204 protein-coding genes, 1 tRNA gene and 1 other RNA gene are annotated in these 218,103 nt (G+C 68.0%); 82 read left to right on the top strand and 124 right to left on the bottom strand.

Annotated features, from left to right (window positions below):
• The first annotated feature begins 372 nt into the window (after nt 1-372).
• Entirely contained in the window at nt 373-1,260 is an 888-nt protein-coding gene (locus GRS48_RS07135) for a hypothetical protein (protein ID WP_159484956.1), read from the top strand.
• Nucleotides 1,261-1,273: 13 nt separating this feature from the next.
• Here the strand turns inward: GRS48_RS07135 and GRS48_RS07130 are convergent, their stop codons facing one another.
• Entirely contained in the window at nt 1,274-1,555 is a 282-nt protein-coding gene (locus GRS48_RS07130; protein WP_159484954.1) for a hypothetical protein, read from the bottom strand.
• Nucleotides 1,556-1,758: 203 nt separating this feature from the next.
• Between GRS48_RS07130 and GRS48_RS07125 the strand changes: the two genes are divergently transcribed.
• Nucleotides 1,759-2,646: a DMT family transporter gene (locus tag GRS48_RS07125; protein ID WP_321168337.1), complete on the top strand. Its 888-nt coding sequence runs from the start codon at nt 1,759-1,761 to the stop codon at nt 2,644-2,646.
• A gap of 23 nt (nt 2,647-2,669) precedes the next feature.
• Here GRS48_RS07125 and GRS48_RS07120 read toward each other — a convergent pair whose 3' ends face one another.
• On the bottom strand, nt 2,670-3,140 hold the full coding sequence (locus GRS48_RS07120) for a VOC family protein (RefSeq protein ID WP_159484952.1): 471 nt from the start codon (nt 3,138-3,140) through the stop codon (nt 2,670-2,672).
• A gap of 24 nt (nt 3,141-3,164) precedes the next feature.
• Complete coding sequence (locus GRS48_RS07115) at nt 3,165-3,704, bottom strand: SRPBCC family protein (RefSeq protein ID WP_159484950.1); 540 nt, start codon at nt 3,702-3,704, stop codon at nt 3,165-3,167.
• A 97-nt stretch (nt 3,705-3,801) separates the two neighbouring features.
• Between GRS48_RS07115 and GRS48_RS07110 the strand changes: the two genes are divergently transcribed.
• Both GRS48_RS07110 and GRS48_RS07105 read left to right on the top strand, forming a co-directional pair.
• Nucleotides 3,802-4,728 carry a DNA-3-methyladenine glycosylase gene (locus tag GRS48_RS07110; RefSeq protein WP_159484948.1) on the top strand — a complete coding sequence of 309 codons (927 nt, stop codon included), beginning with the start codon at nt 3,802-3,804 and terminating at the stop codon, nt 4,726-4,728.
• Nucleotides 4,729-4,810: 82 nt separating this feature from the next.
• Complete coding sequence (locus GRS48_RS07105; protein WP_159484946.1) at nt 4,811-5,209, top strand: DUF555 domain-containing protein; 399 nt, start codon at nt 4,811-4,813, stop codon at nt 5,207-5,209.
• Nucleotides 5,210-5,308: 99 nt separating this feature from the next.
• Here GRS48_RS07105 and GRS48_RS07100 read toward each other — a convergent pair whose 3' ends face one another.
• From GRS48_RS07100 to GRS48_RS07085, 4 genes are all read right to left on the bottom strand, one after another.
• Complete coding sequence (locus GRS48_RS07100; RefSeq protein WP_159484944.1) at nt 5,309-5,542, bottom strand: UPF0058 family protein; 234 nt, start codon at nt 5,540-5,542, stop codon at nt 5,309-5,311.
• A 131-nt stretch (nt 5,543-5,673) separates the two neighbouring features.
• Nucleotides 5,674-5,853 carry a hypothetical protein gene (locus GRS48_RS07095; protein ID WP_159484942.1) on the bottom strand — a complete coding sequence of 60 codons (180 nt, stop codon included), beginning with the start codon at nt 5,851-5,853 and terminating at the stop codon, nt 5,674-5,676.
• A 68-nt stretch (nt 5,854-5,921) separates the two neighbouring features.
• Nucleotides 5,922-6,908 carry a transcription initiation factor IIB family protein gene (locus tag GRS48_RS07090; protein WP_159484940.1) on the bottom strand — a complete coding sequence of 329 codons (987 nt, stop codon included), beginning with the start codon at nt 6,906-6,908 and terminating at the stop codon, nt 5,922-5,924.
• Between the two features lie 266 nt (nt 6,909-7,174).
• Entirely contained in the window at nt 7,175-8,131 is a 957-nt protein-coding gene (locus GRS48_RS07085; protein WP_321168336.1) for a mechanosensitive ion channel domain-containing protein, read from the bottom strand.
• Between the two features lie 151 nt (nt 8,132-8,282).
• On the opposite strand from GRS48_RS07085, the gene GRS48_RS07080 reads away from it, so the two are divergent.
• Entirely contained in the window at nt 8,283-9,473 is a 1,191-nt protein-coding gene (locus tag GRS48_RS07080; protein ID WP_200840219.1) for an MFS transporter, read from the top strand.
• An 80-nt stretch (nt 9,474-9,553) separates the two neighbouring features.
• Here the strand turns inward: GRS48_RS07080 and GRS48_RS07075 are convergent, their stop codons facing one another.
• Nucleotides 9,554-10,819, bottom strand: a complete 1,266-nt coding sequence (locus GRS48_RS07075) for a M20 family metallo-hydrolase (protein WP_159484936.1) — start codon at nt 10,817-10,819, stop codon at nt 9,554-9,556.
• Nucleotides 10,820-10,988: 169 nt separating this feature from the next.
• Nucleotides 10,989-12,500, bottom strand: a complete 1,512-nt coding sequence (malQ, locus tag GRS48_RS07070; protein WP_255473078.1) for a 4-alpha-glucanotransferase — start codon at nt 12,498-12,500, stop codon at nt 10,989-10,991.
• 144 nt (nt 12,501-12,644) lie between these two features.
• Between malQ and GRS48_RS07065 the strand changes: the two genes are divergently transcribed.
• The gene (locus tag GRS48_RS07065) at nt 12,645-14,042 is read left to right on the top strand and encodes a M20/M25/M40 family metallo-hydrolase (protein ID WP_159484932.1); all 1,398 of its coding nucleotides are present in this window, start codon (nt 12,645-12,647) and stop codon (nt 14,040-14,042) included.
• A 66-nt stretch (nt 14,043-14,108) separates the two neighbouring features.
• Here GRS48_RS07065 and GRS48_RS07060 read toward each other — a convergent pair whose 3' ends face one another.
• Entirely contained in the window at nt 14,109-14,756 is a 648-nt protein-coding gene (locus GRS48_RS07060; RefSeq protein WP_159484930.1) for a GNAT family N-acetyltransferase, read from the bottom strand.
• 200 nt (nt 14,757-14,956) lie between these two features.
• Nucleotides 14,957-15,652: a helix-turn-helix domain-containing protein gene (locus tag GRS48_RS07055; RefSeq protein ID WP_159484928.1), complete on the bottom strand. Its 696-nt coding sequence runs from the start codon at nt 15,650-15,652 to the stop codon at nt 14,957-14,959.
• Nucleotides 15,653-15,903: 251 nt separating this feature from the next.
• Between GRS48_RS07055 and GRS48_RS07050 the strand changes: the two genes are divergently transcribed.
• Genes GRS48_RS07050 through GRS48_RS07030 form a run of 5 tightly spaced genes read left to right on the top strand, consistent with a single transcriptional unit; the run spans nt 15,904 to nt 19,886 of the window.
• Entirely contained in the window at nt 15,904-16,287 is a 384-nt protein-coding gene (locus tag GRS48_RS07050) for a hypothetical protein (protein ID WP_159484926.1), read from the top strand.
• Nucleotides 16,284-17,078 (top strand): electron transfer flavoprotein subunit beta/FixA family protein, encoded by a 795-nt coding sequence (locus GRS48_RS07045; RefSeq protein ID WP_159484924.1) that lies wholly within the window; start codon nt 16,284-16,286, stop codon nt 17,076-17,078. The genes GRS48_RS07050 and GRS48_RS07045 overlap by 4 nt, the downstream gene beginning before the upstream one ends.
• On the top strand, nt 17,075-18,166 hold the full coding sequence (locus tag GRS48_RS07040) for an electron transfer flavoprotein subunit alpha/FixB family protein (RefSeq protein WP_159484922.1): 1,092 nt from the start codon (nt 17,075-17,077) through the stop codon (nt 18,164-18,166). The genes GRS48_RS07045 and GRS48_RS07040 overlap by 4 nt, the downstream gene beginning before the upstream one ends.
• Nucleotides 18,163-19,551 (top strand): FAD-dependent oxidoreductase, encoded by a 1,389-nt coding sequence (locus GRS48_RS07035; protein ID WP_159484920.1) that lies wholly within the window; start codon nt 18,163-18,165, stop codon nt 19,549-19,551. Before GRS48_RS07040 ends, GRS48_RS07035 begins: the two co-directional genes overlap by 4 nt.
• Nucleotides 19,548-19,886: a ferredoxin family protein gene (locus GRS48_RS07030; RefSeq protein WP_159484918.1), complete on the top strand. Its 339-nt coding sequence runs from the start codon at nt 19,548-19,550 to the stop codon at nt 19,884-19,886. The genes GRS48_RS07035 and GRS48_RS07030 overlap by 4 nt, the downstream gene beginning before the upstream one ends.
• A gap of 141 nt (nt 19,887-20,027) precedes the next feature.
• Here GRS48_RS07030 and GRS48_RS07025 read toward each other — a convergent pair whose 3' ends face one another.
• Nucleotides 20,028-20,519 carry a universal stress protein gene (locus GRS48_RS07025; RefSeq protein WP_159484916.1) on the bottom strand — a complete coding sequence of 164 codons (492 nt, stop codon included), beginning with the start codon at nt 20,517-20,519 and terminating at the stop codon, nt 20,028-20,030.
• Nucleotides 20,520-20,686: 167 nt separating this feature from the next.
• On the opposite strand from GRS48_RS07025, the gene GRS48_RS07020 reads away from it, so the two are divergent.
• Nucleotides 20,687-22,885 (top strand): PAS domain S-box protein, encoded by a 2,199-nt coding sequence (locus GRS48_RS07020; protein WP_159484914.1) that lies wholly within the window; start codon nt 20,687-20,689, stop codon nt 22,883-22,885.
• A gap of 541 nt (nt 22,886-23,426) precedes the next feature.
• Here GRS48_RS07020 and GRS48_RS07015 read toward each other — a convergent pair.
• On the bottom strand, nt 23,427-24,461 hold the full coding sequence (locus GRS48_RS07015; protein ID WP_159484912.1) for a tyrosine-type recombinase/integrase: 1,035 nt from the start codon (nt 24,459-24,461) through the stop codon (nt 23,427-23,429).
• Nucleotides 24,454-24,834, bottom strand: coding sequence for a DUF5805 domain-containing protein (locus tag GRS48_RS07010; RefSeq protein WP_159484910.1), 381 nt, complete (start codon nt 24,832-24,834; stop codon nt 24,454-24,456). Before GRS48_RS07010 ends, GRS48_RS07015 begins: the two co-directional genes overlap by 8 nt.
• A gap of 1,391 nt (nt 24,835-26,225) precedes the next feature.
• Between GRS48_RS07010 and GRS48_RS07005 the strand changes: the two genes are divergently transcribed.
• On the top strand, nt 26,226-26,900 hold the full coding sequence (locus GRS48_RS07005; protein WP_159484908.1) for a type 1 glutamine amidotransferase: 675 nt from the start codon (nt 26,226-26,228) through the stop codon (nt 26,898-26,900).
• Nucleotides 26,901-26,990: 90 nt separating this feature from the next.
• Here GRS48_RS07005 and GRS48_RS07000 read toward each other — a convergent pair whose 3' ends face one another.
• From GRS48_RS07000 to GRS48_RS06985, 4 genes are all read right to left on the bottom strand, one after another.
• A complete protein-coding gene (locus GRS48_RS07000) occupies nt 26,991-27,896 on the bottom strand; it encodes a hypothetical protein (RefSeq protein WP_159484906.1) in 906 nt (301 codons plus the stop codon).
• Nucleotides 27,897-27,999: 103 nt separating this feature from the next.
• The gene (locus GRS48_RS06995; RefSeq protein ID WP_159484904.1) at nt 28,000-29,682 is read right to left on the bottom strand and encodes a hypothetical protein; all 1,683 of its coding nucleotides are present in this window, start codon (nt 29,680-29,682) and stop codon (nt 28,000-28,002) included.
• Between the two features lie 167 nt (nt 29,683-29,849).
• On the bottom strand, nt 29,850-30,896 hold the full coding sequence (locus GRS48_RS06990; RefSeq protein ID WP_159484902.1) for an isocitrate/isopropylmalate dehydrogenase family protein: 1,047 nt from the start codon (nt 30,894-30,896) through the stop codon (nt 29,850-29,852).
• Nucleotides 30,897-31,648: 752 nt separating this feature from the next.
• Nucleotides 31,649-32,482 (bottom strand): MBL fold metallo-hydrolase, encoded by an 834-nt coding sequence (locus GRS48_RS06985; RefSeq protein ID WP_159484900.1) that lies wholly within the window; start codon nt 32,480-32,482, stop codon nt 31,649-31,651.
• Nucleotides 32,483-32,844: 362 nt separating this feature from the next.
• On the opposite strand from GRS48_RS06985, the gene GRS48_RS06980 reads away from it, so the two are divergent.
• Both GRS48_RS06980 and GRS48_RS06975 read left to right on the top strand, forming a co-directional pair.
• Complete coding sequence (locus tag GRS48_RS06980) at nt 32,845-34,068, top strand: mandelate racemase/muconate lactonizing enzyme family protein (RefSeq protein WP_321168335.1); 1,224 nt, start codon at nt 32,845-32,847, stop codon at nt 34,066-34,068.
• A 182-nt stretch (nt 34,069-34,250) separates the two neighbouring features.
• Complete coding sequence (locus tag GRS48_RS06975; RefSeq protein ID WP_159484898.1) at nt 34,251-34,682, top strand: universal stress protein; 432 nt, start codon at nt 34,251-34,253, stop codon at nt 34,680-34,682.
• A 9-nt stretch (nt 34,683-34,691) separates the two neighbouring features.
• Here GRS48_RS06975 and GRS48_RS06970 read toward each other — a convergent pair whose 3' ends face one another.
• The 6 genes from GRS48_RS06970 to GRS48_RS06945 form a co-directional block, all read right to left on the bottom strand.
• Nucleotides 34,692-35,735, bottom strand: coding sequence for a MaoC family dehydratase N-terminal domain-containing protein (locus tag GRS48_RS06970; RefSeq protein WP_159484896.1), 1,044 nt, complete (start codon nt 35,733-35,735; stop codon nt 34,692-34,694).
• A 2-nt stretch (nt 35,736-35,737) separates the two neighbouring features.
• Nucleotides 35,738-36,136 (bottom strand): thioesterase family protein, encoded by a 399-nt coding sequence (locus GRS48_RS06965; RefSeq protein ID WP_159484894.1) that lies wholly within the window; start codon nt 36,134-36,136, stop codon nt 35,738-35,740.
• Nucleotides 36,137-36,252: 116 nt separating this feature from the next.
• Complete coding sequence (locus tag GRS48_RS06960; RefSeq protein ID WP_159484892.1) at nt 36,253-37,728, bottom strand: tripartite tricarboxylate transporter permease; 1,476 nt, start codon at nt 37,726-37,728, stop codon at nt 36,253-36,255.
• A 4-nt stretch (nt 37,729-37,732) separates the two neighbouring features.
• On the bottom strand, nt 37,733-38,368 hold the full coding sequence (locus tag GRS48_RS06955) for a tripartite tricarboxylate transporter TctB family protein (protein ID WP_159484890.1): 636 nt from the start codon (nt 38,366-38,368) through the stop codon (nt 37,733-37,735).
• Between the two features lie 201 nt (nt 38,369-38,569).
• The gene (locus GRS48_RS06950; RefSeq protein ID WP_159484888.1) at nt 38,570-39,544 is read right to left on the bottom strand and encodes an NAD(P)-dependent oxidoreductase; all 975 of its coding nucleotides are present in this window, start codon (nt 39,542-39,544) and stop codon (nt 38,570-38,572) included.
• Between the two features lie 220 nt (nt 39,545-39,764).
• Nucleotides 39,765-40,745, bottom strand: a complete 981-nt coding sequence (locus tag GRS48_RS06945) for a tripartite tricarboxylate transporter substrate binding protein (RefSeq protein WP_159484886.1) — start codon at nt 40,743-40,745, stop codon at nt 39,765-39,767.
• Nucleotides 40,746-40,893: 148 nt separating this feature from the next.
• Between GRS48_RS06945 and GRS48_RS06940 the strand changes: the two genes are divergently transcribed.
• Nucleotides 40,894-41,691 (top strand): enoyl-CoA hydratase/isomerase family protein, encoded by a 798-nt coding sequence (locus GRS48_RS06940; protein ID WP_159484884.1) that lies wholly within the window; start codon nt 40,894-40,896, stop codon nt 41,689-41,691.
• 110 nt (nt 41,692-41,801) lie between these two features.
• Here GRS48_RS06940 and GRS48_RS06935 read toward each other — a convergent pair whose 3' ends face one another.
• Complete coding sequence (locus GRS48_RS06935) at nt 41,802-43,004, bottom strand: CaiB/BaiF CoA-transferase family protein (RefSeq protein WP_159484882.1); 1,203 nt, start codon at nt 43,002-43,004, stop codon at nt 41,802-41,804.
• A gap of 144 nt (nt 43,005-43,148) precedes the next feature.
• Here GRS48_RS06935 and GRS48_RS06930 point away from each other — a divergent pair, with 144 nt between their 5' ends.
• The 5 genes from GRS48_RS06930 to GRS48_RS06910 all read left to right on the top strand — a co-directional run bounded on the left by GRS48_RS06930 (nt 43,149) and on the right by GRS48_RS06910 (nt 48,015).
• The gene (locus GRS48_RS06930) at nt 43,149-44,231 is read left to right on the top strand and encodes a LeuA family protein (RefSeq protein ID WP_159484880.1); all 1,083 of its coding nucleotides are present in this window, start codon (nt 43,149-43,151) and stop codon (nt 44,229-44,231) included.
• A gap of 53 nt (nt 44,232-44,284) precedes the next feature.
• Complete coding sequence (locus tag GRS48_RS06925) at nt 44,285-44,929, top strand: UGSC family (seleno)protein (RefSeq protein ID WP_159484878.1); 645 nt, start codon at nt 44,285-44,287, stop codon at nt 44,927-44,929.
• On the top strand, nt 44,926-45,987 hold the full coding sequence (locus GRS48_RS06920; RefSeq protein ID WP_159484876.1) for a hypothetical protein: 1,062 nt from the start codon (nt 44,926-44,928) through the stop codon (nt 45,985-45,987). Before GRS48_RS06925 ends, GRS48_RS06920 begins: the two co-directional genes overlap by 4 nt.
• Nucleotides 45,984-46,826, top strand: coding sequence for a DUF6282 family protein (locus tag GRS48_RS06915; protein ID WP_159484874.1), 843 nt, complete (start codon nt 45,984-45,986; stop codon nt 46,824-46,826). The genes GRS48_RS06920 and GRS48_RS06915 overlap by 4 nt, the downstream gene beginning before the upstream one ends.
• Nucleotides 46,827-46,908: 82 nt before the next feature.
• A complete protein-coding gene (locus GRS48_RS06910; RefSeq protein WP_159484872.1) occupies nt 46,909-48,015 on the top strand; it encodes a zinc-binding dehydrogenase in 1,107 nt (368 codons plus the stop codon).
• A gap of 132 nt (nt 48,016-48,147) precedes the next feature.
• Here the strand turns inward: GRS48_RS06910 and GRS48_RS06905 are convergent, their stop codons facing one another.
• The 4 genes from GRS48_RS06905 to GRS48_RS06890 form a co-directional block, all read right to left on the bottom strand.
• The gene (locus GRS48_RS06905) at nt 48,148-49,476 is read right to left on the bottom strand and encodes an MFS transporter (RefSeq protein ID WP_200840218.1); all 1,329 of its coding nucleotides are present in this window, start codon (nt 49,474-49,476) and stop codon (nt 48,148-48,150) included.
• Nucleotides 49,477-49,547: 71 nt separating this feature from the next.
• Entirely contained in the window at nt 49,548-50,339 is a 792-nt protein-coding gene (locus tag GRS48_RS06900) for an enoyl-CoA hydratase/isomerase family protein (RefSeq protein WP_159484870.1), read from the bottom strand.
• Between the two features lie 284 nt (nt 50,340-50,623).
• A complete protein-coding gene (locus GRS48_RS06895; RefSeq protein WP_159484868.1) occupies nt 50,624-51,808 on the bottom strand; it encodes a CaiB/BaiF CoA-transferase family protein in 1,185 nt (394 codons plus the stop codon).
• 101 nt (nt 51,809-51,909) lie between these two features.
• Nucleotides 51,910-53,037: an acyl-CoA dehydrogenase family protein gene (locus GRS48_RS06890; RefSeq protein ID WP_159484866.1), complete on the bottom strand. Its 1,128-nt coding sequence runs from the start codon at nt 53,035-53,037 to the stop codon at nt 51,910-51,912.
• Between the two features lie 482 nt (nt 53,038-53,519).
• On the opposite strand from GRS48_RS06890, the gene GRS48_RS06885 reads away from it, so the two are divergent.
• Nucleotides 53,520-54,284 (top strand): IclR family transcriptional regulator, encoded by a 765-nt coding sequence (locus tag GRS48_RS06885; protein WP_159484864.1) that lies wholly within the window; start codon nt 53,520-53,522, stop codon nt 54,282-54,284.
• Nucleotides 54,285-54,601: 317 nt separating this feature from the next.
• Nucleotides 54,602-55,159, top strand: coding sequence for a carboxymuconolactone decarboxylase family protein (locus tag GRS48_RS06880; protein WP_159484862.1), 558 nt, complete (start codon nt 54,602-54,604; stop codon nt 55,157-55,159).
• A 281-nt stretch (nt 55,160-55,440) separates the two neighbouring features.
• Here GRS48_RS06880 and GRS48_RS15055 read toward each other — a convergent pair whose 3' ends face one another.
• Genes GRS48_RS15055 through GRS48_RS06870 form a run of 3 tightly spaced genes read right to left on the bottom strand, consistent with a single transcriptional unit; the run spans nt 55,441 to nt 58,009 of the window.
• Entirely contained in the window at nt 55,441-55,860 is a 420-nt protein-coding gene (locus GRS48_RS15055; RefSeq protein ID WP_200840217.1) for a Zn-ribbon domain-containing OB-fold protein, read from the bottom strand.
• On the bottom strand, nt 55,860-56,843 hold the full coding sequence (locus GRS48_RS06875) for a hydroxymethylglutaryl-CoA synthase family protein (RefSeq protein WP_200840216.1): 984 nt from the start codon (nt 56,841-56,843) through the stop codon (nt 55,860-55,862). Before GRS48_RS06875 ends, GRS48_RS15055 begins: the two co-directional genes overlap by 1 nt.
• The gene (locus GRS48_RS06870; RefSeq protein WP_159484860.1) at nt 56,840-58,009 is read right to left on the bottom strand and encodes a thiolase domain-containing protein; all 1,170 of its coding nucleotides are present in this window, start codon (nt 58,007-58,009) and stop codon (nt 56,840-56,842) included. Before GRS48_RS06870 ends, GRS48_RS06875 begins: the two co-directional genes overlap by 4 nt.
• 253 nt (nt 58,010-58,262) lie before the next feature.
• On the opposite strand from GRS48_RS06870, the gene GRS48_RS06865 reads away from it, so the two are divergent.
• The 6 genes from GRS48_RS06865 to GRS48_RS06840 all read left to right on the top strand — a co-directional run bounded on the left by GRS48_RS06865 (nt 58,263) and on the right by GRS48_RS06840 (nt 64,017).
• A complete protein-coding gene (locus tag GRS48_RS06865; RefSeq protein ID WP_159484858.1) occupies nt 58,263-59,150 on the top strand; it encodes a 3-hydroxyacyl-CoA dehydrogenase family protein in 888 nt (295 codons plus the stop codon).
• On the top strand, nt 59,147-59,965 hold the full coding sequence (locus GRS48_RS06860; RefSeq protein WP_321168334.1) for an enoyl-CoA hydratase-related protein: 819 nt from the start codon (nt 59,147-59,149) through the stop codon (nt 59,963-59,965). Before GRS48_RS06865 ends, GRS48_RS06860 begins: the two co-directional genes overlap by 4 nt.
• 49 nt (nt 59,966-60,014) lie before the next feature.
• Entirely contained in the window at nt 60,015-60,815 is an 801-nt protein-coding gene (locus tag GRS48_RS06855; protein WP_321168333.1) for a Sir2 family NAD-dependent protein deacetylase, read from the top strand.
• A gap of 128 nt (nt 60,816-60,943) precedes the next feature.
• Complete coding sequence (locus GRS48_RS06850; RefSeq protein ID WP_159484856.1) at nt 60,944-62,398, top strand: NAD(P)H-hydrate dehydratase; 1,455 nt, start codon at nt 60,944-60,946, stop codon at nt 62,396-62,398.
• A complete protein-coding gene (gene moaC / locus GRS48_RS06845) occupies nt 62,391-62,945 on the top strand; it encodes a cyclic pyranopterin monophosphate synthase MoaC (protein ID WP_159484854.1) in 555 nt (184 codons plus the stop codon). Before GRS48_RS06850 ends, moaC begins: the two co-directional genes overlap by 8 nt.
• 91 nt (nt 62,946-63,036) lie before the next feature.
• A complete protein-coding gene (locus GRS48_RS06840; RefSeq protein ID WP_159484852.1) occupies nt 63,037-64,017 on the top strand; it encodes a VOC family protein in 981 nt (326 codons plus the stop codon).
• 51 nt (nt 64,018-64,068) lie between these two features.
• Here the strand turns inward: GRS48_RS06840 and GRS48_RS06835 are convergent, their stop codons facing one another.
• Together GRS48_RS06835 and GRS48_RS06830 are read right to left on the bottom strand one after the other, a co-directional pair.
• A complete protein-coding gene (locus tag GRS48_RS06835) occupies nt 64,069-64,587 on the bottom strand; it encodes a hypothetical protein (protein ID WP_321168332.1) in 519 nt (172 codons plus the stop codon).
• A gap of 72 nt (nt 64,588-64,659) precedes the next feature.
• Nucleotides 64,660-65,232, bottom strand: coding sequence for an NADPH-dependent FMN reductase (locus tag GRS48_RS06830; protein WP_159484850.1), 573 nt, complete (start codon nt 65,230-65,232; stop codon nt 64,660-64,662).
• 120 nt (nt 65,233-65,352) lie between these two features.
• Here GRS48_RS06830 and GRS48_RS06825 point away from each other — a divergent pair, with 120 nt between their 5' ends.
• Complete coding sequence (locus GRS48_RS06825; protein ID WP_394351193.1) at nt 65,353-65,655, top strand: hypothetical protein; 303 nt, start codon at nt 65,353-65,355, stop codon at nt 65,653-65,655.
• Between the two features lie 46 nt (nt 65,656-65,701).
• Here the strand turns inward: GRS48_RS06825 and GRS48_RS06820 are convergent, their stop codons facing one another.
• Nucleotides 65,702-66,031, bottom strand: coding sequence for a 2Fe-2S iron-sulfur cluster-binding protein (locus tag GRS48_RS06820; protein ID WP_159484848.1), 330 nt, complete (start codon nt 66,029-66,031; stop codon nt 65,702-65,704).
• Between the two features lie 289 nt (nt 66,032-66,320).
• Between GRS48_RS06820 and GRS48_RS15050 the strand changes: the two genes are divergently transcribed.
• Nucleotides 66,321-66,473, top strand: coding sequence for a hypothetical protein (locus GRS48_RS15050; protein WP_200840215.1), 153 nt, complete (start codon nt 66,321-66,323; stop codon nt 66,471-66,473).
• Between the two features lie 216 nt (nt 66,474-66,689).
• Here the strand turns inward: GRS48_RS15050 and GRS48_RS06815 are convergent, their stop codons facing one another.
• Nucleotides 66,690-67,007, bottom strand: coding sequence for a hypothetical protein (locus GRS48_RS06815; protein WP_159484846.1), 318 nt, complete (start codon nt 67,005-67,007; stop codon nt 66,690-66,692).
• A 294-nt stretch (nt 67,008-67,301) separates the two neighbouring features.
• On the opposite strand from GRS48_RS06815, the gene GRS48_RS06810 reads away from it, so the two are divergent.
• Nucleotides 67,302-67,574, top strand: a complete 273-nt coding sequence (locus tag GRS48_RS06810; protein WP_159484844.1) for a hypothetical protein — start codon at nt 67,302-67,304, stop codon at nt 67,572-67,574.
• A gap of 451 nt (nt 67,575-68,025) precedes the next feature.
• Nucleotides 68,026-69,018, top strand: coding sequence for a phosphomevalonate decarboxylase MvaD (gene mvaD / locus GRS48_RS06805; protein WP_235028020.1), 993 nt, complete (start codon nt 68,026-68,028; stop codon nt 69,016-69,018).
• A 94-nt stretch (nt 69,019-69,112) separates the two neighbouring features.
• On the opposite strand, the gene GRS48_RS06800 is transcribed toward mvaD, so the two are convergent.
• Both GRS48_RS06800 and GRS48_RS06795 read right to left on the bottom strand, forming a co-directional pair.
• A complete protein-coding gene (locus GRS48_RS06800) occupies nt 69,113-69,475 on the bottom strand; it encodes a hypothetical protein (RefSeq protein ID WP_159484840.1) in 363 nt (120 codons plus the stop codon).
• Nucleotides 69,476-69,526: 51 nt separating this feature from the next.
• Entirely contained in the window at nt 69,527-70,483 is a 957-nt protein-coding gene (locus tag GRS48_RS06795) for an alpha/beta hydrolase (protein WP_159484838.1), read from the bottom strand.
• 49 nt (nt 70,484-70,532) lie between these two features.
• On the opposite strand from GRS48_RS06795, the gene GRS48_RS06790 reads away from it, so the two are divergent.
• Entirely contained in the window at nt 70,533-71,888 is a 1,356-nt protein-coding gene (locus tag GRS48_RS06790) for a DEAD/DEAH box helicase family protein (RefSeq protein ID WP_159484836.1), read from the top strand.
• Nucleotides 71,889-71,961: 73 nt separating this feature from the next.
• Here GRS48_RS06790 and GRS48_RS06785 read toward each other — a convergent pair whose 3' ends face one another.
• Complete coding sequence (locus tag GRS48_RS06785) at nt 71,962-72,378, bottom strand: hypothetical protein (protein ID WP_159484834.1); 417 nt, start codon at nt 72,376-72,378, stop codon at nt 71,962-71,964.
• A gap of 94 nt (nt 72,379-72,472) precedes the next feature.
• On the opposite strand from GRS48_RS06785, the gene GRS48_RS06780 reads away from it, so the two are divergent.
• Together GRS48_RS06780 and GRS48_RS06775 are read left to right on the top strand one after the other, a co-directional pair.
• Nucleotides 72,473-73,984 (top strand): DUF790 family protein, encoded by a 1,512-nt coding sequence (locus tag GRS48_RS06780; RefSeq protein ID WP_321168331.1) that lies wholly within the window; start codon nt 72,473-72,475, stop codon nt 73,982-73,984.
• A 371-nt stretch (nt 73,985-74,355) separates the two neighbouring features.
• The gene (locus GRS48_RS06775; protein ID WP_159484832.1) at nt 74,356-75,687 is read left to right on the top strand and encodes a YncE family protein; all 1,332 of its coding nucleotides are present in this window, start codon (nt 74,356-74,358) and stop codon (nt 75,685-75,687) included.
• A 57-nt stretch (nt 75,688-75,744) separates the two neighbouring features.
• On the opposite strand, the gene GRS48_RS06770 is transcribed toward GRS48_RS06775, so the two are convergent.
• Both GRS48_RS06770 and GRS48_RS06765 read right to left on the bottom strand, forming a co-directional pair.
• Nucleotides 75,745-76,272 (bottom strand): hypothetical protein, encoded by a 528-nt coding sequence (locus GRS48_RS06770; protein ID WP_159484830.1) that lies wholly within the window; start codon nt 76,270-76,272, stop codon nt 75,745-75,747.
• Complete coding sequence (locus GRS48_RS06765; protein WP_159484828.1) at nt 76,269-77,249, bottom strand: RsmB/NOP family class I SAM-dependent RNA methyltransferase; 981 nt, start codon at nt 77,247-77,249, stop codon at nt 76,269-76,271. Before GRS48_RS06765 ends, GRS48_RS06770 begins: the two co-directional genes overlap by 4 nt.
• Before the next feature lie 129 nt (nt 77,250-77,378).
• On the opposite strand from GRS48_RS06765, the gene GRS48_RS06760 reads away from it, so the two are divergent.
• Nucleotides 77,379-78,119 carry a proteasome assembly chaperone family protein gene (locus GRS48_RS06760; protein ID WP_159484826.1) on the top strand — a complete coding sequence of 247 codons (741 nt, stop codon included), beginning with the start codon at nt 77,379-77,381 and terminating at the stop codon, nt 78,117-78,119.
• Between the two features lie 95 nt (nt 78,120-78,214).
• Here GRS48_RS06760 and GRS48_RS06755 read toward each other — a convergent pair whose 3' ends face one another.
• Nucleotides 78,215-79,549, bottom strand: a complete 1,335-nt coding sequence (locus tag GRS48_RS06755) for an isochorismate synthase MenF (RefSeq protein ID WP_159484824.1) — start codon at nt 79,547-79,549, stop codon at nt 78,215-78,217.
• A gap of 97 nt (nt 79,550-79,646) precedes the next feature.
• Nucleotides 79,647-80,261, bottom strand: coding sequence for a molybdopterin-dependent oxidoreductase (locus GRS48_RS06750; protein WP_159484822.1), 615 nt, complete (start codon nt 80,259-80,261; stop codon nt 79,647-79,649).
• Between the two features lie 181 nt (nt 80,262-80,442).
• Here GRS48_RS06750 and GRS48_RS06745 point away from each other — a divergent pair, with 181 nt between their 5' ends.
• From GRS48_RS06745 to GRS48_RS06735, 3 genes are all read left to right on the top strand, one after another.
• A complete protein-coding gene (locus GRS48_RS06745) occupies nt 80,443-80,658 on the top strand; it encodes a cell surface protein (protein ID WP_159484820.1) in 216 nt (71 codons plus the stop codon).
• Between the two features lie 253 nt (nt 80,659-80,911).
• The gene (locus tag GRS48_RS06740) at nt 80,912-81,190 is read left to right on the top strand and encodes a UPF0058 family protein (RefSeq protein WP_159484818.1); all 279 of its coding nucleotides are present in this window, start codon (nt 80,912-80,914) and stop codon (nt 81,188-81,190) included.
• 69 nt (nt 81,191-81,259) lie between these two features.
• Nucleotides 81,260-83,050 carry a rhomboid family intramembrane serine protease gene (locus GRS48_RS06735; protein ID WP_159484816.1) on the top strand — a complete coding sequence of 597 codons (1,791 nt, stop codon included), beginning with the start codon at nt 81,260-81,262 and terminating at the stop codon, nt 83,048-83,050.
• A gap of 59 nt (nt 83,051-83,109) precedes the next feature.
• On the opposite strand, the gene GRS48_RS06730 is transcribed toward GRS48_RS06735, so the two are convergent.
• Nucleotides 83,110-83,733: an METTL5 family protein gene (locus GRS48_RS06730; RefSeq protein ID WP_159484814.1), complete on the bottom strand. Its 624-nt coding sequence runs from the start codon at nt 83,731-83,733 to the stop codon at nt 83,110-83,112.
• A 5-nt stretch (nt 83,734-83,738) separates the two neighbouring features.
• The gene (locus GRS48_RS06725) at nt 83,739-84,146 is read right to left on the bottom strand and encodes a hypothetical protein (RefSeq protein ID WP_159484812.1); all 408 of its coding nucleotides are present in this window, start codon (nt 84,144-84,146) and stop codon (nt 83,739-83,741) included.
• 331 nt (nt 84,147-84,477) lie between these two features.
• On the opposite strand from GRS48_RS06725, the gene GRS48_RS06720 reads away from it, so the two are divergent.
• On the top strand, nt 84,478-85,431 hold the full coding sequence (locus GRS48_RS06720) for a transcription initiation factor IIB family protein (protein WP_159484810.1): 954 nt from the start codon (nt 84,478-84,480) through the stop codon (nt 85,429-85,431).
• Between the two features lie 34 nt (nt 85,432-85,465).
• Here GRS48_RS06720 and GRS48_RS06715 read toward each other — a convergent pair whose 3' ends face one another.
• Nucleotides 85,466-87,079, bottom strand: a complete 1,614-nt coding sequence (locus tag GRS48_RS06715; RefSeq protein WP_159484808.1) for a flippase activity-associated protein Agl23 — start codon at nt 87,077-87,079, stop codon at nt 85,466-85,468.
• Nucleotides 87,080-87,185: 106 nt separating this feature from the next.
• Here GRS48_RS06715 and GRS48_RS06710 point away from each other — a divergent pair, with 106 nt between their 5' ends.
• The 4 genes from GRS48_RS06710 (at nt 87,186) to GRS48_RS06695 (ending at nt 91,390) form a co-directional block, all read left to right on the top strand.
• Nucleotides 87,186-87,452, top strand: a complete 267-nt coding sequence (locus GRS48_RS06710; RefSeq protein WP_159484806.1) for a hypothetical protein — start codon at nt 87,186-87,188, stop codon at nt 87,450-87,452.
• Between the two features lie 74 nt (nt 87,453-87,526).
• Nucleotides 87,527-87,961 carry a universal stress protein gene (locus GRS48_RS06705; protein ID WP_159484804.1) on the top strand — a complete coding sequence of 145 codons (435 nt, stop codon included), beginning with the start codon at nt 87,527-87,529 and terminating at the stop codon, nt 87,959-87,961.
• A 90-nt stretch (nt 87,962-88,051) separates the two neighbouring features.
• Entirely contained in the window at nt 88,052-90,166 is a 2,115-nt protein-coding gene (menE, locus tag GRS48_RS06700) for an o-succinylbenzoate--CoA ligase (protein WP_159484802.1), read from the top strand.
• A 75-nt stretch (nt 90,167-90,241) separates the two neighbouring features.
• The gene (locus GRS48_RS06695) at nt 90,242-91,390 is read left to right on the top strand and encodes an acyl-CoA dehydrogenase family protein (protein ID WP_159484800.1); all 1,149 of its coding nucleotides are present in this window, start codon (nt 90,242-90,244) and stop codon (nt 91,388-91,390) included.
• 180 nt (nt 91,391-91,570) lie between these two features.
• Here the strand turns inward: GRS48_RS06695 and GRS48_RS06690 are convergent, their stop codons facing one another.
• The gene (locus GRS48_RS06690; protein WP_321168330.1) at nt 91,571-92,851 is read right to left on the bottom strand and encodes an MFS transporter; all 1,281 of its coding nucleotides are present in this window, start codon (nt 92,849-92,851) and stop codon (nt 91,571-91,573) included.
• Between GRS48_RS06690 and GRS48_RS06685 the strand changes: the two genes are divergently transcribed.
• From GRS48_RS06685 to GRS48_RS06670, 4 genes are all read left to right on the top strand, one after another.
• Complete coding sequence (locus GRS48_RS06685; RefSeq protein WP_235028011.1) at nt 92,778-93,476, top strand: YeeE/YedE family protein; 699 nt, start codon at nt 92,778-92,780, stop codon at nt 93,474-93,476. The genes GRS48_RS06690 and GRS48_RS06685 overlap by 74 nt on opposite strands.
• A complete protein-coding gene (locus GRS48_RS06680) occupies nt 93,473-93,952 on the top strand; it encodes a DUF6691 family protein (RefSeq protein ID WP_159484798.1) in 480 nt (159 codons plus the stop codon). Before GRS48_RS06685 ends, GRS48_RS06680 begins: the two co-directional genes overlap by 4 nt.
• A gap of 74 nt (nt 93,953-94,026) precedes the next feature.
• Nucleotides 94,027-95,826 (top strand): DNA mismatch repair protein, encoded by a 1,800-nt coding sequence (locus tag GRS48_RS06675; RefSeq protein ID WP_159484796.1) that lies wholly within the window; start codon nt 94,027-94,029, stop codon nt 95,824-95,826.
• Nucleotides 95,823-96,269, top strand: a complete 447-nt coding sequence (locus GRS48_RS06670; RefSeq protein WP_159484794.1) for a hypothetical protein — start codon at nt 95,823-95,825, stop codon at nt 96,267-96,269. The genes GRS48_RS06675 and GRS48_RS06670 overlap by 4 nt, the downstream gene beginning before the upstream one ends.
• Nucleotides 96,270-96,358: 89 nt before the next feature.
• Here the strand turns inward: GRS48_RS06670 and GRS48_RS06665 are convergent, their stop codons facing one another.
• The gene (locus GRS48_RS06665) at nt 96,359-101,020 is read right to left on the bottom strand and encodes a glycoside hydrolase family 15 protein (RefSeq protein ID WP_159484792.1); all 4,662 of its coding nucleotides are present in this window, start codon (nt 101,018-101,020) and stop codon (nt 96,359-96,361) included.
• A gap of 168 nt (nt 101,021-101,188) precedes the next feature.
• On the opposite strand from GRS48_RS06665, the gene malA reads away from it, so the two are divergent.
• Nucleotides 101,189-103,309, top strand: coding sequence for an alpha-amylase MalA (malA, locus tag GRS48_RS06660; RefSeq protein WP_159484790.1), 2,121 nt, complete (start codon nt 101,189-101,191; stop codon nt 103,307-103,309).
• Between the two features lie 2 nt (nt 103,310-103,311).
• Nucleotides 103,312-105,888, top strand: a complete 2,577-nt coding sequence (gene gghA, locus GRS48_RS06655) for a glucosylglycerol hydrolase (protein ID WP_394351192.1) — start codon at nt 103,312-103,314, stop codon at nt 105,886-105,888.
• A 29-nt stretch (nt 105,889-105,917) separates the two neighbouring features.
• On the opposite strand, the gene GRS48_RS06650 is transcribed toward gghA, so the two are convergent.
• From GRS48_RS06650 to GRS48_RS06620, 7 genes are all read right to left on the bottom strand, one after another.
• Nucleotides 105,918-106,949, bottom strand: a complete 1,032-nt coding sequence (locus GRS48_RS06650; protein ID WP_159484786.1) for an NADP-dependent oxidoreductase — start codon at nt 106,947-106,949, stop codon at nt 105,918-105,920.
• Nucleotides 106,950-107,042: 93 nt separating this feature from the next.
• A complete protein-coding gene (locus tag GRS48_RS06645; protein WP_321168327.1) occupies nt 107,043-109,400 on the bottom strand; it encodes a DEAD/DEAH box helicase in 2,358 nt (785 codons plus the stop codon).
• 71 nt (nt 109,401-109,471) lie between these two features.
• Complete coding sequence (locus GRS48_RS06640) at nt 109,472-110,476, bottom strand: arsenic resistance protein (RefSeq protein WP_159484784.1); 1,005 nt, start codon at nt 110,474-110,476, stop codon at nt 109,472-109,474.
• A 183-nt stretch (nt 110,477-110,659) separates the two neighbouring features.
• Entirely contained in the window at nt 110,660-111,493 is an 834-nt protein-coding gene (locus GRS48_RS06635) for a mechanosensitive ion channel family protein (RefSeq protein ID WP_159484782.1), read from the bottom strand.
• Nucleotides 111,493-112,308, bottom strand: a complete 816-nt coding sequence (gene dacZ / locus GRS48_RS06630; protein WP_159484780.1) for a diadenylate cyclase DacZ — start codon at nt 112,306-112,308, stop codon at nt 111,493-111,495. The genes GRS48_RS06635 and dacZ overlap by 1 nt, the downstream gene beginning before the upstream one ends.
• Nucleotides 112,309-112,440: 132 nt before the next feature.
• Nucleotides 112,441-113,262 (bottom strand): HD domain-containing protein, encoded by an 822-nt coding sequence (locus tag GRS48_RS06625; protein WP_159484778.1) that lies wholly within the window; start codon nt 113,260-113,262, stop codon nt 112,441-112,443.
• Nucleotides 113,263-113,315: 53 nt separating this feature from the next.
• Entirely contained in the window at nt 113,316-114,641 is a 1,326-nt protein-coding gene (locus tag GRS48_RS06620) for an MFS transporter (protein WP_321168326.1), read from the bottom strand.
• A gap of 192 nt (nt 114,642-114,833) precedes the next feature.
• Between GRS48_RS06620 and GRS48_RS06615 the strand changes: the two genes are divergently transcribed.
• From GRS48_RS06615 to GRS48_RS06605, 3 genes are all read left to right on the top strand, one after another.
• Nucleotides 114,834-115,190, top strand: a complete 357-nt coding sequence (locus tag GRS48_RS06615; RefSeq protein ID WP_321168325.1) for a DUF2209 family protein — start codon at nt 114,834-114,836, stop codon at nt 115,188-115,190.
• Entirely contained in the window at nt 115,187-116,578 is a 1,392-nt protein-coding gene (hflX, locus tag GRS48_RS06610) for a GTPase HflX (RefSeq protein ID WP_235028010.1), read from the top strand. Before GRS48_RS06615 ends, hflX begins: the two co-directional genes overlap by 4 nt.
• 84 nt (nt 116,579-116,662) lie before the next feature.
• Nucleotides 116,663-117,910 (top strand): GTP-binding protein, encoded by a 1,248-nt coding sequence (locus GRS48_RS06605; protein WP_159484776.1) that lies wholly within the window; start codon nt 116,663-116,665, stop codon nt 117,908-117,910.
• 126 nt (nt 117,911-118,036) lie between these two features.
• Here the strand turns inward: GRS48_RS06605 and GRS48_RS15045 are convergent, their stop codons facing one another.
• The 6 genes from GRS48_RS15045 to GRS48_RS06580 all read right to left on the bottom strand — a co-directional run bounded on the left by GRS48_RS15045 (nt 118,037) and on the right by GRS48_RS06580 (nt 120,724).
• Nucleotides 118,037-118,189 (bottom strand): hypothetical protein, encoded by a 153-nt coding sequence (locus GRS48_RS15045; protein ID WP_200840214.1) that lies wholly within the window; start codon nt 118,187-118,189, stop codon nt 118,037-118,039.
• A 126-nt stretch (nt 118,190-118,315) separates the two neighbouring features.
• Complete coding sequence (locus GRS48_RS06600) at nt 118,316-118,777, bottom strand: hypothetical protein (RefSeq protein WP_159484774.1); 462 nt, start codon at nt 118,775-118,777, stop codon at nt 118,316-118,318.
• A gap of 135 nt (nt 118,778-118,912) precedes the next feature.
• Nucleotides 118,913-119,050, bottom strand: a complete 138-nt coding sequence (locus GRS48_RS06595) for a hypothetical protein (protein WP_159484772.1) — start codon at nt 119,048-119,050, stop codon at nt 118,913-118,915.
• An 89-nt stretch (nt 119,051-119,139) separates the two neighbouring features.
• Nucleotides 119,140-119,892 (bottom strand): hypothetical protein, encoded by a 753-nt coding sequence (locus GRS48_RS06590; protein WP_159484770.1) that lies wholly within the window; start codon nt 119,890-119,892, stop codon nt 119,140-119,142.
• Nucleotides 119,893-120,039: 147 nt separating this feature from the next.
• Complete coding sequence (locus tag GRS48_RS06585) at nt 120,040-120,318, bottom strand: hypothetical protein (RefSeq protein WP_159484768.1); 279 nt, start codon at nt 120,316-120,318, stop codon at nt 120,040-120,042.
• Between the two features lie 4 nt (nt 120,319-120,322).
• Nucleotides 120,323-120,724, bottom strand: a complete 402-nt coding sequence (locus GRS48_RS06580; protein WP_159484766.1) for a hypothetical protein — start codon at nt 120,722-120,724, stop codon at nt 120,323-120,325.
• Between the two features lie 426 nt (nt 120,725-121,150).
• Here GRS48_RS06580 and GRS48_RS06575 point away from each other — a divergent pair, with 426 nt between their 5' ends.
• Complete coding sequence (locus GRS48_RS06575; protein WP_159484764.1) at nt 121,151-121,462, top strand: hypothetical protein; 312 nt, start codon at nt 121,151-121,153, stop codon at nt 121,460-121,462.
• Between the two features lie 169 nt (nt 121,463-121,631).
• Here the strand turns inward: GRS48_RS06575 and GRS48_RS06570 are convergent, their stop codons facing one another.
• From GRS48_RS06570 to GRS48_RS06555, 4 genes are all read right to left on the bottom strand, one after another.
• The gene (locus GRS48_RS06570; protein ID WP_235028009.1) at nt 121,632-124,616 is read right to left on the bottom strand and encodes a type I restriction endonuclease subunit R; all 2,985 of its coding nucleotides are present in this window, start codon (nt 124,614-124,616) and stop codon (nt 121,632-121,634) included.
• A gap of 12 nt (nt 124,617-124,628) precedes the next feature.
• Nucleotides 124,629-125,933: a restriction endonuclease subunit S gene (locus tag GRS48_RS06565; protein WP_159484760.1), complete on the bottom strand. Its 1,305-nt coding sequence runs from the start codon at nt 125,931-125,933 to the stop codon at nt 124,629-124,631.
• Nucleotides 125,930-127,516 (bottom strand): class I SAM-dependent DNA methyltransferase, encoded by a 1,587-nt coding sequence (locus GRS48_RS06560; protein WP_159484758.1) that lies wholly within the window; start codon nt 127,514-127,516, stop codon nt 125,930-125,932. Before GRS48_RS06560 ends, GRS48_RS06565 begins: the two co-directional genes overlap by 4 nt.
• A gap of 245 nt (nt 127,517-127,761) precedes the next feature.
• The gene (locus tag GRS48_RS06555; RefSeq protein ID WP_159484756.1) at nt 127,762-128,325 is read right to left on the bottom strand and encodes a hypothetical protein; all 564 of its coding nucleotides are present in this window, start codon (nt 128,323-128,325) and stop codon (nt 127,762-127,764) included.
• A 327-nt stretch (nt 128,326-128,652) separates the two neighbouring features.
• Between GRS48_RS06555 and GRS48_RS06550 the strand changes: the two genes are divergently transcribed.
• Nucleotides 128,653-128,964 carry a hypothetical protein gene (locus GRS48_RS06550; RefSeq protein ID WP_159484754.1) on the top strand — a complete coding sequence of 104 codons (312 nt, stop codon included), beginning with the start codon at nt 128,653-128,655 and terminating at the stop codon, nt 128,962-128,964.
• A 32-nt stretch (nt 128,965-128,996) separates the two neighbouring features.
• Here the strand turns inward: GRS48_RS06550 and GRS48_RS06545 are convergent, their stop codons facing one another.
• Both GRS48_RS06545 and GRS48_RS06540 read right to left on the bottom strand, forming a co-directional pair.
• Nucleotides 128,997-129,650 carry a recombinase family protein gene (locus GRS48_RS06545; protein WP_159484752.1) on the bottom strand — a complete coding sequence of 218 codons (654 nt, stop codon included), beginning with the start codon at nt 129,648-129,650 and terminating at the stop codon, nt 128,997-128,999.
• A gap of 84 nt (nt 129,651-129,734) precedes the next feature.
• Nucleotides 129,735-130,268 (bottom strand): hypothetical protein, encoded by a 534-nt coding sequence (locus tag GRS48_RS06540; protein ID WP_159484750.1) that lies wholly within the window; start codon nt 130,266-130,268, stop codon nt 129,735-129,737.
• Between the two features lie 55 nt (nt 130,269-130,323).
• Here GRS48_RS06540 and GRS48_RS06535 point away from each other — a divergent pair, with 55 nt between their 5' ends.
• A complete protein-coding gene (locus GRS48_RS06535) occupies nt 130,324-131,115 on the top strand; it encodes a hypothetical protein (RefSeq protein WP_159484748.1) in 792 nt (263 codons plus the stop codon).
• Nucleotides 131,116-131,127: 12 nt separating this feature from the next.
• Here the strand turns inward: GRS48_RS06535 and GRS48_RS06530 are convergent, their stop codons facing one another.
• Nucleotides 131,128-131,733 carry a hypothetical protein gene (locus GRS48_RS06530; protein WP_159484746.1) on the bottom strand — a complete coding sequence of 202 codons (606 nt, stop codon included), beginning with the start codon at nt 131,731-131,733 and terminating at the stop codon, nt 131,128-131,130.
• Between the two features lie 215 nt (nt 131,734-131,948).
• Nucleotides 131,949-132,179, bottom strand: a complete 231-nt coding sequence (locus GRS48_RS15420; protein WP_159484744.1) for a FaeA/PapI family transcriptional regulator — start codon at nt 132,177-132,179, stop codon at nt 131,949-131,951.
• A gap of 193 nt (nt 132,180-132,372) precedes the next feature.
• Between GRS48_RS15420 and GRS48_RS06520 the strand changes: the two genes are divergently transcribed.
• The gene (locus GRS48_RS06520) at nt 132,373-132,630 is read left to right on the top strand and encodes a hypothetical protein (protein ID WP_159484742.1); all 258 of its coding nucleotides are present in this window, start codon (nt 132,373-132,375) and stop codon (nt 132,628-132,630) included.
• Here GRS48_RS06520 and GRS48_RS06515 read toward each other — a convergent pair whose 3' ends face one another.
• The 5 genes from GRS48_RS06515 to GRS48_RS06495 all read right to left on the bottom strand — a co-directional run bounded on the left by GRS48_RS06515 (nt 132,631) and on the right by GRS48_RS06495 (nt 137,329).
• Complete coding sequence (locus GRS48_RS06515) at nt 132,631-133,587, bottom strand: tyrosine-type recombinase/integrase (RefSeq protein ID WP_159484740.1); 957 nt, start codon at nt 133,585-133,587, stop codon at nt 132,631-132,633.
• A 1-nt stretch (nt 133,588) separates the two neighbouring features.
• Nucleotides 133,589-134,173, bottom strand: a complete 585-nt coding sequence (locus GRS48_RS06510) for a hypothetical protein (RefSeq protein ID WP_159484738.1) — start codon at nt 134,171-134,173, stop codon at nt 133,589-133,591.
• Nucleotides 134,174-134,374: 201 nt separating this feature from the next.
• Nucleotides 134,375-135,529, bottom strand: a complete 1,155-nt coding sequence (locus GRS48_RS06505; protein ID WP_159484736.1) for an acyl-CoA dehydrogenase family protein — start codon at nt 135,527-135,529, stop codon at nt 134,375-134,377.
• Nucleotides 135,530-135,704: 175 nt separating this feature from the next.
• Complete coding sequence (locus GRS48_RS06500; RefSeq protein WP_159484734.1) at nt 135,705-136,844, bottom strand: pyridoxal phosphate-dependent aminotransferase; 1,140 nt, start codon at nt 136,842-136,844, stop codon at nt 135,705-135,707.
• Nucleotides 136,841-137,329 carry an Lrp/AsnC family transcriptional regulator gene (locus GRS48_RS06495; protein ID WP_159484732.1) on the bottom strand — a complete coding sequence of 163 codons (489 nt, stop codon included), beginning with the start codon at nt 137,327-137,329 and terminating at the stop codon, nt 136,841-136,843. Before GRS48_RS06495 ends, GRS48_RS06500 begins: the two co-directional genes overlap by 4 nt.
• Before the next feature lie 146 nt (nt 137,330-137,475).
• On the opposite strand from GRS48_RS06495, the gene GRS48_RS06490 reads away from it, so the two are divergent.
• Nucleotides 137,476-138,903, top strand: coding sequence for an archaellin/type IV pilin N-terminal domain-containing protein (locus tag GRS48_RS06490; RefSeq protein ID WP_159484730.1), 1,428 nt, complete (start codon nt 137,476-137,478; stop codon nt 138,901-138,903).
• A 67-nt stretch (nt 138,904-138,970) separates the two neighbouring features.
• Here the strand turns inward: GRS48_RS06490 and GRS48_RS06485 are convergent, their stop codons facing one another.
• The 7 genes from GRS48_RS06485 to GRS48_RS06455 are packed head-to-tail and all read right to left on the bottom strand — an operon-like array spanning nt 138,971 to nt 148,377.
• Nucleotides 138,971-139,807 carry a hypothetical protein gene (locus GRS48_RS06485; protein WP_159484728.1) on the bottom strand — a complete coding sequence of 279 codons (837 nt, stop codon included), beginning with the start codon at nt 139,805-139,807 and terminating at the stop codon, nt 138,971-138,973.
• A complete protein-coding gene (locus tag GRS48_RS06480) occupies nt 139,804-140,334 on the bottom strand; it encodes a hypothetical protein (protein ID WP_159484726.1) in 531 nt (176 codons plus the stop codon). Before GRS48_RS06480 ends, GRS48_RS06485 begins: the two co-directional genes overlap by 4 nt.
• Nucleotides 140,327-141,502, bottom strand: coding sequence for a hypothetical protein (locus GRS48_RS06475; RefSeq protein ID WP_159484724.1), 1,176 nt, complete (start codon nt 141,500-141,502; stop codon nt 140,327-140,329). The genes GRS48_RS06480 and GRS48_RS06475 overlap by 8 nt, the downstream gene beginning before the upstream one ends.
• Entirely contained in the window at nt 141,490-142,128 is a 639-nt protein-coding gene (locus GRS48_RS06470; RefSeq protein ID WP_159484722.1) for a hypothetical protein, read from the bottom strand. The genes GRS48_RS06475 and GRS48_RS06470 overlap by 13 nt, the downstream gene beginning before the upstream one ends.
• A 1-nt stretch (nt 142,129) precedes the next feature.
• Nucleotides 142,130-142,696 carry a hypothetical protein gene (locus GRS48_RS06465; protein WP_159484720.1) on the bottom strand — a complete coding sequence of 189 codons (567 nt, stop codon included), beginning with the start codon at nt 142,694-142,696 and terminating at the stop codon, nt 142,130-142,132.
• Nucleotides 142,693-144,729 carry a type II secretion system F family protein gene (locus GRS48_RS06460; protein WP_159484718.1) on the bottom strand — a complete coding sequence of 679 codons (2,037 nt, stop codon included), beginning with the start codon at nt 144,727-144,729 and terminating at the stop codon, nt 142,693-142,695. The genes GRS48_RS06465 and GRS48_RS06460 overlap by 4 nt, the downstream gene beginning before the upstream one ends.
• 54 nt (nt 144,730-144,783) lie before the next feature.
• Nucleotides 144,784-148,377, bottom strand: a complete 3,594-nt coding sequence (locus GRS48_RS06455; RefSeq protein ID WP_159484716.1) for a type II/IV secretion system ATPase subunit — start codon at nt 148,375-148,377, stop codon at nt 144,784-144,786.
• A 108-nt stretch (nt 148,378-148,485) separates the two neighbouring features.
• Between GRS48_RS06455 and GRS48_RS06450 the strand changes: the two genes are divergently transcribed.
• Nucleotides 148,486-149,169: a DUF1405 domain-containing protein gene (locus GRS48_RS06450; RefSeq protein WP_321168324.1), complete on the top strand. Its 684-nt coding sequence runs from the start codon at nt 148,486-148,488 to the stop codon at nt 149,167-149,169.
• A gap of 198 nt (nt 149,170-149,367) precedes the next feature.
• On the opposite strand, the gene GRS48_RS06445 is transcribed toward GRS48_RS06450, so the two are convergent.
• Both GRS48_RS06445 and GRS48_RS06440 read right to left on the bottom strand, forming a co-directional pair.
• Nucleotides 149,368-149,440: transfer RNA gene (locus GRS48_RS06445), tRNA-Arg, on the bottom strand.
• Between the two features lie 66 nt (nt 149,441-149,506).
• Complete coding sequence (locus GRS48_RS06440) at nt 149,507-149,800, bottom strand: twin-arginine translocase TatA/TatE family subunit (RefSeq protein ID WP_159484712.1); 294 nt, start codon at nt 149,798-149,800, stop codon at nt 149,507-149,509.
• Between the two features lie 156 nt (nt 149,801-149,956).
• Between GRS48_RS06440 and GRS48_RS06435 the strand changes: the two genes are divergently transcribed.
• The 4 genes from GRS48_RS06435 (at nt 149,957) to GRS48_RS06420 (ending at nt 154,921) form a co-directional block, all read left to right on the top strand.
• Nucleotides 149,957-150,433, top strand: coding sequence for a redoxin domain-containing protein (locus GRS48_RS06435; RefSeq protein ID WP_159484710.1), 477 nt, complete (start codon nt 149,957-149,959; stop codon nt 150,431-150,433).
• Between the two features lie 658 nt (nt 150,434-151,091).
• The gene (locus GRS48_RS06430) at nt 151,092-151,730 is read left to right on the top strand and encodes a vitamin K epoxide reductase family protein (RefSeq protein WP_159484708.1); all 639 of its coding nucleotides are present in this window, start codon (nt 151,092-151,094) and stop codon (nt 151,728-151,730) included.
• A 191-nt stretch (nt 151,731-151,921) separates the two neighbouring features.
• A complete protein-coding gene (locus tag GRS48_RS06425; RefSeq protein ID WP_159484706.1) occupies nt 151,922-154,387 on the top strand; it encodes a cation-translocating P-type ATPase in 2,466 nt (821 codons plus the stop codon).
• A gap of 129 nt (nt 154,388-154,516) precedes the next feature.
• Nucleotides 154,517-154,921, top strand: coding sequence for a helix-turn-helix domain-containing protein (locus tag GRS48_RS06420; RefSeq protein WP_159484704.1), 405 nt, complete (start codon nt 154,517-154,519; stop codon nt 154,919-154,921).
• 87 nt (nt 154,922-155,008) lie between these two features.
• On the opposite strand, the gene GRS48_RS06415 is transcribed toward GRS48_RS06420, so the two are convergent.
• From GRS48_RS06415 to GRS48_RS06345, 15 genes are all read right to left on the bottom strand, one after another.
• Entirely contained in the window at nt 155,009-156,808 is a 1,800-nt protein-coding gene (locus tag GRS48_RS06415) for a Na(+)/H(+) antiporter subunit D (RefSeq protein ID WP_159484702.1), read from the bottom strand.
• Nucleotides 156,805-158,910, bottom strand: coding sequence for a cation:proton antiporter (locus tag GRS48_RS06410; protein WP_159484700.1), 2,106 nt, complete (start codon nt 158,908-158,910; stop codon nt 156,805-156,807). The genes GRS48_RS06415 and GRS48_RS06410 overlap by 4 nt, the downstream gene beginning before the upstream one ends.
• Nucleotides 158,907-160,523, bottom strand: coding sequence for a proton-conducting transporter membrane subunit (locus GRS48_RS06405; RefSeq protein ID WP_159484698.1), 1,617 nt, complete (start codon nt 160,521-160,523; stop codon nt 158,907-158,909). Before GRS48_RS06405 ends, GRS48_RS06410 begins: the two co-directional genes overlap by 4 nt.
• Nucleotides 160,520-160,966 (bottom strand): cation:proton antiporter subunit C, encoded by a 447-nt coding sequence (locus GRS48_RS06400; RefSeq protein WP_159484696.1) that lies wholly within the window; start codon nt 160,964-160,966, stop codon nt 160,520-160,522. The genes GRS48_RS06405 and GRS48_RS06400 overlap by 4 nt, the downstream gene beginning before the upstream one ends.
• Nucleotides 160,963-161,745 (bottom strand): MnhB domain-containing protein, encoded by a 783-nt coding sequence (locus GRS48_RS06395; RefSeq protein WP_159484694.1) that lies wholly within the window; start codon nt 161,743-161,745, stop codon nt 160,963-160,965. Before GRS48_RS06395 ends, GRS48_RS06400 begins: the two co-directional genes overlap by 4 nt.
• Nucleotides 161,742-162,320 carry a DUF4040 domain-containing protein gene (locus GRS48_RS06390; RefSeq protein ID WP_159484692.1) on the bottom strand — a complete coding sequence of 193 codons (579 nt, stop codon included), beginning with the start codon at nt 162,318-162,320 and terminating at the stop codon, nt 161,742-161,744. Before GRS48_RS06390 ends, GRS48_RS06395 begins: the two co-directional genes overlap by 4 nt.
• On the bottom strand, nt 162,317-162,619 hold the full coding sequence (gene mnhG, locus GRS48_RS06385) for a monovalent cation/H(+) antiporter subunit G (protein WP_159484990.1): 303 nt from the start codon (nt 162,617-162,619) through the stop codon (nt 162,317-162,319). Before mnhG ends, GRS48_RS06390 begins: the two co-directional genes overlap by 4 nt.
• Before the next feature lie 23 nt (nt 162,620-162,642).
• Entirely contained in the window at nt 162,643-162,948 is a 306-nt protein-coding gene (locus GRS48_RS06380) for a cation:proton antiporter (RefSeq protein ID WP_159484690.1), read from the bottom strand.
• The gene (locus GRS48_RS06375) at nt 162,945-164,171 is read right to left on the bottom strand and encodes a monovalent cation/H+ antiporter subunit E (protein ID WP_321168323.1); all 1,227 of its coding nucleotides are present in this window, start codon (nt 164,169-164,171) and stop codon (nt 162,945-162,947) included. Before GRS48_RS06375 ends, GRS48_RS06380 begins: the two co-directional genes overlap by 4 nt.
• A 169-nt stretch (nt 164,172-164,340) precedes the next feature.
• Nucleotides 164,341-165,507 carry a bifunctional phosphopantothenoylcysteine decarboxylase/phosphopantothenate--cysteine ligase CoaBC gene (coaBC, locus tag GRS48_RS06370; protein WP_159484688.1) on the bottom strand — a complete coding sequence of 389 codons (1,167 nt, stop codon included), beginning with the start codon at nt 165,505-165,507 and terminating at the stop codon, nt 164,341-164,343.
• Nucleotides 165,508-165,613: 106 nt separating this feature from the next.
• Complete coding sequence (locus GRS48_RS06365) at nt 165,614-166,897, bottom strand: glycoside hydrolase family 68 protein (protein ID WP_159484686.1); 1,284 nt, start codon at nt 166,895-166,897, stop codon at nt 165,614-165,616.
• A 65-nt stretch (nt 166,898-166,962) separates the two neighbouring features.
• Nucleotides 166,963-168,375, bottom strand: a complete 1,413-nt coding sequence (locus tag GRS48_RS06360; protein ID WP_159484684.1) for an ABC transporter ATP-binding protein — start codon at nt 168,373-168,375, stop codon at nt 166,963-166,965.
• A complete protein-coding gene (locus tag GRS48_RS06355; RefSeq protein ID WP_159484681.1) occupies nt 168,368-169,438 on the bottom strand; it encodes an ABC transporter ATP-binding protein in 1,071 nt (356 codons plus the stop codon). Before GRS48_RS06355 ends, GRS48_RS06360 begins: the two co-directional genes overlap by 8 nt.
• Nucleotides 169,435-170,604 carry an ABC transporter permease gene (locus GRS48_RS06350; RefSeq protein WP_394351194.1) on the bottom strand — a complete coding sequence of 390 codons (1,170 nt, stop codon included), beginning with the start codon at nt 170,602-170,604 and terminating at the stop codon, nt 169,435-169,437. The genes GRS48_RS06355 and GRS48_RS06350 overlap by 4 nt, the downstream gene beginning before the upstream one ends.
• Nucleotides 170,605-170,675: 71 nt before the next feature.
• The gene (locus tag GRS48_RS06345) at nt 170,676-171,653 is read right to left on the bottom strand and encodes an ABC transporter permease (RefSeq protein WP_159484679.1); all 978 of its coding nucleotides are present in this window, start codon (nt 171,651-171,653) and stop codon (nt 170,676-170,678) included.
• A 279-nt stretch (nt 171,654-171,932) separates the two neighbouring features.
• Here GRS48_RS06345 and GRS48_RS06340 point away from each other — a divergent pair, with 279 nt between their 5' ends.
• From GRS48_RS06340 to GRS48_RS06330, 3 genes are all read left to right on the top strand, one after another.
• The gene (locus GRS48_RS06340; RefSeq protein WP_321168339.1) at nt 171,933-172,430 is read left to right on the top strand and encodes an NYN domain-containing protein; all 498 of its coding nucleotides are present in this window, start codon (nt 171,933-171,935) and stop codon (nt 172,428-172,430) included.
• Nucleotides 172,431-172,519: 89 nt separating this feature from the next.
• Nucleotides 172,520-173,026, top strand: a complete 507-nt coding sequence (locus GRS48_RS06335) for a PUA domain-containing protein (protein WP_159484675.1) — start codon at nt 172,520-172,522, stop codon at nt 173,024-173,026.
• 248 nt (nt 173,027-173,274) lie between these two features.
• Nucleotides 173,275-173,445 (top strand): hypothetical protein, encoded by a 171-nt coding sequence (locus GRS48_RS06330; protein ID WP_159484673.1) that lies wholly within the window; start codon nt 173,275-173,277, stop codon nt 173,443-173,445.
• A 100-nt stretch (nt 173,446-173,545) separates the two neighbouring features.
• Here GRS48_RS06330 and GRS48_RS06325 read toward each other — a convergent pair whose 3' ends face one another.
• Nucleotides 173,546-174,601: a presenilin family intramembrane aspartyl protease PSH gene (locus GRS48_RS06325; RefSeq protein ID WP_159484671.1), complete on the bottom strand. Its 1,056-nt coding sequence runs from the start codon at nt 174,599-174,601 to the stop codon at nt 173,546-173,548.
• Nucleotides 174,602-174,696: 95 nt separating this feature from the next.
• Here GRS48_RS06325 and GRS48_RS06320 point away from each other — a divergent pair, with 95 nt between their 5' ends.
• The 4 genes from GRS48_RS06320 to GRS48_RS06310 all read left to right on the top strand — a co-directional run bounded on the left by GRS48_RS06320 (nt 174,697) and on the right by GRS48_RS06310 (nt 179,495).
• A complete protein-coding gene (locus GRS48_RS06320) occupies nt 174,697-175,872 on the top strand; it encodes an MFS transporter (RefSeq protein WP_321168321.1) in 1,176 nt (391 codons plus the stop codon).
• Nucleotides 175,873-175,905: 33 nt separating this feature from the next.
• Nucleotides 175,906-178,275 (top strand): ATP-dependent DNA helicase, encoded by a 2,370-nt coding sequence (locus tag GRS48_RS06315; RefSeq protein WP_321168320.1) that lies wholly within the window; start codon nt 175,906-175,908, stop codon nt 178,273-178,275.
• A 62-nt stretch (nt 178,276-178,337) separates the two neighbouring features.
• Nucleotides 178,338-178,490 carry a hypothetical protein gene (locus GRS48_RS15040; protein ID WP_200840213.1) on the top strand — a complete coding sequence of 51 codons (153 nt, stop codon included), beginning with the start codon at nt 178,338-178,340 and terminating at the stop codon, nt 178,488-178,490.
• A gap of 81 nt (nt 178,491-178,571) precedes the next feature.
• Nucleotides 178,572-179,495, top strand: coding sequence for an inositol monophosphatase (locus GRS48_RS06310; RefSeq protein ID WP_159484669.1), 924 nt, complete (start codon nt 178,572-178,574; stop codon nt 179,493-179,495).
• A 113-nt stretch (nt 179,496-179,608) separates the two neighbouring features.
• Here the strand turns inward: GRS48_RS06310 and GRS48_RS06305 are convergent, their stop codons facing one another.
• Nucleotides 179,609-179,713, bottom strand: coding sequence for a zinc ribbon domain-containing protein (locus tag GRS48_RS06305; protein WP_159484667.1), 105 nt, complete (start codon nt 179,711-179,713; stop codon nt 179,609-179,611).
• Between the two features lie 101 nt (nt 179,714-179,814).
• Here GRS48_RS06305 and GRS48_RS06300 point away from each other — a divergent pair, with 101 nt between their 5' ends.
• Nucleotides 179,815-181,098 (top strand): MFS transporter, encoded by a 1,284-nt coding sequence (locus GRS48_RS06300; protein WP_321168319.1) that lies wholly within the window; start codon nt 179,815-179,817, stop codon nt 181,096-181,098.
• Between the two features lie 103 nt (nt 181,099-181,201).
• Here GRS48_RS06300 and GRS48_RS06295 read toward each other — a convergent pair whose 3' ends face one another.
• The 8 genes from GRS48_RS06295 to ligA form a co-directional block, all read right to left on the bottom strand.
• Nucleotides 181,202-181,921 (bottom strand): class I SAM-dependent methyltransferase, encoded by a 720-nt coding sequence (locus tag GRS48_RS06295; RefSeq protein ID WP_159484665.1) that lies wholly within the window; start codon nt 181,919-181,921, stop codon nt 181,202-181,204.
• Between the two features lie 100 nt (nt 181,922-182,021).
• Nucleotides 182,022-183,203 (bottom strand): NAD(P)/FAD-dependent oxidoreductase, encoded by a 1,182-nt coding sequence (locus GRS48_RS06290; RefSeq protein ID WP_159484663.1) that lies wholly within the window; start codon nt 183,201-183,203, stop codon nt 182,022-182,024.
• Between the two features lie 198 nt (nt 183,204-183,401).
• Nucleotides 183,402-184,220 carry a nucleoside phosphorylase gene (locus GRS48_RS06285; RefSeq protein ID WP_159484661.1) on the bottom strand — a complete coding sequence of 273 codons (819 nt, stop codon included), beginning with the start codon at nt 184,218-184,220 and terminating at the stop codon, nt 183,402-183,404.
• Entirely contained in the window at nt 184,217-184,663 is a 447-nt protein-coding gene (gene cdd / locus GRS48_RS06280) for a cytidine deaminase (RefSeq protein ID WP_159484659.1), read from the bottom strand. Before cdd ends, GRS48_RS06285 begins: the two co-directional genes overlap by 4 nt.
• 152 nt (nt 184,664-184,815) lie before the next feature.
• Nucleotides 184,816-185,463 carry a GNAT family N-acetyltransferase gene (locus tag GRS48_RS06275; RefSeq protein WP_159484657.1) on the bottom strand — a complete coding sequence of 216 codons (648 nt, stop codon included), beginning with the start codon at nt 185,461-185,463 and terminating at the stop codon, nt 184,816-184,818.
• A 58-nt stretch (nt 185,464-185,521) separates the two neighbouring features.
• Nucleotides 185,522-186,268, bottom strand: coding sequence for an MBL fold metallo-hydrolase (locus GRS48_RS06270; protein WP_159484655.1), 747 nt, complete (start codon nt 186,266-186,268; stop codon nt 185,522-185,524).
• A 133-nt stretch (nt 186,269-186,401) separates the two neighbouring features.
• Nucleotides 186,402-187,550 (bottom strand): PAS domain-containing protein, encoded by a 1,149-nt coding sequence (locus tag GRS48_RS06265; RefSeq protein ID WP_159484653.1) that lies wholly within the window; start codon nt 187,548-187,550, stop codon nt 186,402-186,404.
• A 26-nt stretch (nt 187,551-187,576) separates the two neighbouring features.
• Nucleotides 187,577-189,358 carry an ATP-dependent DNA ligase LigA gene (gene ligA / locus GRS48_RS06260; RefSeq protein WP_159484651.1) on the bottom strand — a complete coding sequence of 594 codons (1,782 nt, stop codon included), beginning with the start codon at nt 189,356-189,358 and terminating at the stop codon, nt 187,577-187,579.
• 233 nt (nt 189,359-189,591) lie between these two features.
• Between ligA and GRS48_RS06255 the strand changes: the two genes are divergently transcribed.
• On the top strand, nt 189,592-191,139 hold the full coding sequence (locus GRS48_RS06255; protein ID WP_159484649.1) for a hypothetical protein: 1,548 nt from the start codon (nt 189,592-189,594) through the stop codon (nt 191,137-191,139).
• 69 nt (nt 191,140-191,208) lie between these two features.
• Nucleotides 191,209-191,421, top strand: coding sequence for a hypothetical protein (locus GRS48_RS06250; protein ID WP_159484647.1), 213 nt, complete (start codon nt 191,209-191,211; stop codon nt 191,419-191,421).
• A gap of 36 nt (nt 191,422-191,457) precedes the next feature.
• Here GRS48_RS06250 and ffs read toward each other — a convergent pair.
• From ffs to rocF, 4 genes are all read right to left on the bottom strand, one after another.
• An RNA gene (ffs, locus tag GRS48_RS06245) (signal recognition particle sRNA) lies at nt 191,458-191,769 on the bottom strand.
• Nucleotides 191,770-191,935: 166 nt separating this feature from the next.
• Nucleotides 191,936-192,352, bottom strand: coding sequence for a hypothetical protein (locus tag GRS48_RS06240; RefSeq protein ID WP_159484645.1), 417 nt, complete (start codon nt 192,350-192,352; stop codon nt 191,936-191,938).
• 96 nt (nt 192,353-192,448) lie between these two features.
• On the bottom strand, nt 192,449-192,892 hold the full coding sequence (msrB, locus tag GRS48_RS06235) for a peptide-methionine (R)-S-oxide reductase MsrB (RefSeq protein WP_159484643.1): 444 nt from the start codon (nt 192,890-192,892) through the stop codon (nt 192,449-192,451).
• A gap of 204 nt (nt 192,893-193,096) precedes the next feature.
• Entirely contained in the window at nt 193,097-194,002 is a 906-nt protein-coding gene (gene rocF / locus GRS48_RS06230; protein ID WP_159484641.1) for an arginase, read from the bottom strand.
• A gap of 172 nt (nt 194,003-194,174) precedes the next feature.
• Here rocF and GRS48_RS06225 point away from each other — a divergent pair, with 172 nt between their 5' ends.
• On the top strand, nt 194,175-194,417 hold the full coding sequence (locus GRS48_RS06225; RefSeq protein ID WP_159484639.1) for a hypothetical protein: 243 nt from the start codon (nt 194,175-194,177) through the stop codon (nt 194,415-194,417).
• Between the two features lie 150 nt (nt 194,418-194,567).
• Nucleotides 194,568-195,101, top strand: coding sequence for an Rrf2 family transcriptional regulator (locus GRS48_RS06220; protein ID WP_159484637.1), 534 nt, complete (start codon nt 194,568-194,570; stop codon nt 195,099-195,101).
• Between the two features lie 99 nt (nt 195,102-195,200).
• Here the strand turns inward: GRS48_RS06220 and GRS48_RS06215 are convergent, their stop codons facing one another.
• A complete protein-coding gene (locus tag GRS48_RS06215) occupies nt 195,201-196,379 on the bottom strand; it encodes an alanine--glyoxylate aminotransferase family protein (RefSeq protein ID WP_159484635.1) in 1,179 nt (392 codons plus the stop codon).
• Between the two features lie 72 nt (nt 196,380-196,451).
• On the bottom strand, nt 196,452-198,425 hold the full coding sequence (thrS, locus tag GRS48_RS06210; protein WP_200840223.1) for a threonine--tRNA ligase: 1,974 nt from the start codon (nt 198,423-198,425) through the stop codon (nt 196,452-196,454).
• 235 nt (nt 198,426-198,660) lie between these two features.
• Here thrS and GRS48_RS06205 point away from each other — a divergent pair, with 235 nt between their 5' ends.
• Nucleotides 198,661-199,242 (top strand): DoxX family protein, encoded by a 582-nt coding sequence (locus tag GRS48_RS06205; RefSeq protein ID WP_159484631.1) that lies wholly within the window; start codon nt 198,661-198,663, stop codon nt 199,240-199,242.
• Between the two features lie 55 nt (nt 199,243-199,297).
• Here the strand turns inward: GRS48_RS06205 and GRS48_RS06200 are convergent, their stop codons facing one another.
• Nucleotides 199,298-200,095, bottom strand: a complete 798-nt coding sequence (locus tag GRS48_RS06200) for an aldo/keto reductase (protein WP_159484629.1) — start codon at nt 200,093-200,095, stop codon at nt 199,298-199,300.
• 149 nt (nt 200,096-200,244) lie between these two features.
• Here GRS48_RS06200 and GRS48_RS06195 point away from each other — a divergent pair, with 149 nt between their 5' ends.
• Entirely contained in the window at nt 200,245-201,558 is a 1,314-nt protein-coding gene (locus GRS48_RS06195; protein WP_321168318.1) for an MFS transporter, read from the top strand.
• Between the two features lie 130 nt (nt 201,559-201,688).
• On the opposite strand, the gene GRS48_RS06190 is transcribed toward GRS48_RS06195, so the two are convergent.
• Entirely contained in the window at nt 201,689-202,663 is a 975-nt protein-coding gene (locus GRS48_RS06190; protein WP_159484627.1) for a carbohydrate kinase, read from the bottom strand.
• 131 nt (nt 202,664-202,794) lie between these two features.
• Between GRS48_RS06190 and GRS48_RS06185 the strand changes: the two genes are divergently transcribed.
• The gene (locus GRS48_RS06185; RefSeq protein ID WP_159484625.1) at nt 202,795-203,682 is read left to right on the top strand and encodes a DUF5821 family protein; all 888 of its coding nucleotides are present in this window, start codon (nt 202,795-202,797) and stop codon (nt 203,680-203,682) included.
• A gap of 24 nt (nt 203,683-203,706) precedes the next feature.
• Nucleotides 203,707-204,690: an ornithine cyclodeaminase family protein gene (locus tag GRS48_RS06180; protein WP_159484623.1), complete on the top strand. Its 984-nt coding sequence runs from the start codon at nt 203,707-203,709 to the stop codon at nt 204,688-204,690.
• Between the two features lie 193 nt (nt 204,691-204,883).
• Here GRS48_RS06180 and GRS48_RS06175 read toward each other — a convergent pair whose 3' ends face one another.
• The 6 genes from GRS48_RS06175 to GRS48_RS06150 all read right to left on the bottom strand — a co-directional run bounded on the left by GRS48_RS06175 (nt 204,884) and on the right by GRS48_RS06150 (nt 213,169).
• The gene (locus GRS48_RS06175; RefSeq protein WP_159484621.1) at nt 204,884-205,459 is read right to left on the bottom strand and encodes a HalX domain-containing protein; all 576 of its coding nucleotides are present in this window, start codon (nt 205,457-205,459) and stop codon (nt 204,884-204,886) included.
• Nucleotides 205,460-205,610: 151 nt separating this feature from the next.
• On the bottom strand, nt 205,611-206,711 hold the full coding sequence (locus GRS48_RS06170) for a TrmB family transcriptional regulator (protein WP_159484619.1): 1,101 nt from the start codon (nt 206,709-206,711) through the stop codon (nt 205,611-205,613).
• Between the two features lie 219 nt (nt 206,712-206,930).
• Nucleotides 206,931-208,418, bottom strand: a complete 1,488-nt coding sequence (gene guaB / locus GRS48_RS06165) for an IMP dehydrogenase (RefSeq protein ID WP_159484617.1) — start codon at nt 208,416-208,418, stop codon at nt 206,931-206,933.
• A gap of 159 nt (nt 208,419-208,577) precedes the next feature.
• Nucleotides 208,578-209,048: a GNAT family N-acetyltransferase gene (locus tag GRS48_RS06160; protein ID WP_159484615.1), complete on the bottom strand. Its 471-nt coding sequence runs from the start codon at nt 209,046-209,048 to the stop codon at nt 208,578-208,580.
• A 149-nt stretch (nt 209,049-209,197) separates the two neighbouring features.
• Nucleotides 209,198-212,338, bottom strand: coding sequence for an isoleucine--tRNA ligase (gene ileS / locus GRS48_RS06155; RefSeq protein ID WP_159484596.1), 3,141 nt, complete (start codon nt 212,336-212,338; stop codon nt 209,198-209,200).
• Between the two features lie 93 nt (nt 212,339-212,431).
• Nucleotides 212,432-213,169 carry a molybdopterin-binding protein gene (locus tag GRS48_RS06150; RefSeq protein WP_159484594.1) on the bottom strand — a complete coding sequence of 246 codons (738 nt, stop codon included), beginning with the start codon at nt 213,167-213,169 and terminating at the stop codon, nt 212,432-212,434.
• Nucleotides 213,170-213,313: 144 nt separating this feature from the next.
• On the opposite strand from GRS48_RS06150, the gene GRS48_RS15035 reads away from it, so the two are divergent.
• The gene (locus GRS48_RS15035; RefSeq protein ID WP_200840212.1) at nt 213,314-213,481 is read left to right on the top strand and encodes a hypothetical protein; all 168 of its coding nucleotides are present in this window, start codon (nt 213,314-213,316) and stop codon (nt 213,479-213,481) included.
• Between the two features lie 143 nt (nt 213,482-213,624).
• On the opposite strand, the gene GRS48_RS06145 is transcribed toward GRS48_RS15035, so the two are convergent.
• Nucleotides 213,625-214,785, bottom strand: a complete 1,161-nt coding sequence (locus GRS48_RS06145) for a glutathione-independent formaldehyde dehydrogenase (RefSeq protein ID WP_159484592.1) — start codon at nt 214,783-214,785, stop codon at nt 213,625-213,627.
• Nucleotides 214,786-215,061: 276 nt separating this feature from the next.
• Complete coding sequence (locus GRS48_RS06140) at nt 215,062-215,718, bottom strand: hypothetical protein (RefSeq protein WP_159484590.1); 657 nt, start codon at nt 215,716-215,718, stop codon at nt 215,062-215,064.
• A gap of 207 nt (nt 215,719-215,925) precedes the next feature.
• Between GRS48_RS06140 and fdhF the strand changes: the two genes are divergently transcribed.
• Entirely contained in the window at nt 215,926-218,058 is a 2,133-nt protein-coding gene (fdhF, locus tag GRS48_RS06135) for a formate dehydrogenase subunit alpha (protein ID WP_159484588.1), read from the top strand.
• The last annotated feature ends 45 nt before the right edge of the window (nt 218,059-218,103 follow it).

Genomic DNA, 218,103 nt, shown 5'->3' with positions numbered 1-218,103 from the left:
GCCGCCTCCCATTCATTTCGCCCACATCGGGCGACACGAGCCCACGGACACCGCGTCCGTGGGCTCGTTTGCTTTCGAAACGGACACGACGGACCGCTAGGCTTAAACGCTCGACGGTCCGGCGAACGATCCGGTACGGACGACGCGACGCGACCGAGCGATTCGCTCGCACGGACCGCATCGAAGACCATCCGTTCGACCCTACGTCGGGGAGTGCCCCGCTCGTCCGTCACCGCCACAGTGGCGTTACCGACCGGACGCACCCTTTCGGACGTCGTGACCGGGATCCATCTCGAGTTGACCAGATGCGGTCCCGATCGATATTCTCCCACCGGTACGTTTATTGGTTTTCTCAGTAACGTTCACGTAATAATGGCTGTGACGGGGGAGCGAACGGACGTGACGATGCAGCTCGCCACGTTCGGCTCGCCGTCGGTTCGGGAGGGGTCACACCCGTCCCGTGCCGTCTCCGTGCTGTTCGCGGACGGCGTCGACGAGTGGCGACGCGGCTGGTCGGCACACGGCGGAACCCCCGAACGAGAGGCGGTCGTCTCGGCGAGCGACACGACTCGAGGCGCGACAGCGACGGCTCCCGGGACCCAGGTGTTCCCGGACCGACAGCTTGCATACACCGTCCTCGGGCGACCGGCCGACCCGACGGACGTCGTGGCGGTGGTGGCCGACTATCTCGACGGCGCGAAGGGCACCGCGCCGATCGTGTTCGTCGACGATCTCGCGCCGATGGTGTCGGACATCGGAGTCTCGGCGGCGACCGACCTCGTCGACGGGCTTTCACTCGCGGTTCGAGAAGCCGGGGGGTCGATAGTTGTCGGCTACTCGGTGACTCCTTCGACGGCGACGGCGGTGGGTCGAGCGATCGACCTCGTCGACGAGGTCGGAGGAGTCGAGACGGACGCGATCGCGGCCATCGAGCGGCTCCGCCGCCGGGACCCGACGACGTTCGGGTACACACGGCGGTACTGGGAGGACGCACGGGACGGGATCGACGCGTGTGATCGGAACTATCCGCAGTCGAAGCAGATCCATGCAGCCCTCGAGACCACCGATACGACCCCGCGAACGCTCGGGGCGACGCTGTCCGGCCTGGTCGAACTCGGCGTGTTGGGCACGTGGGGGAAGACGGTCGGATCGACTCGCTACGACCTCACGGCGTACGACCCCGTCCGGCTGGCGTCAGTCGGGGTCGCCTTCGCGGTCGTCACCGATCGGGTCGGATACCGTCGCGGATCGTCGACCTGAACGGCGTCTCAAGTCACCGATCGCCGAGAGGGTCGTCGAGGTCGTGGTCGACGACGGTGCCGTCGGGCTCGAGCGTGACGGTACCGAGACGGACGGTGTCGCCCGTGTCGTACTCCGCGGCGATCGATGCGAGCACGGGGCGGCGGTCGAGCCGATCCCACACGACGTCGGCGACGAGTGATTGGAACGCTTCCGGGTCGGTCCATCCGGAATCGATGTCCGACGGCACGTGAACGACGACTCGCAGCTCGTCGTCGGTGAGGTGGATCCCGACGCCGAAGGTGTCCGCGCACATGGGTCGGTGTTCGCGTCGCCGCCTGAAATCCCCGTCGGGTCGACGCCGCATCGGCCGTTCGAGTGGGTCGGTTCCGCAGCGTTCCGTCCAAGCGGATCCGGTTCGGCGTTCCGTCCAAGCGGATCCGGTTCGGCGCTCCGTCCACCCGATCGTCGATCGGCGGGCTCCGAAACCTGTAAGCGACGTGCCCGAAAAGGGCGGTCGTGGGATCGACGCCACGTGTCTCGCCGACGGCCGGGCTCGTCACGGCAGTGATCGCGGTCAGCGCGGGGGCGATCCTGGTCCGCTGGAGCCACGCGCCGAGCTCTGTCGCGGCTTTCTATCGCGTGCTGTTCACGACGCTTCCGCTGCTCCCGATCGCCGCGTGGCGCTACCGCGGTTCTTTCGCCCGGATCACGCGTCGGGACCTCGGGTTCGCGACGCTGTCGGGCGTCGCCCTCGCGTTACACTTCGCGGCGTGGTTCGAGAGCCTGACGTGGACGAGCGTGGCGGCGAGCGTCACCCTGGTGCAGGCACAGCCGGTGTTCGTCGCGCTCGGCGCGTGGCTGCTGTTGCGGGAGCGGGTCACCCGACGGATGGCGCTCGGGATCGCCGTCGCGGTGTCCGGGATGGCGGCGATGTCGTTCGGCGATCTGCTCGGTGGAGTGCTCGTCGGGCCCCGTCCGCTGTACGGCAACGCGCTCGCGTTGTTCGGGGCGGTGATGGCTGCGGGGTACGTGCTCGCCGGCCGGTCCCTCCGCCAGCGCGTCGCGCTCGTGCCGTACGTGGTCGTCGTCTACGGCGTCTGTACGGTGACGCTGCTCGCGATCGTGCTGGCCGAGGGACACGCGCTGACCGGCTACCCGGGACGGGAGTGGCTCCTCTTCGCCGGGCTCGCGGTCGGGCCCGGGCTGTTCGGTCACACCGTCATCAACTGGGCGCTCGCACACCTGGAGTCGAGCGTCGTTTCGGTGTCGCTGCTCGGCGAGCCGGTCGGGGCGACGGTGCTCGCGTTCGTCCTGCTGTCGGAGTCGCCGACGGCGTACACGATCGCCGGCGGCGTGATCGTGTTGTCGGGCATCTATCTGACCGCCACCGACAGCGAGGCGTAGTCCTCCCGTCGGGGGGACCGACGTCAGTGGACCTTGAGCTCGACGCGACGGCCGTCCGGATCGCGGACGTACGCCGCCCAATCGCGCCCGTACGCCCCGTAGCGCTCGGTCGGCTCGTCCGGTTCCACGTCGTATCCCGCGTCCTCGATCGCCGCGAGGAGGTCGTCGAGCTGCTCGCGGCTGTCGGTTCCGTTCGATCGGACCAGCAGGCAGACGTGCTCCCCGCCGAGGGGAACCCTCGATCCGTGGTTCGAGTCGGTCGGCGAGCGATCGTCCGCCTCCGCCGTGTTCGGGTCTATCGAGGGCTCGTCGACCGGGACGAGGTGGAGGTGTCTGCCGCCGGCAGCGACCGCAACGTACGGCACGTCCCCGGCCTCGTAGCGCTCCCGATCGCGGATCGGCAGTCCGAGCAGGTCGTGGTAGAACTCGAGTGCGGCGTCGAGGTCGGTCACGCGAACGGAAACGTGGTCCATGTCGACGATGTCCGGATCCATACCCGTGATCGGTCCCGGAACGCCTTATAACTCGTCGCCGTCCCCCATCGGTGCGCCGGTTTCCGGCCCCCGTTCGAAACGCTCGACGGTCCGTCGATGCCGGTCGCGGAACATCCCTTCGAACCCGACCTTCGCGAGCGGTCCCGCCGCGTCACCGAGCGGGCCGAACGGGAGCCGGTACTCGACGGTGTCGACGAGTCGCGTCCCCTCGCCGTCCGCGTAGAACGCGTGGGTGTGGATCCACCGTCTGAACGGGCCGTGGACCATGTCGTCGACGAAGTACGCGCTTCCCGTGACGGGGGTCTCACCGTCCGGCTCGCGCTCGACGATCCGGGACGTCCACCGTTGCCGGGGCCCCACGCCGAAGGGACGTATCGACATGCGGATTCGGGTGCCCTTCGTCAGGACGTCGGGACCGCGTTCGCCGTCCGGTCCCTCCACGGCCTCGATCCGGAGGTCCATCCAGTCGGGCGTCAGCGCGCGGAGCCCGTCTATCGTGGAGTGGAACGCCCAGACGTCGGGGAGGCGAGCCGGCACGCGTGTCTCCCGGCGGTACGTCGGCATGGTCGATCCGACGGTCGGCACGGTCAAAAACCCCCGTCCGCCGACGGTCGCTTCGACACCGAAACGGGAATACCCCCACGCCCCGTCGTGGACGACGATGGAACGAGGAGCGATCGACGTCGCCGACCTGAACGGTCCCTTCGACCTCCAGGCGACCGTCGAGAGCGGACAGAGCTACCTGTGGAACCGCGCGGACGGCGGGACCTACGGGGACGCCCGCGCATACGGCGGCGACGAGTGGTACGAGACGGTCGTCGACCCGATCCCGGGCGTGACCGACGAGCGGGTCGTCGTCCGCGTCCGCCAGCGCGGCGGCGCCCGCGACGGGACGGTGGAGTGGGAGTCCACGGCCGACGCCGTCCCGCTTCTCACCCACCTGCTCCGGCTCGACGACGACCTCGACGCGGTCCTCGACGCGACCCCCGACCTCCCGCTCTTGAACCGCGCGTACGACGCCTACGAGGGGTTGCGACTCACCCGGGACCCGACGTTCCCCTGCCTGATATCGTTCATCTGTTCGGCACAGATGCGCGTGGCCCGGATCCACCGCATGCAGCGTCGGCTCCGTGAAACGTACGGCGACGTGGTCGAACTCGACGGGGAGCCGTACCACGCGTTCCCGACGCCGGCGGCGCTCGCGGCGCGAACCGAGGGGGAGCTGCGGGACCTCTCGCTCGGCTATCGCGCACCGTACGTGCAGCGGACGGCGGAAATGGTCGCGGACGGCGAGGCACGCCCCGAGGAGGCAGCGGATCTGGAGTACGAGGACGCTCGGGACTCCCTCACCCGGTTCGTCGGCGTCGGCGACAAGGTCTCCGACTGCGTGTTGTTGTTCTCGCTGGCCTTCCTCGAAGCGGTGCCGCTCGATACGTGGATACGGACGACGATCGCGGACTACTACCCCGACTGCGAGCGCGGGAGCTACGCCGACACCTCGCGGGCGATCCGCGACCGGTTCGGCGGCGAGTACGCCGGTTACGCGCAGACGTACGTCTTCCACTACCTCCGTAGCGGCGGGGAGTGACGTCGGGGCGGGCGGAAGTGACTCAGGGCGGGCGGAGCTCGGCCGAAGCTTCATACCCGATCGCGCGGTACGTGTTCACATAATGGACTGTCGAGTCGTCGTCGAGGCCGCGATCCCGGTGTACGACGTGGAGACCACCGACGAGGCGGTCCGGATCGCCATCTCGAAAACCGGTGAGATGTTGAACCCGGACCTCAACTACGTCGAGATCGAGATGGGGGCGCGGCGGTCGCCCGCCGGCGAGGAGCTCCCGCCGGCGTTCGTCGCCGCCGACGAAGCCCTCGTCGCCCTCGAACTGGAGATGGACGTCTTCAACGTCGACGGCGAGGAACACGCCAGCCGGATCGCCCGCAAGGAGATCGGCCAGCGGCTCCGGAACATCCCGCTGAAGGTCCTCACCGTCGCCGAGCTGGCGGCAGACGAACTCGAGGGGAAGTCGCCGGATGAGGACGGCAAGGGAGACGGAGACGACCAGCGCTGATCCTCTCGGCGACGGCCGTCGTCGTCCGGTGCGGGTTCGGTGCGCTCGGACGGGGTCGTCACTACGCGGGTAGCGGGCGGCGAGAACGCGGTCGAAGTGTTAGTCGGCGGTCTGGGCCAGCGGCTCGGACTCTGCGTCGTCCATGGGAGCGGTGATCCCGCCGGTCAGCTTGAATACGGCTGCTTTGTGGTCGGTCTTCGATTTGTGGATCGATGTCGGCTTCACGCCCAGCTCTTCGTACGCGTCGAGGTCGAGGTCCTCGTCCCAGAACTCGCACTGCTTTCGTACTTCAGCCAGGAGGCCGTGAAGGTGAATGAGTTCCTGCTTCTTCATGAGCAACGGTCCTTTGCTACCGAAGGCTTATATTACTATCTTGAGTGCCGTTAGCATGACTCTCGCCTATACGGGCGTCTCCACGCCGGAAACGCGAGTTTTGCGTTAACGATCGGTACAGTCAGATCCGTTCATTGAAACTGTTTGACAGCTTCGAGGTCACGTTCGGTCCGCATGAACTCCGACAGCCGACGCGTCGCGTGGCAGTGTTGACAGCTGAAGTTCGTCCGGACGTTCGGCAGCTCGGCGGGATTGTCTTGCCACTCCTTCCCGCACTCCGGGCAGACCAATCTGACGAATGCTTCGACCATATCGACCGTTACACGCTGCTATCTGAAAAGAGTATGTGAGGATCTGACACCGTCGCTCGCCGTCCGAGTTAACCGGAGAGGTGGTCGCTGGCCTCCAACAGCTCCTTGTACCGGTTTCGGATCGTTACCTCGGAGATGTCGGCGACGTCCGACACCTGACTCTGCGTGACCTTCCGGTTCGACAGCAGCGCCGCGGCGTACACGGCCGAGGCGGCGAGCCCGACCGGGGACTTGCCGCTCGTGATCCCCTTCGCTTTCGCCGTCGTGAGGAGTTCTCGGGCCAGCCGGTCGACCTCCTCGGGGAGCTCGAGCCGCGAGACGAACCGCGGGACGTAGCTCTCGGGGTCCGCGGGCTGTACCTCCAGTTTGAGCTCGCGGATGACGTACCGGTACGTCCGGGTCAGCTCCATCTTGTCCACCCGCGAGACGGTGGTGAACTCGTCGAGACTTCGGGGGTTTCCGGCCTGTCTGGCGGCGGCGTACAGCGCGGCCGTCGCGACGCCCTCGATCGAGCGTCCGGGCAGGAGGTCCTCGCTCAGCGCGCGGCGGTAGATGACGGAGGCGGTCTCGCGGACGGTTTCGGGGAGTCCGAGGGCGCTGGCCATGCGGTCGATCTCGCCGAGCGCCTGTTTGAGGTTGCGCTCCTTCGAGTTCCGGGTGCGGAACCGCTCGTTCCACGTCCGGAGCCGCTGCATCTGCCGTCGTTGGCGGCTCGACAGCGACTTGCCGTAGCCGTCGGTGTTCTGCCAGCCGATGTTCGTCGACAGCCCCTTGTCGTGCATCATGTTCGTCGTCGGCGCGCCCACGCGGGACTTCGAGTCGCGCTCGGCGCTGTCGAACGCGCGCCACTCCGGCCCGCGGTCGATCCCCTCCTCCTCGACGACGAGCCCGCAGTCGGTACAGACCGTCTCGCCGTGTTCGGTGTCGCTCGCCAGCCGACCGCTACACTCCGGGCAGACCGTGACGCGCTCGCCCCGCGTCTCCGTCGCTTCGGCGGTCGTCTCCTCTCGCTGTTCAGTCTCGCCGTCGTAGTTTCGAATGCGTGTCTCTGTCATGGATGTCCCGCGACCGGCCCCCCGGCGAAAAAGTGTGCCGGGAACGCCGATTCATTAACTATTAGTTATCCTTCTATCTATATAAATGTTTCTCTATTTCTATATCCGTGTACGGCGCGTGAAAGACCGTTTACGGGCGTATCAATCGAAATCATTCGATATCTGCGCTTCTCGACGCTTCGGTCGAGCCGGTGTTCTCCGCTCGTCTCTACTAATAACTGCTTTGCTTCGATCGACGGACGGATCCCGGTTCGCCACCGCCGCCCTCAGCGGCTCCGGCTCGTCGGGAACGCGACGCGATCGGGGTCGTCGTTGAACCGATCGAGCACCCGCTCGTACAGCTCGTTTCTCACTTGCTGTCCCCGCCGCGGATGGGCGAGGTATCGCAGGCGAAGCTCGACCCACGACTCCGACTGCGCGACGTTCACGGTCGGGTGGTCGTACACCTCCAGCTCGACCGGGGTCTCCGCGAGCGCCTCTCGATAGGCGGCGATCCCCGCGGCCATCTCCTCGCCGAGCAGGTCCGTCGCCTCCTCGCGCATGACCGCCCGCGCGAACTCGAGGTCCGTCTCGTAGGCGACCTGAATCGCGATCTCGTTCCACACGTACGGCGACCCGCCCCCGCCGAAGTTGGCCACGTTCGAGGAGAGGACGACGCTGTTCGGGACGGTCACCACCCGACCGGAGGGCTGGTTCGAGGCGACGAGCTCGCCGTTGACCTCCCACAGCGTCGTGATGAGGAAGTCCACCGCGATCACGTCACCCTTCGTGTCGCCGATCCGGATCCGGTCGCCCACGCCGTACGGCTGTTTCACCGTGATGTACCCCCACGCGATGAGCGACAGCAAGGGCTGTTGGAGCGCGAACGTGACGGCGAAGCCGATGACGCCGAGCGAGAGGAGGAGCCCGAGCCAGTTCTCGGTCACCACCGCGAGCGTCGCGACGGTTCCGACGATCCCGATCGCGAGCCGAAGCAGGTTCCGCGCGTCGTGCGCGCGGCGTTTGCTCGTCGAGCGCGACAGGACGTCGAGGACGAGCAGGTACGCCCCGTACAGGAGCGCGGCCACCGCGGCGACGAGCAGACCCCGTCCGAGCACGAGCCCGGCGGGGTACCCCACGAGATCGGGCCACCCACCGACCTGCGGTCTCGCCGTGAGGACCCCACCGGTGACCGCGGCGAGGACGCCGAGGAGCAGGGACCCGATCGCGAGGCGTCGTCTCACGGTCGTTGCTTGCGGCCCCCGGATAAAACCGTTCCGTCGAACCCGACGGTCGACGAACGGTCGACGCGGTTCACGGGGATGACGTGGTTCGTCGGCCACGTTGTTTGCCGACCCCCGAGGGTTTTTCGCGGCCGAACGAGGTTGGTCGAGCGTGCACGAGCGTACCCGCACCTTTGCGGCCGTCTGCGTCGGTCTGTTCTTGACGATCCTCATCTGGTACAACTACTCGGCGGTGTTGCCCCAGGTGTCGGACGACTGGGGGCTCTCGGGGACGCAGGCGGGGATCGTCTTCGGCGCGTTCCAGGCGGGCTACCTCGTCGGTATCCTCCCGCTCGGCCGGCTCTCAGACCGGGTCTCTCCACGGTACGTCGTCGCGGGCGGCGCGGTCGGCACCGCGGCGTTCGGGATCGCCTTCGGGCTCGTCGCCGACGGGTTCTACGTCGGCCTCCTGTTGCGGTTCCTCGCGGGGGTCTGTATCGCCGGCGTCTACGTCCCCGGAATGCGCCTCGTCAGCGACTGGTACCCTCCGGAGCGTCGTGGTCGCGCCATCGGGATCTACGTCGGGACGTTCTCGCTCGCGAGCGGTGCGTCCTTCCTCGTCACCGCCCGGATCGCGTCGACGGCCGGATGGGAAACCGCCACCGTCGTGACGAGCGCGGGCGGTCTGATCACCGGGCTGTTGCTCGTCGTGGTCGCCGAGGACGCGCCCGGCCGCACCGGCTCGCCGTCGGGGATCGACCTCTCGCTGCTCGGGAACCGCGAGTACCTCCACGCGGTCAACGCGTACGCGTGGCACAACTGGGAGCTGTTCGGGGTCCGCAACTGGCTGTTGACGTTCCTCATCGCGGTGCCGGCGTTCGCGGCGACGGACGCGCCCGGGGCGGTCGCGGGACTGGTCGTCGGCGTCGTCACCGCGATGAGCGCGGTCGGGAACGTCCTCGGCGGGACGCTTTCGGACCGGATCGGCCGCGGGACGACCGTCGGGGTCGGCCTCGCGAGTAGTACCGTCGTCGTCGCGACGTTCGGCGCCCTCACGGCGCTCCCGTTCGCGGCGATCGTCGTCGTCCTCCTCGTTCACGGCGCGCTCCTCAGCGTCGACAGTGCGCCCGCCTCGACGCTCGTCACCGAGGCCGTCGACGACGACCAGGTCGGGGCGGCGCTGTCGCTCCAGTCGTTCGTCGGCTTCGTCCCCTCCGTTATCTCCCCGGTCGTCTTCGGCGTCGTGCTCGACGCGTCGGGCTACACCTTCGCGTGGGTGACGCTCGCGATCGCGGGCGTCTTCGGGCTCTGGTCGGTCCGGTCCCTCCGACGGATCCGCCGACGTGAGGCGTCGCCCGCGTGACGCGTCGTTTGAATGATGCACCGTTCGCGTGAGGCGTCGCCCGCGTGGGGCGTCGATCGCCTCGCTCGGCGCTGTTGGACCTACTCGGCGCCGGCCGCCCTCGCGATCGCGCCCGCGAGGACCTCGGTCGCGGCCGCACAGTCCGCCCAGTCGGTCCACTCGCGCGGGTTGTGCGATATCCCGTCGCGCGAGGGCGCGAACAGCAGCGAGGCGTCGGTCACGCGGGCGACACGCATCGCGTCGTGGGCCGCGCCGGAGTGGAGGTCGATCGCGGTCCGCCCCGCCCCGTCGGCGGCCGCGTGGGCGGCGTCGCGGAGCCGGTCGCTCATCGGCGTCGGGAGCACGTCGAACGGCCGCTCGAACGTCGTTTCGACGCCGCGCTCGCGCTCCACCCGCGCGAGCGACTCCCGCGCCGCGGCCACGATCGTCTCCATCGACTCGTACTCGACGTCCCGCACGTCGATACCCGCCTCGACCCGCCCGGGAACGACGTTCGTCGCGTTCGGCGCGACCGACAGCGACCCGACCGTGCCCACCGCCGACTCGCTCGACGACGCGACCACGTCGTTGGCGGCGCGCTCGACGTCCAACACGAACTCGCTCGCGGCCGCGAGCGCGTCGGTCCGTTCGTCCATCGCCGTCGCGCCCGCGTGGTTCGCCTCGCCCTCGACCGTCGCGTGACAGTGGGTGATCCCCGTGATCGTCGTCACGACGCCCAGGTCCGCACCCCGATCCTCGAGGGTCGTGTCCTGTTCGACGTGGAGCTCGTAGAACCCGTCCCAGCCGGCGGGATCGATGGTTCCCTCGCCATCGTAGCCGATCCGCGACAGCGCGTCGCCGAGGGTCTCGCCGCCGTCGTTCGTGAGCGCGAGCGCCTCCTCGAGGTCGGTCGTCCCGGTCGCCACCGCCGAACCGAGCATCCCGTTGCCGAACGTGCCGCCCTCCTCCTCGGTGAAGCTCACGACGAGCACGGGGCGGTCCGGCTCGATCCCGGCGTCCTGCATCGCCCGAACCGACTCGAGCGCCGCGTACACGCCGAGCGGGCCGTCGAAGATCCCGCCCTCGGGGACGCTGTCGAGGTGGCTCCCGCTCGCGACGGGGGCGGCGTCGGGCTCCGCGGACTCGGGGGTCCACGTCCCGACCAGGTTGCCGACGGCGTCGACGGTGACGTCGAGGCCGGCGTCCTCGAACCGCTCGACGAGCCGGTCGCGCGCGAGACGGTTCGCCTCGGTGCCGGTTCGGTTCGTCCGTCCGTGGGTGTCCGGGTCGCCGTCGTCGATCGCGCCGAACGCCGCGTTCCCCTCGATGTCGGCCCGGAGTCGATCCGCGTCAACTGGTAGCGCCATACCCGTACGGTTCCGCGTGGAGGTAAAAGGGTTCGCCGTCGCGGCGATCGGGACCCGATCGGCGGTCGATCAGGACTCGATCGGCGGTCGGTCAGGATTCGATCGGCGGTCGATCAGGGCTCGATCGGAGATCGGCTCCGGTCGGGGCGAGTCGCTCGCGGCGGTCGGCTCACCGGACGTGGAACTCGCCGAGCTCCCACAGCCGATCGGCGATCGCGTCGTCGAGCGCGCCGGCGGTCAGCCGCCACTCCCAGTTCCCGCGGGCGGTCCCGGGCTCGTTGAACCGCGCGTCGCTGCCGAGCCCGAGGAGGTCCTGGGGCGTGGTCATCGCGACGATCGCCTCCGACGCCCAGACGGCCTCGACGATATCCCACTCGATCGAACCCTCGCCGTCGGCCCCGAGGTTGTAGTGGAGACAGTCCCGTTGGTGGTCGGGGAGGGCCCCGTAGTAGCCCATCCACGTGTCGGTGTCGTGCGTCGACGTGTACCCGACGGTCGCCTCCGGGTAGTGCATCGGCTGGTACGGGTTGCCCTCCTCACACCAGTCGGCGTACTGGGGGACGCGCATGCCGGGGAATCCGAACTCGTAGGCGAGCGCGTCCATCCGCTCGTCCTCGAAGCCGAGGTCCTCCGCGATGAACGGCGCGTCGCCGAGCTCCCGCTCGACCCGCTCGAACAGCTCGCGGCCGGGGCCCTCGCGCCACTCGCCCGCGCCCGGATCGTCGGCGTCCGCGGGGATCGCCCAGTAGCGAACGAACCCGAGGAAGTGGTCGAGACGGGCGACGTCGGCCAGCTCGAAGAGCCGCCGGAAACGCGCGATCCACCAGTCGTACTCGCGCTCGGCGAGGCTCTCCCAGTCGTACACCGGGTTCCCCCACCGTTGCCCGTCGTCGCCGGGGTTCGGCGGGACGCCGGCGACCGCGGTCGGACGGTTCCCCTCGTCGAGGTGGAAGGCGTCGGGGTTCGCCCACACGTCGGCGGAGTCGAGCGAGACGTAGATCGGGACGTCACCGACGATCGAGACGTCGTTGTCGGCGGCGACTTCGCGGAGTTCGCGCCACTGTCGGTCGAACGTCCACTGCAGGAACTCGTGGTACCGGACTTCCTCGGCGTGTTCCTCGCGGGCGGCCGCGAGCGCGTCGGGCTCCCGGGTGCGGAGCGGCTCGGGCCACTCCATCCACGTGTCCTCCGGGCGGGCCGCCGAGAGCGCGCGGAACAGCGCGTAGTCGGCGAGCCAGGGCTCCCGCTCCCGGAACGCGTCGAGGTCGGCCGCCGCCTCCGCCGTCGGGCTCCCGTCGAACCGCTCGAAGGCCGTCCGGAGCAGGGGGAGTTTGTACGCTCGGACCGCGTCGTACTCGACCCGGTCGTCCGGGAAGTCGGGGACGGGTTCGAGCTCCGACGGGCGGAGCGCGCCCTCCTCGACGAGGCGGTCGAGACCGAGCAGGAGCGGGTTCCCGGCGAACGCCGACGGCGACTGGTACGGCGAGTCGCCGGCCACTTCGGTCGTCGGCCCGAGCGGACAGATCTGCCAGAGGTCGACGCCGGCCTTCCCGAGGAACCCGAGGAACTCCCGAGCCCCCTCGCCGAGGTCGCCGATCCCGTGAGGACCGGGCAGCGACGTGACGTGACAGAAGACACCGTCGGAGCGATCGAAGCGCATGGCTACCGCTGTGCGTGCCAGCGACTCAAGCGTTGCGTCCGTCGACTCCCCGGCCGGGGGGTCGTCCGCCCGACCCGTAGTCCGGTTCACCCGGCCGTCGACCCGTGATCCCGCCCGCCTCGCCGGCACACGCGTGTTTTTAGCGCCCCGCCGTCGACGTGTGGTATGACACCGTCATCCGAAGTGGACGCGTTCGTCGAGGAGGGGTTCGACGGGTTCGTCGACGACCTCCGGACGCTCGTCGCACAGCCGTCGATCAGCGCGACCGGCGAGGGGATCCACGACTGTGCGGAGCTCCTCGTCTCGTTGACGACCGACTACGGCTTCGACACGGCGGAGATCGTCGACACGGCCGGCCACCCCGCGGTCGTCGCCCGCGCGTTCGTCGACGGCGACCCCGACAACGACGCGCCGACGGTCCTCGTTTACGGTCACTACGACGTCCAGCCGGTCGCGCCGGAGGACTGGGAGACCCCGCCGTTCGACCCGGTGATCCGCGAGGTCGACGGGCGCGAGCTCATGTACGGCCGCGGCACGGTCGACAACAAGGGCCAACACTTCGCGTACCTCTGTGCGGTCCGCGCGCTGCGGGAGACGACCGGGCTCCCGGTCAACGTCACCATGCTCTTGGACGGCGAGGAGGAGAGCGGGAGCCCGAACGTGATGGACGCCGTCGAGGCGCGCGAGACCGAACTCGCCGCGGACGTCTCGGTGAACTCCGACGGCCCGGTCGACGAGTCGGGCCGCCCCACCGTCGTGTTCGGAAACCGCGGGATCCTGGTGGTCGGGATCGAGGTCCGGGGACCGAACGCGGACCTCCACTCCGGTCACTACGGCGGGGCCGTCCCCAACCCGATCTGGGAGCTCACCCAACTGCTCGCCACGATGCGTGACCCCGACGGCCGGATCACGATCGACGGGTTCTACGACGACGTCGCTCCCGTCACGGACGCGGACCGGGAGCTGCTCGGCCACATCGAGCCCGACCCCGACGCGCTCGCCGCGAAGCTCGATATCGGCGGCTTCGATGACGGCCCCGGCGACACGTTCCTCGAACGGACGCTGTACTATCCGACGCTCAACGTCAACGGCTTCGCGGGCGGCCACGGCGACGAGGGGTTCAAGACGATCGTCCCGTCGCGGGCCGCCGCCACGATCGACGCGCGGCTCGTCGTCGACCAGGACCCCGACGACGTGTACGACCTGATCGCCGACCACGTCGAGGCGCACGCCTCCGACCGCGTGTCGACGACGGTCACTCGCCACGCGAGCATGGACCCGACCCGAACCCCCGTCGACTCCCCGTACCGGGAGCCGATCGTCTCGGCGGTCGCGGACGGCTGGGGCGCGGAGCCGGTCGTCAAACCCGCCTCCGGTGGGTCGGCTCCCTACGCGGTGTTCACGAACTACCTCGGCGTCCCACACATCAGCGTCCCGCACGGCCAGCGCGACAACAACCAGCACGGCCCCGACGAGCACTACGACCTCGCGCACTTCGAGAAGGGGATCCGGACGAGCGCTCGCGTCCTCCGCGCCGTCGGCGAGGTCGCCCCGGTCGCCTGAGATATTCCCCCGGTCGCCTGAGGTCTTTCCCCGGGTGCCTGAGGCCCCGTCCCACGTGCCGGCGGGTCAGGCCGACGGTTCACGAACGGCGGGCGGTTTCCTGACCGCGGTCGCGATCGGCTCGTCGAGCGCGAGCCGCATCACCAGCTCGCGTTCGCCGTCGAGGACCTCGAACCCGAGCCGACGGTAGACGGTACGTGCGGCGCGGTTACCCGCCTCGACGTGGAGCACGAGCGCCTCGCATCCGGCGTCGGCCGCGGCGGCGATGACGTGTTTACACAGCTCCGTCCCGATCCCGCGGCGCTGACACGCCGGATGGACGAACACCGCGAGCTCCGGCGTCTCCTCGCCGGTCGGCGTGTACACGGCATGGCCGACGAGCCGACCGTCGCCGGCCGCGACGACGTTGTGCCCCTCCGCGAGCAGCGTCTCGATCCACGACCGGCGCTGTCGCTCGTCCGCGGGCGGGACCCCCTGTGCGCGGTCGCCGGTGCCGAACGCGGCGTACATGTCGGCGAGCGCGTCGAGGTCGTCGTGGGCGTCATCGGTGAGGCCGTCGTCGTCGTCGGATCCGATCCCACCCTCGCGCGCCGGGCGAAGAGTCCACCGCACACCCTGCTTGTCGACGAACCGCGGGCAGCGCGGCGGACACCGCGACGTGCCGACGCAGCCGCCGCTGTGCCACCCGTCACAGGACGCGGTCTGGTCGCTCATGTCTCGGTCTACGGTCGTCGTCGTCTTAACTCGCGGTCGGTGGTTCCACTGAGTGGGAACCGCGTCACCGGACCATTCGGCTGGACACGGCTGCATCGCTGGATACGGCTGCATCGCCGGACCGCGGCCGTACTTCGCCGCCGCGCCTCCGACCTCGTCCTCACCTTCGTCCCCGATTTCGTCCTGATTTCGTCCCTTTATCACTCGTCGATCCTCGCTTCGAGGTCGTACAGCGCGCCGATCAGCGTCGACTCGGCGGCGGTCAATCGCTGGGAGACCGCCGAGCGCGACACGCCGAGCCGGTCGGAGAGATCCCCGAGGTCCGCCCCGCGCGGCGTGTCGTAGTACCCCTCCTCGAAGGCGACCGCGATGGCCTCGCGCTGTTTTTCCGTGACGGCGTCGGCGTCGATCGTCAGCCGCCGTCCCTCCGACGGGTGGCCGCCCTTGGAGATGCTCCGCAGCTCGACGGTCGCCCCGACGCCCCTGAGGTCCTCGACGATCTCCGGGAGCACCTCCCGCGAGGGGAGCGACAGCGAAACGACGATCTCGCCCCGATCGGCCGCCTCGATCGAGGCGACGCAGTCGTGGCTTCGGAACACCGGACAGACACAGCCCTCCTCGATCGGCTTCCCGACGATACGCGTCCCGGCCTCGCTCTCGATCGTCGACCGGCACTCGAGGCCGTTCCCGTCGTTCCCGTCGGGACGGACCACGTCGTGTGCGACGACGGTTCGGTCGCGCCCCCCGCCCAACGGACACGCGTGCCCGTCGCGCCGCCGAACGCGGAGCTCGGCCCGGAGCACCGACGACCGCTCCGCGGAGCCCGCGGCGACGCTCCCGGAGCGCTTGACGTCGGGTTCCGCCGTCGATCCGGATGCGTGGCGTGTCGTCCTCATGGTCGCCGCTTCGCGGCGAGGCGACTTATTACACGACGGGCGTTTTCAGATCCGTAGAACCGCGACCGAACACGGCCTTTTCCGCCCTACCGATCGAGCGCGGGCGTCTCTCGCCGAAACCCCGGCCTCGACGCTCGTCTGGGTTCGTCTCGCCTCGTCTCGCCCGCGCTTCCGTTGCGCTGCCGTATCGGTTTATAAACGCCTGTACATTGCATCCGGACGATTACCCTCCGAGGAACGGACGTTCACGTATGGGGCAACCGACGCGAGAGCCGCCGCCGATCGGCGGCACGAAAACGAGCGAGGATCCCCCCGCCCGTCGATACGTCGCGACGTACGGGGTGGACGGGGACGAAACCACCCACGACCGGTGGCTTCTCGAGTGGATGCTGGCGTGGATCGACGATCCGGACGTCCGACGGATCGGCGCCGATCGCGTCGACGGGGCCCGCTACCGCATCGTCGTCGACGTGGGGCCGGTGATCGAGGAGTACAGCTCGCCCGACTCCCACCGGCGGCTCTTCGACCGGCTCGACGAACGCGCCGACGGGTTAACGATCCGATGTGACTCGGCGATGGATAACCCCTGCTCGATCGTCGCCGATCGACGGGGTTCGGCGGAGGTGAACGCATGACGACCGGCTGGTCGATCGTCGTCGCCGTCAAGCAGGTCCCGGACTCCGACGAGGTCGGGATCGACCCGGATACCGGACGGCTCGACCGTGCCGACGCGCCGGCCGTGCTCAACGGGCCCGACCGCGACGCCCTTGAGGCGGCGCTGTCGCTCCGCGACGTCGCCGGCGGGACCGTGACGGCGGTCACGATGGGGCCGCCGACCGCGACGGACGTCCTGGAGGAGGCGGTCGCGATGGGCTGTGACGACGCCGTCCTCGTCACCGACCGGGCCTTCGCCGGGAGCGACACGTGGCCGACGAGCTACGCGCTCGCGCGGACCGCCGATCACCTCGGCGCCGACGTCGTCGTCTGCGGCGAGGAGACGACCGATTCCTCGACGGGACAGGTCCCGCCGGGGATCGCCGCGCACAACGGCTGGGCCCAGCTCACCTACGTGGAAACCCTCGACCCGCGCCCGAGCGCCGGGCGGCTCGCCGCGCGCCGGGACGTCGAGGGAGGCCACGAAACCGTCGCCGCTGATCTCCCCGTCGTCGTCGCGATCGCGTACGGTGCGTTCGAAGCGCGACCCGCCGGGCTCCACCGGAAACTGTACGCGGAGAACGAGTTCGAACCGATGGAGCTCACGACCGACGAGCTCGACATCGACCCCGACGACGTGGGGATGGACGCCTCGCCGACGCAGGTCGGCGGGATGGAGACCGTCGAGCCCGTCGACCGGGCGAACGAGGTCGTCGACACGCCTGAGCGGCTGCTCGAGGCGATGGTCGGCGCGACGGAGGTGGACGTATGACCGACGACCTTGACGCGACCGACGCGGCTCACACGGCGGGATCGGAGGCGGAACCGAGCGAGGTCGACCGCGCCAGCGACGTCTGGGTGTTCATCGAGGAACACGCCGACGACGTGATGGGGGTGTCGTGGGAGCTGCTCGCCGAGGGTCGCCGGCTCGCGGCCGATCTCGACGAGGACCTCGTCGCGCTCGTGATCGGCGAGGACGTCGACGACGTGGCGGCGGGAGCGATCGCCCGCGGGGCGGACCGCGTCCTCGTCGCCGACGACCCCGTCTTCGAGCCGTATCGTGCGGATCCGTACGGCACGCAGTTCCGCGAGATGGTCGAACGACGCGAGCCCGCGATCGTCCTGATCGGCGGGACACACACCGGCCGTGACTTCGCCGGTCGCGTCGCCGTGCCGACGCACGCGGGGCTCACGGCCGACGTCACCGAACTCGACGTCGACGAGGACGGCCAGCTGCTCGCGCGTCGACCCGCGTTCGGCGGGAACGTATTGGCGACGATCGTCTGTCCGGAGCACCGCCCGCAGATGGCGACCGTTCGGGCCGGCGTCTTCGAGGCGGCTGCCCCCGACCCCGAACGGATCGGCGCGATCGACGGCGCGGACGACGACCGCATCGAGCGCGTCCCGACGTTCGTCGCGGAGGCGGACGCGGTCACCGAGGTCCTCGAGCGGAACGTCGGCGAGAGGGCTGACATCACCGATGCGGACCGGATCGTCGCCGTCGGCGGCGGGGTCGGTGGGGACCTCGATCCCGCGATCGACCTCGCGGCGGCGCTCGACGCCGACCTCGCGGCCAGCCGGAAGGCCGTCGACGAGGGCTGGGTCGAGGGCGCACGGCAGGTGGGACAGACGGGCAAGACGGTCCGGCCCGACCTGTACGTCGCGCTCGGGATCTCCGGAGCGATCCAGCACGTCGAGGGGATGAACGACGCGGCGACCGTCGTTGCGGTCAACGACGACCCGAACGCACCGATATTCGAACACGCCGACTACGGGATCGTCGGCGACCTCTTCGAGGTCGCGCCGCGGCTCACGGCGCTCCTTTCGGCGGACACCGATCCCGAGGAGGTCCGAACATGAACGACGCCGACGCGGACGACGGCGCGGGAACCGAGACCCGCCGCGAGCCCGTCGCGGACCCGACCTACGACGACGCGTTCGACGCGATCGTCGTCGGCGCGGGGCTCGCCGGGAGCGCGGCGGCCGTCACGATGGCCAACGAGGGGCTCGACGTCCTCGTCATCGAACGGGGGCGATACCCCGGCGCGAAGAACGTGTTCGGCGGGGTGTTGTACACCCCGACGCTGCGCGAGCTCGTCGACGTTTCCGCGGCCCCCGTCGAACGATACGTCGCGGAGAAACGGTTCAGTATGCTCTCGGAGACGGACGAAACCGCGGTCTCGCTGCGTCCCGGGGAGTGGCATGACCCGCCACACAACGACTCGTACACGGTCCTTCGTGGCGAGTTCGATCGCTGGTTCGCCGAGCAGGCGGTCGATGCGGGAGCCGTCCTCCTCACGGAGACGACGGTGACGGGGCTGCTCCGCGGTCCCGACGGGAACCGTGTTCGCGGGGTCGAAACCGACCGACCGGACGGGGCGATCACGGCCGACTACGTCGTGCTCGCGGAAGGGGGGAACTCGCTCGTCAGCGAGGGGGCCGACCTGAAGTCGACCGAGCGCGCGGAGAACGTCGCCGTCGGGGTCAAGGAGGTGTTGGAGTTCCCCGAGCGCGACGGCATCATCGCGGACCGGTTCCGGCTCTCGGACGACGCGGGCGCGTCGTACCACTACTTCGGCGACGGGGCCGTCGGCGACGCGGTCGGCGGCGGCTTCGTCTACACCAACGCCGACACGATAAGCGTCGGGCTCGCGTACAGCCTCGCGGACGCCCGCGGGCGACAGCCGAAACCGGAGCGGACGCTCAACGCGTTCAAGTCCCATCCCGCGGTCGCTCCCCTGGTTCGGGGCGCACGCACGGTCGAGTACGGCGCGAAGACGATCCCGGAGGGCGGCCACGAGTCGATCCCGCGGCTGATCCACGACGGCGCGGTCGTCGTCGGTGACGCCGCCGGGCTCGTGTTGAACAACGGCGTCCACCTGGAGGGGACGAACATGGCCATCGAGAGCGGTTACCTCGCCGCCGAGGCGATTGCCTCGGCGGCGAGCCGGGGTCGGACCGACGAGGCGGCCCTCAGGTCGTACCCCGAGCGGCTGGAGGCGTCGTTCGTCGTACGGAACCTGGAGCGGTACGGCTGGCTGATGGAGCGGGTCGAACGGGACCGCGAGCTGGTCTTCGAGGAGCTTCCGTACGCGTTGGCCGACGCCGGCGCGGAGTACTTCCGAATGGACCGCGAGCCGAAGGAGCGCCACGCCGAAGCGGCACGCGATCGCCTCCTCGAGGCGGTCGGTGGCTGGCGCGGCGCGGCGAAACTCGCCTACCGATACCGAGAGGTCATTCGATGAGCACCACCACACCCACCGTCCCGAACGTCACGTCGGGGGAACCGTCCGCGGAGAACGACACGCTCGAGGACCGGCTGTACACCGTCCGGTACGACGACGCCGGCGAGTCTCACCTCGGGCTGAAGGTGCCGGGGATCTGTGCGGAGTCGTGTCATAGCTACGACTGTATCGACGTCTGCCCGGCCGACGTCTGGCGCGAGGGAGACGACGGGGTCCCGCACATCGCCTACGAGAACTGTCTGGAGTGCGGGAGCTGTCGCTGGGCCTGTCCGAAGGGCAACGTCGACTGGACGTATCCGACCAGAGGAGCCGGCGTCTCCTACAAGAAGGGGTAGCGCCTCATCCGCACCGTCGATCGGATCGCCGCACCCGGCCGGACCGACACGTTCGTGTCCGGCCGGCGACCACCGAATCGTCCGGCGGCCACCGGTCGACGGTTGGGAAGGGCGAGGAGGGCTTATAAGCGAACTGCGCCGTCACTTCACGAGCGTCGTCGGCACGTCGGTCCGCCGCACCACGTCCTCTGCGACGCTCCCGATCAGCAGCCGTGAGACGCCGTCACGGCCGTGCGTTCCGAGGACCACGTGGTCGAACCCGCCCGCTTCGACGTACTCGACGAGGCGGTCCCCGGGCTCGCCGGTTAGGAACGAGACGGCGACCGTTCGCCCGTCCTCCGAATTCTCACGCTCGCCGTCCACGCTCCCGAGATCACCGTCCACGCCCGATCGCTCCCCGACGACATCCCGGATCGCCTCGAACACGCGCTGGGCGGTCTCGTCGCCGACGCCGTCGAGCTCGTCGAGGCCGACGGCATCGACCTCGGGCGTGTCGGACGGGAGCATGTCGAACTCGAGGAAAGCGACGTGCGCCGCGACGACCCGGGCGTCGGGGAACGCGTCCAGCGCGTACGCGAGCGCTTCGCGACCGAGCGGCGAGTCGTCTACCGCGACGAGGACGTTCCGTGGCATACCCGATCGTTTCGGGCACGGTCTTATAACGGCTCGCCCGCCGGGGCCACCGCCATATAATGTCATGTAACTTACTAACGAAGGTTCGGTTCGAGACGAGCCGCGTGTCCGAACCTCACCGAGTCCGTGTCGATATATGTAACCGGACCGAGGTCGTGTCGACACGCATGGACCGCTCGGGTTCGCACACCACACCGCCGTCGACGACCGATCGTGACGTCTTTCGTTCCGTCGTCGACGACGTCTCGGACTCCATACTCGTCGTCGGGCCGAGCGGCGACGTCCGATACGCGAACCGGGCCGTCGGTCGCCTCCTCGACCGATCCCCCGACGACCTCGTCGCCCGCTCGCTCGCGTCGCTGCTCGCCGACCGATGGCCGGAGCCCGCCGACGTCGCCGACCGCGACACGAACCGCGCCGCACGGCGGCTCGCCGCGCTGGAACAACGCTTCACCGACACCGACGACCTCACGGACGCTGTCGACGTCGTGTTCCCCGTCGAACGCGGCGACGGGACCGTGGTCCTCGTCTCCGCCGATTTCAGTGCGCACGGCGACGAGGGAACCGGGGAGAGGTTCGTCTCGGCACGGATCCGCTCGGTCGACGACCGGCGGTGCCCGACGCGGTCGCTCTCGACGTTCCGGGACCTCGTCGAGCAGGCGGCCCACGCGATCTACGTGACGGACACCGAAGGGACGATCACCTACGTCAACCCCGCGTTCACCGAACACACCGGCTACACGGCCGCCGAGGCGGTCGGCCGGACGCCGGCGATCCTGAACTCCGGGGAGATGTCGGAGGCGTACTTCGAGGACCTCTGGACGACGCTGCACGGCGGCGGCGTCTGGGAGGAGGAGATCGTCGACCGCCGGAAGTCCGGCGACCTCTACCACGCCCACCAGACGATCACGCCCGTCTTCGACGGCGAGGAGATCGCCCGGTTCGTCGCGATTCAGACGGACGTTACGGAGCGAAAGGAGTCGGAACGCCGGCTCGAACAGTACCGCGAGGTCGTCCATCGGCTGGCGGATCCGATCATGTTACAGGACCTCGATGGACGGTTCCAGCTGGTCAACGACGCGGTCGCCGGGTTCACCGGGATCCCTCGCGAGGAGCTCCTCGGCGTTGAGGAGCCGGCGTTCATGGACGCGGAAACCGCCGAAACGATCGCCGACCGGAAGCGGGAGGTCGTCGAGACCGGGGAACCGGTCCGTTACGAGGTCACGCCGACGTTCGAGCACACGGGCCACCGCCCGACGTTCAGCACGCAGCGGTACCCGTACTACGACGACGGCGAACTGGTCGGGACCGTCGCCATCTGCCGTGACGTCTCGCGACTCAAACAGCGTGAACAGGAGCTCCGACGGTACAAGCTCGCGATCACCGGTGCGACCGACCTGATCTGTGCGCTCGACCTCGACGGCGGCTTCATTTTCGCGAACCCGCAGTACTGCGCGTATCACGGGCTCGATCGGGAACGTATCGGCGAACGCTCGCTCGCGGACGCGTTCGACGACGCCGACCGTTACGAGGAGGCCGTCGCCCACGTCGAACGGGCACGGCGAGGGGAGACGGTGGAGTATCGGACCACGCGGACACACCCCGCCGAGGGCGAACGGACCCTCGACGTTCGGTACTACCCGCTCCGGGAGGACGGGTCGGTCGTCGGCGTCGTCGCCGTGTTGCGCGACGTCACCGAGGAAGAGAACCGCGCCCGACAGCTCCGCGTCGTCGACCGCGTGCTGAAACACAACCTCCGCAACGAGTTGAACATCGTTCGCGGTCGCGCAGAGCAGATCCGCACCGAGTCCGACGGCGAGATCGGGGCCGCAGCAACCGACGTCGTCCGACACGCGAACAACCTGCTGGCGATAAGCGACAAGTCGCGCCGGATCACCGAGATCCTGAACGCGCCGTCGCGAGTGCAGGCCATCGACGTCGGTCGAACCGTCCGAAACGCCGTCGCGTCGGTGACCGACGACCGTCCCCACACGAACGTCGCCGTTCACGGTCCCGACCACGTCGAGGCCGCGGCGACCGACCATCTCCAAACCGCCGTCGAGGAGCTCGTGACGAACGCGGTCGTCCACAGCGACCGCACTGCTCCGTCGGTCGCCGTCGTCGTCGAGGCCGACGACGAATCGGTTCGGATTCGGGTCGTCGACGACGGCCCCACCATTCCCGCGATGGATCGCGACGTGTTGGAGACCGGTGACGCGATCGACGCGGTGTATCACGGGAGCGGGCTCGGCGTCTGGATGGTCTACTGGATCGTCCAGCAGTGCGGTGGTTCCGTTGAGGTCAGAGAGGGCCCGTCGGGCGGGAACGACGTCTCGATAGTTCTCTCACCCGGCGATCGGGACTGACCGTCGTCGGCTCGGCGGTCCCCGCCGCGCTCGTCCGCCGACACGCCTGAAGGCACACACTCGAGTAGCGACGTTCGGGACGGGCCGGCATGCGACGGCGGGAACGCGTCGTCGACGTCGCGGCACGCATCGGGAGCCGTTGGGGCCCGAAGACGAACGGCCCTACTGGATCGATATATCGGATCGTCGTTTATCCCGGTACGTTCCCGCGAGCGGTACGAATCGGCGGTCTGCGAGACCGACGGCGAGACGCTCTGACTACACCATCGAGGTGGCGTCCCCGAGCCCAGGCCCCGGATCGCCGTGACGGGTAGGCCGACCGTGGCTGGTGTCCGCGCTTCCCCGTCTCGAGCCGGTCGTCCGTCCGCGCACCGTGGTTCCAGGTTCACACGATCGTTCCTCCTTCTCGGCGGCGCATGTAGTCTGCGCGTCCCTCGGCGGCTCGCTTGCCGTCCGCCAACACCGTCGATTTAGTATTGCGACATACAGTTTATGAGTTGTGGTGCGGACAGATATTTGTCCGCTATAAAACGACGAATTCTCAGGTCAACAGTCGATACACGTGTTCTTCGTACGTCTCGCGGACCTGGTCCCCCCAGTTGTGGGTGTACGTGTCGATCACGTCGTCGGCGACGTCGCCGCGGAGGTATTTGACCACCCCGCGGTCACCGGTTCGATCACGGAGATGCGTGGTGAAGAAGTGCCGGAAGTAGTGGGGGGTGACGTTCTCGTTCGCGCCGCCGCCGGCGCGATACCACCCCTCTTCGCGAGCGTATCGTTCGACGACGTGACGGACCGCTTCGGGGTCCACGCGTTCGCCCCATCCTTCAACCGTCCCGACGAACAGCGGCTCCGCCGGCGACGTGACGTCCGGGCGGATCGCGAGCCAGCCCTTCAGCACCCGGGCCAGCTCGTCGTCGACCGGGATCACGGTCCCTCGTTTCCGCTTGTTCGACGCGGTCCGAACCTCACCGTTCAGCTCCTCGCCGACGGCCGCGTCGGGGGTGACGTACACCGAGTTCGGCCGGTTCGCCAGCGCGGGACGGGTTCCCAGCGCGTACGCGTCGTTCAACTCGGCGTCGTCGACGGCGACGTCGCGCAGATCGAGGTTACAGAGCTCGCCGACCCGCATTCCGGTCTTTAACAGGGTCACGACCAGCGCCCGGTGTTGCGGGTGACCGATCCCGGCGACGAACGACCGCATCTCCGGGATCGAGACGTCACGCCGCGCGGGGTCCTTGTCGACGGTCTCGTCCATCTCCTCCATTACGAGCGTCATCGGGTTCCCGTCGAACACGCCGACCTGTGCCATGTATCCGTAGAACCGGTGGAGATACGCCGCGTACGTCGCCACAGTGCTGTCCGCGGCGTCCCCACGGAGCGAGTGAACGAACGCCATGCAGTCCCGGTGGGTCGCCGTTTTCGGCGTCGTCCCCGCGTCGAGGAACGCCTCGAACCGCCTGAGAACGCGTTCGTACGACTCTCTCGTTCGATCGCTTTTCCCGTGGTACGTGAGGTCCTCGATGAAGTACCCGATCGGGTCCGACGGCTCCTCGGGGATCGATCGACTACTCATCGGTCAGGGTGTACCCCCCGTCCCGACCGCTGTATCGAACCCGGTTGCGGTCCTGTAGGGAGTCGAGCGTTTCCTCGAGCCGGTCCTCCAGATCGCCGCTGACGGCGTCGATCAGCTCGTCCCACGAGCGGGCGCCGTTCGAGAGGATCCGCTCTACCCGCGTTTCGAGCGCGTTACCCCTGGGGTTCGACCCCTCGACATCGGGCTCCTCGGTGTTACTCGGTCCGTCGAGCGTGAACCCCCGTCTCCCGGCCTGTACCATCGTTCTAACGAACTCGCTTTGGGACATGCCCAGCTCGTCCGCGTGTCGCTGCCACTCGGTCTTCTGTGACTCCGGTACGTACGTCTTAACCGATCGTCGGTCGGCGCTCATCGATGTCGGCACCACTCGCGCCGCCGACTTTAATCTAACCCATATCTTAGTATAAGTGACCTTATCCTCTTCTCTGAACCTGCTTTTGGGTGGGTTTAGAGTACCATATTTCCTGATAAGGCTATTTAACACACCATAATTCGGGATCTGCTTCTATCCGAGTAGGTGCTATAATTCTGGATAAGACTTTATCCGCCCAACCCGTTCGAGCCCACGTCGGCCCGGGCGAGCGCGCGATCGGACCTCGTCGGATCGTCTCCGCGTGAACGTCACAGAATCTTCTCCGCGTGAACGTCACAGGATCGTCTCCGCATGAACGTCACGGGATCGTCGCGGCTTTGGCGGGCTCAATCACCTCGGAGCCGAACCCTGTGCCGCTCGAATGGTCTCCGACGGCGGCACGACGCCGTCGAACCGTTCACGCCCGATCACCGACGCCGAACTGGGTCGGCGGAGTCGGTCCGACGACGGTCGGGAGGGCCACGGTCGTTGTGGGCACCCTGACGACGGCGACACCGCGGGATCCATCGGCTCGTGGGTAGAAGGCGTTCCGTCGGGCTCGGGGAGCCGACCGCGACGTTCGTCCATCGTCAGCTCCCACGGCTTGAGCCGGCACGTCGTCCCCTCTCGCTGACGACCGTCGTAATGGGCGTTCGTACATACCCGAGTCACGTCGTTTGGGCCCACACTCTCGACGCTCCCGGACGAGAACCGAGCTCTTGCCCGGTCCTTCCCTCTCCTCGTGGTGATGAAGGGAGTTAGGACCGCAATGACACGTCAAATCCACCGACAGGACCGCTCCGATCCCGGCTCTTTCGCGGTATGACGTCGGTCCCCGCCCCCGATCCGTGGGTCCAGTCGACGGTCGTCGTCGCCCAGCGGTCGTGTTTCGAGTCCGTACTCGAAGGATGACCCACCGAGGATCGACTCGACGGCGTGCTCTCGGCGGTGACGACCGTACGTGGTTGTGAGGGCGTCTCGACGATTCCATCGCGTCAGCGGCCGTCTACCGGCTCATGGCGGGGCGCCTCGTTCTCGGTTCCGGGCCACCAAGGAGAAAGCCGCCCTGCAGGGCGGGGTGCCGGTCGGGCGCGCCGGACCTCCCGCATCGAGCGCGTGGTTCGTCCAGTCCGGAGTTTGGCCCTCGCGAGCCACGTCTACGCCGACGAACCGTCGTTTCCGACCCCGAATTCCGTTGTCTTCGATCGGACACGCTTCTCGCGTGACCGAATACACCCGACCGATCTCCAACAAATAAATCATATGTTGCGATATCGATACTCGCGAGCGTCTCGCGAGGAACGGATCGTCTGCCGGCTCGAACCGATCCCGCGGCTGATTCCTCCGACGATGGGTACAGAACTAAACGATCCGGGGCCGTACCTCGAGCGATGACCGCCGCAGAGACGGACGCGCCGACGATCTACGTCGTTCGAAACGAGGTCGATCCGGACCACGAGTACCACTGTGACGCGTTGGCCGCCCGGTTCCCGGACGCGATCGAGGTGGACTACCCGGCCGGCGAACGCGTCCCGTTGGAGTCGGCCGACGGGGTCGTGTTGACCGGCAGCACCGCCGGCGTGTACGAGTCGGACACGCACCCGTGGATCGACGAGCAGGAGGCGTTGGTTCGTGAACTCGTCGAGCGCGGGATCCCTACGCTGGGGGTCTGTTTCGGCCACCAGATCGCCAATTCGGCGCTCGGCGGAACGGTCGAACACGTCGGGACGACCGCCGCGCTCGTCGAGGCGACGCTCGACGACGACCCGCTGTTCGACGGGCTCTCGCCGGTCGTGGTGTCGCTTCATGGCGACGTCGTCACCGAGCTCGGGGCGGGGATGTCGGTGATCGCGTCGGCGGACCACGCCCACGCGTTCGGGACGCGCCACCGGACGGCCCCGCTGTGGACGGTGCAGTTCCACCCCGAGGTGACCGCCGCGCTCCGTGATCGCCTGATCGCGGACTTCGACTGGGACTCGGCCTCCTTCTCCTTCGACGACGTGCGCGGCGAGCCCGTTTTCGAGAACTTCGCGCGGATCGTCGCCGAGGACGCGGCCCGCCCGTGAATGGGGGCAACTCCGGCCGAGAGGGGGCGTCGCTGACTCCCGTGTTCCGCGTATTTCGCGTATTTCGCGTATTTCGCGTATTTTGCGTCGTTACACCGTGATCTCGGAGTCGGGTTCGGCGGCGACGAGCCGGTCGCGGGCCCGCTCGACGGCGGGCGTCCGCTCGGCGACGTTTCGCATGAGGACGGTTTCGCTGGGGAACAGGTGCTCGCCGAGGACGAGCCCGTGTTCGCGGGCGGTCGACCCCGTAACGGTGAGGTAAACCCCCATTCCGGCGTCGGATATCGCGGCCTCCTCCTCCCTGCCGGCTTCCGGGTAGACGAAGTCGATCCCCTCCAGCGCGTCCGTGCCGAGCACGGCGTTAACCAGCCGCTCGTATCGCGGGGAGATACAGCAGTCGCCGCGATACCCTTCGATGAACTCCCGGTCGAGCTCGCTGCCGGACGGCAGAAGGTCGGGGCTCGCCATTAACGTGTGATAGACGGTGTCGCCGAGCCCGTTGACGACCCTGACGTCGGTGTCGCGCGGGTCGATCCGCTCGTTGACGTCCGCGAGCCCCGCGACGCCCGTCTCGCGGATCGCGACGACCTCCTCCAAGACGAGGTCCGCGGAGTCGAACCCGAGCGCGAACTCGTGGGTCCGCAGCGCGCGGAACGGTTCCTCCCGGCCCACCAACTTGAGGGTCACGTCGTCGAGTTCGACGGTCGCGGCGTCGAACACGATCCGCCGCGGCTTCCCGTCCCGGTCGTCCCGTACGAGCGTGAACTCCGGCTCGTTGGGCTCGCCCGGGTCCGAGTACTCCGCCAGCCGCTCGTACGGGCCCGCGTCGGCCTCGACGGAGCCCTTCGTCACGGCCTTCTCGTAGCGGAGCGTGTTGCTCACCCGGTCCGCGAGGCGGTCGAGCGCCTCGTGATGGCCCACGGCGGCGACGCGCTCGAGGACGGCTTCAAGCGGACGGCCCTTCCGTGGCACGGCGACCGGTACGGGATCGCTCATTGGGAGCGTTCGGTGGCCGTCGCACAAACGGGTTGCGCTTTCGTCGCTCCGCTCGCCTCCGCGTCCCTTCTTCCGCGATTCCGTCCGCGGTCTCCTCCGCTCGCTACGGGCCGAACGCTTCGTTGAGCCGTTTCCGGAACGCTTCCAACTCCTCGAGGTGGTCGTGGATGTCCGACAGCTCGCTCTCGACGTCACCGAGGTTGTCGCTGAGGTCGTCCTCGACGGCGGTGAGCCGCCCGTCGACCTCCGCCAGGTCGTCCCACACGTCGTCGAACTCCGCGTCGAACCGCCCGAGACGGCCCTCGACGTCGTCTACGCGTCCGTCGACGGCCGTCACGTCCGCGTCGACGTCGTCGATCCCCTCGTAGAGCGTCTCGATGTCGTCGCCGACGTCGTCGACGGCCTCGTCGAGCCCCGTCACCTCCGCTTCCAGCCCGGAGACGTCGTCGGCCACGGCCCCGACGGATCCCGACACGTCGTCGACCTCCTCGCGGACATCGCCGACCGCTTCCCGTACGCCCCCGACGTCCGCACGCACGTCTTCGACCCCGGTTTCGACGTCTTCGACGTCCTCGTGGACGGATTCGACTTCTCCGTGGAGCCCTTCGACCGACCCCTCGACGCGGGTCACGTCCTGTTCGACGTCGGCAACCGCCCCGTCGACGCGCTCGACGTCGGCCGCGATCGACGATCGCTCCTCGGCGGCGTCGTCCGCGCGCTCGGCGAGGGCGGTGACCTCCGACCCGACGTCGTCGACGCGGGATTCGAGGCCGTCGAGGACCTCTCGGGCGGTCCCCTCGTCGTCGATGAACTCGGCGAGCGCGTCGGCGTACGCCTCGATGTCGGCGACGCTCGACTGGAGCCGGCCAATACGGACGTCGACGCTTCGCGGCACGGTGACGTCGAGCTCCGACCGGAGGAGGGCTAAGTCGTCGTCGTCGACTGCGCCGGCCCTGACTTCGGCCGCGAGCGCCGCCGCGATGCCGTTCTCGACGCCCCTCGGAGCGGCCGCACCCTCCTCGTCGGTCGCCGACGCCGCCGCGACCGTCTCCGGATCGTCCCCCGTGGCCTCCGCCTCGGGTTCCACCGCCTCCGTCTCCGTCTCCGCTTTCGTCTCCGTCTCCACCTCTGTCTCCGCTTCCGTCTCCAGGGACCGTTCGGGATCCGTCGACCGTCGCGTGACGGCGGCGGTCGTCTCGTCATCGGTGCTGCGCGGTTCGGGAGCCTCGACCGTGTTCGCGTCTACGTCCGCGTCCGCCTCGACGGAGGCCTCGTGGTCCCGGTCGGCCGGATCGTCCGCGTCGCCGCCGGCCTCGTCGGCTGCGGGGGTTCGCTCCATACCGGGGAGCGTTGCGCGGTCGCCTGAGAGCACCTCCCGGACGGCGTCGGCCTCGCCAGTTCCGAGGACGTCCTCGATCTCCTCGCCGACGGGCACGTGCTCGATGATCGGGGTCCCGAGGAAGCCGTCGACGTCGGGGTCGTCCGACCGGATGCCGAACACCGTCTCGACGTGCTCGCCCGGCTCGAGCACCCGCTCGAACTCGACGCGGTGGTCCTTGTAGGCGGTCCAGTTGTCGCTCTCGTACTCCGGGTGAAAGCCGACCCGATCCATCGGGAAGGACTCGGGGATCGTGTCCACGATCCGGACCCGGGCCGCCTCCTCACGGGTCGACGAGAGCTCGTACGTCATCGCGGGCACGGGGAACTCGTCGTCGGTGAAGGACTTCTCGACGCGGATCCCGTCCTCCTCGACGGTCATCGCCGCTTCTGCCGTCCGGTCGTTCATGCACGAATCCTCCGCAACCACGGGCTTAAATTACACGGGCCGGGTTTCGTCGATGATAACCCGACACGGGGCGGCCAAGGAGCGGGTCGACGCTCCGCCCCCGACGCCGACTGATCGGGCCCCGGTCGACGCCACGCTCGACCCTCAACGTCGACCGGCCGACCCGCTCACTCGATCCGGTCGACGACCGCGTCGGTGAACGACTCGGTGGTCGCGTCGCCGCCGATGTCGGGCGTTCTGACGCCGTCGTGTATCGTTCGCGTGACCGCGTCCGTGACCGCGTCCGCCGCCTCGCCCGCGTCCGCTGCACCCCGCTTCCCGAGCCACTCGAGCAGCAGCGACGCCGACAGGATCATCGACGCCGGGTTCGCAACCCCTTCGCCGGCGATGTCGGGCGCGGCACCGTGCGTCGCCTGCGCCATCGCGTAGCCGTCGTCGTCGTTGTGGTTCAGCCCGGGCGCGAGCCCGAGGCTCCCGACGACGCCCGCCGCCTCGTCGGAGAGGATGTCGCCGAACAGGTTGGTCGTCACGATCACCTCGTGGTCGGCGGGGGCGAGCGCCAGCTCCATCGCGAACGCGTCGATGAGGCTCGTCTCGACGTCGACGTCGGGGTAGCCGGCCGCGACGGCCTCGACCTCCTCGAGGAACAGCCGTGCGGCGTCCGCGAGGACGTTCCCCTTGTGTACCGCGGTGACGTCCATCCCGTTGGCGTCCGCGTACTCGAACGCCGCCTCCGCGATCCGTCGGCACTCCCGCCGGGTCACCACGCGCGTCGACATGGCGACGTCCTCGGTCGGCATGAACTGGCCGACGCCGGCGTGCATGTTCCGGTCCGCGAGGAAGCCCTCGGTGTTCTGGCGGAACAGCGCGAGGTCGACGCCCTCCGGGCCGATCCCGTCGTACGAGCGTATCGGTCGGAGGTTCGAGTAGAGGTCGAACGTCGTCCGGAACACGCGGCTCGGGTTCCCGCCGGCCGGGTCGTCGTCGGGGTACGTGCCCGAAACGATCGGGCCCAACAGCCACCCGTCGAGCTCCCGCACCCGGTCGATCGTCGCGTCCGGAACGGTCGTGCCGTGTGCCTCGTACGCCGCCCAGCCGACCGGGAGGTCGACGAACCGCACGTCGACGTCCGCGGCGGACACGACGCGGACCGCCGACGAAACGATCTCCGGTCCGATCCCGTCGCCCTCCAACACCCCGAGTTCGATGCTCATGCCGGCCGTTCTCGCGATCGGACGTAAAGCGTGTCGCTGTGTGCCCACCGTTGCCGCTTGTCCGGCCGGCAGGGCCGCCGCGTGTCTCGTCGGAAGCGTCGCGACGGTCGGCGCGGGACGTACCGATGACCGCTGCGGTATTTAAACATGGATCCGGGAGGAATCGTCGAGCACCGCTCCCCCTCGCCGACGGGACTGCCGGCGTTCCAGCGCTCTCGCTCTCGAGTGAACGGACCTCGCTAATTATCGAACACGGATCATGCCTCGGAGATGTCTGTTTTCTTTTTTAAAGGGTAGACGGAGGCGAATGCTCTCGGATGACGACGGCTTCGTTGTGCTGATCCGTGGTTCTCACAACGAAACGTATTCGCTATTTATACTGTATTGATCACTTATATATTTCTTATAAAACGGGAGACAGGCCGTCGGCGGTCATCGAGCACTTATAAGGGGTGTTGGAAGCCGTCGACGAGTGGTTGGGCGGGCGGGAGGTCGGGTTGCAGGTCGGTCAGTCGGACGGCTTGCGGATCGGTCAATCAGTCGAGGGAGTTGCGGATCGGTCAGTCGAGGGAGTTGCGGATCGGTCAGTCGAGGGAGTTGCGGATCGGTCAGTCAAGGGCGTTTCGAGTCGGTCAATCAGGCGGGTTGCGGGTCGGACGATCAGCGGCAACCGCACGGCACCTCGCCCTCCCCAGCCTCGGTTGCCGGCCGCCGCGGGCCCACAGCACCGCGCCGCGGCGGCCGCCGACCGTTTATAAGTCGATCCGGTCGCCGATCTCGACGATCTCGAGCCGGGACGGGTGCTCGAAACTGTTGGCGTGCGCGTGGAGCGCGGTCGGGTCGGCCGTCAGCCCCTTCCACATGTCCCAGTGGGTCGGGACGAGCCGGTCGATCTCGAGCGCGCTCGCGGCCTGGACGATCTCGTTCTCGTCGCTGTACCACTTGGTCCGGGTGGGCTCGCCGGTCGCCTTGTCCGGCACGTTCCCCACGGAGCCGAACGCGAGGATCCCGAGGTCGATGTCGTACGCCTCCGCGAGCGCCGGGAACGACGGCGCGGGCTTGCTGTCGCCGGCGTGGAACACCGTCCCCGCCTCGTGTCGGATGACGTAGCCCACCGGATGGGTCGCGTCCGGGTCGGACACCTCCACGACGTCGACGGTGAACTCGCCGATCCGCAGCTCGTCGCCCTCCGTCACCGCGAGGAACTGGTCGTCGTCGACGTCCCACTCCTCGGTCCAGCGCTCCTCCTCGCGGGCGACCGCGAGCGAGTCGTCGGGCGCGACGAAGTCGGCGTCGGTGTTCGCGAGGATCGGGGCCTGCGAGGGGCCGTGGACGTGGTCGGTGTGCTCGTGGGTGGCGAGCACGGCGTCGGCGACGTCGACGTCGTCGGGGTCGAACGGTACCGGGATCATCCGAACCGTCCGCGGCGGGTCGCCGAGCCCGACGTACGGGTCGATCCAGAGGACGGTCCCGTCGGAGCCCTTGATCGCGAAGCCGTTACAGCCGAGGTACCACAGCGCGACGGTGTCGGGGTCGGCGTCCGCGACCGCGCGCGGCAGCCAGTCGCCCCAGTCGGAGGTCGTCATACCTCCCCCTGCGTCGCGCCGCTCCGTAATCGTTCCGGAGCCGACGGCGATCACGCGAGCCGCGAATCGCCCCGTCGCCCGTCCGAACGCGACCAAATAAACATCATTTTGCTATATTAAATATGAGTCTTCCCTGCTGCACCGGCCATCACGCGGGACCGGGTCGCTCGCGACTGTCGGGAACACATCGCTTTTGGTACTGCCCTCCGAACGGCGGTCATGCACATTGCTATCGAACCGTCTTCCGACGGAAGCCGACGGACGCGGAGCACGCGGCTCACGCTGAACACGTCGAATACACCGAGCACGCAGATCGCTCCGAACGCGCCGAGCACGCCGCGGCACGTCGGGGGTGTGTCGGCGTGAGGGACTTCTCGAACCACGCGACCGAGCGACCGCCGGACCACGACGTGGCGATCACGAAGGTGGAGTCGGCGGTGGTGGAGGGGAACTTCGAGTGGAACCTGGTGAAGGTCCACACGGACGCGGGCGTGACGGGGATCGGCGAGGCGTATCGCGGCGGCGGCGTCCCCGAGATCGTCGAGTACACCAACCGGTTCCTCGTGGGTGAGAACCCGCTCGACGTCGAGCGCCTGTTCCGGTACATCGTCCAGGAGATGTCCGGTCACGGCGGGACGACGGGGAAGGTGGTGACGGCGGCGTCGGGGATCGAGATCGCGCTGTGGGACGTCGCGGGGAAGCTGCTCGACGTGCCGACCTACCAGCTGCTCGGCTCGAAGTACCGCGACCGCGTGCGGATCTACTGCGACTGTCACGCGGGGGAGGCGTACGCCGTCGACGACGGCGGGTTCACGGAGTACGCCGACGCCGACGCGTACACGCCGGAGGCGTACGCGGCGGAGGCCGAGCGGGTCGTCGACATGGGCTTTTCGGCGATCAAGTTCGACCTCGACATGGAGATGGACAACGATCCGGACCCGTGTAACGGGCGGCTCTCGAACGCGGCGATCCGACACAAGGTGGCGGTCGTCGAAGCGGTGCGGGAGGCGGTCGGCTACGACATCGATCTGGCGTTCGACTGTCACTGGGACTACACGGTCGAGAGCGCGAAGCGACTCGCCCGAAAGCTGGAGCCGTACGACCTGATGTGGCTGGAGGACCCGGTGCCGCCGGAGGAGACGGCGGCCCAGCGGGAGGTGGCCCGGGCGACGTCGACGCCGCTGGCGACGGGGGAAAACCGGTTCCGCGTCCACGAGCTGACCGAGCTCATCGACGGCTACGCGGTTGACGTGGCGACGCCGGACCCGACGACGCTGGGCGGGCTCGCGGAGTCGAAACGGGTGGCGGACCGCGCCGAGGAGCGGTACGTACCGTTCTCGCCGCACAACGTGTGCAGCCCGGTGGGGACGATGGCGTGCGTGCACCTGTGTGCGGCCGTCCCGAACGCGGACCTCCTCGAGTACCACGCGCTGGAGGTCGACTGGTGGGACGACCTGCTGACGCGGGAGGAGCCGCTGATCGAGGACGGCTACATCGACGTGCCGACCGAGCCCGGCCTGGGGATCAGCCTCGACGAGGACGTCGTCGAGGAGCACCTCCTCGAGGGGACGACCGGGTTCGACTGACGGAGAACGGCGGAGTCGACCGGCTGAGAGCGGTGGGGTCGATCGAGTGAGTGCGGCGAGGTCGATCGACTGAGAACGGCGGGGTCGACTGGCGGCAACCCGACGACGACCGCCGGACACCGGTTCCCGTGGGTCCAGACGGAGGTACCGTTAATACGGTGCCGCATCGTTACCCGATCAGCATGCCCGTAATCGCAGCCATCGATCGCGACGACGACGGCGGACAGATCCTCGGTGAGGCCGCGGCGCTCGCCGACGCCTTCGATCTCCCCCTCCGGGTCGTTCACGTGATGGACCGATCGACGTTTCTCGACCTGGAGCGGTCCACGGTCGAGTCGGAGGGGAAGTCAGTGCCGCTCGACGAGATCCGAGCGATGGCCAAGGAGATCGCCGCGGAGGCGATGGCCGAGAACGACGTCGACGGCGAGGCCGTCGGGTTGGTGGGGGAACCCGCAGAGGAGTTGCTGGCGTACGCCGACGAGGAGGCCGCCTCGTACCTCGTCGTCGGCGGCCGAAAGCGCTCGCCCGTTGGTAAGGCGCTGTTCGGGAGCGTCACGCAGTCGGTCCTGCTGGACGCCGAGTGCCCGGTGTTGACCGTGATGGGCGAGAACTGAGCGGTCCGCTCACCGCCCGACCGTCGCGTCCCCGGTCACGACGGCGTCGCCGGCCTCGTTCGCGACCGTGAACTCGACGGTCGCCGTCGACGTGCCGTCGTCGACCGCCGTCACCTCGCCCGTGACCGTGAGGTCGCCGCCCGGGTACGCCACGGAGACGAACCGCGTCCGAAAGTCGCGGACGCGACGGAGGGGAACCCAGTCCGTGAGCGCCGCGGAGGCGACGCCGGAGACGTACATCCCGGGGACGACGACGTCGTCGTGGCCCCCGCGCCGCGCGAACGCCCCGTCGTAGTGGAGCGGGTTGAAGTCGCCGCTCGCGCCGAGGTACCGGACGACGTCCCGTCGGGAGACGTCCTCGATCGCGAACCGCGGGAGGGGCGTCCCGACCGCGGGGAGCCCGTCAACGGGCCCGGACCCGCCGCCGTCGGTCGCGGGACGACCGCCCTCGTCTCCGTTCTCGTCGCCTCTCTCCTCGCCGCCTCTCTCCTCGCCGTTTCCGTTCTCGTCGTCTCCGTTCCCGGCGTTCGAGGGATCGTCGTCCGAGGGATCGTTCGGTTCCCCTGCCGGCTTCCCCCGTTCGATACGCGTCCGCCGTTCCGCGAGGACGCGCTCGCCGTCCGCGTCGGTGTACTCGGTCCCCAACACGGCGAACGTCAAGGTCCCGGCGCTCCCCGATTTCGTGTACACGTCGGCGAGCGCGGTCGTCGCGTCGAGGACGTCGCCCGCGACGACGGGTCGGTCGTACTCGTACGCCTGCTCGCCGTGAACCGTTCGCTCGGGGTCGAATCCGAGCCCCATCCCGAACTCGGGCGGAGCCACTCCCTCGGCGAGGTTCCGGGGGAAGTAGGCGGTTCGCGTGAACGTGAGCGGGGCCGGCACGTCGGCGTATCCCGCGTCGATCGCGGCGTCCGGGTCGTAGAAGACGTCCGACGTACACCCGATCGCGCGGGCGAACTCGGCGACCTTCCCGCGCTCGACGACGAGCCCGTCGACGGTTCGGCGGCGCTCGCCGACCCGCGACTCCAACTCGGCGAGCGGCGTCGACGGCATCGTCACCACCCCTCGTGGGCTTCGATCGCGTACCGCCACGCCCGCGGGATCGGCCGCGACGTCCCGGCGGCTCGGTCGTACATCACTTGGACGGTCTCGCCGCGGGAGACCACCTCGTCGTCGACGCGGAGGGTGTACTCCATGGTCATGCTCGACTCGCCGAGGTCGGTTATCTCGGCGGCGACGTCGACGGTGTCGCCGCGGGTGATCTCGCCGAAGTAGTCGAGCTCGAGGTGGACGACGACGGTGTCGGCGGCGCGGAGGTCGAACTCGAGCACCTCCTCGTAGTAGCCCGCGCGGGCCTCCGAGAGGAGATCCGGATAGCGGCCGTTGTTCACGTGGCCCATCGAGTCGATGTCGGAGAGCCGGATCGGTATGGAAGTGACGTGCGTCCCGGTCATCGAGTCGGAGTATTCCGCGGGCGCTGATAAAGATCGGGGTCGGGTCGGGCGGTCGGCAGTCGGCGGTCGGTGGGTGGTCGGTCAGCAGTGACCGACGGATAAGCGATCGTCGACGGTCAGTCGAGGAACGCCTTCTTCAGGAACGGCCCCATCGTGAGCAGCACGATGGCGATGACGATCACGAGCGAGAGCGGCTTCGTCACGAAGATGAGCAGCGACCCGTCGGACAACACCAGCGAGCGCGCCAGGTTCTCCTCGGCGATCGGGCCGAGGACGATCCCGAGCACGAGCGCGATGATCGAGTAGTTGTACTTCTTCATGTAGTAGCCGATGATACCGAGCGCGAGCACGGTGAACACGTCGAGCCAGTTGAGCCGGAGGAGGTACCCGCCGACGACGCCGAGCACGACGATGATCGGGATGATGATGTCCGTGTCGATCCTCGTGAGGTAGCCCATCCGGCTGATCAGCGTCAGCCCGACGGCGAGGATGACGAAGTTCCCGAGGAACAGCGCGATGAACACGGTGTAGGTGATCGCGAGGTCCGCCGAGAACAGGTTCGGACCGGGCTGGAGCCCGTGCATGATGAGCCCGCCGAGCAGCACGGCGGTGGCCCCCGAGCCCGGGATCCCGAACGAGAACGTCGGGATCAGCGACCCGCTGATCGTGGCGTTGTTGGCGGATTCTGCCGAGATGACGCCCTCGTGGTTCCCGTCGCCGAAGGTTTCGGACGTCGACGACGAGCGGAGCGCCTCCGCGTACGCGACGAACGTCGACACGGTCGACCCAGCGCCGGGGATCGAGCCGATCCCCATGCCGATCAGGCTGGATTTGAACACGAGGTACGGCCGTTTCAGGACGGACGTGATCCCGTCCTTGACCGATCCCGTGATCTCGACGGACGACTTCGCGACGCCGCCCTTCTCGCCGGCGAGGTTGATCATCTCCGCGATCGCGAACAGGCCGATGAGCGCGGCGACGAAGCTGATCCCGTCATAGAGGATGAAGGACCCGAACGTGTACCGCTGTTGGGGGATCATCGGCGCGATGCCGACGGTCGCGATGAGGAGCCCGAACATCCCGGAGATGATCCCCTTTATCACCGAGCCGCGGGCGACGATCGCGATCATCGAGATGCCGAGCAGGGAGATGAGGAAGTACTCGGGCGAGCCGAACATCAGGACGAGCTGCACGAGGAACGGCGAGATCAGGATCAGGAGGATGATCGTGATGAACCCCCCGAGCGTCGACGCGGTCGCGGACATCGCGAGCGCGGTGATCGCGAACCCCTTCCGCGAGAGCGGATAGCCGTCGAGCGTGGTCGCCGCGGCGGCGGACGTTCCGGGCGCGTTGAGCAGGATCGCGGCGATCGACCCGCCGTACATCCCGCCGCTGTAGATGCTCACGAGCAGGATGATCGCGTTGACGCCGTCGAGCGGCAGCGTCAGCGGGAGGATGAGCGCCATGCCGAGAGACGCCCCGATCCCGGGGAGCGACCCGACGAAGATGCCGATGAGGACGCCGAGCACGAGCCACAGTATCGGCTCGCCGGTCAGGACCGTCGCGATGGCTTCGGAGAATGCGTCGATCATGAGGTCACCCGAAGAGGATCCCGCGGTCGAGCGGGACGTTCAGTATTTGCATGAAGCCGAACACGACGGCGAGCGACAGCGCTGTCAGGAACCCCGTGAGCACGCGACTGTGTCCGACGTACAGCGAGTAGGCGACGACGAACAGCGGGGAGGTAGCGAGGAAACCGACGAGATACGACGTGACGACGTACACCGTCGTCAGCGCCGACAGCATGAACCGCTTGTCGTCGTAGAGCCGCCGAAGCGACCACTCCTTCCCCTCGCTCGATTCGATCTCCTCGAGCTGCTCGTCGGTCAGCTCCTCCTGTAACTGCTCGTCCGGAATGTCCGCTATCTCTTCGGCGGTGAGGTCCTCGACCTCCTCGTCCGTGAGGTCCTCGAGGTCCTCCTCGTAGGAGTCGAAGACGTCGGCCGACTCCATGACGAACGACTGGACCGACGGCGGCAGGTAGTTTCGGACCAGCAGCAGCAGCGATCCGCCGATCGTCACCGCCGCGGCGAACCGCGGGAACAGCCCCGACGGCTCCCGGAACGTGAACGATTCGACGAACATCCACGCCGAGAGAAGGATCAGCCCCACCAAGAGGGCGTGCTCCGCCGTCAGGTCGCGGAGCCGATCAGAGAGTGTTGACTCGTTCATTAGGAATTACACACTACGGAAGGGACTTATACTTTTATGCAGGACCGTCCGTAGACCCCCTTTTCCGCACCGAAACGGTTGGGTAACGGATACGACGTGTCGTGGTGAGCGGGATCCCCTGCCGGATCGGACAGGTACGTCGCCACGACGCGCCCCTCACCTCTCGGGCGCGCCCCGGTGACCGGTCCCGCCGCGCCTCCGTCATCGGTCGACGGGGTGCTCGCCGTCGACGGTGCTCTCGCGTTCGACCGCGAGATGCGGGTCGAGCGCCTCGAGCACCGCGACGTAGTCGGCCTCGCGTGCCTCGTCGGGAGCGCCGGAATCGCTGGAATCGCCGGGTTCGTCGGGATCGCCGGGACTCCTTCCCGGCGGGGCGTCCCTGAGGTGTCGGTGGAGATCGATGGTCGCGTCCAGCGTCGGTGCCCGGTAGCCGGCCGCGTCGACGGCTTCGGACACCTCCGCGAGTTCGCCGAGCCGGCGTGCGGCGTGTCGCGGCGTGTTCTCCAAGCCGTCCCGGAGCCACTCGTCGACGGGCCGGTCGTCGAACAGTCCGCTCAGGTCATCGAGTACGTCCTCTCGAACCCCGTACGCCGCGGCCGGCACGAGCGTCTCCGCGGCGAGCTGCCGCAGCCCCTTCGTAAAGAGGCTCCTGAACGTCTTTATGGCGGCCGGGGTGACGGGGTCCTCGCCGGCGTCGTCGACCGTAAACCCGGACTCACGGAGGAGCGCGATCGTCCCCTGACGCCCGGGGCCCGCCACCGGGATCCGGACGTCGGCCCCGCGAGCGCCGACGGACCCCATGATCGTCGCCTTGAGCGGGGCCCCGCCCGCGTCGACGACGACGTCGACGACCCGTTCGACGGTCGTCGGGCCGACGGAGTTCAGGTCGAGGAAGGGTTGGCCGTCCGCGAGCCCGGGCGCGACGCGCTCGGCCGCCTCTACCGCGGTCGCCGGCCACACACACGAGAGGACGAGATCGGTTTCGCTTGCGAGCGCGATGGGGCCGTCGGCGACCGCGATCGACGTCCCCGCCAGCCGGTCGCGGAGGGCGTCCGGCGACCGGTTGAGCACGACCACGTCGACGCCGGCGTCGCGGAACCGCTCGGCGAACGCCGAACCGACCTCCCCGTAGCCGACGATCCCGACGGTCGGTCCGTTCGCTGTCGGATCGGTCATACCTCACCGAGGAACGCCGACGCTGATAAAGGCTCGCGTGGGTCCCCTTCGCGTTAGCGCCTTCTGGTCTGTGTGGTCCTCGTCGTGGCCTCTCGCAGGCGGCCCGCGGTCGTCTTTCGGCGCGATTGCTGGCTCGACGCGACCGCTGGTCGGCGTTAAAAGTGAAAAGTGGAAGGTGGGATCCGTCCGTTCGCCGGCCGTCGACGGGTGGAGCGCCGGTTCAGCGCAGCTCGTCGAGGTCGATCTCCTCGTCGAGCGAGAACGCGTCGTCCAGCGCCTGCTGCGTCTCCTCGGGGCCGCGGAAGTACACCTCGTTTCCGGTGTCTTCGGCCCACTCCTGTACCGCTTCGGAGTTGACGGCCTCCTCGTAGCCGTCCGCCAGGATGTCGATGTGTTCCTGCGGGACGTCGGGGCCGACGGAGCACGTCCGCTGGATCGCGCCCGCGAAGTCGACGTCGGCCCACCCGGCGTCGGCGGTCGTCGGCAGGTCCGGGAACACGCCGGAGCCGGCGGTCGTCAGCGTCGCCACCATGTCGACGTTCCCCTCGGAGGCCGCGCCCGCCGCCGCCGAGTCCGTCGCGGTCCCCGCGGGGATCTCGCCGGACGCCGCCGCCTGCACGGTCGGGCCGGAGCCGTCGTAAACGACCCACGTCGACCACGGGACGTCGCCCGAGTCGCGCAGGTTGATCATCGCGACGTGGTTGGCCGCGCCGAGCGATCCGCCGAACTGTTCGATGTCGCCGTCCTCGTAGCGGTCGGCGAGATCGTTCGGGCCCTCGATCTCCAGGTCAGGGTCCGCGAAGATGACGTACGGCGTCTGGCCGTACAGACACACGCCCTGCAGCTGGGAGAGGTCCTCGTCGGTCGGGTTCAAGAGCCACGCGATACCCGCGGTGGGGAGCGTGTGCCCGACGTGGGTCCGCCCCTCGTCGTCAGCGGTGAACGCCTCGGTGATCCCCGCGATCGACTCCGCGCCCGGACGGTTCGAGAGCTGGATATCGGTGTCGAGCGCTTCGGCGACCTCCGGGACGATGGCCCGGGCGTAGTTGTCGGACCCACCACCCTCCCCGTAAGGAATGATGTGCGTGAGGCCCCCGGCGGGGAACTCGTCGTCGTCGTCGTCTCCGAGACAGCCCGCGAGGCCGACAGCCCCGGCCGCGCCGGTGTACTTGATGAACTCTCGTCTGTTAAACGCTGGCATACACCTGTCCCGTGTAGACCTTATGTATTAAAAATTGTGGTTGGAAGATCGTGTAGGTGATGGATCGTCGACTCCCCTCCCCCATTCGGGTCGAGCGGGCGACCGTTTGGGGAGTGGGTTTTTGTATCGGTTCGACGACCGTCAACCGATGACAGACGGATACACCGACCTCCGGTGGCGATTCGACGACGCCGACCGGATCGGACGGATCACGCTCGACCGGCCCGACTCGCTGAACGCGCTCTCCCCGGGGCTCCGTGAGGAACTCGTCGACGGGTTCGAACGGTTCCGCGAGCTGGACGCCGATCCCGGCCGCCCCCGCGTCGACGCGATCGTCCTCGACGGGGCGGGCGACCGGGCGTTCAGCGTCGGCGCGGACGTGAACGCGGGCGAGCGGACGCCGCCGGGCGTTAAACGGATCCGCCCGGAGTACACGCTCCCCGCCGAGCTGCCGATGCCGGTCGTCGCGGCGATCGACGGCTACTGTCTCGGCGGCGGGCTCGAGCTCGCGCTGGCGTGTGACTTCCGCGTGGCCACGCCCGACAGCGAGTTGGGGTTCCCCGAGTCGCGGCTCGGCATCCTCCCCGCGAACGGCGGGCTCCAACGACTGGCCGCCCACGCGGGGCCGAGCCGCGCGAAGGAGCTGGCGATGTCCGGCGCGCGGGTCGACGCCGGGACCGCCGCCGCGGACGGGTTCGTGGACCACGTCCGCGACGCCGACGCGTTCGACGGCTTCCTCGACGACTTCCTCGGCCGGATCGGGGCCGGCGCGCCGCTCGCGGTCCGCGCGGCCAAGGACGTCGTGAACGAGGGGCTCGGAACCGACCTCGAGACGGCGATCGCGTACGAACACCGCGCCTCGCGGGCGCTCAGGGGAACCCGGGACTACGAGGAAGGGACGTCGGCGTTCGGGACCGACCGCGAGCCGGAGTGGCAGGGTCGCTGAAGGCGGGGCGTGGGGAGTGGAAGACGGAGGCCCGGGCGTGGGAAGTGGAAGACGGAGACCCGGGCGTGGGAAGTGGAAGACGGCTATCTACGGGTTGCGGACCGCCCGCCTCAGATGACCTGTTCGTCCCGGAGTCGGTCGTACTCGTCGGGGTCCATACCGATCTCGTCCAGGTACACCTCCTCGTTGTGCGCGCCCGACTCCGGGCCGAGGTGGGACACCTCGCCGGGGGTGCGCGAGTACTTCGGGACGACGCCGTGGGTCTTGATCTCGCCGAGGTCCGGGTCGTCGACGGCGACGAGGTTCTCGCGGGCCTGGTACTGTGCGTCCTCGAAGATGTCGGCCATGTCGTAGATCGGGCCGACGATGGCGTCTGACGCCTCCATCACCTCGATCACCTCGTCGGTGGGGCGCGCCGCGGTCCACGTCTCGATGATCTCGTCGAGCTCGTCGACGTTGTCGAGGCGGTCGGCGTTCGTCTCGAACCGCGGGTCGTCGATCAGGTCCTCGTGGCCGATCGCCTCCATCACGTTCTCGTAGATCCGCTGGGAGGACGCCGACAGCGCGATGTGGCCGTCGGCCGTCTCGTACATGTTCCGCGGCGCGGAGTTCTCCGACCGGTTGCCGGTCCGCGCGGCGACGTGGCCCATCGAGTCGTACGCCTCGGGCTGGCCGATGAACATCCGGAACAGCGGCTCGTAGAGCCCGACGTCGATGACCTGGCCCTCCCCGCCGCTCTCGGCGCTCATCTCGCGCTCGAAGACGGCGTACACCGCGGACTGGGCGGCGTGCTGCCCGGCCGTGAGGTCGGCGAGCGGGATCGGGGGCAACAGCGGCTCGCTGTCGGGGAACCCGTTGCTGTGGGCGAACCCGGAGATCCCCTCGGCGACGGACCCGAACCCGGGCTTGTCCGACCGCGGCCCCGTCTGTCCGTACCCCGAGATACGAACCATCACGACCCCCTCGTTGACCGCCTTGAGGTCCTCGTAGCCGAGGTTCCAGCGCTCCATCGTCCCGGAACGGAAGTTCTCCAACACGACGTCCGCCTCGGCGACGAGGTCGAGTGCGACCGACTGGCCGTCCGCGGTCGACAGGTCGAGGGTGACACAGCGCTGGTTGCGGCCGAGCGACTTCCACCACATCGACTCGCCGTCGGTCCGCGGCTTCCACGCGCGGATCGGGTCGGGCTTCGTCGGGTGCTCGACCGAGATCACGTCCGCGCCGAAGTCCGCGAGCGTCGAGGAGGCGAACCCGCCGCTTATCATCGTGGTGAAGTCCACGACACGGAGACTGCTCAGTGGTCCTGCTGGCATGTGTACGTGAACGGAGTGCCCGACGGCGTAATATAGCTTGTGTCGTCCGGAGCGTGTCGCTCCGTCGGCGTGTTCTACGGCTTCCCGGGCCCGCGGATCCCGGCTACGCAAACGTTTATCACCGGTCGCGCGACTCGTTCCGGTATGCGAGTGAGCGACGTGACTCTCCGCGAGGGTGAACAGACCAGCGGCGTCTCCTACGACGTCGACCAGAAGATCGAGGCCGGCCTGCTGCTCGACCGGCTCGACGTCGACTACATCCAGGCGGGGTTCCCCGTCATCAGCGAAGCCGAACGTGAGGTCGTTTCGGAGCTGTCGGCGTCGACGGACGCGACCGTGACCGCGATGGCCCGAGCCGTCCCGGGCGACGTCGAGGCGGCGGCGGCGGCCGACGCGGACATGGCCCACGTGTTCGCGACCACCCAGGAGCGCCAGCTGGAGTACATGATCGGCAAGTCCCGCGAGGAGGTCCTCGAGAACTGGCGCGACGCGGTCGACCTCGCGTACGACCACGGGATGGGCGCCCGGATAGCCGCCGTCGACGCGTTCCGGACCGATATCGACCACCTCGTCGACCTGTACGAGCTGTTCGACGACGTGGACCTCGTCGGCTTCTCCGACACCGTCGGCTGCCGCACCCCGGAGTTCGTGACGGACCGGCTGCGCGAGCTGGAGGCGCGAGGCGTGGACCTCGAGCGCCTGAGCGTCCACTTCCACGACGACCTCGGGCTGTCGAACGCCAACGCGCTCGCGGCCGCCGGGCTCGGCGTCGGCAACGTCGACGTCAGCGTGGGCGGCGTCGGCGAGCGCGCGGGCAACACCGCCCTCGAGGAGTTCGTCGCCGCCACGGACGTCTCCGGGATCGGGTTGAACGTCGACGCCACGCAGGTCGTCCCGGTGTGCCGTGAGGTCCTCGACGTGCTCGGCGAGGAGTACGGGGTTCGGAAGGCCTTACTCGGCGACGAGGTGTACAGACACGAGTCGGGGCTCCACACCGGCGCGATGCTCGAGGACCCGTCCGTGTTCGAGCCGTGGGACCCGAGCCGGTTCGGCGCGAAACGGGAGCTGGTGTTCGGCCAGACGAGCGGTCGTCGCGCCGCGGTCGGTCTCCTCGAACGAGCGGACCGCGAGGTCGACGACGCGACGATCGAGGCGCTGCTCGCGGCGCTCGCCGAGCAGGGGCCGATGGGGCTCGACCCCGCGATCGAGCTCGCGCGCGACGTCTGAACGACGGCGCCGCGGCACAAACTTATATATTCGGCGTCCGCGCATATGTGGACATGCGTGCCAACACCACACGTAGCGAAGGCAGCCGCACGGTCGAACTGCTCGACCCGCGCGGCGAGGTCGAGTACGAGACGCTCCCGCTCGCGGAGCGCTTGGAGACGTTGGAAGGGGCGACGATCGGCCTGCTCGACAACTCCAAGAGCAACGCCGACGTCTTCTTGGAGGTCGTCGGCGACCGCCTCAAATCGGCGTACGGCGTCGCGGAGGTCGTCTACCGCCGCAAGGACAAGAGCCCGATCCCGGCGGACGACCTCGCGACCCAGCTCCACGACGCGTGTGACGCCGTCGTCAACGCGTACGGCGACTGCGGGTCGTGTACGTCGTGGTGCGTCTACGACAGCATCGACCTCGAGAAGAAGGGGACGCCCGTCGCGACGATCAACAGCGACGAGTTCGTGAAGCTGGGCCAGTCGGAGGCGCAGGCGCTCGGCATCCCGGGGCTCCCGCTGGTCCGCGTCGCCCACCCGATGGGCGACCTCCCGCGGGAGGACGTGGTCGAGCGCGCCGAGGGCGCGATCGAGGAGATCGTCCACGTGCTCACGACCGACCGCGACGCCCTCGAGGACGAGTACGCCGAGCGGTTCCTCGCGGCCGACGAGGAGCTGGCCGACGAGAGCCTCTACTGCCCCATCCGATGAGCGGGACCTTCGATTCGGAGACGCTGTCGGTCGACGGCGACTTCGAGGACGTCAACGACCACCTGTACCGACAGGGGATGACCGACGGACTGCCGGTGATCCCGCCGACCGCCGACCGCGTCGAGCGGATGTTGTCGGGGACCGCACGACCCGCGGACGAGTCGCTCGGCACGATCCCGCCGAAGTACGGCTCGGCGACCGTCGAGAAGGTCGCGATCAACGCCGTCATGGCCGGCTGTGAGCCCGCGTACATGCCGGTGCTGATCGCCGCGGTCGAGGCGATGGTCGAGGACGAGTTCAACCTGTACGGGGTCAACGCGACGACGCACCCGGTCGCGCCGCTCGTCGTCGTCAACGGCCCGATCGTCGAGGAGATCAACCTGAACTACGGCTACAACGTGTTCGGACAGGGATGGCGCGCGAACGCGACGATCGGGCGTGCGGTGCGGCTGCTGCTCGTCAACCTCGGTGGCGGCGAGCCGGGCGAGATGGACCGGGCGACGCACGGTCACCCCGGCAAGTACAGCTTCTGTATCGCGGAGAACGAGGGGCGCAACCCCTGGGACCCGCTGCACGTCCAGCGCGGGTTCGACGCCGACGAGTCCACGGTGACGGTGATGGGCGTCGAGGCCCCCCACGAGATCAACGACCACGTCAACGAGACGGCCGAGGGGATCCTCACGACCGCCGCGGACACGCTGGCGACGGTCGGCAACAACAACTCACACCACTCACACGGGGAGGTCTGTGTCGTCTTCGGCCCCGAACACGCCGGGACGATCGCCCGGAACGGCTGGAGCCGCGAGGACGTCCAGTGGTTCCTCTACGACAACGCGCGCAACAAGCTGGAGACGCTGGAGACGGTCGGGATCACGGGCAACTACACCTGGCACCACCGGTTCCCGACCGAGAACCGGGAGGCCATGATCCCGTTGACGGAGACGCCCGAGGACGTCACCGTGATCGTCGCCGGCGGCGCGGGCAAACACTCGATGGCGCTCCACTCGTTCGGCGAGACGCGTTCGGTTACCGTCGCGGTCGACGAGGGGGGTGCGTGACCGTGCTTCCCGACGGCGCGATCGACTTCCACGTCCACGCCGCCCCGTCGCTGTGGGAGCGGAAACACGACGTCATCGAGCTGGCGAACCGGGCGGTCGAGGCGAAGCTGGGGGGGTTCGTGCTCAAGAGCCACTTCTGGAACACCGAGCCGATGGCGGCGCTCGCGCGCGATCGCGTCCCCGACGTGGACATCCACTCGTCGATCGCGCTCAACACGTTCGTCGGCGGGTTCAACCCGAGCGCCGCCGAGCTCGCGATCGAGACCGGGGTGTCGGCGATCTGGCTCCCCACGTTCAGCGCCGCGAACTACACCACGGACCGCCCGTTCCCGTTCTCGGGCCAGGACCTCGTCGCGCTTGACGACGACGGCGACCTGCTCCCGGAGGTCCGCGCGGTGCTCGAAACCGTCGCGAACGCCGACCGCGACGTCGTCCTCGGCAACGGTCACCTCGGTCCCGACGACACGTACGCGATACTCGACGTCCTCGACGAGATGGGGGCCGACGTCCCGTACCTGATCACGCACCCCGAATCGGCGTTCATGGGGCTCACCCGCGAGGACCAGATCGCGTTCGCGGAGCGCGGGGCGTACCTCGAGAAGTGTTACCTCCCGGTGGTCAAAGGCGACGCGACCGTCGCCGAGATGACGGAGACGGTCCGGGCGGTCGGCGCGGAGAACTGCGTCCTCTCGACCGACTTCGGCCAGCCGGACAACCTCTCGCCGCCGGAGGGGCTCTGGGAGTTCGCGGAGCGGTTCGTCGAGGCCGGCCTCTCCGAGCGCGAGGTGGCGACGATGGCGCTCGACACGCCGTCGGCGCTGCTGGACGCGACGCGCTGACCGCCGCCGGCCGACATCGATCGCTGTTACATTTTCTCACGCACGCCAAGAGCTATGTGCCCGCTCGCGGAGATACGACGTAATGTACGCAGTCCTGTGTACTGACTTCGAGGAATCGACGGTCGGGGAGATCGAGACGCCGACGCCGGGCCCCGGCGAGGTCCGGATCGACGTCAGCCGCGTCCAGCTCAGCGTGACCGAGTGTCTGCTCTACCGCGGCGCGGACACCGCCCACGCCGACGAGATCGCCCGCCGACTCCGCGAGACCGATTCGGGGACCCAGCTGTTCGGCCACGAGTTCTGCGGCACGATCGCCGCCGTCGGCGACGGCGTCACGGGGTTCGCGGTCGGCGACCGCGTGTACGCGCCCGGCAAGATCCGCTGTGGCGAGTGCACCTACTGCCGGTCCGGACACGGGCACCTCTGTGCGGACGTCGTGAGCTTCGGCTACGACCTGCCGGGCGCGCTCGCGGAGTCCGTCGTGCTGCCCGAGGAACCGCTCTGTCGGCTCCCGGACGGCGTGAGCGACGCCGAGGGGGCAGCGATGCAGCCGATGGCGAGCTCGGTCCTCTGTGCGCTCGACGCGGGCATCGAGGCGGGCGACACCGTCCTCGTCGTCGGCGGGGGCGTGATGGGGTTCCAGTGTGCGATGCTCGCGAAGCGGTTCGGCGCGGGCGAGGCGTTCGTCAGCGACGTCCGCGACGCGCCGCTCGGCGTCGTCGACGACCACGGGCTCACGCCGATCGACGCGCGGACCGACGACCCCGCGACCGTCGTGCGGGACGCGACCGACGGCGTCGGCGCGGACGTGGTGTTCGAGGCGGTCGGCGGGAGCCTCGACCACGCGACCGACGGGAACGGACCGGTCGCGACGGCGTTCGACGCGGTTCGACGGGGCGGGACGGTGTTGCAGGTGAGCCACGTCGAGGGCGACGTCCCGATCACGCCTCGACTGCTCCGCAGCAAGTCGGTCCGCTGGGTGAACCCGCGGAAGGGGGTGATAGACGTCGCCCCGGACACGAACACCGGCGAACTGGCCGCATCGCTCGTCGCGAGCGGGGACGTCCCCATCGGCGAGTACGTCACCCACGAGCTCGACGGGTTGGCGTCGTTCGAGGAAGCGGTCGCGATCACGCTGGAGAAAGGCGAGTACGGGGCGCTCGGACCCGCACAGATGGTGCTGGAGTAATCGGCGTGGAACAGTCGGTCGTGGGGTAGTCGGTCGTGGAACAGCCGATCGTGAAGTAGTCGGTCGTGGAACAGCCGGTCGGCCCGAAACGGGCCTTCCGGCCTTTGGCCCCGGATTTTCGAGCCGCGCGGGTCAGTCCCGCCGCGGCAACAGCAGACTCATGAGGACGGCGAGGCCGCTGAACGCCGCGAGCATGAGGAACGCCTCGTCGAAGAACCCGGCGTCGGCGACGTAGCCGACGACGATCGCGCTGGTCGCGCCGAACACCATGTGTCCGGTGCGCAACAGCCCGAGGCCGGAGCCTTTCATGTCGTCGGGCAGCGCGTTGGCGATGTACGTCTGGGTCGCGGGCGTGAAGCCGAGCAGGCTGCTCAAAAGCACCGTCACGAGAACGAGCGGCACGAACCCCTCGACGTGCGTGAGCGTCACGAGCCCGGCGGTGATCAGCGACATGACGATCGCCAGCGTCGCCCGCGGACCGAGCGCGTCGTGGCTCGCGCCCGCGACCGGACGCACGACCAGCCCGAGCAGGAAGAAGAAGCCGAACAGCGTCGACGCGAGGCCGATCGAGAACCCCTTGATCTCCACGAGGTACGTGACGAAAAACGAGGTGAACCCCTGCCACGCGAAGAACGCCAGGAACTGGATCGTCGTCGCTACCAGGATCGGGCCGACGAGCACGTTCGTGACGATGTAGCGGATCCCCACGCCCCCGCCGCCGTCCGACCGCGCGTCCTCGCCCCGGCCGTCGACGGGGCCGTCCTCGTCGGCTTCTCCGTCGTCGTCTTTTCCGCCGTCGTCTTCTCCGTCGTGATCGTCGTCCGCTTCCTCGTCGAGCGATTCGCCCGCCGACGGGATGGCCCACCAGAGGACGGCGGTCATCGCGAGGAACAGCGGCACGGTGAAGCCGATCCCGAGCCGCCAGCTCGCGACCGCGGCGAGCGCGACGGCGATCGGCGGCAGGGCCGCGTTACCGATGTCGCCGGCCGCGAGCGTCAGCGCCACGGCGGTCCCGTCGCGTCGCGAGTAGATGTCCGTCAGGATCGTAAACCGGATCGTGCCGTACAGGGCGGTGCTGAACCCGAACAGCGCGGTCGCGACGAACAGCACCCGCCAGTCGGGCGCGAGCGCGACCCCGAGGATCGTCACCGCGGAGATCAGCGTGCTCCCCACGAGGATCAGTCGCGGTCCGAACCGGTCGCCGAGATAGCCGCCCGGGAACTGCCCGAGCGCGTACGCGTACCAGAGCACGGAGATGAGGACCCCCGACGTCGTCAGGGTCAGGTCGAACGCTCCACGGAACTCCGGGAGGAGCGCGGGGAAGACGAGCCGGACGCCGAGCGAGAGGAGCCAGCCGCCGGCGACGGCTGCGAGGATCCAGCCGCGACCGCCCCGGCGGAGGTCGGCCAGGATCGCGCCGACGTGTGTCGTTTGCCGACCGATCCAGCTCCCGTCGCTCACGACGGGGCCCTCCGGGCGCGACCGGCGACGACGCGGCCGGTGCTACGGGGACGGAACATTCGGGGCGGCGATCAGTACTCCCGGTCGAAGTCGGCTGCGCGCCCCTCGATGAGCGCGTCGACGGCCTCGGTGTGTTCGGGGTCGTTTACGCACTCCCACTGGGCGTCGAGCGCGGCCTGCGTGTACTCCTCGAAGCTGGCGTTGGTGTCGATGAGCGCCTTCGTGTTCCGCATGGCGATCGCCGGCTTGTCGCGGAGCTCGTTCGCGAGGTCGCGGGCGACGTCGATCGTCTCCGCGTCCGTGGCGATCTCGGCGGCGAGACCGATCTCCGCCGCCTCCTCGGCGCCGATGTCGCGACCGGTGAGGATCAGCTCCTTGGCCTTGCTCTCGCCGACCAGCCGGGGGAGCAGCCACGCGCCGCCGTCGCCGGGGACGAGCCCGATGTTGACGAACTGCTGGCGGAGGAACGCGTCCCCGTCCATCACGCGGAGGTCACACGCGAGCGCGAAGTCACACCCCGCGCCGACGGCCGGCCCGTTGACGGCCGCGACCGTCGGCTTCTCGCCGAAGTAGAGCAGCCGGTCGATGTTCTGTACCATCCACAGGTGTGCCCCGTAGGTGTGTTTCTTCTCGCGGTCCTCGCGGCCGTCCATCGACGTCACGTCGGAGCCGCTACAGAACCCGCGCCCGCGACCCGAGAGCACGACGACGTAGACGTCGTCGTCGTTCATCGCGCGTTCGAGCGCGTCGTTGAGCTCCAACAGCGTCGCTTCGTCGAACGCGTTCATGATCTCGGGCCGGTTCAAGAAGATCTCCGCTCGACCTTCCACGAGGTCGTAGTCGATGTTGTCGTACGTCGCCATGGCGGTCACAGGTCGCGGCGGCACATTAAACGTTGGGTCGGGGCCGTTCCCGCCGGCCGAGCGGGAGTCGCTCCCCCGTCGCTGCCTCTCTTCCGTCACCGCCTCTTCCCCATTATCGTGTCGACGACGGACACCGCGTCCGCGACGGCACTGCGTCCGCAACGGTACCGCGTCCGCGACGGCACCGCATCGGCGACGGCACCGCGTCCGCAACGGTACCGCATCGGCGACGGCATCGCATCCGCGACCGAACCGCGTCCGCAACGGTATCGTCCTCGTCGCGGTCAGTCGTCGCCGTTGATACGGCTGATCTCCTCCGGGGAGAAGCCGCCGAGCTCCGCGAGGACCTCGTCGGTGTGTTCGCCGAGGTCCGGGGCCGGTGTCACGTCGGGGTCCTCGCTGCCCGAGAACTTGATCGGCATCCCCGGGACGGGGATCTCCTCGCGGCCGAAGCTCCGGTTCTCCACGAAGTTGAGCATCCCGCGGTGGTCGAGGTGCTCGTCGTCGACGATGTCCTCGACGGTCTGGACGGGCGCACACGGGACGTCCAGGTCCAGCAGCACGTCGACGACGTCGTCCTTCCGTTTGCCCTCCAGCCACTCCTCGATCGCGGCGTCGATCGTGTCCATGTGCTGGGCGCGGGCGTACTTGGAGTCGTACCGCTCGTCGCCGATCATCTCCTCGCGGCCGATCAGTTCGGCGAGGCTCTCCCACTGGTGCTCGCTGATGCAGATGATCGCGACGTAGCCGTCGTCGACCTCGTAGACGTTGTACGGGGCGATCGCGAGCCCGGAGTGTTTGTTCCCCGTCCGCGGCGGTGCGTCGTTCTTCGACACCCACGAGGAGACGGGCGAGGCCAGCGTGGGATACATGCAGTCGAACATGCCGACCTCGACGTACTGTCCCTCGCCGGTGAACTCGCGGCCGTACAGCGCGCCGAGGATCCCGACGGCGAGGTGGATCCCGCCGAAGAAGTCACAGATCGCGGGGCCCGCCTTCACCGGATGGCCGTCCGGGAACCCGGTCGTGTGGATCGCCCCGCTCATCGCCTGGACCGTGAGGTCCATCGCGGGGTAGTCGCTGTAGGGGCCGTTGTCACCGTAGCCCGACCCGTGGGCGTACACCAGCCCGGGGTTGTTCTCGCTGAGGTCGTCGTAGCCGAGCCCGAGTGAGTCCATCGTCCCGGTCGAGTAGTTCTCCAGGACGACGTCGGCCTTCTCGGCCAGTCGGCGGAACGCGTCCCGCCCCTCCTCGCTCTTGAAGTCGAGGGTGATCCCGCGCTTGTTCGGGTTGAGGTACTGATACTGCGGCGGGACCCCGTCCTCGGTCCGCGTCCGGATGTTCTCCCCCCACGGCGGCTCGACCTTGATCACGTCGGCACCCATGTACGAGAGGATCATCCCACAGTACGGGCCCTGATAGATCTGCCCGAGGTCGAGCACTTTGACTCCGCTGAGCGGTTGGCGCATACCCGGTCATCACCGGTCAGTGGTAAAAAAGGTATCTCCCGACCGCGCCGTCGTCGCCCTCGCCGTCAGCGGTCCCGCCGCGGATCGGGGGACGGTCCCGCTCAGTTCAGGCCGTGTTTCTTCACGTCGCGGGCGATCATGTTCCGCTGGATCTCGACGGTGCCGCCGGCGATCTTCCAGCCGCGGACCCATCGGTAGAGGTACTCGATCGGCGAGTCCTTCATGTATCCGATCGCGCCGTGGATCTGCATCGCCTCGTCGATGACGTCCTGTCCCGCCTCGTTCGCTTTCACCTTCGCGATCGACGTCTCGAGCCGTGAGGGGTCGCTGTGGCGGGCGTTCGCCGCCGCCCGGTAGATCAGCAGCCGGGCCGCCTCGAGCTCGATCGCCATGTCCGCGAGCTTCCACTCGATCCCCTGGAAGTCGCCGATCGGCTGTCCGAACTGTTCGCGGGTCTTCGCGTGCGCCAGCGCCTTGTCGAACGCGTTGAGCCCGCAGGCGACACACATCATCGCGTTGTGGCAGCGCTCGACGTTGAACTCGATCAGCAGCTCCTTGAACGCCGCCTTGTCGTGGACGAGGAGCTGTTCTTCGGGGACGACCACGTCGTCGAAGTAGAGCTCGTACTGCTCGTGGCCGGCCATGTTCGTCGAGCCGTCGTCGAGCGTGAGCCCCTCGGTGTCCTTGTCGACGACGATCGCGCCGATGTTGTCGTCGGGGAACCGCGCGTACACGAGGAAGGCGGTGCATCGGTCGGCCTTCGTGACCCACATCTTCGACCCGTTGATCACCAGGTCGTCGCCGTCGTACTCGACGCTCGTCTGCATCGCCGCGGCGTCGGAGCCCGCCTGCGGCTCGGAGATCGCCACGGAGAGGACCTGTGTCCCCTCACAGACGTCGGGGAGGTACTTCTCTTTCAGGAAGTCGCTCCCCAGCTCGGCGATCACGCGCGGCGGCCCCATCGAGGACCGGGAAAGGACGTGTGCGGTGTCCGGGCACACCCGGCCGACGGCCTCCGTCGCGAGGAGCACCTCGACGACGGAGTAGCCGCCGCCCCCGTACTCGACCGGGAGTCCGATCCCGAGCAGCCCCTGTTCGGAGAGCGTCCGGAGGTTCTCCTCGGGGAACTCCGTCTCCCACGTGAACGCCGACTCGGCGAACTCGTTCTCGGCGATCTCGCTGGCCGTGTCGTAGATCAACTGCTGTTCGTCGGACAGTTGGAAGTCCATACCGAACCCTTGCAGTTGGTGGATATCAGGGTTTGGGTAGCAGCCCGCGACGTCGACGTCTCACGACGACGGTCGCGCGGCGTTTCAGAACATCATTATTTTTCAGGGGTGAAAAGTCACTCCTGTACGAACGCGAGTGATCAACGGGTCTTTTGCAGACATCTAGTATTATACGGCTATATTTTTCGACTCGTTGGAATAATATCGAACCATATCAATCAGACGGTTAATAAGGTGGCTTTACGCCTCCGAAAACGACAGTATCCGTCGGATACGCCGTGAGCGACGAACGAGAACACGCATCTGTCGGCCTCTCGGCGCTGACCTCGGGCGTTTCGTCCGCCCGTAGGGCGTGTGCTACTGACTCTCCTCCGTCTTTCTCAGAGCGAAATAGTACTCGATACAGTACTTCAGGGGTGAATATTTCGCCCACCTTTTTCGCAGTCGCGAATATTATATAGTCGGCCGTGTTATGGTCGTTCATGACCGACACACGCGGTTCGATCAAGGCGGTCGAGATCAGCCTCGACGTCGTCGAAACCCTCGTCGACCGCGACGGGGCCCGAGTCACGGAGGTCGCGGAGGCGGTCGGCATCGCGCCGAGTACGGCCCACAACCACCTCCAGACCTTGCTCGCGAACGGGTTGGTCCTGAACGAGGGGAGCGTCTTCTATCCGAGCCTACAGTACCTCGAGATCGGCGAGTACACCCGGAAGCGGAAGGCCGCCTATCGGAAGGCCCAGACCCGGGTCGAGTCGCTCGCGGCGGAGTCGGGGGGACGGACCCACTTCGTCGTCGAGGAGCACGGTCGCGGGCGGTACATGTACACCAATACCGGCGATCTCGCCGTCGAGACGTTCTCCGGGACCGGTTCGTCGTTCCCCCTCCACGCCGCGGCGGCGGGCAAGGCGATCCTCTCACAACTCCCCGAAGCGCGCGTCCGGGAGATCATCGACGAACACGGCCTGGAACGCCAGACGGAGAACACGATCACCGCCGAGGAGGACCTGTTCGAGGAACTGGCGGAGGCCCGGGAGACCGGCGTCGCGTTCAACATCGAGGAACACAACAAGGGGATCAGCGCCGTCGCCGCCCCCGTTCGAGACCCGAGCGGCGGCATCCTCGGGTCGCTCACCATCTCCGGTCCCGCACAGCGCTTCAAGGGCGAAACGATCCGTGAGGAACTCCCGAACACGCTGCTCGCGACGGTGAACGAGCTGGAGCTCGACATCGTCTACTCGAACTGAGGCGAGCCAGCACGCGCCCGCGAAACACGGCGTATTCCTGGAATTACAGTACTATGATTGTAAATCCTTGTTCGACGCCGGGCTCGTTCACGATCTCGGCCAACAGTGCTTTCACTCATTTGTCTTTTTCCGATTCTTACTTAGATCTCAACATATTCGCGGTTGACGGGGAGTGGATCGCCCCATCACTGGATCGGATCGTCGGATCGTCGGAACACTGGATCGGACCGTCGGACCGGACCGTCGGATCGATCGGGACGGAGCGAGTGAGAAGTAGAGGGGGGTTCTTATTCCCCGAGGACGACCGGACTGCCGACATGACACGACGGACGCCGCGAGTGCCCGAGATAACGTCGCGAGAGCAGGTCCCCGCGGGTCAACGCGATCGGTTCGATCGGATCGAGGAGAGCCGTGGGAGCGTCAGGGGGCCGTTCCGGCTCCTGCTCTACAGCCCGGAGATCGCCGACCGCGTCGGCCACCTCGGTGCGTACGTCCGATACGAGAGTGAGCTTCCCGATCCGGTCCGCGAGGTCGCGATCCTCACGACCGCCCGCGCGTACGACTGTGCGTACGAGTACGCCGCCCACGAGCCGATCGCTCGCGAGGCCGGCGTCGACGAGGGGTCCATCCGCGCGATCGCCCACGACGAGCCGCTCGAGGGCCTCCGCGAAGTCGACGCGGCCGTCGTTCGGTTCGGGCGCGAGCTCCTCGGCGACAACCGCGTCTCGGACGACGCGTTCGACGCCGTTCACGACCGGTTCGGGACGGCTGGCGTGACCGAGCTCGTCGCCACGTTCGGCTACTACGGGATGCTCGCCACGGTCCTCAACGCCTTCGAGATGCACCCGGACGCCGACGCGCCGGCGCTCCCGTAGCCGACTCAGGGCGACGACGACCTTTCGAAACGCTCCGGAACCGTTGCGTTCCGCCGCCCCGGTTCCGTCCCGTCCCCGGTCGGCGACGCACGAACGACGGGATTTTATCGAATTTTTATTATATAAAGAAGAATTATAAGTCTGCTTTCTGTTATATATGTATACGCTCCGGGACCGCTAGGGGTGTCGCCGTCATCAACTCCCGACCGATGTCGCCGTCGCTGTCGGCTTCGGAGCGATCTCGCACATTTAAAAACCCCGTCGGCGGTTCCGATCCGCAGCTACTCTCGAACCGGCCTGAACTTCGAGCCGTAGCGGACGACGCCCTCCTGCTCGTATATCCGGCGGACGACGCGTTCGACGCGATCCCCGCGTGCGACGGCGTGCGGGTCACAGTCGGCCATCATCGCCGGGAGGCGCGCGCCCTCGTCGAGTTCGACGACGGCGACGGCGATCGCGTCCTCGGTCGCGAGCAGCGACGCGAACTCCGGCGGGGCTCCGCCTTCGATGACGGTCACGGACAGGACGGTCCCCGTGCCCTCGGGCTCGAACTCCTCGAACTCGACGCGCTCGTGACAGTCCGTACACGCGCCGCTCGGCGGGAAGCTCACCGCGCCGCACTCCGGACACTCGCCACAGACGAGACGGTAGCGGCTGTCGCTGTGGTTCCACCAGGTCGGCACGCTCGTGTACGCGCCCATCAGTTGACACCCCCGTCGTCCGTGACGACGTGTCCGCGCTTCCTGAGGTACTCGGCGTAGCCGATCGCCTCGGTCTCCCGATCGAGTGACGCGTCCAGCCGCCCGTCGAGGACGAGGGCGTCGACGGTCGCCCCGTCGCCGTAGCCGACGAGGGTGACCGCGTCGACCCCGTCGTCCCACGCGGTCACGAGCCCGAAGAGGGCGCTCGCCGCGCCGAGGTCGCCGAAGCGGTCCGCGGCGTGGTAGACGTCGGCATCGAAGTCGAGCGCGCGTGCGGCCCGGTGTGGAAGGCTCCCGTCGGGCGCCGTCAGCGCGACGGCGGTCTCGGGGTCGTCGAGCGACCCGACCGCCGCCGCGATCGGCCCGGAGAACGCGTGGCGCTCGTAGGCGGTCGCCTCGTATCGCTCGACGGTCGCCGAGCCGTGGCCCCGGAACCGCGTGCCGGGGAACTCCTCGGTGTACGTCGTCGCCTCCCGGAGCCCGACCGTGCCCTCGGCCGTCAGGAGGAACGCGACCGCGCCGGCCCCGGCCGCGTGGTCGACCGCGTCGTCGGGGGCCGCGAACGGCGCGTCGCTCGCGACGACGAGCGTCGTCCCTTCATCGTCGAAGCCGGCCCGAAGCGCCCGCGTTCCCGCGCCCGTCGACTGCGTGTCCACCGACACGGCGACCGACGTCGGGAGCCCCAGGATCGCCGCGAGCGTCGCGCCGACGTCGAACTCCTCGACGGTCGGCGTGGTCGTCGCGAAGCGGAGCGCAGTGACCGACTCGGGGTCGACGTCGGCGTCGGCGAGCGCGCGCTCGGCGGCCTCGGCGGCCATCGTCACGGTGTCCTCGTCGCCCGCGGCGACGCTCTTGGCGGCGACGCCGCGCGCCTCGAACCCGCCCCACGCCTCGATGAACGTCTCGGCGTCGACCCGATAGCGCGGGGTGTAGACGCCGACCCCGGCGATCGCGTTCTTCTCGGCGACGTCCGTTCCGGTCATGCCCATCCCCCCTCGTAGACGGTGACGACGGCGGCACCGCCAGAGCCACCCACGTTGTGTGAGAGGCCGGTCTCGAGCCCGTCGACCTGTCGACCGCCGGCCTCGCCGCGGAGCTGCTTGAACACCTCGACGGTCTGGCCCGTCCCCGTCGCCCCGATGGGATGTCCTTTCGATTTGAGCCCGCCAGAGAGGTTGACCGGACGCTCGCCGTCGGGCTCCGTCGCGCCCCGCTCGATGTACGACCCCGCCTCGCCGGGCGCACAGAAGCCGAGGTCCTCGTAGGCCATCAGCTCGGCGATCGAAAAGCAGTCGTGGACCTCCGCGAAGTCGACGTCGTCGGGGCCGATCCCCGCCTGCTCGTACGCCTGTTCCGCCGCCTTCCGGCTCGCCGGGACCCCGGTGAGCGTCGGCCGCTGGAACAGCCCCACCCGGGCGCTCGCCTGACCGGTCCCCGCGACTCGAACCGGGCTCTCCGTGAGCTCGCGGGCGACCTCCTCGTTCGCGACGATCGCGACGCTGGCCCCGTCGGAGGTCGGACAGCAGTCGTAGAGGTTCAACGGGTCGGCGACGGGAGTGCCGGCCATCGCGTCCTCCAGCGAGCACTCGAAGCCGAGGTGTGCGTGCGGGTTCTTCGCGCCGTTGGCGTGGTTCTTCACGGCGACGCGCGAGAGCTGCTCGCGGGTGGTGCCGTGTTCGGCCATGTGCGCGTCCGCCATCTGCGCGTACACGCCGGCGAACGTCGTGCCGGCCATCCGCTCCCACTCGGTCTCGCCGCTGACGCCGAGCCAGTAGCGGGTCTGCTCGCCGCTCATGTCGGTCATGACCTCGAAGCCGCCGGCGAGCGCGACGTCGACGACGCCGGACTTGACGGCGAGCGTCGCCTGCCGGAGCGCGGTCCCGCTCGCGGCGCAGGCGTTCTCGACGCGCGTACACGAGACGCCGTGGAGCCCCACGTGTTCGGTGACTGCGGGGCCGCTCAGGCCGAGCTGGCGGCCGCCGACGCCGAGCGTGCCGACGTACGCCTCCTCGATCAGCGATTCGTCGAAATCCCCGTCGACGGCGTCGACCGCGCCCTCGTACGCGGTCGTGAACAGCGACCGGTACGACTCCTCGGGGAACGCCCCGTAGTCGGACTGGGACGCCCCGATAACGTACACTTCTGTCATCTATATTGTCGATCGATGGGGTGAGGATAAAGCAGTTCCGTCACCGACGCCCCCCGGTACCGTCCCACATATCGGGCCGGCGCCGATCTCGCCGTCCACCACCTTTTGTCGGAGCTCCGTCCTCCCTTGCTGCCGCTTCCATCCTCTCTTGCCGCCGCTTCCATCCTCTCTTGCCGCCGCTTCCATCCTCTCTTGCCGCCGCTTCCGTCCCCGCTTCGAAACGGTTTTGCCGCTCACCTTGAGAACATTACCCATGCACGTAGCCGTTATCGGTGCCGGGAGTATGGGTCACGGCATCGCTCAGGTGTCGGCCATGGCCGGCCACGACGTCGTCCTGCGGGACATCGACGAGGGGATCGTCTCGGAGGGGCTGGACGCGGTCCGGGCGAACCTCCAGGGCGGGGTCGACCGGGGGAAGGTGACCGAGGAGGAGATGGCGGCGACGCTCGACCGGTTGGAGGGGACGACGGACCTCGCAGCCGCGGTGGGCGACGCCGACCTCGTCGTCGAGGCGGTCCCCGAGTCGATGTCGCTCAAGACGGACGTGTTCACCGAGGTCGAGGCCGCGGTCGACGACGACTGCGTGCTCGCGTCGAACACGTCGTCGCTGTCGGTGAGCGAGATCGCGGGCGCGCTGGAGCGCCCCGAGCGCGTCGTCGGGCTCCACTTCTTCAACCCGCCGCACATCATGGACCTCGTCGAGGTCGTGATCGCCGAACAGACGTCCGCCGACACGGAGGCGTTCGCGACATCGTTCGTCGAGGGGCTCGACAAGGAGGCGGTGGTCGTCCGCGACACCGCCGGCTTCGCCTCCTCGCGGCTCGGGCTCGCGCTCGGGTTGGAGGCGGTCCGGATGGTCGAAAGCGGCGTCGCGAGCCCGGCCGACATCGACGCGGCGATGCGGGAGGGGTACAACCACCCGATGGGGCCGCTGAAGCTCACCGACCTCGTCGGGCTCGACGTCCGCCTCGACATCGCCGAGTACCTCCGCGAGGAGCTGGGCGAGCGGTTCAAGCCGCCACAGCTGCTCAAGCGCAAGGTCCGCGGCGGGAAGCTCGGGAAGAAGTCCGGCGAGGGCTTCTACGTCTGGGAGGACGGCGAGGCGGTCGGACAGGCCGGCGACTGGGGGGCCGAGGAGTGAGCGACCCTGACCGGCTCGCGGACGCCGAGTACGAGACGCTCCGGGTCGACGTCGGCGGCGAGGCCGACCGCGTCGCGACCGTCGCCATCTCGCGGCCGGACGCCCGGAACGCCCTCAACGCGACCGTGCGATCTGAGCTCATGGCTGCGGTCCCGCTGGCGGAGGCGGACGACGCGGTCCGCGTCCTCGTGATCACCGGCGACGACGAGGGGCGCGCGTTCGTCGCGGGCGCGGACATCACGGAGTTCGCGGACCGCGACGGGCTCGAACAGCGCCGCATAAGCGAGCGCCCGCGGATCTACGAGACGATCGCGGACGCGTCGATCCCCGTCATCGCCCGCGTGAACGGCCACGCGCTCGGCGGCGGCTGCGAGCTGGCGCAGGCGTGTGACGTCAGGATCGCCCACGAGCGCGCGAAGATCGGCCAGCCCGAGATCAACCTCGGGATCATGCCGGGCGGCGGCGGCACCCAGCGGCTCCCGCGACTCGTCGGCACCGGACAGGCGATGAAGCTCGCGCTGTCGGGCGAGCTGATCGACGCCACGGAGGCCGCCGATATCGGTCTCGTCGAGGAGGTCCACGGCGACGGGACGTTCGACGAGCGCGTCTACGAGCTGGCGGGGACGATCGCCGAGAAGAGCCCGGTCGCGCTCGAGTTCACGAAACGGGCGGTACAGGCCAGCGCCCGCATGCCGATGGACGGCGGGATCGACTACGAGGCCGAGCTGTTCACGACGCTGTTCGACACCGAGGACAAACGGGAGGGGATCGCGGCGTTCTTCGAGGACCGCGAGCCCGAGTTCGAAGGGCGCTGAGCCGCGACCCGCCGACCCCTTTTTCTCCCGCCGCGCCCGAGAAACGGTCGTGACCGACGCCGACGCTCCCACCGACCTCGAAGACGCCGCGACTATCGAGGACCTCGCCGCCGAGCTCCGGGCGGCGGATCGGGCCGTCGCGCTCACCGGGGCCGGGCTGTCGGCAGCGTCCGGAATCCCGACGTTCCGCGGCGAGGGCGGGATCTGGGGCGACGCCTTCGACGAGGTGGACTTCCACGTCTCCCGGTTCGAGCGGGACCCCGCGGGCTTCTGGCGCGACCGTCTCGTCCTGTACGACCGCATGGAGCCCGACGGGGGTGCCGAGCCGAACCCCGCACACGACGCGCTGGCGGCCCTCGTCGAGGCGGGCGTCCTCGACGCCGTGATCACCCAGAACACCGACGGGCTCCACGGTGCGGCCGGCACCGCCGACGTGATCGAGCTGCACGGGACGAACGCACGCGTGGTCTGTGCGCGGTGCGGGGAGACCCGCGAGGCCGGCCCGATACGCGACCGGGCGCGGGACGGCGCGCTCCCGCCGACCTGCGACTGTGGTGGCGTTTATAAGCCCGACGTCGTGCTGTTCGGCGAGCGGCTCCCCGCCGCCGCGCTGCGTCGCGCGCGGCGGCTCGCGGCGGCCAGCGACGTCTTCCTCGCCGCGGGCTCGTCGCTCACGGTCGACCCCGCCGCGTCGCTGCCGGGCCGCGTTGGCGACGGCTCCCTCGCCGTGATCAACCTCGACCGCACCCGCTACTCCGGGACCGCCGAGTACGACCTCCGCGCCGACGTGACCGAGGTCCTGCCCGCGCTCGCGCGAGCGGTACTGCGGGACGGGGACACGGACCGCTGATCGCTTATAAATCATCCGCGCCCGACTGACGATCGACCAACGCCCGGCCGACGGTCGACAAACGCCCGATCGACGCCCGACCGACGCTCGCCCCCACGCTTAATCCCTCGCCGGCCGAACCGCCGTTCATGATCACGTCCGACCGGATGGCCGCGGTCGACGCCAACGCGGCCGCGCTCGGCGTTCCGCGCAAGCAGCTGATGGAGTCGTCGGGCAACGCGGTCGCCCGCGAGGTCCGGGCGGTCGCCGAGACCGGGGCCTCGGTAGCGATCGTCTGCGGCCGCGGCAACAACGGGGGCGACGGTTTCGTCGCGGCCCGCTTCCTCGCCGCCTACGACGTCTCCGTCCACCTCCTCGGCCGCCCCGAGTCGATCGCGACGGACATCGCCCGCGAGAACTGGCGGGCGCTGGAGCGCGCCGAGGTACCCGTCGAGGCCGTCGCCGACGCCGCCGACCTCGCGCTCGGGAGCCCCGACGTCGTCGTCGACGCGATGCTCGGGACGGGCGTCTCCGGCCCGCTCCGCGAGCCGGAACGGACCGCCGCGGCGGCGATCGCCGCCGCGCGCGACGCCGGCGCGACCGTCGTCGCCGTCGACGTCCCCTCGGGGATCGACGCCGACACCGGAAAGCGGACTGGCGGTCCCGACGCGGTCGCGGTCCCGGCCGACCGGGTGGTCACCTTCCACGACGCCAAACCCGGGCTCGACGGGCTCGACGCGACGATCACGGTCGCCGACATCGGGATCCCCGCCGCCGCGGAGCGGTTCACCGGCCCCGGCGACCTCCTCGGGATCACCCGGGACCCGGACTCGCACAAGGGGGACAACGGCGAGGTCCTCGTCGTCGGCGGGGGCCCCTACACGGGGGCGCCGACGCTCTCCGCACGCGCGGCGCTGCGGGCCGGCGCGGACCTCGTTCGGGTCGCCTGTCCCTCGTCGATCGCCCGCGAGGTGCAGGGGTTCTCGGCGGACCTGATCGTCCGCGAGGTCCCCGGCGACCGGATCGCGCCCGGCCACCTCGACGCGGTGTCCGCGCTGGCGGAGCGACACGACGTCGTCGTGCTCGGTCCGGGGCTCGGCGACGCGGACGGCACCCTGGAGTTCGTTCGTCGGTTCCTCGCGGGGTTCGACGGCCGGGCGGTCGTCGACGCCGACGCGCTCCAGGTCGTCCCGACGGTGGAGACGGAAGCGGAGCTGATCTGTACGCCCCACCAGGGCGAGCTGCGGGGGATGGGCGGGGAGACGGCCGCCGACCCCGACGAGCGCGCCGACCTGGTCGACGCGTTCGCGGCTGAGATCAGCCATACGCTGCTCGTGAAGGGGGCGTACGACGTGATCGCCGACGGGACCGACGTCCGGCTCAACCGCACCGGTAACCCCGGGATGACCGTCGGTGGCACCGGGGACGTGCTGGCCGGGACGGTCGGCGGGCTCGCCGCCGTCTCGCCCCCGTTCCAGGCCGCGGCCGTCGGCGCGTACGTGACCGGCCGGGCGGGCGACGCCGTGGTCGCCGAGCGGGGGTACGGCCTCGTGGCGACGGACTTAATCGATCGGCTCCCGCACGCGATTTATAAGGATGTCTGAGGAGGACCCGAACGACGACGGCCCCGTCGCGGACGACGCGACCGCCGAAGGAACGACTGCCGGCGGCGCGACCGACGACCTGACGCATACGGACGCCGACGGTGCGGTGCGGATGGTCGACGTGGGATCGAAGCCGGACTCGAAGCGCCGCGCCGTCGCCCGCGGAGAGATCCGGCTGACCCGGTCGACGATCGACGCGATCCGCGCCGACGAGATCGGGAAGGGGGACGTCCTCGCGACCGCCCGGATCGGCGCGATCGGGGCGGTGAAACACACCTGGGAGACGATCCCGATGTGCCACCAGATCCCGATCACGAACGTCGACACCGACTTCGCGGTCGCGGACGATCGGGTTCGCCTGGAGGTCGCCGTCGAAACGACCGGCAAGACCGGCTGCGAGATGGAGGCGCTCGAGGGCGTGACGACCGGGCTCAACGTGGTGTGGGACATGGTGAAGGCGGCCGAGAAGGACGCCGACGGCGGCTACCCCGACACCCGGATCACCGACGTCGAAGTCGTCACGAAGGAGAAGGCCGAAGTCGAGTAGTCGCCCGCTGGGATCCCTCGGGTAACCCTCGCGTCACGTGATACCCCTGACGTCCACGGGTCGATAAGTGTCCGGGCCCCGTAGCGGAGGCATGACCGACGCGCTTTCCACGCCGGGGATCCACCACGTGACCGCCATCGCGAGCGATCCCACGGAGAACCACGCCTTCTACACCGATGTCCTCGGGCTCCGGCTCGTGAAGCGGAGCGTCAATCAGGACGACGTCGGCGTCTACCACCTGTTTTACGCCGATCACGCCGGCAACCCGGGAACCAGCATGACCTTCTTCCCCTACACGGGGACGCGGGCGGGACAGCCCGGCGCGGGACAGGCGTCGACGGTGTCGTTCACGGTCCCGGCGAGCGCCATCGATTACTGGGTGGACCGGCTCGCGGAGCACGGCGTGGACACGCGACGCGTCGAACGGTTCGGCGACTCCGTCGTCGCCTTCACGGACCCCGACGGGCTCCCCCTGGAGCTGGTGGGTCGGGAGGACGCTCCCGCGGGCGATCCGCCGGCGGGCCCCGTCCCGACCGCGCACGCGATACGTGGGTTCTTCGGCGTCGAGCTGGCGCTCCCCGACCCCGGCCCGACCGTTCGGCTGCTCGAGGCGATGGGGTACGAGGAAGCCGGTACCGAGCCCGCGCGGGGCGTGGCGGGCGCGACCGTGGGCGACGCGGACGGGACCTCCCGCCGACGGTTCGAGACGACCGGCGACCTCGGCTTCGTCGTCGACGTCGTCACCGGGTCCGGGCTTCCGCAGGGCGTCCCCGGTGCCGGCACGGTTCACCACGTCGCCTACCGGGTGACGGACGCGGAGCAGGCCGCGTGGCGGGACCTGCTCGGGGACCACGGGCTCCGACCGTCCGAGGTGATCGACCGCAAGTGGTTCCGCTCGGTGTACGCCCGGACCCACGGCGGCGTGCTGTTCGAGTTCGCCACGAAGGAGCCCGGATACGACGTCGACGAACCGCTCGACGAGCTGGGCGAGCGGCTCGTTCTCCCGGAGTGGTTGGAGGACCGCCGTGAGGAGATCGAGGCGGGACTCCCGGCGCTCGGCGAGTCGGTATAGCCGTCACGGCCCCGCAAACCACCGTCGAATCGTCGGCGAGCCGCCGCCGGCTCACCGCAGGAACGGCCACCGCACGTCGACGAGGCGGTCGTCGGCCCCGGAGATCGTCGGCTGCGCGAGATGGTCGTTGGCGTTCACGCCGTGGTCGGCGAGACCGCACAGCGCCTCCTCCAGCGACCGGTCCGACCGCGACACCGTCGGGTCGCGGACGTACGGGGCGTCGAGCGGGGTATCGGGGGAGTTCGAGACGCTGATCCGGTCCGCGAGGTCGCTACCGATGGCGCGCGGGGGCTGATGGAAGTGCCAGCCGTTCACCGTCAAGAAGAGCCACGCGTCGCCGTTGATGGCGTGGTACTCGCCGATTACCGACGCGGGATCGTTCGCGACGATACGGCTCAAAACGGCGGTTTTTGTCCGATACAGCGCTTCCTTGCGTGCCGAACAGACGTTGCTCTCGGTGGCGTCGCCGCGCTCGTACGCGTCCGTCGCGTCGTCGGCGAGCTGCTTTGCGACCTTGTTCACCACGTACAGCGATTCGAGCAGGTCGTCGGTCGGTTCGAGCGGCTCCACGTTGAACACTCCTCGGTCCGGGGCGTCCCGTGACCGATCCGCCCTCCGGGATCCGTCGGCATAGGCGTTTCGTCACGCCCCGCGGTTCTGGCCGCTCTCGAACGTCGCCGGGTCGGGCGTGATGTCGGCGTATTCGACGGCCCGTACGCCGAGCGTCTCGACGCGTTCGCGGAGGTCGTCGTCACGGAACTCGCCGTCCTCGAAGGCGCCGTGCGAGCGCGGGACGGCCGCCTGATACGGGATCACCCACGCGTCGAGCGCGCGGCAGATCGAGCGCAGGTGTTCGAGCGCGGTGATCGGGAACGCCCCGCCCGCGACGCCGAGTAGCCCCACGGTCGTCCCCTCGAACTCGTCGAAGCCGCAGTAGTCGATCGCGTTCTTCACCACGCCGGAGTAGGAGCCGTGGTACATCGGGGTCCCGATCAGGACGGTGTCGGCCCGGGAGAGGGCGGTTCGGAGGCGGTCGGCGTCCCCGGCGTCCTCGTGATCCGGGTCGAACGGCGGGAGGTCGTACTCCCGGAGGTCGACGAGCCGCGTCTCCGCGCCCGCTCCGTCCGCGGCGTCCAGGGCCGTTCGCAGCGCCGTTCGCGTGTGGCTCGCGTCCCGAAGGCTCCCGACGAGACCGGCGACGAGGGGGTCGCTCATGCCGGACCGACGACGAGGGATCACTTAAAAGGCGTCCCGAACCCGCGGCCGGTGAGGGCCCTCGGTGAGATATGACTTTGTACGTCGGGCTCGAAACCGACGCTCAGAGGGTGATCGATGATGACTACTGACAACGGCGACGAGGACGACCGCCCGTACCGGGCGTCGGTCGTCGAGGACGAGCGGGCGATGCAGGTGATCGCGGGGCTGTCCGAGGGGACGGTGACCGAGGTCGCGGACCTCCGCCCGCGGGGGACGCAGCCGGCGGAGGTCGAGGCGGAGCTCCGCGAGACGCATCTTCCGAGGCTGGACGCGGCCGGCTACATCGAGTGGGACCCGGAGACCGGAACGATCTCGAAGGGACCGCGGTTCGGCGAACTCGAACGCGAACTGGACGACGGACTCGACGGCGGACGGCGATGAGGCGCGAAGGGGACGGTGAGAGGGAGGACGGCCAGTCTCTCGCGGATCAGTCGTCGTCGGCCGCGGCGGCGTCGCCGGTGGCGGCGTCGTCCTCGATGCTCGGCGGGTACGACCCGCGGTCGAGTTTGAGGTCGGACTGCGGTCGGGCCATACAGGTGAGCGCGTAGCGCTCGGCTTCCTCGTCGGTGAGCCCGCGCGCCGCCGGCTGGGTCACCTCACCCTCGACGATCTCGGCCGAACAGGCGAGACACATCCCCACCCGGCAGGAGTACTCCTGGGCGATCCCCTCCTCGATGCAGGGGTTGAGGATCGTCTCCGTGTCGGCCACCTCGATCGTCTCGCCGGTGCCGACGAACTCGACGGTGTACTCGGTCATACTCGGGATTCCAGCCGACTCCTCAAAAAGGGATCCCCTCGTTCGCGTCGTCGGCGCGGGGACGGAAGCGGGCGGTGCGGGCGGTTGGGTGAAGCGGGCGGAAGCGGATAACGCGGGTGAAGCGGACGAACGCGGGAGGCGGCCGGTTCGGAGCCCGTCGGCCTGCGTCCGTTTCGTCGTCCACGCCCTGCTTAGTCATCAGGCCACCTGAATTAGTATCCTATAGCAGTTTTTCACACCATATTGTTAATAATCCTTTTAAAGTCTTAGCACCTCAGTTATTAACGTAATGGCGTACTCCTGCACCCACTGCGATGCACAGTTCCAGAGCGCGGCCAGCGTGAGCCAGCACGTCGGACTCCACCACAACACGTGCGCAGCGTGTAACGACCGGTTCGACGACACCGATTCGCTGCGCGAACACATCCACGAGAGTCACTGAACTGCCAACCGACTCCGTTTGAATTCTTCTTTCCAGACGTGTTCTCGTTCGAAATACCTGGTTGGTGAAGAGTGCGTACTGACCGTCCACCTACCTACTCGATCGTGAGACTGTTCTGAATGGTGTGCGAGAGACAGGGCGCGAGTGTTGCATAAAGCAAGCGAAGTGCCGAGGCACACAGATGGTCAGTACAGTCAAACCTTTAGTGTGTATCCATCAAAGGATCTCCTCAGCAAAGTCTAGTTCTCCGTCCCTGTCAATATAAAGCCCGACACGTTCTGTACCTGAGATCCTGAAAGACTGCACATGCTCACCGTCAATATAGACCTCGAACGAACAGTTCTCTGCACGTTCTTGTCGGGTATATGGGATCGAACCCTCTGGTTCACCATCCGTTATTGCGATTTCGACAGCCTCGTCACGGCACGACGGGACAACCCGAACTGTTCCTGAGAACTCACTGTCTGCACTCAGACCGGAGAAGAATGCTGATCCTTCTTCGAAGACATCCTCGCCTGATCCTCTTGACTGCATACACCCGGCAAGTCCGGCACTACAAGCAGCCATACCGAGAAATCGACGACGTTGCACAATTGAAGTGGTAGGTATACAATCATAGCCCTTCTGTTAGATTTCAGCAGCAATAGTCACGCGCTAGACCCAACCTCTGTATCTCGCACGTCGCCCCTGACAGCGATCGAGGAGATCAACAGGTCGACCCGTGTGTAAGGCTCCTGTACTGACCGCAACCGGGGCAGAATGGGTCACCGATGAGGACTTCAACAGAGCCGGTGCTTTTGTAACTGGAGCGTGGACCCCGTACCGTCGATGTCCCCGCCGCCCTCCCTCGTACTCTCCCTCGCGCAGATACCGATGTACCAGTTCTCGGGCGTCACCGTCGCTCGCTACGAACTGTTCCTGCTGGCGACGTTTCTCGTCCTCTGGGCGACTCTCGGCAGGTGGCTGTACAACGACGCGAAAGCCCGGGATAGCGAGTGGGCGTGGCAGTGGGGGTTCGGGACCCCGCTGACGGTGATCGCCGGCATCGACGTGTTGCTGCTGGTCGTCGTTATCTACCTGCTGCTGCGGAACTCCGACTGATCGCGGTCAGGGCCGTCGGGTGGGCGACTCGGTTGTTCGCGCGGTGATCGCGTCCGGCGTCCGGCCGTTCGTTTATAAGCGATCGACACGACGCCCGACGACGACGCCCACCGACGCTCACCGACGCCCACCGACGATACCCACCGACGCCCGCCGACGAGGTCCCGATCGCGGCGGCTCAGGTACTCCGTTTCGCGGGGCGTCGTTCTCGCGGCTGTGCTTATAAGCTCCACCCGAACGCTCGGGACGGTACAGAGACGGCACATGACCGCACAGCGACGGTCCCGAAACACAACCTCACGCCTCCCCAGCCTCGCCGCGGCTGCTTCTTAAGCAGCCGCGGGCTCCCTCGCGCGCGTCGAGTCGCGCGCGCCACCGCAATTGAACGAGGTTCGCCTCCCGCCCATCGCAACGACTAATCCCCCGCCGGTCGCTTTCGTAGGCAATGACGATGAAAGCGACCGCGAAGGCACACCCCATCCAGGGGCTCGTGAAGTACCACGGGATGCGCGACGCGGAACTCCGACTGCCGTATCACGACAGCATCAGCCTCTGTACCGCGCCGACGGCGACGACGACGACCGTCGAATGGGAGCCGGACGGGACCGAGGACGCGTACGTCATCGGCGGCGAGGCGGTCGACGGGCGCGCGGCCGAGCGGATCGACGCGGTCGTCGACCACGTCCGCGAGCTGGCGGGGTTCGACCACGCGCTCCGGCTTGAAAGCGAGAACTCCTTCCCCTCGAACATCGGCTTCGGCTCGTCCTCCTCGGGGTTCGCGGCGGCGGCGCTGGCGCTGACGGAGGCCGCCGGGCTCGAGCTGACCCTGCCCGAGGTGTCGACGGTCGCGCGGCGCGGCTCCTCCTCTGCGGCTCGCGCGGTGACCGGCGCGTACTCGCTGCTCGAGGCGGGGCTCAACGACGACGACTGTCGCTCCCGGCGGCTCGACGTCGGCGTCGGCGACGACGGCTTCGACCCCGAGGAAGACCTGCGGATCGTCGCCGCACACGTCCCCGCGTATAAGGAGACCGAGGAGGCGCACAGGGAGGCGGCCGCGAGCCACATGATGCAGGCCCGGATGGCGCACGTCCAGGACCAGCTCGTCGAGATGACCGACGCGCTGCGCGCCGGCTCCTTCGACCGGATCTGCGAGGTCGCCGAACACGACTCGCTGTCGCTGACGGCGACGACGATGACGGGCCCCGCCGGGTGGGTGTACTGGCAGCCCGAGACGATCGCCGTCTTCAACGCCGTCCGCGAGCTGCGCGAGGCGGGCGTCCCCGTCTACTTCTCGACGGACACGGGCGCGTCGGTGTACGTCAACACCCGCCCGGACCACGTCGACGAGGTCCGCTCGCGGATCGACGAGATCGGCATCGACACGGACGTCTGGGAGGTCGGCGGCCCGGCACGGGTGCTCGACGCGAGCGACGCGCTCTTTTAAGTAACGTCGCCCGTCAGAACCGTAACCCGCCAGTACAGCACCCCTGTCAGAACCGTAACCCGACAGTACCGTAACCCGACAGTACCGTAACCCGTCAGTACGGCGTCGCCCAGGTGAACGGGACGCCGATCGCGTCGCTCACGCCCATCGATCCGAGCACGGTCAACACGAGGATCGCGGCCCCCCAGGCGACGAACCCGACGATCGCGGCGTTCACCCACGAGGTGTCGTACCGCGCCCGGATCACCCAGACCCACGCGACCAGCGGGATGAACTCGCCGACGATCGGGACCCACGAGAGCAGCAGGTCCGAGAGCCCCCAGACGATCGCGCCCACGAGGGCCGTGAAGACGGCGTGGCCGTAGTCCCGGGTCCCGGTGACGACGCTGGCGGCGATGAAGATGGCGAGGCCGCCGACGAGCAGTCCGACGACGAACGCGACGAGCGATCCGATCATTGACGTGTCGTTTCGACGGAACGTACTTCAGCGTGACGACCTCGGCGTCACTTATAAGTATCGTCGCACGTCGTCGGCGACCGCTCCCAGCGCAGCCTCCGCGACGGCGACGCGGTCGGCGACGCTGAGGAAGCCGTGTGCCATCCCGGGGTAGTGGCGGTGTTCGACCGGCGTTCCAGCCGCCTCGAAGCGCTCGGCGAGCGCGACGCCGTCGTCGCGCAGGGGGTCGAAGCCCGCCGTCACGACCGTCGCCGGCGGCAGCCCGCCGAGGTCGTCGGCGCGCAGCGGGACCGCGAAGGGATTGTACGCGTCCACGGGGCTCTCGAGGTACCGATCGAAGAACCAGCGCATGTCCTCGCGGGTGAGCAGCGGACCGTCGGCGTTCTCGCGGTAGGAGTCGGTCCCGAAGTCGTCGCCGGCGACGGGGTATAGCAGGAACTGGCCGGCGACGTCGGGGCCGTCGAACTCGCGGGCGTGCAGCGCCGTCGACAGCGCCAACGTCCCGCCCGCGCTCGTCCCGGCGACGCCGATCCGGTCGGGGTCGCCGCCGAACGCCGGCGCGGTCGTCGCGGCCCACTCGACGGCCGCGGCGGCCTCCTCGACGGCGACCGGGAAGGGGTGCTCCGGCGCGAGCCGGTAGTCGACGGAGACGACGACGGCGTCCGCCCGGGTCGCCAGCTCCCGGCACGGCCCGTCGATCGAGTCGAGCGTCCCGAGGGTCCAACCGCCGCCGTGGTAGTAGACGAGCGTCCGGACCGGGTCGGCGTCGCCGGCGGCGGCGTCGACGGCCCTGGCGGGGCGGTAGACGCGGACGGGAACGTCCCCGTGTGGCCCGTCGAACGCGAGGTCGCGAACGTCGGCGACCGCCGGCTCCGGGTCGCCCGAGAACACCCGGTTCTCCACCGTCCGGGCGGCGTCGACCGACAGCCGGTGCCACTCGGGAAGCCCCAAAGAGTCGATCTCGTCGACGACCACAGCCAGTTCCGGGTCGAGTTTCGTCGCGCGCATACGGGACCGAGGCGGTGATCCTTTATCAGTCGGTCGCCGATCACCGACGATGACCGTCCGGCTCGCCTACGAGAACGGGACGATACGCGTCGACGCCGACGGCGACGGTCCCGAGGGGTCGCTCCCGCCGCTGCCGGGCGTCGAGGCCGATCCCCGTTCCGGAACCGGGCGAGCCCCGGGCTACCGCTACGCGGCGATCCGCCGGGCCCTGGAGGTGGCCGGGATCCACGTCGAGGACCGCGTCCTCGACCTCCCGTCGCTCGAGTTGACGACCGACTACGACCTCCGGGAGTACCAGCGCGAGGCGCTGGCGGCGTGGCGGGACGCGGGCGACCGGGGGGTGCTCGAACTCCCGACCGGCGCGGGCAAGACCGTGGTCGCCATCCGCGCGATGGTCGACCTCGGGGTCCCGACGCTCGTCGTCGTCCCCACGATCGACCTGCTCGAACAGTGGCAGCGGGAGCTCGAGACGGAGTTCGGGGTCCCGATCGGTCGGTTCGGCGGCGGGGAGCAGCGGCGGGAGGCGATCACGGTGTCGACGTACGACTCGGCGTACCTGAAGGCCGAATCGGTCGGCGACGCCTTCGGGCTGGTCGTCTTCGACGAGGTCCACCACCTCGGCGGCGAGGGATACCGCGACGTCGCGCGGCTGCTCCCCGCGCCGGCCCGCCTCGGGCTCACCGCGACGTTCGAGCGACCGGACGGGGCACACGAGACGATCGAGGGGCTCGTCGGCGACCGCGTCTTCTCGCTCGCCGTCGACGACCTCGCGGGCGACCACCTCGCGCCGTACGATATCCGCCGGATCGAGGTGGAGCTCACCGAGGCCGAACGCGAGCGGTACGACGACCACCAGTCGACGTTCGTCGACTACGTCAGGGAGGCCGGGATCACGTTCACGAGCGGCAGCGACTATCAGGAGCTCGTCAAGCGCTCCGGGAACGACCCGCGCGCACGGGAGGCGCTGCTCGCGAAGGCGACCGCCCGCGAGATCATGATGAACGCGGAACGGAAGCTTGACCGTCTCGAGTCGGTCCTCGACCGACACCGCGGCGACCGCGTCATCGTCTTCACCGCCCACACCGACCTCGTCTACCGGCTCTCCGAGCGGTTCCTCCTGCCGGCGATCACCGCCGAGACCGGCGCGAAGGAGCGACGGGAGGTCCTCGAACGGTTCCGTGACGGGACGTACAGCCGGGTCGTCGCCGCGAACGTCCTCGACGAGGGGGTCGACGTCCCGGACGCCAACGTCGCCGTCGTCCTCTCCGGCTCCGGAAGCGAACGCGAGTTCACACAGCGGCTGGGCCGGATCCTCCGGCCGAAGGCCGACGACGGGCGGGCGACGCTCTACGAGGTCGTGAGCGCCGAAACCGCCGAGGAACGGGTCGCGAGCCGTCGGCGCTGAACGTTCCGTCCGCTCCGCCCCGTTCGCCCGCTCCCCCACCTCCCGTTCGGTCCGCCCCGCCGGCCCCCGCGAGTCAGTCGGTGCGGACGAGGTCGAGATAGAGGCTCCCGGCCCGGTCGAACCGCTCGAAGGGGACGTCGACGACGAGTTCGACGTCGGTCGCGTCCGCGGGCGGGACCGTCACGTCGGTCCGCCCCTCGTGGGTCTCCTCGTCGAGGGTGACGGTCGCGACGAACGTCCCGGACCGCTCGCTCGGCGCGTCGTTGACGATCGTCGCGGTGACCAGTAAGTCCCCGTCCGCGGCCTCGAGGACGTCCCACTCGCCGATCCGGAACGCGTCCGGGCCGTCGTCGGGGTCCGTCGGGTCCGCGCTCCGCGCGTCCCCCTCGCTCGGGGGGTTCCGCGGCCCGCTCGGCGCGGCGGCGTCCACGCAGCCGACCGACGCCGCGGCGACGACCGCCGCGAGCACCTCCCGTCGCGTCCGTTCCATGCGCCGTCCTTCGCCGCCCGGGGTATAGGCGTTTTTCCTCCGCGCGCACCGACGCTCCGTCGACTTTTAAGGGGCGTGTCGCCTACGGTGGCCCGTGTTACGGAAGGACCTCCTGCGCGTCTCCCGGGTCGGCGGCGGGTTCCGCCCGCGGTTCGTCGGTCGGGAGCACCGCCCGCTGGCCGCGCGCGTCCTCGGGACGTTCGCGGACGCCGTCGGCGACCGCCGCGGCGACCTCGATGCGGCGCTCGAGGCGCTCGAGGCGGACGTCGACGACTTCAAGCTCGTTCGGGGGCTGGCGGCGCTCGTCGAGCGGGAGTGTGCCTTCGAGACCCGCTCGCCGGTCCCGCCGACCCGGGTCCGCCGGGTGACGTTCGAGGCGGCCGAGGCGATCGGGGTCGCGAGCGAGGCCGAACGCGCCGCCGCGATCGAGCGGGCGGCCGACGGGCTCGGGATCGACGCGGACGCGGTGGCGGCCGCGCTGTACGCCGACCGCGACGTCAACGAGGTCCTCGTCGACGCCGACGTCCGGTGGGGTCCCGACGACCTGCTCGAACAGTACAACCTGTCGCTGGCACAGACCGCGCTGTTCGACGCCACGGAGGTCCGGGTCCGGTCGAACGACCCGAAACGGCTCGTTTCGGCGGTCAAGCGGCTCCGGTTGATGTACGAACTCGAGCGCACGCCCGAGGGGCGGGAGCTCGTCGTCACCGGACCGGACGCGCTGTTCCGGTCGACGCGCCGGTACGGGGCCGCGTTCGCCCGGCTGCTCCGGACGGTCGCCGGGGCGGACGACTGGCGGCTGTCGGCGACGGTCGACGACCGCGGTCGCGAGCGGTCGCTGACGCTCTCCGGCGACGACGTGACCGTGCCGGGCGTCGCGCCCGTCGTCGAACCGTCGTTCGACAGCGGCGTCGAGGCCGACTTCGCGGGCCGGTTCCGGACCCTCGACCTCGACTGGTCGCTCGTCCGCGAGCCGGAGCCGTTGGAGACGGGGACCCGGGTGATGATCCCGGACTTCGCGTTCGACTACGCGCACGCCGACTTCCGGCTGTTCTTCGAGGTGATGGGCTTTTGGACGCCGGCGTACGTCGAGAAGAAGCTCGACCAGCTCGCGGCCGTCGAGGACGTCGACCTCCTCGTCGCCGTCGACGAGAGCCTCGGGGTCGGCGAGGAGATCGCGGCGCGGGACCACCGCGTCGTCACCTACCGCGGCACCGTCCGCGTGAAGGACGTCGTCGACGTGCTTCGCGACTACGAGGCGGGGTTCCTCGAGCGCGCGGCCGGCGCGCTGCCGGATACGATCGAACCCGACGGCGACGCGGTCACGCTCGAGTCGGTCGCGGCCGACCTCGGCGTCGGCGTCGGGGCGGTGGAGGACAAACGCTTCCCGGAACACGAGCGCGTCGGGCGGACGCTCGTCCGTCCCGCGGTGTTGGAGGGGGTCGCCGAGGACCTCGCCGAGGGGATGGCCCTCGCGGCGGCCGAGGCCGTCCTCGACGGCGTCGGCCTCGACGACACGAGCGCGGTCCTGTCGCGGCTCGGCTACCGCGTCGAGTGGGAGGGGCTCGGCGGCGGGACGCTCAGGGCCAAGGGCGACCCCGAGTGACGTCGCCTTCCAAGTGACGTTGCCTTCCAAGTGACGTTGCCTTCCGAGTGACGTCGCCTTCCGCGCACATCGGCGCGCAGCCGACGGGGAACGGCAGTTCGTCCGGACGTGGCGATCGAGAGGGCGTTCTGCGGTGGCGACTGCGGACGTCCGTGACGCCGACGAACGCGCGAACCGGCGGCTCACTGTCCGTCGAGGGTCCGTGACCCGTCGTCACCCGATCCGCGGCTGTCAGAGATACCGGCGAATTTTTCATCAGACTATGACACGTTCGATTCGATTGATTTAGGGCTTTTGAAACGCTATACTCAGTATATTCGAACTAAACTATCGACAGCCTTTACTTTATACACGGGGGAGATACGGACGTCATGAACGACACGACTCGACGGCGGTTCCTCGTGGGTACCACGGCCGCCGGCGTCGCCGCGCTGGCCGGCTGTGCCGACGACGAGGACCCCGACGAGACGCCCGCGGACGCGCCCGAGGACGATCCGGACGAGCCCACCGAGGCGGCCGACGACGCCCCGGCGGACGACGAGCCCGCCGAGTCGGAGCCGACCTACGAGATCTGGGGGGCCGATCAGGGGACGAACACGATCTACATCCACCGGCCGACCGACGACGGCGGGTTCGAACAGGTCGACGAGATCGACACCGGCGCGGTCGGCGGCGAGGTGCCCCACATGGTCGATTACACCTCGGATTACGAGTACGCCGCGGTCGCCTGTACCGTCGGGGGGCGGACCTTGATCTACCGGACCGAGGACCGCGAGCTCGTCGCGAACCTCGAGACCGGGGCCGGCTCGCACTTCGCCGGCTTCTCGCCCGACGACGAGTACGTCCACGTCGACGTGATCGGCGAGGAGAAGATCGTCCGGATCGACGCCGACCTCGAGAACGAGACGTTCGAGCAGGTGGCCGAGATCGACGTCCGCGAGGACGAGACGATCGTCGACGCCGGCATCGAGACGGGCTCCCCGATCTGTCACCAGTACGCCCAGGACGGTCGCTCGCTTCACACCCTCGGCCCGAGCTACCACGACGCGGCGCTCGTGATCGTCGACCACGACGACTTCTCCGTGGACCGTGCGTACCCCGGCGAGGAGGTCCCGACGAACTGTGGGACGGTTTCGCACCCGACCGACGAGAAGTTCTACCTCACGGCCGGCCTCCCGTCGGACCCCGACGCCGACCCCGAGGAGGAGCCGGAGGCGGCCGCGGGCGTCGGCGACTTCTACGTGTACGACACCGCGGACGACGAGGTCGCGACCGTCGGCTCCACCGGGGGCGTCGACGCACACGGCTTCTGGTTCACGCCCGACGGCGAGGAGCTGTGGGTGCTCAATCGGGAGACGAACGACGGGGTGATCCTCGACCCGGGCACGGACGAAGTGGTCGACGAGATCGACGCGTTCGGCCCCGAACAGCACGACGACCCGACGGAGTCCGATGCGCCCGACATCATGTGGGCCTCGCCCGACGGCGAGTACATGTTCGTCACGCTGCGCGGGCCGAACCCCCTCTCGGGGGACCCGCACGCCGCGACCGGGATCAACCCCGGATACGCGGTCTTCGACGTCGAGAGCCGGGAGCGCGTCGACCTCGTCCAGCCCGACGGCGACAACCCTGACAGCGACTTCCACGGGATCGGCGTCCGCCCCCTCACGGACCACGACGGCTTCACGTCGCCGCCGTACTGAGCGGACGGGTCCCCCCCTCCGTCGTTACCGCTCGATTATCGCTCGACCGCCGGGCGGCTACCGCTCGACGACCGACAGCTCCGCGCGGCTCCCCTTCGGGACCACGGAGCGCAGCTCGTCGTAGAGGTACAGCCCGACACCCATCGGCGCGGACCCGTCGGCGACGGCGTGGCTCACGACGAGGTAGCCCCAGTCGCCGTCCCACTCGGGAAGCTCCTGGTCCTCGCCGGCGGCGAACCGGGACGCCCGCTCGGGATCCAGCTCGATCACGTTCCGCGTCGCCAGCTCGCCGAACCGCTGGACCGCCCGCGTCGTCGGTTTCCAGTGGTCCTGTCTGGTCCGCAGGAACGTCATCCCGATCGCCTCCACGCGGCTCGGGTCCGTCGCCTCGCCGTTGAACACCCACACCTTTCCGGCCCCCTTCTCCCAGAAGGTGTAGCCGTCGAACGTCGCGGGCTGGATCCCGAAGCGCTCCTCCCACCAGTCGAGCACCTCCCGTCGGCTCGCGCGCCCCTCGACCTCGCGGTCGGCCGGGGTCTCGGGGAGCCGGTCGAACCGCTGACCGTCGTTCGTCGGTCGGCTCATGCGTCCACCCCCGTCTCGGCGTCCCCGCCGTCGCTGGTCGTGTTGTCGACGCGGTCGGCATCCTCGGCGTCCCCGCCCACGCGGAGCGTCGCACAGAAGAAGCCGCCGGTGTCGTTGTGGTGCGGGTACACCCGGTGGGCGTGGCGGACGCTCGGGTCGTACGTCTCCCCGTCCCACTCGGTGACGCCGGGGACCGTCTCCAGCGGCAGGTCGAACGGGACCAGCTCGCAGTCCTCCGCGGCGAGGACGTGGTCGAGGACTGCCTCGTTCTCCTCGGGAGCGAAGGTGCACGTCGAGTAGACGACGGTCCCGCCGGGACGAGTCGCCTGCACGGCCCGGGTGAGGACCCCCTTCTGGATCCCCGCGACCTGCGTGACGTGGTCGAGCGTCCACTGGTCGAGGACGTCGGGGTTCTTCCGGCACGTCCCCTCACACGAGCAGGGGGCGTCGACGAGCGCCCGGTCGAACTCGTCGAACGCGAGCGGCTTCATCGAGTAGTTCCGCGCGTCCGCGTTCGTCACGATCGTGTTCGTCACCCCGAGCCGCTCGGCGTTGTGTCGCAGCGCGGAGAGCCGGCCGAGGTTGTTGTCGTTGGCGACGACGGTCCCTTCGTCGTTCATCGCGGCGGCGATCTGCGTCGTCTTGCTGCCGGGTGCCGCACAGGCGTCCCACACCCGCTCGCCGGGCCGTGGGTCCAGCGCGAGCCCCGGAAGGGCGGACACCTCCTCCTGTCCGTGGGTCCAGCCGTGGAAGTAGGGCCAGTTCGTCCCCGGGTCCCGGTCGGGGAGCCGGAGGAGGCCGTCGTGCCACGACACCGGCTCGTAGGTCACGCCCTCCTCGTCGAACGCCCGCGTGACGCGGTCGGTCGTGCTACGGATCGTGTTGACGCGAACGACCGAGGGGAGCGGGCGCGCACACGCGGCGCGGAACGCCTCGACGTCGTCGACGAGCGGCTCGTACCGCTCAAGCGGGTTCATACCACCCGTACCGGCCGCCCCGATTAGTCGGTTTCGGAGGGATTCCGTCGACGGGACCGTGGATCGGATAACCCGGAACCCCCGTGGATCCGCCCCGATACTTAAACCCTCTCCGACGTATGAGTCGACATGGCACGGATAACGATCGTCGACGACGAGGCAACGCTGACCGACCCGGTGCTCGTCGAGGGGTTCCCCGGCGTCGGACTGGTCGGGAAGATCGCGGTCGATCACCTGATCGAGGTCCACGGGATGACTCACTACGCCAACGTCCACTGCGAGGGGCTCCCGCGCGTCGCGACGTACTCGGAGTCGGACACGACGCTCCGGACGCCGGTCCGGCTGTACGCGGACCCGGACGCCGACCTCCTGGCACTCCAGAGCGACGTGCCGGTCAACCCGGGGGCGGCGACCGAGTTCGCCGGCTGTCTCGCCGGCTGGTTCGACGACGAGGCGGTGTTCCCGGTGTACCTCTCGGGGATCGGGCGACAGCGGGACGACGCGTCCCCGGAGTTATACGGCGTCGCGGCCGGTGACGGCGCGTCCCGGCTCGCGGACGCGTCGGTCGCGGACCCGATCGAGTCGGGACTCATCTCCGGGCCGACGGGCGCCATGCTCGCGGACGCGATCGAGCGCGGCTCGTCCGCGGTGGGGCTCGTCGTCGAGTCGGACCCGCAGTTCCCCGACCCCGAGGCCGCGCGCACCCTCATCGACGACGGGATCGACCCGATCGCCGGCACGACGACGCCGACCGACGCGCTCGTGGACCAGGCGACGGAGATCCGGGAGGCGAAACAGGAGTTCGCGCGCCGGATGCAGCAGGCCGAATCGGAGAGCTCGCAGGCGGAGCCGCTGAAGATGTACCAGTAACGGTCGGGCCGCGACTCGCGTCCTTCTTTCCTCTCCCTCCCACGTCCTTCTTTCCTCTCGTTCCTCCCGTGCCCCTCTCGTCCCTCCCGCGTCCCTCAGTCGTCGGCTTCCAGCTCGTCGAGTATCGGGCGGTACTTGAGCTGGACCTCGTCCCACTCGCGGTCGGGGTCGGAGTCGGCGACGAGCCCGACGCCGGCAAAGAGGGTCGCACGCCGGCGCTCGGCGACCGCCGAGCGGATCGCCACCGCGAACGCGCCGTTGCCGGCGGCGTCGATCCAGCCGACGGGCGCGGCGTACCAGCCCCGGTCGAACGGCTCGGTGTCGTGGATCGTCTCCAGCGCTCGGTCCGGGGGCAGCCCACCGACCGCCGGGGTCGGGTGGAGCGCCTCGACGAGCTCCAACACGTGCCGGTCCGCGTTCAGCTCCGCGGTGATCGGCGTGTGGAGGTGTTGGACGGTCGCGAGCCGGCGCACCCGCCGGTCGCCGGCCGAGATCGACGCGGCGTACGGCGCGAGCTGTTCGCGGATCGTCTCCGCGACGAGGTCGTGCTCGTGGACGTTCTTCGGGTCGTCGAGCAGCTCCTCGGCCAGCCACTCGTCCTCTGCCGGGGTCTCGCCGCGCCCGGTCGTCCCCGCGAGCGCGTCCGTCTCGACGGTCCGCCCGCGCAGCGAGACCAGCCGCTCCGGAGTCGCGCCGAAGAAGACGGCGTCGGCGTCGTCGGGCTCGAAACAGTAGCGATGACAGTCGGGGTACTTCTCGGCGAGCCGCTCGAGCGTGGCGGCCCGCGGGAAGTCGGCGGCCAGGTCGGCCGCCAGCGCCTGCGCCAACACGACCTTCTCGAGGTCGCCGCCGCGGATCCGGTCGACGGCGGCCGCGACCGTCTCCCGCCAGGCGGCGCGGCTCGTCGTTCGATGGGAGTCACGGATCCCGGGGCGGGGCGGCCGTGGGGTGGCCTCGATCCCCGACAGGCGGTCGTGCTCCCGGCGGAGCCGCTCCTCGACCGCGGTCGCGGTCGCGTCGGGCCCCACCGCGTTGACGGTGAGCCACGCGCCGTTGTCAGCCAGCGTGACCTGCACGCGTGGGAGGACGAACCGCGCCTCGGGGAACGCCGACCACGGGTCGCCCGCACACCCCCCTTCGTGGAACGCGAAGCCGCCGAACAGCCGCGGCCGCGCCGCCTCCGTCCCGGCGTGGACGTCGCCGGACGCGAACAGCGACTCCGCGGCCGTACGGATCCCGGCGAACCGATCCGGTCCCGACGCCGTGAGTGTCACGGCCGCGCCCCCGCCGACCACGACCGCGTCGTCCGGGGCGCTCCAGGTCGTCCGCGGCCGCGGCAACGCGTCGAACGCCGACCCGAACGCCGGCGCGTCGATCCCGACCGTCCGGCTGACCAGCGTCGCCGACGGCGTCGTTCGCGGCGCTTCCATTGAAACGGGATGAGGCCCGTGGCTCCTTTACGCTACCTATCGCGGTCACCGGCGCGTCGACCGAGCCCGTCGGGGCGGGGCGGGAATCTCCCGCCGATCAGCTGTACCGCTCCTCGTTCCACGGGTTCGCCGTGTCGCTGTATCCGCGCTTCTCCCAGTAGCCGAGGGTCCGTTCCGTGAGGAACTCCACGCCCTCGACCCACTTCGCCCCTTTATAGGCGTACTTGTGGGGGGTGACGACGCGCACGGGGCCGCCGTGGTCCGCGGGGAGGTCCTCGCCGTCGTAACCGTACGCGAACAGCACGCCCTCGCGGTTACACGCCGCGAGCGGGAGGTTCGTCGTGTAGCCGTCGATCGCGTGAAAGAGGACGTGGGTGGCGTCGTCGTGGACGCCGACGCGGTCGACGATCTCGGAGAAGCGGACCCCGGTGAAGGTGCAGTCGAGCTTGCTCCATCCGGTCACGCAGTGGAAGTCCTGTCGCTGCGTCGCGGACGGGAGGTCGCGGAACGCCGGGAGCGAGTAGCGCTGCGGCTCGTCGACGGCCCCCCACGCCTCGAACGTGTACGCTCCGTGATCGACCGACGGCGTCCCGCTCTTCGAGAGCACGGGGAACCCGTCGGTCTCCCGCTGGCCCGGGGGGATCCGGTCGTCCCCGTACTCGCGGTACAGGTCGGTGAGGTCCTCGGTCTCCTCGGCAACGTTCTCAGCCATACACGGGAGCAGGGCTCCCGGGAAGGTATCAGTACCGCTCTCTCGCCGACGTGTTTGGGTGATCACGGAACGAGCGTTCGATTGGTACGAACCAGAGTTGGGAAGTAACGAGGCGAGCTTTCTCATCCGCGTATCCTCGACGCCAACTTTATATGGGCTATCCCATTACACCCGACAGAGAATGCCCAAGGTCGAGATCACCGTGCCGGAGCACTTGGAGATGCAGATCGCCCAGATGGTCGAGAAGGGAGAGTTCCTCAACCGCGAGGAGGCGGTCGAGGACCTGTTGTCGACCGGTATCAAGGCGTACAAGACGAGCGGACCCTTAGACGACGAGGAGGCGGGCGGCTTCGAGGACGAGGGGATGATGGGCCACGAAGACGAGTACGTGTTCTGACGGCGGCGTCCGTCCCGCCCTCGCCTGCCCCGACTTCGCCCGCACCGCTTCCCGTGTCGCCAGCTACCGCCCTCCATGTCTTCAGCTACCGCTTTACACACCGCCCGCCATCGATTCACACACCGCCCGCTACTGTCCTCCGTCAGCGGCTCGTCGGATCCGTCGCAGCGACGCGGGAGAGCCCCCGCCACGGGCGGCTCCGTGTGTCGATCCCTCAACAACGGTTAAATGGTCCACACCCGCTACTAGGGGTATGCACAAGGACGAGCTGTTGGAGCTTCACGAACAGATGGTCACCATTATGGAGCACTTCCGGTCACAGGAGACGGTCGACGGCGCGCTCTTCGAGCCCTACGACGAGCTCAGCGTCGACCCCTCACACGTCCATAAATCCAAGAGCGAACACAAACACGCCGTCTTCGTGCTCGGCAACGCGCTGGCGAACGCGATGAGCGAGGACGAGTTCTCGCCCGCCGGCCGCGTCGGAAAGCGGATGAAGGAGCTCGCCGACGACGCCGAGAACAAGATCTGATCGTCGATCCGCGAGCTTTGCCGGAGCGGACCCGCGGATTGATACGTGCCGAACCGTAGCCTCTACGGTATGATAGCGGAGGTGCTGCTGTCGGACGCCGCTCACCTGTTCGTCGCGGTCGTGGCGGTCGTCGTCGCGGCCGTGGTCGTCCGTCGGCTGGACCGGCCCGATGGGGCGTGGGGGCGACGGCTCCGGTCCCGGCTCCTGCTCGGGCTCCCGTGGGGCACGCTCCTCAGCGTCGCGTTCGTGGTCGCCGTCTACCTCTTCGTGCAGGGCGGACTCGAGAACCCGAACCGACCGGTCGTGATCCCGTTCCGCGCCTGGTCGTACTTCTACCCCGAGGGGATCCTCTGGTCCGGGTTCGCCCACTCCAGTCGGAGCCACCTCACCGGAAACCTCCTGTCGACGCTCGTCGCGGGGACGCTCGCGGAGTACGCGTACGGCCACTTCCCGCGCGAGCGGGGCTCATCGACGTTCACGTCGGCCTCGGCGAACCCGTACGTCCGCGCGTTCCTGTTCGTTCCGGGGGCGATCCTGCTGTTCGGCGCGGTGTCGTCGCTGTTCGCGCTCGGGCCGGTGATCGGGTTCTCCGGCGTCGTCTTCGCGCTCTGGGGGTTCGCGCTGGTTCACTACCCGATCGGCACGATCGCGGCGCTGACTGCGTCAACGCTGGTGAGCGTCGCCCACGCGACCCTCCAGCGCCCCGTGGAGCTGGCGGGCGCGACGTCGTCGTACGGTCCGCCGAACTGGGCGAACATCGCGGTGCAAGGGCACGCGCTCGGGCTGATCGCGGGGATCCTTGCGGCGGTGTGGCTGCTCCGCTGGCGACGGGCAACGTCCCCGGGGGCGCTCCCCTCCGCGTTCGTCGTCTTCGGCACGGTCCTCCTGTTCGGCGCCTCCCGCCGGCTGTGGGCGGTGTACTGGTACCTGGGGAACGAGCAGTACGAGCTGTATCGCGCGATCGGGCTCGCGCTGGTCGTCCTCCTGGCGCTGATCGTCGCCGTCGCCGTCGCGGGACGGGACGAACCGGTTCGGCTCCCGTCGCTCCGGTCTCTCCGATCCGACGGTGGGAACCGAACGGACCGATCCGACGACGGTGGTCGATCCACCGAGTCCGGCGACGCGGTCCCCTCTCTTTCCCCGTCGCGGTCGGTGGCCCCGTCAGGGTCGATGACTCCGGCGGCGATCGGGTTCGTCCTCGTCGTCCTGTCGCTGGCGGTCGTCGCCGGGCCGGGGGTCCTCCCGAACCTCGTCACCGTCGGCGACGAGGACCTCCCGGGCGATCCGATCGAGATCGACGGCTACCAGGTGACGTACGCGGAGGACGTCGAGGACCAGATGGTCAACGTGATCGACGTGGAGGCGTTCGGGCGGTCGACGTCCGTCAGCACCTCCGGAGTGATCGTCAAGAACGCGGACAGACACATCTGGACGACGGCCGTCTCGCGCGGCAACCTCGCTCACTGGGAGTACCGCGCGGTCGACGTCGGCGGGACGGGCTGGCGCGAGACCGTGTGGGTCCATCGCGTGGGCTGGGTCGCCGCGGGCGGCGACCCGACCTACCGCGTCGACACGATCCACGAGGGCGACCGATCGACCGCGTTCGTGAGCCCGGCCGCGCGAGCGGAGCCGCGGCTCGACGGGCGGAACGTCACGGTCGCCGCGGTCGAGGGCGGGTTCGAGCTCCGGGTCGAACACGAGGGAGCGAACGAGACCGCGCAGCTCCCCGCCGACGGCGACGCGGTCGTCCTTCAGGGGCTCCGGCTCGTTCGGGAGGACCGGGCCGTCTACGCCGAGCGAGGCGACTCGCGGGTGCGGATCGCGGAGCGGGAGCGCTACGAGGGCCGCGAGCGGAGCTAACGGGGGTGTCGAACGCCAGCGAAAGAGCCCGTCCTCGAAGTCGGTCCACCGCCGGTCCGTCAGCGCCAGCGGATCCGGTACACTTCGGTGTCGATCTCGCGGACCGCGTCCGTGTGGTGGTCGAACTGGGCGTCGAGCTCGAACTCCGCGGCGAACGCGTGGGTCACCTCGCCGCCGTTGTCGGCGGCGTACGCCTCGACGAACTCCCGGCTCCCGCCGTTGTGCACCGAGTAGGAGACGGTCGCGATCTCGCTGGCCGTCCGGAGGAACGCGCGGTCCGCGTTGCGGTTGCCGTCCTGTGCGCCGAAGGGGGGGTTCATCACCACGGTGACCGGTTCGGACAGGTCGAGCGGGGGGCGCGTCGCGTCGCCCTGTATCCAGTGGATCGGCGCGCTGGCGGCGACGCGTCGCTCGTTCTCCCGGGCGGTCGTCAGCGCGTCGCGGTCGATCTCAACGCCGACGACGCGCGCGGGGCCGCGGAGCGCGGCCGCGAGCGTGAACATCCCGGTCCCGGACCCGAGGTCGACGACCGTCCGACCGTCGACGTCGCCCTGGAGGTCCGCGAGGTGGACGACGTGGGCCGCCAGATCCGGCGGCGTCGGGTACTGTTCGAGCGCCGCTCGGGGGTTCTCGAAGCCGGCGACGACGCCGAGTTTCGTCGCGAGCGAACGCTTGGTCGCCATCGGAGTTACGTCTCGATGTCGACGTCGGCGTCGCCGAGGGCGACGAGGTCGACGCCCTCACGATCGGCCCGCTCCGCGAGCGCGGCCAGGGAGGGTCCGGCCGTCTCGGGCTCCGCGACCGCCTCGATCCGAAGTTCGACGCGGCCGGCACCGAGGAACGCGGCGGCTCGGACGAGCTCTCGGAGGCGGTCGGCCTCCGCCTGGGTCGCGAGCGAGCAGTCCTCCGCGAAACAGGCGTCGACGACGAGCGTCGCCGGCTGATACCCGCGCGCGGCGAGGCCGGACTTGAGGTCGCGCAAGTGGCCGGGGGCGGTGCTTTCGAGGTCGTCGCCGTCGATGACGATCGGGTCGACGTCCGCCGGTCGACAGCCGTTGATCGTCGCTTCGACGCCCGCGGGCTCCGTGGTGCTCATGGACCGCTATTGTCTCTAGTTATACAAAAACCTTTGTGAATGTTTGAGGGTAATATGCGATGGCATGAGCGTGGCATGAGCGGGGCGCGGGCGAGGTGCGGCGGCGTCTTCACAGACCTTATATATCATATGCGCCGCGCCGTTCACCTATCGTATCCTGTCGTAATCGTCCGGACGAATTCCTCAATTGACGGCCGTTCTCCGCGTGAAAACGCTAGACTGCTGCGGTTTTCATAGGGGGACGATCCCTTCGGCGGTGTCGACTCCTTCGTCATATTCGTTTGACAAATTTAGAAAAGTCTTAAATACGAACATGACCAGAAGCCTTATAATGGAACGTCCGAGCAGACAGCGCCAGCAAGAGCGAGAGACCGAACAGGTATCGGACGAAGAAGCGGTTTCGTGCCCCGAGTGTGACTCGACGGAGATAGTTACCGACGCCGACCAAGAGCTCGTCTGTGAGGACTGTGGACTCGTACTGGACGAACAGACCATCGATCGCGGGCCGGAGTGGCGGGCGTTCAACCACTCCGAGCGGCAGTCGAAATCGCGCGTCGGCGCACCGATCACCGAGACGATGCACGACAAGGGGCTGACGACGACGATCGACTGGAAGGACAAGGACGCGTACGGACGGTCGCTCTCCTCGGAGAAACGCTCACAGATGCACCGGCTCCGCAAGTGGCAGGAGCGGATCCGGACGAAGGACGCCGGCGAGCGGAACCTGCAGTTCGCGCTCTCGGAGATCGATCGGATGGCGAGTGCGCTCGGCGTTCCGCGCTCGGTCCGGGAGGTCGCCTCCGTCATCTACCGGCGGGCGCTCTCGGAGGACCTCATCCGCGGTCGTTCCATCGAGGGGGTCGCCACCGCCGCGCTGTACGCGGCCTGCCGGCAGGAGGGGATCCCCCGGAGCCTCGACGAGGTCGCGGAGGTCTCCCGCGTCCCACAGAAGGAGATCGGCCGCACGTACCGGTACATCTCCCAGGAGCTCGGCCTCGAACTCAAACCCGTCGACCCCAAGCAGTTCGTCCCGCGGTTCGCCTCCTCGCTCGAGCTCTCCGAGGAGGTCCAGTCGAAGGCGACCGAGATAATCGACGTCTCCGCCGAACAGGGCCTGCTCTCCGGGAAGTCCCCCACCGGGTTCGCCGCGGCCGCGATCTACGCGGCGTCGCTGCTCTGCAACGAGAAGAAGACCCAGCGCGAGGTCGCCGACGTCGCGCAGGTGACCGAGGTCACCATCCGTAACCGGTATCAGGAGCAGATCGAAGCGATGGGCTTCCGGTGAAACACGCAGTACCGACCGATCGGCTTCCTCCGGCTCAGGCGCTTTTGATAAAGACGACCGCCTCGCGGTTCCACAGCGCGAGCTCCACGGGTTCGGCCTCGTAGTCGGGGAACCGGTCGGCGACCGCCGACTCGTGTTCGGGCGCGACGACGAGCGCCGCGGGATCGCCGTCGAGGTCACCGGGGTTTGCGACGCTCTCGACGGTCGCGTCCGTCCGCTCGACGTACCACGGGAGCGGGAGGCGCTCGCCGAAGGCGGCGCGGTCCTCCGCCGAGGCGATGGGGGGCTCCGCCACGGTCGATTCGTCCGCGAGCGCGTACCGGTCGCCCACGTAGACGACGCGGCCGTCGCTCCCCGCGACCGCGGCGTCGACCTCGGCGACGAGCGGCTCTAGGTCACTGGCGGGCTGCCCGAAGTCCGCGAACTCGGTTGTCGGCCCGCTCGGTCCGTACACGCCGTCGACGAACCCGACGGCGACGCCGGACCCCACCGCCGCGAGCAGGAGCAGCGCCGTCGCCGCCCGCGCCGCGTCCCCGCGCGTCACGGCCCGCCGCCCGAACCGGTACGTCGCCGCGAGCCCGACCGCGGCGGGAACGGCCATCGGGACGAGCGCGTGGACGAGCGTCCACGGTGCCGGCACCGTCGCCACGATCGGGTACCCGAGCAGGCCGAGGCCGGCCCAGAACCCCGCGAACGCGACGATCGGCCGTGGCGACTTGACGTCCGGCAGCGCGCCGTAGCGGTCGGCGAGGAACCCGCCGATCCCGAGCGCGAGGACGACGGCGGCGGTCGCGAGGAGGGTTCCGGCGGCGTCGGTCACGAACGGCAGGAACTCCGTCCCCTCGCGTCCGGCCACCCGGACGCCGAGGAAGGAGACGACGGGGTCTCGATACGTCGCCGAGAGGAACCCGACCGGGTCGCCGACGGCGTCGCCGCCGCGGGGCGCAAACAGCACGCCCCAGGTCCCGAGTCCGACGAACAGCGCGCGTGCGAGGGGCGTGACGCGGAAACGAAGCCACCGTACGGTGGCGGCGATCGCCGCGGGAACGCTCGTTCCGTCGCCGACGACTCGTCGGTGGTCCAGAACGAGGCCGCCCGCGACGGCGACCAACGTCAGGGTCGCGACGGCGAACGCCGACGACGCCAGCGCGGCGGTCACCGCGACGGCCGCGGCGTACAGCCAGCGGTCCCGGTCGGTTTCGGCCCATCGACAGACGAAGCCGACCGCCGCGAGCGCCGCGCCGGCGGCGAGGAGGTCGCCACGGAGGAACCGGCCGTAGTAGACGAGCAGCGGCGTGACCCCGAGCAGCAACGCCAACGCGACGGTCTCGTCGTCCCGAAGCCGGTTCCTGAAGAGCAGCGCGACCGCGGGGAGGAGCCCGGTCGCCAGCGCGAACGGGAGCCGCGCGACGAAATCCGACGCTCCCCCGATGAGCAGCGCCCAGCCCGTCAGGTGGGCGACGAGCGGGCCGCCGGCGACCGGGCGGTACTCGAACCGCCCGGTCTCGAGCGTCCGGAGGGCCCAGTAGCCCGTTCGCGCCTCGTCCCAGTGAAACGGGCGGGTGCCGAGCCCGACGACGCGGACCAGGACGGCGGTCGCGACGACGGCGACGACGGCGAGGACGACGCGGTCCCGACTCGCTCGCATACGCCCCGGCTTCCGCCCCCGCCGACCTATGTGTTCCGTTCTCTCCCGTCCGCTCCGGGACCTCGGTCCCGCAACGCTCAACATCGGCCCCGACCGACGGGGTCGTATGTCGACGCTCGCTTCGCTGCCCGCCCGCCCGCTCCGTGAGTCGGAGGTCGCCGCGCTGAACCGGTCCGACGGGGTCGCTTACGCGGTCGCCACGGCGTCGAGCGGGCCGACGCCGGGGCTCGTGATCGCGACCGACGCGTGGGTGAAGGGGCTCGCGGTCGTCGACGACGCCTGGACCGTCGTCGAGACCGTGTCGCTCGAGGACGGGGATCGGCCCGACGCTTTACGGCGCTGCGAGCGGGCCGTCGTCGAGCGGGTGGCGTGAGACGACCGCTGGACCGCGCCGCCGCCATCGGCCGGGGAACACTTTTACGACCCTGTCGGGTATCTCCGGACGACATGTACGACGAGATCCTCGTTCCGACCGACGGGAGCCCAGCGTCAGACGCCGCCATCGAGCACGCGATCGACCTCGCGAAGCAGTACGGGGGCCGGATCCACGCCCTGTACGTCGTCGACGGCGCGGCCTACTCCACGCTGGAGGCCGGCTCGGAGATCGTCATCGAGGCGCTCGAGTCGGAGGGCAAGGAGGCGACCGGCCGGGTCGCCGACGTCGCCACCGACGCGGGTGTCGAGAGCGTCACCTCGGTCACCACGGGCACCGCCTACCGATCGATCACGGACTACGTCGACGACAACGACATCGACCTGATCGTGATGGGAACGCACGGCCGTCGCGGGCTCGACCGCTACCTCCTCGGCAGCGTCACCGAGCGCGTCGTCCGGACCTCGGACGTGCCGGTGTTGACGGTCCGCCAGCCGACCGACGAGTGAGGACGCCGGGGGCCGCGGCCACCGCGTTCGCGTCGCGCCCGCCCCGTCGTGACCACAAGGCAATTGTAGTCGCCCTCGAATAGCCGCACAATGCGCGATTGGCTCTCTCATCGGGTCGTCTCCTCGCCCGACGATCCGGCCCTCGTCCGCGCGGAGGACGGGGAGGTGTGGACGTACGCCGACCTCGACCGGCTCGTCGCGGAGACGGCGGAACGACTGGCGGCACACGGAGTCGGCGAGGGCGACCACCTCGGCGTCCTCATGCCGTCGTCCGTCGGGACGGTCGGGCTCGTCCACGCGGCGATGCGGCTCGGCGCGACGTTCGTCCCCTTGGGCGATCGACTGACGCCGCGTGAACTGGCCGAGCGCGCCGCGGCCGCGGACGTCTCGACGCTCGTCTGTGCCGAGGCCACGGAGGGCGACGCCGTCGGCGCGGTCGACGCGCTCGGTGCCGTCGACGCGCTCGACGCCGACGGCGTGGCTGCACCGTCTTCCGGCTCCGGTCCCGTCCCGATCCTCTCCGTCGACGACCCCGACGACGGGTCGGTCACGGCGCTTCACGGGATCGGTCCGGAACCGATCGATCCGCCGCGTTGGGACCCCGACGACCGGCTCTGTCTGCTGTTCACCTCCGGGACGACCGGCGATCCGAAGGCGGTCGAACTCACCGCGGGCAACGTGTACAGCTCGGCCATCGCCTCGGCGTTCCGGCTCGGGATCGACCCGGACGACCGGTGGCTGGTGTCGCTGTCGTTACACCACATGGGGGGGCTCGCGCCGATCTACCGCTCGACGCTGTACGGGACGACCGTCGTCCTCAGGTCGGGGTTCGACCCCGGCGGCACCGCCGACGACGTCGACCGGTACGACGTGACCGGCGTCTCGCTCGTGCCGACGATGCTCACGCGCGCGCTCGACAGGCGCGGGACGCTGGCGGACTCGCTGCGAGCCGTCCTCCTCGGCGGGGCCCCCGCGCCCGACGCGCTGATCGAGCGGTGCCGAGACTACTCGATCCCCGTCTACCCGACCTACGGGATGACGGAGGCGGCCTCACAGATCGCGACCGCCACCCCCGACCAGGCGCACGACCGGCTCGGGACCGTCGGACGACCGCTGTTCGGGACCGACGTCACCGTCGTCGACGGGGACGGATCGCCGGTCGAACCGGGCGAGACCGGCGAGATCGTCGTGTCCGGCCCGACGATCTCGCCCGGCTACTACGGTGACCCCGAGGCGACGGCCGTCGCCTTCGGCGAGCACGGCCTCCACACCGGCGACATCGGTCGGGTCGACGAGGACGGCTACCTCTACGTGCTCAACCGGGTCGACGACCGGATCATCACCGGCGGAGAGAACGTCGAACCGGGCGAGGTCGCCGCCGTGCTCCGTGACCACCCCGACGTCGCGGACGCCGCGGTGGTCGGACTCGACGACGAGGTGTGGGGCGAGCGCGTGGCCGCCCTGATCGAGGTCCCCCAGCGCCCGGGCGTTTCGGCCGGGGGTGTCGGCGGTTCGGACGATCCCGCCGCGGCCTCCGTCGACGGCGAGAGGGACGGGGGCGTAGACGTCGAGGCTCCCGGGGCTTCCGACGGCGAAGGCAGCGTCGGCGAGGACCGTGTCGGCGGGGACATCGACGACGACACCGACGACACCGGCGACGAGGGCTCCGATCCCGGCGGTTCGACCGGCGGGAGGACGGACGAGAGGACCGACGGTTCGACCGCCGGAAAGGCGGACGGACAGACCGACGAGAGAACCGGCGAGCGGGTCGAGGGGGCGGCAGACACCATCGAGGGCGTCGTCGGAATCGACGACGCGGAGGTGATCTCGTTCGCCCGCGACCGGCTCGCCGGCTTCAAGCTCCCGCGGACGATCGCGTACACCGACGAGCTGCCGCGGACGGTCTCCGGCACCATCGACCGCGGGGCGGTCCGCGAAGCCCTCATCGAACACGGGTTCGCTCCCGCCGACCCGGACAGCGGGTTCGACGAGGCGGGTTTCCGACCGGCCGACCCGGTGTCCGCGAGGACGCCGGGGACGGACAACGGCGACGGGGACACTGGGGATCCCGGAAACGACGACCCGGGAAGTACCCACGGGGACATAGAGGACGGCGGAGACGACGGGAGCGCTAACGGCCCGACCGGCGACACCGACGGCACCGCCAGTACCGACGGCGAGCCCTCCGAGTCACACGGCTCGTGACCGCAGCGGGGTAAACGAAAAACACGTTTTTCGTTGTTCCACGAGCGTTATGCGAGAGCGGCCCACAGGGCGGACATGGACCTACTCGACGACGGGATCGTTCCCGAACACGTCCGAGACGTGAAAGCGGAGGCACGGGCGTTCGCCGAGGAGCACATCGCGCCCAACGCGGAGACGTACTTCGAGTCCGGGGCGTACCCGTGGGACGTCCTGGAGGCCGGGATGGACGCGGGGCTCGTCGCCCAGGACATCGACGAGGAGTACGGTGGGACGGGGTACGACCTCCCCGCGATCCTCGCGATCGCCGAGGAGTTCTACCGGGCGGACGCCGGCATCGCCTTGACCCTCCAGCTCGCGAGCTTCGGCTGTGAGATGGTCGAACAGTACGGCACCGAAGCGCAGAAGGAGACCTATCTCCGGCCCGTCGCCGAAAACGACCAGATCTCCGGGCTCGCGGTGTCGGAACCCGAAACCGGCTCCGACCTCGCGGGCATGACGACGACCGCCGAGCGCGTCGACGGCGGCTACGAGATCACCGGCGAGAAGTACTGGGTCGGCAACGCCGTCGAGGCCGACTGGCTCACGGTGTACGCGAAAACCGGCGACGGGGAGGACCGCTACTCCAACTACACGCTGTTCATCGTCGAGACGGACCGCGACGGCTACGAGGCCGAGCACATCCCCGAGAAGATGGGGATGCGGGCGTCAAAGCAGGGCCACATCGTGTTCGAGGACTGTTTCGTCCCCGAGGAGAACGTCGTCGGCGCGGAGGGCGGCGGCTTCTACGTGCTCGCGGACTTCTTCAACCACGGCCGGGTCGTCGTCGGCGGCCACGGGCTCGGACTGGCCGCGGCCGCGATCGAGGAGGCCGAGGCGTTCGTTCACGGCCGGAACGCCTTCGGCCGAACGGTCAACGAGTTCCAGGCGGTCCAGCACTCGCTCGCTGACATGCGGATCGGGTTCGAGGCCGCCCGAGCGCTCAACTGGCGTGCCTGCGAGAAGGTCGCGAACGGCGAGAACGCCGGCTACTGGGCGGCGCTCGCGAAGACGAAGTCGACCGAGGTCGCCGTCGACTGCGCCGAGCGCGGGATGCAGCTCCACGGCGGCCGGTCGGTGCTCGCAGACCGCCGGATCGCGCGCGTCTACCGCGACTGCCGGATCCCCGTCATCTACGAGGGGGCCAACGAGATCCAGCGGAACCTGATCTACCGACAGTCGCGTTGACACCACCGCGAGAACCCCCATGGCTTATCACCCATGCGGCAGCCAGTCGCCCCGTGTCCTGACCCGCTCCGCGCGGCGGGCCGCGATCGCGTGACACGTCGCCGCGCGCCCGTCCGCCCCGTCGTGTCACCTGTTCGCCCCACCGTTGAGCTCTCGTCCCAGCGTTGAGCTCTCGTTCCGTCAATCGGAGCTCCCGTCGCCGCCGACAGCCGGGATCCGACCGTTCTCCGCGGGAGTCACGTGCCGCTCGAACCACAGCACGCCGACCCCGAGCGCGACGCAGACGGCGGCGAGTAACGGCCAGAGCGCCCACTCGAGGCCGTAATCGAAGAACGCGCCGCCGACGGCCGCCCCGACGCCGAACCCGAGCCGCTTTGCGACCTCCAGCAGCGACAGCTGTGCCCCCCGTTCCTCGGCCGCCCCGAGGTCGGACGCCAGCGACGTGATCAGCGGCGCGTGGAGGATCTCGCCGAGCGTCCGGAGGACGAGGAACGCGCCGACGAGGGCGACGCCGACGCCGGCCGACGCGCCCGCCACCGCCCACACGGCGAGCATCGAGGACCCCCACAGCGCCGTGGAGACGACGAGCGCGCGCGTCCGCCGCCAGTCGGTCACCGCCGCCACCAGCGGCAGCTGTAACAGGACGATCACGATCGGGTTCAGGGTGTAGAGCGTCCCGAGCTGTCCGGAGGTGAGCCCGAGCGTCTCCGTCGCGACCACCGGAACGGTCGCCTGCATCTGCGCGTACATGACCGCGAACCCGACGTTGAGCCCGGCGAGCGCGAGGATCCGACGGTCGGTCACCGCGCGGCCCCAGTCCCCGATCGAGTCGCGCACCGCGACGTCACGGGCTCCCTGGTGTGCGCGCGGGACCAGCGCCAACAGGACGCCGGCGACGACCGCGGAGGTGGCCCCGTTGCCGACGAACACCGCGAGGTCCGCGTACGCGTACAGCACGCCCCCGACGACGAAGCCCAGCCCGAACCCGGCGTTGTTCGCGACCTTGAGGAGGGCGTAGCCGCGGTCGCGTCGGTCGCCCTCGGTGAGGTCCGCGATCATCGCCTGCGAGGCCGGCGCGTACAGTCCGAGGGTGAACCCGGCGGCGGTTGCGACGGCGATGAACGCCCCCGCAGGCGACAGGAGCGTGGCCGCCGCGATCGCCTCGACGGCGGCGTACGCGGCCAGCGTGACCGATGACAGCGCCATGCTGGCCACCATCACGGGTTTACGCCCGTATCTGTCGGCGACGTATCCGCCGACCGTCGTTCCGACCGCGGTCGCGACGTTGTTCGCGAGGAGCCCCACGCCGATCAACGACAGCGCGATCCCGACCGAGAGGTGAAAGTGGACGGTCGCGAACGGGTAGACGAGCCCCGACCCGAACAGGTTGACGAGCTGTCCGAGGCCGACGACGTACACCGGCCGTCGGAAGCCACGCAGGGGGGCGAGAGGATCGCGCACGACGCGCTCTCTGCGGCGCGATCACCTCAACTGTTCGGTCGCGGCCGCGGTGGCCGTGGCGGTCGCACCGTCCGCGAGCACGGCAACATCGGTCGGCGAACGCAGCGTTTTCCCGCCCCGGACGCACAGATCCCGTATGTACGAGGTCACCCTGCTCGTCGACGCCCTGTTCCCGCGCGGGTGGGAACACTACTTGCTCGGCGGGCTGCTCATCGGGCTCGGGACCGTCATCGTCTACGTCGGGACCGGGATCCACGCCGGCGCGAGCACGTTCCTCGAGTCGACGCTGTCGTACGGCTCGAAGCTCCGGCGCTTCCAGCAGCCGCGCTTCGTCGCCTCCCGCGACTGGCGCGTCGTGTTCACGCTGGGGATCGTCTCCGGGGCGGCCGGCTACTCGCTCGCGACGGGCGAGTTCGGCTGGACGACCGCGGTCCAGCCGTGGCGGCTGTTCCTCGGCGGGATCCTCATCGGGGTCGGCACCCGGCTCGGAAAGGGCTGTACGTCGGGCCACGGCGTCTGTGGGATCGGCTCCGGCTCGCGGACGTCGGTCCTGAACGTCGCGACGTTCATGCTCGTCGCGGTCGGCGTCGCCCAGCTGGTGATGGCGATGGGGGTCCAGCCATGAGCGGCGCGGGCGTCGTCGCCGAACACGAGAGCCATCCCCTGTTCCTCCCGCTGGTCTTCCTCGGCGGCGCGGTGTTCGGGGTCGGGCTCGCCGTGAGCCGGATGGCCCGACCGGAGATCGTCTTGGAGTTCCTCCAGCTCCGCGACCTCGGGCTGGTGTTCGTGATGGGCGGCGCGAGCGTCCTCGTCGGGCTCGTCTTCTGGGGGCTCACGCTCTCCGGCCGGTCCGCCCCGCTGACCGGGAAACGGTTCGGTCGCCGACTGAAGTCGATGGACCGCGACGTGATCGTCGGCGGCGGCGTCTTCGGGGTCGGGTGGGGACTCTCCGGCATCTGCCCCGGCGCGGCGTACGCCAGCCTCGGGATCGGGAACGTCGTCATCCTCTACGGCGTCGCCGGGATGTTCCTCGGCGCGTACCTCCAAGGGTACCTGCGTGAGCGCGGGGCGGACGCCGCCACTCCGTCGCCGGCGGACTGACGGCCGCCGTTGAGGCCGGTCGCTTCCGTCCGGGACGACGAAAACACCAAGACGACGCGCCGACACTCACCGGTATGCGACTCGAGGACTACTGGGGGATCGGCCCGAAGACGAGCGAGCTGTTGACCGACTCGCTCGGCGTTCCGGAGGCCGTGGCGGCGATCGAGTCGGCCGACGTCCGGGCGCTCGTCGACGCGGGGCTCCATCGCGGCCGCGCGACGCGGATCCTCCGCCGGGCGAACGGCGAGGCCGGGATGGACGTGCTCGCGACCGGCGACACCCGGTCGGTGTACGACGACCTGCTCTCGTTGGCCGCGAGCTACGCCGTGACCGACCACGCCGGCGACCGGATCCGGGTCCTCACCCCGCTCGTCGACCGTGAAGCGATCGAGGAGCGGCTCGACGACGTGGTCGCCGCCCGCGAGGCGTGGACGGCGCTCGACGATGACCGACGGGACCGCGTCCTCGACGCGTTCGCGGCCTACGACAGGGCGGAGGGGGGCGACCGGGCGGCCGTGGAGGCGGCGCTCGCGCTGCGGGCGGCCGGGCTCACCGGCGGGACGTTCGACCCGCTCGACGGGCTCGACGACGACGCTCTGCGCGACGCGTTGGGAGCCCTCGAGCACGTTCGCGGGTCGATCTCCGCCGACGGCGCCGTCACGGACGTGGTGGTCTCCGCCGGCGCTGACGACGTCCTCGACCGGCGTCGCGAACGGCTCGACGCGGCTCGCGACCTCCAGAACGCGGCGTTCGACGTCATCGAACGGGTCCGCGACGGCTCCGTCCGCGACTTCGAGGCGTTTCAGGCGGGCGTGGTCGACCACCTCGCCGAGGAGACCGGAGTCGACCGGTCGACGGTTCGGTCGGCCGCGCCCGCGGAGGCGGTCGACGCGGCCGACTTCGTCTCCGGCACGCTGCGAACGCTCGTCGCCGACCTGGAAGCGGCCGTCGACGAGCGGGAACGGCGGGTCGCCGGGGACCTGCGGGACCGACTGTTGGACGCCGGCGACGACGTCGACCGCGCCGTCGACGCGGTCTCCGAGGTCGCGTTTCGGCTCTCGCTCGGTCGGTTCGCGGCCGAACACGATCTGACCCGTCCGACGCTCGTCGACGACGGGATCGCGGTCCGGAGCGCGCGACACCTCTTTCTGGACGGCGAGGTCCAGCCCGTCTCCTACGGGATCGGGACGCACGGGCTGACGGGCGATCCCGCCGGGTCGGGCGAGGAGGGGCCGCCCTCCGGCGACCGGGTGAGCGTCCTCACCGGGGCGAACTCCGGCGGGAAGACGACGCTCCTCGAGACGCTCTGTGCGGTGACGCTGCTTTCCGCCATGGGGCTGCCGGTGCCGGCCGAGGAGGCGGAAGTCGGGGGGTTCGACCGGGTCGTCTTCCACCGGCGACACGCCTCGTTCAACGCGGGCGTGCTGGAGTCGACCCTGAAGTCGGTCGTTCCGCCGCTCGTCGAGGACGGACGGACGCTGATGCTCGTCGACGAGTTCGAGGCGATCACCGAGCCGGGGCGCGCGGCCGACCTCCTGAACGGGCTCGTCGAGCTCACGGTCGATCGCGGGGCCCTCGGGGTGTACGTCACCCATCTCGCGGGGGACCTGAGCCCGCTCCCGGACACCGCCCGAATCGACGGCATCTTCGCCGAGGGGCTCACGAACGACCTCGAGCTCCGCGTCGACTACCAGCCGCGGTTCGGCACCGTCGGCAAGTCGACGCCGGAGTTCATCGTCTCGCGGCTCGTCGCCAACGCGACGGACCGCGGCGTCCGGGGCGGCTTCGAACACCTCGCGATGGCCGTCGGCGAGGAGGCGGTCCAGCGGACGCTCTCGGACGTCCGCTGGTCGCCCGACGACACGGGGTCATGAGCGCCCCGGAACGGATCCGGTCGATCGCGGTCCACCGCGAGGACGTCGCGACCGCCCTGGAGGCCACGCTGCGGACGGACCGACGGGTCGTCCTCCGGGTCACCCCGCCCTTTTCGGGGCGGATGCGGGCCCGCCTGCACGAGGCCGGCGGGGATCCCGCTGATGGGTCGGGGCCCGGTTCGACGCGTGCGCCCTTATCCGGGGTGCGTCCCGACGGGACGATCCACGTCGATCCGCGCGATCTGGTCGCCGACGTCCCGCCGTATCCCGAGGCCGACGACACCGCGGCGGCGCACCCGGACGCCGACGTGGGGGTGCGCCGCGATCGCCACGCCGAGACCGTCTCAGCGTGGCGCGAACGGGCGAGAAGGGGGGTCGTCGGCTCCGTCGTTCTCGAACTCGAGGCGGGAACCCGATCGGTCGACGTCGTCGCGCTCGGCTGAGCCCGATCGCCGTCGTCTCCTCGCCGCCGTCTCCTCGCCGCTCAGATCCGAATGCGCTCAGATCCGAAGACGCTCAGATCCGAAGACGCTCAGATCCGAAGGCGCTCGACGGCTGTGCCCGCGTCTTCGAGATCGCCGTCGGCGGCGGCGACGAGGACGACTTCGGCGTCGGTCGCCGGGTCGAGACGGACCGCGTAGTCGCCGTCGACGGGCTCGACGAACTCGGACCCCTCGGCCGTGTACACCGCGACGCGGTCGCCGGTCGTCGACCCGGAGACGACGAGGTCGGAGCCGCCGTACTCGACCGTGGCGTCGAGCGTCGGTCCCTCGGGGCGGTCGCCGACGACGTAGCGGTCGCGGACGACCGTCGGCGTCTCGACGGGCGCGCCGGCGTCGATCCCGTGTGCCAGCCGGATGAAGCCGGCCATCGACCAGGCGAGCGGGGTCGCCCCACCGGTCCCTTCGCCGAACTCCCAGCCGTAGGCGGTCGGGTGTTCGCGGTCCCACACCTGCTCGGGGATCATCCGCCCGGAGTTGGCGTAACCCGCCATCGTCTCCAGCAGGGCCGCCGGTTCGAGGGCGTCCTCGTCGGTCCCCCCGAAGGCGTCGGGGCCGTCGGCGCGGGCCCGGAGCTCGTACTCGCCGCGCTCGCCGGTGAAGATCGGCCAGAGGCGTCCCTTCCCGCCGCCGGCACCGGCCCACGGCGCGCCGGGATCGCCGCGCTGGATCTCGCCGTACGCGTCGCCGACGTAGCGGTACCACCCGGGCCCGTACGGCGTGTCGACGCGGATCGCCTCGTCGACCACCGAGACGGAGTTCCGGATCACCGGGTCGTCGGCGGACTTCACGCCCAGCCGGACGAGCTCGAGGAAGCCGCCGTCGACGATCTCGCGTTCGTCGTACGTCGGTCCGTCGTTGGCGATCGTGCGCGGCCGGCCCGACTCGGGGTCGCCGTCGGCGGTGACGCGCAGGTAGTACGGCGTCTCGGTGTGACGGTCGGTGCCGGTGTCGGTCGCACACCACTCCTCGACGCGCTCCGTCCAATCGTCGGCCAGCGCGAGCCACGCCAGCGCGTCCGCACGGAGGCTCTCCGGGTCGTTCGGGACCTCCTCGCCGTCGGTCGGCGCGTCGCCCGTCTCGATCCGGTCGGCCTCCGCGAGCGCGAGCGCGGCCGCACAGGCCAGCCCCGCGATCTCTGCGGCGATGCTCGACGGCGAGTACCCCGCCTCCTCCTCCCAGCGCTCCTGGGCCGTGTCCGGCCCGTTGGCGGCGACGTAGCCGATCGACCGTCGGACCTGATCGTAGGTGTAGTCGGCGTCGGAAAGCGACACGCCCCGCTCGTAGAGCTGCCAGGCCATCACCGCGGGGAACGCGATGTTGTCCATCTGCTCGCCGCCCCACCGAGTCCGCCCGTCGATGTACGTGTTCTGCGGCAGGAAGCCGTCGTCGTCCTGTTGGGTGTTGTAGAGGTACGCGAGCGCGTCCGCGCTCCGGTCGACCTCACCCACCTCGATGAGCGCCGTGAACACCTGATACAGGTCGCGCGACCAGACGAAGTTGTAGCCGTAGCCGCGGTCCTCGGCGGCGTGTTCCGTCTCGCCCCACGGCACCGAGGGGCTGGCGATGCCCGCCCCGTCGTGGCGTTTGTCCTCGACGGCGGCCAGCGTCATCAGCGCGAACCGGTACTGCGTCGCCAGGTCGTCGTCGTCGACGACGGACCCCGGGTACTCGCGGCCGTCGAGCCACTCGTGCCAGGTCGCCGCGTACGCGTCGGCGACGGCGTCGAAGCCGCGGGAGAGCGCGCCTTCCGCCTCGCCGAGCGCCGCCGCGGTGTCGCCGTGTTCGGCGAAGCCGAGCGCGACCGTCTCCGAGAGGGCGGTGCCGCTGCCGACGAGCCCCGTCAGGACGACGTTGCCGACCGCCTCCGCGGAGCCCTCGCCGCGCTCGCCGAGCGCGAACAGGTCCTCGAGCGCCGCACAGCCCGCAGGCAGCGCGCTCGCCCACTCGAACCCGCCGGCCGTGGCGAGCGCGAGCGCGACCTCGAAGGGCTCCCCGTCGTCGTCGACGAGCTTCCCGGGCACGCGGTTGGCGTCGTGGTTGCGCGCGAGCAAGTGGTACTCACCGTCGTCGCCGACGCGGGTACCGTGGTCGTCGGTGCCGACGTTGGTGACCGTCGTGTCCGCGAGCGCGTACACGTCGTACTCGCGTCCGCCCTCGAACTCGACGTCCGCGAGGATCGCGTTGCCGTCGGTGTCGACCGCGTACTCGACGGTGAGCGTCCAGCGGTGGCCGTGACCGTCGCCCGTCTCGCTGATCGTCTGTCTGTACGCTAGCGCCGCGTCGTCGGTCGGCTCCGCCGCTCGCGTTATCGTCTCCGTCGTCGTCAGGTGGTCCGTCTCGTCGAACGTCCGGATCGTGTACTCCGTCTCCGGGTCGACGACCAGGAAGTCGAACGTCCGGAGGTTCATCACGTCGATCCGGGGGAACCGGGCCTCCGTCAACGCGCCCTCGGTGAGGGTGAACCAGACGGGGACCGGCTCGTCGGCCTCGTGGTCGGCGGGGGTGCCGACGCCGAACTTCCGACCCGTCGTCCACTGTGGTGCCTCCTCCGGCGCGCTCGGTCGCTCGTGCGGGAGCGGGAGCGCCCCGTACCGCGCGAGCGTCACCGTTGTGTTGAGCCGCAGGGCGTGTGACCAGCCGAGCGGCGTCGCGCTGTCGAGGTCGCCGTTGTCGAACGCCTGCTCGGCCAAGAGCCCGGCCTCGTTGGTCAGGTTTCCGCCCGGCTCACAGAGCGCGTACAGCTCGCGGGCCTCGGCGAACAGCGAGCCGGCCGCCCCGTCGCCGTTCCGTGACTGCTGGAGCCCGGCGAGTTCGGCGGCGGCCTCCGCGCCCCACAGCGTCGCGACCGACCACACCTTCGCGCCGCCCTGTTCGGCGACCCGCCAGTCGTCGCCGACGAACCTGACGAGCCCCTCCATCTCCGCGGTCTCGCGGTGGAGGGCGTCGATCGACGTCCGGACGTGGGTCGTCACCCGGTCGACGAACGCGTCGAGGTCGACGTCGTCCGCCGTCGCGGGCAGCGCGGCGTCGGCCTCCCGCTCGTCGTCGAGCGCCGCGTACTCGGTCAGCGCGTCGACGAGCCCGAACGTGCTGGCGTCCGCGCGGTCGTCGCGCCCCTCGTCGCTCGCGCGCTGGGGGAACCGCTTCTTCCCGGGGACCCATCGGCCGTGCAACCCCACGAGGGCCGCGTCGGCGGCGCTCGCGGCGTCCGCGCGGAGCCCGTCGTCGACCGGGGCACGGGCGACGGCGGCGAACGCCCGGAGGTAGGTCGCGCCGGTGTGGGTGAACCGCCCGATGGCGTTCTCCCAGCAGTTCTGACAGCGGTGCGGGAGGCCGTCGTCCGCCCGCGTCGCGAGCAGGAAGGCGACCGCGTCGGCGATCGTCCGGTCGATCCGTTCGCGCTCGTCGGCGGGGAGGTCGGCGGTCCGGCGGAGCCGCGCCAGGAAGGTGACGACGGCGGCCGGCTGGTCGAGCTGGTCGTCGGGGCCGGCGTTGCCGGCCGTGGCCTCGATGCGCGCGTTGGCCCATCCCGGCGCGACCTTCCCGGAGTCGGCCCACACGCGGTGGGGCCAGCTCCCGTCGTCGTCCTGGGTCCGACAGAAGAACGCGGCGGCCGCGCGGAGCTCGTCGTCCGCCTGCAGGTCGATTTCCTCGCTCGCCTCGAGCAGCGCGTTCGACACCTCCGCGTCGTCACGGAACCACGTGTAGCCGTAGCCGCCCGTCGTCGAGTAAAAGGGGTCGAACTCCGGGCCGGCGATCCGCGAGCCCGACTCCGCGGTGAGCAGGTCGAGGGTCCGCAGGTCGCTGGCGATCTGGCTCCGGCGAGGGGCGTCGTCCGGGACCGTCGGTGCGCGCTCGGCGGCGGCCTCGCGGAGGTCGTCGGCCTCGGCGTACGCCGCCGCGGTCCGCGAGAGCTCGCCCACCCAGCGGCGCCTGTCGGCTCCGTCGGTGTCGGGCTCGTCCCCCTCGTCGATGACGGCGCGGCTCGCGAGCGTGACGCGTTCGCTTCGGCCCTCGCGCTCGAACGGGGCCCGGACGACGACGTCGCCGGTGAGGTGTGAGTCCTCGTGCTCGTCGATCTCCCCGCGCCGGGGGAACCCGCCGTCGCCCTCGCCGATCAGGTCCGACAGGGAGTCCTGTCGCTGGCCGTGGGCGGACGAGAGCCCGGTCGAGGCGGTGAGGAAGTCGTGTTCGCGGCGGTGGAACACCTCGATGACGTCGCCGCCGCGAGGGCCGTCACCCTCGTGAACGAGGTTCCCGACGCGTCCCTCGGCGAGCTCCGGGGCGAACGCGCCGGCGGCGACGATCTCGGCGTTGGCGGGCGGCGCGCCGCGGAGTTCGACGTGGGTGAGGTGGACGTCGCCGACCGTCAGGTCGAACTGGTGGACCGTGTACCGACCGGCGTCGTACTCCGTCTCGACCAGCGGGGTGTCCGTGTCGTAGTGCTGGCGGGTCGCGGTGAGCCCGTCGAACCAGCGGACGGTGCCGCCGGCGAGGACGCCGAGCCTGAGCCAGTCGATCCCGCCGATCCCCGACAGCGGGTACGAGCAGTCGTGGATCGTTCCGTGACGACCGACGTGGACGAGTCTCCCCTCGTCGCCGGCGAACGCGCCGGCGGTCGTCGGACGTTCCGCGGGGTACCGCTCCGCACGCCGACGTTTGTGTTCCGTGAGCGCAGTTCGCAGTCGCATGCCCCAGATGCCGTTCCCCGGAGCCAAAGCCTTGACGAAGGAGGTCAGCATGACTTATTGGGTCCGAGTCATGCGGTTCTCGTATCGAGAACGATGACAGGGCCCGCACGCGACGACCCGTCCACGGCGAGAGCAACACCGAAGACCCCTCCGGCTGAGGATAGGGACATGCATCACCCAGGACCACCGCGGTTCGTGGCGACCGGCGAGACGACACAGCTCGCTCCCCGCGACCCGGACCCGGGGGCCAGCTACGAGTGGCGCGTCGTGGACGCGCCGCCGGGTAGCGAGGCGACCGTCGGCGACGCCCCGGTGACGGAGTTCACGCCGGACGTCCCGGGTCGGTTCGCGCTCGGCCTGTCGGCCCCCGACGGCGACCACCGACTCACGATCCGAGCGTTCGCCGCCTCGTACGCCGGCGTCGACGTCGAAGGTGGCAGCGGCACGGCGATCCGCGACCGCGACGCGGAGCACGCCGGCCTCGACTACGCGGCGGCGCGCTCGGACGAAGGGGTCGGCCCGCCGCGGATCCGCCTGGACGCGACGGTCGAGGACGGCGCGGTCGACGTGCGCGCGACCGTGGCTTCCAACCCGGAGTCCGCGCTCGACGCGTCGGACCTCGAGGTGACGTTCGTCGTCGACGACCGCGACGTCGCCGCCGCGGTCGCGGAGGGGCGGACGAACCCGCGGGACGCTCTCGACACGAGCCGAACGGCGACGGGGGCGACGCTCACCGTACCCACCGACGCGGTCCCCGACCGCCTCCGCGTTCACGCGGTCGCGGTCGCACGCGAACCCGACCAAGAGCTCCGATTCAGCGTCGCCGACGCGGTCGCGGTCGAGCGGCTCGACGCGGCCGGAAACCCGTCTTCCGCCCCGGCCGAACCGGTGTCACCGTCGGCCGAATCGGTGTCACGGCCGGCCGACGCGGAGCGCTTCCGGACGGTCCGGCTCAACGATCCACCCGACTGGACCGCCGACGCCCGCGTTTACGAGGTGTACGTCCGTACCTTCGCGGACGGGGAGGATCCGGGCGAGACGTTCGACGCGATCGCCGATCGGCTCCCCGACCTCGCCGACCTCGGCGTCGACACGCTGTGGCTCACGCCAGTGCTCGGTCACGACGGCATGCCCCACGGCTACAACATCACGGACTTCTTCGACGTCGCGGCCGACCTCGGGGGCCGCGACGACTACGAGGCGCTCGTCGAGACCGCCCACGACAACGGCATGCGCGTGCTGTTCGACTTCGTCGCGAACCACACGGCCCGCGATCACGAGTGGTTCGAGGACGCGTACGGGAACCCGGACTCCCCGTACCGCGACCGCTACGAGTGGCAGGCGTCCGGCGAGCCGGGGACGTACTTCGAGTGGGAGCTGATCGCGAACCTGAACCACGAGAACCTCCACGTCCGCCGGTTCCTGCTCGACGTCGTTGACGAGTGGGCCCCGCTCGTCGACGGCTTCCGCTGTGACATGGCGTGGGCGGTCCCCGACTCCTTCTGGCGGGAGCTCCGCGACCGGGTGAAGGCGATCGATCCGGAGTTCCTGCTGATGGACGAGACGATCCCGTACATCGCCGACTTCCACGAGGGGATGTTCGACGTCCACTTCGACGCCACGCTCTACTTCCAGCTCCGACAGATCGGACGCGGGGCCGCGCCCGCGTCGTCCGTGCTCGACGCGATCGAGGAGCGTACCGCGGTCGGGTTCCCCGACCACGCGGGCTTCCTTCAGTACATCGAGAACCACGACGAGACGCGGTATCGCGTCGAATGCGGGGACGCGGCGGCGGCCGCCGCGGGGGCCGCGACCGTCACGCTCCCGGGCGTCCCGATGGTGTACGCCGGCCAGGAGATCGGGCAACGCGGCCGGCGCGACGTGATCGCGTGGGACCACGCGCGAACGGAGGTGCGGGAGCGGTACGAGCGCCTCCTCGCGACCCACGCCGAGCACCACGAGGCGCTCGGCCCCGCGGGCGACCTCCGTCGCGTCGACTACCGCGTCGGTGGCGTCGACGGCGTCGACGGCGTCGCCCCGTCCGAGCGCCCGATCGAGGCGGACGGCGAGCGGGCCCACCCGGACGACGTCGTCGCGTTCCGCCGCGGCGACGACGCGACGGGGTTCGTCGTCGTCCTCAACTTCGCGCCGGGCGAGGCCGCGGTCGCGGTCGACGCCCCGCACGGCGACCGGAACGCCGTCACCGGCGAGGAATGTGTCGTGACCGATCGCTCGGGGGCCGATCGCATCGTCGTCGACGACGTGGCGGTGGTTCCGCTGGAGGTGTGACCGTGTCCGAAACACCTCCCCCGACGCGGCTGGCGGACCACACGGCCGAGCTCGTCGAGCGTGCCCGGGCCGACCGTGCGGCCGCCGCGGACGAGTTCGAGGCCGCCACGTCGATCGCCGACCGCCTCGGCGCGCACCCGATCCGGCCGGACGGCGCCGACCCCGCGACCGACCCGCCCGAGGGGGTCGCGTTCGGCTTCTGGACGCCGGACGTGGTCGCCGACGGCGTCCCGGTCGACGACGTCGCACTGGAGCTCTTCACCCCCGTCGACGGCGTCGACCCCGGCCGGGAGGACCTCCGCGAGGTCCGGTTCCGCGTCGACCGGCTCCCGGTCGAGCGCGACGGCGAGTTCCACTGGGTCGCCGCCGAAAACGTCGACGTCGGAACCGCCGATCGGCTCGGGACGCTCTACCAGCTGACGTACCGCGGGGCGGACGGCTGGGAGACGGTTCGCGACCCGCTCGCGTACTCCGTCCCCTTCGGCGCGTTCGCGCCCGCGGAGGCGTACGACTGGCCGCGACTCGACGCGACCCGCGAGGACCGCGACCACTTCCGCTCGTTCGGCGGGGCCGACGAGGCGCTGCCGACGACGCCCGACGACGGGCTCCCGCGGGTCGACCCCGCGACGAGCATGCTGGAGATCCACCCGGGAACGTCGACCGAGGAGGGATCGCTCGCGGCGCTGGCCGAGCGGTTCCGGACGATCGGCGAGAAGCTCCGGACCGACCAGCCGCTCGCCCCCCACGAGCGCAACTACGCCGGCTACGACGCGGTACAGCTCATGCCGGTCGAGCCGCTCACGCAGGCGTACGGCCGACAGTGGTACTGGCGGCCGGGCGGGGTCGAGGGGACGGAGCCGGCGGCCGCCGACGCGTTCGACCGCGAGCGCGGCTCCGAAACCGTCGCCGTCGGCGTGACGCGGCCCGACCAGACGAACTGGGGATACGACGTCGTCGTGAGCGCCTTCTCGGCGGCGAACCCGGCGATCCTGGAGACGGGTCGTCCGGACGAGCTCGTCGAGTTCATCGCCGCGTGTCACGGCATGCCCGACCCCGTCCGCGTCGTCTTCGACGTGGCGCTCGGGCACGCCGACGACGCGGCCGACGGGCTCCTCCCGTCGCCGTTCTTCGAGGGGCCGGGGATGTACGGGCTTCACCTGGACTACCGGCAGCCCGTCGTGCGCGCGGTCCTGCTGGAGCTGCAGCGCCGGAAGATGGCGTTCGGCGCGGACGGGATCCGCGTCGACGGCGCACAGGACTTCACGTATCACGACTCGGAAACGGGCGAGAACCTCCACGACGACGCCTTCCTCGCGGAGATGGACGCCGTCACCCAGACGGTCGCGGGGACTGAGTACCGGCCGTGGATGATCTACGAGGACGGCCGGCCGTGGCCGCGCGAGGACTGGGAGCTGGCGTCGACGTACCGGACGCTGATCGACCAACACCCCCACGCGTTCCAGTGGTCGCCGGTCACGTTCGCGCACAACAAGCCGGCGCTGCTCACGTTCTGGGCGACGAAGTGGTGGCGGATGCAGGAGGTCGGCGAGTTCGGGAGCCAGTGGATCACCGGCGTCGCCAACCACGACACGGTCCGGCGCGGGTCACAGGTCGAGGTCAGCGACGACTGGAGCGGGGCCCTGATAAACCCCTATCTGGCCGAGTCGCCGCCGGAGACGATCCGGGAGGCGTACGACAGCGCGGCGGCGCTGGTGTGGTTCCACGTCGCGATGCCGGGCGTCCCGATGGACTTCCTCCACGCGAACCACCGCGCGCCGTGGGGGTTCGTCCGCGACACCGACCCCGTCTGGAACGTGAAGGTCGTTGCCGAGGAAGCGCCGTGGATCGACTGGCACGTCCCCGAGGGCGGGTTCACCGCGGAGGCGTTCCCGCGGCTGTCCGCGCTCGGGTTCGAGACGCGCGAGGAGCTGAAGGGGTTCGCCCGGACGCTCGCCTCGCTCGTCGACGCGACCGGCTACGACGTCGACCTGATGGCCGAGCTGCTCTCCGTGCAGGGGACGCCGATGGGCGACGACCTCGACGCCGACGACCTCCAGCGCTTCTCGTTCGCGTGGAGCGCCGACGTGAGCGACTACTTCGTCCTCGACCGTTGGCTCGACGCGCAGGACGACGCGCGGACCGCCTTCGACCGCGCGGTCAGGGAGTTCCGACAGGACCGGCCGTGGCTCCGCGACGACGTCGACCCCGCCGCGGGCGAGGCGTTCGGCTACCGTCACCCGACCGAGGGGACCGTCCTCTACTACGCGCTCCGGCGGGCTCCCGACGGCGACGAGGACCTCCTCGTCGCCTGCAACGTCGAGGGGACGCCCGTCGACGTCGACGTCGCGGGAGTTCTCGCGGACGCCGCCGAGGCCGTGGACGCCGCCAACGCCACGGTCGATGACGACGCCGCGGCCGACGACCACGTCACGGTCGACGACGACCTCCCCGGCCCCGACGGCTGGACGGTCGCGCTCGCGCCGCCCGCGGTCGACGCCGCCGTCGGCGACGCCGTCGCCGCCGCCGACCCGGTGACGCTCGAAACCGCCGACGCGATCGTCTGGCGGCGCGGCGACTGACGCGTCTCCCGACCGTCATTGTCCTCGATTTATAAGTCGGGATCGGCGACCTTCACGACCTGCTTGCCGATGTTGTCGCCCTCGAACAGCCCGATGAACGCCTCCGGCGCGTTTTCGAGGCCCTCGGTGACAGTCTCCCGGTATTGGACGTCGCCGGCGGCGATCCACTCGCCGATCTGGCGGGTCGCGCGCTCGAAACGGGGGGCGAAGTCGCTGACGAGGAACCCCTCCACGGTCGCGCGCTTCTCGATGAGCGTGCCGAGCTTTCGAGGTCCGGTCGGCGTCTCCGTGGCGTTGTACAGCGCGATCTGTCCACAGACGGCGACGCGCGCGTCGACGTTGAGCCTCGAGAAGACCGCGTCCGTGATCTCGCCGCCCACGTTGTCGAAGTACGCGTCGACGCCGTCCGGTGCGGCCTCGTCGAGCGCGGCGGCGTAGTCTTCGGTGGTTGCGTAGTTGACCGCGGCGTCGAACCCGAGTTCGTCCTCGAGGTACGCCGCCTTCTCGTCGGTGCCCGTAAACCCGACCACGCGGGCGCCGTTGAGCGCCGCGATCTGGCCGGCGACCGACCCGACGGCGCCGGCGGCGCCCGTCACGACGAACGTCTCGCCCGCCCGCGGCCGTGCGACCTCGTTCACGCCGAAGTAGGCGGTGGTGCCCGGCATGCCGAGCACGCCGAGGGACGCTGAAAGCGGCGCTCGGTCCGGGTCGACCCGGGTGAGGTCGGAGCCGGCCGCCGTGGCGTACTCCGCCCACTGAAGGTTGCCGGTGACGACATCGCCGGGCTCGAAGCCGCCGCCGTTGCTCGCGACGACCTCGCCGACGACACCGCCCTCCAGGGGAGCGCCGACGTCCCACGGCTCGGCGTACGACTCGCCGGCGCGCATGCGCCCGCGCATGTACGGGTCGACCGAGAGGTACAGGGTCCGGACCAGGACCGATCCGGCGTCCGGATCGGGCGTCTGGCGCGTTTCCAGCTCGAAGTCGTCGCTCGTCGGCGTCCCGGTCGGTCGTTGTGCGAGGGTGTACACACGGGAGGTTTCGGGAACGGATACGGACATACCGCTCGTTGGGAGGCGGGCGACAAGGGCGTTCCGCCGGGGAGACGGGTGTCCGAAACCGGGCGGCGAACCTCGAACGGACCACGCGACGGCTCAGGGTTCCGAGAAGGCGTCTCGGACGTCGCCGGGCGTGAGCGCCTCCAACAGGTGAACCGCCGTCGCCGTCGCCAGCGGCTCGTTGGCGTTGCCGCAGTGGGGCGACTGGACGCAGGCCGGACAGCCGTCCGTACAGCCGCAGCCGTCGATCAACCGCGCGGTCCGCGCGAACAGCTCCTCGATCCGCTCGTGTCCTCGTCGCGTGAGCCCGACGCCGCCGGGGTAGCCGTCGTAGACGAACACGGCCGGCCCGTCGGTGTGCGGGTGGTGCGGCGTCGAGAGCCCGCCGACGTCGGCGCGGTCACACAGCAGATGGAACGGGAACAGCGAGATGATCCCGTGTTCGGCCGCGTGGATCCCGCCGTTGAAGCCGTACTCGCCGCCCGTCTCGCGCATCTCCGCCTCGACGTCTCCGGGGACCGGGAAGTAGAGCGCCCGTGTCCGAAGCGTCGTCTCCGGGAGATCGAGGATCGACTGGCCGAGCGACTCGCCGCTTGCGGCGTCCTTCCTGTCGAAACCCGTGATCCGCTCCGTGACGGTAACGTCCGCGAACCGGACCGGAACGTCCGGGCGGGCCGCGAGCGTCCGCTCGGCGAGGTCCTCGTTGACGACGATATCCGTCTCGGAGCGCACCCGGGTGTAGTAGTCCGCCCACGACGGCTGGAGCTCGGCGACGTCGCGGTCCAGGTCGAGCGAGACGACCTCGTAGGTGCGTCCCTGCTGGTGGTAGATCGCCCCGGGGTGGGCGTCGCGGAGCGCGTCGGCGAACCCGAGCGACGCGATCGTATCGTTCCCGCGCCGGTCGATCAGGTCGACTTCGCGGTCGCCGACGGTCCGCAGGTTCGTGTCCTGTTGCGGGCTCGACGATCCGGCGAACGTCCAGCGGGTCCCCTCGTCCGTTCGTCGCCGCTTCAACACGCCGGCGTCGGTGAGGTCCGCGACGACGCCCGGGAACGTCCCGCCGAAGAAGCGGTCGTCGTCAGGCGAGAGCCAGCGCTCGTCGGCCGCGCAGACGACGTGCCGGGGGAGCAGGTGGTCGTTCTCGGGGTCACAGACCGCGTCCTCGGGCGGGGCGTCGAAGAAGTCCTCGGGGTGTGACAGCAGGTACTGGTCGAGCCCGTCCTCGCCGCCGACCAACACGACGAGCGCTGGGTCGTCGCCCCGGCCGGCGCGCCCGGCCCGCTGGCGGGCGGCCATTCGCGTCCCGGGGTAGCCGTCGAGGACCACGGCGTCGAGCCCGCCGACGTCGACGCCGAGCTCGAGCGCGTTCGTCGACCAGACGCCCCGGAGGTCGCCGGCGTGGAGTCCGTCCTCGATCTCGCGCCGCGTCGCGTCGCCGAGCGCCGCCTGGTACGCGCGCACCCTCGACGCGAGGTCCGGTTCGCCCCGGCTCCGGAGCTCGGCCGCGCTGTCGGTCGCGTACCGCTCGGCGGCCTGTCGCGCCCGCGTGAACGTCAGGGTCTGGCGACCGGAGGCGACGAGGTCGACGAACAGCCGCTTGCTTTCGGTGTGGTTCGACTTCCGGCGCCCGGTCCCGCGTCCCTGCCGGCCGTCGTCGTACTCCGGCGGGTTCCACAGGACCCAGTCCCGCGGGCCGCGTCCGGAGGTGTCCCCGTCGACGAGCGCGATCCCGTCGGGGTCACGCCCGGTCACGGTCGCGGCGTGGTCGACGGGGTTGCCGATGGTCGCCGAACAGCAGACGAACTGCGGGTCGGAGCCGAACCGCTCGCAGGTCCGCGCGAGCCGGCGGAGCGTCAGCCCGACGCCCGTCCCGAACACGCCGCGGTAGGCGTGGACCTCGTCGATCACGACGTACTCCAGCGAGGAGAAGAACCAGTCCCAGAGCCGGCCGGCGTGCGGCAACAGCGCGTAGTGCAGCATGTCGGGGTTCGACAGGAGCACGGTGGGCCGGGCGTCGCGGACGTCCCGTTTTTCCGCGCGCGACAGCCGTCCGGTGTAGGACGCGACCGACACCCGGCTCCCGAACCCCAGCCCGTGTGCCAGATCGGAGAGCGTCCCCTCCTGGTCGGCGATCAGCGCGTTCTGCGGGCCGACGTACAGCGTCCGGCCGCCGCGGTCCATCGCGGCCTCGAAGGCGGGGACGGTGTACGCGAGCGACTTCCCGCTCGCGGTCGCCGTGGCGATCACCACGTCGTCGCCGGCGCGAACCGCCTCGATCGCCTCCGCCTGGTGACGATACGGCCGGTCGACGCCGCGGTCGGCGAGCGCGCTCGCGAGTCGCGGTTCGAGGTCGACGTCGGCGTACTCGGGCTCGCGGGCCTCCAGGCGTCGGTGCGCCGCGATCTGCCCCTCGTAGTACGGGCGGTCGCGGAGCCAGTCGATGGCGTCCCCCACGTCTACTCGGAGGTGGGGCGGATCGGGCCTAACGGTTGTGGTCGGGTCGGCTCGCGGACCGCGGTCACGGCCTATCGAAGCGTCGCGATCGCCTCTCGGACCGTGAGCCCCTCGCCGACGACGTCTCGCCGGTAGTGCATGTAGACCGCACCGAGCGGCGGCTGGATGACGTACGCCAGCGCGATCGGGAGGACCGCGGTCTCGGGGATCGTCTCGGAGGCGACGACGATCGCCAACGCGATAGAGAGGTTCCGCATGCTCGTCGCGTACACCAACGCGACCCCGCGCTCCGTGTCGAGCAGGAGCCGCCCCAGCGTCGCCCCGGCGACGAGGACGACGAGGTAAAACAGCGCGAGGGGAACGATCGTGACCGCGGAGGTCAGCGGGTCGGCGAGGATGCTCTCCGAGCGCATCGCCATCGCGATGAACACGATGAGCATCACCCCGAACGAGCTGAGCCCGCCGAAGGTGGGCTTCAGGCGTTTGAACTCGCTCGGGCCGTACCGGCGCAGGAGCCACCACCGCGTCAGGGTGCCGGCGGCCATCGGGAGGACGATCACCACCGCGAGCTGTCGATAGAGCGCGCTCGGGTCGAAACCGACGCTCGCGGGGACCAACACCGAGAGGTACGCGGGGAGAACCGCCACGGCGACGAGGAGATTGACGGCCATCGCCACCAGCGCCGATTCGAGATCGCCCTTTGCGAGGCCCGTCCACGCCGCGGTCATCCCCGACGTCGGCACGAGCGCGATGAAGTACAGCCCGATCGCGTACTCGACGTTGCCGGCGAAAAAGACCCGGGCGAGCCCGACCGCCAGAAGCGGCGTCAGCCCGAAGTTCACGAGCAGACTCAACAGCACGGGGGCGGCGTGTGCGCGGACGTTGACGACTTCCCGGAGGTCGATGTTGATCATCATCGGGTAGATCATCACGAAGAGGACCGGCACGACCGCGGCCCGGAGGAGCCCACGCGTCCCCTCGTCGACGAACTGCCCGACGGCGAGCCCGACGAGCAACGACCCGACGACGACGTAGATGAGGTTCGATTTGATGCCGGTGAGGAACCGCCGTATCATGTTCATAGATGTGGGCACATTATACAATAATGCATCGGTGCGACGGTCGTCGCCGAACGTGGACGCCATCGCCGAACGTGGACGCCATCGTCGAGCGTGGACGCCATCGCCGAACGCCGGCGTCACGGTCGCGCTTGGAGTCACGTTGCGGCCGCACGCGTCGCCGGCCGCGGTTTCGGGACGCTACTCTCGGATCAACACGATCCCGTCACGGAACACGGTGTGGTTCGGGAGCACGTGCTCCTCGCCGTCGGTCTCGATGTGGGTCGTGAACAGGTCGACCTCCTGGACGATCCCCCGCTGGTCGGCCACCTTCACCTCGTCGCCGATCCCGTAGGGCTGCCGGAGCAGTAAGAAGACGCCCGCGGCGGCCGCCGCGAGCAGGTCCTTCGTCGCGAGCGCGGTCAACACGACGATCGCGACCGCGTACGCGCCTAACAGGACGATCAGCGCGAGGGTGTCGACGCCGACCTGTCCGAGCGCGACGAGGGCGGCGACGTAGACGACGCTGTACTTGACGACGGTCGGGAGGACGCCGGTCTCGGGCAGCTTCACGCTCCGGAGGCGCTCGGCGACGAGCAGTTCGGCCTTGTCGCCGACGACGACGCCGACGATGAGGACGATCAGCGCGACGAACACCTTGGGGACGAACGTCGCGATGTCCGCCCAGAACAGCTGCACGTACTCGACGTCGGCGACCGTGAGCGCGACGATGACCGCCACGGCGACGATGAAGTAGCTCGACAGCTTCGCGACGATCGCGACCGTCGACGTGTCGAACTCGCGGGCCGTCCGCTCGAAGGCGGTCCCCTCGATCGTCTCCGGCACCCCGGCGCGGGTCAACAGCCGTCGGTTGACCACGCCGACGACGTACGCCAACACGATCCCGACCACGAGGACGAACAGCGCGAGCCAGATACGGTCGGGGACCGCGTTCAGAAACTCCGAGGAGGTCTGTGTAACCGTCTCGCCGGGCTGCGGAAGCACGCCGGCGTAAAACGTCGACGTGGACGGCATCAGTACTCCTCCGGGTCGATCTCGAGGACGAGCGCGCCGCGCTTGAACGCCCGGACGAGTCCGTCCGACTCCGAGAGCACGATCGCCGTCGCGTTCGTGTCACGGGTGATCGCGCCGCCGGCCATGTGGCGCGCCCCGAGCCCCTTCGGGATGTCGACGCCCTCGGCGGCCGGCTCGAGGTAGCGGTACGCGGAGGCGATCTTCCCCGAGTCGGAGATGATGAACGCGCCGTCGAGCCGCGAGAACTCCTTGAGCATGACGTTGACGATGGGGTCGCCGACGTGGACGTGCGACTTCTCGAACGGGTTGTACGACAGTGGCCGGGACTTGTTCATCACCTTGCCGGCGTCGCCGACGACGAACAGCGCGCCGACCGGCTTCCCCTTCTGTCCCTTCTTGCCCAGCTCGATGGCGACCTCGAACACGTCGCGGATGACGCTCGGGTCGGCCCGGGAGTTGACGAACAGGTCGTAGATCCCGGTGTGGATCGACTCGTCGACGGAGACGCGCACGACGGCGTCGAGGGCCGGATCGTCGCCGAAGACCGAGACGAGACAGACGACCTCGTCGCCCTCCGAGACGAGGTCGCGATCCAGCGACCCCTCGATGCCGAACCGGATCCGGTCGCGCACGTTGTCGAACGGCAGCGGGAGCTCGACGAACGTTTCCGCGTCGATGTCGTTCTCGTCCGAGACGACGATGACCGCGGTGTCCTCCCCGTCGAACCGGTCGTGAAAGGAGGCAGTCGGGTCGAACAGGAGGACCGCGTCGGCGTCGTCGACGAGGTCGGTGAGATGGTCGGTGAGTGACGCCATTGGCTTATCGGCCACACTCCCGGCGGCCGTATAGGCGTTGCGTCGCCGTCGCCCGTGCGTCTGACGGACGGCGAGCGAAGGCGGATGAACGGGGGCACGAGCGGCGGGTGAAGACGGGTTTCTGTCCGCCCCTCAGAGCTCGATCCGTTCGACGAGCGAGTCCTCGCCGTTCTGCTTGCTGTTGATGGCGACGATCCGGACCTCCTCCTCCAGGAGCGATCCCTCGATCTTCGCCTTGAGGAGCGAGTCGACCTGGTAGACCCCGGCGGCGTTGTTCATCAGGATCTCGACGAGCGCGGGTGCCTGCTCGCCCTCGCGCAGCACGACCCGCTCTATCGCCTGCGAGGAGATGGTGTTGATCCCGCGGCCGCCCTTCTCGTAGGGGACCCGCGAGCGCCCGCGCTCCATGTCGAGCCCGTCGGCGATGCGGATGATCCCCGCCTCCCGCGTGAGCGGTTGTTCTTCGGTGTGGTGACAGAGGATCGCGTGGAGCACCTCGGCTTTCACGCGGACCCGCTCGGGGACGTCGTAGAACTCCGGCAGGAACCGGTCGAGCAGGTCGGCGGCCAGCGGGATCGAGTAGTAGGAGTGGTCGTCCCGGTGGACGACGTGGCCGACGTCGTGGAGGGTCGCCGCGAGCGCGAGGATCACGGGCTCGTCGGCCTCCTCGAGCCCCTGGTCTCGGGCCCCGTTGAACTCGACGTTGCCGTGTTTCAACAGGTCGTACAGCCGGAGCGCACGGTCGCGGACGATCTCGATGTGTTTCGTCCCGTGGTCGTTGTACCCCTTGCGCGCGACGGCGTTGACGTTCTGCGCCTCCAGGTACGTCGTGATCTCGGGGTCCGACTCGATCCGTTCGAGCACCGCGTTGAGCCGCTCGTCGGGGAACGCGTGCTCGGCTTCCGGATCGTACTCGCGACGCTCGACGTGGGCGTCGTCGGCGGCTTTGCTCATACCCCCCGTGAGGTCCGCGGTCACTTAAAAGGCGTGCGGGCCCGACCCGGGAGCTACGCGTCCCGCGATCCCCGATCACGACGGTCCAGGGCCCACAACAGCAGCGTACAGCAGAACGCGACCCCGAGCGTGGTGGCCGTGATGCCGAACGCGACCCGGTAGCCGAACTCCGTGTACGCCACCGTCCCGCCGACGCGCTCGCCGGTCCGGTAGGCGTCGAGCGCGCGTCCCATCGCCCACGGGAGCAGCGACGCGCCGACGAAGCCGGCGGCGTTGACCGTCGCGGTCGCGACCCCGCTCGCGCCCGCCGGGTACCGCTCCTTGACGACCGTGAGCGTGAGGAGCCCCGACCCGATCAGGAAGCCGGAAATCGCGTACACGGCCGCGACGACGGCGAGCGGCGGCCGGCCGGTGAGCGCGATGATCGCGTGTGCGAGCCCGAACACACCGATCCCGGCCGCCATCGGCAGATAGCGGGTCTCGAACCGGTCAGAGAGCCAGCCGATCGTCGGGCCGCCGAACAGCATGCCGACCGCCCCGAGCAAGGTGTACGTCGAGGCGGTCGCCACCTCCAGGTCGTAGACGACGACGAGGTACGGCACGCCCCACAGCCCGATCAGCGTGAGCAGGGTGCCGTTCGCTGCGAAGAAGACGACCGAGAGGAGCCACTGGGCGGGGTCGCGGGCCAGTTCGCGCAGGTGTGCTCCCGTCTCCCGCAGGCTCACCGCGGGCTGCTCGGGGACGTTCGCGATCGGGTCGAGCCCGGCGTCGCTCGGCGAGTTCCGCACGAGGACGTACGCCGCGACTCCGGCGAGAAAGCCCGCCGCGGCCAGCGCGAGGACCGCGGTCCGCCACCCGATCAGGCCGACGGCGACCGCGAGCGGCGTCGTCGCGAGTATCGCCCCGAGTCCGGCGAACGCGCCGGTCAGCCCGGTCATCGTCGCGAACTCGTCGGTTCGATACCAGTTCGCACAGAAGCGGAGGATGGCGACGAAGATCACGCCGCTGCCTAACCCGATCACCCCGCGCGCGACGAGGGCCGGGAGGTAGCCGTCTCCGAGCGCGAACCCGACCGCGCCGAGGCTGAGCAGGACCGCGCCGCCGGCACCGACCGTCCGGGGACCGACCCGGTCGACGAGCACCCCGGTCGGCACCTGCACGGCCGCGTAGACGACGAAGAACGACGCGTGGAGCGCCCCGAGCTGGGCCGCGGTGAGCGTGAACTCCGCCGTCAGCTCCTCGGACAGCACCGCCGTCGAGAGCCGGTGGAGGTTGACCAGCAGGAAGACGATCGCTAACGCGCCCCACGCGATCCAGCGACGCTTCGTCGGGTCGGCGAGGGCGGCGGCGAGCGGGCCGACGGTCGATCGGTTCGTCACGTCCGAGAGGGTACCGTCGGTCCTGGCCTAAGGGTTGGGATCCGGGCGACTGCCGTGCCCGGCGTCTCCGTGAAACCCCGTCGTCCCGTGAACCGGGAACGTTCAAGCCGTTCGGTCCCGTACGCGCGCCCATGACCGTCGACGCCGAAACCGAAACCGAGGTGACACGCACCCATCCCTGACGTCGTTGGCGTGGACATCAGCGGGCGGCACGAGGAGGGGAACGACTACCTGATGGTCGCGGCCGCGGTCCACGCGCGGATCGACTCCACGCGGATCCGTTCGGTCCAGGGCATGGGCTTTGCGGCCGCTCGCGAGGGGCCGACGCTCGACGCGACGTTGGCGCTGACCGCGGCGGCTATCGGGAACCTCCCGACGGTGCCCGACGGCCCGGTCGTCGCCGAGGGCGGCGAGTTCTACGGCGAGCCGGCGTCCCGCGTCGCGTTGAGTTTCCAGCCCGAGTTTAAATACGTCGAGAGCATAGGTGAACGCGAAACCGTGCAGACAGCACACCACGCCGCGTACGCCGCCCGTAACCTCCTCTTATGACCGACGGGAACGTGGCACCCGTCGGGCGGGATCGGAGCGGCGGACGCGGCTCCGAGGACGACGGCTCGACGCCTGGCGTCGGCCAGCGCGGCCGCCGCGCGGTCGTCGCCAAGCGCGTCGACAGCGGCGACGCCGACCTGACCGAGATCGCCCAGCTCGCCGCCGCGGGGGGCTACGAGGTCGTCGGCGAGCTCGCACAGACGCGGACGGAGGACGCCGCGTTCATGTTCGGCGAGGGGAAGGTCGCGGAGCTCTGTGACCTCGTCGTGGACGTCGACGCCGACTACGTGATCGTCGACAACGACGTCGGTCCCTATCAGACGTTCAACATCGGAGGGGAACTCCCGGATGGCGTCGAAGTGATCGACCGCTTCACGCTCATCCTCGAGATCTTCGGCCAGCGCGCGAACACCCGGAAGGCCCAGCTCCAGGTTCAGCTGGCGGAGCTCCGGTACGAGCTCCCGCGCGCGGAGGCGAAAGCGAGCCTCGCCAAACGGGACGAGCGCCCCGGCTTCATGGGTCTCGGCGAGTACGACGAGAGCGTCGAGCGCGACATCAAACGACAGATCTCCGAGATCCGCGACGAGCTCTCGTCGATCGCCGAAAAGGAGGAGTCGAGACGCGAGCGCCGCCGCGAGTCCGGCTTCGACCTGGTCGCGCTCGCGGGCTACACCAACGCGGGCAAGTCGACGCTGATGCGACGGCTCGCGGCCGAGCTCGACGTCGACGAGAACGTCGACCGGCACCCGGACCTCGCGACGACCGCCGAGTCACAGGACATGCTGTTCACGACGCTCGGGACGACGACCCGCCGGGCGGAGATGGCCAAACGCGACGTCCTGCTCACGGACACCGTCGGGTTCGTCTCGGACCTGCCACACTGGCTCGTCGAGTCGTTTCAGTCGACGCTCGACTCCGTCTACCGCGCCGACCTGGTCCTGTTGGTCGTCGACGCGAGCGAGCCGGTCGAGACGATGCGCGAGAAGCTCGTCACCAGCCACGACACGCTGTACGAGCGCAACGAGGCCCCCATCGTCACCGTTTTCAACAAGGTCGATCGGCTCGCCCCCGGCGAGCTGGCGGACAAACGCGCCGCGCTGGCGGGGCTCGCGCCCGACCCCGTCGCCGTCTCCGCGCGGAGCGGGGCCGGCGTCGCGGAGCTTCGGGACCGTGTCGAGGCGGAGCTGCCCGCGTGGGAGCGCGAGCGGCTCGTGTTGCCGCTGTCGGACGACGCGATGAGCGTCGTCTCGTGGATCCACGACCACGGCTACGTCGAGGAGGAGACGTACGCCGACGACCAGGTCACCGTCGCCTTCGAGGCCAAGCCGACGGTCGTCGCGCGGGCCCGGTCGAAGGCGGCCGACTTGACCCCCGTCGAGTCACCCTAACACGGGCCCTTCCTCTCGGCGTCGTCGCCCCCGAGCACATCGACCGATCGTTTCATACCGTTTGCATGACTACCTCACGCACACATGGCTACCGACGAGCGGATCCCCGTCACCGTCCTCAGCGGCTACCTCGGGGCGGGCAAGACGACGCTGGTGAACCACCTGCTGTCGAACCCGGGCAACCGGCGGATCGCGGTCATCGTCAACGACATGGGCGAGGTGAACGTCGACGCCGAGCTGATCGCGCGCGAGAACGACGACGAGGGGATCGTCGACCTCTCGAACGGCTGTATCTGCTGTCGGTTACAGGACGATCTGCTCACGGAGGCGGCCGCGCTCGCCGACTCCCGGGAGTTCGACTACCTCCTCGTCGAGTCGTCCGGGATCTCCGAGCCGGTCCCGATCGCCCGGGCGTTCACCGAGGGAACCGAGGCCGCCGCGGTCGACCCGACCGAGCGGTTCCGGCTGGACACCATGGTGACCGTGCTCGACTGCTACGGCTTCTGGAAGGAGTTCGACGCGGGCGAGCGGCTCCCGGGCGGCGCGGAGCCGGACCCCGACCGCCCGCTCGCGGACGTGCTCGTCGAGGGGATCGAGTTCTGTGACGTGCTCGTGTTGAACAAGACCGACATGGTCCCCGACGACGTCCTCGACCGGATCGAGTCGGTCGCCGAGCGGCTGGGGCCGCGCGCGAATCGGGTCCGGACGAGCTACGCCGCCGTCGACCCCGAGGACGTCCTCGACACGGGGCGGTTCGACTTCGAGACCGCGAAGCGCTCCGCGGGCTGGAAGCGTGCGATCGCCGCGAGCGAGGGGACCGGCGAGGGCGCGAACGGCGATGCAGAGGATTACGACGGCACAGGCGATCACGACGGCACAGGCGATCACGACGGCACAGGCGATCACGACGGCACAGGCGACCACGACGACGCACAGGAGCACGGTCACCACGATCACGCACACGCTCATCCCGAGGGTGCCGCCGCCGCACACGGGGTCGACTCGTTCGTCTACCGGTCGGACGAGCCCTTCGACCCCGAGCCGTTGGCCGCGTGGCTCGGCGACTGGGACGGGGCGATCGTCCGGGCGAAGGGCGTCGCGCACGTCGCGGGGACCGACGACGTGATCGGCGTGAGCCAGGCCGGGCCGTCGGTCCGTGCGGGCCCGATCGGCGAGTGGGGGCCCGACGACGACCGGCGGACGCGGCTCGTCTTCATCGGCCAGGACATGGACGAGGCGGGGATCCGCCGCGAGCTGGACGCGCTGCTCGCTCCGATCGGGGACGAAACGGCGGCAGCGTCCGAGGGTGCAGAGGACGTCTTCCCCCTCTAGCGCCCGGCACGGTGCGGTGGCCCGACCGTTCGTCCGGCACGGATCCGTGGCCACCTCGCCCGTCCGGCACGTGGCCCGGGCCCGGGATCGAGACGGGAACCGCTCGGAACGGTTCGAAGGGCCGGCTCAGAGGTCCAGCTCGGCCTGGAGGTCGTCCCACTCGTCGTGGAAGCCGTGCGTGGAGTCGGTGTCGTCGCCGACGGCGGACTGGTACACCTCGTCGTACTCCAGCAGCGTCCCCCAGCCGTCGTCGAAGGCCCAGTTGCAGTACTTACACATACGCCGTCGGACGCGGGGGAGGGAAATACGGCTTTCGGCGGTTTCGACGGGCGTGGGCCCGGCAGGGTCGTTCCGGTCGTACCGGTCATCTCGGTCGTTCCGATCGTCCTCGCCTTCTCGTCGGGATCAGTCGTCGAACTCCGGCAGGTCGTCGGGGGCCTCGTAGGACGCTTCCCAGTCGATGTACTCCGCTTTGAGCACCTCACAGACCACTTGTCCAAGCTCCGTGAGCCCGGCGTTGATCGCGGAGACGGTGCCCCACGAGTCGATCTCGGGGTGGAGGTCCCGCTCCTTCCAGTCCTCCGGCAGGCCGGGAGCGTGGTAGCCGACGCGGTCGGCGAAGTCGTCCCAGAAGAAGTCGTACCGCGAGACGAGCTCGAGGTCCTCGACGATCCGCCAGTCCGTCTCGTCCATGTCGCTGGTTGCGGCCCACTCCTCGAACGCCTCCTCCCACGCGCCCTCGCGGAGGAACGCCTCTAACTCGTCGCGGCGGTAGTCGGCGTCGCCCACGACCTCCGCGTCCTCGTACTCGTTCGGGTCCACGGCGGCGAGCGTCGGCGGGGCCGGAGGGTCGACGGTGAGCGTCATATCGTACCCGACCACGCCGACGGACAAAAACGCGGCGGCAACGGCGCCCGTCGCCGTCGGTCCGCCGTCCGGCGGAGCGGGGACTGACGTCGCGGCTCCGCTTGTAAGCGACCGGAAGCGTCGCTCGGTCTTCTTTTATAAGAGTATCCTGAGATCGTTGCGCTTCCCTTTAAGTCGACCTCGGTGACCGCACCGCACCTCGTCCTCCTCAGCCTCGGTCGACGACGGCCGCGGGACGCACCGCACCGCGCCGCGGCCGTCGTCGACCTCCACCGGAAATCGAAGATTATAAAGTTAGATTATATAAATTTGCTATATTGGGGTTCATACTACATACTACGAGGTCGTAGTACAATACGTGGCTAGCCCGTTTCGTACTCTGAGAGAAACCCTCTCTTCTCTGAATCGAAGGAGAACTCGGTATGTTCTTCAATTGTATTCTCTACGTTGGTCAAAACGTGGTCCCCGTGATTGTTGATTAGATCAGTATAGCACGCAGTCTGGTAGAAGTCGTTCTTGTATGACTCGGCAAAATGGTTGAAGGGTTGAGGATCTTTCTGGATGAAGTATTGTGTTATGTCTCTCTGATGAGTAAATCGGTTCGCAAGGATACTATGGAAGTAGCGAAGAGGCTCTGCGATGTTTGCCCTAATTCCGGACCACGTCCGAACGATCTCTTCACTCATCCAGTCGTCGAGGAGTTCATCCTCCTGATCATAGTCGTAGAGTTCCGCGAAGATACAACATCGAACTGCTACCGAAGTAGAGATCGTGGTTTCGTCAGTGAGATTTCCGAACTCCCTAGCAGCTACATTGGTAATAGTGACTGTTAGTGATTTTGAGACACGCTCGTCTTTGATTGAAGCTCCTGGAGTACTTTCGGGTATCTCCTCATTGATTCCCCGGATATTGGATAACAGGAGTACAAGCCGTTGTGCTATCATTCCCCCTCTAACAAGCTTCGATAACTGGGGAGCTTGACGAGAGATCGCTCCTCGTGTAAAGTCTGCAACGGAATCCGCATTGGCTACTTGGGAGACTACGTCCCTTTTGATGATTCTATGAGTCTCTTCTCCGAGCTTGTACCGCAGCTCGTGCTCCTTCCGTGATGTCATTGTCTGGTTAGTGGTTTTCACTCTCAACGGAGTTGATTCTGACACTCAGATTGTGATAGATCACAAACCTTTTTGCCAGTACGGCGGGAAGGAACACATGGCTTTGGGGGTTCCTTCCCCGACTTTTGTGCGTATCGTATCTCTGTATCAGTTAGTTCTATTTTTGATGAGTCCCTCTTTTGGAGGGCTTCCCGTTTCACTCTCGTACATTAGAGCGAGATAACCCACCATCGCTGGGGAGAGGTTGAGTGGTTCCTGAAACTGGCCGATCCGTCTATTATTGATCCGATTCAGGATCTGTTCTCCGAACTGTGTCACATCGCGATGGATCGGATCCCCAGTCGAGCCGTGATATTGCTCTAGAACTTCCTCAAAATCCCTCTGCTCAAGGGATTCGTATAGTTCCTCTCTCTGATCGTTATCCATCACTCTACTCCATCATGACTTCGAGCTCGTGGAGCGACCGCTTCTGCCGCTTCTGATCCCCGAGACCGGGGGGGATCTCGAGTTCGTTGTTGGCGTGTTCGAGAGCGTTGTTGAGCCGATCCTGAAGCTTTCGACTCATCCCAAGTTCGTCTGCAGCATCATCGGTGACACGCTGATCTGACTCGTAAACCGGACCCTGAACGCCGGTCATGTACACGATGATCCGCCAGTTTGTGCTTCCTCCTTTGATCACTGGGAGAAGCTTGTACGAGAACGGTCCTTCCGTTTCGGTAAACGTCGAGAGAGCCTCCATCTCCTTGCTCACGTTGGGCGAATCTTCGACGACTTCGACATTATTCAGCTCTGCCTGTTCTCTACTATCGTTGTCGGCCGTATTCGGTGGCATACAGGGGATAGTAGTCCCCCTATCTATATAATATTTCGGTAAAAATACTATGCAATAAAGGACCGAAGCAGTATATATGAGAATTTGATCAGCAAGATCGTTACTATATCGAAGATCGTCAATATCTAGATCTGAGTAATAGGGGATCGGTGAATATCGAAGATCTAAAGATGGATTACGCGAAAGACTATCGAGAAACTACCCTTGTACAGGCATATTCACCTCACTACCACTACCCCCCGTTGGGAGTTTTTCACCTACCACGCTAGAAACGTTCACACGGGCTTTTCCCTGAATACCGTAGGCATGATAGATGAATATGCAGGCCCGTTTTAGGCGGCTTTCTGGCCGCTTCTAGGCGAAGATATAGAGTGAGTTATGGCTGGCATCCCATCCGCTTTTCGTCTACCGTCCCATGCGGATGCTATGACCGAACCGTCGCTTCCAGTGTACGAGTGGGACGATCCGGAGAAGTACGAGCTGCTTGCTTGGGTGAAGGCGTCTGATCGGCGCGTGGATGTCCTCACTACGTTGTCTGAGGCTCCGAAGAACACGAACGACTTTGCTGACGAGTGGGGAGTTGAGCTCGAAACAGTGCGGTATCATTTGAAGCAGCTACAGCATGGAGGACCCGAAGGGGAATATCCAGCACTAGTACAGGTACTAACTCCAGAGCGTGAGCAGTATCGGCTGTATGGAGCTACAAAGATAGGAATAGAACTCGTCGAATTTCTCTGATTGTGTAGTAGAGTATTCGAGACAGGTTTCTATCACAAATGTTTGCTATGACCCTACCTTGCCGAGGGGCTAGATACGGTTGTAAACTACCAGTGTGAGATCGTCACACTATCATCCGATATGATGGAGCGAATACAGCAATAAGCAGCGACTCGAATGGCGTATTTAGCTAAGCTGCGGCACCGCCATAGAATGCTTCTGCCTGGGCTACAATCGGATCGACAAGTTCCTCGTGCTTGTACAGGCTTAGACCATTACTTCGCAGAACAGCCTTCACTTCGGTCTTGATCTCCGCACGAATCTTATCGCGATTCGTCCAGTCTAACTCAACTTTATCCTTCAAATTCTGCTTCAACTCCTGAGCAATCGTCTTCAACTTATCCTCATCAAGCTCACTATCCGTATTCGACGAAATAGCATCAAAGAACGCTAGCTCCTCATCACTAAGACCTAACTCATCCTGCCGATCATCAGTCTCCTGAATCTCATCAGCGTAATCCCGAAGCTCAGTGATCACCTGTTGCGTGGTCAAAAAGCCCTCATTGTAACTCTCAATCGTCTCCTCTAACTCCTCCTCAAAGGATTCATACTTCGCCAAATTGCCCTTCTTCCTAGTAGAGATCTCATTCTCCAGCAACTGACGAAGCATCTTCACCTGCAAGTTCTCAAACTCGACTTTCTCCACATCCTGAAGGAACTCATCACTCAGAATCGGCTTCTCCTTCTCCCACTTATCAAAACCAGTCACCTCAACCAAATCTTCAATCCCCACACCTTCAGCCACTAACTCCTTCATCGCAGAATCCAAATCCTCAATCTCATCAGGATTACCTGAATTATCGATACTATTGATCGCCCCAAGGACTGCTTCGAAAAACGCTAAATTAGCACGAATCTCACTAGCAGCCGGATTCGGAGAAACCAATGCGTGAGCCTTCTTCAGACCTTTCATCGACTCCCGAAAGTCTTCTTCCCGCTTCTCAGTGATTAAAACCTCATTCTGCGCCTTATACAACAAGCGTTGCCGCTCCATCTGACCCAGATGAGGCCAATCACTATAATCAACCTCAGAGAAGAAATTGGCCACCTCCTGATGTTTCTCCTTCATCACTTCGACAGCCTCCTCAATATCCAGCATAGCATCATCCCGGATCTCAGAGGTATACTTGTCTAAGGCCTCCTTCAGACGCTCACTGATACCGATGTAATCGACGACCAGACCTCCCGGCTTGTCCTTGTATACTCGGTTGACCCTGCCGATCGCCTGAAGCAGGTTATGATTCTTCATCGGCTTATCGACATACAGTGTGTGAAGATGCGGAGCATCAAACCCGGTCAACCATTTGTCGCAGACAACTGCGATCTCGAACGGGTCATCAGGGTCCTTGAACCGGCGTTTTAGTTCCTCGTTTGAAATCGGGTCATCAATAAAGTCTTCTTGACCAGAAATCACTACCCTGGTTTCCGGTGCTCCCGGTACTTCGCGGATCTTATCAGCGAGATTCACAGCGGCCTGACGGCTAATCGCAACCACCATCGCCTTACCCTCAAGCTCACGATTATTGTAGTGCTCAACAATATCCTTCGCGATCATCTCCGTCCGTTCATCGCTATTCTCGATAACACGGCGGAGCTGAGTCCACTTCCGCTTCATCTCCTGCTTCAAGTCATCCGACTTAGACTCCATCAACTCGTTAAACCGATCCTCAATCTCAGGATCGTTTACCTGTAGCTTGGCTAACCGACTCTCATAGTAGATCGGGACAGTCGAGCCGTCCTTTTCAGACTCTTTGATAGTATACTGACTGACGTAACCTCCGAATGTATTGATCGTCGACCGGTCCTCCTTCTGAATCGGGGTAGCAGTAAATCCGAGGTGAGAAGCATTCGGCAAGCCTTGACGAACATTCGTTGCTAAAGTGCTGTATTGCGTTCTATGTGCTTCGTCTGCAACAACAATCACGTTATCTCGGTCGTTGACCTCCGGGTACTCTACTTCCTCATCCGTGGTCTGGAACTTCTGGATCGTCGCAAAAATAATCCCACCTGCTTCCCGGTCTAATCGGTCACGCAGCTGAACACGGTTGTCGCTATCCGCCCACTCAGCATCCAAACCATGCTTCCTGAACTCTCGGTACAACTGATCATCAAGATCGTTCCGATCAGTCAAAAATACGAGAGTCGGATTCTTCATCGAACTCTCCTGCTTGATCTTCTTCGCATAGAAAACCATAGACAAAGACTTACCCGAACCCTGCGTGTGCCAGACCAAACCAATACGATTCTTATCCGGATCCGGCACAACACTTCTACTGCTCTCAACAGCACTATTAACCGCGTAAAACTGATGATACGCTGCCAACTTCTTACTCAGCTTCCCATCATCATCAGAATACACAATAAAATTCTTTATTAAATCCAGGACCCGCTTCTTATCGAAAGCACCTCGAATCAAAACCTCGGCAGGCGGCAACTCACCAGTAGCGTCCGTCTCCTCATCAATATATCTCCAAGGAGAGTACCACTCCCAACCCGCAGAAAGGCAGCCAAGATAGGCATTGTTCATATCTAAGATTCCGATCAGCTCATTATAATGGAACAAGTTCGGAATGTCAGTCACGTATCGATTAGTGACCTGCTTATACGCATTTCCCATCGAGGCCTGCGGATTCGTCGGATCCTTCATCTCCAAAAGTCCGATTGGGAGACCATTCACAAACACGACCACATCAGGTATTCTCTGTGGACCTTCCCCAGTCTGGACCACGAACTGATTAGAAACTAGAAAATTGTTCTCTTCCGGCTCATCAAAATTGAAGACGTCGACAAAATCACCCCGAGGCTCACCGTCAATCTCATACTCAACCTTTACACCGTTAACCAGATTCTCATGGAAATTCTTGTTATTCTTCAATAATTGAGTGGAGTTGTACCCGAGCAGCTGCGAAATCGCATCCTCAATCGCTTCATCCGGTACAGTTGGATTGAACTCTCGCAGTTTTCGTCCGAGGCGGCCACGCAGCACGACATCAGACAAAGACTCTCGCTCCGGATCCCCGTCATTAGGCCCCAACTCAGAACCGGGCCTATACTCGTATCCAATATCCTGGAAAGTTTGTAATGCGGGCTTTTCCGACAACTCCATCTCATTCATAGACATGACGAATTAGACCTTACTATCAACCTCTAACTCATCCAACTTAATATCATCCACTCTTATTTCACCCGACATCAACTTAGGAAGAAGTGTATCCCTAAGCTGCCGGAGTGATTTACTCTCTTCCTGATTTTGTTTAATTAGTTCCAACGTTGGCTCCACATTACTATTGAATTCGAACCGTTCTTCTTCGGGAGGTATTACAACTTCTTGTTCTCGTAGTGTATTCATGTTTATTGTATCAAATACAGTACCATGCGTACGGCTACGTAGCCTTCTTATATGAGATTCGACAAGGAAGTATAAGAAGTATTTATCTTTTCTATTCTGTGGTACTAATCCATAGCAGGTCTGATTAGTTGTCATCTCAACTGGCGTTAATGCTATTTCTCCCACAGTTCCTCTAGCTGTAATTATTGTAGTCCCTTCTGGAATTAGTTCTGCTGAGCTTTCACTTAATCCCTTTTCAGTTATTGCTTTTTCTGTAGATGAAACGAATGGGTCTTTTTCCTGTGATACGTCTTTTGCTTTCGCCCATAGAATATCTCCACCATAGTATTCTTCAACATCTGACTTAGGCGTTCCTCCAAGAACTATTTCCATTAATTCAGGCAACTTTCCAACGCGAAAATCAGAAGGAATTTTGCCTTTTTCAGAGTCTTTGAACACATCATATGGCTCATAATCTACAAATCTACGTTTGAATTGATGTTGAACAATTTCTCCCAGATTTGTATTTATTTTCTTATTTATACCCATTTTCTCATCTATGGGACCTAAATAGTCAATTATTCGTTTCTGAATCTCTACCGGAGGGAATGAGATTTCTAATTTGGCTAGCGCTCTCTTATTAAGTTCTATTTGCCCAGTACTTCCCACAGCGATATTTTGAATTTCATCTTGATAATGGGGGGATCTAAGGAGATAATATAGATACTCCGGAATTATTACATTTTCATTTGTTCGTAGTATCGTTATGTGTGAGTCTGCAAAGATTTTTTCTGGGTCTTCTCTAAAGAGATACACTCTGCCCAGGGTACCGACACCAGTAGAATTAATTACAATATCTCCCTTTGATAAAAACCTATTTTTAAACATATCTGTGTTGGGATTATGGAATTTTAGGTGCTCTTCGTTTATTTCATCCCATCTTAAAGCTTTTTGGTTTAGAACACGAATATTGCTGGAATCCACATAATCTGGATGTTTACCTCTCATCATAAATTCACAAACGTCCTCTAATTTAACATTCTCCTGGGAATGAAATTCTGATTCCCCAGACAGATCATCTAAGGATTGTTGTTCCGGGTTCAAAATCCTAGCACCTCTAGGTTATCCTCAATCTGTTCCTGAAGTTCGTTTGATTTCTGGAAGTTCTCTCTGAGATCCGCAGATAATTTTTCCATCTTAGCTTCAAAAGGCACATCATCACCTTCCTGTTCTTTTACTCCAACGTATCTGCCAGGTGTGATGATATACCGATTATTTGCGATGTCTTCAGTCTTAGCTATCTTACAGAATCCAACCTCATCCTCGTATTCGGCTGCTTTATCCTCTCCTCGGTATGCTCTAACCTTTTCAACAATTTTAGAAATATGCTGTTCAGTGAGAATATTTTGCGACCGATTAATGCTCTCATATTGTTCCTTGGCATCGATAAATAGCGTTTCATCGCCTCTATCACGGTATTTATCTGAATCTTTGCCTTTACTCAAAATAAAAATACACGCTGGTATCCCTGTGGTAAAGAACAATTCCTTGGGGAGCGCGATAACAGCGTCAAACAGATCGTCTTCAATGATATTCTGCCTAATTTCTCCCTCTTTACCCTGGACAGACATCGCCCCATTTGCCATAACCGTCGCAGCCATTCCGCTATCATCAAGATGGCTAATCATATGCTGGATGAACGCATAATTTCCACCTTGCTTAGTTGCTGGGGGTACTCCATAGTTAAAACGCGGGTCATCATCTGCGATCGAGTCTTTCCCCCATTCTTTCATATTGAACGGAGGATTTGTAATAATAAAATCTGCTTCGAGGCCTTTGTGTTGATCATTGAGGATACTATCACCCTGCTTGATATTACCGTCCAGCCCCCGGAGGTAGAGGTTCATCTTGGAAATTTGGAGGGTGCTCTCCTTGATCTCCTGGCCATAGATCGAGATTTTGTCAGTATCGCCTCCGTGACTCTCGATGAATTTCTGGCTTTGTACGAACATTCCGCCTGAGCCGCTGAATGGGTCGAAGATGCGGCCTTCGTACGGCTCTAGGATTTCGACCATTAGTTCGACGACGCTTTTTGGTGTGTAGAATTCTCCTCCTTTCTGGCCTCCTTCCATCGCGAACTGCTTGATGAAGTATTCGTAGATACGGCCGAAGATGTCCTCATCTCCATCTCCGTTGCCTGCTTCCATTTCCAGGTCAGCAAAGAGGTTGATCAGGCCTTCAAGTGCATCAGATGAGTTATCCGACAGCGAGGAACGGGAGTATCCTTTCGGTAGAATTCCTTTGAGCCGCGGGTTCTCATCTTCTATGTCACGCATCGCATCGTCAATTTTCTTTCCGATCTGAGGGTCAGTCGCATTGTCGACAAAGTACTGCCAGCGGGTCTCCTCAGGGAGGTAGAATACGTTCTCGCGCTTGTACTCATCCTTGTCAGTCAGAATATATTCTCGTTCCTTCTCGTCTTCAGTATAGTAGCGGGAGTCCTCGTCACGGGTCCTCTCTTCAAGCTCTTTCCTACGGGCCTCAAAAGAGTCAGACATACTCTTTAGGAACAGAAGCCCGAGTGCGAAATCCTTGTACTCAGAAGGATCAACAGGCCCTCTCAGCTTTTCAGCAGTTTCCCAGAGCTTCTTCTCAAGCTCACCATTAGAATCTCCCGTAACTGACATAGGATATGGTATTGATGAAACTCTGTTAAGCGTTCCGGCAGAGTCACGAACTTACTCAAACTGACGGAGCCGGTCGCGGAGACGATCTGCTGCACCTTCCACATCTTCAGTACTCGCAATTTAGTCTGGGTCGGCCAAAGCGAACGAAAACGACCGTTATCGTATAGGCCGTACGTAAGTTACCTTCTTTATATAGGGGGAAACCCGGTACGAAACGTTTAGCGTTATTTCGTAGGGTAGAATGCTCAACGTCGCATATGCTCTAAAATTTGGAGAAGGCGATATGCTGATTCTCCACGCTGTTTTGTTTCTTGGCCTGCGCGGGATCGCAGCTTCTCAATATCTTCAGTGTATGTTCCATTGATTTTCAGATCAATTTCTTCTCCGTATTCTTGTTCGAATCGCTCAACCAACTGATCGAGTCCAGAGGTTAGGTAACCCTCAGCGACATACGGTGACCAAAGCTGGAATTGGTACTCATCAGCATTATCGAAAACGCGAGTCACATAGTCGTGATCGACGATGAATTTCTGATATATTGTATCTAAAGTACCTTGGTAAGCCGTACTTCCAAACTCATTCCAATAGTCATCTGAGGGGGAACCGCCGTAGTTTATTCCATCTAGATGAGTTACTACTTCACAAACGTAGACTTGCTGATGACCCTCATTGGTTTTAATAGCAAGTACGTCAACTTCCATTTGATCTCCTGCCCTTTCAGAAAATTGGTTATAGCTGACTACCTCACACTCGTTAATCAACTTGTGAAACGCCCCAACAAGCTGTTCTCCGATCTTAGCATTACTCATACTGTCATCGGTGATGTGCTGGTCATATAATAGGGAGCTGTTGAAACTACGATTAGAGGGATATTCTAAGATTCAGCCGAATAGGATCGTATATACTGTATTTTGGTTTGTCGGAGTCAATAATAAGTGAATTGCTAGCTATCATACAGGCATGCTGTTCTATATTTCAACAAATGAGACAACTCAAGACGAGATGGAAATGAACAGTTACCGATATCCGAGCTATACGACTACCACATCGTTGAGATCCGAGAATTTTCTACCGCATACACAGCGGAGGTAGATCGGATTATCCAACCCAAGAATCCAGACTCGTTCCCGGATGGTGTGAATTATATTAGACCAGAAGGTGACGCCAAAGAGCTAATCTATGAAAATCTAAACCTTGAACAGTACGCCTACAACCCTGCTTGGGTAGTCCTTGATACAACCCCAGATAGTGCTGTAGACGACTTTGTGATGTTCAAATTGAGTAATATGGACGACCCAGAGAAAGCTGGGGAAGTACTACGGAGGATATACCACACATTGGACAGTGACGATTTCGACAGGCTAGACTGGGAAGAGCGGAAGCTGCGGTTTGAGGAAGAATTGGATGGCCTGACATCATTTGCTGGATTGATTATAACGCTATTTTAGCTGTAAATGAGATGATATCTCGACACGATATATTAGAGCCCATATAGCTGATTCCGCTCTAGAGCACGCGTAACAGTTGTTCTAGAGGTATCCAATTTCATGGCTGCTTTCCGCTTTGACAGATCTTCCTTCTGTACCATATCTAGCACAGCACAGACTCGGTCGTAGTTCGATCCTTCAATCAACCGCCCACCATCCTTCTCAAATCCCAGCGGAGGTCTACCATGGTGGTAGTCATCCTCGTCTTGTCGAGCTGCGATTCCTTCCTTCGTATTCATTTGCTTCACTCGAGCCTGCCACTCAGCGAAAGCTCCGAGCATCTGCATCTGGAGACGATGCATCGGTCGTTCCTTTTCATCCCCAAAGGAAAGACCATCTCGAACGAAATGGATCGCTGCCCCATTATCAGTGATTCTTGAAACGGTTCGTTCGAGGTCTTGGAGTGAACGTGCTAGCCTAGATATTTCATGGACTACAATGTGCTCAATATCCTCCTTTTCCAGTGTTTCCATCATATCACGGTATCCTGAACGAGAAGTATCTGTACCAGTTGATTTGTCTCGGAATATTTGGAGATCACTAAGCACTGTATCCAGTTTATCCTCCGAATATGATTGAACACTCTGAAGTTGTCTCTCTAGGTTCTGCTCCTCAGTGGAAACCCGGACATAGCATGCGGTTGACATCGTTCCCCACAAGAGTTGTACCAGTATTAAACTTACTATTAGAGTAGTAAATTATCATCATACTGTCTCCAGTTCTACGGATTGCTACTCGCTGCTCGATTCCATTAGAAGCACAGTCCGGAGTACGAAGGAAAAGGCCTCCCAAAATGAAAGGATAGCATACATCAACAAGAAGGTCATCATGAGTGAGAACCATTCATTGATCGTAAACAGAACAGAAACATCAGTAGGGATGTTAACTTTATAAATATTCGATAAAACTGCGATTATAAATCCAGATACGGCTATTTTTACAGGCACTGAGAAGGTTCTTTTTAGATGCCGCAAGAAGTTTTTCTTGTTCTCGGTTGCGTCTTCACTCGCTGATCCTTCGTTATCACCTTGAGATTCAGCCCCACCTGTTTCGCTCTTCTCTTTTGCGGCAGCAATAACCTCACCGTATAGTGATATTATCGAAAACAATGTTCCCATTGTGCCTACAATGACAGTGAAAATACCCGCAGCTAACGCAGGTGAGATAGGCGTTATTGTTAATAAATCCAGATGGGAGAGGGCTCCAACAAGTATAGTTATCGAAGCCGCCAGAACCAGATCTTTCTCATAAGTACTATCCACCATCCTTTTAACATCTATGTAGGGATAGAATTTTAAACTGTCTATCTAATTGACCACTATGTCGCGCGTAAGATTTCGGTTCGGTCAGGTCGATGCTACGGATCGATCTCTTCCTCAGCTGGAACTAATAGCTCAAGAGTTAGAAGATTTAGGAACAGTCGGTGAGTCTGGAAACCGGAAAAGTGCTAGAGATGTTAGAGTGGGTGATGATTATGTATACTTTAGATTTGTCAAAGAAGTTCCGAGAGATGTCTCCGTATTTGATGATGAGGATGACATAATAGAGGCAAAGCAATTTATCGCTCGTTCAATGCGCTTCCTACTATTAGATAACGGCAATTACGCATTTGCTTCCCGCAGGGGCGTCTCTGATGTCGATGCGCTAAACCATATGTTTAGAAACTTTGACACAGGATATGAATACGATCGCTATGACGAATTTGATTTGGAACAAATGAGATGGTTCTACAAAAATAGAGAGAAGGTCAGAAAAGTAAAACTCGATGAAATTGGAGATCATGAGCCAAACCCATCTTGGCCAGATGATGATATTGTAGAAATGGTAGAAGAGACCGGAATAGAGGCAGATAATTCGATATTCAGTGTCGGCCACAAAAATAATAATTTGAAGAAGGTAGATATGATAAAAGGATTTGTAGCTCTATCATTTTTAAGCTTCGTCAGAGCACGCGATACTGAAGGAAATATTCAGGAGTTGCTAGATAGCGGTAGGTTTGGGTTTAATTACTCCGTCGATGAGGAAGAGGTAGAGGACAAAGAAGAAGAAGAAAGTCGTATTATTCGAGATACCGCAATTGGGGTACTGCGGAATCTATTCGGTGATGACTGAGTTTTGAATCGCTTAGACGTTTTCAGCGGTACTACAACTAATGATCACATCATCAGTCTCTGTGAGAATCTTTGATATAGCATTAATAAGGCCTAATATCTGTTCATTAACTAAATCATTCGGACCACCGTGATGTTGGATCTGGATCCTGTCTTCTTGCGCAACCAGATCAGCTACCCAAGATAACGATTCTTCAATTGAGTTGAGCTGTTGCTCGGATATTATTTCTCCAGAATATCCCATCTCAATGAGAATAGCAACTAGCACATCAGTATCAGCCAACGGCCGAGGAACACGGTTCTCGATTGTCGTTCGAGCATCTATTCCTGTGTTAATGATCCGCCGATCCTCGACTCCCAATAGTCGAGCATAACCATCTACAAACTTCAGGTACTGATTCAGTGGGAGCCGATCTGTATCGAGTTCCGCCCTCATCACGTCACCAAAGAAATCCGGCTGTATTGGGTGCGGATCAAAGGTAAACGCATCAACCGGAAGATGATCCTCTACAGCTCGTCGGAACTCGTCGGTTCGATCCGCAGACATCCCTCCCGAGATCGTGGGAGAAGGTACTGCGGTGTACTCTTTAACCGTCAGAAGACAGTCGATCGATAACATCGGCCGAGGACCGCCAAAAGGACCACGTGACATAGGCTCGCACCTGAGCACGAGGTACAGGGTATATAAGAGGAGGGTAGAAATCACCCCCCGACTTTCTGCCGTCGTGTGTGGCCGCTGTGCGACAATTCTATTGAACCTTCCAACCACGTTGACGAATATAGACGGCGGGACAGACGGCGCTAGGCGGCTTTCTAACGAAGCGGGTGACGTTCCTATAGTCTATCCCTTGGGACCCACCACACGAACCGCTTCCCGACATCCTTCATATTGATTTCCTCTTCTCGCTCAAGCGATTTCAATCGCCTTCGAGCGGTTTGAAGGTGGTAATCAAAGTGATCCGCTACCTCTCTTGTTGTTACAACCTCGTTCTCTCGCACAAACGCTAGAATATCTTCATCTGATTGTTGCTCTTCAAATGGCCCACTTTGCTCTCCATCAGGCATCTGCTCATCGATTCGTACCTTCCAGCGATCCTTATACAGATGTTACAACTTTAACACGTTCTTTTGAAAAAGTGCGTTACACAGTGTGTGTTAGAGCAAGTACTAAGGCTGCTCCGAATGTGCTCCATGCTGATACCGATGATAGAATACGAGAACAACGATTCTCGGCAGGGAGTAGCGAAGAGGTCCAGAAATGAATGAAGAGGAACTCCGGGATGACTTGAAAAAGAGATTCAATCCCGATCCTGCCGTTCTGGATAGAGTAGTCACCCAGGCGATGCGGTTACATCAGTCGGGACAATTCGAGGAAGATTCTAATAACGAGTTGACTGCGACATTTTTAGCCGAAAAGCTGGGATCTGCGGATCGACCACTCAAGGAGAGTTGGAACTGGTGGCTCGGTGCGATGGATTTCATTGCGGATAATGACTACAAAAAATACCAAATGTAGTCAGAATGAGAAATTGACATCCGGTGCGAATTGTTCGTATTCCTCGCTCGCGCGTTCTTCGAGGATTTCCCCGTAGATCTCCGTAGTAGTGACCGAAGAGTGTGCTAAGTTTTTTGAGAGTCCTTCGAGTGAACCTCCGTTCTCTAACCAATGCATAGCGAATGAGTGACGGAGCGTGTGTGAAGTGATCTTGTACTGATTGGATCCCCCCGCATTTACGTATACAACCTCTTGGATACCTGCGTTCTCTGCTGCCTGTTTTACAATATTATTGAGATGACTTCCACTCAATTGGGGGCCTGATTCAGTGACAAAGAGGAAATCACTCTCACGCGCGTATGGGGAAGCATCTCTGTGGCCCATATCCAGCCAAGCCGTTAGTAATCCGTCGAGCTTCGGCTGCCACTTTGCTGTGTGAACTTTCCCATTCTTCCCTCTCACCTGTGCCTTGCGCTGCTCACGATCGAGATCCGAGATTTTTACATCGCAGACCTCCTGTCGCCGGAGTCCTGTGAAATACTGAAAGAGAACGATGAGGCGGTTTCGTACCTGAGGACTCGGTACGTTCTTTACTAGCTTCTCAACGTCTTCCTTGCTCAACCAGTGTCTTCGTTCCTTGCTTGATTCCTCTTTTCGAGTTCGTTTTGGAGCATAATCTGTGACGGTGACATCCTCAGCAGGATTCGTCTCACCATCACCTGTACTGGCGAGGTCTTGGTGGAACTGATTCACAGCAACAAACTTCAGTCGGATCGTTTTAGGAGCATATCCCTTCTCAGCTTTGAGCCAACCAAGATACCGTTGAAGCTCACGAGTTGTCACGTCCGCTGGTTCCAGATCTTGGGACTCAAGCCATGAGGAATAGAGTTTTAGACCTTTCTCATACTCATCGACGGTGCTAGAGGCTTTGTCCATCCCCCGGAGGATCTCGACAAAGGAAATCATTTTCTCGTGCATCTCATTCCTCCTTGAAGAAGTGAGATCGACCATCCACCTCTACCTCAACAATTGGCAGAAGTTGATCCTGAAGATGCTCGATTGCGTCTTGAACATACGATTCGGTCGAATCAATTCGATCTGCTATTCGTCCTGGTGTTTGCCAGTTTATCCGAGAGTCATCTGCTTTACCACTATCGGAAGGAAGGATCACTGTTCTGGCCGCCTCCTTACGACGGTACTCTTTGGGATCCATTTCTGCTGAACTGGGAACCTCGTTCTCGGCTGTTGGTTTAGGTAATGGCTCCAGATGATCGTACACTTCCTGAGCAAGTTCGGAAATGTCCACTCTCTGTTGACGCTGATCTCGAAGCCATCGAACGTCTTTCTGAATACGATCGATGTCGTCTTGTAGATCTTGGAGATCGGCTGAAATCGCAGGTGATTCAGTAGGGGTTGCTGTTTGATCGTCGTTGATCTCTTTTTCTACAGCAGTCCGAATCAACCCCGTGAGACTACTGTATTTCCCCGTCTGATCGATGTATCTCTCCCAATCATCTTTCTGCTCTTCATCAACTCGAAAGTTGACTTGCATCCTTTCGCCCATATCGCTATAGACGTGCTAGGGTTGTATATAATTATGCTATATTTTCAATCGATAATCGGAGATTTTCGAGCAATCGGACGGAGTCCGACGACTTCGCGCGCTCGCCGGCTCCCGTTCGGTCGCCGGCGGGATCGCGCGCGCCGACTCACGTATAAGGTGGCGAGGGCGTGGGGTTCGACGGACGGCCGGCGGTGTCGACGCTTAAAAGCCCTCTCCGAGCAGCTCGCGGGCGATGATGTTCTTCTGGATCTCAGTCGTCCCCTCGTAGATCTGGGTGATCTTCGCGTCGCGGTAGAACCGCTCGACGTCGTGGTCGTTGACGAAGCCGGCCCCGCCGTGGACCTGGACGGCCTCGTCGGCGACGTCGACGGCGACTCGCGAGGCGAACTCCTTGGCCATCGACGCCAGCGCCGTCAGCTCGCTCGACTCGTTGTCGACCGCCCACGCGGAGCGGTAGGTGAGCCACCGGGCGGCCTCCGTGTCCGTGTACATCTCCGCGAGCTTGTGTTTGATCGCCTGGAAGTCGCTGATCGGGCGGCCGAACTGCTCGCGCTCCTCCGCGTAGTCGAGGGCGCGCTCGGCCGCACCCCGCGCGATGCCAACCCCCTGTGCCGCCACCGCGGTGCGCGTCTCGTCGAAGAACTGCATCAACTGGAGAAAGCCCATCCCGCGCTGGCCGATCAGGTTCTCCTCGGGGACGCGCACGTCGTCGAACACCAGCTCGGCGGTGTCGCTCGCGCGGATCCCGAGCTTGCCGGTGATCTTCTCGCGGGTCAGCCCGTCGCGGTCCGCCTCGACGAGGACCTGTGAGTAGCCCGAGTACCGGTCCTCTATCTCGGGATCCGTCTCGCAGACGACGACGAAGTAGTCCGCGACCGTCCCGTTCGTGATCCACATCTTCGATCCGTTGATGACCCACTCGTCGCCGTCCTTCTCCGCGCGGGTCGCCACCGAGGTGACGTCGGATCCCGCCTGGGGCTCGCTGATCGCGGACCCCATGACGGCGTCGCCGTCGGTGACCGCGGGGAGGATCGCCTCCTTCTGCTCGTCGGTGCCGAACTCCATGATCGCCTCCGCGCCGAAGCCGGCGCTGGACACACACAGGCCGATCCCCGGGTCGGCCGCGAACAGCTCCTCGGTGAGGATCGCGTTCTCCAGGGCGCTGTAGCCGACGCCGCCGTACTCGACCGGCACGTGCGGGGCCAACAGCCCCATCTCCGCGGCCGCCTCCATCACCTCGTGTGGGTACGCCTCGGCGACGTCGTACTCGCTTGCGACCGGCCGGATCTCCTCGTCGGCGAACCGGCGAACCTCCTCCCGAAGCTGCCGTTGTTCGTCGGAGAGCTGGAACTCCATACCGAACGGTACCCGAGTCACGTGTTAGTCGTTCCCAAACGCGAGGGAATTCACGGAGAGTTGAACGTTCCAGAACCCGCCAGCGTGTGGGCCCGGAACGCGAGAGCGAAGCCGGACCGTTCCACGGGCCGACCGGTCCGCGGGCTGACCGTTCCGCGACGGCCGTCCGGCCTCCCTACCGGTTCGCCACGAAATCGGCGATCCGATCGGTCGCTGCCTTCAGTTCGCGCATGGACGTGGCGTAGGAGACGCGGAGGTGCCCTTCGCCGCCCGCGCCGAAGACGGAGCCCGGGACGACCGCGACGCCCTGCTCTTCGAGGAGCGCCTCGGCGAACGCCTCGTCGTCGCCGCCACAGCGAGGGAACGCGTAGAACGCGCCGGTCGGCTCGAACGTGTCGAGCCCCATCGCGTTGAATCGCGAGACGACGAGCCGGCGACGGCGGTTGTACTCGCCGACCATCTCCCGGACTTCGTCGTCACAGCGTTCGAGCGCCTCCAACGCGGCGTACTGGGCCGTCGTCGGGGCGGACAGCATCGTGTACTGGTGGATCCGGTTCATCGCGTCGACCGCGTCGGCCGGGCCGAGCGCGTAGCCGAGCCGGAGCCCGGTCATCGCGTACGCCTTCGAGAAGCCGTTGATGACGACGGTCCGCTCGCGCATCCCCGGCTGCGTCGCGATCGACGCGTGGTCGCCGCCGTAGGTGAGCGCGGCGTAGATCTCGTCGGCGATCACCCGGAGGTCGTGCTCGCGGCAGAACGCCGCCACCTCGGCGAGCTCCTCGTCGGTCATCGTCGCGCCCGTGGGGTTGTTCGGGTAGCACAGCACGAGCACGTCGGCCGCGTCCGCGCCCGCCGCCGCGAGCCCCTCGCGCGTGAGCGCGAAGTCGTCCGCGGCGTGGGTCGGCACCGGCAGGGGCTCGCCGCCCGCGAGCTCGATCCCCGGCGCGTACGAGATGTACGTGGGCTCGTGGACGGCGACGACGTCGCCGGGGTCGACCAGCGCGCGGAACGCCAGGTCGACGGCCTCGCTCGCGCCCGTCGTCACGAGCACCTCCTCGGCCGGGTCGTACGGCTGGTCGTACCGCTCGTGATGGTCGGCGATCGCCTCCCGGAGCGGCTCCATCCCGCGGTTCGAGGTGTAGGAGGTCTTCCCCCGCTCCAGCGAATCGATGGCGGCGGTCCGCGCGGCCCACGGCGCGGAGAAGTCGGGCTCGCCGACCCCGAGCGAGATGACGTCGTCGCGCGCCTCCGCGAGCTCGAAGAACTTCCGGATCCCGGACTCGGGGAGGTCGGTCGCGCGCTCGGACAGCCTCATGGCGAGACCGAGAGCCGGTCGTCGTCGTCGCCGTCCTCGAACCGGATCCCCCCGTCCTTGTACGTCTCCATGATGTAGTGGGTCACCGTCTGGGTGACCTCGGGCATCGGGGCGACCTGCTCGGAGATGAACCGCGAGACGTCCTGCATCGTCTCCCCGAGCACCTCCACGGCGAAGTCGTAGTCGCCGGAGACGAGGTGGAGGGCGTCGACCGCGGGGAACTTCGCGATCCGGTCGGCGACCTGGTCGTAGCCCGTCTCGCGGTCCAGCGCGACGTTGATCTCGACGAGCGCGCGGATCTTCCCCTCGTCGACCGAGTCCCAGTCGACGACCGCCTGGTAGCCGTGAACGACGCCGTCGGCCTCCAGCGCCGCGATCGCGGCCTCGACCTCGTCGGCGTCCAGACCGGTCTGTGCCGCGATGTCGGCGACGTCCTCGCGAGCGTTCCGCGCCAACACGTCGAGTACCTCACGCTCGGCTTCCATACCGGTGCACAGTCGGGGCGGGGGTTTGAAGATGGCGACCGGCGCAAGCGCGCGACGACGCGGTCCTTCCCCGGTCGCGTTCTCAGGACCGATAGTTAGCTTATAAAACCCGGGAGAGTTATGCCCTCGGCGAGCCTCTCCCGACCATGGATAGGGGGTCGACGACCGACGGGGACCGCGCGGTGTCGAGCCCCGTCGGCGTGGTGCTCCTGCTCGCGGTCACGATCGCCGCGGTGACGGTGACGGTGGTGGCCGGTAGCGCCGCGCTCGGCGCGGTCACCGACGACGCGCGTTCGTCGGGTGCCGAGAACGCGCTCTCGCAACTCAGCTCCCAGACGAGCCTCGTCGCGCTCGGCGAGACGGACACCAAGCGATTCGACCTCGGCTCGGTCGACGGCGGCGACCTCCGGCTCGAGGAGGACGCCGGCCACGTCCGGGTGTGGATCGAACGGGGCGGCGAGGTCGACCCGGTCTTCGACGACTCGTTCGGGACGCTCGTGTACGAGGGCGATCGACGGACCGTCGCCATGCAGGGCGGCGGCGTCTGGACGGCCGACGGCGACCGCGGCCGGATGGTCTCCCCGCCGGAGTACCACTACCGCGGCGACACGCTCACGTTCCCGATCGTGCGGTTGGAGGGCGACGGCTCGGCCCCCGCCGCACGCGGGACCGTCCGACAGAAGCAGGTCGGGGCGTCGGTGTTCGACCCGGGCGACAACCCGCTGCAGGACGGCACCGTCGTCGTCGAGGTCCGGAGCGACTACTACGAGGGCTGGTACGACTTCTTCAGCCAGCGCGCCGAGGGCGACGTGACCAAGGACGACGACGCGCGGACGGTGACCGCTCGCCTCGTCGTTCCCGAGGAGGTGGCCGTCGACAAGCCGCTCTCGATCGGGGGCGGCGGGTACGACTACCGCGGCCAGGACCCGTTACACGAGGACGACTACGAGACCGGACAGTCACACCCGTCCCCGTCGACGGTGATCGCCAACCAGCTCTCGATCGCGCAGTCCGACGGTGACGGCGACGTTTCGAACTGCTTCGACGGCGGGACGTGTTCCGCCGGTACCTACTACGCGGACGGCGACGTCACGCTGGACGGTGACGTCGACTTCGACACGACCGACGGGGACGTCGTCGTCGCGATCGACGGCACGTTCGACATCGGCGGTCATAACCTTCAGATAACCGACGAAACGGATAACGAGGTGCGCTACTACATCGACGGCGACCTCGAGCTGAACAACCCCAGGATCGGAACGACCGCGACCTCGACCGACGCCAAACGGACCCAGTTCTACGTGAACGGCGGCGTCGCGGAGAACACGAACGGGATCGGGAACGCCGAGATCGACGCGATCATCTACGCGCCGAACGCCTTCCTCGAGGTCAGCGGGAACCCGACGCTCCGCGGCGCGTTCGTCTTCGGCGGGGTCGACCTCGGGGGGGCCGCCGACGTCCAACACGACCCCGAGCTCGCCGACTTCCAACTCACCATCACCGGCGGTCCCGGACAGAACCCGATCACCTATCTCCACGTGAGCGAGAACGTCGTCGAAGTCGGGTTCGACTGACTGACTGACTGATTGGCTGATTGGCTGCTTGGCTAACTGATTGGCTGATCGGCGAAAATCCGGCACCTCAGCGCCTGATCGCGACGTCGATCGCGATCACGCGGACGTACACCGTCTCGTCCTCCTCGACGGTCGCGACCACCTCGCCGTCCGCGACGTCGACGTCGACGAACCCGTCGGTGTCCTCGAGGTACCGCGCCCACGCCTCAGCCCGCGGGGACTCGATCCGGACCTGAACCGCCTCGGGATCCGTCCCCGACGCGGGATAGGCGTACCGCGGTGACGGTCCGGCAGTTGCCGACACCTGCACGGTTCCGTCGCCGCTCGTCGCCGTCCGATCCCCGTCGGGACGCGTGCGGACGATCGGGAGGGTCGTCCGGCCGTCCGCCGCGACGAACCGCGGCGACGACCGCATCCGGGCCGTCTCGCCGTCGGTCCGGAACCACGCGCCCATCTCGTAGGCGATCTCGGTGTCGCCGCTCGTGTACGTGACGGCGTGGATCCGTCGTTCGACCGCGAGCTCCGAGCCGTCCGCGTCCGTCTCCCACTCCCCGTCCGCGCCGACCTGGCCCACCGTCACCGTCGTCTCGTCCGCGAGCGACAGCGTCCCGCCGCCGAGACGGATCTCCGTCGCGCGGCTCGGGTCCTCGTAGCGCTGGAGGTCACGGAGGTTGTCGTCGAGGACGTCGAACGCCCGCTCGACGTTCTGGACGCGCTCGACCGACTGCCGCTCCTCCAAGCCGACCATCCCGACCGCGAACACCGTCCCGATCGTCGCGGTGACGATCGCGAAGACGAGCACGTAACCGACCACGTCGCTGACGGCCCGCGCGTCCGAACCCGCTCTCCCGGGCGCACCAGCGTCCCGACGCGACGCCGGGACGCCGCCGCCGTCCCGACTCATCGTTCCGACACCTCGAGCGTCCCGTTCCCCGGCACGGAACCGTCGGCGACGTACTCGATCCGGAGCGGGCCGCCCCGGACGGACGATTCGGCGACGTCGACCTCGCCGACCGCGTGCGGGACCGTCACGGTCACGTCCGGGGCCTCCGTCCGCAGCCGGACCGCCTCACCGTCCACCTCGACGGTGTACGCCGACCCGGCGACCCGTCTCGGGAGGTCGACGTGGACCGCGACGCTCGCGGTCCCGTCACCGGTGAAGTCCGGGTCCGACGGGCCGGCCTCCGCGGCGCGGGCGAGGCGGTCCGCGCTCTCGAGGTTCGCGACGACCTGCTGGCCGGTGACCGAAAGGTCACCCCGGACCGCACGGTCCGTCTGCCCCTCCAACACCCCGCCGATGCCGATCGTGATCCCCGCGAGCAGCACCGCGCCGATGGCGAGCGTGAGGACGTAGCCGACCGTGACGCTGACGGCGCGGTCGTCGACGCGGACGGTACCACCGCGCGTGTCGCCGCCGTCCCGCTCACGCATCGGGCTCACCCGGGGCGACCCGGACCGTCGTCTCGAACCCGAGGTCGGCGGTGCGGTACCGGAGGTCGACCGTGGCGTCGTACACGCCCGGCGTGGCGTGGTCGGCCTCGTCGTACCACGTCGCCGACGCGGTCCTGGCCGTCGCGGTCGCGGTGCCGTCGGCGGCGTCGCCGTTGACGAACCGGACGTCGTACGGCCCGTCCGCGTCGTCCGGGCCGGTCGTCGGAACGAGGGCCGCGGGCCAGAGCCCCGGACAACGCGCCGTCCCGATCGCTCGCCCGTCACCGTCGCGGACGGTCACCCGTTCGCCGGTCAGGTCGACCTCGACGGCCGCCGCGGGGTCCGGGCCCGCCGTCCCGGCCGCGATCCGACAGCGGACCTCGAGGGGGCCCCCGTCGGAGCCGACCGCGACGGCGACGTCGTCGCTCCCGTCGTCGGGGCGGAACAGGTAGACCTCGTGGCGCGCCATCGTTCCCTCGGGGTCGGAATCCTCGAGCACCACGCCGAACGCCTCCTCGCGCGCGCCGGCGGCGTCGGTCACGGCGAGCGCCGCCGTCTCGGAGTCGAGGTCCGCGGTGACGGTGAATCCCCGGGTACGCTCCACGTCCGTCGCGAACGCGTACCCGTCGGCGGCCGTCTCCGCCCCTCCTTCCTCCTCGCTGGTTTCCTCTTCCTCGCTGGTTTCCTCCTCCGTCTCCTCCGCCTCCTCTTCTTCTCCCCCTTCCTCCGTCTCCTCCTCCCCTGCGTCCATCCAGTCGTCCGTGCTCGCATCGAGGTACCAGCCGTCGGTCGTTCCCACGGGATCGGTCTCGAGCCGTGTCACGCCACCGCGTTTGGCGTACCGCGCCGCGATCCGCTCGTCGAGATCCTCGATCCCGTCCTCGACCGTCCCCGCCGCCTCCCCGTGTGTCCCCGGCTTTGCCCGGTTCGTCGCGTCGACGAGGCCGCCGACGCCCTCGACGCCGGTGGCTCGGACCTCCAGCGCCTCCCCGTCGGCGGCCTCGACGCCCCGCGTCGCGACGTTCTCCGTGTAGATCGTCGCGTTCAGGAGGACGACCAACACGACGAGCGACACCGCGACGACGAGCCCCGCAACGAGCAGCAGCTGTCCCCGGTCGGCGTCGCGGAAGCGGTCCCCGTCCGGGGGACCAATGCTCACATCCGCCATACGACGATTCGCACCTCCAAGGTGTTGTACGTCGGCCCGTCGTCGACGTCCGGCGCGTAGAACTCCGGCCCGGCCGTCCCGCCGTCCGGATCCGGCGCGACGTCCGCGAGCGTCGTTCCCTCGAAGCCCGGTGCCGTCAGGGTCGTGTCGTCGGTCACGGACACCGTCCGCGTCGCCGACACCGCGTTGTCGCTCGGCCGGCCCATGTTGACCATCGGCTCCCCCCGCGACGACGTCGACGGGTGGGCGTCGACGTAGACGTTGAACGCGATCCGTCGATCGAGGAACGTCCGGTCGAGCGCCTCGCCGAAGGCGTTCGGCGGCCCGCCGTGGACGTGCTCGTCGAACCCCTCGGGGACGCCGGCGAACCGCCCGTCAACCGGGTCCCAGTACAGCACGGCCTCGTGGAGGTCGCCGTTCGCCGCGCTCGTCTCCAGGAGGTCGGTCGCGACCGCACGCTGTTGGTTCTCGATGTGCTGGTTCGACGTGCTCGCCGACAGCGGCGTCACCGCGGTCGCCTGCAGCGCGAACGTGAGCCCGGCGACGAGGAGGATCGCCGCCACGAACGCCTCCAGGGTGTGTGCCTGCGCGCGGTCGTCCGATCGGCGGGCGTGGAACGGCGTCATCTCACCACACCCTCACGGTCAGTCGGTACTGGTCGCCGTCGAGCGAGACGACCCGGCCGGAGACGGTGACGTCGTCGGGGTCCGGCGCGTCGGGATCCTCGCTCGATCGGGAGAACACGACGTCCTCGAAGGTGCCGTGGCGCGTTTCGACCGTTTCGAGGTCGAGCGGGTTGTTTCGCGGTGACCGTTCATCGAGCTCGTGGATGACGACCTGTACCTCGCGGTCGACCCCGAACAGCTCGTCCGGGTCCTCGCTGGCATCGAACCCGCAATCGGCCTGCTCCGTGAGCGACCCGTCCGCCGTGAAGTAGGCGACGGTACACGCCGGCGAGAGGACGCCCGGCTCGCTCGTCGACGCCGCGAGCAGGTCGCCGGCGAAGCCGGCGGCGACGCGGTCGCTCACGATCGGCGACGTGCTCTCGGCGGCCGCGAACGGGTCGAACAGGGTCGGCACGAACGCGATGACGAACGCGAGGGTGATCAGGAACACGCCCGCGCCGACGCCGAAGTCTATCGGTGTCTGCGCGCGGTGATCCGACGGGAACGCGGGAGGCGATCCGGGCGTCATCCGACGAACACCCACACCCCCAGCGAGAGCGTCATGAGGCTCACGGCGAACTTGACGCCGGAGACGATGTCGGCGTTCCGGAGGTATCCCGCGATGAACCCCGAGAGGATCGCCTGGATCGTGACGGCGTGGAAGAACAGCAACGACAGCACGGCGGGGTCGACGCCGCCGCCGAAGTCCATCCCGTCCGCACCGTCGGCCGCGCCGTTCCCGCCCTGGTCGACCAGGTCCGCCATCACGTCGATGAACTGCGTCTGGAGGATCGCCATCACGCCGAGCAGCGTGACGTACGTCATGATGATGATCGCTACCTGCATCATCGTGCGGGAACGACGCTCGCGCTCGATGTCGTCCTGGTTCTCCGACGCCTGTGCCGCCGTCGTCAGCACGTCCGTGATCTGCGAGGACGCCTCCTGTGCCTTCGAGACGAGCTTCACCGTTCGGGCGAGCCGCGGCACCCGGTACTTGTTGTTGAACTCGACCATCGCCGCCCGCAGGCTCATCCCGTAGTTCACCTTCGCGTGCATGACGTCGAACTCCTCGGCGAGCTTCCCCGAGGAGGTGTCCGAGACGGTCTGTAACGACTCCAACAGCGTCTGTCCCGTGTCGTTCGCCGACGAGAGCTTCCGGAGGTTCTCCGAGAGTTTTCCGGTGATGGCGCGTCGCGACCGCTCGTTCCACTCGTGAAACACCGCGAGCGGGAGTAGCGTGACGTAGAGGGGGACGTACACCCAGATGAACGTCGCCCAGACGGGGCGTGACACCCACCCGTCGAGCGACAGCGGTGCGCTGCCGGTCCTGACCGCGACGGCGAGGAGGACCAGCGCCGCGGGCACCGTCATCGCCAGCGAGTAGGCCGGGTTCTCCCGCAAGAACAGGTGCGGGGCCGAGAGGAGCTGTGTCGTCTTGTACGTTCCCTCCCGCGCTTTGACACGGTCGAAGACGCGGAACTCCCCGACGAACGCCTCGACGAGCCCGAGGTGGATGAGCCCCTCCCGTCCCGACTGCTCGAGGCGGGCGCTTCCGCCCTCCGGGTCGAGGTAGCCGTCGCCCGGCTCGTCCTGTTTGACCGTCGAGACCAACACGAGGAAGCCGACCCCCGTCAGGGGGATGAGCGCGTACACCGTGGCGTACAGCAGGAAGTCGTCGGACTCGCCCATCATCCCCATGATGACGAGGATGATGATGAGGAGCAGGGGGAACAGCGACAGCGTCATGTACATCTCCCCGAACAGCTCCAGCGTCTCCAGGGTCATCTCCTGCTCCTGTTTCGACGTCCGGAGGTGTTTCTCCTTCTTGTCGGCGAGGAACCCCTCGATGTCGCCACCGGAGTTGACGATCGACAGCATGTCCGCGAGGAACTGTGAGAGCTCCTCGGAGGGCGTCTCCATCGACTGCTGGCGGATCGCGTTCCGGTAGTCGGTGCCGAAGTACTCCGTCTCGTTGATGATGCTCTGGAACTCCTTTGACACCTCCCCGTAGGTGTCCTCGGCGTTCGCCATCGCGCGGAGGATCTCCAGCTGGTTGAGGCCGCCGACCGACAGCGCGTACATGAAGGAGACGGAGTCGGCGAGCAGCATGTTGATCTCGCGCTCCCGCGTGGACGCCCGGGAGTACGGGACCGCGATCAGGCCCCCGAACCCTAACGAGAAGCCTAGCGAGCCGAAGAAGAGCCCGCTGATGAACACCGCGACGGGGACGACGAGAGACCGCAACAGGGCCGCCGTCGCCGGGTTCGGCGCGGGGACCCCCAGCGAGAGGCTCTCGGGATCGATCACGCCGAGGACGAACACGCCGTACCCGATCAGGGTGCCGACGATCCACAGCGCCACGCCGGCAAGCAGCCCGATCCCGAGCGAGCGCGACAGGAACATCTCGACGGGGTCCGGCATCCGCGCCTCTGCGAGCTTCCGCTCGACGTCGCCGACGAAGTCGCCGTCGGGGTCGAACAGCAGCCGGAACACCGGGTAGAACAGCTCCCCGAGCAGGTTCCCGTCGACCGACCGACCGCCGAGCCCGTCCTCGAGGCTCATCGACGCCCTCCCGTTCGGGTCACGGGTCCGTTCGTCCGGACGTTCGTCATCGGCTCACCCGCCCTCGTCCTCGATCGCCCGATCGCCGAAGACCCACTCCCCCTCGTCGAACTCCGTTTCCGGGTCGTCGTCGCCGTCGCCGTCGCCATCGCTGTCACCGTCGCCGTCGCTGTCACCGTCACCGTCACCGTCGCCGTTATCGGGGTTTTCTTCGACGTCGTCGCCTCCGTCAGCGGGATCGTCTTCGGCATCGTCTTCGGCATCGTCGCCGGGATCGCCTTCGGCGTCGTCCTCTCCGTCGTCGGGGGCGAGTCCTCCGTCGACGCTGCTTCCGTTCCCAGCCAGTCCGTCACCATTGGTTCCGGGTGACGTGCCCGATGGGTCGCTCTCGTCGTTCGACGCGCCCCCCATCACGTTTATCGCCTCGTCGAACGGCTCGTCGAAGTCGATCTCGCCGGTCGGTTCGTCGGCGTCGTCGGTGTCGTCGGGAGGGGTGGAGCCATCGGGAGCGGCGGGAGCGGCGGAGCCATCGGGAGCGGCGGGAGCGTCAGGGCCGTCGGGGCCGCCGAAATCGCCTGCCTCGGCGGCGTTAGCGGGTGCGCTGTCCGGAGCGTCGACGCCGCCGGACGCGCCGTCGGAGGCCGTCGCTGTGGCGTCGCCCGCCGCCGCATCCAGTGCGGCGGCCTCGCGGGCGGCTTGAGCCAGCGTCTCGTGGTCGTCCTCGGGCTTCGCCTCCACGTCGACCGCGGGGACCTCGTCGAGGAGCGCGTCGGTAACGGAGGCGGGCGTCTCGCCGCGGTACTCCGCGAGCAGGTCCTCGGCCTCCTCGAGGATCCGGGCGACCTCCGCTTTCCCCTCCTCGTCGGGGTCGGGCCGCGGCACCAGCGCCTCCTTCTCCCGGTCGACGTCGATGAGGACCGACTCCATCTCGCGGAGGTCCTCCAGCGAGCGCTCCAGCCCGTCGTTGGCCATCAGCGTCAGGATCGTGTCGGGGTCGTTGATGAACGCCTGGAACGTCGCCGCGACCTGCGCGTACGTGTTGAGCCCCCTGTCGATGAGATACGCCAGTACCACCCGCCGCTTTCGGAGCTCCGCGTCGAGCGTCGCACGGTCCCAGCCGCGGTCGAACATGATCTCCTCTAACGTGTTCGAGTCGCCCATCTGGAGGAACTCGTCGGTCTCCGCCTGCCACTGGTAGACGTCCTGGACGTTGATCTCGTCGTTCTCGGCGTCGTAGTGGTTGATCTCGGTCAACGACTTGTTGCGGCGCACCTTGCGCCCCTGCACGCGCGTTGACGTCTGTACGGAGACGAGATCGAGCGCGGTGAACATCGTCTTCGAGACGTTGATCGGCTCGGTGGTGAACCGCTTGAGCACCTCGCCGACGGAGTCGGCGTGGAACGTCGTGTAGGTGGTGTGGCCCGTCGACATCACCTGGAAGAGGGTCCGTCCCTCCTCGCCGCGGATCTCGCCCATCACGATGTAGTCGGGGCGTTGGCGCAGCGCGGCCTCCAGCAGGTCGAACTCGTCGACGTCGCCCTTGTCGTCCGCGGAGAACGACGGGCGGGTGACGGAGGCGATCCAGTTGCGCTGGGGGAGTTCGACCTCGCGGGTGTCCTCGATCGAGACGATCTTCGCGTTCGACGGGATGAACAGCGAGACGGCGTTCAGGCTCGTCGTCTTCCCGGAGGCGGTGCCGCCCGCGAAGATCAGGCTCTTGTGGTTCTCGATACAGAGCCAGAGGAACGCCATCTCGTCGAGCGAGAACGTCCGCCAGTTGATGAGGTCGATCGGCGTGAACGGGACGTCGTTGAACTGCCGGATCGTGTAGTTCGTCCCGTGGTCGGACACCTCTCGGCCGAGCGTGAGCTGGGCGCGGGAGCCGTCCGGGAGCGTCGCGTCGACCTGCGGTCGCCGCTTCGAGATCCCCTTCCCGGAGCGTTGTGCGAGCTTCACCACGAAGTCGTCGAGCTCGTCGGTGCCGTGGAAGACGTTCGAGATCACCTGTTCGTACTCGGAGTGGTAGACGAACACCGGCGACTCGTAGCCGTCACAGGAGATGTCCTCGACGTTGATGTCGTGTTTGATCGGGTCGATCCGTTCGTAGCCGATGAAGTCGCGTTTGAGGTAGTACAGCAGCTTCTCGATCTGGTACTCCGTGAGCGTCTCCGCGTCCTCCGCCAGCACCGCGGGCTCCGGGCGCGCGCTGATCCCGGACAGCCCCACCGTCGGCTCGCTCGCCGGTGCGTATCCGACGATGTCGGCGATCCGATCGACCGCCGCCGCGATCCGTTCCTCGCCGATCCGGTCGGTGACCGCGTTCAGCCGCCCCGTGCCGAGCCGCCCTGTCCCAAGCCGCTCGGCGTCGAGCCGGTCGGACAGCGCGTCGACGCCGCGGACGAGTTCGACGACGTCGTTCGCGAGCCCTCGCTCGCCCTCGTCGGCGTACAGGTCGTAGCGGTCGAGCAGGGCGCGCGTCTCCTCGGCGATGACCCCCTCGCGAAACGCCTCGTCGCCGCCGGCGATCGACTCGTCAGCGTACTTGATCGACGTCCGGAGCTTCCCGGTGAGGAACTCCTGAAGGTCGCGTTCGATCCGCGTGAGGTACGGCTGGACCGCGTAGTACTTCCGCTCGTTCTCCTTCGTCGAGTGGAAGATGATCACGAACGCGTACGGCTCGTTCACCCAGTAGCGCTCCACCTCGCGGAAGTGCGTCTTCTTCGCCATCGGCACCGCCCGTTCGAGGTCGTACCGGTTCGCGAGGGTCGTGTGCCCCTCGGCCGTAGAGAAGAACGCGTCCTCGTCGATCTCGGGGTCGACGTCGACGGTCCGCTCGTCGACCAGCGCGTCGATCGCTCGCGCCGCGTCCGCGCCGTCAGCGAGCCGGTCGTCGATCTCGTCCGGGTCGAAGCCGAGCGCGGCGGTCTTGTCCTCGTGAGTGAACGCCAGCGGCTCGTCCTCCTCGTCGGTCGGGGGGTTCCCGTCCTCGTCGAGGAAGAACTCCTCGCGGTAGTCATCCCACGTGTAGTATCCCTTGAGCACCGGCAGCTCGTACAGGTCGTATCGCGCGTGACACAGGTCCCAGAGCGCGTCGCCGACCGCGTCGGCCGCCCACAGCCGGGCGCCGAGGCCCTCCGGATCGAACCCGAGGAACGTCGCCGGATCGAGTCCGGCGCGCGTCCAGTCGTCCGCGGTCGGCGTCCGCGCCGGCTGTAGCTCCACGTCCCGCCCCGCGACGACGACCGACCCGCTCGTCGGGGCGTCGAGTGTGTCCTCGCCTTCTTCGGCCCCGTCCTCGCCTTCTTCGGCCCCGTCCCCGTCGGCCGTGTCCGCCACGGGAACGACCGCGGCGGCGCTAACGACGACGTCGCGGTCACGGAGCTCGATCCCGTCGCCTTCGGCGTCGCCAGCAGCGGTCTCGCGGATCTCGTCCGCGTGCTCCTCGCCGACGTGTGCCCGAACCACATCGGCCGGGACGGCAGGGGCCTCGTCGATCCGCGCGTACAGCGCCGCCGCGGCGTCCTCGTGCCCATGCTCGCGGAGGAACTCCCGCCACGTGTAGCGTCCGACGATCGGGTTCCGGGACTTCGGTAGCCCGTCCGTACCCCGCGCGTCGGCGGGTGCGGGTCCGGAGTCCTCGGTAGTCATGCCTCCCTCCACTGGTCCACCACTCAAAAAGGTTTCTTGCAAATGCTGTCATCTGATAATTCTGCCCTCGATGTCGGGGTTTTTGTTCCCTCCGCGCGCATTCCCGTCGTGGTATCGCCACAGCGTCTCCGGGACCCGGCCGTTCGTCGGCGGGTACGCGACGCCGTCGCCGAGGAACTGTTGGGAACTCCGCGGAGCCTCGGGGCCGTGCTCGGGCTCACGGCGTTCATGCTCCTCGTCGGGATCGACTACTACGTGGCGACCCTGCCGACGGTGCCGGTCGCGCTGTGGCCCCTCTACGCCGACTCCGCGGTCGCCGTCGGGCTCGCGTTGCTGTCGTTGGTGACGCTCCTCCCGACCGTCGGGTCGGGCGGTGACGTCGCCGACGCGCCGGTCAACCGACCGCTCGCGTACCTCCACACGCTGGCGTTCGTCTGGCTCGTGCAGTTCGGGCTCTGGCCGCTCGTGTCGTTGAACCTCGCGTTCGAGGCGTACGTCACCGCCCCGGACGCGTGGATCTACTACTGGGGCGTGCTCGGGACGCATCTCCTGTTCGTCGGGCTCGCGCTGCTGTTCCCGGCGTTCGGGCGCACGACGCGGGGCGCGCTGGCGCTGGCGCTGGGGCTCGGCGTGTCGAACGTCGTCGTCGACTACGGGTTCGGCTACCACCCGCCGCTGCTGTACGAGCCAGGACTCGATCTGGCGTTCGCCACCCTCGCGATCGCGGTCGTCGCCGTCGCGCTCGCGGACCGGTCGTTCCGTCGCCTCGACGCGGGCGATCGCGACGACTGACGACGTGGCCCGTCCGGCGAGCCGGACGGGCCACTGCTGTCTCAAGGACGTGTCGCCAGCGTGTCGCTATTGGCGAGCATGTCGCTGACGCGTCACGGGCGCGGCGGGATTCGAACCCGATTGCGAGACTCGCGGGCTCGTCTCGCGTGATTCGAATCTCGCCGTGCCGGTCCGCTCGCCACTGCGTGGCTCGCTGTACGGGCGCGGCGGGATTCGAACCCGCGATCGAGAGGTTAGGAACCTCTCGCCCTATCCGCTAGGCCACGCGCCCACGAGGGTGGTCAAAACAGTATCGGCGGGTGGTCCGGCAGCGAACGGGGGATCGACGCGGCGTCGATCAGGCGTTCTTCTCGGTTTCGGTCTCGACGTTCTCGTCCTCTTCGTCCTCGTCGGCCAGATCGGTCGTGTCGACCGGCTCGGCCGGCTCCCCCTCGGTCTCGCCGTCTTGCATCTGTTTCAGTTCGTCCTCGACTTCCTCGCGGCCCTTCTTGAACTCGCCCATCGCCTGTCCGGTCGACCGCGCCAGCTTCGGGATCTTGTTCGCGCCGAACAGCAGTACCAACACGAGTAGGATGATGAGGAGCTCGGGGCCCGCCGGAATGCCGCCGATCAGTGGTATCGCGCTTGCCATCTCTACTCCGTGGTAACCTTGTGGCGACTATAGTCTTTTTGGACGACTTAGTTGGCCATACGTCGCACACTGCCCGTCGCTGACGTGGCACACGACCTCCGTGGCGACGAGTACCGCTACCGGAACGGTGATGTCCCGACGCCCACACCCGAACGTATGGTTGACGTCGGCGACCCCGCGCCCGGATTCACCGCATCGCTGGCCCACGACGGTATCGAACCGTTCCGTCTCGCCGACCACCTCGGCGACGGCCCCGTCGTCCTCGCCTTCTTCCCGGCGGCGTTCTCGAACACCTGCACCGACGAGCTCTGCACGTTCCGCGACAGCCTCTCGCGGTTCGCGGACGTCGGCGGCGTCGTCTTCGGGGTCAGCACGGACCTCCCGCACGCCTTACAGGCGTACCGCGAGCGCTACGACCTCCCCTTCGGGCTCGTCGGCGACCCGGACCACCGCGCGATCGAGGCGTACGACGTCGTCGGCGAGTTCGAACGGTACGGCGTCGACACGGTCGCGACGCGGTCGGTGTTCGTCGTCGACGCCGACGGGCTCGTCCGCTACCGCTGGATCGCCGAGGGCTCCGGCGTCGAGCCCGACTACGACGCCGTCGCCGACGCCGTCGCGGCCGTGGCGTGAACGTGAGCGCCGCCGCAGCGTAAGCGTGAACGTGAGCGAGCCGTGGCGTGAACGTGAGCGGCGGCACGAGCGCACCTGAGCGCGGACGACTGCACACGCGCGACCGCGGACGCGAAACCCGCATCCTCGAATCACTGGTCTTCCTCGACCCATCGTGCTTGCTTTTTATGTACAATACCGCCCTTCGATTCCGGTCGTGAACGTGAAACCCTCTCCGGCTTATAACGCACCGACAGCGATCGGGCCGTGGGCCGTTCACGGAGCGGCCGCGACGGGCGGCGGTGGTCCCTTTTCAGTCGACGTCGCCGCTACCGGGCGGGCGTCCGTGTCGTCGCGTGGCTCGTGGAGACGCGGGATCGTGTTTATAAGTGGTGGAACGTTCTTCGGATCGCGTTTATAAGCGCTCGAACGTTCTTCGAGGATTCTCAAGAGCCGTTCAGCGGGGGTTTGGGACGTACCGACGGATGATTTATCAGTAGCTCCGACGACCGCCCTTGGGTACTTCCCGCTGTGCGGCGCTCACACACCGGCATCCCACCCGTCCCGTTCTCCCGGAAACGCCGACGTGATCGATGGCTCCGGCCGTCGTCGAGCTGTGTTCTTAGAATTGTACATACAACACAATACTTATGAGGAAAGGGCCCCGACACGAACGTGTATGGAAACACAGCATTCGGAAACCGGTCGCTCGGCGCGACACGCGTTCGACGCCGAGTGGAGCTACAGTCCGCGGGTCTCGACGCTGTTCGGGGCGTTCACCGCCATCGCGGTGTTCGGGTGGGTAGTCAGCGCGTTCCTGAGCGGCATTCACTTCTGGGCGATCCCGCAGATCCCGGCGGGGGCCGAGCTCTCCGGGAGCCTGCAGGTCGTCACCAGCTCGTGGGCGTACGTCTTCGGCGTCCCCCTCGCGACGCTCGGAGCGTTCTACTACCTCACGACGATCGTGTTGTCGCTCTGGTGGTTCGACACGCGACACCCGCTGATCGTCAAGATCCTGACGCCGATCACCGCGACCGGGGTGCTCGCCTCGGCGTACTTCGTCTACCTGCAGCTCGGCGTGATCGGCGAGATCTGCCCGTTCTGTATGATGTCGGCGACGGCGTCGGTGCTGCTGTTCGGGCTCGAGCTGTCGATCCTCCGCACGAGCGACTTCCCGGCGACGACCGTCCTGGTCGGCGACGTCGGCGAGCTGCTGGACCGGACGCGGTTCCGCTGGCTCGCCGTCGCCGCCGCGATGGGGCTGCTCACGCTCGCGGCGTTCTACGGCGTGACGCTCGCGCCCGTTCCCGGGACGTAAACCGGCGCTCGGCGGCTGTCGCTGCCTCCGATCGTCCGGTTGCACTCCGCCCCACCTCGTCTCGCCTCCTCCGCTTCTCACCGCCCTCCTCCCGCTTCCCTCCGCCTTCCCCCGCCCCGGTCGTCGGGACCGGGCGTGGACACTTATAAGCGCTCGTGACCATCACGGAGACGAACGGTGCCACACATGCCATGACCTCCCCATCGGACCCGCCGCCGTCCGCTGACGGGGGCGATAACGGACCCCTCCAGCCCCACACCGACGACTCTGGGTCGTCGATCTCGACGCTCACGCTGCACGTCCGCCCCGTCGGAAGTCGGAGCGCCGGGTCCCGATCGCGCGCGGTCGAGCGGCGGCTCCGGGACGTCGACGGCGTCGAGACGGCGGACGTCTCGCTGCGGGCCGGGACCGCGACCGTGAGATACGACGAGCGAACGGTTCGGCCCGACACGATCGACGGCGTCGTCCGTCGGTCGGGACTCGTTCCGCGAACGGGCGCGGACGCCGTCGCCGACGGCGGCGCACTCGACAGCCAGTCCGATCCGACCGATGGATTGCCGCCTGTCGACGGCGACGGCGATCCTCCCGAGAACGACGATACCTCCGAGAGAGAGGACGGTCCGGGCGCTGACGGCAGCCTCGGAAACGCACCCGAGGACACGGAGGCGGTCGACCGCACCACGCTCCGGCGCGAGGCGGTCTTCGTCGTGCTCACGTTCGTCGGCATGTTCGTCGGGCTGATCGCCGGGTGGCTCGGCGGCCCCCGGACGCTCGTCTGGGGGGCCTACGCGGTCGCGTACGTCTTCGGCGGGTGGTACGGGCTGAAGACCGGGATCCAGACGCTCACACACGGCGCGGTCGACATCGACCTGCTGATGATCCTGGCGGCGACCGGCGCGCTCGTCATCGGCGCGCCGTTCGAGGGGGCGATGCTGCTGTTCCTCTTCTCGCTGTCGAACGTGCTCCAACACTACGCGTTCGGGCGGTCGCGGCGCGCGATCAAGGCGCTGATGAAGCTGCGGCCGGACTCGGCACGCGTGCTGCGTGACGGCACGGAGGTGACGGTCCCCGTCGAGGACGTCGTCGTCGGCGACGTGTTCGTCGTCCGCCCCGGCGACCGGATCCCCCTCGACGGCGTGGTGACGGTCGGTGAGAGCACGGTCGACCAGTCGTCGATCACCGGCGAGTCGGTCCCGGTCGCGAAGGAGCCCGACAGCGAGGTGTACGGCGGGACGATAAACGAGGTCGGGAGCCTCGAGGTCCGGGTGACCCGCGAGGCCCACGAGTCGACGATCGCGAAGCTCATCCACATGGTCGAGGAGGCCCAAAGCGAGAAGGCCCCGACACAGCGGCTCATCGACCGCCTCGAGCAGCCGTACGTGTTGGGCGTCTTCGCGCTCACGGGGGTGGCGATCGCGGTCCCGCTGTTTTTGGGCCACGAGTTCGACCCGACGTTCTACCGCGCGATGACGCTCATGGTCGCCGCCTCGCCCTGTGCGGTCGTCATCTCCACGCCGGCGGCGGTCCTCTCCGCCATCACCGCGGGCGCGCGGGAGGGGGTCCTCTTCAAGGGCGGCGAGCACGTCGAGACGGCGGCGACCGTCAACGCCGTGGCGTTCGACAAGACGGGGACCCTCACCGAGGGCGACACGCGGCTGACAGACGTCGCCGTCCGCGGGGGCGTCACCCACGACGGGCGGACGCTCGACGACGACGGCCTGCTGGCGCTGTCGGCTGCCGTTCAGTCCCGGTCGGAACACCACCTCGCGCAGGCGACGGTCGACGCGGCCGCGGAGCGTTCGCTCGACGTCCCCGACGCGACCGGCTTCCAGGCGACCGTCGGCAAGGGCGTCCGGGCCGTCGTCGACGGCGACACGGTTCACATCGGGAACCGGCGCTACGTCGAGTCAGCGCTCGCCGCCGGTTCGGTCGGCTCGGATGATTCGGACGGCTCGGACGATTCGGACGGCTCGGTCGGATCGGACGGCGGGTCCATCGACGGCCTCGACGCGGGGTTCCGCGCGCTCGACGCCCTGGAGCGTGACGGGAAGACGAGCGTTCTCGTCGTCCGCGAGTCCGAGGGCGGCGCGTCCGTGCTGGGGTGGCTCGCATTCACCGACACGGTCCGGCCGGGCGCGGCCGAGATGGTCGCTCGACTGCGGGAGCTCGGCGTCGAGCAGGTCGTCATGCTGACGGGCGACAACGAGCGGGTCGCTCACCACGTCGCCGAGGAGGTCGGGATCGACGAGGTGCACGCCGAGCTGCTCCCGGAGGAGAAGGTCGGGGCCATCGAGGAGCTGCGCGATCGGTACGGGACCGTCGCGATGGTCGGCGACGGCGTCAACGACGCGCCCGCGCTCGCGACCGCGACCGTCGGGATCGGCATGGGTGGGGCCGGCACCGACGTGGCGCTCGAGACCGCGGACATCGTGTTGATGTCGGACGACATCTCGAAGATCCCCTACGCGCTCGGACTGAGCCGTGCGACGAGGCGGACGCTGTTCGTCAACCTCTCGATCGCGTTCGCCGCCATCGCGATCATGATCGTCGCGATCCTGACCGCCGGGATCCCCTTGCCCGTCGCCGTCGTCGGCCACGAGGGGTCGACGGTGTTGGTCTCACTGATCGGCCTGCGGCTGCTCCGCTACCACGCCTGACATCGGAACCCGAAGCCGCCCCGGAGGTCGCACCCGAACACGCTCCTCCCGGCTTTCAACGGTCGGCACGAGAGTATTGTACGAAACCTGCAAACACTTTTGTTCGTCGGGAGGCTACCTCACTCTACGATGGCAGACTCAATGAGCGAGTACCTCAAACAGGACATGGAGTGTGAGGGGCTCCTGGAGTGTATTCACGGGCTGAAGAACCTCGATAAGGAGATATTCCTCCTCCTCACCGACCGGACGGAGCCGATGACCGTCGACGAGATCGCGGAGGCGGTCGACCGCGAGCGTTCGACGGCGTACCGGTCGGTCCAGCGGCTGGTCACCAGCGGCTTCGTCCAGAAGGAGCAGATCAACTACGACCAGGGCGGCTACTACCACGTGTTTCGCCCGACCGACCCGGACGAGATCGCCGACGACATGCAGCGGATGCTCAACGACTGGTACGCGAAGATGGGTCAGCTCATCGGCGAGTTCCGCGAGAAGTACGACCTCCCGGAGGAGCAGGCGGTCCCGGCGGAGAGCTGACGCCTCTTCCCCTCAACTCCTCGCCATCCCCGGCTCTATCGTCTCTTTCGAATTCTCACCGCGCCCTGAGGGGTTCCGTTCGCCCTGCTACCCCAGCAGGAGCGCGAACAGCGCCGCGGCGGCGATGAGCGTCACGAACAGGACGCTTCGCCCGATACCCGTGCGGATCTCGACGTCGACGCCGACGTTCGCGAGCGCCTCGCGCGGGTGCATCGCCGACCACATCGTGAGCCCGGCGAGCTCCATCGTGAACCGGTCGACGGCGGCCCACAGTTCGGTGACGCCCCACACCGCCCCGCGCCCGGCGTAGAACGCGGCCGGGTTCAGGAGGGCGTCCACGTCACGCACGTGGTGTGCGAGCCACCCCAGCGGCCGCTTCAGCGAGAAGAACCCGACGAAGCCGGCCGTCATCAGGACCAACGCCTTCTCGACGTGGCCGAACTGGAGCGGGTCGGCGTACCAGCTGTAGGGGTTCGCGAGCTCCATCGTCGTCTCGGTGAACGGCAGGACGTCCAGCTGCGTCGTCCAGAGGACGCCGAGCGCGACACACGCGACCGCGGTCAGTCCCATCCCGACCATCTGGAGCGGCTTCGCGTCGGCGAGCCCGCGGTGGCCACGCGACGGCTCGCCGTGGAAGAAGATGTAGTAGCCGAGCTTGATGAACGACATGAACGTGCCGACCGCGCCGACCATCAGGAGCCACCACAGTAAGTCGTAGCCGAACAGCAGCGGGACGTTGTTCACCTGCTCGGTCGCGTCGAGCACCATCCCCTTCGAGACGTACCCGTTGAAGCCGGGCATCGCGGTGATCGACGCCGCGCCGATCACGTACACGAGGAACGCGACGGGCATCACCTTCCAGAGCCCGCCCATCTCCTTGATGTAGTTCGATCCGGTGCGGTAGATCACGACCCCGCAGGCCATGAACAGCAGGCTCTTGTAGAGGACGTTGTTGAACAGGTGTGCGAACCCGCCGGCGACGGCGAACTCGCCCCACGCCCCGCCCAGCGTCGCGAGCCCGATGCCCGCGAGCATGTATCCGACCTGCGCCTGGATGTGATACGACAGCAGGCGACGGGGGTCGTACTGGAGCAGCGCGAAGAAGACGCCGTAGACGGCCATGAAGCCGCCGAGGTACGCGAGCCACCATCCCCCTTCCGGGAACGCGCGGTACATCACGTAGACGGCGGTCTTCGTCGTGAACACCGAGAGGAACACCGACGCCGCGATGTGCGGGCGCGGGTAGGTGTCCGGGATCCACGTGTGTAAGAAGACGAACCCGCAGTTGACGCCGATCCCGATCGCCGCGAGCAGCGCGGCGGAGGCGTGGATCCCCGTCGTCGCCGAGAACAGGAAGCTCTCGACGGTCGCGAAGTGGACGACGACCGCGCCGAGCAGGACGGTGCCGCCCACGCCGTGGAAGATCGCGTAGCGGTACCCCGCGCGTACGGCCTCGCCGCCGTACTGCCACACCAGCAGCGTGCTCGTGACCGCCATCAGCTCCCAGAAGAAGATGACGGTGAGCCAGTCGCCGGCGTAGATCGTCCCCACGGTGGAGGCGACGTACAGCAGCGCGAACGCCGTCATCCACGAGGGGGCCTCGCTGGAGTACGCGTAGAGCATCGCGGCCGTCGCGAGGAAGCCGACGACCAGCCCCATCATCGCGGAGAACTGGTCGACGTTCAACAGCACCACCGAGAACCCGAGGAACTCGGTCGCCAGGTGCGTCCCGTCGGGTGCGAGGTACGCTTGGAGGAACACGAACCCGGTCGCGAGCGCGCCGGCGGCGTGGCCGAGCGCCCGCGGCAGCACGACGACGAGCGCGGCCGCGAGCGTCAACACGAGCCACGGCGGCACGGTCGTCACGAGCGTCTCGAGCGCGCTCATGGACGGGCCACCTCCTCCGGGAGCCGCGTGTCGACGATGAACTCGACCAGCTCCAGGAAGCCCATCTCGTAGGGGATCACGCCCAACATGACCGCGAGCGTCATCGCCGTGAGGATCGGCCCGAGCATGAACCACGTCGACTCGCGCCCGCGTAGGGCGTCGAGTCCACGGATCCGCTCCCAGCCGCCCGGCGGCGGACCGCCGTGGTGGCCACCGTGGCCGTCGTCGTGATCACCGTGGCCGTCGTCGTGATCGCCGTGGCCACCGTCGCCGTGGTCGTCCTGACCGTGCGCCCCGTCGTCGTGCGACGCGTGGGCGTCGCGGGTGTCGTCGTGGTCATCGCTCGTGTCGGTGTCCGCGCTCCGGCCGACGCCGAACGGGACGTCGGCGTCGGACGGCCGCTGATCGACGGCGTAATCGCCCGTGTCGACCCGTTCGGCGGGCTTCGAGAAGTCGCGCCCGCTGGCGGCGAAGTCGGGACGGATGACGCCCTCGTCGTCGGTTCGCGCGTCGCCCGCGCCGTCCGGACCGTCGGTCCCGTCCGCGCCGTCGCTCCCCTCGGCGTCGGGGATCGGCGCGTCGTCGGTCGCGTCGCCGTCCGCTTCGTCAGTCGCGTCGTCGGTCGCGCCGCTCTCCTCGTCATCGGACGGGCGGCCGCCGTCGGTCGCCGCCAGCGTCGACCGCCGTTCGCCGCCCAGTCGGAAGTCGACGAGCGGCTTCGCGTCGTGGTCGTCCTCGGCCTCGAAGAAGGCGGTGTAGACGACCGGCCAGAAGTACGCGACGTTGAGCACGCCCGACAGCAGCAGCGCGCCGACGAGGTAGTAGGCGACGGGCGTCAGCTCCGCGCCCATCTGGATCCCGCCGATGAGCATGTAGTACTTGCTCACGAAGCCGGCGAGCAGCGGGATGCCCGCCATCCCGGCGGCGGCGACGGTGAAGGCACCCATCACCACCGGCATCCGCTTGCCGATCCCAGCCATCTCGGAGATGTAGTCGGTGTGCGTCTCGACGTGGATACACCCCGCACAGAAGAACAGGGTGAGCTTCATGAACGCGTGTGCCGGGATGTGCAACAGCGCGCCGACGAGCCCGTACCAGCCGAACAGGCCGAGCCCGAGCACGATGTAGCTGAGCTGGCTCACCGTCGAGTAGGCGAGCCGCTGTTTCAGATGGTCCTTCCGCAGCGCGATCAAACTCGCCGCAGTCAGCGTGATCGCCGCGATCGTCGACAGCACGAGCCCCGCGGAGAAGCCCCACGGGAGCGAGAGGTTGAACACGAGCTCCGGGCCGAACACGTCGAGGACGACCCGGGAGACGCCGAACGCGCCGGACTTCACGACGGCCACGGCGTGTAACAGTCCCGAGACGGGCGTCGGCGCGACCATCGCGACCGGGAGCCACTGGTGAAGCGGCATGAGGCCGGCCTTCACGCCGAACCCGATCGCGAGCAGGAAGAAGGCGATCATCGCGAGGCCGGGGTCGGCGTTCGCGAGCTCCTGGATGCCGCCCGCGGTGAACGCGACGGTGCCCGCGAGCCAGTACACCATGACGGTCCCGGCGAGCACGAGCACGCCGCCGCCGAACATCGTGTACACGAGGTACTTCCGGCCCGCGGATCGGGCCTCCTCGTCCTCGTCGTGGGCGACGAGCGGGTACGTCGCGATCGACAACAGCTCGTAGAAGACGAAGATCGTCACGAGGTTGGCCGCGAACGCGATCCCCATCGTCGCCGACAGCGAGACGGCGAAGGCGGCGAAGTAGCGGGTCTGGTTGATCTCGTCGTTCCCCCGCATGTAGCCGATGCTATAAAAGGAGGTGACGATCCAGAGGCCGCTCGCGAGGAACGCGAACAGCATCCCGAGCGCGTCCGCACGCAGCGCGAACTCGATCCCGGGCAGGAACGTGACGATGTTCGTCTCGTACACCTCGCCGGCGAGGACGCCCGGCAGCATCGCCGCGACGAGACCGAACTTCACGACGGCCGCGAGGAGGGTCCACCCCTCCCTGACGTTCGGGTTGCGGTACGACGCGACGATGAAGAACGTCGCGACGAACGACACGAGCACGGCGAGCAGCGGAAACAGGTCGTATGGAAGAGTCATGCGAACACCTCACTGATGAAGGGGTCGAACGCGTCGTAGAAGCCGAACCCGGCGAACCCGAGCGCGACCGCCGCGAGCGTCGTCCCGAGGAGCACGACGAACGCGGCCGTGGGAACCCGGTCCGGAACCCCCCACGCGGTCGGCGCGCCGGGGAGCGGCTCGGGCAGGCCGACGCCGTCGCGGCCGCCGTCGGCGACCGCCGCGTCGTCGTGGGCGTCGTGGTCGCTGCCGTGGCCCTCGGCGTGGTCGTCGCCGTGACCGCCGCCGGGCAGGCCGACGCCGGCGAAGTAGAACCGCTCGATGATCCGCGCGACGTACGCGAGCGTGAACAGCGTGCTGATGAAGATCACCATCGCGATGCCGATCCCGGCGAACCCGCCGCCGGCCGCGCTGACCTCGACGGCCCCCACGGCGATGTACCACTTGCCGAGGAAGCCGATCGACGGCGGGATGCCGACGAGCGCGAGCCCGAGCACGGCGATCGCCCCGGCCGTGTACGGGGCCTCGCGCGCGAAGCTCGGGAGCTGGTCGAGCCGCTGGACGCCGTAGCCGAGCGCGATCAGCCCGACCGCGAGGAACAGCCCGAACTTCAACAGCCCGTGGCCGACGAGGTGGATCAGCGCGCCGAGCAGCGCGGTCTCGTTCGCGAGCGCGACGGCGGCGGCGATCATCCCGAACTGCGCCACCGACGAGTACGCGAACATCCGCTTGAGGTCCGACTGCATCGCCGCGAGCGCCGACCCGGCGAGGATCGAGACGCCGGAGACGACCAACACGCCGGTCGTGATCGCCTCGTTAGCGGCGAGGAAGTCGACGGTGAACACCGTGTACGTCACCCGGATCAGCGCGTACGCGCCCGCCGTCGACACGAGCGCAGCGACGAACGTCGACACCGCGTCCGGCGCGTGTTGGTAGGCGTCGGGCTGCCAGGTGTGGACCGGGAACAGCGCGATCTTCAGCGCGAAGCCGGCGACGATGAACGCGTATCCCGCCTGGACGAGCGGGTCCGTGTAGCCGACCGCGGCGATCGACGACTGGAGGTCGAGCATGTTCAGCGTCCCCGTCGCGAGGAAGACGTAGCCGACGCCGACGAGGTACAGCGACGCGCCGACCGTCCCCAACACGAGGTATTTAAGAGACGCGTACGCGCTCGCGCCCGACCGGTCGGCAGCGATGAGCGCGTACGTCGTCAGCCCGACGATCTCGAGGAAGACGAACATGTTGAACAGGTCGCCCGTGAGCACGACGCCCATGAGCCCTCCGGTGAGCAGCAGGTAGCCGCTGTGGAACGCGTTCCCGCGCGGTCCCGCGACCCGAGAGAAGACGAGCGTGAGCAGGGAGACGAGCGCGACGAGCACTAGCACGGCCGCCGACAGCTCGTCGGCGACGAGCTCGATCCCGACCGGCGGGGCGAACCCGCCGAGCTCGTGGTTGAAGCCGCCGCCGCCGGCGTACACCTGCGTCGCGACCGCGGCGACGAGCCCCGTCAGCCCGAGCGTGGTCACGGCCGCGACGGGCCAGCCGACGTTCTCGTACTTCAGCCCGAGCGCGATCGGCAGCGTCGCCGCGACGATCGGGACGACGACCAGAAGCGGCAACAGGAGGCCCGTCATCGGCGGTCACCTCCGTCGCGATCGACCGATCGGTCGCGCGCCGGCCCGTTCGGCAGGGCCCCCTCGTCGCGCATCAGGTCGCGGAGGGTGTCGACCCGGAGCGTCCCGTACTCGTCGTGGATCCGGATACACAGCGCGAGCCCGACCGCGGTGAGGCTCACGCCGACGACGATGGCGGTGAGCACGATCACGTGCGGGAGCGGGCTGGCGTACGCCGCGCCGACTTCCGTCCCTGGCGGGATGATCGGGATCGAGCCGCCCTCGACGTACGCCGAGACGACGAACAGCAGGAATATCGCGGTCTGGAACAGGTTGAGCCCGATGATCTTCTTCACCAGGTGCGGGTTCGCGATCATCATGTACAGCCCGATACACAGCACCAACGAGAACACCACGTAGGCGTGGCGCGTGCTCAGAACGTCGAGGAGTGCGAGTGTCGTCATCGGTTCCCTCCGTGGTCGGTCGCGGTCGCGTGGGCGGCTCCGCCCTCGCCGTCCCCGCCGGCCGCGGCGTGGTCGGCGGCGTCGGCGGCGTCGGCGGCGTCGGCGCTTCGGTCCCCGTCGCGGTCGTGGCCGCCGTCACGGTCGCGGCCGCCGTCGGTGACGGCCGCCCCGTCGCCGCGGTCGAAGCCGACCGCGAGCAGGAAGAACAGCCCCATGAGGACGCCGCTCACGATGGCGGCGATCCCGAGGATCTCCACCCCTTCCATCCCGTACGTCACGGGCTTGGGGATGGGCAACAGTTCGTACTGGAGGAACGCGCCGCCGAGGGCCATCGTCGCCAGCCCGATGCCGGCGAACGCCAGCGTACCGCCGACCGCGAGCGCGACGACGGCCGCGTTGGCGAGCCACTGTCGGGTGGCGTCGATGCCGAACGCGAACGCGATCATGAACACGACCGCGGCCATGATCGCTCCGCCCTGAAAGCCCCCGCCCGGCGACCCGCCGCCGTGGAAGGTGATGAACAGCCCGTAGGTGAACACGAACGGCGAGACGACCTTCACGGTCGCCATGATCACCTGGCTCTCCGTGTACGGGGTCGCCTGCCGCTCGACCCTCGAGAGGTGCGGGCGCTCGTCCGCCCCCGCCATCGCCGTGTCGAGGACGGGCTCGGCGGTCGCCACCGCGTCGGCGTCCTCGCGCTCGTCGGCGTCGAGGTCGGCGTCGTCGAGATCGGCGTCGTCGACGTCGTCGTCCGGGCCCGATCCCTCGTGGTCGCTCATGCGAACACCTCCCGGTGGAGGACGATCAGTGCGGCGATCCCGGCGGCGAGGACGACGACCGCCTCGCCGAAGGTGTCGAAGCCACGGTACGCGGCGAGCACGGCCATCACCGCGTTCTCGACGCCCGTGTCGGCGTACGTGTTCGCGATGTAGTACCCCGTCACGTCGGGGTTGCTCCACACCGGCGCGTCGGGGTCGCCGACCGCCGGGATCTCCGGGATCACGAGCAGCATTCCGGTGAACAACAGCCCGACGACGCCCGCCGCCGGCCAGTTGACCGATTCGAAGGCGATCTCGTGGTCGATCCGCGTCGTCTTCGCGAGCGTGAGCAGCAGCAGTATCGTCGTCACGCCCGCGGAGATCGCGGCCTCGGTCATCGCCACGTCCGGCGCGCGGTAGAACGTGTACAGCGCAGCCATCCCGAGGCTGTACGCCCCGAAGACGATGACTGCCGCGAGCACGTCGCGCGCCAGCGCCGTGACGATCGCCGTGACGACGACGAAGACGAACAGGCTCGCCTCGATCGCGGTGATCTCGGCGACGACCGGCGCGGGAAGGGGAGCAGCTCCCGTCATCGGCGCTCGTCCCCCTCGGTCCACGGAACGATCCCCTGTTCGAAGGCGGCGCGGGCGATCCCGTGTGCCGCCGTCGGGTTCGTCAGGAAGATGAAGAACAGCAGGATGACGGTCTTAAAGCCCGCACCGTCCCAGCCGATGACGAGCGCGACGGCCGCCAGCGCGAAGCCGGCCCCGAGCGTGTCGGCCTGCGACGCGGTGTGTGCCCGCGAGTAGACGTCGGGGAGCCGGATCACGCCCGTCATCGAGACGAACGTGAAGAAGAGCCCGACGAGGACGAAGCCCACGACGAGCCACATCCGGACCGCCTCCAACGAGTCGATCACAGCACACCACCCCGCTCGACCGTGAACTTCGATATCGCGATGGCCATGAGGAAGTTGAGGAGGGCGTAGATGAGCGCGATGTCGAGGAACGTCGGCTCCGAGAGCGCCGCGCCCAACATCGCGAGGATGACGACGGTGTTGGTGCCGAGCACGTTGACCGCGAGCACGCGGTCCTGCATCGTCGGCCCCTTCACCGCGCGGTACAACATCCCGAGCGCGAGGAGGACGAAGCCGGCCGACGCCGCCAGCAGGAAGTCGCCGACCGTGTAGCCGGCGACGACCGTCGCGTCGACGACGCTCATTCGTCGGTCACCTCCGCGTCGGCGTCGACCTCGCTTCCGGCGTCGGCGTCGGCATCGGCATCGGCCTCGCTTCCAGCGTCGGCGTCGCGGTTCACCGCTTCGGCGGCGTCATCGCTCGGTGAGTCGGCGACCGCACCGCCGTCCGCCTGGGCGATCGGCAACGCCTCGGTCGCCTCGGGCCCCTGTAGGATCGCGACGTCGTCGCGCTCGCGCGGGGTCGGCAGCCGGGCCGCCTCGCGCCCGTAGTAGATGAAGCGCGTCCATCGCTCCAAGGAGCCGTCGAACAGACCGTCGCGTGCGGACGGGATCAGCGAGTGGACGTAGAGGTTCTCGTCGCGGGCACGGGTCGTGAGCGTCCCCGGCGTCAGCGTGATCGAGTTCGACAGCGTCATCAGCGGCAGCCCGCCGCCGACGAGCACGCGGACCCGGTTCATCGTCGGGTCGATCGGGAGCCGCGGGTCGAGGATCACGCGCGCGACGAGCAGGTTCGACTTGACGATCTCGAACAGCAGCACCGGGACGTACACCGCGCCGCGGAGGATCCGCAGCGGCGTCTCCGGGAACGATGGCTCGTGATCGAGGCTGATCCGCGACAGCGTGATCGCGACGATCGTCGCGCTGGCGACGCCCGTCACCCAGTCGAACCAGTAGAGCGGGTCGCCGAGCACGAAGTAGAACAGCAGCGACACGCCGAAGACGGCCGCAAAGCGGATCCCGGTCGCCTCCGTGAGGAGCCGCTCGCGGCGGGTCGGTCGTTCGACGGGGGCTTCCCTGACGTCGAGCGACGTGCTCGACAGCTCGAACTCCATCGGCTGCAGTAGGGTCGTGTTGCCGACCGGGGTGTACTCGGGGTCCAACACGACGGTTCCCACGCCGTGTTCGTCCGCGTACGCCGCCAGCCGTCGGGCGTAGTCCGACGGCCCGAAGAGGTAGTCGTCCGTGCCGACGATCGCGGTCCGGACGTTCGTCCCGCCGACGCCGGCGTCCTCGAGGTCAGTCTCCGCCCAGACGCGGGCGCGATCGATGACGTGCTCGGCGTCGGCGCGTCGGTCGGCGCCTTGGGGGTCCTCGTCCCGCCAGGAGGCGAGCACGACGAAGTGGATCGTCGAGAACTCGCCGCGGGCGACGGCCTCGGCGACGTGTGCGACCGTCGCACGGAGCGTCGGCGTCGCCTCGACGGGGACCACGACCGCGTCGCCGCCCGAGTCAGCCACCGGCGTCACCCCCGGTCGCCTCGGTCACGACTGTATCGGTGCACATGTAGGTATCTACACGACGCGTCGACCTACCCACCCAAAACAGTTCTTATCTTCGGTGAGACGGCTGACTTTCGGGTGCAGGTCCGTTCCTTCCCCGATCGATTGATCGAGCGTCCGGGCTCATCCGAATCGCTTAGTTGTTCTTCAAGTCCTCGGCCAATCGGTCGGCGATCCGCCCGGCGACGACGTCCTTCGACCCGGTCGCCTCCTCCGGCTCGGTGCCCGCCGCGCCGACGAGTAGGACGCGCGTCTCGTCGGCCCCCATCACGCTCGCGTCGTTGGCGACGACGAACGCGAGGCCGACGCGGTCGCGGATCCGCTCGGCCTCCGCGATCATCGCCTCGTCGTCGCCGGACGTCTCGGCTTTGAACCCGACGATCGGGAGCTCCGGGTACGCCTCGCGAACCGAGTCGATGAGCTTCGGCGTCGGCTCGAAATCGACCGAGAGCGGCGAGCCCGACCGGATCTTCTCCCCGACGGCGTCGGCGGTGAAGTCCGCGATCGCCGCCGCCGACACCAACGCGTCGGCGGTCGCGGCCGCCTCCCGGCAGGCGGCCATCATCTCGTCGGCCGTCTCGACGCGGACGACGTCCGCGTACGCGACGTCCGGCCCGTCCTGAACCAGCGTCACGTCCGCGCCGCGGACGTAGAGCGCGCGCGCGACCGCTCGCCCGGTCTTGCCGGACGCGCGGTTCGTTAGGACCCGGATCGGGTCGATCCGCTCCTTCGTCGCGCCCGCGGTGACGACGACGTGGGTCCCGGCCAACGAGTCGGGCGTCGTCGCCCGCGCGACCTCCGTCACGACGTCCGCCTCCGCGGCGATCTTCGCTTTCCCCTCCTCGACGCGGGGCTCCGCGACCCCGACACCCCACGCCGCCAGGGTGTCGAGCGCGGCGAGCACGCCGGGGTGGTCGTACATGGGCTCGTGCATCGCGGGGGCCATCACCACGGGAACGCCCGCCCCGAGCGCGGTCGTCGCGCACGTCGTCACCGGCGTGTCGTCGATCGCCGCCGCGACCTTCCCGGCCGTGTTCGCGGTCGCGGGGGCCAAAAGCAGGACGTCCGCCCAGCCGTCGTACCCGCAGAGCGCGACGTGTTCGACGTCGCCGGTGATCTCCGTGACGACCGGCTCGTCGGTCGCGAAGTCGACGGCCCACGGGTGGACGATGTTCGTCGCCGCCGGGGACATCACCGCCCGCACGCGCGCGCCGTGCCGGCGCAGCTCGTGTGCGAGTTCGACGACCTTCACCGCCGCGATGCTGCCCGAGACGCCGAGCGCGACGTTAACCCCCTGTAGCATTGACGGTGGGTTGCTCGCGCGCCGTTAAATAGGGTCGCGTCACGGAACGGCGAGCTGGCGTCTCGGTCTCCACGGACCGGCGCGGATCAGTACGGACCGGTGCGGATCAGTACGGACCGCCCACTCGGCCGTCGCCGCGCGGGCGACCGCCCCGATCGACCGGGTCGAGCCCCTCGCCCGGGAGCGGGACGACGCCGTGTTCGAGCGTCCCGAGCAGTCGGCTCCGATCGCCGTCGAGCCCGATCCGGAGCGTCGGCGCGAGCGTTCCGCCGAACCGGCGGCGCTGTTCGGGTTCGGGGAGGTCGGCGATCCCGTCGAGCGTCTCGCCCGCGTAGTCGAAGTAGTTGAAGAAGCTCACGACGAGGACCTCCTCGCCGTGGTCGTAGGCGGTCCACGAGTACGACTGGAAGGGCGCGTTCGCGGGGTTCGTGGCGACGACCCCGTCGCCGTTGAGGGGACGGTACTCGCCGCGGAGGCCGTCGGCGACGAAGCCGTAGAGGGCGTCGTACCCCTCGATACCGGGCGCGAACGTGTGCTGGTGGCTGGAGACGAACAGGTAGTAGGTCCCGTCGCGGACGACGAGATGCGGGCGCTCCAGCTCCTGGTTCACGCAGACGGCGTCGAGCAGCGGCGGCTCCAGCTCCCACGCCGTCGGATCGCCGGTCGGCGAGCGGGCGATCCCGACGCTGCCGTTGAACTCGGCGGCCGCGGGGTCGTCGTCACAGGGGTCCTCGCTTTCCGAAACCGGCGTGTTGGCCTCGAAGAGGAGGTACGTCCCGCCGCCGTCGGGGTCCTCGAAGAACCACGGATCACGGAAGGTGTACGTCATCCCGCGCGACTGGTCCTCGCGCTCGTACAGCTCCCCGTCGGGTTCCAGCAGCGTCCGGTGGTCCCAGTCGCCGTCGATCGAGAGCCCGCCCCCGTCGACGGTTACCGTCCCGCCCGTCGCACCCGCGATGCGCTGGGTGTACGTCAGCTCCGCTTCCCCGCGCCGGCCGGACGCCGTATAAAAGGCGTACACGTCGCCGTCGTCGTACATCGTCGACCCGGCCCACTGACGGGAGCCGAGGGCGTCGCCGTCGAACAGCGGCCCGCCGTGCTCCCACGTCGCCCCGTCCGTGGAGTGAAAGTAATAGATCGCGGCGACGTCGTGGCGCTTGCCGGGCAGGAGTTCGTCCGTGCTGGTGAGCGCACAGAGGACGCGGTGCCCCTCGATCTCCGCGAGGCTCCCGTCTCGGTTCCGGAGCGGCCAGGTGTCCCAGACGTGGAGGCCGTCGAAGCGGTCCGTCGCGGGCGGATACACGATCGGGGCGACGTTGTCGTCGGTCCGTTCGATCCGGTCGGCCGCCGCGCGCGTCCACGCCGCGCGACCGTCGTGTCCGGTGAGCATACCGGCGGTTCGCGGACGGTCCGGAAAACGGTTACTACACCCGTGAAAAACGGCGACGGACGGGCTCACTCGGGTCCCGTTCCCTCGTTCTCGTCCCCGTCCCCGTCCGACGGGATCAGGTGGCAAGAGGCGACGTGCCCTTCGCTCACGGCGATCGACCGCGGCGGCCGCTCCCGGCACGGCGTCGTGAACGACCTCGCTAGACGGCTCCGCGCCCCCTCGGCGTCCCCGTCCGCGACCCGCGCGAGCGCGTCCGCGAGGACGGCCTCGGCGTCCGGATCCGACAGGGGGCTCGGGAGGCCGTGGGCCGCCCTGACCGCGGTGTCGACGTCGGCGGCGGCGATGTCGTCGGCGACGTCGGCCGGGTCGATACCGGCCGGGCCGATACCGGCCGGATCGACCGACTCCCCGTCGGTACCCGGCGGGCGTCTGCCGAGCGGTGTCGGCTCGTCGTTCCCGTCCGCGACCCGCTGTCGGGCGATCGACGCGGCGACCGACTCCGGCGTGAGTCGCCCCGCCTCCGCGCGAACGACGAGATCGAGCAGGGACCGCCAGACGCCCTCCGCGAAGGCGTACCCCTCCGGCTCGACGACCTCGGGGCACCGCGGGTGGAAGCGACAGCCCGGCGGCGGGTCGGCGGGATCCGGTACCTCGCCGGTGAGCCGGACCCGCTCCCGGCGGCCGTGTTCGGTCGCGGACGGGACCGCCGAGACCAACGCCCGCGTGTACGGGTGGGCCGGGTCCTCGAACAGCGTCTCCGTCGGTCCGACCTCGACCAGTTCGCCGAGGTACATCACGGCCACGCGGTCACAGACCTCCCGGACCGCGCCGAGGTCGTGGCTGATGACGACCACGGACAGCCCCAGCTCCGTCCGAAGGTCCTCGAGGAGCCGGAGGACCCCCGCCTGCACCGACACGTCGAGCGCGGAGACGGGCTCGTCGGCGACGAGCAGGTCCGGGTTCAACACCAACGCACGGGCGAGCGCGGCGCGCTGGAGCTGTCCGCCCGAGAGTTCGTGCGGGTAGCGGTCCGCCGCTCCGGCGTCGAGGCCGACCCGTTCGAGCACGCCCCCGACGACGGACCGGCGGGAGCTACGGCCGGTCAGCCCGTGGATCCGCAGCGGCTCGGCGACCGACTCCCCGACCGACCGCCGCGGATCGAACGACGACCGGGGATCCTGAAACGTCATCTGGGCGCGCCGTCGGAACCGCTTCAGCGCCGCGCCGTCGAGGCCGCAGACCGGCTCGCCGTCGAACCGGATCGTTCCCGCCGCTGGCTCCTCCAGCCGGAGCAGGGTCCGCGCCAGCGTCGACTTCCCGCAGCCCGACTCGCCGACGATCCCGAGCGTCTCCCCGCGCCGCACGGTGAGGGAGACGCCGTCGACGGCCCTCACGACGCCGGTCCCGCGCCGGAGGAGCCCCTCGCCGACCGGATACTCCGCGATCACCCCCTCGGCCTCGAGGAGCGGGTCACTCATCCCGGCCCCCCGCCCGCGTCGACCACGCCGGCCACGCCGCGCCTTCGCCGGGCGGCGGCCCGAGCTCCGTCCCCTCGTTCCCCTCGTAGTGGATACACGAGACGTGGTGGTCGTCGTCGCCGACGCGGTGTCGTGCGGGGTGCTCGCCGTCCCGACACGCCGCGATCGCGTGCGGACAGCGCTCGGCGAAGCGACAGCCGTCCGGCGGGTCGACCGGGTCCGGGAGGCTTCCGGGGATCGGCCGGCTTCCGCCGGGGACGCCGGGGCGACACGCCAACAGGGCGCGCGTGTACGGGTGTGCTGGGCGATCGAACACCGCGCTCGCAGGGCCGGACTCCATCACGCGCCCGGCGTACAACACGACGACGCGGTCGGCGATTCGGGAGGCGACGCCGAGGTCGTGCGTGATGAAGAGGAGGCTCGTCCCGAACGCGGCCCGAAGCTCCGCGAACAGGTCGAGGATCCCCGCCTCGACGGTGGCGTCGAGCGCCGAGGTCGGCTCGTCGGCGATCAGCAGGTCGGGATCGCACGCCAACGCGATCGCGATACAGACCCGCTGTTTCATTCCGCCGGAGAACTCGTGGGGGTAGTCGTCGACCCGCGTCGCCGGCTCCGGGATCCCGGTCGCGTCGAGCAGGTCGATCGCCCGTGCCCGAGCGGCGCGTTTCCCGACGTCGCGGTGTGCGCGGATCGCCTCCCGGATCTGGGCCCCGACGGTGTACACCGGGTTCAGCGCCGACGCGGGGTCCTGAAAGACGTGGGCGATCCGGTTTCCGCGCAGTTCTCGGAGCCGGGAGTCGGTCGCCCGCGTCACGTCCTCGCCGTCGAACCGGACGGTCCCGCCGTCGATCTCCCCCGGCGGGGACGGGGTCAGCCGGGTTATCGCCTCCGCGGTGACCGACTTGCCGGACCCGCTCTCGCCGACGAGACAGGTCGTCTCGCCGCGACCGACCGAGAACGAGACCCCGTCGACCGCCCTGACGAGCCCCGCGTCGGTGTGGAACGCCACCCGGAGGTCGTCGACCTCGAGGAGCGGGTCCGACGTGGTTCGGTCCGAGGTCATCGCCGATCCGCCTCGTGTCTGGGGTCCAGGGCGTCGCGCAGGGCGTCACCGAGGAAGTTGAACGCGAGGACGGTGGCGAACAGGAACACTCCGGGGATCGTCGCGATCCACGGGGCGTTCTGGAGGTCGCTCCGCCCCTCCGCTATCACCCGGCCCCACGACCAGACGTCGGGGTCGCCGAAGCCGAGGAACGCCAGGGCGGCCTCGTAGAGGATGAGCGACGGGACCACGAGCGTCGCGGCGGTGACGACCGTGTTCGAGACGTTGGGGACGACGTGTCGCCACACGATCCACGCCCGGCTCGCGCCCGCGGCCTCGGCCGCGGTCACGTACCCCTCCTCGACCCGTTGGAGCGCCTCCGACCGGACCACCCGCGAGGTCGCCGCCCACGTCGTCCCCCCGAGGATCAGCGTTATCGTGAACAGGTCGCCGCCGTACAGGTAGACGACGAGGAGGACGAGGAAGAACGTCGGGAACGTCAACACCACGTCGACGAACCGCATCAGTGCCTCGTCGACGAGCCCGCCGGCCGTGGCGGCGACCGTCCCGACGGCGGTCGCGACGACGACGACGACGGCCGTGCCGATCAGCCCGACCTGCATGCTCACGCGCATCCCGACGACGACGACCCGGAGGAGGTCCTCGCCGGACCGCGTCGTCCCCAGCGGGTGCGCCCACGTCCCGCCCATGAACACCGGCGGCCGGTACGTGTTCGAGAGGTCGATCGACGGCCGACCCAAAAGCAGGGGGCCGACGATCCCGACGGCGAGGACGACGAGCAGGAACCCGGCCCCCGCGACCGCGGCGCGGTTCCGGCGGAACCCGCGCCAGTAGCGCGCCGCCGCCCGCGGGTTCCGGACCAGCGGGACGACGACGGCCCAGCCGACCACGAACAGCGTGAGGGCGAACAGCCAGTCGACGTGGCCGGGCGCGGGCGCGATCGACGCCGGTCCGACGCCTGTCTCGAAACGCGTCCCCCGGTCGATCCCGACCGCGGCGTCGAGCGCCCAGGCGACGGCCCCGACCGCGACGACCCCACAGAACGCGAGGTGTCGCCGCGGCACCGACCGGCCGCCCTCGTGTGCCGCCCAGTCGATCTCCCGGAAGTCGAGGCCGTCGGCGTCGGGCGACTCGGCGTCGGGTGACTCGGCGTCGGGCGAGTCGATGTCGGGCGGAACGCGCTCCGCCGGGCTCCCGTCGGGAGGCGTCGAACCCTCCGCGCTCGGAGCGTCCCCGGTCACCGTCCCTCACCCAGTTCGATCCGCGGGTCGAGCAGCGTGTACGCGACGTCCTGACAGAGGTTCCCGAGGATCGCGACGAACACCGGGATCAGCGTCGTCGCGAGCACGAGGGAGGTGTCGCCCTGGAGGATCGCCCGGTAGCTCACCAGCCCGAGCCCGGGGATCCCGAATATCACCTCGATGACGTAGGCCCCCGCGAACAGCAGCCCGAGAACGTCGCCGACGAGGACCGTGGCGAGCGGGACGCTCGCCGGCCGGAGGACGTGTCTCACGGCGACCGCCCGTTCGGAGATCCCCTTCGACCGGGCGGCCGTCACGAAGTCGGCGCGGACGTACTCCAGCGACTCCGCGCGCGCGTACCGGGCCTGTGAGGCGATCGCGGCGGTCCCCAACACGAACGTCGGGAGGACGAGCTGGTGAGCGTTCGCGAGCGACAGGAGTCCGGGGACGTCGGTCGTGTAGTGGGTCGGGAACCAGCCGAGCCAGACCCCGCCGACGAGGATACAGATCACCGCGAACCAGAAGTTGGGGAGGCTCACCCCGACGAACGCGAGGGTCGTCGCGGCGTAGTCGCCCGCACTGTACTGGTGGGTCGCGGAGTAGAGCCCGATCGCGAAGCCGACGACGACCGCGACGACGGTCGCCGGGAGGACGTACTGGACCGAGTACACCCACGCGTCGGCGACGACGTCGACGACGGGCCGGTTGTACGTCGTAGAGTGGCCCCACTCGAGCGTCGCGAGCCCGACGACGAAATCGAGGTACCGCTCCGTCGCCGTCCCGCCGCCGCCGAGCTGGCGGTCGTACAGCTCGGCGGCCGCCTCGTACTCCATGCCCGCCTGCACCTGCCGGTCGATGAACGCCGCCTCGCTCGCGGAGACGGGCGACAGCTCGAGCAGCAGGAAGGTGATCGTGACCGTGATCCACGTCGCCACCAGCGTCCACAGCAGCCGCTTCGCGAGGTACGCTCTCATGTCGTCGGGGCCGTCGTTCGGAGCGCCGTCCGCGTCGGCGTCCGTCGGTCGATCGGCTTCGGACCCCCTGTCCGCGTCGGTGTCCGTCGGTCGATCGGCGGCCGGTCGAGCACGCGTGTCACCGTTCGGGCCCGACTTGGCCCCCGACCGGTATTTAGGTATCGGCGGGCGGCCGCGCGCCGCGGTCCGCTCGTCGGCGGCGCGTCGACGCCCCGCCGGATCCGGAAACGCCTAAGGGATGCCCTCACATGGTCGCGTATGACCGAGAACCAGCCGGCGATAAGCGAGATCCATCCGGCACAACGGGTGGCCGTTCTCGTCGACTCACAGAACCTCTACCACTCCGCACAGAGCGTCTACTCGCGGAACATCGACTACTCCGAGCTGCTGGAGAACGCCGTGAGCGACCGCGCGCTCGTGCGCGCCATCGCGTACGTGATCCGCGCCGACTCCCCCGAGGAGGAGAGCTTCTTCGAGGCGCTCCGCGAGATCGGGTTCGAGACGAAGATCAAGGACATCAAGACGTTCGCCGACGGCACGAAAAAGGCCGACTGGGACCTCGGGATGAGCCTCGATGCGGTGTCGCTCGCGACCCACGTCGACACCGTCGTGTTGTGTACCGGCGACGGCGACTTCGCCCGGCTCTGTACGCACCTGCGCCACGAAGGGGTTCGCGTGGAGGCGATGGGCTTTTCGAACTCCGCCTCCGACGACCTCATCGACGCCGCCGACGCGTTCATCGACCTCTCCGAGCGCGAGGACACGTTCCTGCTGTAAGTGCAGGCGCGTCCTCCTTCCCTCGCCGTTCCCCTTCCCTCGCCGTTCCGTGTCGCAACCGCTTTGCGCCTCCTCCGGGTAGCCGACCCATGAGCGACGACGAGACCCTCGCGGACCTCCGGACCGGCGCGGACTACCAGTTCGGCGCGGGCGCGGGCGACGCGCTGTTCCCGCCCGGCGAGCCGATCACGATCCGGCGGTCGAGCGGCGGCCGCCCCCGGCAGGTGATCGTCGGTGACGTCGACGACACGCCCGGCAGCCCCGAGGGCGACCGGATCGTCTCGTACGGCACCGACGGTCGGTTCACGCTGGGCGTGACCGGCGGGCGACGGCTCCGGGCCGCGTTCACCGCCCCGGCACACCGGATCGTCGTCGGCGAGGAGAGCGAGCCGTTCGTCCGCGAGGGGCGAAACGCGTTCGCGAAGTTCGTCGCCGCCGCGGACGACGGGATCCGCCCCGGCGACGAGGTGCTCGTCGTCGACGAGGCGGACCGGCTGTTCGGCGTTGGCCGCGCGGAGCTGTCCGGCGCGGAGCTGCTCGCGTTCGACTCCGGCGTCGGCGTGAAGGTCCGCAGCGGCGTTCTCGATACTTCATAAACGAGCGTCGCTCCTCGACGAAGGACTTATAAATCGGCGTCCGTCGCGTCCCCGGCGACAACCCCGTCTCCGTCTTATAAGCGCCGCCGGCCCCGTCGAAGTCCTTCCGCCCGACACACCGTCGCGTGAAACGGCCGATCGCCGATTGGCACTCGCCGAGCCGTCGTTGCCCCCGAGCACGACGACCGTTCGCGAAAATGTCCTGGATTAATGCGAACGCAGATCGAACACCGGTCCAACCGGAACCAATGGCTGGAGCAGCACTACAGCGGTTCGGTATTCTCGTCGTCCTGTTCGGCGGCTTCTCCGCGTACATCAGTCCGTCGGAGATGGGGGCCGCGGCGTCGATCATGCTGATCGGGTTCGTCGTCGGGATCTTCGGCTTTGGAGCCGAAGTGATGTCATCCGTGGACAGTTGACGGGCTCGGAACGAGTTCGGGCCTTGACTTCTACGTCCGCTGTCCCGACGGCACCCGAGTCGACCGTCCCGCCTGCGACGGGGTCCGGCGGTGGGTCGCTTCAGAGGAACGCCGCGAGCCCGACCGCCTCGAGCAGCGGGACGCCGGCGAGCACCGACCCCAGCAGGTAGCCGCCGATCGCGCCGCCGTTCAACAGGGGGAGGCCGGCGTGTGCCCGCCCCTTCATCACCCAGCTCATCAGGACGAGCAGGCCGGCGACGGTGCCGACCATCGCGAGCAGCGCGGGGAGGTTGAGCTCGATGAACGGGACCGCAAGCGCCGCCGCCGGGGAGAACGTCGCCGCGCTGGCGACCAACACCGCCGGGATCACCGCGTCGCCGAGCCCGATGAAGAACGCGTCGCGAGTCGGGTCGTCGACGCGGTCCTTGTCTTCCGTCACCTCGTCGTCTCCGTCGGCTACCGCACCGTCCGCATCGTCCGGGTCGCTTCCTCGGCTCTCTCCGTCCTCCTCTCCTCCGTCCTCCTCTCCCCCGTCCTCCCCTTCCCCGTCCTCGTGAACGCCAGCCGCCCCGCCGAAGTCGTCGTCGAGCAGCGAGTACGACAGCGACAGCGGGATCACCAACACCACGGGGATGTTGAGGTCCATCACGCCCTCAGCGAGCGACAGCATGTGCTCGGTGCCGTAGACGGAGATCGCGTCGTAGACGGCGAGAAACGAGAGCAGGATCAGCGCGGGGAGGAGCCCGAACGAGATCCCGAACAGGCCGGCCGCGCCCGCGCCCATCAACACCCCGGCGGTGTCGATGACGTACCACTCCGGATGGACGAGCAGGCCGACGGCGACCGCGAGCGCCGGCACCGTGGCGGCGACCGGCGAGACGAGCGCGGCGAACACGTACCACGAGAGCCACGCGGAGACGCCGACGATAAGCAGCCGGACCGCCCGGTCGAACTCGTAGCGGAACGCGAGCAGCATCAGCCCGGTCATGACGAGGATCGCGACGATGTACAACAGACTGTTTGTCGGGTTCTGCGGGTCCTCGACCGGTTGGTACCCGCTCGCTGCGAACTCGGGGACCAGCGCCAGCGCGCCGATCTGCACGACGACGAACAGCGCGACCGCGAAGGCGACGCCGCGGTACTCGCGGGGGAACATCTGGATCGTCGTTCGCGATCGGGGGCTTTCGTCCTTGCGCTTCCGGGCCGACCCGGTTCGCAACGCTTGATACCCGTCGCCGCGCACTCTCGCGGGTGACCCGCCGCCTCTTCGGAACCCTCTGCGGGCTCGTCTTCCTCGTCAACCTCGGGCGCGTCGGCTTCGCGCCGCTCGTGCCGACGATCGGGACCGAGTTCGCCGCCAGCACCGCGGTCGTCGGCTCGGTGACGACGCTCGTCTGGGTCGGCTCCGCGCTCCCGCGGATCCCGGTCGGCTACCTGCTCACGAAGGTGCCGCGCCACTACGTCGTGCTCGGCTCCGGCGTCGCGCTCGCGCTCGCCGCCGCGTTCACCGGCTCCGCCGACACGATCCGGCACCTGCAGGCGGGCGCGCTGCTGCTCGGGCTCGCCTCCGGCGCGTACTTCGTCGCCGCGGTCCCGCTGATCGCCGAGCTGTTCCCGGGCGCCCGGGGACGGGCGATCGGTATCCACGGAGCCGCGAGCCAGCTCGCCGCGGTCGTCGCCCCCGGCGTCGTCGTCGCCGTGCTGCTCGTCGCCGGCTGGAGCGTCGTCTTCTACCTGCTCGCGGCCGCCGCGCTCGTCGTCACCGCGCTCGTCCTCCTCGCCGTGCGCCGCGATCCGCTCCCCGAATCGGCGGGGGCCGATCGGGACTTCCGGTCCGCGCTCGCGTACTGGCCGGTCATCCTCGTGGGGGTCGCGATCGTCGCCACGCCGGGGTTCGTCTGGCAGGGCGTGTTCAACTTCTACGTCACCTATCTCGTCGGGACGAAGGGCGTCTCACAGGGGTTCGCGAACGCCCTGCTCACCGTCGTCTTCGCCGCCGGGCTCCCCGCGTTCTGGTTCGGGGGGCGGCTCGCCGACCGGCTCCCGCACGTCCCGTACCTGCTCGCGATCATGGCGTCGTTCGCGGTCTCCCTCGGGATCCTCGTCCTCGCGGAGGGCGCCGTCGCGCTCCTCCTCGTCACGGCGCTGTTGGGGGTCGTCATCCACGCGCTGTTCCCCGCCATCGACACGTTCATGTTGGAGTCGTTGCCCGCCGACAGCCGCGCGAGCGCGTACGCCGTCTTCAGCGGCTGCGCGATGTTCCTCGAGGCGACCGGCAGCGGCGCGATCGGGGTCGCCGCCGACCGGACGAGCTTCGACGCCGCCTTCCTCGTCGGCGCCGTCGGCGTGGTCCTCGTCGCGGCCGTCATCGGCGTCCTGCACGCGACCGGGCGACTCCCCGGCGGCCGGGTCGACGCGCCGCTCTGAAGGTTTAAACCCGGTCGGGGACAACCCGGGATCGTGACCGACGCGCCGCCGTGGGCCGACGTCTTCGGCCACGAGGAGCCGTACCCCGAACAGGCCGACGGCATCGACGCCGCCGTCGACGCCGCCGCGGAGGGCGGGTTCCTCGCGCTCGAAGGCGCCTGTGGGACCGGCAAGACGATGCTCGCGCTCACCGCGGGGCTCGACCGCGTCCGAGACCCCGACTCGCCGTTCGAGCGCGTCCTCGTCCTCACCAGCGTCAAACAGCAGCTCCGTCAGTTCGAGACGGACCTCGCGACGATCAACCGGAACCTCCCGGACGGCTACGACCCCATCTCCGGGCTGACGCTCGTCGGCAAGGCCGACGTCTGCCCGTACGCTCGCGAGAACCGCGGCGGCGTCGACCGCGGGAACGTGTACGAGCGCTGTGAGGGGCTCCGCGAGCGGACGCGCGGCCTCGTCGGCGAGGGCGGATCGACGACGACGTCGAACCTCGTTAGCGAGGCGCGCAGCCAGCAGGTCGGGCTCCTCGACTCCGGCTCGACCGGCGGAAACCCCTCCGGCGGCGGAACTGGCGAGGGCCCCGCCGCGGACTACCTGACGGTCGACGGCGAGCCGACCCCGTACCGCCCCGACACCGAGACGTTCCGCGACGTCGAGTTCTGCCCCTTCTACGCCGGCTTCCTCGACGACCTCCCCGAGGACGGCGACCCGGCGGAGGCGGTCCCGTTCGACCTCACCGACCGCGGCCACGTCGGACCGGACGAGCTCGTCCGGCTCGCGGCCGGCCACGGCTCCTGTCCGCATTCGATCATGGGCGCGCTCGTCCCCGAGGTCGAAGTGGTCATCGGCAACTACTACCACGCGTTCGACCCGATGACGACGTCGACGTTCACCGGCCCGCTGCTCGACGAGTCGACGTTCGTCGTCTGCGACGAGGCGCACATGCTCGAACCCCGCGTCCGCGACCTCGTGAGCGACGCGGTCGCCGACGCGAGCCTGCGGGACGCCGAGGCCGAACTCACTCGGGTCGTCCAGCCGGTCGAGTTCGAGAGCACGGGCGCGGCGACCGACGACGCCGACCTCGTCCGCGGCGAGCTGGCCGACAGCGACGTCACCGTCGAGGAGGTCTCTCGCGTCCGGGCGTTCTACCGTGACCTCCGCGAGGAGCTGGACCGGCGCGTCACCGACCACCTCGACCGCGAACGCCCCGACTGGCGGGCGGCGATGCGCGAGCTCGAGGACGGGGAGATCCCTCTTCGGGACCCCGAGGAGCCCGCCGAGGACGCGATCACGACGTGGGCGCGCCGCGAGGGATACGACGACCGCGTGTGGGCCCGGACCGCGGCGGTCGGCGCGGTCGTCAAGCGGGTGCTCGACTCGCTCGAGGACGACGACAAACGGCGGGCCGCACCGGGCGTCGGGCGCACGCTCAACGCGTGGTACCGGGAGGGACACGAGGAGTTCTTCCGCGCCATCGACCTGGAGCGAACCGTCGACGAGACCGCGCCCCCGGACTCCTGGCGGCGCGCGTACAACGCGAGCCTCGCGCTGTACAACTGCCTGCCCAGCGAGCCGATCGGCGAGCGTCTCGCCGAGTTCGGCGGCGGGGTGTTGATGAGCGCGACGCTCGAACCGATGGCCGTCTTCCGGGAGGTGACGGGACTCGACCACCTCGAAGCGAGCGGTCGACCGGTCGTCGAGCGGACGTACGGGCTGACGTTCCCGGCGGAGCATCGTGCGAGCTTCGCGGTCGACGCGCCGAAGTTCACCCACGGGAACCGCGGCGCTCCCGGCGAGGAGAACGGAACGCGGGTGGCGTACCTGGACGCGGTGGCCCGGATCGCCGCCCGCGAGGGGAACGTCCTCGTCGGCACCCCGAACTACGCCGAGGCGTCCTGGATGGCCGCGGCGCTCGCGGACCGGATCGGGAAGCCGATCCTCCTCGACGAGTCCTCCGGCGACCGCGAGACGGAGTCGCTGAAGGACGACTTCTTCTCGGGCGACGGGAAGGTCCTCGTCACGAGCCTGCGCGGCACGCTCACCGAGGGGGTCGATTACCGGGGCGACCGCCTCGCGGCGGCGGTCGTCTGCGGCGTCCCGATCATCAACACCGCTCGTCCCCGGACGCGGGCGGTAGTCGCCGCCTACGACCGTCGGTTCGACGCCGGGTTCGAGACGGCGCTCACGGTCCCCGCCGTTCGGAAGGCCCGGCAGGCGGTCGGCCGGGTGATTCGCGGCCCTGACGAACGGGGGGTGCGGGTGCTTCTCGACGCTCGATACGCCCGTGACTCGTGGAACGGGGTTCGGGGGTACCTCCCCGAACACGAACGCGAGGAGTTCCAGCCGGTCAGCACGGACATGCTCGGGTTCGCGCTCGATCGGTTCGACTCGTCGACCGACTAACGCGGCGTTAGCGGGCCATCAACGGGTCCATAACTATGGGGGTAACGGGCCCTTGTCTGGGTATGCCAACCACTGATCGGCGAGGACGGTTCCACGTCGTCTGTCGCGCGTGCCGGACGGAACGGGTGCTTCGCTGCCCGGACGAGGCGGAGTCGTTCGCCGACGCACACGCGTCGGAGACGGGCCACTCCATCGTGTTCGACCGGGTCGAGTGACGAGCGACCGAAGCCCCTCCTCTTCGGCTCGGCCGCGGCGATCCCGATAGGGTTTCCCGACGCGCCGTCACAGCGACGCGTATGGAGAACGAACGGCTCGTCGACGCGCTGGACGCGGCCGCGGCGGCGGGCGCGGCGGTGGCGCTCGAGGGGTTCCGGACGGACCTGGACGTGGAGACGAAGACCGGGCGGTTCGACCGGGTGACCGCGGTCGACCGGGCGGTCCAGCGTCGCGTCCGCGAGTCGCTCGCGGCGGCCTCGGACGCCCCGTTCGTCGGCGAGGAGGAGGACGCGCGCAAACGCGTCCCGGACCGGGGCCCGGCGTGGGTCGTCGACCCGATCGACGGGACGAACAACTTCGTCGGCGGCGGCCCGATCTGGGCGGTCGCGGTCGCGGCGACGCGGGACGGCGAGCCGGTCGCCGCGGTCACGCGGCTCCCCGTCGTCGGCGACGCCTACGTCGTCGGGCCGCCCGGGCCGGACGCTGCGGCGGACGGAGGTGCGGCGAATGAAGGTGCGGCGAACGAAGGAACGGCGTCGCCCGCGGACGACGTCGCCGACGCGGTTCCTCGACGGAACGGCGACCCGATCCGGGTCAGTGACCGGTCGGATCCCGGCTCGCTCACGATCAACCCGATCTTCGGCTTCTCAGACCGTCATCGCCGGCACCACCGTCGAGTGATGGAGACGGTGTTCGACTCGTTCGGTGACTTCCGGCGGATCGGCTGCGCGCAGGCCGCGCTGGCGAGCGTGGCGAGCGGCGAGGTCGACGCCGCGGTGTCGACCGTCGAACTCTCGCCGTGGGACACGGTCGGCGGGGTCAGGCTCGTCAGGGCCGCCGGCGGGAGGGTGACTGACGTCCACGGCGACCGCTGGCGGCCGGGTGCGACGGGGCTCGTCGCCTCGAACGGGCGTGCACACGGTGCGTTGGTCGAGGCGTTCGACGCCGACGCTGACGGCGAGGTCGACACCGCTGACGCCGACGCGGAACCGAACGGGTCGTGAGTCCCGGCCGGTCAGTGTTTGGTCCCCTCGCGACGCTCGCGTCGGGGACGTTGTTCCGGCGACGGGACGTGTCATTCGGGACACGGGACGCGTCGCTCCAGCCACGAGGCGTGTCACTCGGGCAGCCGCGTGCCACAGTCGGGGCACGCGTCGTCGAGCCGCGTGGCCGGCGCGTCACACGCCGGGCAGAACCGTCGGTCGCAGGCGGGGTCGCCCATACAGCCACGGTCGACGGCCACGGTGAAAAGTCGTGGGCTCGCCCCCGGCGTGGCCGCCTCCGAACCGGAATCGCTTTGCGACCGGTGGGCGGGGTTCGATCGTGAGCAACGCCGACAAGCGGTCGCAGTTCTGGTCGCTCTACCTCACCCGGTTCGCCGAGGGGTTCGGGTTCGTCACCTTGCTGGTCCTGCTGCCGACGTACATCAACACGCTCGATCCGCAAGCGACCACGGTGCTCGGCGTCACCGTCAGCGCGGGGCTGATCATCGGGATGTACACGACCGGGTACACGCTCGCACAGACCGCGGCCGTGATCCCGTTGGCGTGGGCCGGCGACCGGTTCGACAAGCGGACCGTCCTCCTCGTCGTGCTCGCGCTCGGGGCCGGTGTGTACGCGCTGTTCCCGCTCGTCGACTCGTCCGGCTCGTTCATCGCGATCCGCGCGCTTCAGGGACTCGTCGTCACCGGGGCGTCCTTGATGACGCTGTCGCTGGTCGGCCAGATCGCCGACGTGGGGACGCGTGCGGACAAGATCGGGAAGGCGAACGCCGCCTCCTTCGCCGCCTCCATCGTCGGATCGCTGTCGGCCGGCGTGGTGTACGACATGGTCGGGTTCGGTCCCGTCTTCACGGCCATCACCGGGATGATGGTGCTCGCGTGGGTCGTCACGTGGAGCTTCCTCGACGACGACGAGACGCGGATCGAGGGGTTCCCGTTCTCCGATCTCGCGGTCAACCGGAAGATCCTCACGATAACGAGTTTCCGGGTCCAGTACTCCTTCGCCGTGACGATGGTCCGCACGTGGATCCCGATCTACGCCGGCACGTCGATGCTCGCGGGCGGGCTCGCGGTCGGCGCGACCGCGGTCGCGATCACGGTCACCGCCGAAAAGGGGACGAACATGGTCGGACAGCTGTTCACCGGACGGCTCTCCGACGGCTACGGCCGGTCGTTGTTCGTCTTCGCCGGCGGCGGCGCGTACGGGCTGATCGCGCTCGCGATCCCCTTCGCGCCCGCCATCGGCGGCCTCCTCGGAGCCGACGTGACGCTCCCGTTCCTCGGCGACCTCCCGCCGGCGTACCTCCCGCTTGTCGCGCTCTCGGGGCTGCTCGGCGTCGCCGACTCCTTCCGCGAGCCGGCCAGCATGGCGCTGTTCGCCGACGAGGGGACCGACGAAGGCGGGATCGCCTCCAGCTTCGGCATCCGCGAGCTCGTCTGGCGGCCCGGCTCGGTCGCCGGACCGCTGATCGCCGGCTGGTTGATGGTCGAGGTGAGCATGGACGCGGTGTTCTACGTCGGCGGGGCGTTCGCGATCACGGGCGTGCTCGCGCTCCTCGCGATCTTGGCGCACGACCACGGTCGGGAGGCGTTGACGACGTGGTAGCGGCCCGACTCCCGCCGTCGTTACTCCGTCCGTAAGGCCCCACCGAGTCACTCCTTCAGTAGGACGGCCTGCGGCCTCATTCCTTCCGTAGGGCTCCGCCGTGTCACTCCTTCCGTAGGGCGGCCCGGTAGTGGTACGCGTTCCCGTCGTCGCCACGGACCACGTCGGCGACCGTCCAGCCGGTCCCGATCGCGGCCTCCCGGAGCCGGTCGGGGCTGAACAGCCGAAGCTGGTAGATCGGGTCCCGATCGCCGTCGTACTCGAAGTACATCACTCGGTGTGCGAGTCCCGGGGTCGGGTCGTGGCGGTAGCCGATCAGGTCGGCAGTGGCGGGGTGGTCCGGGTCGTAGCAGTCGACGACGGCGGTCGCGTCGGGCGTCGTCACGTACGCGAGATCGCCGAGGAACGCCGAGAGCCCCCGCATCGACCCCGCGAGCCCGAGCTGGGTACCGTTCGACAGCGCGGAGCGGAACCGGTCCCGGGCGAACGTCTCTCGGAGCGCGAACATGTCTCCCTCGCGCGCGTCGTCGACGCCGCGTTCCCGCATCGTCTCGACGAGCGCGGGGCTGGGCTCGATCGCCACCGTCTCGAACCGTCGCTGGAAGTGGAGCGCGTGTCGCCCCGTCCCGGCCCCGAGGTCGACGAGCGGCCCCTGCAGCCACGACGACAGCCACTCGTGGAGTCCCGTCGACGGGTCGAAATCGGCGAAGTAGTACGACTCGATGGGGTGTTCGACGGTCTCGCACCCGTCGCGGTGGAGGAGCGGTTCGGTTCGCTCCCCGCGGTGGTGATCGCGGATCGCCCGGCCGAACGCGTCGGTCATACCGACACGGTCGCTCCCCGGATACGAAAAAGTCGTGTGAGAGGCGATAGCAGGTCGCTAGCGGCCCGGACCGGCCCTCATGAGCTGATGTTCGGACGACCTACATGTCGCCGAACGCGCTGATCCCTCGACCGGTCGAGGAGACCTTCGCGATCCAGCGGGTGGCGATGGCCTTCTTCAACAGCTTCGCGGGCGTGCCGCCGAACGTCGATATCGGCATCCCCATCACGTCGTGGGCGACCGCCTTCTCGCCGACCGAGACGACGGTCCCCTTGTCCTCGTGTCGCCACGACTGTAGCGGCGCGCCGCGGGCGGCCCGCGCGAGGTTCTCGCCGGCGACCTCCGCGGCCTGCCAGGCGGCCTGTGCGGTCGGCGGGGCGACCTCGTCGTCGCCCTGGTCGACGAGGGCGGTGTCGCCGATCGCGAACACGCGCTCGTCGCTCGTGGTGAAATCGGAGCCGGCGTACACGCGGTTCGAGCGCTCGTCCTTGTCGATCTCGACGTTCCGCATCTCGTCTTGGCCGGTGATGCCGCCGGTCCAGATCAGGACGTCGTGAGGGAGCTTCGTCGGGTCCTCGCCCTCGCCGCCGCCGAGGAAGACGTGCTCCTCGTCGGCCTGCGAGATGAAGTCGCCGGTGAGGATCTCGACGTCGGCCTCCGCCAGCCGCTTGCGGAGCGCGCCCTGGATCTCGGGGTCCTGCCCCGGGAAGATCTCGTCCATCCCCTCGATGAGCGCGATGTCGATCGGCGCGCGGTGTTTGTCGCGGTACTCGGCGATCTCGCCGGCGGTCTGGATGCCCGAGAGGCCCGCCCCGCCGACGAGCACCTGTGCGGGGTCCGACTGGGTCGCCTCCGCGGCGGCCGCGCGGACGTCGTCGTGGATCGCCTTCGCGTCGTCGAGTCCCTTCAGCTGGTGGGCGTTCTCCTGGAGCCCGTCGATGCCGAAGAAAGCGGTCGAGGAGCCGACCGCCAGCAGGAGGTAGTCGTAGTCGACGGTCGTCCCGTCGTCGGTCTCGACGGCCCGCTCGTCGACGTCGACGTCGACGACCCGGCCCTGCACGAAGTCGGTTTCGGGCGACTTGATCTCCTCGACGGGGATCGTGATCTTCTCCTCGACGGACGGGTTCCGGATCGCCCGGTGGACCTCGTGTAAGACGAGGTGGTAGTCGTGTTCGGCGATCCAGGTGAGTTCGGCCTCCCCCTCGCCGACCTCGTCTTCGAACGCCTTCACCGTCCCCGCACCGGCGTACCCGGAGCCGACGACGACGACCTGAGTAGTCATGCGTGTCGGTCGGCAGTCCGTGGATAAAGACGCTTTGAAACCGTTCCCGGTCCCCGGTCATCGTTCATCGAGGATCCGCGATCGAAGCGGGATCCACGCGATCGGTTTTGCGACGTTCGTTCCGGGACGCGAAGACGCGTCAGCGGGGGCGACGCGAAGACGCGTCGGTGAGGGCGACGCGCCATCGAGGACGACGCCTTATAAGGTGAGCCCCGCATGCCACCGGTCCGCGCCGGCCTCGCGTTTGACCTCGTCCATCCGCGCGAGCAGCGCCACCGCCAGGCTCGCGGTCTCGGCCGCGCGCGACTCGCCCTCGGTTCGGAACTCGCCGGTCACGCGGTTGGCGTACACCGAACAGACCGCGCCCGCGCGCAGCCCGTACACGTTGGCGACCGTGAGGATGGACGACGCCTCCATCTCGACGTTCTTCACGTTCGCGGCCTGAAGCTCCTCGACGAGCGCCTCGGAGCCGGCCGCGCGGAACCCCTCGAAGCCGGGGCGACCCTGCCCCGCGTAAAAGGAGTCGGCGCTCATCGTGATCCCGGTGTGGTAGTCGTGGCCGAGCCGCTCGGCGGCGGCGACGAGCGCCGAGACGACCTCGCCGTCCGCGGTCGCGGGGTAGTCCTCGCGCACGTACTCGTCGCTCGTCCCCTCCTGGCGGACGGCCCCGGTCGTGATCACGAGGTCGCCGACCTCCATCCCCCGCTGGATCGCCCCGCACGAGCCGACCCGAATGAACGTGTCGACGCCGACCCGCGCCAGCTCCTCGACGGCGATGGTGGCGGACGGCGAGCCGATCCCGGTCGACGTCACGGAGATCGGAGTGTCGTCGTACGTCCCCGTGGCGGTGCGGTACTCGCGGTGGTGTGCGACCTCCTCGTGGTCGTCCCACAGCGCCGTGACCTTGTCGACGCGCTCGGGGTTCCCCGGGAGGAGGACGGCGTCGGCGACGTCGCCGGGACCGACCTCGACGTGGTACTGGACCTCCGCGTTCGGGTCCTCGCTGTCCCCGGTCATTCCCCCGACTCCTCCGCCTTCGTCTCCGTTTCCGCTTCCGACTCCGCCTTCGCGTCCTCCAGCGTCGCGAGCGAGATCGTGTTCGGCAACAGCTCGTCGAGGGTGTACGCGGTCGTCTCCCCGTCGCCCTCGTCACAGACGACCTCGAGGTCGCCGTCGGCGAACTCCGCGAGCGTCTGCCGGCACATCCCGCAGGGGGTGACGCCGTCGCGGACGCCGGAGGTGACGGCGATCCGCTCGAACCCGTCGTGGCCGTTCTTCACCGCCTCCGCGACCGCGACCTCCTCGGCGTGGAGGCTGTTCGAGTAGTTCGCGTTCTCGATGTTACAGCCCGTGTACACGGTGCCGTCGGCGGTCAAGAGCGCGGCACCGACCCGGTAGTCGGAGTACGGGACGTAGGCGTCCGCCAGCGCGTCGCGGGCGGCACGTATCAGTGGGTCCATACCCCGCGGATCGGACGGGACGCCGATAAGTGGCCGGGTCGGCGGTCGCCGGCCGCCGTCGCTTGTCGGTGCCTTATATATACTGCCGTCACCTGTCGATGTCCTGTTTATATATCGCCGTCACCTGCCGGTATCGTACTTATACGTCGCCGTCACCTGCCGGTATCGTACTTATACGTCGCCGTCTCCGGGTCGATCCCGAAGTCCTCCGGCGATTCGGTCGCGTCCGGCTCGTCCGCGTCGGTGCCCGGCGTTGCCGATTTAAACGCCTCGCGGAGGCGGTCGGTCATGGCGAACTCGTCGACGTCGATCCGGAGCCCGACGACGTCGTCCGAGACCGTCTCGCGCTTCTCCCCGAGCCGGTCGACCAGCACGGCGGGCAGCGCGTCGTCGGCGACGGGATCGAACCCGAACTGCGCCAGGTAGTCGGGCTGGTCCGTGAGGACGTAGACGGCCTCGAAACCGTCCGCAGCGGCGGTGTCGACCAGCCGCTCGATGACGTGTGCGCCGACGCCACAGCCCCGCCACGTCTCGAGAACGCCGATCCCGGTGAGTTCGATGACTTCCCCGTCGGCGTCAGCGTCCTCGCCGGCGTCCCGGTCCCCGTCGGCGCTCCCGTCAGCCGCGTCGCTCCGGGGCTTGTGGATCCGCAGCCGTCCGAAGCCGGCCCGGTCGCCCGACTCCTGGTCGACCGCGATCACGTAGTCGCGCGAGCGGAAGGCGGCCTCGTCGAGGCCCATGCGCTCGATCTCGTCCAACAACCACGCCTCGTCCCGGTTCTTGGCGTCGCGGACGTACATGTCCGGGCGTAGGGCTCCCACCGGGAAAACGATTCCCCGCGCTCCGGGGACGCGCCGCCTACTGGTTCGCGGAGCGCTCGTCGAGCGCGACCGGGATCGAGCGCGCGGCGACGTCGGCGGCGAACGCCCCGCCGTCCGCCGCCAGCGCGTCGAACGTGTCGTAGTGGATCGGGACGACGAGGTCCGGCCCCATCCGCTCGGCCAGGGCGGCGGTCTCGTGGCGGTCCGAGACGATCCCGCCGCCGCCGATGTTGCCGAGGAAGAGGTCGACCTCGAGCTCGGCGAAGCCGTCGAGCGCGTCCGAGTCCCCCGGCCAGAAGACGGTCCGGTCCCCGATCGACAGGAGGAACCCGCAGCCGAAGCCCGGCGGGTGCGGGACCGAGCCGTCCTCGTCGGCACAGGGGCCGTCGGGCTCGTTGTGGGCGGGCACCGACCAGACGGTCGCGTCGAGGGACGCGCCGTCGACGCGGGATCCGACGTCGACGCGCGACTCGTCGTCGACGCGGACGACGTCGTAGTCGGCCGCCAGCGCCTCGATCGACTCCACGTCGCGGTCGATCCCCGCGGGGTCGACGGCCTCGTAGATCACGAGCGTCGCGTTCGCGGCGGCGACCGAGCGGATCCCGTCCGAATCGTAGTGGTGGTCGTGGGTGACGACGACGAGGTCGCCGTCGCGCGCCCAGTAGTCGTCCAGCACGCCGTACCGCCCCGGGTCGGTGTACGCGACGAACCCGTCGTCGGTCTCGACGCGCGCGGTCGCGTACCCGAGCCACTCGACCGTGAGGCCGTCGTAACGAACGGTCATACCCGACGATCCGTCCACGAGCCCTTGAGAGTGCCCATCGATCGGGGCACGTCGTGTCAGTACGCCCCATTCTCCTCGGCTACCGATCCGTCCTCGGCTACCGATCCGCCCCAGGTTACCGATCCCTCCCCGGCTACCGACCACTTGCCCCCGTCGCCCGTGCCGCGTCCTCGACGACGGCGTCGAAAGCCGGATACCCCTCCCGACCGGTCACGTCGCGGATCACGGAGAGGTGTCGCCCCTCGACGACGTTCGGCGTTGCCGCGAACTCGACGACGCGACGGCCGCCGTCGGCCCGAACCAACGGGAAGAGCCCGCGGTCCCGGTCGGACGTGCGGAACCGCGCCCAGGCGGCGGCGACGTCGTACTCCGGCGGGGCGAACTCCTCGATCGAGCGCCCGACGAGGTCGTCGACGCTCCCGACGCCGGCCAGTTCGACCGCGGCCGCGTTGACGTCGACGTACCGCCCGTCGTCGTCGGCGATCAGCATCGCGTCCATCGCACCGCCGAAGACGGCCTGGAACAGTCGGTGGCGCTCGTGTCGCTCCGTGACGTCGCGGGCGAACACGGACAGCCCGGCCGCGATCGGGTACGCCCGGACGTCGTAGTGTGTCCCGTCGACCTCCGCCTCGAAGGCGACGACCTCCCCCCGGTCAAGCGCCCCCTGGATCGCCCGTTCGAAGGCGGTGTCGTCGGTCCGCGCGAACGTGTCGAGTCGACGGCCGAGCGCCTCCTCGCGTCCGCGCCCGAACAGTCCTTCCGCCGCGCGGTTGCAGTAGACGACGTGTCGGTCGGGGTTGAGAACGAAGACGGCCTCCGAAACGTCGTCGAGCATCGACGGCGTCCGCTCGCGCGCCTCGGCCCTGCGCTGTCGATCGCGTCGGTCGAGGACGGCACGGCGCACTCGGGCCGCGAGCAGATCGGTCGCCCCGTGGGCGTCGGCCGGGACGTAGTCCACGTGCTCCCTCGCGAGGAGTTCACGCAGCGTCCCTCCCGAAAGCCCCTCAGCGTACACGACGATCGGCACCGCGTGATCGGCCTCGATGAGCGTCTCGACCGACCCGATCACGCCTTGGCCCCCTGCGGCCGCAACCACGACGACGTGGACCGGGACCGCGTCGGCGGGATGCTCGTCGCGGTCGCGGTCGCGGAGCGCCGCGACCGCCTCCGACGCGGTTTCGACGGACACGAGGTCGCTCGTGACGGACCCGAGCGCGTCGCCGGCCGCGGCTCCGCGCTCCGCGTCTGCGGCGACGATCACGACGGTCGGATCCGATCCCATCGTGTCCCGTACGACGGCCACCCCTTTCAATTATCGCCCCGGCGATCCGGACCGGCGTCGGTGCCTTCGGCGAGCCGCTCGACTCGGTCGAGGGTGTCCGCGTCGTCGACGTCCTTGTCCTCCCGGACGCCGACGAACCGGGGGAACCGAAGCGCGTAGCCCGACGCGTACGTCGGCGACGTCTGTATCTCCTCGTAGCCGACCTCGAAGACGACTTCGGGACGGAAGCTGACCGTCGTTCCGGAGCCATCGACGACGGACGGTTCGAGCCGGTCGGTCAGCGCGGCGAGCTCGGCGTCGGAGATCCCGGTCGCCACCTTCCCGATCGGCTGGTAGTCGTCGCCGTCGCGTACCGCAAGCAGGAAGGTTCCGAACAGCTCCGCGCGCCGCCCCTCGCCCCACTCCGCGCCGACGACGACCGCGTCGAGCGTCTCCACGTCGGGCTTCCGCTTCAGCCAGCTCCGCCCGCGGTCGCCCGGGGTGTACGCCCCGGCCGGGTCCTTCAGCATGATCCCCTCGTGACCCGCCTCCAGCGCCGCCGCCTCGATCCCCTCGATCGTCGGGGCGTCGTCCGCGATCCGGAGCGTCCCGGCCGCGTCGGGGACGGCCTCGACGAGCGCGTCGTGGCGGGCCCGGAGCGGCTCGTCGAGCAGGTCGTCCCCGTCGAGATGGAGGCAGTCGAACGCGTGTAACTCGAGCGTGACCGCCTCTCGCATCCGATCGACGTCGTGTTTCCGACGGAACCGGCGGAGCACCTCCTGAAACGGGAGGGGATCGCCGTGCTCGTCGACGGCGATCGCTTCGGCGTCGAGGATGACCGGGACGTCGACCCGGTCCGCGACGTACTCGACGATCTCCGGCAGCGCGTCGGTCACGTCGTCCATGTTCCGCGAGTACAGCCGCGGCCCGAGCCCCTCCGCCGGGGTCGACCCGTCCGGTGGGGAGCGGTCCGGCGGGACGTAGTGTACCTGCACGCGCGCCCCGTCGAACTTCGTTTCGACGGCGACCGAATCGAACTCCGCGAGCGCGTCGCCCGCGGTCCCCGCCTGTGCCAGCATCGCCTGGACCGGCCGACCCACGACGAGTCGCTCCTCGCGGAGCCCGTCAACGCCCTCCTCGCGGGCCAGCGTCGCCACGTGGCCGTAGTCGTTCGTCACCTGCAGCGCGCGCTCGACGACCGAGACGTCCGCGTCGGTGGCGTACGTGACGGGGACCTCCTCAGCGTCCTCGTCGGGGATCGTCCCACGGTCGGCGAGGAACGCCTCCGCGATCGCGTCCCGGACGGTCCCCTCGCCGACGCCGATCCGCATCTCCCCGAGCACGAGCCGTGCCAGGGCCGTCGCCTCGGCGGGCTCGGACCGATTGAACAGCCCGAACAGGGCCTCCACCTTCCGGGACTCGCTGCCGTCGCCGTCGGCCGCCGCCAGCTCGCGGAGGGTCGCGTCGACCTCGGCGACGGTGAGCCCGTCGGTCCCGCCCGCGAACGCCGACAGCCCCCGCTGGCCGCCGAACTCGTAGTCGGCGGCGACCGCGCCGATCTCGCCCACCGCCGCGAGCCGCGCCTCGACGTCGGACCGTCCGACGTTCGGGCCGGCCGCGCGGGCGATCGCCTCGTGGCAGGTCGCGGGCCCGACGTCGAGCGTTCGGGTGTCGTGGGCGGGGAAGACCCGGCCGAGCAGGAACCGGGTCACGGTCGCCAACTCGTCGTCGGCGCGGACGAACAGCGCCGCGACGGCCGCCGTCGTTTCGAGGTCCGCGGGCTCGGCCTCCAGCCGCTCCATTCGGTCCGCGAACGCCGAGAACTCCATATCACGGATCCGCCATCCGGGCTCAAAAGCGCCCCGATGCGGGTGGGGGTCAGCGGAGGTGCGCTGTCGGCGGAGGTGCACTGTCGGCGGAGGTGCGCTGTCGGCGGAGGTGCACTGTCGGCGGACGTGCGCTGTCGGCGGATATGCGCTGTCGGTGGACGTGTGCTGGTGTCACGCCCCGAACCGGTCGACTGTCGCCGCCCTTTTTACTGTGCGGGGCCGTCGACCGGGCAATGAGCACCGACTCGCCGATCTCGGACGGCGTTCGTGAGGCCCTCGACGTCGACCTGGACGCGTTCGCCACGCGGGCCGCCGACGAGGCCGAGGTCGTGAAACGCGGGATCCGGGACGGCGCGTTCGACAACCAGCAGTCGATCGTCGGCTTCGAGTACGAGTTCTACGCCGTCGCCGACGGACGCTGGAGCGAGGAGTCGCGCGCGGGCGATTACGCCCTGATGCGCGTCCCTCGGCGGCTGTTGGAGCTGATGGGGTTCGAGAAGGAGCTCGGGCTCCACAACGCGGAGATGTCGACGAGCCCGCAGCCGCTGTCGGACCACGGCCTGCGCGCGCAGCTCGCGGAGGTCCGTGCCCGGCTGGAGGCCGCCGAGGAGACCGCGGGCGTCGAGGGAATGCGGCTCGTCTCCGACGGCGTCTGGACCATCCCGCCGGCCGGCGAGACCGCCCGCGACTACCTGACCGACAGCGTCGACGTCGACGGCGTCACCGTCGCCGCGAACATGAGCGACTCCGTGCGGTATCACGCGATGGCGAACACGGACACCGAGGGCTCCGGCGAGGTCCGTCTGGAGGCCCCCGGCGTGTCGCTGCCGGCCGACACGGTGATGCCCGAGAGCCTGATCACGTCGATCCAGCCGCACTACCAGACGGCGCAGGCGGCGGCGCTCCCGCAGTACTTCCGGTACGCGCTCCGGGTCGCGGGGCCGCTGCTCGCGCTCGGGGTCAACTCGCCGTTCTTCCCGCCCGACCTCTACGACGAGGAATGGGACGGCGAGCGCGTCCTCGCGGAGGGCGCCCACGGCAACCGGATCCACGTCTTCGAGTCCGTTCTCAACGCCCGCACCGACGCCGATAAGGTGTGTTTCCCGGCGGACCTCCACGACGTCGAGGAGGCGGTCGACCGGATCGCCGGCGACGAGACGATCGTCCCGATGCCCGACGACGACGGCTCGAGCCGGTTCGACGACGCGTTCGCGACGTTCCGAACCAAACACGGCACCTACTGGCGGTGGGTTCGCCCGGTGTTCGAGGGATCGAGCCGGTCGAGCGCGAACGCCAGGATCGAGTTCCGTCCGATCGCCGCCCAGCCGACCGTCCGCGACTCCATCGCGTTCCAGGCCGCCTTCGCCGGGCTGATGGAGGCGCTCCCGCGCCACGAGCACCCGGTCGCCGGCCTCGACTGGACGGTCGCCCGCGACAACTTCTACCGCGCGGTCGCCGACGGCCTCGACGCCGACCTCGAGTGGATCGCGACCGACGGCGAGCGCACGCACGACACCGAACGGCTCTACGGGGACCTGCTCGACCACGCCGCCGCCGGCCTGCGGACGGCCGGCTGCTCGGCGTCCGAGGCGGCCTCGTGGCTCGCGCCGCTCCGCTGGCGCGTCGAGAACGGCGTCACGCCCGCGAGCTGGAAACGCGATCGGGTCCGGTCACGGCTCGCCGCGGGCGAGACGTTCACCGAGGCGGTCCACGGCACCCAACGCGAGTACATCGGCGTGCAGGCCGACACGCTCGTCGAGGGCGGCTTCTCGGAGTGGTGAGGTCGTCGAAGGCCGCCGCGATCGCCGCCGATACCAGTCTTTTTGCGTGACCCGGCGGAAGCCCGGATAGTGCCCTCCCTGATCCCACGGATCCGGTTCGACGAGCACCTCGGCCGACTGCTCCTGTTGACGCTGGTTTTCACGGTGTTGCTCACCGAGGGACGGGTCCTCGGCGAGGTGTTCCTCGCCGCCCTGCTCTCGATCGGGGTGTTGGTCCTTCTCACCGCGTACCACGGCTTCCGGTACGGGTACGTCGAGGCGAAGGTCGGAAACGGGCGGTAAAACGGTCGCTCTCGGGAGTCTGAAAACGCGTATGAATGGTGGACGAGCGGGCTTGCCCGGCGTTCCGACACGGGGTATCCCGGTTGCCTTCTCCACCCCGCGATCCGACGAGCGACTGGCGTCCGGCGATGGGCTGCTCGCTTCCGCGCCTGACCCGTTACCGCCGACGAACCACGACGGACCGCTCCTGCGAGCGGGCGCAGTGGGCCGCTGTCCCCGTCGGACGAGGCTTCCACGTTGGCTCCCGAGGCCCGTGCCGGTCTGACCGGACGTGCCCGGTGTTCGGTCCCCGCTGAAGACTGCCTCACGGGTGACGAGCGGGGCCTAACCGCCCGACCTAGTCCACCCAAGCGTACACGGGTGCTACTTAAGGGCCTTTCGCTCGCGCGCTCCGACGTCGCGTCCGGGTCGATCGGTTACGGTCGTTCGATCGTCGTCCTCCGATCGTCGTCCTCCGATCGCCCTCCGTCACCCGTGAACGGGCTCGGCCCTCACGCGATCCGATCCCGAACTGCTACGCGAACAGATCCCGTGCGTACAGTCCAGCACAGACCGGGATCGGGAGGGACGTCGCGACCACGACGGGCGCGTGCCACTCCAGCCACCGGTACTCCTGCGGGAAGCTGAACAGCACGGTCGGGTCGATGGCGAGGTACCAGACGACCGCGAGGAGGCTCGTCGCGACCCCCAACACGACGACGACCCCCGCGAGCGTTCCGGGGTCAACGTTCCCGCGTTCGACGGAAGCGAAGACGACGGCGCTCACGAGCGCGAACAGCCCCACCCCGGCAGCCCCCACGGGCCCCGAGGCGTAGTAGGCGACGAGCAGTCCCTCCTGCTCGGAGACGACCGCGTACGGCGCGGCGAGCACGAGGACCGTGGCGAGACAGGCGACGATCCCCGCCCTCCGTGCGAAGTCGCGAACGTTCATATCCGACCGTCGGCCGGCGGCGCGGTAAAAGGTCCGGATCCGTCGTTCGCGTGCCTCGGTCTCGACGGGGCGACCCGAGGCGGGTGGCGGCGGAACTCAGGCGTCGTCGTCGAACGCCATCGCGACGGAGTTGATACAGAAGCGCTTCCCGGTCGGTTCCGGCCCGTCGTCGAACACGTGTCCGAGGTGGGAGTCGCAGTTCGCACACCGGACCTCGGTGCGGCGCATCCCGTGGCTCGTGTCGAGCGTCTTCGTCACCGACCCGTCCTCGGCGGCGTAAAACGCGGGCCAGCCGCAGCCGGACTCGTACTTCGTCGCCGAGTCGAACAGGACCGTACCGCAGGCGGCACAGCGATACGTCCCGTCCGCCTCGTGGTCCACGAACTCCCCGGAGAAACGGGCCTCCGTCCCGCTCTCGCGTAACACCCGGTACTGCTCGTCGGTGAGTCGGTCTCGCCACTCCTCGTCGGTGAGATCGGCCGAGTCAGCCGGGCCGGATCCTTCGGTTCGGTCGACGTCCGCGGGTTTCCCGTCGCTCATACCCACCCTTCGGCTCGGACGGATAAGGCGGTTGTGCCGGTCACGCCGCGGTTCGGAGTCTCCGTTCGTGATCGGTCTCCGTTCGCGATCGATCTCCGTTCGCGATCGATCTCCGTTCGCGATCGGGCCCCTTCGTTGCGTGTTCCTTCGGGGCGTCCCTCTTGGCGGTGTGTCGCCTCGTTGCGCGCCCGCTCTGTCAATCCCTTATAACACGCGTTTTCCGAACGCGCTCGCGGCGAGCTCCGTCGCGAGCTCCGCCGTCTCGTTGTGCTGGTCGAGCGTCGGGTTCACCTCGACGAGCTCCATCGACCGCAGACAGTCGGCCTCGTGGACGATCTCCATGGCGGTGTGTGCCTCGCGGTAGGTGACGCCGCCGCGGACGGGGGTCCCGACTCCGGGGGCTTCGTGGGGATCGAGCCAGTCCAGATCGAGGCTGACGTGGACGCCGTCGACGCCCTCACTGGCCGCGGCCATCGCCTCCTCGGTGACGTCCGTGATCCCCCGTTCGTCGATGTCGGACATCGTGTAGGCGGTGAAGCCCCGCTCGCGGATCAGCTCGACCTCCGCCTCGTCGACCGACCGGAGGCCGACGAGGACGACGTTCTCGGGCGAGAGCCGCGGGGCGTTGGCCCACTCGACGCCCGCGAACTCGCCGATCCCGAGCGCGGCCGCCAGCGGCATCCCGTGGACGTTCCCCGAGGGGGTCGTCCCGGGCGTGTTGAGGTCGGCGTGCGCGTCGAACCACACCGCACCGATGTCGGCCTCGCGGGCGGACCCGACGAGCGAGCCGATGGCGATGGAGTGGTCGCCGCCGAGCGCGAGCGGGGTCTCGCCCGCCGAGAGGCTTCCGGAGACCTCGTCGGCGAGCCGGCCACAGACGTCCGCGGTCTCCCGGAGGAACTTCGCGTCGCCGGCGCTGGGCGGCTCCGCGTCCGGGTCGCGCTCCTCCGCGCGCGGCACGTGGAGGTCGCCGGCGTCGACCGCCTCGACCCCGGCGTCCGACAGTTCGTCCGCGAGCCCGCCGTATCTGATGGCGGAGGGGCCCATGTCGACCCCACGTCGATTGGCTCCGTAGTCGGTCGGCGCGCCGATGATCCTGACTGTTCGCATACGTGATCGGGCGAGACGCGACCGCTTCAAGGTGGGGGATCCGCGCTGTTCGGGAGGGTGTCCGTCGGTTCGGAACGATGTCCGCCGGTTCGGGAGGATCCAACCGACTCGAGAGCGACCCTCCGGGTCGACGATCCGACACGGTTTCGTCGGGTCGCCCCCAGCGACGCGTATGGGAGGGACGGACGGCGACGGACGGGACATCGATCCGAAAAACGTCGATCCGGGAGACATCGACCCCGCCGGCGCGATGATCGCGGTCGCGTTCACCGGCGCGGTCCTCGCGCTGGCCGGGTTCGGCCTCTCGCTCGTCGTCGGCGACGCCGCGCTCGTGTTCGTCGTCCTCGGGGTCGTCGTGGTGCTCTCGAGCCCGGTCGCGTACCTCCGGTTCCGTGAGCTTCGGTCCGGGGAGTGAAGTCCGGACCACGAATCACGCGGGAAGGGAGTGCTCGACAGGGATCACGAGGCAGCGGGCGAGGGAACGGCGAAGCGGACGGAACCGGTCGGGCCACGGTTTAAACGACGTTCCATCGGGTTTAAGCGGGATGGCCCTGTAATTCGACGTATGTCATCGATCGAGCTCACGTCGAGTCAGAAAACCATACTCACGGCGCTCATTAACCTGTACGGCGAGGAGGAAGACGCCGTCAAGGGCGAGGCGATCGCCGAGGAAGTCGACCGCAACCCCGGGACGATCCGGAACCAGATGCAGAGCCTGAAGGCCCTCCAGCTGGTCGAGGGCGTCCCCGGCCCGAAGGGCGGCTACAAGCCGACGTCGAACGCGTACGAGGCGCTCGACATCCAGCGGATGGACGAGCCCGCCGACGTCCCGATCCAGCACAACGGCGAGAACGTCGAGGGAGTCAACGTCGACGGGATCGACCTCTCCAGCGTCCACCACCCCGAGCTGTGCCGCGCCGAGATCCACGTCCAGGGCTCCGTCCGCGACTTCCACGAGGGCGACTCGGTCACGGTCGGCCCGACCCCGCTTTCGAAGCTCGTCGTCAAAGGCACCGTCGACGGGAAAGACGACACCGCGAACGTCCTCATCCTCCGGATCGACGACATGCGCGCCCCGGCCGAGGAACCCGCGCACTGACCGGATCCGGACCGATCACCGACCCGGTTCATCCCCGAAGCGATCCGTCTCGACCGCCGAAGCGATCCTTTTCTGTGCGTCCCGCGGAACGGGCCCCGACTACGCGACGTGACCCTGTTCGGCGAGCGCGTCCTCCAGCGCCGCGAGCAGGAACTCGACGTTCTGTGCGCGTGCGGAGTAACCCATACAGCCGATCCGCCAGACGTCGCCGGCGAGCGCGCCGAGCCCGGAAGCGATCTCGAGGTCGTACTCCGTGAGCAGGTGGTCGATGACCGCGCCGTCGTCGACGCCGTCGGGGACCCGGACCGCGTTGAGGCTCGGGAGCCAGTAGTCGTCCGGCGCGTTCATCTCCAACCCCAGCTCGCCGAACCCGGCCTTCAGATCGCCGGCGACGGCGCGGTGTCGGTCCCACCGCGCCTCGATCCCCTCCTCGGCGACGAGCCGGAGGGCCTCGCGGATCGCGTACACGTTCGTGATCGGCGCGGTGTGGTGATACGCCCGCTCGTCGCCCCAGTATCCCTCCAGCAGCGAGAGGTCGAGGTACCACGATCGGGGCTCCTCCTCGCGGTCGAGCACCTTGTCCATCGCCCGGTCGTTGAGCGTGAGCGGACTCGCGCCCGGGGGACAGGAGAGACACTTCTGCGGGCCGGAGTAGGCGACGTCGACGTCCCACTCGTCGACGCGCATCTCGACACCCCCGAGCGACGTGACGCAGTCGGCGATCACGTACGCGTCGTGGTCGTGGGCGATCGACGTGAGTTCGGGGACGCCCGGCTGGAGGACCCCCGTCGACGTCTCCGCGTGGACGAACCCGAACACGTCCGGCTGGTGCTCGTCGAACGCGGCCTCGACGTCGACGGGGTCGAGCGGCTCGCCCCACGGCGCGTCGACCTCGACGACCTCGCCGCCTGCGCGACGGGCCATCGACGCCATTCGGCCGCCGAAGTAGCCGTTCGTCGGCACCAGCATCGTGTCGCCCGGCTCGACGAGGTTGCCGATGGCGGCCTCCATCGACGCCGACCCGGTGCCCGACACGGGGATCGTCCACTGGTTGTCCGTGCGGAAGGTGTACCGTAACAGCTCCTGGACCTCGTTCATGATCTCGACGAACGAGGGGTCGAGGTGGCCGACCAGCGGCGTGCTCATCGCCCGGAGCACGCGCGGGTGCACCTCGCTCGGGCCGGGGCCCATCAGCGTTCGATCCGGCGGCGTCAGCTCGCCGACGTCGGGTGCGTCGTCCGCGTCGCCTGTGTGGGTCGCGTCGGATGCGTCGGTCATGCGACCCCCTACCGAGGGCACCGTCAAAAACACGGCGGAACCCGAAGCGCCTCGCCGGCGACTACTCAGCGACTACTCGGCGACGAAGTCCGGTTCGACCCGCTTCTCGTCGCGCTCGGCGACGAGGTGGTCGACGAACGCGTCGAGGCCGACGTCACCGCGCTGGTTCTCGAAGCGGTCGCGGACCGACACCGTCCCCGCGTCGGCCTCGTCGTCGCCGACGATCACCATGTACGGGAGCCGGTCGTCGTGGCCCTGCCGGATCTTCCGGCCGACCGTCCAGTCGCGGTCCTCGACCTCGGCGCGGAACCCCGCGTCGTCGAGGGCGTTCTTCACCCGGTGGGCGTAGCCGAGGGTCTCGTCGGAGACGGGGAGGATCCGGACCTGTTCGGGCGCGAGCCACAGCGGGAAGTTGCCGTCGAAGTGCTCGATGAGCACCATGAAGAAGCGCTCGTAGCTGCCGTACAGCGCGCGGTGGATCATGACGGGCTGGTGCTCCTCGTTGTCCTCGCCCGTGTACGTCAGATCGAAGCGCTCGGGCATGTTGAAATCGAGCTGGACCGTCGGGCCGTCCCAGACGCGCCCGAGCGCGTCCTCGAAGCCGAAGTCGATCTTCGGGCCGTAGAAGGCCCCGTCACCGGGCTCGACGTCGTAGTCGTAGCCGCCCGACTCGAGCACCTCGCGGAGCTGTTCCTCGGCGGACTCCCAGATCTCGTCGCTGCCGACGGACTTCTCCGGACGGGTCGCCAGCGCGACGTCGACCTCCAGGTCGAGCGTCTCGACGACCTCGAAGATCATCTCGATGACGGACTCGATCTCCGCGCGGATCTGGTCGGGGCGGACGAACAGGTGGCCGTCGTCGATCGTGAACGACCAGACGCGCGAGAGCCCGGAGAGCTCGCCGCGCTGCTCCTTCCGGTACACCTTCCCGTTCTCGAAGTAGCGCTGCGGGAGGTCGCGGTACGACCACGACTGCTGGTCGAAGATCGTCGCGTGGCCCGGGCAGTTCATCGGCTTGAGCCCGTACTCCTCGTCGTTGACGTCGAGGACGAACATGTCGTCCTGGTAGTTCTCGTAGTGGCCCGACCGCTTCCACAGCTCCGTCCGGAACAGGTGTGGCGTCTCGACCTCGTCGTAGCCGTGCTCGTGGTTGAGGGCCGCCGCGAAGTCGGAGAGCTCACGCAGCACGGTCTTGCCCGGCGGGTGATACAGCGGGAGCCCCGGCCCCGTCACCGTCGGGATCGAGAACAGGTTCATCTCCTGGCCGATCTTGCGGTGGTCGCGCTCGGCGGCGGCCTCCCGCATCTCCAGGTGCTCCGCCAGGTCGGCTTCGGAGGCGAACGCCGTCCCGTACACCCGCGTCAGCGTCTCGTTCTCCTCGTCGCCGCGCCAGTAGGCCGCGGATACCTCCAACAGCTTCGCCGCACCGATCTCGCCCGTCGACGCGACGTGGGGTCCGCGACAGAGGTCCTGCCAGCCGTCCTGCCGGTAGAAGGTGACCTCCTCGTCGGACGCCTCGTCGTCGAGGATCTCGCGTTTGAACTCGTTGTCGGCGTATATCTCGAGCGCCTCCTCGCGCGACCGGACGACGCGTTCGATCTCGTAGTCGGCCTCGATGATCGCGTCCATCTCCGCCTCGATCGCTCGGAGGTCGTCCTCGTCGAGGTCCACGTCGGTCACGTCGTAGTAGAACCCCTCGTCGGTGTACGGCCCGATGGTCAGCGTCGCCGCCGGGTGGAGCCGCTGGAGCGCCTGGGCGAAGACGTGTGCCGCCGAGTGGCGGAGCACCTGCAGGTACTCGTCGCTCTGGTCGGTCACGATCTCGATCCGCGCCCCGTCGTGGACCGTCGCGTGTTTCTCGACGAGCTCGCCGTCGATCTTCCCCGCGACCGTGTCGCGGCCGAGCCCGGGACCGATCTCGTGGGCGACGTCCTCGACTGTCGATCCCTTCGGTACGGGGAGGGCTGATCCGTCCGGAAGGACGACCGTCACGTCGGCCGGCGTCTCGGTCTCGCTCATACTTCCGGAGAGCCGGACGAGCGCCATAAGTGTTGTTTGATGGCGGGACGCCACCGCCTCCTCTCCCGCCATCGGCGCATCGATCCGTGATCCATCGCCGACCGTTCCGTGGCCCGTCGCCGACCGCTTGGTGACCCGCCGCCGACCGCTTGGTGGCCCGTCGCCGACCGCTTGGTGGCCCGTCGCCGACGGTCCTCCCGCCGATCCGCCTACCCGTACTTATTTGGCTCATGACATGGATCCGTGCAGTTGGTGAAGACACATGTCTAATCAACCGGCGGAACGGACGCTGCAGTCGGAACTGCTCGGACGGGAAGTGGAGTTCAGCTACTCGGAGACGTGGCTCGCGTACTCCATGCTCGGATTACGCCTCGTGATGGCGTGGGTCTTCCTGCAGGCCGGCCTCGCGAAGCTCCTGGAGGGCGGAATCGGCGACCCGCTCGCGTGGTCGTCGGCCGGCTTCCTGCAGAACGCGGTCGCGGAGGCCAACCCGCTCCACGGGCTCTTCCTCTGGTTCGCGAACTACGCGTCCCTCGTCGACCCGCTGGTGATCTTCGGACAGATCCTCATCGGGCTGGCGCTGCTGTTCGGCGTCTTCTTCCGGTTCGCCGCGCTCATGGGGGCGCTGCAGATGGCGATGTTCTGGACGGCCGCGTGGAACGGCGGGCTGATGCAGGGGTTCCCGATGGACAACGGCTACTTCATCGACAGCTCGTTCGTCAACATGCTGATCCTGTTCGGCCTCGGCGCGTGGGGGGCCGGCCGGCTCCTCGGCGTCGACCGCTACCTCGAGGAGACACAGGTCGTCAAGGAGAACCCCTGGCTGCGCTACCTGCTCGGGTAACGCCCGACACGTCGAGCATCGTCGCACGAACGTCAACGGTCGTCGACGTCCCTTTTTAACGGTTCCACGCCGCGCCGTCCGGGTCGATCACTCGCTCGCCGGGCTCGATCGCGTCGATCGCCGCGAGGTCGTCCTCGGAGAGGTCGAGATCGAGCGCCTGCCGGTTCTCCACCACGTGGTCGCCGGTCGCTTTCGGGATCGGAACGACGCCGCGGGCGAGCGCCCACGCGAGCGCGACGACCGCGGGCGACGTGTCGGTCCGCTCCGCGACGGCGACGAGCGTCGGATCGTCGAGGACCGTGCCGCGCCCGAGCGGCGAGTACCCCACGAGCCGATGGTCGAGCTCGTCGGCGAGCGCGCGCAGCTCCGGCTGTTGAAAGCGCGGGTGACACTCGACCTGGTGGGCCGCGATCGGTGACTCCAGGACGCCCTGTGCCTCCCGGAGGAGCTCCGGCGTGAAGTTGGAGACGCCGACGTGGTCGGTCACCCCCGCCTCGCGGAGGTCGTCGAACGCGGGGAGCGTCGTCTCGGGGTCGTACGCGCCCATCGGCCAGTGGACGTACAGCAGGTCGACGCGGTCGAGCCCGAGTCGGTCGAGGCTCTCGCGTGCGGTCTCCCGGACGTCGTCGGGCGCGAGGTGGTCGTAGTGGACCTTCGTCGCGACGACGACGTCCTCGCGGTCGACGTCGCTCTCGCGGACGGCCTCGCCGACGGCGGCCTCGTTGCCGTACATCTGTGCGGTGTCGACGTGTCGGTACCCGGCGTCGAGCGCCGCGGTCACGGCCTCGACGCACGCGTCGTGGTCGTCGAGCCCGGACGTGCCGAACCCCAACGGGAGCTGTAGCGGTGGCATACGTGAGGCTCGGGGCGAACGACCAAAAGGGCGTGCGAACCGGAACGCGAGGCGCGACATCGGTACGCTACGGGGCGGCCGGGGACGAGCGGTCTTCGCTACCCCTGTTTTAAGTGACGGTCGTCCGTTCACCCGGCCGTGACCGACCAGTGAGCGACGACTGGCTGTACGCGTGGGGGGTCGGCTACGCCGCCGTCGGCGCGGCCTCGTTGCTCGTTCCCCTGTACGCGATCTCCCTCGGCGCGGACGCGTTTCACGTCGGATTGATGGCGTCGACGGCGGCGTTCGCGGGCGTTCCCGGCGCGCTGCTGTGGGGACGGCTCGCCGCCAGAACCGGTCGTCGTCGCCCGTTCGTGCTCGTCGCGCTCGGGTCGACGGCCGGCGTGCTGGCGCTGACGCCCGTCCTCACGTCGCCGTGGACGCTCCTCCTCGCGAACGCCGCGCTCTGGTTCGTCGTCAGCGCGGCCGCCCCCGTACTCAACCTCATCGTCGTCGAGGGCGTCCCGGAGTCCGCCTGGGACGAGCGGATCGGCTCGCTCAACGCCGTACAGGGGTACGGCTGGGTCGTCGGTCTCGCGGTCGGGACGGTGTGGACGGCCCTCGCACCGCGCGTCCTCGATCCGACCGCCGCACAGGAGCTCCTGTTCTTCCTGCTCGCGGTGACGACGACGATCGCGCTGGGCGTCGTCCGGCTCAGGTATCCCGAGCGTCCGACGACGGACCCGGCGCGGTTCCGGAGGGCGTTCCGTCGGTTCGAACCGAGCAACTGGGGCGCGGGACGGTTCGTCCGGGCGGTCCCGTACGGGCCGAACCGACTGTATTGGGTGATCTCGATCTCCGCCCGTCGCTGGCGGGCGCGCCGCCGTCGATCCGAAAGCGACCAGCAGTCGGGGACGGTTGCGACCGAAGGGGGCGGGTCGCCGCTGCGGCGATACTTCGTCGCCGTGGGGCTGTTCTCGGTCGGCTCCGCGATCTTTTGGGGGCCGATGCCGGCGTACCTGACCGACGTCGGGTTCGTCACGGGCGTCGTCTTCCTCCTCTTTCTGTCCGCGAACGTCGGCTCGGCGGTCTGTTACACGCCGGTCGGGAAGCTCGTTGGAAAGCGAGGTCCTCGTCCCGTTCAATCGGTCGCGCTGGCCGTCCGAAGCGCGCTGTTCCCGGCAGTCGGACTCGCCGGGGTCGTGCTCGGTACCTCGCTCGGCTACGCGCTCGCCCTGGCGTTCCTGCTTATCGGGGTCACCTGGGCGGCGATCGCGGTGACGGCGACGGGGATCGTCACGCGGATCTCGCCGAGCGGGAACCGCGGCGAGGCGCTCGGTGCGTACACGGCCATCGCCGGCTTCGGTGGAGGAGTCGGGAGCGTCGTCGGCGGGGCGATCGCGTCGCTCACCGGCTACACGGTCACGTTCGTGCTCGCGGGCGTCGTCGTGGCGGCGGGGTTGGGGCTCGTCGTCCGGGAGTGATCGGCGGCGGGGCCGGGACTCGTCGTCCGGGAGTGATCGGCGGCGGGGCCGGGACTCGTCGTCCGGGAGCGATCGGGAAGCGGGCTGTGACGGGCTGTGGCGGGCTGTGACGGGGCCCGACACCGCGAGGTCAGTCCCGGAGCGCTGCGACCGCCGACCGCGTCGGGAGCGCCGTCATCGCGCCCCTCGCGGTCGTCGTCCGCGCCGCCACCGCGTTCGCGAAGCCGAGAGCCTCCGCGAGCGGCTCGCCGTCCGACAGCGACGCGATCGCCCCCGCACAGAAGGCGTCGCCCGCGCCGGTCGTGTCGACGGGGTCGACCGCGTATCCGGGGTGCTCGACGACGAGCGGTTCGTCCGTCGGGTTCCAGGGCGCGGCCGGCTCCGCCCGCGCGAGCGCGCCGTCGGGGCCGCGCGTGACGAGCGCCGTGTGCGGGCCGCGCTCGGTGACGGCGCGGGCCAGGTCGGGCGCGTCGGCGTCGGTCGCGTCCTCGTCGACCACGCCCGCGGCGATCAGGTCCTCGGCGGTCGCTTTCACCACGTCGGCGGCGGCGAAGGCGCGCGCACACGACGACGCGAAGTCGAACTCGTCGAACAGCTCCGGGCGCGCGTTCGGGTCGAACGAGACGACGGTGCCGTCGACGCCGTGTGCCCGCTCCATGAGGTCGAACGTCGCGGCGCGGCTGGGTTCGTCCGCGAGCGTGACGCCGCCGGCGTGGACCCATCCGAGGTCCGCGAGCGCCGCGTCGGGGACCGTCCCGGGGCGCATCCGCGTGTCCGCGGTGCCGTCCCGGTGGAAACTGAACGATCGGTCGGCGTCGGGATCGAGGCTCACGAACACGAGCGTCGTCTTCGCGTCGGGGTCGCGCTCGACGTACGCGTCGTCGATCTCGGCGTCCGCGAACGTCCCGGCGAGGTAGTCGCCGAACGGGTCGTCGCCGATCCGGGTCCAGAACAGCGGCGGCGCGTCGAGCCGCGCGAGGCCGACGGCGACGTTGGCGGGCGCGCCGCCCGCCCGACGGTGGAACGTCTCGACCGCGTGAAGCGGTCCGTGGCCCTTCGGGATGAAGTCGATGAGCGCCTCGCCCGCGACCAGGATCCGTGGCATGAGTTCACGGTATCGGGGAGCCGCCAAGTCGGTTCGGGTTCCGATGCCCGATCGGGAGCGCCCGACGATCTACCGTCGCGCGGTGCGTCAACTCCCCCACGTTTAACCCCTCCCGACGGCAGTCTCCGGTGATGGCGCGCGCTCCCGGGATCCGTTTGGCGACCGGACCCCTCCGGCTCGACCGGTTCGAGGACCCGCTGCTCGTCGACCCCGCACCGTCCCTGCTCGTGGAGGTCGTGAAGGCGCTGTGTGAGGCCGCCCCGGACCTCGTCGACCCCGACGTCGAGCGGCTCCGCTCCCGGGCGAACGCCGACGAGGGAGCCGACGGGGCGACAGCGGTTCCCGACCTGTCGGTGTTCGCCGACGAAGTCGCGCTCGGGTCGCTTCGCGGCGGGTTCCACGCGGAGAGCCGGGTCTCAGGGCTGGTCGAAGCGGGGACGTTGACGCTCCGGCGGCTCCCGGAGCCGCAGCCAAACGTCGTCCTCGCGGGGCGAGCGGGTGGGGCCGTCCTCGTCGACGCGCCGGAAGGCCGCTTCCGTCTCGGCGGCGGAAACGGCACGGGAACCACCCTTCGAACCAGCTACGACCCGCTGTTCGCCGACGCCGACCCCTTCCGGATCCGGACGCCGAGCCGACGGCGGCTCTACGACGCCGTCGCGTCGCGGTGTGGACCGAACGTCGCCGCCGACCTCCTCCGCCTCCTCGACGCCGACCGACCCCTCGATCCAGACGACGACGCGGATCCCCGGGTCCGCGCGTACCTCGTCGGAGCGCGCCACGGCGTGGTCGACTACGACCTCCGGCGGGCCTGCGAGGACGCCGGGCTCGCCAGCCGCTCGTCGTTCACGGCGGTGAAGCGACGGCTGACGGGGGCCGGGATCGTCGGGACCGAACGGGGCGAGACGACGGTCGGCCGCCCGCGGAAGCGGCTGTGCGCCGGCGACCCGATCGTCGACGTTCCGCTCGCGGCGACGGCGGACGTGGCGCGCGACGCGCTCGCCGCGGACCCCACTGATTAACTCCGAGGCCGCGAACGCACCCGTATGCGCGTTCTCTCCGACGACGACGTGGCGGCGGTGCTCGACCTGACGGAGCTGCTCGACGTGGTCGCCGACGGCCTTCGGGCACAGGGGCGAGGGGCCGTCGAGCGCCCCGACCGCCCGCACTTTCCTGTCGGGGAGGGGGTCCCGGACGCGAACGGTGACCCGGCACCGGAGCCGCTCGGGACGGGACTCGTCATGCCGGCGTACGTCCACGGCGCGGCCCACTACGCGACGAAGGTCGTCGGCGTCCATGGCGGCAACGCCGAGCGAGGGCTCCCGACCGTCAACGCGAGCATCACCCTCACCGCCGCCGACACCGGCCTTCCCGCGGCGACGATGGCCGGGTCCCGGATCACCAACGCCCGGACCGGCTGTATCGGCGGGCTGGCGGCGCGGGAGCTCGCCGTGGCCGACCCGGTCACCGTCGGCGTCGTCGGCGCGGGCCAGCAGGCTCGGTGGCAGGTCGCCGCGATCGACGCCGCGGTCGACGTCGCGGCCGTCCGCGTCTACTCCCCGAGCGACTCCCGGGAGACCTGTGCGGCGGACCTCCGCGACCGCGAGATCGACGCGACGGCCGTCGACTCGGCGGCGGCGGCCGTCACCGACGCGGACGTCGTGGTCACGGCGACGACCGCGACGGAACCGGTGTTCGACGGCGACGACCTCGCGCCGGGAACGCTCGTCGTCGCCGTCGGCGCGTACACCGCCGAGACGCGCGAGCTCGACGACCGGACCGTCGCTCGCGCGGCGTCCCTGTTCGCCGACGTCCCCGACGAGACGGCCGCCACTGGCGACTTTCCGCGCCACGACGCGGCGGACCTCACGCCCCTGGCCGCGGTGCTCGAGGGAACGGCCGGCCGCCGAAACCCGGACGACATCGTCGTCGTTGCGTCCGTCGGGACGGCCGTCCTCGACGCCGCCACCGCCGAACACGTCCTCGAACGCGCGGCGGCGTCGGGCGTCGGGACCGTGATTGATTTATAAGGGTCGCTCGCTCGCCGTCGTTCCTTATAAGTACAGCAACTGCCGTGGATCACTGATAAGGAATCCCGGGGCGCGCCGTGGCTCGGACGGTCGAAACCGCTCCCGCTCGGCCGACCGAGACGGCCGCCGCTCGGCGGTCGTCGTCGAAGCCGCGAACGGTCGTTCGATCGTCGTCAAAGCCGCGAACGGTCGTTCAGTCGTCGCCGTCGAAGCCCTGGAAGAGCCGCTCGAACTCCTCGTGTTCGTCGACCTCGGAGAGGCTCCGGTCGAGGTCGTCACGGAGGACGGCGATCCGCTCGGAGAGCTCCCGGTACTCGTCGTTGTCCGACAGCTCGCTCGCGCTCTTTTCGGTCTCGAGGATCGCCTTCTTGGAGGTCAGCGCGAACAGCTCCTGAACCCCGGTGTCGTACTGGCCGCGGCGGAGCAGCCCCTCGACGGTCCCGCGCAGCGCCTCCTTCGTCACCGGCTTGACGAGGTAGTCGTCGAACCCCATCTCGAGGATGTCGAAGTCGGGCTCGACGGCGGTGACCATCGCGACCCGGCAGTCCATCCCGCGATCGCGGACCTCGACGAGGACCTCGTCGCCCGACAGCCCCGGCATCCGTCTGTCGAGCAGGATCGCGTCGATCTCGTCGTCCAGCTGCTCGAGCGCCTCGTGACCGCCGTAGGCGGTTCGCACTCGGTACTGGTCGCCGAGCCACGCGGCGTACAGGTCGGCCAGGTCCGGTTCGTCCTCGACCACGAGGACCAGCGGGGGTTGCTCACTCATGGGTCGTCGGAGCGGCGACGGTCTCGCTCACACCTCTCTTCTCGTCCCACGCTATATGAAAATACCCCTTCGCCATGTCGAGTCACACCGGGATACCGGAGCGGTTCGCCGCTACCCGCGCCCGGCGGGTCGCGGCCGACACGACGTCCCCTCACAGGTTCACCCGGTCGGCCTCGCCGTTCTCCAGGTCGTCGAACGTCGTCACCGTGATCCGGATCGCCTCGACGTCCTCGATGACCGCCCCCCAGCCGCCGATCGCCCACCGACGGTCCCCGTCGTCGATCTCGACGGTCACCTGTCCGGCGAGCTGTCCGATCGGGATCTCGCCGTCGGTGCGCGGCTCGCCGGCGTAGACGACGTCGACGACCGTCCCCGACACCGTGACCGGGTTTCCGGTCCCGGTCTCCGAGCCCTCGACCGTGACGTGAACGCCGATCCCGTCCTGTAAGAGCGGCTGGACGTCCCGAACGAAGCGTCGCAGGTTCGCGTACACGAGCGGCGGCTCGTCCGGGCGCCCGTCGTACACGACGTCCCACACCTCCCAGAGGCTGGTGTCGAAGTACCACCGGAACACGTACGTCAGCGAGAAGTCCTCGACCAGCACGCCGTACTCGTTGACCGACCGTCGGTGTGGGGCGAAACAGGTCGTCGTCCGGTCGACGATGGCGACGAACGGCGTCGGAAGCGTCCGGTGACGGACCTCCGTGGCGATCCGCTCGTAGTCGACGTCCGGGTCGAGCGTCTCGCCGGTCGTGTGGAGCGACACCTTGACGATCGCGCCGTTCGCCTTCGCGGCCGCGAGCGGCTCCCGGAGCTTCTCGAGGTTCTCCGGCGTGACGGCGACCTGGACCTCCGTCTGTGCCCCCGCGATCGCCTCCGTCGCGCGGTCGAACACCGTCTCGAAGCGTTTGACGATGTCGACCCGGTGTTGATCCAGCGTCGGGGCCTCCCACCGCTTTTCGATCTCGTCGGCCGCGACCGCCAGCCGCTCGGACCGGTCGCGGAGGTCGCCGAGGACCTCGTCGGGGTCGCTCGCGCGGGCGCGGAGGCTGTCGCTCTCGTAGGTCTCGACGTAGCCGACGTCCTCCAGGTCGCGGAGGACGTCGTAGATCCGGGCGGCGGGGACGTCGCTCGCGTCCGCCAGCTCCGTCGCGCTGGCGGTTCCGAGACGAAGCAGGGCGGTGTACGCCTGCGACTGATACTTCGAGAGCCCCGCGTCCCTGAGAACCCGGCGCAACTCCGCGGAATCCATACGGATAGCAGACCGACCCGGGCCTTAACCCCTGTGTTCACCCGTACCGAGGTCCGGTACCGTCTCGGGTGGAACCCGGGCACGCTGTCGGGTTGGACCCGTCGGGGCTCACGGCGACCGCCGTCGTCGCTTCACCCGCTTCGCACCCCCTCGTCACTGGCTTCGCACTCCCTCGTCGCTCGCTTCGCACTCCCTCGTCGCTCGCTTCACGCTCGCTCGTCACTCGCTCGGACTGTAGTTGGGCGCTTCGTCGGTGATCATCACGTCGTGGGGGTGTCCCTCGGTCTGGCCCGCGCTGGAGACGCGGACGAACTCGGCGCGCTCGTGGACTTCGGGGACGGTGTTCGCGCCGACGTAGCCCATCCCGGAGCGCATCCCGCCGGTCAGCTGGTACAGCTCCGAGGCGAGGGTCCCCTTGTACGGGGTCGCCGCCTCGACGCCCTCGGGAACGAACTCCTCGTCCTCGTCGGCGTCCTTGAGGTAGCGGTCGCCGCCGCCGGACTTCATCGCCCCGACCGAGCCCATCCCACGGTACTGTTTGTACTTCTTCCCCTGCATCGTGATGACCCGGCCGGGGGCCTCCTCGGTCCCGGCGAAGTACGAGCCGAGCATGACGGCGTCCGCGCCCGCGGCGAGCGCCTTGATCGCGTCGCCGGAGTAGCGGATCCCGCCGTCGGCGATGACCGGCACGCCGTGCTCGACCGCCACGTCGGCGACCTCCGAGATCGCCGTCATCTGGGGCATCCCCGCCCCGCTGACGACCCGCGTCGTACAGATCGATCCGGGGCCGATCCCGACCTTCAGCCCGTCCGCGAAGCCGACGGCGGCCTCGGCGGCCTCCCGGGTCCCGACGTTGCCGACGACGACGTCCGCGTCGACGGTCCCTTTGATCGCCTCGGCCGAGTCGAGCACGTTCAGGTTGTGGGCGTGTGCACAGTCGATGAACAGCACGTCGGCACCCGCCTCGTCGGCGGCGACCGCGCGCTCCTCCTCGAACGGGCCGACCGCGACCCCCGCGAGGAGCCGACCGTCGTCGTCGCGGGCGGCGGCCTCGTGCTCGCGGCGCTGGAGGATACCGCCCATCGTCACCAGCCCGACGAGGCGGTCGCCGTCGGCGACGATCGGGACGCGCTCGATCTTGTGGTCGTACATCAGTTCGAGCGCCTCGCGCGGCTCGACGCCCTCCGGTGCAGTGATGACCTCGTCGGTCATCGCCTCGCGGACGGCGTCCTCCTCGCCCACCTCGAGGTAGGGGCGGATGTCGGTGCCCGAGATGATGCCGAGGACGACGTCGTCGTCGTCGACGACCGGCGCGCCGGAGACCCCCTCACGCTCCATCAGGCGGTCGGCCTCGCTGACGGTGTCGTCGGGGTCCACGGTGACGACGTTCTCGCGGCGGATGACGAGCTCGTGGGCGCGTTTGACCCGCTCGACCTCGGCGACCGTCTCCTCGACGGTCATGTTGCGGTGGAGCACGCCGAGGCCGCCCTCGCGGGCCATCGCGATCGCGAGCTCGCTCTCGGTGACGGTGTCCATCGCCGCCGAGAGCACGGGGACGTTCAGCTCGACGTGTTTCGACACGCGGGTCGTGAGCTCCGCGTCGTCCGGTTCCACGCGGCTCTCCTTCGGTCGGAGCAGCACGTCGTCGAACGTTAACGCCTCCGGTACGTCGAGTTTCGAGGAGAACTGACCGAGATCCTTCGCCATGTAAACCGTCGTGAGGGCCGACGCAAAAACGTTGCGAGTCAGCAGGGACGTGCAACACGATAACAACCGAACCGTCGAACTGTTCAGTATCGTGTATGACCGATCGTCGAGGGAAGGCAGGCTCTCGGTGACTTATCGAAGCGACTCGGCTGCGGCGACCTACCGGAGCGACTCGACCGCGGCGACGACGACGACCTCGGTGCCGTCGGGACCCTCCCGCGTACCGCGGTGGCTGAACCCGTGGGCGCGGTAGAACTCGCGCGCGCTGGGGAGGTCGTGCTCGACGGAGGCCCGGAGCTGTTTGACCCCACGGTCCGCGAGCGACGCGGCGACGCGGCTCAACAGTCGGTTCTCGATCCCGTCGCCGGTGTACGCCGGATGGACCCACAGCGCGAGCAGCTCGGCCTCCGCCCCGTCGGCGTCCGGATGGGCGATCGCCAGCCCGACCGGCTTCCCGTCGGCCTCGACCAGGTAACAGCAGTCGGCCGCGGAGGCCGCTTCGCGGACCCCCGCCGCGGAGACGTCGAGCAACGGTGCGCCGATATCGTCGAACACGGTGGCCTCTCTCGCCCGGGAGACCGCCGCCCGTAGCGCCTCGGCATCGCCGGGACGCGCCGGTCGGACACGCATATAGCGGACCGTTGTCGAGCAGGCGGGTATACCTTTCGGGGCGGGGTTTCCCCCGCGCGGTCCGTCGAAACGGGAACTCGGCAGCGAGTCAACGAGCGGGGAACGTTTCGGCGGCGAGTCCACGGGCGGAACGTCTCGGCGGCGTGCGGTTACGCGACCGGTTCGATCCCGATGGTGACGGTGACGTCCTCGACGTCCCACTCCTCGACGAGCCCGTCGGCGTCGGCCGGGGCGTCGAGCCAGCCGTCGGCGCGGACCTCCGACGCGATGAGGTCGGCGTGGTCGGCGACGAAGCCGTCGACGCGCCCGTCGTCGACCGCGACGCCGACGCGGATCCGCGCCTCGACGTCGAGGTCCAGCTCCTTGCGCATCTCCTGGATCCGTCGGATTACGTCGCGGGCGTACCCCTCCGACTCGATCTCGGGGGTGAGTGAGGTGTCGACGTAGACGGTGCCGCCGTCGAAGTCGGTCCCGGCGACGCCCTCGGGCGGTTCGGCGACGTATTCGACCATCGACGCGTCGAGCTCGACGGGCTCGCCGTCGACGACGACCCCGTCGGACTCGACCGCCTCGCGGGTCGCCCCCTGCACCGCGGTCATCACCTTCTGAGCGTCGCCGCCGAAGGCGGGGCCGATCTCGGCCATCCGCGGCTCCGCGCGCTCGACCAGCTCGTCGAACGACCCCGTGACCGACAGTTCGCGGGCGTTCACGCGGTCGAGGATCAGCGCCTCGAGGTTCCGGACCGCCTCGGCGACCCCGTCGTCGTCCGTCTCGACGACGAGACGCGGGACCGGCCACCGGAGCTTCCGGCCGGCCTGCTGGCGGGCGTTCGCGGCCGCCTCCTCGACGTTACGGAGGACCGCCACGTCGCGTTCGAGCTCCGCGTCGAGCAGCGCCTCGTCGGGTTCGGGGTACGAGAGCGCGTGGACCGTCGTCGCCGAGCCGTCGAGCGTCTGGTACATCCGCTCCGCGAGGTACGGCGCGATCGGCGCGAACATCCGGAGCGTCTCGTCGAGGACGGTCGCAAGCGTCGCGTACGCGCCGCGTTTCGAGGGCGAATCGGCCTCCTCCCACATCCGGTCGCGGACCGCCTTGACGTAGAAGCGGGAGACGTCCTGCGTGACGAACTCGACGAGCGCGTTGACGGCGTCGCTGACGCGGTAGTCGGCCCACGCGTCGGCGACCTCGCGCTCGACCGACTGGAGCCTGGAGAGCACCCACTCGTCGACGACCGCCAGCTCGCCGTCCGAGAGGTCCGCCGACGCCGGGTCGTAGCCGTCGAGGGTCATGTACTCCAGCGGGAACCGGAAGACGTTCCAGAAGATGTTGAGCTTCCCCTGGATCTCGCCGAGCCCCTCCCATTCGAACGCGAGGTCGATGCCCTGCTGGTCGTGGCTGAGCAGGTACGTCCGCAGCGGGTCGCGGCCCGCGCGATCGATCGCCTCCTCCGGGGTGACGATGTTGCCGACGGACTTCGACATCTTGCGGCCGTCGCTGTCGTTGGCGAACCCGTGCATCAACACCTCCCGGTACGGCACCTCGCCGACCGCCGCGGTCCCCATCCCGAGCTGTGACCAGAACCACCCGCGGGTCTGGTCGTGCGCCTCGATGATCAGGTCGGCGGGCCACAGCTCCTCGTGGGCGTCCGTCTCGCCGGGGTAGTCGAGCGTTCCCCAGCTGGCGACCGACGAGTCGAGCCAGACGTCGAAGACGTCCTCGACGCGCCGATACGTGGTCCCGTCCGCCGTGATGGTCAGGTCGTCGACGGAGGGCCGGTGGAGGTCGATCGAGTCGGGGTCGACGTCCTGGTCGACGCGCTCGGCGAGCTCCTCGCGGGTACCGATCACGATCATGTCGTCGTCGAGGTCTCCGGCCGCCGCGTCCTCGGGGACCCAGATCGGGATCGGGACCCCCCAGTAGCGCTGGCGGGAGACGTTCCAGTCGGGGGCGTCCTCGATGAAGTCGCGGAACCGGTTGTCGCGGGCCCACGACGGGTGCCACTCGGACGTCTCCATGTTGTCGAGGAGGTCGTCTTTGACGTCGGTGATCGAGATGAACCACTGGTCGGTGACCAGCTGGATGATCCCGGTGTCACAGCGCCAGCAGTGGCCGTAGCTGTGGTTGACCGTGCCGTGTGCGAGCATGTGGCCGTCCGCGACGAGGTCGTCGATGATCGCCGCGTTGGCGTCGCGGACGAACTCGCCCGCGTACTCGCCGGCCGCGTCGGTGAACTCGCCGTTCGGCTGGACCGGACAGAAGATCTCCAACCCCAGCTCCGACCCGCGGTGGAAGTCCTCCTCACCGTGGCCGGGCGCGGAGTGGACGAGGCCGGTGCGGTCGGCCTCGACGTAGTCGGCCGCGTACACCTGCCCGGCCCCCTCGAAGTTGGGGTAGTCGGCGACGTGCTCGGCGAGCGGGTGGTCGTACTCCCAGCCGACGAGCTCCGCGCCGGACAGCTCGGCTTCGACCTCGTAGTCCTCGTAGCGCCCCTCGGTCAAGACGTCCTCGACGCACTCTGCGGCGACGTAGAGGACCTCCTCCTCGCCGTCCTTTTCGGCGCGGACGGCGTTGTAGGTGAGCTCCTCGTCGACGGCGACGAACGTGTTCGCCGGGACCGTCCACGGCGTCGTCGTCCAGATGACGAGGCTCCCCTCCCGGTCGGCGAGCGGGAACTTCACGTAGATGGAGGGGTCGTCGACGTGCTCGTACTCGACCTCGTTGTTCGCGAGCCCCGTCTCACACCGGGGACACTGCGAGATCGACCGCTTCCCCTGTTCGACGAGCCCGTTCTCGGCGACCTCGGAGAACGCCCACCACGCCGACTCCATGTACTCCGGCGACACCGTCTTGTAGGGGTCCTCCCAGTCCATCCAGACGCCGATCGATCGGAAGTCCTCGTCCATCGCCTCGCGGTTCCGCTCGGCGAAGGACTTACACTCCTCGATGAACCCCTCCATCCCGTACTCCTCGATGTCCCGCTTGTTCTCGAAGCCGAGCTCCTCCTCGACTTTCACCTCGATCGGGAGCCCGTGCATGTCGTAGCCCGGGCGGTCGGTGACGCGGTGGCCGGTCATCCGCTTGTAGCGGATGACGGCGTCCTTGAGGGTCTTGTTCCAGGCGGTTCCGAGATGCATCTGACCGGAGGTGTACGGCGGCCCGTCGACGAAGAAGAACGGCGGGTCGTCGGCGTGTGCTTCCTTGGCCGACTCGTAGGCGTCGTGATCGTCCCAGTACGCCTCGACCGTGGACTCGACGTCCCCGGGCGTGTACTGGTCGTCGATCTGCTCCATACCCGTGAGTCCGCCCCCGCGTATTTGAATACGACGGAGTCGTGGCCCCGACGGCGGGATCCTCGACGGCGATGCCGTGGCCTCGGCCCGTCGTCAGCCCTGTTCGTCCACGACGACGATCAGCTCCCGGAGCCGGTCCGCCGCCGCGGCGACGGCGTCCCGGTCCGTCCCCGTGAGCTTCACGCGGTTGTGTCCCTCCGTGTCCGGGTAGCTCCCGACGGCCACGTCGAAGCCGTCGCGCACGGACGCGACGGCCTCGGTCATCGACCCCTCCGGCTGCGGCGTGAACAGGGTCGTCGAGACGGCGTCGCCGCGGAACTCCTCGGCGACCGTCGCGAACAGCGACCGCACCTCCGCGGGCACGCCGGGGAACGCGTACACGTTGCCAACCACGCAGCCGGGACAGAGCCCCTCGGGGTTTATCAGGGGCCGACAGCCGGCCGGGAGCGCGGCCCACGCGTCGACGTCGATCTCGAGATCGTGTGCGCCGACGCGGTCCGGGTTGCGATCGCGGTAGGCGGCCATCGTCGCGAGCACGTCCTCGCGGACCGCCTCCGCGACGACCAGGTCGCGACCGAACGCGTCCGCGAGCGCGTCGGCGGTGACGTCGTCGTGTGTCCCGCCGAGCCCGCCCGTCACGATCACGGCGTCGAACGCCGTCGTCCACTCGCCGACCGTCTCGGCGATGAGCCGCCGGTCGTCGGGGACCGTCAGGATCCGGACCACCCGCGAGCCGCGCTCGGTGACCTCCCGGGCGAGCCACGAGGCGTTCGTGTTCGTCGTGTCGCCCGCGAGCACCTCGTCGCCGACGGTGAGGATCGCGACGTCCATTCGACCGCGAGGTAGCGCCGAACCACCAAAAGGGACTCGGGAGTCGTGACTCCCGACAGAGTAACCCCCGCTGAACGCGTTTCTCGTTGTATCTCGCGGCGGTCCGGCGGCCGACAGGCCGATCCGTCCGCGACGAACACACAAATGGTCACCTACAGGCGGGGCGGACACGTGCGGAACGGCGACGACGCGGTCGAACGCGGCTGTGAACACTGCGACTGGCACTGCGTGGCGGAGTCGTACCCGGAACTCATCGAACGCTACCAGGCGCACCTCCGGGCGGAACACCCGAAAGCGTGGCTCCGCACCTGAGCGCTCGGCCCCCGGCGTAGTCCTTGCGGGTCGGAGAGACTCACGGGTCGAAGAGATTCACGGCCGAAGAGATTCACGGGCCGAAAAAACGGAGTCGGTGCGGGGGCGAGTGGGTTGGGGCGAGTGGGTTAGGCTCGAGCGGGTTAGGGCTCGAGCAGGACCTTCGTGACGCCCTCCTCGCGGTCGTCGAACTTCTGGTACATCTCCGGGGCCTCCTCGAGGTCGACGCGGTGGGAGACGACCCAGCTCGGGTCGGCGCGCCCCTCGATGATCAGGTCGCGGAGGTACCGGTTGTACGCCTTCACGTTACACTGACCGGTACCGCATTTGAGGCCCTTCTCGAAGAACTTCCCGAAGTCGATCCCGAGGCGGCCCTGTGCGGCCATCTCGTCGGGTGCGCCCGGATCCGAGGGGACGTAGAGTCCGGGGATGCCGAGCTCGCCGGTCGGCCGGACGACTTGGATCAGCTGGTTGATGACGACCGCGGGGTTCTCGCGCGCCGGGTCGTAGGCGTCGTCGCCCGGGTCGGTGTCGGGATCGAGCGCCTGGTAGCCGACGGCGTCGACGCCCTTGTCGACCATCCCGCCGTGTTCGCTTTTGATCTGTTCGACGGGGTCGCCCTCCTCGAAGTTGATCGCGGTGGCGTCACAGTGCTCCTCGGCGAGGTCGAGCCGGCTCGGGACGCGGTCGACGACGTAGATCTCGGACGCGCCCTTCACCTTGGCGCTGTACGCCGCCATGAGCCCGACCGGGCCGCCGCCGAACACTACGACGGACTCGCCGGGCTGGAGGTTCGCGAGCTCCGTGCCGTGCCAGCCGGTCGGGAAGATGTCCGCGAGCAGCGAGAAGGCGTCCTCGTGTTCGTCGCCCTCGGGGAGCTTCAACGCGTTGTGGTCGGCGTAGGGGACCCGGAGCTGCTCGGCCTGTCCGCCCTTATACGGTCCCATCGCGACGTATCCGTACGCCCCGCCGGCGAAGCCGGGATTGACGTTGGTACAGAACCCGGTGTACCCCTCCTCGCAGTTCCGACAGAACCCACAGGAGACGTTAAACGGCATCACGACTCGGTCGCCCTCCTCGAGCGTCGAGACGGCGTCGCCGACCTCGGTGATTATCCCCATGTTCTCGTGACCGAAGACGATCCCCTCCTCGGCGGCGGTCCGCCCCTCGTACATGTGGAGGTCCGAGCCACAGATACAGGTGGTCGTGATGTCCACGATCACGTCGTTGGGGTGTTGGAGCTCCGGTTCGTCGACGTCCTCTACGGCCACTTCGTGCGGGCCTTTATATACGACTGCCTTCATGCGTGATCCGACTCGATATTGTCTGTGAACCAACCTAAATCTATTTACATGATGATTATACTTAACAAATGATATTGAATTTCTAACAACATCTATCGACGGGTTCATCGGTGGTGACCGCGGCCGACGGATCGCCGGATCGTCGGCCGTGATCACCGCCGGATCCGGTCCGGGATCCGGTCCGCGTCGATCCGTCGTATCGCCCGGTATAACCCCCAGATGTCGGTTTCGAGGCGACGCTCGAGCCCGCGAGACGCCGAGCGGAACCGGCCGTGATCACCGCCGGATCCGGTCCGGGATCCGGTCCGCGTCGATCCGTCGTATCGCCCGGTATAACCCCCAGATGTCGGTTTCGAGGCGACGCTCGAGCCCGCGAGACGCCGAGCGGAACCGGCCGTAATCGGCCGCCGTGACCGGATCGGGATAGGTCGGGTCGAGGTCGGTATGCTCCGCGATGACCGCCCACTCGTGTGCACCGACGACGGGATACCTGTCAGGATCGATGAACCAGAGGAACGCCGAGGCGACGCACACGTCGACGCCCGGGAGCCGCGTGAGCGCTGCCAGCGCGGCGTCGAGGTCGCCGCCGTCCGCCTCCGTGCCGTCGGTCGCGTCGCCGCCGTCCGCCTCCGTTTCGCCAGCCGCGGTGGTCCCGTCGACCGCCGCGATCGCGTCCGCGATGGCGGCTTTCATCTCTCGGCGGTCCGCCCCCGCGAACCGTTCCTCGACGGCGCGACGTTCGGCGTCCGGATACGCGCCGAGATGTCGTCGGAAGTACCACCGGACGATCCACTCCGCGTCCCGCGGGCCGTACTCGCCCGCGCGGAGCGCCGCGGGAAGCGACTCGATCGCCTCACGTTCCACCGGATACAGCGGCTCCTCCGCGCGGTACTCCGCGGCGTATCGCTCGACGTCGGCGGGCGAGATCGTCATGCCGCCTCGGAGGGTCGCCGGCGACAAAACGGTTCGCCGACACGAGCCGACGGTCGGGCGGCCCGTCGACCCGTCGACCCCAACCCGTCGGTTCATCGACTCGTCGACCCCCAACCCGTCGATTGGGACCGGGTCACCCACCGACACACTCATACTTCGAGACGCACAGATCATGACACATGAGCACATGCTATCGTGGTGGTCCGAATGTCTAGTGACGGGGCGGACCCGGTGAAGACGATCTGTCCGTACTGCGGGGTGGGCTGTGGGATCCGCGTCACCCCCGGCGAGGACCCCGGCGACATGCGTTTTACCCCGTGGGGCGACGCGCCGGTCAACGAGGGGCGCGTCTGTATCAAGGGCGGCGCGGCGACGCAGGTCGTCGACCACGAGGACCGGCTGACGGACCCGCTGATACGGGAGGACGGCGAGTTCCGCGAGGCGACGTGGGAGGAGGCCTACGATCGGATCGTCTCCGAGATGGAGCGGATCCACGGCGAGTACGACGCCGACGCGATGGGCTTTTTCGGCTCCTCGAAGACGATGAACGAGGAGAACTACCTCCTCCAGAAGATCGCGCGCCGGTACGGCACCAACAACGTCGACAACTGCACGCGGATGTGTCACGCCTCCACCGTCTGGGCGCTGCGGACCAGCCTCGGCGCGGGCGCGATGACCAACAGCATGGTCGACCTCGAAGAGGCCGCCGACGTGCTCTGGATCCAGGGCGCGAACCCCGGCGAGCAGCACCCGATCGCCAATAGCCAGTACTTCCGACAGGCCGTATTGGAGGGGGCGACGGTCATCCAGGTCGACCCGCACGCGAACAAGACCACCCGCTCGTTCAAGATCGACGAGACGGAGCGGCACATGCACCTCCAGCTCGACCCCGGCACCGACATCCCGCTGCTGAACGTCGTCCTCAAGACGATCCTCGAGCGCCACGAGGCGGACCCGGACGCGGGCTGGATCGACGAGGCGTTCATCGAGGAGCGGACGAAGGGGTTCGAGCACCTCCAGGAGACGCTCGCCGACTTCGACAAAGCGGCGGCCGCCGAGGAGTGTGGCGTCCCCCTCGAGGACATCGAGCTCGCCGCCGAGAAGTACGCGATGGCCAACAACGCCGCCGTCTTCACCGGGATGGGGATGAGCCAGCACACGTGCGGCGTCGACAACGTTCAAAACGAGATCAACCTCGCGCTGATCACCGGCAACCTCGGCAAGCCGGGGACCGGCGTGAACCCGCTACGCGGACAGAACAACGTCCAGGGGACCTGTGACGTCGGCGCGATGCCGAACGTCCTGCCGGGCTATCAGCTCGTCGACGACGACGAGGCCCGGAAGTCCGTGGAGGACGTCTGGGGCTTCGAGGTCCCGAGCGAGCCGGGGCTGACGAACGTCGAGATCTCCCACGAGGCGGGCCACTCCGTCCACGGGCTGTACGTCATGGGCGAGAACCCCGTGATGAGCGAGCCCGACGGCAGCGAGGTCGAAAAGCGGCTGGAGTCGCTCGAGTTCATGGTCGTTCAGGACATCTTCATGACCGAGACCGCGAAGTTCGCGGACGTGATCCTCCCGGCGACGACGTGGGCCGAGCGCGGCGGCACCGTCACCAACACCGACCGGCGCGTCCAGCGGATGCGCGGCGTCGAGAAGGTCCACAAGAACACGAAACACGACCTCGAGATCCTGATGGAGGTCGGGAGCCGGCTGTTCGGCGAGGACGGCTTCCGGTTCGACGACGAGGAGGCCGTCTTCGAGGAGCTCCGGCAGGTGTGTCCGAGCTACCACGGCATGACGTACGACGCGCTCGGCGAGACCGGGATCCAGTGGCCCTGCTACGAGGAGGGCGACGAGGGCGACCAGTACCTCTACGCGGAGTCGTTCGACACCGACGACGGGCTCGGACGGATCGAGGGCGTCCGCCACCAGCCGCCCGCGGAGGTCCCGGACGAGGAGTATCCGCTGATCCTCACGACCGCCCGGCTAGAGGAGCACTACAACACGGGGACGATGAGCCGACGCTCGCCGACCCTCATGCGGCAGCACCCGGAGAACTTCGTCGACGTCCACCCGAACGACGCCGAGCGGTACGGGATCGAGGACGGCGACACCGTCACGCTCCGGTCCCGCCGCGGCGAGATCGACGTGAAAGCACAGGTGACCGAGGCCATCAAGGAGGGCGTCGTCTGGACGACGCCGCACTTCGCGGCCGCCTCGGCCAACCGGCTCACGAACGACGTGCTCGACGAGCGCGCGAAGATCCCGGAGTACAAGGCCGCAGCCGCGGAGATCGCCGTCAACGTCGGCGCGGGCGACGCGGAGCCCGCGGACGACTGACCGGCGCTTTTCCGTCCGTTATCGAGGCAGCCTCGACCCGTTATA

The sequence above is a fragment of the Halorubrum sp. JWXQ-INN 858 genome (assembly GCF_009806985.1).
Lineage (GTDB): Archaea > Halobacteriota > Halobacteria > Halobacteriales > Haloferacaceae > Halorubrum.
The sequence above is the reverse complement of the archived record's forward strand: the minus strand, read 5'-3'. Positions and strand labels throughout refer to the sequence as shown.

What these genes read in the sequence shown, in the direction of transcription:
- GRS48_RS07135 (WP_159484956.1), top strand. Translation starts at nt 373, where the DNA reads ATGGCTGTGACGGGGGAGCGAACGGACGTGACGATGCAGCTCGCCACG.
- GRS48_RS07130 (WP_159484954.1), bottom strand. Translation starts at nt 1,555, where the DNA reads ATGTGCGCGGACACCTTCGGCGTCGGGATCCACCTCACCGACGACGAG.
- GRS48_RS07120 (WP_159484952.1), bottom strand. Translation starts at nt 3,140, where the DNA reads ATGGATCCGGACATCGTCGACATGGACCACGTTTCCGTTCGCGTGACC.
- GRS48_RS07115 (WP_159484950.1), bottom strand. Translation starts at nt 3,704, where the DNA reads ATGCCGACGTACCGCCGGGAGACACGCGTGCCGGCTCGCCTCCCCGAC.
- GRS48_RS07110 (WP_159484948.1), top strand. Translation starts at nt 3,802, where the DNA reads ATGGAACGAGGAGCGATCGACGTCGCCGACCTGAACGGTCCCTTCGAC.
- GRS48_RS07105 (WP_159484946.1), top strand. Translation starts at nt 4,811, where the DNA reads ATGGACTGTCGAGTCGTCGTCGAGGCCGCGATCCCGGTGTACGACGTG.
- GRS48_RS07100 (WP_159484944.1), bottom strand. Translation starts at nt 5,542, where the DNA reads ATGAAGAAGCAGGAACTCATTCACCTTCACGGCCTCCTGGCTGAAGTA.
- GRS48_RS07095 (WP_159484942.1), bottom strand. Translation starts at nt 5,853, where the DNA reads ATGGTCGAAGCATTCGTCAGATTGGTCTGCCCGGAGTGCGGGAAGGAG.
- GRS48_RS07090 (WP_159484940.1), bottom strand. Translation starts at nt 6,908, where the DNA reads ATGACAGAGACACGCATTCGAAACTACGACGGCGAGACTGAACAGCGA.
- GRS48_RS07075 (WP_159484936.1), bottom strand. Translation starts at nt 10,819, where the DNA reads ATGGCGCTACCAGTTGACGCGGATCGACTCCGGGCCGACATCGAGGGG.
- GRS48_RS07065 (WP_159484932.1), top strand. Translation starts at nt 12,645, where the DNA reads ATGACACCGTCATCCGAAGTGGACGCGTTCGTCGAGGAGGGGTTCGAC.
- GRS48_RS07060 (WP_159484930.1), bottom strand. Translation starts at nt 14,756, where the DNA reads ATGAGCGACCAGACCGCGTCCTGTGACGGGTGGCACAGCGGCGGCTGC.
- GRS48_RS07055 (WP_159484928.1), bottom strand. Translation starts at nt 15,652, where the DNA reads ATGAGGACGACACGCCACGCATCCGGATCGACGGCGGAACCCGACGTC.
- GRS48_RS07050 (WP_159484926.1), top strand. Translation starts at nt 15,904, where the DNA reads ATGGGGCAACCGACGCGAGAGCCGCCGCCGATCGGCGGCACGAAAACG.
- GRS48_RS07045 (WP_159484924.1), top strand. Translation starts at nt 16,284, where the DNA reads ATGACGACCGGCTGGTCGATCGTCGTCGCCGTCAAGCAGGTCCCGGAC.
- GRS48_RS07040 (WP_159484922.1), top strand. Translation starts at nt 17,075, where the DNA reads ATGACCGACGACCTTGACGCGACCGACGCGGCTCACACGGCGGGATCG.
- GRS48_RS07035 (WP_159484920.1), top strand. Translation starts at nt 18,163, where the DNA reads ATGAACGACGCCGACGCGGACGACGGCGCGGGAACCGAGACCCGCCGC.
- GRS48_RS07030 (WP_159484918.1), top strand. Translation starts at nt 19,548, where the DNA reads ATGAGCACCACCACACCCACCGTCCCGAACGTCACGTCGGGGGAACCG.
- GRS48_RS07025 (WP_159484916.1), bottom strand. Translation starts at nt 20,519, where the DNA reads ATGCCACGGAACGTCCTCGTCGCGGTAGACGACTCGCCGCTCGGTCGC.
- GRS48_RS07020 (WP_159484914.1), top strand. Translation starts at nt 20,687, where the DNA reads ATGGACCGCTCGGGTTCGCACACCACACCGCCGTCGACGACCGATCGT.
- GRS48_RS07015 (WP_159484912.1), bottom strand. Translation starts at nt 24,461, where the DNA reads ATGAGTAGTCGATCGATCCCCGAGGAGCCGTCGGACCCGATCGGGTAC.
- GRS48_RS07010 (WP_159484910.1), bottom strand. Translation starts at nt 24,834, where the DNA reads ATGAGCGCCGACCGACGATCGGTTAAGACGTACGTACCGGAGTCACAG.
- GRS48_RS07005 (WP_159484908.1), top strand. Translation starts at nt 26,226, where the DNA reads ATGACCGCCGCAGAGACGGACGCGCCGACGATCTACGTCGTTCGAAAC.
- GRS48_RS07000 (WP_159484906.1), bottom strand. Translation starts at nt 27,896, where the DNA reads ATGAGCGATCCCGTACCGGTCGCCGTGCCACGGAAGGGCCGTCCGCTT.
- GRS48_RS06995 (WP_159484904.1), bottom strand. Translation starts at nt 29,682, where the DNA reads ATGAACGACCGGACGGCAGAAGCGGCGATGACCGTCGAGGAGGACGGG.
- GRS48_RS06990 (WP_159484902.1), bottom strand. Translation starts at nt 30,896, where the DNA reads ATGAGCATCGAACTCGGGGTGTTGGAGGGCGACGGGATCGGACCGGAG.
- GRS48_RS06985 (WP_159484900.1), bottom strand. Translation starts at nt 32,482, where the DNA reads ATGACGACCTCCGACTGGGGCGACTGGCTGCCGCGCGCGGTCGCGGAC.
- GRS48_RS06975 (WP_159484898.1), top strand. Translation starts at nt 34,251, where the DNA reads ATGCCCGTAATCGCAGCCATCGATCGCGACGACGACGGCGGACAGATC.
- GRS48_RS06970 (WP_159484896.1), bottom strand. Translation starts at nt 35,735, where the DNA reads ATGCCGTCGACGCCGCTCGCCGAGTTGGAGTCGCGGGTCGGCGAGCGC.
- GRS48_RS06965 (WP_159484894.1), bottom strand. Translation starts at nt 36,136, where the DNA reads ATGACCGGGACGCACGTCACTTCCATACCGATCCGGCTCTCCGACATC.
- GRS48_RS06960 (WP_159484892.1), bottom strand. Translation starts at nt 37,728, where the DNA reads ATGATCGACGCATTCTCCGAAGCCATCGCGACGGTCCTGACCGGCGAG.
- GRS48_RS06955 (WP_159484890.1), bottom strand. Translation starts at nt 38,368, where the DNA reads ATGAACGAGTCAACACTCTCTGATCGGCTCCGCGACCTGACGGCGGAG.
- GRS48_RS06950 (WP_159484888.1), bottom strand. Translation starts at nt 39,544, where the DNA reads ATGACCGATCCGACAGCGAACGGACCGACCGTCGGGATCGTCGGCTAC.
- GRS48_RS06945 (WP_159484886.1), bottom strand. Translation starts at nt 40,745, where the DNA reads ATGCCAGCGTTTAACAGACGAGAGTTCATCAAGTACACCGGCGCGGCC.
- GRS48_RS06940 (WP_159484884.1), top strand. Translation starts at nt 40,894, where the DNA reads ATGACAGACGGATACACCGACCTCCGGTGGCGATTCGACGACGCCGAC.
- GRS48_RS06935 (WP_159484882.1), bottom strand. Translation starts at nt 43,004, where the DNA reads ATGCCAGCAGGACCACTGAGCAGTCTCCGTGTCGTGGACTTCACCACG.
- GRS48_RS06930 (WP_159484880.1), top strand. Translation starts at nt 43,149, where the DNA reads ATGCGAGTGAGCGACGTGACTCTCCGCGAGGGTGAACAGACCAGCGGC.
- GRS48_RS06925 (WP_159484878.1), top strand. Translation starts at nt 44,285, where the DNA reads ATGCGTGCCAACACCACACGTAGCGAAGGCAGCCGCACGGTCGAACTG.
- GRS48_RS06920 (WP_159484876.1), top strand. Translation starts at nt 44,926, where the DNA reads ATGAGCGGGACCTTCGATTCGGAGACGCTGTCGGTCGACGGCGACTTC.
- GRS48_RS06910 (WP_159484872.1), top strand. Translation starts at nt 46,909, where the DNA reads ATGTACGCAGTCCTGTGTACTGACTTCGAGGAATCGACGGTCGGGGAG.
- GRS48_RS06900 (WP_159484870.1), bottom strand. Translation starts at nt 50,339, where the DNA reads ATGGCGACGTACGACAACATCGACTACGACCTCGTGGAAGGTCGAGCG.
- GRS48_RS06895 (WP_159484868.1), bottom strand. Translation starts at nt 51,808, where the DNA reads ATGCGCCAACCGCTCAGCGGAGTCAAAGTGCTCGACCTCGGGCAGATC.
- GRS48_RS06890 (WP_159484866.1), bottom strand. Translation starts at nt 53,037, where the DNA reads ATGGACTTCCAACTGTCCGACGAACAGCAGTTGATCTACGACACGGCC.
- GRS48_RS06885 (WP_159484864.1), top strand. Translation starts at nt 53,520, where the DNA reads ATGACCGACACACGCGGTTCGATCAAGGCGGTCGAGATCAGCCTCGAC.
- GRS48_RS06880 (WP_159484862.1), top strand. Translation starts at nt 54,602, where the DNA reads ATGACACGACGGACGCCGCGAGTGCCCGAGATAACGTCGCGAGAGCAG.
- GRS48_RS15055 (WP_200840217.1), bottom strand. Translation starts at nt 55,860, where the DNA reads ATGGGCGCGTACACGAGCGTGCCGACCTGGTGGAACCACAGCGACAGC.
- GRS48_RS06875 (WP_200840216.1), bottom strand. Translation starts at nt 56,843, where the DNA reads ATGACCGGAACGGACGTCGCCGAGAAGAACGCGATCGCCGGGGTCGGC.
- GRS48_RS06870 (WP_159484860.1), bottom strand. Translation starts at nt 58,009, where the DNA reads ATGACAGAAGTGTACGTTATCGGGGCGTCCCAGTCCGACTACGGGGCG.
- GRS48_RS06865 (WP_159484858.1), top strand. Translation starts at nt 58,263, where the DNA reads ATGCACGTAGCCGTTATCGGTGCCGGGAGTATGGGTCACGGCATCGCT.
- GRS48_RS06850 (WP_159484856.1), top strand. Translation starts at nt 60,944, where the DNA reads ATGATCACGTCCGACCGGATGGCCGCGGTCGACGCCAACGCGGCCGCG.
- moaC (WP_159484854.1), top strand. Translation starts at nt 62,391, where the DNA reads ATGTCTGAGGAGGACCCGAACGACGACGGCCCCGTCGCGGACGACGCG.
- GRS48_RS06840 (WP_159484852.1), top strand. Translation starts at nt 63,037, where the DNA reads ATGACCGACGCGCTTTCCACGCCGGGGATCCACCACGTGACCGCCATC.
- GRS48_RS06830 (WP_159484850.1), bottom strand. Translation starts at nt 65,232, where the DNA reads ATGAGCGACCCCCTCGTCGCCGGTCTCGTCGGGAGCCTTCGGGACGCG.
- GRS48_RS06825 (WP_394351193.1), top strand. Translation starts at nt 65,353, where the DNA reads ATGACTACTGACAACGGCGACGAGGACGACCGCCCGTACCGGGCGTCG.
- GRS48_RS06820 (WP_159484848.1), bottom strand. Translation starts at nt 66,031, where the DNA reads ATGACCGAGTACACCGTCGAGTTCGTCGGCACCGGCGAGACGATCGAG.
- GRS48_RS15050 (WP_200840215.1), top strand. Translation starts at nt 66,321, where the DNA reads ATGGCGTACTCCTGCACCCACTGCGATGCACAGTTCCAGAGCGCGGCC.
- GRS48_RS06815 (WP_159484846.1), bottom strand. Translation starts at nt 67,007, where the DNA reads ATGCAGTCAAGAGGATCAGGCGAGGATGTCTTCGAAGAAGGATCAGCA.
- GRS48_RS06810 (WP_159484844.1), top strand. Translation starts at nt 67,302, where the DNA reads ATGTCCCCGCCGCCCTCCCTCGTACTCTCCCTCGCGCAGATACCGATG.
- mvaD (WP_235028020.1), top strand. Translation starts at nt 68,026, where the DNA reads ATGAAAGCGACCGCGAAGGCACACCCCATCCAGGGGCTCGTGAAGTAC.
- GRS48_RS06800 (WP_159484840.1), bottom strand. Translation starts at nt 69,475, where the DNA reads ATGATCGGATCGCTCGTCGCGTTCGTCGTCGGACTGCTCGTCGGCGGC.
- GRS48_RS06795 (WP_159484838.1), bottom strand. Translation starts at nt 70,483, where the DNA reads ATGCGCGCGACGAAACTCGACCCGGAACTGGCTGTGGTCGTCGACGAG.
- GRS48_RS06790 (WP_159484836.1), top strand. Translation starts at nt 70,533, where the DNA reads ATGACCGTCCGGCTCGCCTACGAGAACGGGACGATACGCGTCGACGCC.
- GRS48_RS06785 (WP_159484834.1), bottom strand. Translation starts at nt 72,378, where the DNA reads ATGGAACGGACGCGACGGGAGGTGCTCGCGGCGGTCGTCGCCGCGGCG.
- GRS48_RS06775 (WP_159484832.1), top strand. Translation starts at nt 74,356, where the DNA reads ATGAACGACACGACTCGACGGCGGTTCCTCGTGGGTACCACGGCCGCC.
- GRS48_RS06770 (WP_159484830.1), bottom strand. Translation starts at nt 76,272, where the DNA reads ATGAGCCGACCGACGAACGACGGTCAGCGGTTCGACCGGCTCCCCGAG.
- GRS48_RS06765 (WP_159484828.1), bottom strand. Translation starts at nt 77,249, where the DNA reads ATGAACCCGCTTGAGCGGTACGAGCCGCTCGTCGACGACGTCGAGGCG.
- GRS48_RS06760 (WP_159484826.1), top strand. Translation starts at nt 77,379, where the DNA reads ATGGCACGGATAACGATCGTCGACGACGAGGCAACGCTGACCGACCCG.
- GRS48_RS06755 (WP_159484824.1), bottom strand. Translation starts at nt 79,549, where the DNA reads ATGGAAGCGCCGCGAACGACGCCGTCGGCGACGCTGGTCAGCCGGACG.
- GRS48_RS06750 (WP_159484822.1), bottom strand. Translation starts at nt 80,261, where the DNA reads ATGGCTGAGAACGTTGCCGAGGAGACCGAGGACCTCACCGACCTGTAC.
- GRS48_RS06745 (WP_159484820.1), top strand. Translation starts at nt 80,443, where the DNA reads ATGCCCAAGGTCGAGATCACCGTGCCGGAGCACTTGGAGATGCAGATC.
- GRS48_RS06740 (WP_159484818.1), top strand. Translation starts at nt 80,912, where the DNA reads ATGCACAAGGACGAGCTGTTGGAGCTTCACGAACAGATGGTCACCATT.
- GRS48_RS06735 (WP_159484816.1), top strand. Translation starts at nt 81,260, where the DNA reads ATGATAGCGGAGGTGCTGCTGTCGGACGCCGCTCACCTGTTCGTCGCG.
- GRS48_RS06730 (WP_159484814.1), bottom strand. Translation starts at nt 83,733, where the DNA reads ATGGCGACCAAGCGTTCGCTCGCGACGAAACTCGGCGTCGTCGCCGGC.
- GRS48_RS06725 (WP_159484812.1), bottom strand. Translation starts at nt 84,146, where the DNA reads ATGAGCACCACGGAGCCCGCGGGCGTCGAAGCGACGATCAACGGCTGT.
- GRS48_RS06720 (WP_159484810.1), top strand. Translation starts at nt 84,478, where the DNA reads ATGGAACGTCCGAGCAGACAGCGCCAGCAAGAGCGAGAGACCGAACAG.
- GRS48_RS06715 (WP_159484808.1), bottom strand. Translation starts at nt 87,079, where the DNA reads ATGCGAGCGAGTCGGGACCGCGTCGTCCTCGCCGTCGTCGCCGTCGTC.
- GRS48_RS06710 (WP_159484806.1), top strand. Translation starts at nt 87,186, where the DNA reads ATGTCGACGCTCGCTTCGCTGCCCGCCCGCCCGCTCCGTGAGTCGGAG.
- GRS48_RS06705 (WP_159484804.1), top strand. Translation starts at nt 87,527, where the DNA reads ATGTACGACGAGATCCTCGTTCCGACCGACGGGAGCCCAGCGTCAGAC.
- menE (WP_159484802.1), top strand. Translation starts at nt 88,052, where the DNA reads ATGCGCGATTGGCTCTCTCATCGGGTCGTCTCCTCGCCCGACGATCCG.
- GRS48_RS06695 (WP_159484800.1), top strand. Translation starts at nt 90,242, where the DNA reads ATGGACCTACTCGACGACGGGATCGTTCCCGAACACGTCCGAGACGTG.
- GRS48_RS06680 (WP_159484798.1), top strand. Translation starts at nt 93,473, where the DNA reads ATGAGCGGCGCGGGCGTCGTCGCCGAACACGAGAGCCATCCCCTGTTC.
- GRS48_RS06675 (WP_159484796.1), top strand. Translation starts at nt 94,027, where the DNA reads ATGCGACTCGAGGACTACTGGGGGATCGGCCCGAAGACGAGCGAGCTG.
- GRS48_RS06670 (WP_159484794.1), top strand. Translation starts at nt 95,823, where the DNA reads ATGAGCGCCCCGGAACGGATCCGGTCGATCGCGGTCCACCGCGAGGAC.
- GRS48_RS06665 (WP_159484792.1), bottom strand. Translation starts at nt 101,020, where the DNA reads ATGCGACTGCGAACTGCGCTCACGGAACACAAACGTCGGCGTGCGGAG.
- malA (WP_159484790.1), top strand. Translation starts at nt 101,189, where the DNA reads ATGCATCACCCAGGACCACCGCGGTTCGTGGCGACCGGCGAGACGACA.
- GRS48_RS06650 (WP_159484786.1), bottom strand. Translation starts at nt 106,949, where the DNA reads ATGTCCGTATCCGTTCCCGAAACCTCCCGTGTGTACACCCTCGCACAA.
- GRS48_RS06640 (WP_159484784.1), bottom strand. Translation starts at nt 110,476, where the DNA reads ATGATACGGCGGTTCCTCACCGGCATCAAATCGAACCTCATCTACGTC.
- GRS48_RS06635 (WP_159484782.1), bottom strand. Translation starts at nt 111,493, where the DNA reads ATGCCGTCCACGTCGACGTTTTACGCCGGCGTGCTTCCGCAGCCCGGC.
- dacZ (WP_159484780.1), bottom strand. Translation starts at nt 112,308, where the DNA reads ATGGCGTCACTCACCGACCATCTCACCGACCTCGTCGACGACGCCGAC.
- GRS48_RS06625 (WP_159484778.1), bottom strand. Translation starts at nt 113,262, where the DNA reads ATGAGCAAAGCCGCCGACGACGCCCACGTCGAGCGTCGCGAGTACGAT.
- hflX (WP_235028010.1), top strand. Translation starts at nt 115,187, where the DNA reads ATGACCGACGGGAACGTGGCACCCGTCGGGCGGGATCGGAGCGGCGGA.
- GRS48_RS06605 (WP_159484776.1), top strand. Translation starts at nt 116,663, where the DNA reads ATGGCTACCGACGAGCGGATCCCCGTCACCGTCCTCAGCGGCTACCTC.
- GRS48_RS15045 (WP_200840214.1), bottom strand. Translation starts at nt 118,189, where the DNA reads ATGTGTAAGTACTGCAACTGGGCCTTCGACGACGGCTGGGGGACGCTG.
- GRS48_RS06600 (WP_159484774.1), bottom strand. Translation starts at nt 118,777, where the DNA reads ATGACGCTCACCGTCGACCCTCCGGCCCCGCCGACGCTCGCCGCCGTG.
- GRS48_RS06590 (WP_159484770.1), bottom strand. Translation starts at nt 119,892, where the DNA reads ATGACATCACGGAAGGAGCACGAGCTGCGGTACAAGCTCGGAGAAGAG.
- GRS48_RS06585 (WP_159484768.1), bottom strand. Translation starts at nt 120,318, where the DNA reads ATGGATAACGATCAGAGAGAGGAACTATACGAATCCCTTGAGCAGAGG.
- GRS48_RS06580 (WP_159484766.1), bottom strand. Translation starts at nt 120,724, where the DNA reads ATGCCACCGAATACGGCCGACAACGATAGTAGAGAACAGGCAGAGCTG.
- GRS48_RS06575 (WP_159484764.1), top strand. Translation starts at nt 121,151, where the DNA reads ATGACCGAACCGTCGCTTCCAGTGTACGAGTGGGACGATCCGGAGAAG.
- GRS48_RS06570 (WP_235028009.1), bottom strand. Translation starts at nt 124,616, where the DNA reads ATGAATGAGATGGAGTTGTCGGAAAAGCCCGCATTACAAACTTTCCAG.
- GRS48_RS06560 (WP_159484758.1), bottom strand. Translation starts at nt 127,516, where the DNA reads ATGTCAGTTACGGGAGATTCTAATGGTGAGCTTGAGAAGAAGCTCTGG.
- GRS48_RS06555 (WP_159484756.1), bottom strand. Translation starts at nt 128,325, where the DNA reads ATGAGTAATGCTAAGATCGGAGAACAGCTTGTTGGGGCGTTTCACAAG.
- GRS48_RS06545 (WP_159484752.1), bottom strand. Translation starts at nt 129,650, where the DNA reads ATGTCAACCGCATGCTATGTCCGGGTTTCCACTGAGGAGCAGAACCTA.
- GRS48_RS06540 (WP_159484750.1), bottom strand. Translation starts at nt 130,268, where the DNA reads ATGGTGGATAGTACTTATGAGAAAGATCTGGTTCTGGCGGCTTCGATA.
- GRS48_RS06535 (WP_159484748.1), top strand. Translation starts at nt 130,324, where the DNA reads ATGTCGCGCGTAAGATTTCGGTTCGGTCAGGTCGATGCTACGGATCGA.
- GRS48_RS06530 (WP_159484746.1), bottom strand. Translation starts at nt 131,733, where the DNA reads ATGTTATCGATCGACTGTCTTCTGACGGTTAAAGAGTACACCGCAGTA.
- GRS48_RS15420 (WP_159484744.1), bottom strand. Translation starts at nt 132,179, where the DNA reads ATGCCTGATGGAGAGCAAAGTGGGCCATTTGAAGAGCAACAATCAGAT.
- GRS48_RS06520 (WP_159484742.1), top strand. Translation starts at nt 132,373, where the DNA reads ATGAATGAAGAGGAACTCCGGGATGACTTGAAAAAGAGATTCAATCCC.
- GRS48_RS06515 (WP_159484740.1), bottom strand. Translation starts at nt 133,587, where the DNA reads ATGCACGAGAAAATGATTTCCTTTGTCGAGATCCTCCGGGGGATGGAC.
- GRS48_RS06510 (WP_159484738.1), bottom strand. Translation starts at nt 134,173, where the DNA reads ATGGGCGAAAGGATGCAAGTCAACTTTCGAGTTGATGAAGAGCAGAAA.
- GRS48_RS06505 (WP_159484736.1), bottom strand. Translation starts at nt 135,529, where the DNA reads ATGGAGTTCCAGCTCTCCGACGAACAACGGCAGCTTCGGGAGGAGGTT.
- GRS48_RS06500 (WP_159484734.1), bottom strand. Translation starts at nt 136,844, where the DNA reads ATGAGGCTGTCCGAGCGCGCGACCGACCTCCCCGAGTCCGGGATCCGG.
- GRS48_RS06495 (WP_159484732.1), bottom strand. Translation starts at nt 137,329, where the DNA reads ATGGAAGCCGAGCGTGAGGTACTCGACGTGTTGGCGCGGAACGCTCGC.
- GRS48_RS06490 (WP_159484730.1), top strand. Translation starts at nt 137,476, where the DNA reads ATGGATAGGGGGTCGACGACCGACGGGGACCGCGCGGTGTCGAGCCCC.
- GRS48_RS06485 (WP_159484728.1), bottom strand. Translation starts at nt 139,807, where the DNA reads ATGAGTCGGGACGGCGGCGGCGTCCCGGCGTCGCGTCGGGACGCTGGT.
- GRS48_RS06480 (WP_159484726.1), bottom strand. Translation starts at nt 140,334, where the DNA reads ATGCGTGAGCGGGACGGCGGCGACACGCGCGGTGGTACCGTCCGCGTC.
- GRS48_RS06475 (WP_159484724.1), bottom strand. Translation starts at nt 141,502, where the DNA reads ATGGCGGATGTGAGCATTGGTCCCCCGGACGGGGACCGCTTCCGCGAC.
- GRS48_RS06470 (WP_159484722.1), bottom strand. Translation starts at nt 142,128, where the DNA reads ATGACGCCGTTCCACGCCCGCCGATCGGACGACCGCGCGCAGGCACAC.
- GRS48_RS06465 (WP_159484720.1), bottom strand. Translation starts at nt 142,696, where the DNA reads ATGACGCCCGGATCGCCTCCCGCGTTCCCGTCGGATCACCGCGCGCAG.
- GRS48_RS06460 (WP_159484718.1), bottom strand. Translation starts at nt 144,729, where the DNA reads ATGAGCCTCGAGGACGGGCTCGGCGGTCGGTCGGTCGACGGGAACCTG.
- GRS48_RS06455 (WP_159484716.1), bottom strand. Translation starts at nt 148,377, where the DNA reads ATGACTACCGAGGACTCCGGACCCGCACCCGCCGACGCGCGGGGTACG.
- GRS48_RS06440 (WP_159484712.1), bottom strand. Translation starts at nt 149,800, where the DNA reads ATGGCAAGCGCGATACCACTGATCGGCGGCATTCCGGCGGGCCCCGAG.
- GRS48_RS06435 (WP_159484710.1), top strand. Translation starts at nt 149,957, where the DNA reads ATGGTTGACGTCGGCGACCCCGCGCCCGGATTCACCGCATCGCTGGCC.
- GRS48_RS06430 (WP_159484708.1), top strand. Translation starts at nt 151,092, where the DNA reads ATGGAAACACAGCATTCGGAAACCGGTCGCTCGGCGCGACACGCGTTC.
- GRS48_RS06425 (WP_159484706.1), top strand. Translation starts at nt 151,922, where the DNA reads ATGACCTCCCCATCGGACCCGCCGCCGTCCGCTGACGGGGGCGATAAC.
- GRS48_RS06420 (WP_159484704.1), top strand. Translation starts at nt 154,517, where the DNA reads ATGGCAGACTCAATGAGCGAGTACCTCAAACAGGACATGGAGTGTGAG.
- GRS48_RS06415 (WP_159484702.1), bottom strand. Translation starts at nt 156,808, where the DNA reads ATGAGCGCGCTCGAGACGCTCGTGACGACCGTGCCGCCGTGGCTCGTG.
- GRS48_RS06410 (WP_159484700.1), bottom strand. Translation starts at nt 158,910, where the DNA reads ATGACTCTTCCATACGACCTGTTTCCGCTGCTCGCCGTGCTCGTGTCG.
- GRS48_RS06405 (WP_159484698.1), bottom strand. Translation starts at nt 160,523, where the DNA reads ATGACGGGCCTCCTGTTGCCGCTTCTGGTCGTCGTCCCGATCGTCGCG.
- GRS48_RS06400 (WP_159484696.1), bottom strand. Translation starts at nt 160,966, where the DNA reads ATGACGACACTCGCACTCCTCGACGTTCTGAGCACGCGCCACGCCTAC.
- GRS48_RS06395 (WP_159484694.1), bottom strand. Translation starts at nt 161,745, where the DNA reads ATGAGCGACCACGAGGGATCGGGCCCGGACGACGACGTCGACGACGCC.
- GRS48_RS06390 (WP_159484692.1), bottom strand. Translation starts at nt 162,320, where the DNA reads ATGACGGGAGCTGCTCCCCTTCCCGCGCCGGTCGTCGCCGAGATCACC.
- mnhG (WP_159484990.1), bottom strand. Translation starts at nt 162,619, where the DNA reads ATGTGGCTCGTCGTGGGCTTCGTCCTCGTCGGGCTCTTCTTCACGTTC.
- GRS48_RS06380 (WP_159484690.1), bottom strand. Translation starts at nt 162,948, where the DNA reads ATGAGCGTCGTCGACGCGACGGTCGTCGCCGGCTACACGGTCGGCGAC.
- coaBC (WP_159484688.1), bottom strand. Translation starts at nt 165,507, where the DNA reads ATGCTACAGGGGGTTAACGTCGCGCTCGGCGTCTCGGGCAGCATCGCG.
- GRS48_RS06365 (WP_159484686.1), bottom strand. Translation starts at nt 166,897, where the DNA reads ATGCTCACCGGACACGACGGTCGCGCGGCGTGGACGCGCGCGGCGGCC.
- GRS48_RS06360 (WP_159484684.1), bottom strand. Translation starts at nt 168,375, where the DNA reads ATGAGTGACCCGCTCCTCGAGGCCGAGGGGGTGATCGCGGAGTATCCG.
- GRS48_RS06355 (WP_159484681.1), bottom strand. Translation starts at nt 169,438, where the DNA reads ATGACCTCGGACCGAACCACGTCGGACCCGCTCCTCGAGGTCGACGAC.
- GRS48_RS06345 (WP_159484679.1), bottom strand. Translation starts at nt 171,653, where the DNA reads ATGAGAGCGTACCTCGCGAAGCGGCTGCTGTGGACGCTGGTGGCGACG.
- GRS48_RS06335 (WP_159484675.1), top strand. Translation starts at nt 172,520, where the DNA reads ATGAGCGACGACGAGACCCTCGCGGACCTCCGGACCGGCGCGGACTAC.
- GRS48_RS06330 (WP_159484673.1), top strand. Translation starts at nt 173,275, where the DNA reads ATGGCTGGAGCAGCACTACAGCGGTTCGGTATTCTCGTCGTCCTGTTC.
- GRS48_RS06325 (WP_159484671.1), bottom strand. Translation starts at nt 174,601, where the DNA reads ATGTTCCCCCGCGAGTACCGCGGCGTCGCCTTCGCGGTCGCGCTGTTC.
- GRS48_RS15040 (WP_200840213.1), top strand. Translation starts at nt 178,338, where the DNA reads ATGCCAACCACTGATCGGCGAGGACGGTTCCACGTCGTCTGTCGCGCG.
- GRS48_RS06310 (WP_159484669.1), top strand. Translation starts at nt 178,572, where the DNA reads ATGGAGAACGAACGGCTCGTCGACGCGCTGGACGCGGCCGCGGCGGCG.
- GRS48_RS06305 (WP_159484667.1), bottom strand. Translation starts at nt 179,713, where the DNA reads ATGGGCGACCCCGCCTGCGACCGACGGTTCTGCCCGGCGTGTGACGCG.
- GRS48_RS06295 (WP_159484665.1), bottom strand. Translation starts at nt 181,921, where the DNA reads ATGACCGACGCGTTCGGCCGGGCGATCCGCGATCACCACCGCGGGGAG.
- GRS48_RS06290 (WP_159484663.1), bottom strand. Translation starts at nt 183,203, where the DNA reads ATGACTACTCAGGTCGTCGTCGTCGGCTCCGGGTACGCCGGTGCGGGG.
- GRS48_RS06285 (WP_159484661.1), bottom strand. Translation starts at nt 184,220, where the DNA reads ATGACCGGGGACAGCGAGGACCCGAACGCGGAGGTCCAGTACCACGTC.
- cdd (WP_159484659.1), bottom strand. Translation starts at nt 184,663, where the DNA reads ATGGACCCACTGATACGTGCCGCCCGCGACGCGCTGGCGGACGCCTAC.
- GRS48_RS06275 (WP_159484657.1), bottom strand. Translation starts at nt 185,463, where the DNA reads ATGTACGTCCGCGACGCCAAGAACCGGGACGAGGCGTGGTTGTTGGAC.
- GRS48_RS06270 (WP_159484655.1), bottom strand. Translation starts at nt 186,268, where the DNA reads ATGACCGTTCGTTACGACGGCCTCACGGTCGAGTGGCTCGGGTACGCG.
- GRS48_RS06265 (WP_159484653.1), bottom strand. Translation starts at nt 187,550, where the DNA reads ATGGGATCGGATCCGACCGTCGTGATCGTCGCCGCAGACGCGGAGCGC.
- ligA (WP_159484651.1), bottom strand. Translation starts at nt 189,358, where the DNA reads ATGGAGTTCTCGGCGTTCGCGGACCGAATGGAGCGGCTGGAGGCCGAG.
- GRS48_RS06255 (WP_159484649.1), top strand. Translation starts at nt 189,592, where the DNA reads ATGAGCACCGACTCGCCGATCTCGGACGGCGTTCGTGAGGCCCTCGAC.
- GRS48_RS06240 (WP_159484645.1), bottom strand. Translation starts at nt 192,352, where the DNA reads ATGAACGTTCGCGACTTCGCACGGAGGGCGGGGATCGTCGCCTGTCTC.
- msrB (WP_159484643.1), bottom strand. Translation starts at nt 192,892, where the DNA reads ATGAGCGACGGGAAACCCGCGGACGTCGACCGAACCGAAGGATCCGGC.
- rocF (WP_159484641.1), bottom strand. Translation starts at nt 194,002, where the DNA reads ATGCGAACAGTCAGGATCATCGGCGCGCCGACCGACTACGGAGCCAAT.
- GRS48_RS06225 (WP_159484639.1), top strand. Translation starts at nt 194,175, where the DNA reads ATGGGAGGGACGGACGGCGACGGACGGGACATCGATCCGAAAAACGTC.
- GRS48_RS06220 (WP_159484637.1), top strand. Translation starts at nt 194,568, where the DNA reads ATGTCATCGATCGAGCTCACGTCGAGTCAGAAAACCATACTCACGGCG.
- GRS48_RS06215 (WP_159484635.1), bottom strand. Translation starts at nt 196,379, where the DNA reads ATGACCGACGCATCCGACGCGACCCACACAGGCGACGCGGACGACGCA.
- thrS (WP_200840223.1), bottom strand. Translation starts at nt 198,425, where the DNA reads ATGGCGCTCGTCCGGCTCTCCGGAAGTATGAGCGAGACCGAGACGCCG.
- GRS48_RS06205 (WP_159484631.1), top strand. Translation starts at nt 198,661, where the DNA reads ATGTCTAATCAACCGGCGGAACGGACGCTGCAGTCGGAACTGCTCGGA.
- GRS48_RS06200 (WP_159484629.1), bottom strand. Translation starts at nt 200,095, where the DNA reads ATGCCACCGCTACAGCTCCCGTTGGGGTTCGGCACGTCCGGGCTCGAC.
- GRS48_RS06190 (WP_159484627.1), bottom strand. Translation starts at nt 202,663, where the DNA reads ATGCCACGGATCCTGGTCGCGGGCGAGGCGCTCATCGACTTCATCCCG.
- GRS48_RS06185 (WP_159484625.1), top strand. Translation starts at nt 202,795, where the DNA reads ATGGCGCGCGCTCCCGGGATCCGTTTGGCGACCGGACCCCTCCGGCTC.
- GRS48_RS06180 (WP_159484623.1), top strand. Translation starts at nt 203,707, where the DNA reads ATGCGCGTTCTCTCCGACGACGACGTGGCGGCGGTGCTCGACCTGACG.
- GRS48_RS06175 (WP_159484621.1), bottom strand. Translation starts at nt 205,459, where the DNA reads ATGAGTGAGCAACCCCCGCTGGTCCTCGTGGTCGAGGACGAACCGGAC.
- GRS48_RS06170 (WP_159484619.1), bottom strand. Translation starts at nt 206,711, where the DNA reads ATGGATTCCGCGGAGTTGCGCCGGGTTCTCAGGGACGCGGGGCTCTCG.
- guaB (WP_159484617.1), bottom strand. Translation starts at nt 208,418, where the DNA reads ATGGCGAAGGATCTCGGTCAGTTCTCCTCGAAACTCGACGTACCGGAG.
- GRS48_RS06160 (WP_159484615.1), bottom strand. Translation starts at nt 209,048, where the DNA reads ATGCGTGTCCGACCGGCGCGTCCCGGCGATGCCGAGGCGCTACGGGCG.
- ileS (WP_159484596.1), bottom strand. Translation starts at nt 212,338, where the DNA reads ATGGAGCAGATCGACGACCAGTACACGCCCGGGGACGTCGAGTCCACG.
- GRS48_RS06150 (WP_159484594.1), bottom strand. Translation starts at nt 213,169, where the DNA reads ATGGACGTCGCGATCCTCACCGTCGGCGACGAGGTGCTCGCGGGCGAC.
- GRS48_RS15035 (WP_200840212.1), top strand. Translation starts at nt 213,314, where the DNA reads ATGGTCACCTACAGGCGGGGCGGACACGTGCGGAACGGCGACGACGCG.
- GRS48_RS06145 (WP_159484592.1), bottom strand. Translation starts at nt 214,785, where the DNA reads ATGAAGGCAGTCGTATATAAAGGCCCGCACGAAGTGGCCGTAGAGGAC.
- GRS48_RS06140 (WP_159484590.1), bottom strand. Translation starts at nt 215,718, where the DNA reads ATGACGATCTCGCCCGCCGACGTCGAGCGATACGCCGCGGAGTACCGC.
- fdhF (WP_159484588.1), top strand. Translation starts at nt 215,926, where the DNA reads ATGTCTAGTGACGGGGCGGACCCGGTGAAGACGATCTGTCCGTACTGC.